Below are 230,686 nucleotides of genomic sequence, written 5' to 3'. Positions count from 1 at the left end.
GGTGCCATAATATTTAAGATTTTAGGTTTCTATAGTGAGAACAAAAATAATTCCAAGTTATTACAAATAGTCAGAATAAACTTCAGGATTTGCACAATAAGGCATTTTCTCATTTTTTGAAAAAGCGATGATATTTCCTGCCGCCAGTCTTGCCATTCCATTACGGGCTTCGATAGTGGCTGAGCCAATATGCGGCAGAATGCAGACCGTTGAAAGCTCCAGAATAGGATCATCCGCAGACATCGGCTCCGGATTGGTAACATCCAGTCCTGCACCCCATATTTTCTGTTCTACCAATGCCCGATACAGATCTTTCTGATTGTGAAATCCACCTCTGGCCGTATTGATGAAAATAGCATCAGGCTTCATCTGCTCAAAAAGACTGTAATTGAATAATTCCTGATGCTCAGGAGTAAAGTTCGCGTGAACACTCAACACATCGGAATTTCTGATCAGTTCTTCGAAAGAAACATAAGTTGCCCCTAAACCTCTTTCCGCTTCTTCATTATGACGGCGGTTGTGGTAAATAATATTCATACCAAAGGCTTTCTTTGATTTTTCTGCCATTTCATAGCCAATACGTCCTAGCCCAAAGATCCCCAGAGTTTTCCCATAAAGTTCCTGTCCCAAAGCATGCAAAGGATCAAATGCTTCCCAGCTTCCCTCTTTTACTTTCCGGAAATTATAACTTGCTCTTCTTGCCACCGACTGCATGAGCAGAAAAGCCACGTCTGAAGTTGCTTTGCTCAAAACATCAGGGGTATTCCCTACCGGGATCTTTCTTTTAGTGGCTTCTTTAATATCTACATGATCAAATCCGACCGAATATAAGGCAATGGCTTTTACATTCGGGCAGGCCTCAAAGAAATTTCTGTCATATTTAAATTCTGCCCCAATACTTAAGATGGCATCCGTATTTTTACAATATCTCAGCCATTCTTCATAAGAAAGGTTTTCTTTTTCCGGAACTATCATTTCCAGCCCTGCTTCTTTGAGCATTTTAATTCCTGTTTCGGGAATTCTTTTATTGATAAAGACTTTCATTGTTATAGATTAATGATTGTAAAGAAAAAACCTCACTCGCAAAAAGTAAGGTTCCTGAACTTTAATATTAAAAAATTATTTTCTTTTCGTCTGAGTGATATTTATGCAGTTTCTTCTGAACATTACTGAAGTTATGGGATAATTTAAATCTATTCATATCCATAATAGTAAGATTTTACGTGATGGGGTGATTGTATAAACTTCAATTTTCATTCCGAACCGGGTTCATAATTCATAAAAAAACATTAAAGTTTATGAACTACGAAAACCACAAAGTTTATTTTTAAAATATTTTTATCCAATCGGGTAAGCTCTCATAGTATTGCTAACGGAATAGGTTCTATTTTATTTTTGCCACGAATGCCTTTAGATTTGCAAAAGGATTTAGTAATAAATTAGATATTAATTAAATTCTGAAGAACCAGAGAAAATAAAGTGAACTAAACGAATTCATAGATACGAACTATTTCGTGTATCAGACTCTATTTTCTCTTTTGAATACTCGCCATTTAGAATTTTAAGCATTGCGGCTTATTAAAGGTTTTAGCATGATTCAAAATGGTTCATTCAGGATTACCCTAAATCCAAAGTTATGAAAACTTATTTTATCGGAATAGATATTTCCAAGGATACATGAATTATATTGTTATGAGTAGAGACTATAAAGTAGATATTTTATTCGTGGATTCGTGCAAAAAAAATAAGTGTAACACTTGCTGAAGATCTTAGATCTTCTTGTGCCTTAAAATACCCATAATGTATATAATCCTTTTGCGCCTTTGCGATTTCCAACAAATCTACATCATTTGCAAAATTTAATAAAGATCAAAAAGCTTAACAGCATAGAAATAAAAAAGCGCACCCAAAATGGAAGCGCAATATGAAATAGAAAAGGGAATTCTGGCGTACCGTTATTTTGTGCTGGTGAATTCTTGGGATTGAATTTTATTTTCAGCGGATGACATTGATTTTAATGAAAATAAAATTATTGGTTCGCAGGTTTTACAGATGACCAGAGTTGAGTGCGGAAAGTATGGAAGGTTGGAAATCGCAAAGGCGCAAGTTCTTTTACATACACAGAGTTGTAAGACGCAAGGATTTTATCTTCGATAAAATTGTATACCGCTGAATATTTCCACGGATGCGGTATGCTGTAAACTTGTCTATAGAATCTTCGCTGTGGTAAAAGAGAAGATCCCTTTGTAAACCTAACAAGATATAATTTGCAGATGCCTTAGGATACACGCATTTTTATTCGTGCATTCGTGGCAATAAATCAGTCTTCTTCCTATTGATTGGTACTTCCCAGCATCGGAACAAATTTATACGCCCCGAATTCTTCTTTTTCAAATTCTGTAGGACCTACTTTTGTAAATCTGTATAAAACCTGCTCATCTGTAGGACCCAACGGAATCACCATGATCCCCCCTACTTTCAGCTGCTTTAATAATTCTGTCGGTAAGGTTGATGCCCCACAGGTAACAATAATTTTATCAAAAGGAGCAAAAGTGGGAAGCCCTGCAAAACCATCTCCAAAGCTCTGAAATTTGGGGAAAAGATGGAGTTCTCTGAGTTTATTTTTTGAGAAATCAAACAGATCTTTCTGTCTTTCTACGGTGTATACATGAGCTTTCATTGCCATCAGTACTGCCGTCTGATAACCACATCCGGTACCGATTTCCAACACTTTTTCCCCCGCTTTTACCCGCAGAAGCTCTGACTGTTCTGCCACTGTAGAGGGATGCGAAATGGTCTGATGGGCCAGAATCGGGAAAGCCCGGTCTTCATAGGCAAAATCTTCAAAAATACTTTCAATGAAAAGGTGTCTCGGAACTTCATTCATTGCCGAAAGTACATTTTCATCTGAAATCCCGATCCTGTATCGGAGATATTCAACCAAATTCTTTCTTTTTCCTTTATGTACAAACGAATCACGCATCATTATTTAGAGAGTAGTTATTAGGGGTTACTGCTATTAGTTTTACAAAAGTAACGAAACAAACTTTACTGATCAACTCAAAGTCTGTTCGTTTTTTCCCTTTATATCAACAAAAAAATAAAACCGTCAAAAAATGAATGCTTTATCTTATTTTTCAATTCCATTTTATCTCTAAAGGTCCATAAAAATTGCTAACGGAATTATCACCACATCTTTTTCTGACAAAAAAATTATACGTTGTCATTTTACTTAATCCTGAATAAACATGGCCTGAGGCTGTGAAATCTCCACTTACCGGTGGAACAGAGCTTGTCGTTAAGACCGCTTCATAAGTAGAAACGCCATCATTTTCCCAAGATACTTTAGCTTCAAAAGTAAAAGCAAGTGCTGAAGAAGTAGTTTTTGAATAACTGGCATACGCCGGGATTGAACAAATCGTCGTATTGGTGGGCAAAACACTTAAAGGCCCAGCCCAGTAGCTCCGTCCATTATCTGTTCCGCAGTTTTTTCTTACATAAAGGTCATATTTCTTATTTTTATACAAAGGAACACTATAGGAAGTACTGCTGGTTAAAGCCTTGGTTCCAGTTCCTAAAGAAAACCCCTGGACTCCATACTGTACTTCATAATGTCCTGAGTTCTGACTGTTATCATCGTTCCAGGAAAATAAGTTATTTCCTTGTTCAAATTTCAGATTTGCCGGCGTTTCACATTTAGACGGATCTATCTTTACCTCATCTTCTGCACTATCTCCTAAACATCCTACAGTAAGTAATCCGCAGATGGATAAAATCGAAACTATTCTTTTCATGGTTGTTTTTTAGATCGTGAATTTACTGTAATTTCTTCAATGCACGGATGTCTTTTAATTTTAACTCTACTTATTTATTTTAAGTATATCCAAGTGAAAAGTCATGTATTTTTATAAATGTACATTCACTATATTTACAAAAATTTAATACAGCTATGTTAAAAGCAGGTTTGGTAGGTGCCGGACACTTGGGAAAAATACACTTAAAACTCCTTAATCAGTCAGATCGATATGAGTTTGTAGGTTTCCATGATAAGGATGTTGAAAACGGAAAGAAATTAGAAGCCGAATTCGGATATAAATATTTTGAAAATTTTGATGAATTGCTGGAGCAGATCGATATGCTGGACATTGTCACCCCGACAATTTATCATTATGATTATGCTTTAAAAGCAATTGAAAAAGGCCTTCACTTCTTTATTGAAAAACCGGTTACCCAGACTCTTGAGCAGGCAGAAGAGATCCTTCGTTTGTGCCAGGAAAAAGGAATCAAAGCACAGGTAGGACACGTTGAGAGATACAATCCGGCTTTTATTGCCACTAAGGAGTACATCAGCAATCCGATGTTCATTGAAATCCACAGACTTGCTGAATTTAACCCCCGCGGAACAGATGTTTCTGTGGTACTGGACCTTATGATCCACGATCTGGATATTTTATTGAGCATTGCCAGATCCAAAGTAAAGAATATCCATGCAAGCGGTGTTTGTGTAGTAAGCAAAACGCCTGATATTGCCAATGCAAGAATAGAGTTTGAAAACGGATGTGTTGCCAATCTTACCACTTCCAGAATCTCTATGAAAGCCATGAGAAAAAGCAGATTCTTCCAGAAAGATGCCTATATTTCCGTTGATTTCCTTGAGAAAAAAGCAGAAGTCATCAGAATGAAAGATGCGCCGGAACATCCTACTCCATTTGATATGATCATTGAAAATGCTGAAGGAGAAAAGAATCAGATCCTGTTTGAATATCCGAATATTCAGCCTAACAATGCTATTCTTGATGAGCTGAACTCTTTCGCAGATGCCATTACAGGTGATAAGAATGTGGAAGTTTCTCTTGAGGACGGAACTGAAGCTCTGAAAGTAGCCTTAGAAATTATGAAACTTATCAGTTAACATGAAAATACGGTCTGCTTTATTGTTTTTAGCAGCCATCACAGTGCTATCTTGTAACCAGAAGAAAAATGGTTACGAGATAGATTGTGATTATCAGAAAAAACAGGCTCAGAATGACTTCAATTATAAGAATTATACCTGGACTCTCTTTTCAGGGCTAGGCTATGATTATCTGGGCGAAGCAGAATTTAAAATACTTCTGAATCAAAATCACATCAAGACCAAAGACATCTCTTTATCCTGCGAAAGGTACCCAAATGACAAGTATGATAACTGCTGGGAAACTGAGATGAACAGACTCATTAAAAAAAAGTTTGGAAACCGTTTCATAGACTCTTTACGCTCTGTTGCAAAACAGAACTTTATAAAAAATCACCCGGAAGAAGTTTTTTCTTACGAACAATGTGACCAGACTTCCCGGTATCCTCATTCTACCATAGATAATCAGTTTGATAAAATTCGGTCCGACTATTTTTCAAAATACCCGGTTCCCAAACAATACCTAAAAAAAAACGAAGAATATTATTCTTATACTTCAGCCCGTTTTATTCTTTCTAAAACCGGAGAAATTAAAGATTTATCAATAGAAAGCCAGTTTCAAAACAAAAAAAACAATATATTTGGACAACAATTCAATAAACAGTTGAAAGATTTTGTTTTACATACGCAATGGATTCCTGCCAGAATAAGCGGTCTGAATGTAGACTCTTATTATGATGTTACGGTTCATTATGACTAAACCTTAAGTACTTTTCTCTATTATTTAAAATCAAACCACTATGAAAAAAGCCATTCTATTCTCTACTTTATTATTGTCTCAATTTGGGACATCGCAATTATTAAAAACCTCCGGTCAGAAAATCGTTAATGATAAAGGTGAAAACATTCAATTGCGAGGTCTTGGTCTCGGTGGCTGGATGCTTCAGGAAGGATATATGCTGAAAACAGCCGATTTTGCTGGTCCGCAATACAAGATTAAAGAAAAAATAGCTGAGCTGATTGGAGAAAACGGAATGCAGGCGTTTTACAAAGCTTATCTGAAGAATGGAATTACCAAACAGGATATTGATTTTCTGGCAAAAGCCGGATTCAACTCTATAAGGCTTCCTATGCATTATAATCTGTACACCCTTCCCATAGAAAAAGAAACCGTAAAGGGTAAGGATACCTGGCTGGAAGAAGGTTTTAAAATGACGGATGATCTGCTTCAATGGTGTAAGGACAATAAGATTTATCTGATCCTTGACCTTCATGCTGCTCCTGGAGGACAGGGAAATGATGCCAACATCTCAGATAATGATAAATCTAAGCCATCCCTGTGGGAAAATGAGGAGAACAAAAGAAAAACCATAGCACTTTGGAAAAAACTCGCAGACCGCTATAAAAATCAGGCGTGGATTGGCGGATATGACATCATCAATGAGCCCAACATCAATTTTACCGGAAAAAATCCTAACGGTACAGACGAAATGTCGAATGCTCCGCTATGGAAATTACAAAAAGATATTACTGCTGCGATCCGGGAAGTCGACCAGAAGCATATCATCTTTATTGAAGGAAATGGCTGGGGGAACAATTACAACGGTTTACCATCAGTTTGGGACAAAAATATGGCGTTCAGCTTTCATAAATACTGGAATTACAATGATGACGCAACCATACAGTTTGCATTGGATCTAAGGGAAAAGTACAATATCCCGATCTGGTTGGGAGAAACCGGGGAAAATTCCAATGTGTGGTTTACAGAGCTTATTCAACTGCTGAATAAACACAACATCGGCTATGCTTTCTGGCCCATGAAAAAGATTGATAATATTGCAGGAATTACCAATGTAAAAACCACTCCTGAGTACGAAAAATTATTGAATTTCTGGAAGAATGGCGGCGAAAAACCTTCAAAAGAATATGCTGAAAAGGCACTGATGCAAATTGCCGACAATTATAAATTAAGCAATGTAGAAATTAAGAAAGATGTTATCGATGCCATGTTCAGACAGACAACCGACGATTCTGCAAAGCCTTTCAAAAATCATCAGATTCCCGGGAGAGTATTTGCTTCGGAATATGATCTGGGAAGAATAGGCTCGGCTTATCTGGATAAGGATTTTATCAATCTCTGGGTAAGTGATCCTGCTAAAAGATCGGAATGGAATTTTGGCCAGCAAATGAGAAATGACGGGGTTGACATTTATCCATACAGCGACAAGATTACCAACCAATATTATGTAGGGAAAACAGAAACCGGCGAATGGCTTCAGTATACGATCTATTCCAAAACAGATAAAAGTTACTCGTTTGATATAAGATATGCCGCTGCAAATGATTCAAAAATAAAAATTGAAACAGCTTCCGGAAAAACTTTAGCAGAAGTCTCTTTACCGTCCACTGGAGGAAATGAAAACTGGAAAACGGTTCCGGTAAAAAACATCAACCTCCAGAAAGGAGAAAACAGGATCAGAATCATCTTTGAAAATGATGGGGTGAACCTGAATTATTTTGAAGTAAAGTAACCAGAAATATCTTAAATTGCAGATCCCTTTTAGCTCCTAAAAGGGATTTCTTGTTAACCTAGTTATTATGAAAAAAATTGCCTTTCTACTTCTAATGGTTTCAGCATGGTCTGCTGGCCAAAATACAACTTTAGATAACAAGATCAATGCTGTTATTAAAGATAAAAAAGCGACGGTAGGGGTTTCCGTTCTGGGATTCGAAAATAATTTCACCTACGATAAAAACGGAGATAAAAGACTTCCTATGTTAAGTGTTTTCAAATTCCATCTGGCTTGTACCGTGTTGAATCTGGCTGATAAAGGAAAGCTTTCTACTGACCAAAAAATCCTGATTAAAAAAGAAGATTTGCTCGAAAATACATGGTCTCCATTACGCGAAAAATACCCTAACGGAAATATTGAACTTTCTTTGGGCGAAATTATTGACTATACCGTTTCCAAAAGTGATAACAACACCTGTGACCTCCTTTTAAAACTTATAGGCGGCCCTCAAGCAGTACAGCATTTTATGAACTCCAAAGGAGTCAAAGACCTGCAGATCAAATACAATGAGAATGATATGCATAAAGACTGGAAAACTCAATATGGAAATTATAGCACTTCCCATTCTGCTGTGGATTTATTGAAAAAATTCTATGATGGCAAAATAATTTCTAAAAAATCAACGGACTTCTTAATGCAAATCATGTTGGGAACAACTACTGGAACTAATAAAATTGTTGCCCAATTACCGAAAGGCACTCCGGTTGCCCATAAAACAGGTTCCTCAGGAAAATATGACAAAAATCTCACTGTAGCAGAAAATGACATGGGAATCATTACATTACCCAATGGAAATCATTATGCTATTGCTGTCTTTGTAAATAATTCAACAGAGTCTGATGAGGTCAATACCAAGATGGTTGCTGATATTTCTAAGATCGTTTGGGATAATTTTAATAAATAAAATAATAAGCTTAATTTTAGCGCAGAGAATTGAGTTCATCATTTATGAAAAAAGGAATCGCAGCCGTGGCTGTATTTTGTTTTGCATTTTTCTTTTCACAGAAGAATCAAAAGTATCTGGAGATCAGCTATGGCAGTGTATGCTGTGGTCCGCCATCTGAAAAACCCGTCATCAGTTACCTGAAAGAGTTTAAGAAAAAGAACCAGATCAAAACCCTGGAAATCCTCCAGCAAAGAGGCTTAGGCAGAGAAGGTGAGTTTTCTTTATATGTGGGGATTGATTATCTTACGCCCAATCAGAAAAACCGTCTTACACGGGGGATTATGGCCACGGTTTCCAATCAGAATAATAATAGAAAACAGGACAGTAACGGAATGGTCAGTTTTGATTCGGCAATGATCGTGTCTCAATCGGATCTTATGAATGCAAAAAATTTAACTATCTATAAAAAATAAAAGAAAAAAATGATTAAAAACATTGTTGTTATCGGAGCGGGAACCATGGGGAATGGTATTGCACATACTTTTGCACAAAGCGGTTTTAAAGTAAATCTTGTAGATGTATCTCAGGAAGCTTTAGACAGAGGCCTGAAAACCATTACGACCAATCTTGACAGAATCATTGCAAAGGGAAATCTTACTGAAGAGCAAAAAGCTGAAACATTAGGAAATATTACAACTTTTACAGCGCTTAATGATGCTGTAGGATCGGCTGATCTTATTGTAGAAGCTGCTACTGAAAATCTGGACCTTAAATTAAAGATTTTCGGACAGATGGATGAACTGGCTCCTGCAGGTTGTATCCTTGCAACCAATACCTCTTCTATTTCTATCACAAAGATCGCCGCTGCTACTAAAAGAGCAGACAAAGTGATCGGAATGCACTTTATGAACCCTGTGCCTATCATGAAACTTGTGGAGATCATCAAAGGTTATTCTACTTCTAAAGAAACTTTCAGTGCGATCTATGAAATGAGCAAAACTTTAGGTAAAGTTCCGGTAGAGGTTAACGATTACCCTGGTTTTGTTGCCAACAGAATTCTAATGCCAATGATCAACGAATCTATCGAAACACTTTATAACGGTGTGGCTGGTGTAGAAGAGATTGATACGGTAATGAAATTAGGAATGGCACATCCAATGGGACCTCTTCAGCTTGCAGACTTTATCGGTCTGGATGTATGCCTTGCCATCCTTAATGTAATGTACGATGGTTTCAAAAATCCTAAGTACGCTCCCAACCCACTTCTTGTAAACATGGTGACAGCCGGGAAACTGGGTGTAAAATCAGGAGAAGGCTTCTACGATTATTCTGAGAGCAAAAAAGCTGAAAAAGTTTCAAAAATGTTTTTGAAGTAATCTTAAATCAATAATTTTATTTATCTTTGAGAAAGTTAAAACATTAAAAAAATGAAATTACCAAAGTTTTTATTAGCAGATAATTCGGAATTTCCAGAAGATCTATTCGTAGTTCATACAGAATATCCAAGATTTATCCTAAACGTTGAAGAAGAAGAAGTTGAGTGGTTAGATGATCTTGAAGGTGATGATGAAGAAACGATGGCAGACGAAGCTACGAAAGTGGTAGAAGCAGCATTCAAATGGTGCGATGAAGAGTTGGCTAAGTACGACGAAGAAGAGGAAGATTAATAATAGTCTAAACATAAAAAAGGAACTCAGATTGAGTTCCTTTTGTTTTTTATCTTATTCTGCTTTATTGAATTTCAATAATAGAAGATTGTCTTTATAAAGTTCTAGGGTATTTCCTGAGATCACATATTTATTCGCTTTCCCCATCATATCCATAAAGTTCTGCTCTACTCCGATGTTGTTACACATCATTTTGGTAGATCCCATCTGCCCTGCAGAGAAGCCTCCGGTAGAAGGATCTATTGTAGCGGTTCCAAAATAATTATTGCATCCTGCATTTCCTGTGATTTTCTCTCCTTCAATATTTAATGTTGGAATTTTCCCTTTCACGTTGTCAGCCAACGTCCATTTTGTATTGACAAGAGCCGGCTGAGCCTTCCCTACTTTAGAAGCAGACGGGCTGCTCATCGTTCCACATGATACCAATACTGCTGCTGTACATATACTTAAAAAAAGATTTTTCATTTTTTTCTTTTTGAATTAATCCAAATTTACGGAAATTATATTATTTAAACGGGAAGCGATGGATTTTATTATTCTTTAACACGTGGTTTTTTAAACACAAATGACACAAATGTTTTCACAAATAGCACGGGTTGTCTTAACGAGTGAAGCTTAGCAATCACAGCCTGAAATTGTAATCTGATAGGTTGGGAAAATATTTTCTTTTGCTGAGAATCTTTGATTCTCTTGCGTCCCTAAAACAGTTAGATGATCTTTCTTTGCGCCTTCGCGTTTTCCAACCGAAAAACTATCTCTTACAAAATAACTGTTAAAAACAAAAAAACGAACCTTTTCAGGTCCGTTTCTATCTATTTCTGTAATCTTTTTATTATTAAGATCTCAACTCAGCGTTGAATTCCTTCTGGAAAGATTTGATAAGAGAGTCCATTACTTCAGTAATTTCTTTTTCTTCCAGTGTTTTTTCTTCGTTCAACAATTCAAAACTCATTGCGTAAGACTTTTTACCTTCAGGAAGATTTTTCCCTTCATATACGTCAAATAAATTGATGTTTTTGATGAATGGTGATTTATTCTTCTTCGCAATCTGATAAAGCTCCTGATAATTTACACTCTTGTCGATCAATAATGCAAGGTCTCTTCTGATCTTGTTGAATTTTGGAATATCCTTGAATTTCAATTCATTTTTAGAACGTAATTCCTGAGCGTATTCCAGTTCTATTTCTGCATAGAAACAATCCTGATCAATATCAAAATCTTTCAGTAAAGCCGGAGCTACTTTTCCGATTCTTACTAAAATTTTACCATCTGCTTCATAAGCCAGGGCATCAGAGAATCTTGCATCAGACAAAGCAACTTCCTTATAATCAACAGCAAGTCTTTCCAATAAAACTTTTACATAAGCTTTAAGGTTATAGAAACTTACCGCAGATTTAGGCTGAAGCCAGTTCTCAGCAACATCTCTTCCTGAAACAATGATCGCCAGTTGTTTTCTTTCTTCGTACTTATCTTTTTTGTGGTAGATTTTTCCGAGTTCAAAAAACTTAATATCCTGATTCTTTCTGTTGATGTTGTAAACTGTATTCTGAAGAAGTCCTTCCAATAAAGACTTTCTCATAAACGCAAGGTCACCGCTTAAAGGGTTCAATAGTTTTACGGCATCGGTTTCATCTTTTACAGAAGTCAATGAATTGTTCATTACCTCATTGAAGCCAAGGCTTTGTAAAGCTCTTGCCCAGCTGTTTTCCAATTCATCCTGATCGTTTGCACTTAGCTTTACAGGGGTAAATGAAATTTTTTGCGGAGCATCAATCTTGTTGTAACCGTAGATTCTTAAGATCTCTTCGATCACATCGATTTCTCTTGTTACATCTGCTCTGTAAGCAGGAACAGAGATTTCAAAACCATTAGGAATTTCATTTAAAACCTGAATTTCCAATGCTTTTAATATTTCTTTTACTTTCTCTCTGTGAATTTTTGTTCCTAAAATCTGTTCGATTTTTGAGAATCTAAGGATCACATAGCTGTCTTCTATTTTCTTAGGATATTCTTCAAGCAATTCACCTACCAGTTTTCCTTCGGCAATTTCCTGAATCATTTTGATAGCGTGTGTGATAGCCGTTCTTGTAAGGTTAGGATCCACTCCTCTTTCAAATCTGAAAGATGCATCTGTGTTAAGATTATGGAATTTAGCTCCTTTTCTCACTGCAATCGGGTTGAAGTAAGCACTTTCAAGGAATACAGTTTTTGTAGCCTCAGATACTCCTGAATTCTCACCACCGAAAACTCCGGCAATGCACATCGGGTGATCTTTACCATCTTTGATCATGATTTCAGAACCGTTCAATGTTCTTTCTACCCCATCCAACGTTGTGAATTTCGTTCCCGGTTTTACCACTCCTACTTTCACGGTTTTATCTGCAATTTTATCTGCATCAAACGCATGAAGCGGCTGGCCGTATCCATGAAGAATATAGTTAGTAATATCAACTACGTTATTGATCGGGCTCAGTCCGATTGCTTTTAGTCTGTCTTTTAACCAAGACGGAGATTCAGCTACTTTTACATCTTCAATAACAGCTCCGATATATCTTGGACACAATTCAGTATCCTCGATTTTCAGTTTAAAATCATGAGAACCTTCATTATTTAAAGCTTCTGAAGCCACTTTATTAAACTGAGATTTCAATTGATTGGTAGAAAGATAAGCATGCAGATCTCTGGCAACACCATAGTGAGACATTGCATCTGTTCTGTTTGGCGTCAATCCGATTTCAAAAACCTCATCATTGGTTAATTCAAAATAATCAGCAAAGTTCTTCCCTACTTCATATTTGTTTTCATCCAATACCATGATTCCGCCATGATCTTCGCTAAGGCCAAGCTCATCTTCTGCACAGATCATTCCTTGTGAAACTTCTCCTCTGATCTTAGCTTCTTTAATTTCAAAAAAGTTTCCGGTTTTGTCATAGATTTTTGTACCGACCACTGCTACAGGTACCGTTTGGCCTGCATCTACGTTAGGAGCTCCACAAACAATATTCAACACTTTTCCGTTTCCTACGTCTACGGTAGTCTTCTTCAGTTTGTCAGCATTCGGATGTTTTTCGCAGGTTAATACTTTACCTACCACAATGCCTTCCAGACTGCCTCTTACACTCTCAAATTTATCTATCCCTTCAACCTCAAGACCTATATCTGTAAGGAATTCACCGATTCTTTCAGTTTTCGATTCCGTTTTTACAAAGTCCTTCAGCCAGTTGTTTGATATTTTCATTTGTTTATCTATCTACTTTTTTAATTGGTCAGATGAAACCAGCGGCCCCGTCTGTTCTTTTTTGAAACTTTAATTTGAAATATCACGCCAATATTGACATGATTTTTCGAGGTACAAATGTCGTGTTTTTTTGAGAAATAGAGAAATTTCAAACCGATTTTAAGAGAATTAATTTTCAGGAATTGCTTTCCCTGTACGGTGGATAAAACTCTTAGAAGCAGTTCTCAAGTTTAGATACGATCTGCGAAAGGTTTCACAACTTTCTTTACACTGTCAGAAAACAGCACCAGCCCAGCCGCCATCATGATAATATCTTTCAATACGAGACGCCCGGCTCCCGACAGATAAGGAAAGCCATATTGAGGAGTTGGATAATCGCCTCCAAGATTGGGAACATATACTTCAGGAGTCGTTATCAGAAATGACAAGGTCATCAGAGACATCAAAAAGGTGAGTATTCCACCGATAGCTCCTATTTTAGGAAACCAGACCCCCAGCAATACAAAACTGCCAATAATAATGATCATGGTTCCCAAGCCATATGAGAACCAATAAGTCCCATTTTCTTTATGCCAATCAATGTTTTTCTTAACGACCTTTCCTTCCGGATTTTTATAAAGTGTATATTCTAAAACCTGTTTCTGATCTTCATTCAGCACCTTATTACCTGCATTTTTATAGAAAAAACTCATCAAAGGGCTGTTGGCCACAAAGGGAACAATTCCGTCGGCTTCATACTGAAACGCTTTAAGTCCGCCAATCCAGGCCATAACAATAAAGATGGAAATTCTAAGAAAATTGAAGAAATAAGTATCCAGTCTTAATAATCTGTTGTATAATCTGCTGTTCTGCATAGGTTTACTTTTTTCTACAAAAGTATCAACCTCCCCTACGCTTTACCATAGATATTTGAGGACATTACATGGACATTTTAGCCACCACAGAAACGCCTACTTTCTCTCTGTATTGTTTTGGAGAACAGCCTACTGATTTTTTAAAGTACCTGCTGAAATAGAATTCGTCATCAAATCCCAATTCTGAAGCAACTTCCTTTACAGACCGATAGGTTAAATGAAGCAACTTTTTGGCTTCCAGAATAATTCTTTCATTGATAAGTTGTGAGGGCGTTTTGGCAAATTCTTTTTTTACCGCTTTGCTTAAAGTATTGTTGGCAATATTGAGTTTATCACTATAAAAAGTAAGTTCTTTTTCTTTTTTAAAGTAAATTTCCAACAGCTTTTGGAATTCCACGGCATTTTTATTGGGTAGTTTTTCGTTGGCTACTGAATGATTTTCAATACTGCTCTTTTGTTTACTGCAGATAGCCAGGATCAGCTGTATATAGGTTTTGATAATGGATTCGGAAAACTGATGATTTTCAACCCCTTCCTTTTTAATATGATGAAAGAGTTCCTGAATATATTTATAATGCTCCTCAGAAAGCTCTATTGCCGGGTTCAGATAGATATTATTGAAAAGAAGCCCGTTGCAGGCCACTTCTTCTTTATGATATTCTATACAGTAAAAATCACCATGAAAAAAGAGAACCTCAATACTTTCATCTGTTTCCGAGATCATTTTCAGCTTTTGATACGGCGAAAGAAATAAAACAGTATATCCATCGTAAGAATAATTAATACCATCCACAGCAAAAACACCAACGCCTTTCCACAGAACAACACTGTAATTTTCAGTGGTAAATTCTGAAGAAAAATCTGAAATGTGAAAGGACTGTATTTTTATTTCCATGATCTGCTTCATTTAAACACGAATCTCTAATGATTCACAAATAACACAACTTATTTTAGTAGTCTTTTGAATAGGTTTTCTTCTCTGCCAGGTATTCGCTTTTAGTTCCGTTACCAGTTCTGAAAAGGGTTTTTATAGTATTTTTTTGCTTTGGGCTTGCAGGATCAGGAAGAAAACATTGGAAGTGTAAATGAGGACCATTAGTCCAACCTGTATTTCCACTAAGACCTATCAGATCGCCTTTTTTTACTTCATCCCCTACTTTTACTTTCACTCCATTCTGTTTTAAATGAAAATATTGTGCAATACTACCATCAGTATGTAAAATAGAAATGTAATTCGCCAGATTAGCACAGTTTATGGTGGGGCATCCTTTATCATTATTCTGAATAGCCTCAATGACTTTACCTTCTCTCGCTGCTGTAATCTCGGTACCTTCCGGCATCACAAAATCCAAAGAATTTTCATTCTGATGAGAAAACGTCCCATTATATCCCTGATAGACATTGAATGACTTTCCCTTTTGAAAAGGAAGATCATATTGATAGTTTGTATCGTACGTCCTTATAGTTGCATCACCTGCCAATGTATAATATTCCGGCATTTTCTTGATTCGCCATCCTTTTTTGGTATCATTCACCACAAAATGGGCAATTTTATTTTTCGTAGATTTTGGAGGCAGAACATTGATCATTTTCAATTTTTCCGGCATTCGAAGGTTTTCTACTTCAGGTTGTTTAGAAAAAGTAATAGAAATTGGATAAATTTCAATATTATCAGCATAGTAGGTTATTCCGTCTTTATTTTGCTCATAGTACATTTTTGCACTTTGTTGGGAGAATGCCCATAGAGAATGTACAAGCAGCCCAAGAACTGTTATTTTTTTCATCGTTATTATTTTTCTTGATTCCTTTTCAGGTTTTCAACTCATTATTAGTTTCTTCAGAAGATCAGAAGGTTACTATATTACAAAAAAAAGCTGGAATTTTTCCAGCTTTCATTTTATTTATCATATTAATCTTACAATCCGATTACCGGCATTGACAACATTAAGATGTTTTCGTTTTCTTCAAGACCGTCAAGAGGTTCAATGATCCCCGGTCTGTTTGGTTGAGACATTTTCATTGTAATATCGTCTGATCCCAGGATCGTCAACATTTCTGTTAAGAATTTTGAGCTGAATCCGATATTAATATCTTCTCCGTTGTAGTCACAAGGGATCTGCATGTCTGCTTTGTTTGCATATTCGGTATCTTCTGCATGAAGGTGAAGAATATTTCCTGAAAGCTTAAATCTTACTTGGTTAGTAGATTTGTTTGACATGATAGACGCTCTTTTGATGGCTCCTAATAAAAGGTTTCTGTTGATCGTCAATACATTTGGATTTTCTTTAGGAATTACCGCTGTATAGTTTGGATATTTTCCGTCGATCAGTCTACAGATCCAGATATGTTTACCAAAAGTAAATTTAGCCATATTCTCATTGAAGTCGATGGTAACGTCTTCATTGGAACTTGCCAGGATATTTTTGAAAATGTTCAAAGGTTTCTTAGGCATGATAAACTCCATTGGCTCGGCATTCATAAGGTCTGTTCTTTTGTAGACCACCAATCTGTGAGAGTCTGTAGAAACGAAGTTCGTTTCATTTTCTCCAAACTGGAACAATACCCCTGTCATTACAGGACGAAGAGAGTCGTTACTTGTAGCGAATAATGTATTGGTTAAAGCTTCAGACAAAACTCCAGCCGGCATTGTTACACTCTGAGAAGCGTCAAATTCAGGCAACTCAGGGTAGTCATCAGCATTGTCTAATGCTACTGCGAAATTATCTTTTTCATCTAAAATCTCAAGCTGGCTTCCAGTACCTTCTGCATTGTCTTTTACAACAAATGTCAAAGGCTGTTCACCATATGTCTTGATAAAATCCTGAAAAATTTTAGCAGGAACAGCAAATTTACCTGAATCATCAGACTTTACTTCCAAAGAAGTCACAAGAGTTGTCTCGCCGTCAGATGCTGTAATGGTAACATTATTTCCGTCTAATTCAAAAAGATAGTTTTCTAAAATCGGTCTCGATTGAGAGCTTGATATTACGCCACTTACAGTTTGCAAAGCCTTCTGCAGTTCACCACTTGAAATAATAAATTTCATAGATTTATAAAATAAGTTTCTACAAATATAATAAATACATACAACAAAGAAAAAAATAATCCAGAGGAGTTTTTAACAAACATCATCAATCTGTTTTCAGACCGGATATTAAGGTCTGGAATTCTAAGACTTTACATCTCTTTTCAGAAATACTGTCTGTAGATCACTCCATTCTTCTTTTTAATCTTATATTCCAAATATAGCAGATAAAAAATTATAATCAAAATACAAAACCTATCTTTGTTCTTAAAAATAAGAATTCATGCAAAAACCTCCTCTCCATAAAAGTTTTTTAAATGCTTTCCGGGGGGTGGCTGCCATGATAAAAACGGAAAGAAATTTTCAGATCGAACTTCTGGCTTTCTTTATCAACTTATTTTTAATTTTTTATTTACACCTCAGCAGCATTGATGCTGTTCTTATTTTGCTGGCTTCATTTGCTGTGCTGAGCGCTGAAATTTTTAATACGGCCATTGAAAAGATTTGTGACATTATTCAACCGGATTTTGATCCAAGGATCGGCTTCATAAAAGATATTGCCGCAGGGGCTGTTATTTTACTGGCTATTGCTGCCATCATTGTTGGAGTTATCATTTATCCAAAGTATATTTTCATCTGATTATTACCACTATACCTTCTTTATTTTTTCATAATTTTTTTATAAAACTTGCAAAGCAGTTCAATTAATTTGATAATTTTCATTAAGTTCGCCAAAAATTAATTTATGAAAAAGTTTTTAGTAGGAATTCTGGCTGTCGGAGCTCTTTCATCATGCAGTACGGGAGATGATAGCTTACCTGATTATAATAATATTCCCGATTATAGCAATTCTGTTATAGTAGGAGTATGGAAAATACAAACCCAATATCAGATTTCAGGAAAAGACAAAACCACAGTGATCAGTGAAACCCTTCCTGATGACTGTAAAAAGAAAAGTACTTACGAATTCAGGAATGATGGTAAGTATGTAATGATTGATTATAATACTGTTGGTCCCAATTGTGAGAAAACGGAAATGACAACCTCTTTTCAATATGACCCAGTAACGATGAAACTTATAATCAATAGTCAGGAAAACTCAGTATTGGAGGCATCTTCCAGTAAACTATCTTACCTGTCTCCGACCAATCAGGACTATAATGGTGATGGAGTGAATGATTATATTAAATATGTTTATTATAAATAAATACTGCTATAGTATTCAAAAGCCTGCTCTCATGATTTGACAGCAGGCTTTTTTTATGTTCAATAAGTCTAAGGCTTTAATTATAATATTATTCTACTGCAATAAAAATATCAACTTCGGCCTCTGACGGATTCTGTGCTTTTTCTCCATAGGTCTCAAAATCTGCAGTAAATATTCTGCCAAGATCCATATTCCAGATCTTTATCCATTCATTAATGACTAAATTATCTGCAAGGTTCCCTTTTACGGTAAACTTTATGTAGTTTCCTCCTTCAAAGGATTTACCTACCATCCCTTCAGGAATATGATCTAGGTTTTCTACTTTACAGCCAAGTAGGGTGGTGTAGGGTTTTGTATGGTCTTTTTCGTAGTCAGTATATATGGAATATATTGTTGTATCGATCTTATTAGGAATAGCATTCACAATACCTTCATTCATCAGTTTTCCCCATAATACAGGAATATCTTGTGCTGCCTGATTATTTTCATTGGCTGTTCTTACAGCGATTCCGATCACCTTAAAAGGCTCTATTTTCATGTTATGCATTGTTTGATTTTTTATTGTACAACAAAGATAAGTGCCGGCAATGACAAGTGTATGTCAGGAGGAATAAGCTTTTTCAATCCTTTTTGCATCCAACCTTTCATCAAATAAAATAACTCATTAAAGATCAAATAAATAAAACATTATTTTCACCAAACCTTCCAAAGGCTAACTCAATATTATTCCATTTATAAAATGCAACCTGAATAAAAACCAACCATTAAATATTACATTATTTTGTTTTAAACAATAAATATTTTACCAAAAATATACCATTTATATTAAAATTTTATTTTTCACAAGTAGATGATATATAAAAAATCAATATATTTGCTGAAATCCAATAATAATTTATACATATGAAAAGCAAACTATTGTATGCGATCATGTTAGCCATGTTCATTTCGTGTAATACCGAAAGTACAGCACTGAACATGAGTGAACAAAAAAAGAGTGAAGAGATTTTAAATTTTGAAAAATCCATAAAAAGTCTTTCCCTTCCTGAAAACCGTGCTACTCCTGAAGAAATCAGAAATCAGAAATCTTTGGAGCTTAGCGATCGCCGTAAGGATATTTTGGTACCTTCAGCAATACAACTGATAAAATCCACCGGGGTAACGGATAAAGAATTTACTCAGGCAACACAGGGAGACCGTGATAAAATACTCACATGGGCAGTAAAGATCTATAATGAGAAGATCAACAAAATCAATCTAATCAACCACGTCACTCAAAACAATTAATCATGAAAAAAATATTCACTGCCATTTTTGGCTTATGTATAGCCGCTACCTCTTTTGCTCAAAACAATTATGGTAATCTGCATATATTTAATGATAATACTTACCACAAGCTGGATCTGAACTATACTATTTTTACAGAAAACCCATCAACATGTAACTATGGAATGCAGGCCATGGATTTGGTATCGCTTCCACCCGGTGTCATTACAACATACACTACCTTCGCAGCCAGTACGTCTACAGCCAATCCACCACACCCATACCCTATCGATATGTGGTCCGGAGGTCCTGGCAACCAGATTCCACCAGCCATTTCCAATACGCATGGATGGGGCTATATTAAGTTCCAACTGAAAGAAGCTCCGAATGTACCGGGAACTATGATTCCTACGCTAGGAGGTTCAGTAGGATTTTATCCTGGTTGTGGCGGTGTACCAACCAGTTTAAGTGGTACCAGCACACAAAATGGTATCGGTTATGCTTTTGGTGCTGAAGCCTTTACTTTAGCAGGCGATCTGTGGGTACACGTCTGGTAATCTTACAATAACTTTGTCATATAGATCATAGATTTTTAAAAAGCCTGTCAGGTTATTCACCGACAGGCTTTGCTTTATTTGCAGATGGAAAAGTTCCACACTATTTTCCTACATAAATAAATCCTTTTTTTCCGGATGTAAAAACGGTTTCTATCCTTTTGTAATCATCTACTTCATAATCGTCTGCCTGAATAATTTCGGTTTCTGTCACTTCAAAAAGCACTCCTTCTACTTTATCCTCTTCATTTCCTGAGAACTTCAGAACCGGATGGTATTTTTGTCCGCTTGTACGAAGTACTTCCGGATCGGTAATTTCAAGCATATCGATTTTATATCCGGATAAGGCGTCTTTTTCACCCTGTAAAATACGTCCGAATGTTTCGAGTTGAACCTGTTCTTTCTGTAAGGTTCCATAAGAGAATAGATAAGGCATTATAAATATTTTTCAATGATTGGCATTGCGATTTCGGCCATTATTCCATAGCCCTTTTCATTGGGGTGAACTCCGTCTGCAGATAGAAGTACTTCTTTATCTTCCAGTATTGCGTTATAAAAATCGATATATCTTAAGGAATGATCTGCGGCAATGTCTTTAAGTATTTGATTGTAGATGATCACTTCTTCGTTAGATCTCAGCTTTCCTGAACTGACAACTACTCCATCTATATGTTTCGAAACAGGAAGAACGCTTACCAGGTAAATATCTTCAGAAAACTGTCTGGCATGCTGAACAGCCCTTATGATATTATTTTTAAATTTTTCACGCCCTACTACCTGTACTCCCTCTTTGATCGCAAGGTCATTGGCTCCGTAGCTTAGGAAAACCAAATTTCCATCCACTGAATTTCTTGCACTTAATTCTGTAGGCATTCGTTTCAATAAACCTTCTGTTGTTTCGCCACCGATTCCTAAATTGAATAAAATCAGTTCATCACCATTTCCCTCATGGAACTTTTGCAGTGCATATCTTTTCAGAATATCTACCCAGCCCCCAAATACACCGTCATACTCTCCATACGTTATACTGTCTCCAAAAAACAGCCCATACACAATTTTCTTCATTCGATTAATTCTTTTGTTCTTTGATTTTAATCGTTTTTACTCTCCGGATTAAAATATTTTTCAAAGTAAGATAAAAATCTGCGAAAACAGTGTGATCTGCGAGAAATTTTTAATCTTGGGGTTAAGTTTTTTTATTTTTTGAAGCAAAGTTTTTATGATAATTCTGTACATTTTAGAGAGCTAAGAGGAATCAACAAATTGATTGGATGAAGCTGGCGGAAAAATATTGAAAACAGAGAAACGTAACTATTTTAAAATTTCCGCTCATTATTCATTATTCATTATTCATTATTCATTATTCATTGCTTGTTACTTGTTGCTTGTTGCTTGTTGCTTGTTGCTTATCAACCCAATATCAGAGTAATATCCGTGTGTGATTCAATAATCTCCACGAGGATTTCAAACAATGTTTGCCCTTTTCCTTCGTTCAGTTCATTCAGTTTCTTTTGAATCAATTCTATATTGAAAGGTTTTCCCTGTCTGATCTTATTTTCGTAAAATTCACGGGTTGCATTCAAGCCAAGGTCTTCCTGTGATTTCGGTGAATTTTTCCACGTAATGTCTGTTTCAACTCCGTAAAGAATATCATCAAAACCATCTAAGGTTCCCACTTTCCAATCTTCATCTTTCATGAAAAGTCGGGAAACTTCATCATAAAAGCCTATCAGATCTGAGAAATGATTAGCATTGATGACCGCCATTTTTCTGTTTTGAATTTCTTTATGCATTTTTTTATTATGGACTATTATTTCCTCAGATAAACATTTCCATATTTGGATTTAAGATTATATTGAGGTCCTTTTCCCGGCATCGTGGTGACTAAGGTATGAAAAGCCGTAGAATCTTTTCCTGTAAATTGGGTATCAAGGTTAGAATAAATCTGTCCATAAGAGGTTTCTGCAGTAATTTTCCCAATGTTCTTCTGTACAATTGTAGCATCCACACTCCCATAGGTTGAAGTAGCCGTAATTTCTCCCCCGAAATTTTTCACTTCTATGATTCCGTATTTGGATTCTATTTGGGTTTGAAGTGATTTCGGAACTTTGATTTCCAATCCAATATGAATTTCCACTCCTGTAGTTACGGTGTTGAATGTAACATTGTTTACCTTGCAAAACTCCTGGTACTCTTCTCTGGTTTTAAAACTTAGTTTTTTACCTTCATGTTTCACTGTAATTTTATGTGGAAGGTTTTCTACATCCGGAACTGTACCTTCTACAACCAGAGAGTTGCCATCTTTGGAATCTTTGATCAGAAATGCATTGTTACTTTCATTATCATTGATATTAACGGTTCCCGAAATCTGAATTTCGTCTTTGTCCCAGGTACTGATTCTGATTAGTTCAGGGTAATCAAATTTTAAGAGTACTTTCTGATTTTTATTTACAGAAAAGTTCTTATTAACCGGTGTCTGTGCTGCAGTGAGATTAAAAATAAATCCGAATGCAAAAATTAGTACTATTCTCATTTTGCTCTCAAATAAATTTTACTGTGATCTGAACGTACATCAATGTTGATTCCCCCTCCGTTCACTTTTCCAATGAGCTCATCACCATTACCCATCTTATCCTCTTTCTTGTCAATATCAATTTTAAATTCCGGTGAAGCATAAATTTCACCATAGGACGTTGTAGCCTTCAGATTAGCTTTTATGGATTTAGGAAGGCTTACATCTACAAGACCGTACACTGAAATGATAGACAAAGGGCCTTTTACATTTTGACTGAATACGGCCTCCACATTACCATAGATCGACTTTACAGCCACCGGACCGGTAATGTTTTCCAACTGTACATTATTATAAGTCGCTGCAATTTCGATTTCATTCTGCATATTTCTGAACACTACTTTATCTCCATATTGCGATTGATGCATGAATGAAACAATCACATTTTCCGGAACCAGGATTTTTACTTCGGGTGCAGAGAGTTTTTTCATTGGATTAACTTCCAGTACGCCACCTTTCTCAACGATATTAATTCCGAGCCCGGTGTTATCAACCATTCCTATTCCGTTGATTGCCTGAAGTCCTTCTGCACGTTTGTCTTCCGCAGGTACTTTGCCTTCCAGAGAAAAGATAATTTCATTTCCTTTGTAGCCTTCTACTGTAACTTTTCCGAGGTTAATCTGCAGCTTTCCTTTGTTCTTACTGACTTTATATGTTTTGGAACTTTGTGTTGCCGAAGGATTTTTGTCTGTATTTTCCTGTGCCTTAACGAAGAATGTTGTCAAGGCAAGCATGATTAAAAGTATCTTTTTCATGATGTTTAATGGGTTAATGTCATTGGTTTGTATATATCGGAGGTTCAATATTTCATTAATACAGCATAAGCTTCATCTTTTACGAAAACTGCTGTTCCAGGGTCCTGCGTAAGTTCTTCAAGTCTGGTATTAACTTCTCTATTGAGGCCGTCTGGATTTTTCGCTCTTAAAAAAGTAATCAGTTCTTTTTGTACAACCGGATCGTCCTGATGAAGAAAAATCTGTTGAATATTTCTATTGATAGCTGGATTTTCAACGTTGGCAAATAAAGCATCAACAGCTGCTAATCTCACATTTGTATTTTCGTCTGACAGGGCTTTTTCAGATACAATATTGATCAGCTGTGCATCAGAAGTCAAATGATCCTTTATCAAGGTAATTCCTTCTAATCGGGAACTTGCGGAATACTGATTGTTGATCAGGGCCATAGCATCTGTTTTCGCCAAACTGTTTTCATTTTCTGAATGATTATTCTGAATTAGATTTTGAGGATCACTTAGCTTTTGATGAAGATCTGAACTGGTATTTACAAAAGTTTTGCCTGTATTTTCATGTTCTCCAGTTACTGTTTTTTCAGTTTCCCATCTATTTTTCTGATTTGGAATTGCCTCATTTTTTTTATCTCCTGTTGTCATTTTTACATTAGCAACAACAGCTTTTTCAATTTCCTTTTGGTTCCATAAAGTGTAAGTTCCAAGACCAGCAATAATGGTTATAGAAGCTGCTGCCATCCACTTTTTCCATGGAAACAACGGTACTGTTTTCTCTGTTGAAACAGCTGGTTCATTCAATCTGAACATTATTTTTTCAAACGCATCTTCAGGTGGTTCGAGTGTGTCGAATTCCTCACGATGATCTTTAATGTATTTTTTAAGCGAATCGTTCATCCTGGATCTTTTGAGTTAGTTTTTCAAAAATTTTCTTTTTTGCACGGTGATAATAGCTTCTTACCGTGCCGGGTGGTATATCCAGAACTTTTGCTATTTCTTCCTGCGGCATTTCCTCAAACAGAAAAAGGTTAACAATTGTTCTTGTCTGCAGTGGAAGTTCATCAATAGCATTTTGAAGTTCTTGTACACGGGATTCCTTCTTCAGTGTTTCTTCCCATTCGTCATCTTGTATATCCAGCATTTTGTCATCTTCAATTTCTGTAAAGTAAATTTTTCTTTTCCGAAGAAAATTGAGTGAATGATTGATCGCAATCCGCTTTATCCACCCGCCGAAACTTTCCGAATTTTTCAGGGATTTTATTTCTGAAAATGCTTTTAGAAAAACTTCCTGAAGAATATCTTCGGCTTCCTGTCTTTCGTTCACAAGGCGAAAAATTGAATTGAAAACCGATTTAGAATAACGCTGATAGAGCAGAGAATACCCTACATTGTCCCCGGAACGGCATCGTTCCAACAGTTCTTTGTCACTGATATTTTCTGTTGTTGTTTTCAAAAAGTTATTCGTTTTTATTTATTGGTTCTATATAATAGACACCAATCGGTCTTCAATGTTGCAGTTGTTTATCTTTTTTATGACTTTTTATCGGTCCTTTTTTAGAAAGATTAAAATTATTAAAAAGAAAATTGCTTTTCTATGAGCTATTGTTCACACCATTGGGTTTCAATAGGAATTTTAAAAGTACTTATTTTTTCCTGTTCGGCTTTATTGTACGCTTCTTTCGCTTCTCTGGAATCTACATCTTTACCGTTGTATACATAGGTAAATGTATTGTTAGAGGAATTAAGATTGGCAAAAATCATTGAGGGTTCTTTCTGGTATTTATTCCAAAAGGTTTCCCATTGTTTTGGGGTAAAGTTTACCTTTGAAGTATAGGCGTTTCGTTCTTCAATACTGTTTTTTTCTTTGGTGATTCCTTTAATTTCAAAAATAAAATTTTCTTCAGAATCTGATATTTTCAGAATAAGCCCGGGTAACCCAAAAAATTTATAAGGTCCATCATTAACCGGCACCTCATTGGTAAACCATGCAATCCACTTTCGCCCTCCAAAATCTGTTTCTGCTTTCTGGACAGTATAATTGAAAAGGGTGCTTTTTTCCTGGTGAATTTTCCAGTTTGGTTTGCAGGTATAGGTTGTGAAATAGACTTTATCAAAGAAATTTTCTTCGGAAACCGTGGTTTGAGATTTAAAATTTTTGGAGATTAATGCCTGCAGTTTCCATGTTTCTTTCGGGCTTGGGAAGCTTCTGGATCCTTGTTTTACAAGAACTGTCTTTAAAGAATCATACCTGAATTTTGCTAAGGATTCAAAATAGGAAGCTTCATTATTTTTTATGAGCGCCGTTAATTCTGAGTTATATTCTTTACTTCCCTTTTCGGTCCTCCATTTGAAATCATAGATTATTTTGTATGATTGTGAAAAGATATTAACAGAGCCCATGAATGCAAATAAAATGATCAATAGTTTTAGTTTCATAATTGTTTTTTTTACTAACTATTGTAATGACGCAGAAATTGAAAAAATGTTGCAACTTCAGATCATAAAAGTATCAATCATCTGCATAAAAAAATGACTGCCATTGTTGACAGTCATTTTCTTTTATTGTTATTTGAAGTATTCGACTCCGTTTTTGAATATGTTGTGATAATTTGCGGTGGGTATGTTTTTCATCAGACCATCAGCAAAACGTTCCGGGTGTCCCATTCTTCCGTAGATCTTTCCACATGGGCTGGTAACACCTTCAATTCCGAATAGTGAGTTGTTTGGGTTGAACGGCATTCCGTGAGCAATGTTTCCATCGAAATCGATGTACTGTGTCGCGATCTGTCCGTTTTCATACAACTTCTTGATTTCTTCTTCTGAAGCCATGAAACGTCCTTCACCGTGTGAAATTGGAATAGTGAAAGTCTGACCTTTCATTCCTTTTAACCAAGGACTTTCATCATTTACCACTTTTACCGTCACCATCTGAGAGATGTGTCTTCTGATGGCATTGTGAGCCAATGTAGGAGAGTTTTCATCTAAATCCTTGATTCTTCCGTAAGGTAGCAACCCAGATTTTACCAAAGCCTGGAAACCGTTACAGATCCCGATGATCATACCGTCTCTGTCTAACAGTTCGTGAACTGCATTTTTCATCTTTTCGTTCTTTAAAACGTTAACAATGAATTTTGCAGAACCATCCGGCTCATCACCTGCAGAGAAACCTCCTGAGAAGGCAAGAATCTGAGACGTTCTGATCTCTTCCACCCATGCATCGATGCTTTCATCCAACAATTGGTGGTTGATGTTGATTAAAGGCAGACTGCTGACAACAGCGCCTTCTTTCTGGAATGCATTCAGGGTATCATACTCACAGTTGGTTCCCGGGAACACCGGAGCAAATACTTTAGGTTGTGCAATTCCGTGTTTTTTGATGATGATATTTCTTGGGTGGATTGAGTTTGATGTCTCCTCTATTTCAACCGTGATCTTTTCTTTTTCTGCTGTTGGGAAAAGGTTTTCGAATGTACCGGTGTAAGCGGATTCGAGATTCGTGATTTGGGTTTCAAGATTGTTGATTTTCAAAATTCCTGAATCTTTTACTTCTCCGATTAGCTGAAGAGATCCATTGCTTAATTCTTCTTTAGCTTCGATGATTAAGCTACCGATATTTTTAGCTAATAAAGTATTTTCATCCGCGTTGATTTCTGCTCCCAATCTGTTTCCGAAGCTCATTTTCGCCAATGCTACTGCTACTCCACCATCTTTTACGGTTTTCACAGAAACAATTTTCCCTGACTTGATGTTGTTGAAGATGAATTCATAAACGTCTTTTAAAGCATCATAGTTTGGAAGACCGCTCTCCTGAGCGATGTGATTAAAGAAATACACTTTGTTTCCTGCTGCTTTAAATTCCGGAGAAATGATATTTTCTTTATCTCCGTTAGCACATGCAAAAGAAATCAATGTTGGCGGAACATTCAGGTCCTGGTACGTTCCGCTCATGGAATCTTTACCACCGATTGCTGCCAATCCAAGGTTGATCTGCGCATCATAAGCTCCTAAAAGGGATGCTAAAGGTTTACCCCATTTTTCAGGAGCCTGACCCAGTTTTTCAAAATATTCCTGGAAGCTTAATCTGATATTTTTATAATCACCTCCCATCGCAACAATCTTCGCCACACTTTCTACAACGGCATAAGATGCTCCCAATAATGAGTTTTGCTTTGAGATTTCAGCATCGAATCCCCAGCTTGCCAAAGAAACTGTTTTAATATCTTTTGCGCCTAAAATCGGTAGTGTCTGTACACTTCCTTCCATCAGGGTTTGCTGGTATTTTCCACCTAAAGGCATGGCTACGGTTGTTCCTCCTACGGAAGAGTCAAACATTTCCAATAACCCTTTCTGGGAAGCTACGTTTTTATCTTTTAAAGCATTCAATAAGTTTTCTTCGTTGAACGCTTTAGTTTCTACTTTTACTTCTTCAAGGTGGTTGATTTTCACCTCCTGAGATTTTGAACATCCGTTGGTATCAAGGAATGCTCTTGAAAGGTCAACGATTTTGTCTCCTTTCCAGAACATCTGCATTCTTCCTGAATCTGTCACTTTTGCCACTTCCACAGCTACAATGTTTTCAGCTTCACAGAATTTGATGAACCTTTCTTTGTCTTTAGGATCTACCACAACTGCCATTCTTTCCTGAGATTCAGAGATAGCGAGTTCTGTACCGTTCAGACCTTCATATTTTAATGGTAATACATCAAGGTTTACTTCCAGAGAGTCTGCAATTTCACCAATGGCTACAGAAACTCCTCCTGCACCGAAATCGTTTGATTTCTTGATTAATCTTGTCAGTTCAGGGTTTCTGAACAATCTCTGGATCTTACGCTCTTCTACTGCATTTCCTTTCTGAACTTCAGAACTCATGGTGTGAATAGAAGTTTCGTCCTGTTCTTTTGAACTTCCACTTGCGCCTCCAACTCCATCACGCCCCGTTGCTCCTCCTAAGATGATGATAGAATCACCATTCGCAGGTTTTTCACGTCTTACCCAATCTACAGGAACGGCTCCGGTAACGAAACCAACTTCCATTCTTTTTGCCTTGTAGCCTTCGTCGTAGATTTCAGAAACCATCGTAGTTGCAAGACCAATCTGGTTACCATAAGATGAATATCCGTTGGCAGCCTGTTTTGTAATGGTTTTTTGAGGTAATTTCCCTGGTAATGTTTTATCTACCGGTTCTAAAACGTCTGCTGCACCTGTCAACCTCATCGCCTGGAATACGAAAGATCTTCCGGATAAAGGGTCTCTGATCGCACCTCCCAAACAAGTGGAAGCTCCTCCGAAAGGTTCAATTTCCGTTGGGTGGTTGTGCGTTTCGTTTTTGAATAATAAATACCAAGGTTCTTTTTTACCATCGTATTCTGCTTCGATCTGGATGGTACAGGCATTGATCTCGTCAGAAATCACAAGGTTGTCAAGATTTCCTGTTTTATGGAAATATTTACCACAAACTGTTGCTAAATCCATTAAGGAAATAGGCTTCAGTTCACGGCCTAAGAATTTTCTTTTTTCGATATAATCATTGAAAATGGTTTCCAATGTATGTTTGAATTTTCCTTCAAACTGAATGTCTGACAATTCTGTTTCGAAAGTCGTGTGACGACAGTGATCGCTCCAGTAGGTGTCTAATACTTTCAGCTCAGTTTCTGTAGGATTTCTTTCTTCGGTTTTGAAGTACTCCTGAATAAATTTCAGGTCATCTAATCCTAATGCAAAACCGTGATTGTTATAGAAATTTTCCAGTTCAGCATCATTGAAGTTGATGAAGTTATCATGGATTAAAACTTTTGAAGGGATTTCGTCAGCAGGAATATCCAGGATAGAAAGGTCTTTTTCCTGAGATTCTACTTTATTGATCAAAAGGTCTTTGATTTTCACCAAATCAGCTTCTGTTACTCCTTCAAATTCGATCAGTTTTCCACTTCTTACTTTTGACTTTTCATTCTCTGTCAATAAAGCAATACACTGTTGTGCAGAATCTGCTCTTTGATCGTACTGACCAGGCAGGAATTCCATACCGAAATGAATGCTTTTTGCAGGGTTTTCTGAATGTAAAATATCAGTCACAGGATCTACAAAAGTATTGTTTACTACTTTCTCAAATTCCCCGTCATTCAAATTGAAAATATCATACACATTGTAGACTTTCACACTTTGAATTGCCGGAACAACTGCTTTTACTTCATCAAAAATTTTTGGACTTTCAACATCGAAAATTCCTCTTTTTTCTACGAAAATTCTTTTGTTATTAGACATTAGATGTCAGATTTTATTTAATATTAGATTTATTTTCAAATTTATTTCTTGCTATCTCTATTGAGCGATTCAATTTTTCAAGCAAAATTCTTTCTGAAGGTAAGATAAGTAAATATTCTGCAATTTTTATATTATCTCCTTCGAGATTCATCAGTTCTATATGTTCGGAGTTTTTTCCGGAGCAAAGAATTAAACCAATCGGTGGGTTTTCACCCTCTACTTTTTCATATTTGTTAAGATATGAAAGATAAAGCTCCATTTGCCCTTTATGGCTAGCCTCAAATTCGCCTAATTTCAGTTCGATAACAACCAGAGATTTTAGTTTTCTATGATAGAAAAGCAAATCCATGTAATAATCTCTGTTATCAATCGTGATTCTCTTTTGTCTTGAAAGAAATGCAAAATCGCTTCCTAATTCAGAAATAAATTTTTGAAGTTCCACAATAATAGACTCTTCTAAATCTTTTTCAGAAAAAGTATCTTTCAATTCTAAAAAATCAAGGAAATAAGGATCTTTAAAAACCAGGTCAGGATTTAAAATACTATTTTCGGACCAATTTTTAAGTTCTTTGTTAATGATTTGTTCGGGCTTTTTACTTATTGCAGTCCGTTCAAAAAGCAAAGAATTTATTTTTTCTTTCAAAGTTCTGACGCTCCAATTTTCAATTTTACAAACTTCGAGGTAAAAATTCCTCTTCGTATCCTGAGAAATAGGAATCAGAAGTAAAAAATGAGTCCATGATAATTGTCGCATCGCTGATGCGACAATTTCGAAATTATCAAAAACTGAAGCAAACTGCATCATTTTTCGAATATTTTTTTCAGAGAAAGAATTTCCAAATTCTACGGTAAGCTGATGAGAAATTTGTAAAATTACTTCTTTACCATACTCTGCTCTTTTATTCCCCAGAACATCTTCATTTATTCTCTGTCCGATTTTCCAGTACAAAACCACCATTGCCGAGTTTACCTGAACAGCGACCTGACTTTTCGTCTTATCAACCAGTTCTTTTAAATCGGTAATTAATTGTTGATGATCCTGATTCTGTAACATTATTAAAAATTAGATGTCAGATTTTTATATTTTATTTTTCTTTTTACTTTTTTTGAGTTCAGAGTACCTATGTCAGATTACCCTCACCTGTTCCATTTATATTGGTCTCGTCCCGGAGTACAAATTTACTCTTTTTACTTTCTTTTTCCTATAATATCAATGCCAGATTATTATCTTTGGTTCCGTCATTATTGGATGCATTTTTAGAAGCTCCAATCCATTCTTCTTTATTCAATACAAATTTAAACGAATAGGGCTTTCCTTTTTCAAATCGAGAGATAGGAACCTCCAATTCATAAAGGTTTTTATCCTTTTTTATCATCTGATATTCATTATTTTCAGAGTCCCAATTGTTGAAACTACCTGCTACGGAGACAGTATTGATAAGATTTCCGTCCAGGTTTTTCGGATGTGTGTAAGAGAAAACGATTTTATCTCCTTTTACGGAATACCCATACACCTGCTTTTTATCTGAAGTTGAAATAAGATCTGCTACTAAACTGTCCGTCCCATTATAAAGTGCGGTAAATGTTTCGGGGCCATTGATGTTCACGATGATACAGATTCCGATATTCAGTTCTGGAAATACGGTAAACAAACTGTTTATCCCATAGGATCCGCCGTGTTTAAAACCTCTTTTACCATGCTCAGTAATCCAGTATTTATCCCAAAAATACCCATACCAGCCATCTTTGCTGTTGTTAATGTTTCTTTGAGACTCCTGAACGATTTTATTTTTCGGATCCAGCTCTTCTTTTAAAAACTTCACCATATCTCCCATCGTAGATTCGGTTTTAGCACCACCGGATCCCCATAAAAGGCTTTTTGGAACCGGCATCAAACGATAATTTTCATGATACCCATTGGCCTGAGCTTCATTTTTACCAAGTTCGAGTTTGGTATGGTTCATTCCAGCTTTTGAGAAGATATTTTCTTTCAAAAGGGTTTCATAGCTTTTTCCATAAATATTTTCCAGCATGAGACCTGCCAATTCAAGGCTTAAATTACTGTACTTATATTCTGTACCCGGCTTCATATTTAATTTTACGGTAGCCAAATCTTTTTTAAAGTCTTCTTTGGTATACCCATCGTTGAGCTTCTCGTAAAGAAAAGGAGTCTCATCCGTCATGTTTTTTCTCAGTTCATCATCAGTGGGAAGATTTCTTGGAAGTGCTGTCTGGTAAGAAATCAAGTCTCTGACTTTGATTGGAACACCGTTGTACTCTAAGTTTGGATAAGATCCTTTTAAATATTTACGTACATCATCATCCAGTTTTATTTTCCCTTCCAGAACTGCCTGCGCCAACAACTGACCTGTAAAAAGCTTGGTAACGGAAGCGATCGCAAAGTATGTATTATCATCTGCTTTGTTACCTTTTCCTTTGTCTATTTCTCCAAAGTGCTTGGTATAAATTTTACCATCTTTGATTATTCCGACAGAAACTGAATAGGCTTTTGACTCTTTTGCCACTTTCTGAGCAGCTGCATCTATAATTGAGTACACATTTTTATCACTTTGCGCATGATTCTTTGCAAATGCCAAAGCAAAAATAAATATGAATATATTTTTTCTCATTAGGTTTAATTATGGTTATTTTTGAATTTATTCGGGTTATTAGAATGTTTTTTCTGATATTCTTCTGCTTGTTTGATTTCTTCTTTCAGCCATTTTTCGAAAGGAATCAATTGATCTTCATAATTGATATTAAAGACAGTTTTCCCATCTTTTGACACAAAAAACTTCAGATCATCAAATGCTGCTAAGTTGGTTTTCCTATTATCATAGGCATTGATCTGATAATAAGGAAAATCTCCTTGTGGCCTTTCTACAATTTCAAAAAGAAGCTTTTTTTCATCTTCAGACATTTCATTATAAACGTTGACATAATGAACTGCCGAAATTATTTTATTGTATTTTTCAAAGAATCTAAGGATATTCTTTTCTTTTTCATTGTATTGGAATGAATATGGGTAATATTTCCCATCAATATCAATGTCTTTCTCTGTATACTTTGTAAACGGTTGCACAGTTTCTCCTTTGGTATTCATTACTCCCCAGGTTCCACCTACGATCGCAGGATGTTCATCATCTGTTTTCTCCCAATCGCACCCATCACAGAATATGGCATATCCATAGTTAAAAGATGATGCAAAGTCATGGCCAGGCTGAATTATGATCTTCCCATAACGGTCTACAAATCCTACTTTTCCATTTTTTACAAATCTTCTTACGCCTTCAGAGAAATAATCTGCTCCATTATCAAATAAGTAAGGCTGGTACAAAAAATTACCTTTTCTGTCATAAACATATCCAGAGGTATTTTTCTCAGATTTTTCATTTTTTTTTCCGCCAACAAAGAGAATGGTTTCATTTCCTATTCCTTCCTGTACTAATTCACCCTCTTTAATTCCGGTATAATCTCTAAATTCTGCCGGTATAATGATTTTTCCGGCCTGGTTTTTAACTCCAATTAAAGAATCTTTGGATGTAAAATACCTCAACACTTCTTTCTTTTGAGAAAAAGAAATGATTGGAATGAATAGAATGATTAAAAGAAGTTTGTTCATGATCATCTAGTGTGAAAATATTTTTGCCATTTTCTGAGATTAAGCCTTTTAATTTATATAACAATTCTACGAGTAATTATATTACAAACTATTCATCTTTGCTAAGATCAGTCTTCTTGCGTGAATTTACAATAATATAAAGCTTTTTAGAAGTATCGTAGGCTATTGAATTTTCCAATTTCCATTTTTGATACCCTACATAGTCAAACTGATGATTTTCAGGAGGAGTTAACAAATAATAATATTGCTCCATTAAATACTCATCTACAAAACCATCTTTTCTCAGTTTCGTTCAAAAAAAATGCAGCCCAAAAGGCTGCATATTGTTTTATACTTTAAGATCAGCTTCTAATCCTATCAGATCTTTATTCTGGTCTATAATCGGCTGCACTTCGTTCTTGACGAATTCTTCAGTCTGAATCGGTGCAAACCCGATAAAGTTCTTCGGATCTAAAACTTCTTTTAATTTTGATTTGTCTAATTTTAAAGAATCATCGTTTAAGATTCTTTCGATCAGGTCATTTTCTTTTCCTTCTTCTTTCACTTTTTTGGAAGCTTCCATAGAATGAACTCTGATCACTTCGTGAATTTCCTGGCGATCTCCACCTGCTTTCACTTCTTCCATGATGATGTATTCTGTAGCCATGAAAGGAAGTTCTTCTTCGATATGCTTATTGATTCTGTTCGGATATACTACGATTCCGTTCATGATATTATTCCAGATCAATAGAATGGCATCAACAGCTAAGAAAGCCTGAGGAATCGTTAATCTCTTGTTTGCAGAATCATCCAATGTTCTTTCAAACCATTGTGTAGAAGCTACCATTGCGGAACTCGTCGTCAGAGACATTACATATTTTGCCAATGCCCCGATTCTTTCACTTCTCATTGGGTTACGCTTGTACGCCATCGCCGATGAACCGATCTGGTTTTTCTCGAACGGCTCTTCAATTTCCTTAAGGTTTTGAAGTAAACGTAAATCGTTGGTGAATTTATGAGCAGATTGAGCGATATTCCCTAATAAAGCGACAACTTTAGCATCAATTTTTCTATCGTAAGTCTGTCCGGAAACTCCGAATACTTTTTCGAAACCGAATCTTTTTGAAAGTTCTTTATCTAAGTGTTTTACTTTTGAATAATCTCCATTGAACAGTTCAAGGAAACTTGCAGCAGTTCCTGTAGTTCCTTTTACTCCTCTGAAACGAAGGGTTTCAAGGAAGAAGTCTAATTCTTCGATGTCAAGAACCAAACTCTGTAACCAAAGGGTAGCTCTCTTCCCTACAGTCGTTAACTGAGCGGGTTGGAAGTGTGTAAATCCTAATGTCGGAAGGTCTTTGTACTGAATCGCAAAGTCTGCTAAGTTTTTCATTACGTTGACCAACTTTTTCTTCAGGATTAAAAGTCCGTCACGGATCTGAATTAAGTCTGTATTGTCTCCTACAAAAGCTGAAGTAGCTCCCAAGTGAATAATTCCTTTTGCTGAAGGCGCCACATCTCCATAGGTGTGAACGTGAGCCATTACATCATGACGGAATTTCTTTTCGTATTCTGCTGCTTTATCGAAGTCGATATTTTCAGCATTCGCTTTCAGTTCAGCGATCTGCTCGTCTGTAATTTCAAGACCTAAGTCTTTTTCAATTTCAGCTAAAGCGATCCAAAGCTTTCTCCAGGTACGGAATTTGTTATTGTGTGAGAAATTAAATAACATTTCTTCACTGGAATAGCGCTCTTCCAATGGATTTTTGTAGGAATTCATTCGTTCTTTTACTTTTTAGATGTACAAAAATACGGTTTTTCGGTGAGAGATGAAAATGCTGTTTTTATGATTTTCTACCTAATATTGTTTCGCTTCGGCCCAGGGATTGTGTGATATTATTTTGGATCTCACAGATTATATGGAGAAGTGAAAATATGTGCAATCTGACTGAGTTGCGAGTGATTTTTTTGCCACGAATACTTTTGTTGGAAACGCAAAGGCGCTAATGGTTATTCTTTTTACGCATTTAAGGCGCTAGGATTTTATCTTCGATAAAATTGAATACCGCTTTTTATTTTGTAAGTAGGATTTTTTAGTTCCTGCGGATTATGAAGAAGAGTAAAAATCTGCATAATTGGTCTGATCTATGGGGTATTTTTTTGCCACGAATGCACGATTTTTTTCGTCGGACAACGCAAAGGCGCTAGTATTTTTTGTTGGAAAATGTAATTTTTTTTTATGATTTTAAGGTGCCAGGATTTTTTTAAAAAAATTCATTCTGGAGTTTACATCATGACTAAAAAAGAGGCTACCTTGTTTTGGAGGCAGCCTTTTTACATTATTTTTCATCCATCAGACTAATCGATAAGTCCGCATGATGCTCCTACAGGGATACATTTTTTAACGAATGAACACCAAAAATACCCAGGAAGACACATTGGGATACCTCCCTGAACGGTTTTCAATTCTTTTTTGGAAAGTTTTTTTAAGTTTTTCATACTAAGATTTTGTTGATTTTTCCTACTCTCTATGCTTTTCGGATTCTGCTTTAATTTGGTCATAACAAGATACACTTTTTCAGCAAAACATTTGTCAATTTTCTTTTTTTACATGATTTAATAAACACTCTCTCATTTATCCTCAATAAAAAAGCCACTCTTCCGAGTGACTTTATTCTTTTGTGCAAGCTTGATTTTACTGATAAATTACAACATCATCTTTTTTGATCTGGTAGCCTGTTTTCTTGTAGGGAACTAAGACATAAGTCTCTTTAATATGGCTGCCGCTTTTCCAGATTTTATCTTTTCCTTCTTTTTCAAGGATAATACTTTTTGCAGCTCCATCCGGAATAAAGATTTCGGCCCGTTTCATGTCTTTACTAAAAATAACTGCTGTCATTGAAGTATAACTTTTATCTGAGTTCACTTCCTTTAGCTTTATTTTCTGTTCAAAAACTCTTACACAATTATTCCTGAGTTGTGAATAGGTATACCCTGCAGAGTTGATACAGCCATGAACATCTCTGTCCCCTCCCAGTACCGGAGCTTTTTTTTGTGCAAAAGCTAAGGAAGCAAGGAACATCGTACAAAATAAAATTGGTTTTTTCATATTAAATTATTAATGTTTTCAATTTGGCAAAAGTATTTCACACAATAAAGATATTAATTTCATTGTTAGTGGCAAAAACCATTATTTCTGAATTGTTTACATTTTGGGTGCTTTCCTAATGAAAATTGTTCTATATCTCAATGATTACCTTGGATATTGATAACATGCAAGCATCGTCTATAGTCATCATATGGGTATAGACCAAAAAAAGCCACTCTTTTGAGTAGCTTCTGTCTTTTTATATCCCGGAGTTTATTGATAGATAACGACATTGTCCTTTTTGAGCTGATAACCGCTTTTCTTGAAAGGAACCAATGCATAACCGTCTTTTTTCCATGCTTTTGCTTTTCCTGCTCTGTTAAGAATAACGCTTCCTCCTTCTGCATCTTTCACAAAAACCTCAGCTTTTTTCATGTCTTTACTGAAAATAACAGCTGCGATATAATCGCCTTTTGAAGCGACCTCTTTTAATTTGATTTTTTCTTCAAAAGTTCTTACACAGTCTTTTCTGATCTGCGAATAGGTATATCCTGCTGAACCGATACATCCGTGAGCATCTTTATCGCCACCTAATACCGGTGTTTTTTGTGCGAATACCAAAGCACCAAGGAACATTGCGCTACATAAAATTGTTTTTTTCATTGTTTGTTATATTGAAGTTAAAGCAGTGTTATTAAAAATCATGCCAAAAAGCTCAAAAAATGCTTTTGCCACGGGTTTTTATCCATCATTCATCTTCATCATGATTTTACAGGTGACCATCTTATTATTCAAGAATTTATAAAATATGAAATAATATTCTTTGATAATATAAAATACATTAAAAAAATAAAGCAATTTTTTGCCATATGATACAATATTTCTACATTTAGAGACAAAATAAAAAACCATAAAAACTAATACTTAATGAAATTAAAAATCTACTCTGCCTTTTTCCTTCTGGCATCCTGTCTATTTTTTTCACAAAATGTGAGTTTCGCGGATGTTAATTTTAAAAATGCTTTACTTCCTTATCATGATGCCAACGGGGATGGGGAAATCTCTAATTCAGAGGCTCAAAATGCCACAATCATTTTACTTGATAACAATTACGGAATCACCAATCTCAGCGGAATAGAAGCTTTCACCAATCTGAGCATGCTGATAATAAGAAACAATCCTGTTTCTTCACCTGTGAATCTGAGTCAAAGTACAAATCTTACAACAGTTATTCTTTATGGTGCTCCTATACCATCAATCAATCTCACGGGTTTAACGCAATTAAAAAGAATCACTGCAACAGTATCTCATGGCACAACGGTAGACCTGTCCAATAAACCTCTTCTTGAAGAAGTTACCCTCGTTGGTCAGATGGGTATAGGAGGTGTTACTTCTCTGAATGTAACACAAAGTCCTTTATTAAGAACTTTATGGCTGAATGACAGCAGCCCCAGTACTATTGACCTGACGCAAAATCCTTTATTGGAAACTTTGGTTGTTCAAAATCTGGCTTCATCCGCCAACAGCTTAACTTCGCTAAATCTTACTCAAAACCCAGTCCTCAAATTCTTAGCTGTTGTTGGAAATGAAGCTCTTCCCTCTATAGATGTAAGTATGAACCCGGTTTTAAACTCTCTGAATATCGGGAAAACAGCAATAACTTCTTTGAACCTCAACAATAATACGTTGTTACAGTTTCTGGCCATAGATCATTGTAATTTTTCCGGTGGTATAGATTTATCTCCCCTTACTGCTTTGGAGGAATTTAATGCGACCCAATCTTCATTAACTCAATTAGACTTTACCAATAATGCTAATCTGCACACTCTGAGCATTGCCAATAATTACATCACCAATTTATATCTAGCTCCTTTGGTAAAACTGAAGAATTTTCATTGTGGTAATAATTATTTCACCTCTATAGACTTAAGTAATAATCATAATCTTACTTATGCAAGTTTTATCTATAATCAGCATGTGCAATACATCAACATGAAAAACGGGAATAATCATAATATGACATGGCTTTCAGATTCAGATTATCAGTTTATGCCCAATTTAAAAGGATTTTGTGTGGATGACGCCAACTCAACCTATGGTGTCAAAGTAAAACAGACGGTTTATAATACGGTAACAGTTACTTCCAACTGCTCTCTGCTTTCTACTCAGGAAAATCAGCTAAAAAACAATCGTTTTTCGTTGTTTCCTAATCCTGCAGATGATGCTTTATTTATAGATACGAAGGAAAACCTGTTGGAATATTCTGTTTTTTCAGTGTCAGGACAAAAAATAAAATCAGGAATTTTCAGGAAAGGAGAAAAGTCTATCGATCTAAAGAATATGATCAAAGGAACATACCTCGTTCAGATTAAAACAGACCTTCAGACGTTTACGGAGAAAATCATCAAAAGATAAAACTCTTTTATGCCAACTTATAACAAAGCCTTGTCAGATAATCGTGACAAGGCTTTTGTTTATAAAATATATTAAAAATTGATCCGGAATTACTTTGTCCAGTTAATCTTTAAATGTCTTACATGCTGAGAACTCGTACCAATCATAATATCAAAATCTCCTGCTTCCCAATCGTATTTCAGATCCCCGTTGTAGAATTTCAGATTTTCAGGGGTAATATCAAAGGTTACTTTTCTAGATTCTCCTTTTTTCAGGAATATTTTCTGGAAACCTTTCAGCTCTTTTACCGGTCTTGTAATGCTTCCCACCATATCTCTGATGTAAAGCTGAACTACCTCTGCTCCGTCATAGTTTCCGCTGTTCGTTACCGTAACAGATGCCTGAACGGTCTGATTCCCTTTCGGATTGGTATTGGAAACTGCAATATCAGAGTAACTGAACTTCGTATAGCTTAATCCGTACCCGAAAGAATACAATGGGGTATTACATTCATCCATATAATTGGAACGGAATCTTTCGTAGGTACATTTATCTACTTTATCCTGGCTCAGCGGGCGGCCTGTATTTTTTGAGTTATAATAAATAGGAACCTGGCCCAGACTTCTCGGGAAGGTCATCGGCAGTTTTCCTGACGGGTTTACTTTTCCAAATAAAACATCTGCAATGGCATTTCCTGCTTCAGATCCTGCAAACCACGCATTAAGAATGGCATCCGGAGCGTCTTTTACATTCGTTAAAGCTAACGGACGTCCGGTAAAAAGAACCATTGCAATTGGCTTTCCTGTCTTTTTCAATTCGTTTAATAAGTCTACCTGAGACTGAGGAATGGTAATTTCTGTTCTTGAAGAGGATTCCCCACTCATCTCAGCGGATTCTCCAATGGCAAGAACAATTACGTCTGCTTTATTGGCTACATCAACAGCTTCTCTTAATAATTCTTCTTTTGATCGGCTGTCTCTGTCTGTTTTCTTTCCATGTGCTGCGTAGATGTCTTCCAGTTTGGCATCGTCATCAATGTTGGCCCCTTTAGCGGAAAGGAATTTCACGTCTTTACCGTAATTTGCCTGTAATCCCTGCATTAAATTAACTGAGATAGCATGTTTGGTAGCAACACTCCAGGTTCCGGCCATATTCAGAGAATTGTTAACCAACGGACCTATTACCGCCACTGTTCCTGTTGTTTTCAAAGGTAAAACCTGGTTTTGATTTTTCAATAAAACCATAGATTGAGCCGCAACATTTCTTGCGATGTTACGATTCTCCATGTTGTACACTTCTTTTGCCGCTAATTTTGCATCTCCGTGTTTGTATGGGTTATCAAATAATCCAAGATCATATTTGGCTTCAAGAATTCTCCTCGCCGCCGCATCAATTTCATCCTGGGTTACTTTTCCTTCAGAAAGGGATTTTTTAAGTGTTGTTAAAAATCCTTCCCCTACCATATCCATATCTACTCCGGCTTTCAAAGCCAATGCCGAAACCTGCTGAAGATCACCCATGCCGTGCTCAACCATTTCATTGATCCCGGTATAATCAGTCACTACAAAACCTTTGAATTTCCATTGGTTTCTCAAGACTTCAGTCTGCAGCCATCTGCTTCCTGTTGCCGGAACTCCATCCACTTCATTGAAAGAAGCCATTACTGAAGCTACTCCAGCGTCTACAGCTGCTTTATAAGGTGGAAAATATTCGTTGAACATTCTCACATGGCTCATGTCCACTGTATTGTAATCACGTCCTGCTTCTCCGGCTCCATATAGTGCAAAGTGTTTCACACAAGCCAAGATATTGGTCCCGTTTGCCAAATCTTTACCCTGATAACCATAGACCATATTTTTAGAAATCTCGCTTCCCAGATACGGATCTTCTCCTGAACCTTCGGAAACTCTTCCCCATCTTGGTTCACGGGAAATATCCACCATTGGCGAGAAAGTCCAGTTGATTCCATCAGACGCTGCTTCTCTTGCCGCTACTCTTGCAGACTGTTGCACAAGATTCATATCCCATGATGCAGCAAGTCCTAAAGGAATCGGGAAGGTAGTTTCATATCCGTGAATAACATCCATTCCGAAGATCAAGGGGATCTTAAGACGGCTTTTTTCAATCGCCACTTTCTGAACGGCTTTTATTTTATCTGCTCCTTTTATATTGAACAGTCCTCCTACCAATCCCTGCTCCACTTTTTTTCCAATATCGGAACTCTGGGCCTGACCTGTTGTAAAGTCTCCTGAAGTAGGCAGGTTCAGCTGCCCTATCTTCTCATCCAAAGTCATTTTAGATAAAAGATTGTCTACAAAGGCTTTCTTTTTCGCCTGATATTGAGCAGTCTGGTAAGACTGGACAGGCTTATCCACCATTTCCTGAGCGGAAAATACCGGCGAAAGGGCCAGGGTTGCAAGTACAATTAACTTTTTCATAAATCGATCTTCTTAAATTATTGTTTTTATATTTTTTTGCTTTATTACAAGTTGGTCTTATTCAATTTCGTAATGCCTGATAAGCAGTTTTTACTGATAAATGATTTCCTGGCTGATGGCTTCAACAGTATTTGTGACTTTATTCTCGGTATACCATTCTATAGTATTTCCGTATTCATCATATTTTTCAGTGGAAAAACTGGTGGGTGAGAAAAATTCTGCATGGGTCTTTTTGCCATTTCCCATATAATGTACAGCAATAAGCTCAATCATTACTTCATTTTTTCTTTCTTTTTAGACAACATCCACTCATACAGCTGCGGATTTGAATAGGTAGAATCCCAGGAATTATGATTATCATTCGGGAAAATCACCAATTCTGCTGTAGGGTTCACCGGGTGAAGTTTTTGGTAAAATTTAAAAGCATTTTCCGGCAGTACAATATCATCCATCCCACCATGGAATATTTTCATATTCAAATCTTTAAATTTATCAATATTGGCGGTCATTACCTGATCTGTAGGAGCGCAGACTGAAACTACTGCTGCAAACATTTCGGGATGTTCCATGGCCAGCTTCAGAGTACCCCATCCTCCCATAGAAAGTCCGGTCAGATAGATTCTTGAAGCATCAATTTTATATTTTTTCTGAATTTCTTTTATCAAATTATATACGGTAACGGTATCCCACCAGGTATCTGCAGGACATTGCGGTGCAAGAATGGCAACCGGCTCCTTGATCAGATTTTTATAGGTGAATGGGCTGTGGGCTTTTACCAGTTCAAGGTTATTTCCTCTTTCTCCTGAGCCATGAAGAAAAACAATCAGCGGAACATTTTCTTTTATATTCTGAGGATAATCCAGAATATAGGACATTTTCTCTTGTCGCTTAATTTCTTTATTCAGTTCCGCTTTGATTTCCTGAGCATGAAGCTGTAAGGAAAATGGAAGTAATAAAAGGGGAATATGTTTTAATTTCATATTGTTATTCAGGTTTTGGCTAAAGCCTTTGGATTTTTTTTATTTATTTAAAACGGGCTTTAGCCCGTTTCTATTGAATATATAGCTTTTGTCTATTTTTTCAAAACTTATTTTATCCCATATTTTGCAGACTGAAAACTCAATTTCTTCAGTCCCTGCTGAATTTCCGGGGCATTCATGAACAGTTTCCACAGAAATCCTGTCCTGTAGTTTTCGATCATTGGTGCTATTGTTCCCTGATCAATGGCCAGGTATCTTGGGGTAAACCAGTTGTTATAATTGATGGACGTTGCATCATAAGGTCCTGCCTGCCCTATGAATTGAGGTTTCTGGGTATAGATAAACCTCAGAAAGTTCATCGATTCTTTTGGAGTATATGGAAAACTGCTCAGTGCTGCTGTAGGAGTGATCACTCCATTGTCATTGCCTGGCATGTGAGCTGTGTATCCTGTAGTTCCATCTTCATTTCTTGTATATCCGGCCGTTAATCCCCAATAGTTCTGACCGTAGCCTTTCCATTGTTTGGGATTTTCTACACAGTATTTATAATCAATTAGTGTATGGTTTTTATTGAGGTCAAAATAATTTTTCACCAGTTTATCGGACAACCCTGTAGGATCAAGCCCGATATAGGAATATTGCGACCAAAACAATGGCCCTCCATATTCTTCGGCATAATTGTGTTTTACATACAGTGGTAATCCGTATTTTGTTTTGTCTGTAAGGTAGGTCCCGTTTCTGGTCCAACCTTTATAATAAGTTTCTGCATCAATGGAATGTGTAGGTGAAGATGCGGCTAAGATATAAGTGATCAGGCATTCATTATACCCTTCCAGAGGAAAATTCATTTCCCATTGATATTCTGGCGACCAGTGCCAGTAAAGGACTTTTTCACCTCCTTTTGTATACCAGTTCCACTGGATTCCTTTCCATAACTGATCACATTTTTCTGCTAAGGCCTTTTCTTCTGCATTACCATTTTTAAAGTATTCACGGACCATGAGAATTCCTGAGGTAAGGAATGCCGTTTCTACAAGATCTCCGCCATTGTCTTTCTTCCCAAAAGGAACTGTTTTTCCGGTTTCTCCGTTGATCCAGTGTGACCATGCTCCTTTGTAGCGGTCAGCTTTTTCAAGAAAATCCATCATATGAGAAAGCCTTTTTACGGCTTCCTGTCTTGGGATAAACCCTCTTTCTACTCCCACCAGAATGGTTGCCAGTCCAAAACCTGACCCTCCTGTGGTGATTACATGTTTATCTTTATCAGGATAAATATTATCTTCATGATACCGTTCTCTTCCCAGCATTGACTTGGGTTCAGCAAATTCCCAGAAGTATTTCAGGGCATCTTTCTGTACTCTATCCAAAAGCTGTTCATTGGTAATATTGCTTTGTACGGCTTTATTTTCTGTAATTTCCTGTTTTGATATCTGGGTATTCTTACATGAATATGCAAAGAACAAAGGGGTAACAGCCATTGATAATACGATCCTTTTCATGATTTCTTTTTTTACCTGATTTTACTAAAAGAAGAGGAGAACTTTCATTCTCCTCTAGTTTATGTTCTATTTTAATATCCAGGATTCTGTGTAAACAATCCTAAACTTGCATTCATGGCATCCAACGGAATCGGGAATAATTCATTTTTCCCGGCTTTGAATCCATAAGGAGCAAGTACCGTAGCCGCCTGTCCTGTTCTTACCAGATCTACGAAACGATCTCCTTCCATCGCAAGCTCTACTCTACGCTCATGCCAGATTGCTGACCTAAGCGCAAGCTGTGTTGTTGCAGTAGTTCCTCCCAACTGAGCTCTTGTTCTTACCCTGTTAAGGTTAGCAGTCGCTGCAGCTGTATTGCCTAATTCGTTAGCTGCTTCTGCATTGATCAGAAGAATCTCAGCAAATCTTAAAATTCTGATATTTTGTCTTGAACCATAAGCACATGCACTATTGTTCAGCGCTTTTGGAACATATACTTTTTGGTTGAATGTCGTCACAGAATTTGGATCTCCCATTGCGATAAGATCTCCTTCCGGAGTAGTTTCTCCGTTTCTTAGAATAGTAAGTTCTTTTCTGATGTCTCCCGGCTCAAATGCATTTTCCAATGCCTGAGAAGGTGTAAAGAATCCCCAGCCGAACTGATTTCTTACCCCTTGTACTTCTGCATACTGGCTACCTCCAAATTGAGTGGAACATTCACAGTTTACTTCAAATACAGATTCTTTTCCAAATTCTCCGGCAATTCTGAATAAATGATTGAAATCTGAATCCAAATCATATCCCATAGACATTACCTGGTTAGAAGTCTCATATGCTTTCTGCCAGTCTTTTTTATACAGGTATACTTTTGAAAGCAATCCTAAAGCTGCTCCTTTGGTAACTCTTCCAAGGTCAGCAGCTGCATAAGTCTGAGGAAGAATTTCAGCTGCACTCGTAAGATCCGAAATAATGAATTTATACACTTCTTCCGCAGAATTTCTAGGTGCTGTATAAGTAGAAGGAATTCCGTCAAAGATAGGAACCCCACCATAGATTCTCAGTAAGTTAAAGTAAAAATAAGCCCTAAGCATTTTTGCTTCAGCAATTAATCTTATTTTTAAAGGGCCATCCATATCAATTTTCGGAACATTGGTGATCACCTGATTACATCTGTTCACCGCCTGCCATTGTCCGATCCAGTATCCTCTAACTCCGTCATCACTCACGGTGTAAGTAAATTGATCATAAGCATTAATAAAGGAAGCATCTCCAGGGTTAGAACCCTTCACAACATCATCTGCCGGCACTCCAAATACAAACTGATAAGGGAATGCAGAATTTTCCCAGCTTCTTAAAAATACATAAATAGCATTGGTTGCCTGCATCGCATCGTCCTGGGTTTTGAAAAAGGAACCTGCTTCTGTTACCCCTTCCTGTTTTATATCCAGATAATCGTCTTTACAACTTATTACAAGTGAAAATAAAGCGATGGATAAAAATATTTTTTTCATGTTCTTCTAATTAAAATGTTAAGTTCATACCGATTGTATAAATGGCTGAAATTGGATAAATATTATTATCAACCCCCATCTGCACTCTGTCTGTATTCACGATTTCCGGAGAGAATCCGTTATATTTAAAGCTAGTCCAAGGGTTCTGAGCACTTAGGTACAGTCTGAATTTGGTAAGCAATAAAGATTTTGCAAAGTCTTTAGGCAAGTTATACCCTACCGTAATATTTCTGATTCTGAAATAGCTTCCATCTTCTACAAAGAAACTACTTGGAAGAATAATAGACTGATTGTTGGTCGTCATTGGATATGCATTAGACGTTCCTGCACCATGCCATCTGTTATTGTAGAAATCAAGATCCCAGTTTTCATTTCCGTAGCGTTGCTCACGGTTATAGTTATAGATCTTATTTCCAAATACTCCCTGGAAGTCTACAGCAATATCAAAATCATAAACACTCATATTAACTCCGAAACCATAAGTACCTTTTGGAATCGGGCTTCCTAAGAACGTTTTATCTCTGGTATCAATAATACCGTTTCCATCCATATCAGCAAACTTAAGCCATCCTGCTTTTGCTCCTGGCTGGCCCGATGCAGCGGCTTCTGCGTCAGTTTGGAACACCCCTGATACCTCATATCCATAATATGCTCCTACAGGCTGTCCGTTTTGTAACCTTACAATAGAGTTTCCAAATAAGCTTGCTCCTGTTTCAAGGTATGAACCCTGATATACGGATGTAATTTTGTTCTGAAGAGTAGTAAGGTTACCATATACTCCTAATCTTATTTTATCCGAAATTTTCGTATCATAATTTACAGAAACTTCAAAACCTCTGTTATTGAATGAATAGGCATTAGTAATATAATCTTTCCAGTTGCTTGCCCCTGAAACCGTTCCTTGTGTAACACCATATACTACATCCTTAGTATCTTTATCAAAATAGGTTGCGTCAATTTTCAATTTATTATTGAATAATCCCATTTCTAAACCTATATCTCTACCCGTTGTAGTTTCCCAGCCAATGTTTGGATCAACCACCATATCGATGGTTTGTGCTGGAGCTCCTGAATTTCCATAATACGCCCCTTCTTTGAGAATTGTAGTTCTTAAAGTATAAGCTCTTGTCACATCAGGGTTACCCAGTTTTCCCCAGCTTGCTCTCAATTTCAAAAGACTGAATACATTCTGATTGCTCATAAAGTTCTCTTTGGAAACTACCCATCCGGCGCTTACTGCAGGAAATACTCGGTGTCTGTCTCCTGATGAATATTTTGAAGTACCATCTCTACGAACAGATCCGTTTATCAGATATTTCCCTTTATAATCATAGTTCACTCTGGCAAACATAGATTCAATCCTATCCTGATAAGGAACTACATCATATCCTTTTACATCTCTATCAACCATAATGATGTTAGTCCCATTGAAAATATTCATAGAAGCATTGGTTCCGTCATAATTTACGTTAAGTGCTTCTAAATAAGTCTGAGAATAAGAATTTCTTGTTCTGGAGAAACCTGCAAGAATCTCAAGATTGTGATCTCCTAATGTTTTTTTCCAGCTTAATGTATTGTCCCAAATATAGTTTCTGTTTCTTGAATCTCTTGTAATCAACTTATTAGGCTTCTGATCAGAAACAGGAACATAGTTAAATGTAGGGGTATATTCGTACAGATTCGTATTATAGTTGTCTGTGGTATAGCTTACTCTTAAAGTAAAGTCTTTCAGGAATTTATATTCAGCCCATACATTGTTCAATAATCTTTCCTGTCTGTTCTGAGAACGGTATAGATCTAATATAGCACGTGGGTTAGGAATAGAATACCCATTAAAGAACTGATAGTTTCCTGTACCAGGATTCATCACAGAGAAAATAGGAGGTGCGTTATAGGCATTCAGTAAAGGATTCTTTGCCTGATCGGTACGCATTTTAGAGAATGTAAAATTGTTTCCAATGGTAAGGTTATCAGTAATCTTATAACTAAGGTTTAACTTCGTATTAAGTCTGTTAAATCCTGACCCTGAATTAATCCCTTGCCCAGCTGCAATATTACCTTCATCCTGTAGATTTCCTATGCTTGCATAATAATTAAGCTTTCCTAAACTTCCGGAAGCTGAGAAATCATTAGAGTTAATGATACTTGTTCTGAAAATTTCTTTAAACCAATCTGTATCTGCAGGAAAATTAGCTCTGGATAATGCTCCATTAAGGTTTCCGTTATCATTCATCAGCTTTTCATTGTAAAGTTCAATGTACTGATCAGAATTTGTCATTTTGGGAACATTGGTCACTTTCTTAACTCCTAAATAAGAATTAAAATTGAATATTGGCTTCCCTCTTCCTGTTTTAGTTTTAATAATTACAGCTCCGTTAGCGGCTCTTGCTCCGAAGATTGCTAAACTGGAAGGATCTTTCAATACACTCATAGATTCAATATCCTGAGGACCAAGGAAAGAAATATCATCCGTGATCATTCCATCAACAATGAATACTGTTTTACCGGTAAGGGAACCAACTCCCCTGATGTCTACTCTAGGAGAACTTCCCGGAGTTCCGGAGTTCAAAACCTGTACACCGGATAGTTTACCCTGTATAGAACTAATCGGGTTGGCATTCGGTTTATCAGCAAGGTCTTTTGCTGAAACCATCCCGATACTACCGGTCACGTTCTCTTTCTTCTGAGATCCATATCCGATCAGAACCACCTCCTCGATCTTCTGCTCTTTGGCAGTAGTATCTTTTGGAGTTGTCTGAGCATTGACATTCATACCGAAGTACAGAACAGCAATGAGACATGAATATTTTAAATTACACTGTTTCATATAGTTTCAATTTATTCAAATAATCAATTTTTAAGGATGTCTTGAGTGGAGTTATTTTAAAATCTCAAAAAAAGACATTAGCCAAAAATAGGAAAAAAATTGAATGATGTTAAAATATCTTAAAAATTTAAAAACAATTGTTATTTACTGAATACAAAATGAGAAATAATCACTTTTTACAAAATTATGTTTAAAATAATCATGAATAATTCATCATATCTCTAATCACCAAAAGGGATTTTTGTCATAAAAAATTCCCAAATTCACTCTCTGAATTTAATATTTTGTTAATATAGAGAATAGTATTTACCTTTGGTGCAGTTTTTGACAAAAGCAATAGAGAAAGTAATAAAAAGTATCAATGAAAAAATACATCATTGCAACAGCTCTGATCATCGGAACCGGTGCAGCTATCACAACCACCGTACAATCCTGTACAACCCTTGCCACAAGCGATATGGGACTTTCCATTATCAAAAGAATGCTCCTCAACGGTATTGATAAAGGAGCAGGAATTTACGGAAATAAAGAAGCCTTCCTGCAAAATAATATGGTGGATAAAGCGCTTCCAAAAGAGCTTAGAGACATCAATTCTATGCTTGAAAAAGTATCTCCATCTCTGGTAGCCAAAGAAAGAGATTATATTGCACAGGCAGCTGTCTATACTGTCAATATCTCAAAACCGATATTACAGGGCGCTGTAAACAGCCTGAATGCACAAGATGTAACAAGAATTATACAGGGAACTACAGCTACTCAAATTCTGAAAGAAAAAACATCACAGCAGCTTATTGCAGCCATTGCCCCCAAAGTGGATGAGAAACTGAATGAATACGGAATTGTAAAAACAATCAATACCGCATTAGCCGGAAATAATTTTCTTGGCAGCCTTTTAGGAGGAAATAAAAACACAGTCAATTCTGGTGGATTGAGCCAGCTAGCCTCTGAGCAGCTGGTAAACGGACTGTTCAACATTATCGAAGATTATGAGCACCAGAACTCCAAATCCCTGCTCGGGCCATTTGGAAAATAGGAAAAATTTCGTTATATTTATATTATATTAACAATTGCAGATGGATATATTACAAGGAAATCAACACGCAAGTCCTGAGGATTTTTACAAGTCATTAAAGGAAAAACTGGAGGATCATCATGATTTTCCGGAGGATTATTTATTTAAATTTATTATTCCTACAGACCAAACAAAACTTACTGAAATTTACAGAGTTTTTGATGGTATAAAATTTACATTGGGAAACCGCGAAAGCAAAAATGGAAAATACACAGCCTGTAACATCAGTGCATTTGTACTGGATGCGAACCAGGTGGTAAATATCTATAAAGAGGTAGCCAAAATAGAAGGCGTTATTCTCCTGTAAAAACAAAACCGTTTCATAATCATGAAGCGGTTTTTTGTTGATTGATTTAAAACGTAATTCTTGAGCATTTTTACTCTCTTACCACAAGAAAAACTTTATTGATAAGAAAAAACCGCCTCTGCAGAGACGGTTTTTTTTCATTTTCATACTTTTGCTGTACTATTTCTTAACAAACTTAATGTTTTCTGAAACTTTAGTATTATTAAGGGTAATCACATACACTCCTTTTACAAGATCAGCTACACGAATCTGATAATCATTCGTTTTTCCTTTTTTAACAAGCTGCCCAACAGCATTGTGAATTTCAAATTGAGTCTCTCCGGAAAGTCCTGTAATATTAAGAACATCATTAACAGGATTAGGATATACCCCGAAATTATTTTTCTTATTCACTTCCGCAGTTGACAGAGACTCTTTTGTCGAAAATACTTTAGTTTCATAAGAGAATTCACCATCTAAGTGGAATATGGTTTGCCCTGAGCTTGTAAGCAAATCTACATATCCAGGTACTCCTCCAGGACTCACCTCTACTAAACCATCTCCATAGTCATCAGATATGGTAAACGCATAGCAATCTTCAGGCAAAGTCCATACCTCAGAAATAAGAACCGGATCAGGGTCAGTATCTTCACTGTTCTGGTATGCTCCGGATTTCACGATCTGTCCTGCGCTGTTTTTGAGGTTCCATCTTGTTTCCTGTCCAAAACGGTCTCTCAACAGTTTAAAGGTAACAGTAGTGGTTCCAAAATAGGTAGGTGTTACTGGCTTTACATAGTTACCAGACGCCGTATTATTAGTCGCTCTCTGATCAGCTCCTCCATTTACAGATGCAATAGAGAAAGAAACAGGTGAGGATGCTACAGATCCGTCAACAGGAATATTAATAACATTAGATTTATCCTGTGCGAGGTTACCGGTCCAGTTATAAGTTTGGGTTGCTCCCCCATTGATTGTATACGAAATCGCCGCCGACGTCAGATTACCCGTCCCTCTATTGGTAATTATCAGACGTAATACGCCTGCCCCGCAATTAAGAACTCCCAGTGAACATCCGCCATCATATTTTATTTCTGCATCATTGCCAAACAAAGGAATAGACTGATCTGTAGTAGAAGCTTTCAATTCCAGTCTTCTCGGAGAATTGTCCATTACGGTTCTAATCCTTGTTTTCTGATCGTTGGTATAGATATTCATACAGGTATCATTCGTATAATCCATATAATTTTGAACCATTTCAAAAACTGAAGGATCAGTACAACTTGGCTTAGCAGGATTACAGATATAGTTTGCGCCATGTGCAGTAGGCGTATCCGCACAATAATCTGTTGCACAGGTGCTATCTCCCCAGATATGCCTCAATCCCAGGAAGTGTCCTACTTCATGGGTCATTGTTCTTCCTTTGTCATAGCCCGGCATCATAATAAACGACCCATCATTGTAATCCATACTTCCAAAAGTGAAATACCCCGCCACTACTCCATCCGTAGCAGCAAGGCCGCCATTTGGCGAAATTCCCTGCAACGTTGAATTAGAAGGAAACTGAGCATAACCCAATAAACCGCTATCTGCAAAATCAACACTCCACATATTCATATATTTGGTAGGATCCCAGATCGTCTTGGGCTTTACAACGCTGTCAATATAATTTTCATATCCTGAGTTTTCATCACCCCGCCCCCAGTAATCTCTACAAAGATTTACCCTATCAATTCCATTCGTAGGGTTTCCGTTAGGGTCTACTTTGGCGAGTACAAACTGTATTTCGGTATCGGCCCCCACAGGATTGTTATTAAATCCCGGAGTATTAATCTTTTTTCTGAAATCATTAGTCATCACAGTAATCTGAGACATTACCTGCGCATCACTGATATTAGGAGCTACCCCTACATTCTGCCCACTATGTATAACGTGCACAACAACCGGAATGGTAATTACAGTTCCGTTCTGAGATTTATTAGCCTGAGCCTTTTCGATCAGTGGAGCAATCCACTTCTCAAATTCTTCTGTTGATAATCTCTCCGGATATTTCTTCTTTAAGTTCGCTTCATTTTCAACGGTTCCACATCTTTCTATTCCGTTGGGTCCCAATATTCTTTCCTTCCATATCTGTTTTGAAGGTTTTGCACCATTTCTGTTCTGTGCATTTGAAAAGCCTCCTATCAAGAACAATGCAGCCAGAGAGGATTTTAAAATAATAGATTTTTTCATTAGCATATTTTTTATAATTTAGCAAATATAAAAAATTACTCATATTTAAAAACGAATAATTCAATAAAATTAAAAATAAAATAAAAATAATTCAATGAAAAAGCTAATTCAATCAATAAATATTATTTTATTAATATCATTAATTAATTGCGCAAATCAAAATAAAAATGAAAATAATGGAAAAATTTCAACCCATACATTCAAACAACAGAAAATTGAAAAGGTACAATTAAGAGAAGAGACAAGAGGAATCAACCGGAATTCTGTTTTCACACCTACCTTTAAAACAGCTATTTCCAATGGCGATTCTACAAGATCTGCAATGAATCCTTCCGAATGGGATAAAATTGCCAGACAGGCAGAAATACTCGATTTATCCAAAATATCAGAACTTCAATCTCCTACTACAGGCAGATATTCTGACAGAGCTCTATCTGCAACCCTTATTATCACTTCCGGAGGAACGGTCTACACGTCTGCAACGTTTGATGCCGGCCATCCACCCAAAGAACTGGAAGCATTATACAACACCATCCGACAGCCGAGAGAAAACCGGAAGAAAACACCTTAAAGATTTGATGTCTATAAATAAAAATCGTCCGTTTTACTGAGCAAAACGGACGATTTTATATCTGTATTAATGATTATTTCTCAATAAAGAATTTTACATTTTCAATAGGTCTTCCCAACATAGCTACTGAGCCTTTCACTAAAATAGGCCTTTGTATCAGGGAAGGATTTTCGGCCAGAATTCTGATCCATTCTTCCTCTGAGTAGTTTTTATCTGCATAATTGTCAATATACAGCTTATCCATTTTACGGATGATATGGAAAACGCTCTGATTAAGTTTCTTCAAAACGGTTTTGATCTCCAGAACACTTAGCGGATCCTCCATGATATTAATAATTTCAAAAGGCACCCCATTTTCATCTAGATACTCCAGTACTGCGTTTGATTTTGAACAACTTCCGTTATGTAAGACCTTAACCATCATGATGTAAATATTCAAAAATTAAATTCTATTACACAAATTTAGAAATAAATACGCGGACAATGGTGTTAAATTCTGATAAAAACTGTTAAAACAACACTGTTAGTCATCTATTTTAATGAACTCAAGAGTTCCGGTCTTATCACTGGTAATGACTCTTTTTTTAGCATCAAAATGATCTATTTTAAAGGTCTGGGAAAGAGAACTCATATCGATCGTAAGTTTTTTATTATCACCGGACAGGTTCCATTTCCCTTCATTAGATTTCTCTCCATACAACCGCAGAAATCTGCCCCCGTCTAAAAATACCTGATAAATATCTTCAGGGGTTTTCACCACACCATCTTTTGTTTCTTTGACCAGCTTCCATTTACCGATCAATTCTTTTGAGGTTTGTGAGTAAGCAGTTATTCCAATAAAGCTGAATGTCATAAATAATAAAAACTTCACTTGTTTCATGTTGTATGTTTTGTTAGGATTCAAAGTTATACATTTTAAGTCATCAAAAACACACCAAACCATATAATTTAATAAGTTTTTATTAAGAAATAAGTTTTTCAAATAAGAATAACTGAAAATCTATGTGAAATTCCAATTAAAATAAACCGTGCAATTGTGTTTCAATCTTTTCCAGAATAAACCCGAAATCTTCCGGCTTTTCAACGAAATCAAGGTCGTCAACTTCAATGATCAGTAGTTTTCCTTCGGTATAATTGGAGATCCATTTTTCATACTTCTGATTCAGTTTTGAAAGGTATTCAATACTGATGGATGCTTCGTATTCACGTCCTCTTTTGTAAATTTTCTTTACCAGATTAGGAACATCTGACTTTAGGTAAATCAAAAGGTCCGGAGCGGAAACAAAAGACTTCATCAGATCAAAAAGAGATGAATAGTTATTAAAATCCCTGTCCGAAAGAAGATTCATGTCATTTAAGTTTTCTGCGAAAATGTGTGCATCTTCATAAATGGTACGGTCCTGAATAATGTTTTTACCACTTTCTCTGATCTCTTTTACCTGACGGAATCTGCTTCCCAGGAAATATACCTGCAGTGCAAAACTCCATTTGCTCATATCTGAATAAAAATCTTCGAGATAAGGATTATGATCTACATCCTCAAATTGTGCGTCCCAACCGTAATGCTTGGAAAGCATTGTAGTCAATGTTGTTTTTCCTGCTCCAATGTTTCCTGTAACTGCAATGTGCATATTCTTTTTCCTTGTATTTACTGATTAATTGATAAGCTGTTCTACCCCTGCAGTCTGAACATCTGAAACGTCCCCGATCAGTTTTTCTAAAGCATTCCCCGGAGATTTTCCTATTGTATCATTTCCATTGGGCTTATCTTCAGATTTTTCTGTAGAGGGTACTACAGGTTCAGGTTGAATTTCCAGCTGTTTCTGCTGCCTGGCTTTTTTTACTTTTTCAAGGCTGTAAAGATAGAGTTTGTTCCCCTTGATTTCAAAATAAGAAAGGATGTTTTTATCCACAATTTGCGCATCCGGATCATCAAAAACAATCACCAATCCTTTTTCAGGAACATATTGTGAGATTGAATTATTGGCAATAATCAGGATATTGTCATTCTCCCTTCTGAATCTTTTCCCGTTATCTAAAGGAGCTTCAAAGAGTTTTTCGAATTTCAGGCTGTAGATTCTGACATGTTTTCTTGTCAGCACATAGACTTTACTTTCATACACCAGCAGGTCTGTCAAATCGTCAAAGCTGATGTCAAACGGAAATGAATTGATGGTGGTATCATTTCTGAAGTTATACTGTATGAGACGTTTTGTGCTGTCATCCAACAGCCATAGCTGCTGCAGATCTTCTGCATAAGCCATCCTGATAAAACCGAATTTCTGTTTAAAATCTATCCGCTGAATTTCGTTCATATTCTGATCTACGAACTTCATTTCCTGTGCATTTTCTGAAAACAAAGGAACATTCAGGGGATTTTGTACGGTTTGTACCTTATAGGGAACGGTAAGCATCATTTTCCCAATCTGTTTCCCTAAGGAATCATATTTGGTCAGACTAAAGTCTTTATTTTTATAGATATACAGATTCCCGTAATCGTCGGCAAGCATATCTTTGGCTTCCTTCAGTTTCAAAGTATCCAAAGGGAGAACATTCTGCCCGAAAGCGGTACAGAAAAGGAAAAGAAATAGTATGTTTAAAAACTTCACTCTGCTTTTTTAATGTGGTCAATATACTGAAAAATAATTTCATCCAAAAGGCTGCCAAAGTTAATGGAATTATCTTTAATATTGATCAGTACAGAAACAACCAGACGTTCTTTAGGATATATCCGGAGATCTCCCATACCTCCCCAATAAGCACCACCATGACCATAGAAAAAATTTTTATAATAATCTTTTCCTATAATAAATCCGAGACCATATGTTTTTTCATCGTTTCTGGGTTCCAAAAGCTGCTTAAATGTTTCTTTGGATAAAAGCCTGTCCGCATACAAATAGGAATTGCCCAACCTGACAAGATCTTCTGTAGTAGAGAGATACCCGCCGGGGCCATAATTAAACCCATTGTCTACACAGGGTACTATTTTTAGCTGATTCTGATACCGGTGATAAAACACAGAGGTTTCTGCATCAAAATTTCCATCGTCAGGAACGGTATGATTCAATCCAATCCGATCCAGAACAAGTTCTTTTTTGCTTTGGATCAACGATTTACCCGTCAGCTTTTCTATCAAGACTCCTAAAAGCATATATCCATAATTGCTGTAGCTGAAATTGGTGCCTGGTTTAGAAATAAATTCAGTTTGTTGAAAAGACTGGTAAAAATTATTCCGGTGAAGCGTAACATCTCCGCACCACGATTTTTTTTCATAATCTCTTACAAGGCCTGCCTTATGGCTCAACACCTGCTCTATCGTTATATCAAAATCTTTTGTGGAAAGGCTGTCGAGATATTTGTAAATACTTTCGTTAAGTTTTACTTTATTTTGTTCCTGAAGGCTTGCCAGTGCCACTGCTGTCATTGTTTTTGAAATACTTCCTGTTCTGAACTTGGTTGCAGAGGGAGAAACTGCTTTTTGATTCTGCACATCAGCGTATCCAAATCCTTTTGAATACACAAGCTGATTTTTATAGGAAATGGAAACAGACAATCCGGGAATTTCATGTTTGCGCCTGAATCTTTCAATTAGTTTTTCATTCTTTGTATCAAGTACTGAGAAATCGATGTTACTTTGCGCTGACAGGACACAAGACAGAAATAAAGCAAAACTCAACAAGGCTTTAACACTTATTCTGCCATCGGAAACGGCATTTCTTAGAAATAATATCATTCTTCAAAAATACTATTTTTTCACATTCACAATAGAAAATAGCGCACCCAGGGGAACGCTATTTTCTATTTATAAAAAGTATTTGCTGTTATTTGATCTGAACTTCGTAGATCTTTGGCCAGTTTTTACCTGTAACCAGCATATTTTCTCCTTTGAAGGCAATTCCGTTCAATACATCATCGCTTCCTTTGGTATTCTGCTTGGCAATCTCTGTGAAGTCAAATGTACCTACTACTTCTCCATTGGCAGGATTGATTTTTAAAATGATAGGTTTCTGCCATACGTTGGCATAGATAAATCCGTTGTGGTATTCAAGTTCGTTCAGCTGGTCATAGGCCTGTGTACTTCCTGCAACAGCAATGTACTTGATCACTTTTGAAGGATTGGCAACATCCAGGAAATACAGTAGCTTACTTCCGTCAGATGCAATCAGGTTTTTTCCGTCATACGTCAATCCCCATCCTTCACCTAATACGTTAGGATAAGCAAATTCTGAAAGCAGCTTCAGTGAGCTTTTGTCATACACATATCCTTTTTTACTTTGCCATGTCAGCTGGTATACTTTGTCACCCACAATCGTACTTCCTTCAGAGAAATCTTCTGCTGCCTGTTTGGTAGAAGCTAACGGAGTGGTTGTTCCCAATGTATATTTCAGGATCTGAGAAGAACCGTTCTGCCCATCACTCTCATAGATCGTATTTCCTTCTACCTGGAATCCCTGTACAAAGTTTTTAGGATCATGAGGATATTCTGCGATAATCTGATACGCCATATTTTTTTCAGGATTTTTTGCAAATACATTGATTGTCGCATCCTGATTAAGCACTTCCCCTCCTTTTGTTTTGATATTGAAAGTAACGGCATTGTCACCCAGTGTAAAAAACTTAGGATCAACCGTTAAATCTGTAGTTTCTTTATCTCCGAAGCTAATGCTCACGCTTTCTGCATTTTCTGTTACCTCTTTCGGAAGTTCTAGTTTATCCCCGAAATGATACCCTTTCGCTTCCATTGAAGTGTTATAGGTATTTAAAGTATCGAGAATCTCTTTACTTTTGTTACAAGATGCTAATAATAAAATTGCTGCGAAACCCGCTATTATATTTCTTTTCATTGATTTTCTAAATATTTCCCCAAAAATAGCAAATTTTATTCCGTATTGCCAATAGTATCTATTTGTTCACCAAATTGTAGTATATAACCATTGTTATCATAGATGGCAAATTCCCGCATTCCCCATTCAAAAGTTTCGATCTCATAACAGATTTTAGCCTTTGTTTTAAGGTCTTCCCAAAGCTCATCCACTTTATTTACATTAAAATAAAAGGAGCCACTAAAGCCGATTGCCGCTGGTTTTTCATGCTCATTAGGTTGGGAAAGCATCAGGTATACCTCATCTTTACGAAGTGAAGCCCATTGCCAGTCGTCATTTCTTCCCATTAGGGTAAAACCGAGAGTGTGGATATAAAATCCTATTGTTTCATCGATGTTCTCTGTCCAGAGGACGGGCCGAATTCCTGTAAACTGTATCATAATTTCTGTAATTCAAAAGTATTTCTGTGGATTTTCATATTAAGGGAAATCCAGGTTTCTGTGTCAATCTTAGCTTCTTTTCTGATAGCAGGATCAATGGTGAAGCCTACTTTTTTATAACATTCAATAGCGCCGGTATTCCAGTCGTACACATTCAGCTCTGCTGTTTCTTTATCAAAATGGTTAAAACCGTACTTCAACAGTTCTTTCATCACTTTCTTTCCATATCCTTTTCCTCTGTTATTTTCGTTCCAGATCAGAATTCTTCCCAGCAGGAAGGTTTCTTCTTTTAAAAAGATCTGTGCATGACCAATTATATTCTGATCCGCCTGATCCATAATTTTGAATAGTATTCTGTCCGGATCGGAAAGATCTCCTTCCAGCTGACCAACAGTGAGAGGAAAATGATACATGGGACCTGCAAACTGGAGAAGCATTTTCTCATCTTTTATTTTGGAAATCAATACTTCCGCATCATCTATTGTAAAAGGCTGTAATTCGATCATGATCTATTTTTCTAAATATTCTTTTAAACTTTGGCCGATGATTGCATTCCAGCCTCCTGTAAAGCTTTTTCTTGAGAAACCTTCTCCCAGATCCTTAAAATTGTCGATTCCTTCATGGGTCAGTTTTACTAGTGTTCCATTGTCTTCCGGGATTAATTGCCAGGTTACAATCGTTTTTTTATCTGAAAAATCAGGGTAAGCCCAGCTATGTTTTAATTTTTCATTCGGGATCATTTCCAGGATTTCACATTGATGATGGTATTTGTTTTCTCCTCCCGGTTCATAGAAATTGAATTGTTTTCCAACTTCCTGTACAAAATCCTGAATATCGAAATACCAGGATTTCATTTCGTTCTTATCCGTCAATGCCTTCCATATTTTATCAGGCAATGCATTTATTTTGCACTGAACAATGATTGGTGTATCCATATATTGTTTAAGTTTTAATACAGCATCAAATTATTAAACCACAAAAGTCACAAAAGTTTTTAAACATTCCAGTTATTTTGGCTTAAATTCTTTTGTGACTTTCTTTCGACTTTATTGTCAGTTTATCTGTTATCCATGTGAGAATCCAGTGATCTTGGCTTCATCAAAATCCAGCTGCATTTCAATGGTTCTCATGACATGATCATCAAATATTTTCTCTCTTTTCATTCTGTGCAACTCATTTCTCTGTGCCTGAATGATCTGGCGAAGAACATCTTTATTCTGATTAATAGCCGTCACATAATCTCCCGTGGAAGCCATACATTGGGCTTTATCAGCCATCAGCATCATTTCATTCTCCAGTTTATGCTTTTGATGGCGTACCAAACTGTTGCTTACCGTCAATTCAGAGAAATCGTTATCCAGCTTGTGCAATGCTGTTTCCTTCAACTTGCGCATCAGGATAACTTCCTGTTTTTCCTCAGGTAATTCACTTCCTGAATCCTGTATGTTTAATAACTTCAAGATTGGAGAAAGCAACAATCCTTGCCCAACCAAGGTGATCAATATAATAACGAAAGTTACGAATAAAATAATATTCCGATGTGGAAATGCATCTCCATTAGGCAGAAAAGCAGGAATAGACAATGCCGCTGCCAGCGAAACCACTCCTCTCATTGCCGCAAAACTGATGATGAACGGTTCTCTCCAGTCCGGTTTAGGAACTTTCAACCTCAGTTCTTTGGAACAAAGTCTTGGGAAATACATTAATGCATAACTGTACAAGATTCTTGTCCCAATGATTGCCCCACCAATGACCACACTATAGAATATTCCTTCAGAAATGGTATATTCTTTCATTCCTTCTACAACGATAGGAAGTTCCAGACCAATCAGGATAAAAATAATGGTATTCATCAGGAAGATCAGTACACTCCATACATTTCCGGACTGAATTCTTGAGGTATGGCTTAGGTAACAATGTGAGTTGTATGACATCAGCAATCCGCCTGCAACCACTGAAAGCACTCCTGAAAAATGAAAATGCTCTGCTCCTACATACATGATGTAAGGAACAATAAGAGTGATGACCGTATCAATATTGGAGTTGGTAGGAATAAGTCTCAGCAATGCTCCAAACAGGAAACCGACCGCTACTCCTACTGCAATTCCCCCAATAGCCATGGTAAAGAAATCCTGAACGGCATCTCTCCAGATAAACTGCCCGGAGATCACCGCTGCCAGAGCAAATTTAAAGACAATTAAACTGGATGCATCGTTGATAAGGCTTTCTCCTTCCAAGATACTGGTAATCTTTTTAGGGATTTTCATATGCTTCAGTACTGAAGTGGCTGCCACAGCGTCAGGTGGTGAATTGACTCCTCCCAAAAGGAATCCCATCGCGACAGTCAATCCTGGAATAATGGAAGATGAAAGGTAAGCAACTACTATTGACGTAAGGAATACCAGCCCGAAAGCCATAGAAAAGATCTGTTTTCTCCATTTATGAAAATCCTGCCATGAAGTGAACCATGCGGCTTCAAACAAAATAGGCGGCAGAAAAATCAGGAAGACCAGATCAGGCTCTATTTCTATCCGTGGCATTCCCGGAATGAAACTGATCAGCAACCCTGCAATCACAAGAAAGATGGGATAAGCCACCTTCAGCTTCTGCCCGATCATGACCAATATCATTACCGACAGTAATACAACAATGGATATTATAACATAGCTGTGAATCATTTTGATTAAGTTTTTTTAAGTATTATTTTTTTGAATTAAACAAGATTTGTTTTTATCTCATGTGAATCTGCGGATTGAAACCCAATAGACAAAGTCTTTTAATTCCTGTTTTTTTTAAAATTTAAAGGACAATATTATTCTTTGGAGTAATAGCCGGTGGAAGGTCAGCTTCATCCAGCATATCTCTCATATCAATTTCTATGGTACGGCTGATCTGGGTGATAGGAACGTCATTCGGGCTTCCTTCAAAAGGGTTTACGGAAGCTTCTCCTACACTGTCTAAGGTATGAAAGCACCAGGTCACCAGTAATGAGAAGGGAATGTTAAACCATAATGTCCAACCTTCAAGCGCTGTTCCGTCTCCCAATTTATCAAGCTCTTTGATAAGCCCAAACGGTACGAAAAGAATAAACAGTAATAAAAGATAAGTGGTAATGGAAGAAAAGTTTCTCGGGTAAGGAAAGTTCTTAATTCTTTCGGCTTTCCCCTGATCATCTGTAAATTTTACCAGCTGCTGATTGATTTGCGTCCATTGAAAATCATTAATTTCTCCTTTCTCGTAGATTTCAGCGAGTTCTTTGCTTTGGCTGGCCATCAGTTGGGTCGCTCTGTTTTTTTTGCTTAGAATATACTGAAGTTCATTTTCTGAGAGGTATTTCTTCAATTCTTCATCCAGTTGAGTCAATCTTTCCGGAATATCATATTTTTTAGAGTATTCATCAAATTGGGCAGTCCCCATATTTTCCCAGGCTCTCGGTTCACGAAGCTGAAATCTAAGCGCTGTAAGCCAGGCATAGTGCCTAAGAAACATTTCTTTTACTTTTTGAGGATTTTTTGAGGTTAGGGCATCTCGCAAAATATATCCAAAACTACGACTATCGTTAATAATCGCTCCATAAATCTGTCTTGCTTCCCAAAGCCTGCTATAACTGGCATTATTCTTAAATCCTACAATGAAAGCAACAGCTGTTCCCAGAATCGCAATGGGCTGCCATGGGATCGACAGAAATTTCCATCCTAAAAAATACAGCACGGTAGGAATGGCTGAAAATATTGTTAAAACATAAATACTGCGGCGTGTCCAATTCGCAAATTCGCGTGCGCCAAATCTCTTTCCTGAATGCATATTGTGTTTATTTAATTTTTTTGAATTCTTTGTTTACAAAATAACAATTTTCATTTTCAGCATCACATTCAGCAAAAACTGTTATGATTAATTCCGGGTGAATGGAATATTGTTGTAAAAGCCAATCTGGATTTGCCCCCGGTTCTTATTTTCCTGAAGCTGATTCATATATCCTGCTTCGATTCTCATATTTTTATTGATCACATACCCTAACGCTCCATAGACCCGGTTTCTGTCGAAAACAGGACTGTTGAAGTGCAGAAATATTTCGTTGTAAACTGATGCATAAAGGGTTTTGGGCAGCATTTCTTTCTGAGTGATCGGAATATTCAATCCCAGCATATAACGGAACCTCATTCTGAAATCATCTTCCAGGAAACGTTCTTCTAAACGGTAACGGTGCTGAAGGTTGAAACGGCCGAACTTCTGTTTTGTAATAAACTGCTGGAAGATCCTGTGTTCCACGTTTTCTCTTTTTTCTCCATTTACATAAGGCTGACTCAAAATAAAACCATAGCCCAGCAAGACGTTATTATTGTTTTCAGTAAGGTCATATCCTATCCCGGTACGGATCAGAAGCTGCTCCAGATCCCCGATTGCATCAAAATTTCTGTACTGGATCTCATTATGCCAGTTCAGCTTCTTACTGATCTTATTATTTCCAAAGTACATATACCATGCACCCAGATCATTTTTTTGTGCAAACGTCAATATGGACGCTAAACCTAATACTGTAACAGCCAGCTTCGTAAAAACCTTTCTCATGTTTATCAATTACTATTATCTATCGTTTTTAACAAAATTAATAATTTAAATCAATAATAGCAAACAAATATTGAGGGTCAGTTGAAAAGAGGTTTTGAGAAAGATAGTCAGTAAGCACCCAATCTCCTATAGCTTTTATCCGGGAACCCGCTCTACCAGTATTTCTTTTCCTTCTTTATCGAAGTACATACAGGTCATGGCATTGAGGTCCATCTTCCATCCTTCCACTCCATTTTCAGCACAGTCGATACAAAAGGTCATATAATCTGTGCCTCCCTGCTGATGAAGTTTTAATCTGGTTTTAAAATGTTCAGGATTGACTGTATCAGAAATGATAAGCCTATTATATTTGCTTCCGGTATGCACCGACTGGTGATTGCTGTCGAAATATTCTGTATTTCCGTCAGAAACATAAGTGGTATAATAGGAAACGTCCAGACTTTTTATAGCCTGAATATATTGAGGGAAATCTGCTCCGCTCTTTACTTTTTGATGTTCTGCTGTAATTGCTTCGATTGTAAATTCCATCTTTTATATTTTCTTTTGTTTGTCTTTTACTGTAAATATAAAGACTAATTTAATCAGAAAATATGAATAAAATTTAATCGAATCTGTCTTTTAGATAGTGGGTGTCTACAATTTTGCTTTCGATGGCATACACCACCAGGCCGGCTGTGTTTTTGGCACCGGTTTTCAGAAGAAGGCTGTTGCGGTGCCCTTCTACGGTTCTGGAACTTATAAAAAGTTGGTCTGCAATTTCCGGGGTACTGTATTGCTGACAGATGAGTTCTAATACTTCTTTTTCTCTTTTGGAAATATGATTGGCATCAAAAATACTGGATACTTTCTTTTTGGGCTCTGTCAGATTCTGATGTAAGGCTTCCATCACTTCCGTATTATAAAAGAATCCTTTCTGGTGGACTTCCCGGATGGCATTGAGCAGGTCTGCGGGGCTTGAATTTTTTTTGAGAAATGAACATGCCCCGGACTGAATCATATTCACCACAAAGGCTTTTGTATTGTAGCTGGTAACGGCTATAATTTTAATCTGAGGGTATCTGACGTGAACCTGTTTTGTGGCTTCTACTCCGTTTATTTCGGGCATATTGAGATCCATCAGGATAATATGTGGCAGCTCTTCAAGAGTGGGGAGTGCGTCCAACAGTTCTTTTCCGTTACTGAAATCACGCACCAGCACAATATCTTTTTCTCTTTGCATCAGCAATGAAATTCCCTGACGAAATAGCGCTTCATCGTCTACGATCATCAGGCGAATGGTATCTTTTTCCATTTTATAATCAATTAAAAGGTGAATTCTACAGTAATTCCTTTGCTGTTTTCACTTTCTATCTTTAATGTACCGTTGATAAGTTCTACCCTGCTTCTTATATTTCGTAGTCCCAATCCTCCTTTCATCATGTCCTCATTGAGACTGAATCCTTTCCCATTATCTTTATAAATACATGTATTTTTTCCATCCTTTCCTTTAAATACAATGTCAATCTGTGTACTCTCCCCGTGTTTAATGGAGTTATTGATCAATTCCTGGAGTATCCTAAAGATATGCAAATTTTTTTCATCTTCAGCTTTTGCAAAGTACAGATTGTTGGCATAGGAAACCTGTACGGTTTTAGACATATTAATTTCTGAGCACAATGCATCTATCGCGGCGTGTAATCCAAATTTTTCAAGAACCGGAGGAAGCAAGTCGTGAGAGATCTGCCGGGCACTTTCTGCTGTGGTATTTACGAGATTGATGATTTTGTTTTTCAGATCGTTGTATTCTACTCTTGTCAGATTGTCGAAGTCCAGCAAATGGATATTTAAAGAGACCACGCTCAGTTTTGAACTGATGTCATCATGCAGATCCTGGGCTATTCTTAGTCTTTCTTTCTCCTGAGAACTGATAATTGCATGGGTGAGATCTTTCTCGTATCTGATTTCCAGTTCTTTCTTTTGAAGGAGGTTTTTCGTTATTTTTTTATTGGAAAAATAGTAAAATATAACCAACGTTACCGCCAGTAAAGTAAAAGCTAAAAAAGTATAGACTATCGTGGAAATAATTGTATTCTCATTCATCTTGTAAGATCATAACAGTAATTACACATTTTTTCTGCGGGAAGAAAAATACTCTCCCAAAATAAAAAGTTGATACACAATAAACATCACCACATTGAACACCCATATTTCTTTATGAAGCTTTCTATTCATCACGGTATACAGGTTTCCTGATAAAAATATGACCGTACTGCTTATAAGGTAAAGCAAAAGCCCCAGACTTATATAGTTATATTTCTTCTCAGTATCCAGTATATTGTACAAATGAAACAATGCCAGGATAATAATGGAATAGGATGTCACAAAGATCTCAAACAGGTTGAATACATAATACTTTTCCGGATCTATAATGTATTGTACAATAAGCACCAGGGGAATGGTCACCAAAAGGAAGCGTGCTATATTTTTCTGATAGTTTTCTGTGAGTATTTCATGAAAAAAAAGTCCCAGCAATACAAACTGAATAATCAGATAATAATGAGAAAAAAACAGATTATTGATCCGCTGGTAGTTTAATACATAAAATACGATTTCACATAATAAGATCCAGGCCAGGTAACTTATAAAAAATGTATAGGCTCTTCCTGCGCGGAAAAAGCCTATACAGTATACTGCCAGATTGATCAGCAGAATGCCTTTTCCAATTAATGACAATATTTCAATCCAATGATCCAATGATCTTCAGTTTTATTTAATTAAGCCTCTTCCCACCATCTGGTCATAGAACATACACTTGGGCATGGTGTTGTCATATCATAGATATAATATCCTTTATCATAATCTACCATATCTTCATTAAGTATGTTTACTCCCACGATCAGAAATTTAAACTCTTTATTATCATTGATCGCATTGTAACCGCGAAGGTTGATTACGTTGGGATCATCGGTGAATATATCAGCTATATCCTGGGGTGGAATCAGATGTGCTTTGATTTCAGTTCCCGTAATGTCTGTTCTTTCCTGCCAATTGCTTATCCATCTTTTGGCATCTGTCAATGATACTGCATGCTTTGGTAATTCCATAGTTGACTTGTTTTTTAAATGTTATATAATATTAGGTTTGAATCTGATAAGAGTATTTCTCCAAGTTATGAAAAAACCGATTATTTCGCTAAACAAATTTATTTTATTTTCATTTGCTTTCATATCCCATTCTTTTCTTCAAAAATAAAGCAATATGAATAGCTGGGAATGCGTATTTCTACGTGTTTTACAATTCGGAATTTTATACGCTGTTTTCATCTGTTATTTCACCGTTACTTTGGGATATAATTTAAGGTGACCCTCACAGAGAGATGAACAGACACTCCTGACCTCCTGATACATTCTATCGTATCTAAAAACACTAACTATAAAAATCAATATCATGAAAAAAATTATCTTTTTTATAATTCTTGCTTTTCTAAGCAATATTGTATGTTTGAGTGCACAGACCAGCACAGTTACTTTTGAAAATGCATCTGGCGGCACCACTTCCTTTACCGATAATGGATATGTTTTCAATATTGTTTCACAGGCCGGAACTTTTAGAATTCAGTCTAATTATCCGAATACCGGATGGAACGGAACAGCCAATGACAACGTCTACATCGACAATACCGGAACAACCAATATCAATTCTCCTTCTTTCAGTGTTAAGAGTACTGCTTCATTCAAGGTATCCAAATTCTGGGTGTTTTTAAGCAATACTGCTTTAAACCAATCTACCTCATCCGGAACTCTGATTATTACCGGAAAACTGAACGGAATCACCCAATTTACCACCACCAAAACATCAGGATTTAATACAACATTCAATGCTACGACGGGAACAACAGGAGTGTATAACGGATTTACCCTCATCGACCTTGCCACTCTTAATAATCAAAACAACAGCAATACGGTGATTGATGAGATCCAGCTGCAATCAACCGGTGGTTATGTTTATATGTGTCTTGACGCGTTTACATGGTCAAAATTTCAGACATTGGGAACTTCAGAAAGCCTGACTCAAGAAAAAGCAGCCATATATCCCAACCCTACTTCCGGAATCTTACATCTCAATTTGGAAAAAAGCAGTAAAGTCACTTTCTATGATCCATCCGGAAAACCTGTAAAATCAGCAGAAGCTGTAAAAGGTGAAAACAGGATGGATATTACGGATTTACCAGAGGGAATGTACCTTATGAAAACGGATGTACAAAGCTATAAAATCATTAAAAAGAACTAATCTCAACCCATAAAAGTATCCTATAGCAGGTATTGAAAAAACCGACAGAGATCTGTCGGTTTTTTGTATTTTTACCTCAAAATAAATCTTAAGGATGCTGTTGCATTTTCGCAGGGTCATCATAATTGACCATCCAGTTGATCCCGAATTGATCGGTAAACATTCCGAAATAAGCTCCCCAGAAAGTATCTGCCAACGCCATCGTTACCTGTCCGCCTGCAGAAAGACCGTCAAATAATTTACCGGCTTCTTCTTTGGATTCAGCATTGATAGAAATAGAGTAATTGTTACCTTGCTTAAAGTTCGAAGCCCATTCACCTCCTGTATCGCTTCCCATCAGTACCGTTTCTTTAGAGATCGGAAGGGAAACGTGCATGATTTTGTCTTTATCTTCTTCAGGCATTTCCTGTCCTTCCACCGGAGGCATTTCTCCAAAAGTTCCGATATAAGGATATTCACCTCCGAAAACTGATTTGTAGAAATCGAATGCTTCTCTGCAGTTTCCATTAAATGTTAAGTAGACGTTTACTGTTGCCATGATTGTTTTTTATTAGTTAAGTTTTTTTAAAGATATACTACCTCAGTCATTATATTACCTGTGCTGATCGATCAGGATCATATTTCCATCCGGATCTTTCAGATAGATATGCTCAGGTCCGGAGGTTGTTTCATCCGCTTCTCTGTCAAGCTCCACTCCACTTTCCTTCAGGCGCTTCTGAATGACCCGTACATCATCAAAAGACTCCAGATTTTGGGCATTTTCATCCCATCCCGGATTGAAGGTCAGCATATTTCCATCGAACATGGCCTGGAAAAGCCCTATCAGGGTAGATCCGTTTTTCATGATCAGATAATTTTGCTCCAAAGCTCCTGCCATCGTTGTAAAACCCAGTTTTTCATAAAATTCTCTGGATTTCTGAAGGTCTTTTACACTTAAACTGAGTGAAAATGCTCCTAATTTCATAAAGTTATTATTGAATTGTTTTAAAATTGAGACTCAAACAGAGCGGTCGGTTTTCACGAATATCTCTTACTGATTTTTCAGCTTGGTTTTAAATTCCAGAGTTCCGTCATAGCTTTTCCAATCCCCGGTCAGTTCGATATATTGTCCTTCAACGGTTTCCGTTTTCCTGTTCCATTTGAAGTTGTAGGTAAATTTTCCTTTCAAAACTCCGGAATGTTTCCCTTTATTCTCCTCAGCCAATTCATATTCTCCGAATATTGTTCCCTGTCTCTTGGCATCTTTATACTTTGAAATGGTTATCTTTCCTTCGAATTTTGAATAATTGGTATCTACCAGAGAATATCCGGATACAAAATATTCCTGATCATTCTTTTTATTCTGCTCTGAAATATTGATCATCAGTTTAAGCTCCTGACCTTTATTCCCGATTGTACCTATATAAGGTTTACTATTGTTCAGCCAGGTATTTGAAATATCCGGCATCTGACCCCATGCAAAATGAGCTGCAAAGAGAAAAAGTAATAAAAATTTTTTCATATTGTGATTTTTAAACGCCAAACTGAGCCAGGTGGTGATTCAAATGTTTGGCAAACATATTATTCCATTCCTGAGCATTCAATTTCCCGAAAGAGAAAGACTCTTTACCATCAAAAGCATCTGCACCCAACTGCTGCGTCTTTTGGATGAACCCGATGAGTCTTGTTTTTTCTTCATGGAAGTTTTTCCTGCCGGTAATTAAAAACTGTGGTGCTGTAGGAGAATCTCTTGGATAAGCTTTTTCACCCACTACTTTAGACTTTACAAAAGTCTTCAAAATAAATTTTGCAATAGATCCCGGTTTTTTGTGTTTTTCGGGCTCATAGACCATTTCATAGGTGATACAGCAATGTGCCAACATCTGATCTACCGTCATTTTACCCCACAATCCGTGAGTATCTTCTACAAGTCTGTTTATCCTATCAATATAGTTTTGAGCGTCTTTTACGTCAAATACATTTTCCATATACGATCTGTTTTTACTACAGACAAATATATCAGTTTTTTTGATTGATTTTGCGGAGATTTTAAAAGATCGCTCATTATATGTTTATAATGGTTTATTAAAGATCATCTTTAGAACGAAACATAAAATAGGTGAAACGAAATTGAAAATTATTTCTCTTATTAATACTTTTGTCTTGAAACAAAAGTATCCAAAAATTCAAGACTGGAATCATCCGCTAAAAATTGAGATTGACTCCTAAAATTTCCAAACTCGCATGGAATCAAACAAGTCTTCTTCGGGTCAAAGTCCTGCCATGCTCAGACAATGGAAATTTTTTAACGGATTCAATCTCAATTTTTTTAACGCTCCTGTTTCCTAAGTCAGATAATCACCATCTATTAAGTTATCTATCTTAATCGGAAGAATAAGCTCAACCTTTATTAAAAAAACACAATTATAAAAATTTAATGACTTCCAACTTTTACGTTTGCTCCTCCTTTCCCTTTTATTCGTCTTTTACATTAGTCCCCAAGTTTTGTATGTGGTTCCATCTTTATCGGATATATTGTAATGATAATCATGCAATTTCCAGAATTTCTTTTATTCGGATATAAAAAAGTAAGTATCTTATCATGTACTTTTTGCTCCTCAAACAAAAATGAATCACTCATTATAAGATACTTACAGAAAATTATTTAATGATAGGAAAGACAAGAACTCTTAGCTCCTCTTCTATCATTCTTAATATTTAAATCATATTATCATCGTCTTACTTAGACAGAATCATTTTTTTGGTGTCTACAAGAGTATCATCCACAATCAATGAATACAAATAAGTCCCGGCGACTAACGAGCCTGCCTCTATATTCACAGCTCCATTATCAGCAGCAGACAATGGAATCTGTTTTATATTTCGGCCATTCATATCGGTAATCGTAATCTTTGCAGAATAAAATTTCTGTGGAAGTTTGTAGCGGATGGTGGTACTCTGAGTAAAAGGATTAGGAACGTTTTGCTCCAGTGATACAGATGATGCCGTTTGTGAAAGACTAACCGATTTTGTTTCTCCATCGGTATTTTTTCCACCAAGTGCCTTTTCTACCATTGCTTTTAATTCACTGATTTCTTTGCGTAAAGACTTATTTTCTTCACTCAGCTCCTGTACCGCTTTTACCAAAGGAACAACAAAATCTCCATATCTCAAGCTGTACAGATCCGTTTCATTTTTAGGAACATCTACCCCGCTGAAATTATAATTGATTGATTTTGCCGCTTTCTCTACATCCTGAGCTATAAAGCCTGTATATTGTATTTTTTGCTGCTCAGAACGTGTATTTTTACTCTGGGAATCGTTATTGAGGGGTGCATTCGTAATTTTATCTGCCGTTGAATAATCATAATTGTAGGTAACCGGCTGCAACTGATTAATGAATGATAAACCCGGTACATTTTGCTGAATATTCTTTTTTATTCGTCCATCTGACAAAACACTCCAATTCACCGTTCCTCCAATACTTGTAACGCTGGTGTTCCCAAACCGCATCTGATTGCTTGCTGTAGCGATCGCGCCGGTTCCTATTGCCGCAGTATTATTCAGTCCATCTTTGGATACATTAGCATTCATTCCTATCGCAACATTATTGCTTCCGGTTTTATTGGTAATTAATGATTTAAGGCCTAAAGCTGTATTATTTCCTCCTGTCGTTGCATCTCTCATCGCTTCATACCCTACTATCGTGTTATTGGAATAGTGTCCATAGCCATAAGTAGTATCCCCTCCTGAAATATTGGGGTCTCCACTGGCGTTATGAGTGGACCATAAGGCTCGCGTACCGACAGCTACGTTCCAGCTTCCATCAAGGCTTCCTGCCAAAGCTTCATTTCCTACCGAAGTATTCTCTGCTCCGCTGATATTGGACCATCCGGCATCTGATCCGATCGCTGTATTTTTGGATCCTGTTGTATTTGAATAGAGCGCACCGGGGCCAAAAGCTGCATTTTCCTGACCTGTAGTATTCAGTTCCATCGACTGGCTCCCCACCGCAGCGTTATACCATCCTGTAGTGTTACTATGCATTGCTTTAGAGCCTACCGCTGTATTTAAGCTTGCTCCGGCCGTTACAATAAGGGCTTCATAGCCTAATGCTGTATTATGCACCCCAGCGGTATTCTTATTTAAAGCACTGAAACCTACTCCTGTATTGCTAAATCCTGAAGTATTGGAGTAAAGAGCGTTGGTTCCTACAGCGGTATTAAAATATCCATCCATATTACTAACCATTGTCCAGGCTCCTATCGCTACATTGTTATGCCCTGTTTTATTATTGATCAGAGAATTCAGGCCCATAGCCGTATTCTGGACACCGCTTGTATTTCTGGCTAAAACAGAGGAACCAAACGCGGTATTTCCGTCTCCCCATGAATAGTCTAATGCCCACTGCCCAAAAGCTGTACTGTTGCTGGATGGATTAACAAATCCACTGTTATTGTTGTTCACTTTAAAGCGTAAGGCATTGTTGTCTGTAGTTCCTAAAAAACTTCCGGATGCTCCTGTGTTTCCGGTTAAAGACCAATTTTGTGCATGCATGGAGGTAACCCCCAATAGCCATGCTACTGAAATAAAGATTTTTTTCATAATTGTTATTTTTTTAGATTTTATCAGTTATTACTCATGTCTTCTGTTTCATAGCTGACATTAGCAAAAACTTAACTCACTAAATATAGAATTTAATTTGAAACAATGATAATCTTTATTAATTTTTTCGTCCGCTTTTTGATTGAAAGTGAGGAAAGTACGATGGTTAAAACGATTCTTAATCGAGAAAGAAACACCCTGTAATTTCTACGGGAAAAATGAATTTTTTACACACTTTTTTGGGATTTTAAAACCAGATTTCCATGCAGATGTTAAGGTATGCAAGAAAAATGAGCATTTAGCCTATTTTAAATAAAAAATTTAAAGTAAGGCAGAATACTTTTTAAGACGGAGAAAGTCTAACAATTTGGATACAATCAAAGCATTTTTCTTAAGCCAGAGCCTATAAAATCTTATTTTCAGGAAAAATTCAATACAATAAGTACTGCTTTTTACTCGCTATCATTCTGAGAAATTTCTGTGTTCTCAGTTTCTATAGGAGCTGCTTTTTTGAAAATAAACCAAAGCTTGATCTTTAGGGCAATCCAACCCAGAATGGCATAGACCACAACGAGAATGCTCAGGTGCTCAAGATAAGGGAAAGTGAGTTCTACAGAACCTTTCTGGATCAATAAAATTTTAAACGCCTGTAAGAAAGGGGTTAATGGGATAATATTGGCAATAAACTGTACGAAAGCAGGCATTGCACTTAAAGGCCATGTAAAACCGCTGATGATGAATGCCGGTGAAGCAATAACCATAAGGATCTGTGTGGCTTTCAAAGCATTTGGGATCAATATACTGATAAAAACCCCGAGGAATGAAGCTGATCCTACAAACACTGAAGTCAGGAGAATAAAATTGAATATTCCTTCCGGCATCGGAACTCTGAAGATCATATGCATAAAGTAATATATCCCTACTATCAGAATGGAAAATGCCCAGATCGGGATCACCTTGATCAGCATGGTTGGGAATGCCCATTTTTTCATTTTCAGATATTCTTTAACGAAAGAACCTCTTTCAAATTCTGCCGCAAAACTTACCGCCATTGCCAACAGGATCACCTGCTGTAAAACTACCGCAAGCATTGCCGGCCACATAAAGATCAGGTAGTTTCCGGTGGTATTGAAAAGGGTAATATAATTGGCTTTGAAAGGCTCGTATTGGGTAGCCGCCTTTGCCGCAGGCATTCCTGCTTTCTGTAATGCTTTGATGGAAGCTCCTGCAGAGAATGTTCCTATGGTAAGCTGAAGTGCTTTGGAGGCAAAATTAGCTGTTAAAACGTTTCCGGTATTGATGTAAACATTCAGCTCCGGGTATTTCTTCTGAAGCATATCCCCTTCAAATCTGGAAGGAATAATCACGACTGCCGCCGCTTCATGCCTGATCACTTCGTCTTTAATACTCAGTGGTTCCTGTAAATATCTGATGATTTTGATGCTCTTATTGTCATCCAACATCTCTGTCAACTGGTTAGACAAAGGGGTATTGTCTCTGTCGATAACCAGTACGGGTGTATTTTCAACTTTTCCGCTTTTGTAGACAAATCCCAGCAAAGTTGCATAAAAGACCGGTGCCAAAAAGAACACAGTCCTTAAGGTAGAATTGCCTATAAAAAGTTTAAACTCACGTTTTAAAAGACGGAAAAATTCTTTCATCTGTATATTTTTATATTATTAATGGCCAGGCGGAACGTTCATCTATTCATTTTCATAGGTCCGCTCTGCTCCATTTCATATTATTTCAGGATCACATTGGCATTAACCAGAACATTTTTGGCCTTCTCCATATCTTTAGGTTTCACTTTGATCTCATAGATCGCATCCTGAAGCTGGTAATCAGGATAAGCAGTGGTAATATCCGCATACTTGGTCAGCTGCTTGATGTAGACAATATTTCCTGTCAGGTTTTCTTTATTGTATACCACCTGCATATTCACTTCCTGCCCTTTTTTGTATTTTGAAATGGCACTTTCAGGAATGGTAAATCTGAAATAAGTACTTTCCGGAATATACCCGTTGAACAATGCAAACCCGGCAGTTGCCAATTCACCTGTATTCAGGCTTATGGTTTCTATTTCCATATTGTTGGTTGCAATGATATATCTTTCGGAATAAGCAACATTGGCTTCCTGTAATGCTCCTTTGGCCTGAGATGCCTGCCCTGCTGCCATCTCCACTTTTTCGAAGCGTGTACCTCTTTTTACATCATCCAGCTCTGCAACAACAGCATCATACTGTGCTTTTGCTCCCTGAAGTTTTGCATAGATTTCATCATGAGCCTGTGGAGACATTAAACTGTCTCGGAACATATTATTGGCTCTGCGATACGATTTCTGAGCAAATTCGTACTGTTCTTTCAGTCCTTTGTATTTAGCCTGCAGCTGTCTCATCTGATCTGCAGTCGCCCCGTTCTTAGCCATCTGCTCCTGAGCCGTCGCCGCACTTACAGCTCCCTGAGCCTGTGCTATTTTTGCGGAAACCTCCGGAACATCAAGCTGTGCCAGTGTATCTCCTTTTTTTACGGTCTGACCTTCGGAAACGTATATTTTTAAAATTCTTCCTGTTACTTTAGGGGCAAAAGAGATGACATCCTTTTTGGTTTTTCCTTCAGGATCTTTGATTTTTTCATCTTTTTTGTCACAGCTCCCCATCAAAAACAGAGCAGCAAAGAGTATAGATATATTTTTATGCATCATTTTAATTTTTAAGGGATTAAATAAAGTTTGGCAATATCCAGTTCCTGGGTAGATCTCATCAGTTCTATTCCCGCTCTTCTCTGGTTGAAAACGGCATTCTGATATTCAAGCTCAGCGGCTTCAAGGTCATTTTCGGCATCGATAAGCTGTGAAGATTTGCTCATTCCGTATCTGAATTCCTTTTCTGCCTGTACCAGTGCACTTTTTGCCAATTCTTTTTCTTTAGCCTTCAGGGTAATCTGTGCCGAAGCAATGTTATAATTGGTCTGATTATTGGCCAGATTCAGGGTCAGTTTTTTAAATGCATCGTCTTTCTGATTCTGCAATACTTCTTTCCCTACTTTGGCTGTTTCTTCTGCATGTTTCCCTTCTTTACCGTCAAAAATCTCCCATTTGAATCCTACGCCTGCTGTAATCAATGGAAATACATTGATATTATTGGGGCTCCAGTCCAGTTTTTTACCTTCATATCCCAGAACAGGAACTGCCGGAATCACATTCTCGGAACTTTTGATACGGTTTCCGTAAAGCCCGATGTAATAAGCGGAAGCCATCAGCTGTACTTTAGGAATCATCCAGGTTTTCTCCGCTTTTATTTTGTAATCTGCTGCAGTGATCCCATGCTCAAGGGCACGGATTTCCGCTCTCTGCTCTATTCCTTTTTCGGGAGAAAGCAATTCTACAGGTGACAGTACAGGATCAATCATTCTCAGACGTTCTCTGTCTATTCCCGTTAAAATATAAAGCTGGGTAAGAAGCAGTTCTTTTTTTCCTTCGTATTCTATTACTTTGGCATTTAAAGTGGCCTGGGCAAGCTCGATCTTTTTGTGATCATAAGGAGTGATCAGTCCATAGCCTAAGGCTTTGTCTGCGGTCTTTTTATTAATATCCAGTCTTTTGGTACTTTCATCCAGTACTTTTCTGGACTGGTGAATGAGTGCCAATTGATCGTAAGCCCGGGAAAGAGTTGCCACTACTTCATCTTTAGTCTTCTCCAGCAGAATATCTTCAGACTTTTTCTTTTCTTCTACGGCCTTCTTCAGGTATTTCACCTTACCTCCGGAATACAGGAGCATCTTGGCATCCGCCTTTGCGATCCCCGAAAATCCGGATACATTGAAGTTATTGTTGAAAGCGCCTTCAGGAATATTGATAAAAGGAGCGAGATTAATTTCCGGTGACGTAAGTCTTGCGGTTCCGTTGAGATACCCGGCTTTTCCACTCAGTTCCAAAGTAGGAAGGAAAATATCTTTCAGTTTATGCTCGTCAAGATCGGTAAGTTTATTTTGGGTAATCTGCATTTTGAGGTTCGAATCCCGAACCATAGCACTGTCTAAAAGTTCCTTAAAATCAGGAGCAGACTGTGCCCATCCCAAAGCAGGGAAAGCCAAAAAACTAAACGTAAAAATCAATAAATTGTTTTTCATGGTTTATGTTTATAACAAATATAATGCAAAAAAAGTTTAAATCATTAATCATAATCCCACAAAACAGTGAATTTAAAACAAGTTTAAAATCTGTTTAAATATAAAGCTCTTTAAAATAAAGTTTTGTACAATCCGTTTAAATGTTAATTAAAAACTAAAAAACTTTGAAAAAAATCATAACTCTACTTTTGTTGTTCCCTTTTTATGTTCTTTTTTCCCAGCAAACAGACGGATGCAAGTGTGTTCAGTTTGAAAAATTAAAGGACAGTCTTTCTCATTCACAGATATTTTTCCGGCCGGTGAAGAAAGAAGAGGCACTTACTCCCCCTTTTAAATATATCTCGGTAAAATATATTAAAGAAAATGCTCAATCAGAAAATATCATTGATCCCATAAAGCAGCGAACGAAAGATCTGCCGTACGATAGTTTTGATGCCAGATATACCATCATGCAGGAAGAATTTGCTAAGAAAGTAAATGATATTCCCGTTCCATTAATCATTAAGACCGGGCAACTTAACGGAACAACCGTTATATTGTACACCACTGATTCTTTTTTATCGAATGACTATTATCTAAGGATTTCAAAAGACAATGGCAAAACGTGGAAAAACTATTTTACAGGATTAGCTGTCAATCAACATTATTTTTTAAAAAGCAATTCCAGGTATCCGTTGTGGAAGGATGATAATCACCTACAGATTGAAGCAGACATTAAACGAATGACACAACATAGCGTTTATGGAGTTTCCCCTGAATATGCCACCGTAAAAGACAATGCATTGCTGACTTTGGATCTTACGGAGATCTTAAAAGATTCTGATGGAGACGGCATCAATGATATTGAAGAAACCAGAAAGCTTTTTACCAATCCCTATTCAAAAGATACAGACGGCGACGGTATCGGTGATGCTGAAGACAACAACCCAAAATACAAAACGCCTGAAAATGATTTCACCAAGCTTCTGCAGGGCATTATGTATGGCAATTATGATATTACAGTACATCAGAATCCCTTCCATGAAGAGTTTTTCATTCCGTTAGCTACATTTAAAGTTGATTTGAAGAAACAAAGAGAAGACCTTCCTGAACGTAAAAAAGATTTCATGACTTCATTGAATTATAAAGTCATCGTTACAGATGATGAGAACCTGAAAGGAATAGAGCCCATTGATGAAAAAATCATTTTTCTGACCTCAAAAGAATATGCAGAATACCGTAAGTTCAATTATATGAACAACTTCAAAGCTTATTACAGCAAAGTTTTTCGTTGTGATAAGGAGAAAGACACCTATATTTTTATGATTGATACTCCAACAACAGGGCTTACTTATCTTATCAAAAAAACTCCGGAAGGATGGAATGTGAATATTATCGGGCATTGGATGGCATAGGCAGCGTTTTATTTATGATCCAAATAATTTTTTTCTAAGTTTAATATTAAAACCAAACCTTTCTTAATGATTCAAAAGTAAATACTCTCATTGTAATGGATAAGTTTGGATTCCTGCAGAATGATAAAGGGGGGGGTGAATACGCAATGAAAACTAAGAGTACAATAGAGCATAAAGGAGTATAAATTAAATAAGAAAGTCATTCATATTCAATAGGAACGGACTTTAGTCCGTTTTACAAAAAATAAAAATTCCAATTGGCTTTAGCCAAAACATAAAATCGACAGCCATATATAGGGTATTCATGTAAACCCCTCCTCAAAACAAATCTTCCTTTAAATGATCATCGCAATAAAAAAGACTCCCCACATCACTGTGAGGAGCCTTCGTTATATAATTATAATAAGCTGATTTTACTTTTGAACTGCTTTTTTCATGGCAGCATCCGGACGTAAAACTCTGTAACGTACTTCAATGTCTTTTGGTACATAAAATACTAACGGAAGTTTACTGTTGTATCTTACGATTTCCGGTTTAAGGGTAACAAACTTTTTAGTTGGTTTTTGTCCCGGGCAAGCCATTAATGTTCCTACAGTCTCTCCTTTTGATTCTACTTCATAATAGTTGTATCCCCATCCCTGAAGATCCTGACTTTTCATTTCTCCCATTAAAGAGTAATTGTTACAGTCTAACATTTTTTCAACTCCCACAAAAACTTCCACTTTTAAATCGTTTTCGTTTTTGGCTACTGGAAGCTGCACATATACTTGCTTATATCCTTCTTTAGCTTTTGGGAACATTTCAATCTGTAGTTTTTCAAACTTTTCAGCTTTCTTTTGAGCGAAAGCATTTACCCCGGCCATCAATACCAATCCTGTAATTAAAGTTTTTGAAAATTTCATTTTATTTGGTTTTAAATTTTACTCACTACCCTATAGCCAAAAATCATTCCAAAATCTGAACACCCGTTCCTTTTGTGTGTGCATTCATCTGTGGAGCATAATAATTCTGCATCGTTGTGATCCCGTTGGAGAACTTCCCTGAGGCGTTAGCAACCACATCATACTCAAACACATACTTCCCTTTCTGCATATACTGGATATAGAAATTGGTAGAGGCATCTTTTGTTGACTGATAATAGCCCAGATTATTTTTCCATTGATACCCGGATAAAACATCCGTTGGCTCGAATCCTGCAGCACGCATATCTTTAATATGGATAAATTCCATCGCTCTGTCTGTGTTCAGAATCATTCTTACGGTCACTTTATCGCCAACTTTCAATGGGGTTTCCGGTGAAATTTTCTGAAGCTCTTCTCCGTTTACGGTTTTTACTTTTTTGTAAAGTTCTTTGGTCACGGAAATATAGTTTTCAGAAGATTTTATTTTATCCAGGTCTTCATAATACTGCCAGAATAAACCACCCTGAACAATTCCCGGACCAGGTTTTGTTACCGTCACTGTTGCCAGATTTTTGTCTATCGTCTCTGATTTTACGGCTGATTTCACATATCCTGTTGCCTGTGTCTGAGGAGCCAGTTCTTTTCCGCCCCATACAATGGTTGCTTTGTCGCTTTCAGTACCCGTCCATGATTTTCCTGAATTCAGTATCGTAAAGATCACTTCTGAGGTTCCTCTTGAGCTTCCCCATGAGTTTACTTCTTTTTGTGTAACCAACCATATTTTCATCTCTTCTATAAAATTCTGGTCAGCAGGTTTCAACTTGTTGAATGCTTCTAATGCTCCTGCATGGTTCACTACTTTTGAGCCGAACCAGCCCCAGTCATTTAAGTTCTGCTTCCAGTAAACGCCTTGTGTTTTGGTGTCTGTGGAAGTTTCTTTAAGATAAGTCAATAGTTTATCCGAAACGGCTTTCAATCCATAGTCATTCATCAGCAACGCAGCACGGTGAAGTCCGAAGAAAGTGAAGTCTGTGATTTTGGCTGTTTTTGCTTTTTGCTTTACCAGCGCTTTCAATGCGGCCCCTTTTCCTTTTAAAGGATATTGTTTTTCCCAATAATTTCGGGTATCCAGATAATCAAGGGTCCAGTTGTTCCAGACGTTTCCTTTTTTCAGATCCGTATATTTATTGATTTCGGTATCCACATACTGAATCAGTTTTGTAACCAATTCCTGCTGATCTGCACTTTGGTAATCTTTCACATTTTCTTTTAACCAGGCATTGATCTTTCCTAGATTTTTAAGAATATATAAAGATGTTCCGTAAGAGCTCGGATAGCCTGCATACCATGAGAAACCTCCGTCCGGATTCTGCAGTTTTTTGAAATCACTCCAATCCTGATTGATTGAATTCCTCATCGTATTGGCATCAAACAATAGTGCCAGTTTCTGCATCTGCTCGCCTTCATTTTTGCTTTCCAATACCCACGGAGTCTCTTCTAATAACAGCTGTTTCAGCTCCTGATTTTTCTCAAGATTAGAATTTAATAATCCTTTATTCTGATATTCTTCGAAAACGTTTTTCATTTTCGGATTGGCTTTAAATACTTCTGAGGCCAGTACATCTGCAAACCATTTGTTGAAAATGACATCGGCAGAATTGTTCTGATCGTTTTTCAGACTTGGAAGGGCAAACATGATTTCCCAGATCGGGTTCGTGGTCAATTCCAAAGTATTTGAAACATTAGCCGCTGTTGAAGAAGTATTATTTTTAAGATTATCTAAAACAAATGTCTTCGTTTCTCCTTCTTTTACAAAAACAGGAACGGCATCTGTTACCAGCATTCTGTTTGGCAATACAGCAATAGCCTGCTGCTCACCATCAGAATAAGCTCCAGCCTTGGCTACGACCTTTACAATAATGCATGAAACATTGTTCGGAACTTTCAGTTTCCATGTAAGTTCTCCGTTTCCGTTTTCATTTAAATTAAAGTTTTGTACGCCTGATGCTACTCCAAAAACTGAAGATATATTTTCATTGGTGAAGGCATCTAAGATCTGTAACTCGGCGGTACCGCTTAATTTTTTATCGGTAAGGTTTGACAGCTTCGATTGTAAGTTGAGTTCGTCTCCTTCTCTTAAAAATCTTGGATAATTCGGAGTTACAGAGAATTCTTTCTGGGTCACTACCTCTTTTTCCAGTGTTGCGGCTCTTGCATCTTTGGTATGTGCCAGGAACATCAGTTTCCATTTTGTCAATGCTTCCGGAGAAGTGAATTCAAAGTTGACATTTCCTTCGGCATCAGTTTTCAGATCCGGATAGAAGAATGCAGTCTCATTAAGGTTCATACGGACAGCTACTTTTTCAAGATTCTCCTGCTCTGCCGGTAATGGCGGAAGTTCAGATTTCGGAGCTTTTACTGGTGCAGGAACAACATTCTGAATGATTTCCATTTTATCCGCAGACCTCTTCATCATTACACTGGCCTTTGCTCCTGTAGATGGTGGTGGCGGTGAATATGCTGCATTTTTAGTTCCTTCCATTGCCCCTGCTGCATCTCCTTGCAGAGCAATAAAATTGTCATATCCATCAAACCAGTTAAAATCAGGAACCTCCACACTGCTGCCATTGAAATAGCTCAATCTTTTCTGATATACTCTTTCTTCCAGATAATTTCTGATGTCGTATGTGGTAATTCTTCTATATGGTGCATACAATCGGTTCCATTTGTAAGTGTTCACAGTAAACTGATCCAGAGACATATCATACATATTGGCCAGCACTTCGGCATTGATTTTCTCTTTATCATTCCCAGTTACTTTTACCGTCCATTTCTCTTTTGAACCTGGTTCCAGTTTATCTCTGAAAGTAACGGTTTCGATTTTTAATGGACTCTCGGTATCTTTGATTTTTAAAACAGCAGTCTGTGTATTGACGTCATTAAAAGCCACGACCTGAAACTGAAGATTCAGATCAGATACACTTTTATCTTTAGGAATCTCAACCATATATTCCAGCATTCCTTTTTTCAGAGGATAGCTTTCTGCAATAGTTTTACCGGATCCGTCCTGTACAAAAACATTTACCAAAGCATCAGGAATTGCAGAAAATACATAGACTTTTGCTTTTTCTCCTCTTGTCTGCTCTCCCTTAGGTGCTATAATCGTCAGGAATGTTTTCTGAGCCGGTTTCAAAGCTCCTTTGTCCCAAACACTGAAATATTGAGAAGACTGTATGGTGTCTTTGCCTTCGATATTGAACAGCTCCAGTTGGTAGTCTCCGGGCTCTAACTTCCCAAGATCCAGAGATTCTTCTGAAGGCTGCTGCTGTCTTTCAGCAACTGTCTTTTCTGTTTTCCAGTTTTTGATTTCATCATTCTTATCAAAAAGATCGTGCGGGAACTTGCCGATAAATTCTTCTTTTGAATATTTCGGAAGATTCTGAATCTCAGATTTGAAATTGCTTCTGAAGATCCTGTCCGGTGCGGAAAGTTTTGACAGTTTTACCTGATAGGGTTTCTTAAGATTCTGCTCGTTATAGTTTTTGGTTTCTACTTTAAGCTTTACATTTTCATCGTTGAATACATCTTTGATGTCGTCCGCCTTGATGTAATGGGAAACCGAAGATACTTTCAGCTGGGTATCTGCCGTCTGTGTTTCACCATTAATGTCTGTAACGGAAGCATTGATCTCATAATTATCAATTTGTATTCCTTCCAGTTTTTCATCTTTTTTAAGGTCCAGGCGAATGGTAAATTCTCCTTTTTCATTGGTTTTGGTTTCACCAAGAATCGAGTTTTCATTTCCTCCGTCATTCGGGTATCCGCGGAAATACATCCATCTGATATTCCGTTTTTTGATTTCATAATTTACAGTGGTATTGCTTAGCGCTACCCCGGAAAACATATGGGCTTTTCCTTTAAGTTCTATGGTTTGTCCATATTTGTATTCTTCTTTTACGGGATCAAAAGTGATTTCAAACTTGGGCCTTTTATACTCTTCTACTCTGATATTTTTAGATCCACGCGGTTCACCTACGGTTCTTATATAGAAAGTACCGTTCAGCTTTCCTTTGGGAAGAACAAAACTTCCGTGATAGGAACCAAATTCGTTGGTGGTAAAGTCCTGCGAAGAAACTTCCTGGTTATTGGCATCCAGCAAAGTGATCGTTTGTTTCTGCCCGGAAATCACAGATTCTACTTCTTTTTCAATTCTGGTATTGATCACTTTAAAGTAAACGGTCTGCCCCGGGCGGTAGATGGCTCTGTCTGTAAAGATCTGTGCCGTAGTACGGGTCTGCTTATTCGGATTGTAATTTTCATTATAAGTTCCGTTACCATAGACCTGCATGATCTGGAAATCATTTGTCTTAGGCTGTTGAATCAGATAGGTTCTGTAATATTCTTTGCTTGCAGTGGCCGGAAATTTAAAAACGCCTTTTTCGTCTGTCTTTCCTTCTAATTTGTTTAAAGTTCTGTTGGATACAAATTCATAAAAAGTAAGATTTTCGTTGGTCTGTGGTTTCCCGTTTTCACTGTTAACCAGTTTCAGTTCATCTGTAAGTACGTTTCTATCTGTTTTCGACTGATAAATAATTTTATTTCCTGAAACCAGAAAATAGAGATTCTGCGGCTCCTCATCTGATTTCATCTTTTCTCCCGCTACGAGATATTCAGCAAGATAAACTCCGGATGGAAGTGGTTGGATCTCCAGAGAAGTTTTATGAGGCTGATAATCTTTCGGGGCAGCAAGCTGGAAGGTTTCTTTTCTTACCAGACTTTTTTTCACTTTTGCAAATGAATTGTTGTAGGGACTCTGAACATACTGCATCAGTGACATAAAGTCGCCTTTTACTTCATAGATGTTTAAAGAGAACTCTGTTACATTTTTATATTCTGCCACAAAATGAATGGGCTTGTTATTCTGCGTCTGAGATTCATATTTAATGCTCAGTACAGGATTGACAATCTGCTCTTCTCTGTTTTTAATATTTCCCAGATAAGGAGATTTCGGATATTGGCTTTTCGCCTGGGCTGCTACTTCAAGAGCTTCTTTCGTTTTCTTTTGATCAACAAGCTCATCCATAATATCCCCCATGATAAATACTTTGTAGTCTCCTTCTTCACCGGATTTTACAAGGTTCTGAAGCGGCTCAAGTTTATTTTTACAACGATTCAGATCACAATTCTTCACCAGCTTTGCATTCATGAAGTACAGCTTCGGATTTCCCGTATTCTGAGCGATCAGACCGTCATAAATAGTATTGATCTGAATCGTATTTTCCGTAAGTTCATTCTTTGTAAAAAGAGTGCCTGATGATAAGAATTCTATTTTTTTCAGCGAATACCAATCTGATAACGTAGGGAAAAAGGCAATATCCTTGCTTTCTGAAAACAATCCGCTGTATTTTTTCAGAGCAACTTTTTTCATTTCCTGATCCTGAAGATCAAGTTCCTGATAGGTTTTCTTCAGGTAGTTTTTAAAATCAAGCTTGCTCCAGGTTTCAATCTGAGTAACATCCTGAGAATTGATATTGGTTCTCCCATTGATCCGCCACTGATTCTGCTCATAATAATCCATTAAAAAACCACTTAGCAGAACCTGATATACCAATTTATCCTGTCCTTTTAATTTTCCTTCTGTTTCCTGAAGTTTTTTGAAAAACTTTGAAGCAGCATTATTCTGATCATCATCCACCGTCTGGTTGACAATATTGAATTCCGATTTCAGGGAACGGATCAGCTGAAGGGTATTATTTTCTTTCATAGCTTGCTTTTGTATTTCTGAAATAATGGGAAGATTAGATTTATAAGCTCCTCTGCTGCTGTTTTCCATAATCTTTTTCCATTGTCCGTCGTAATACTGCTGTGCATGCATTTTAGAATACAAGCTAAAACACAGCAACATGATCAATAGTCTGACATTTCTCATTTGGTAACTGTTTATTTTTTAATTTCTAATTTATCTCCTTTGGTTCGGGCATTCATCTGAGGCGCATAGTAATTCTGCAGGGTGGCAAAACCACTGGAGAAACTCCCTGAAGCATTACATACCAGATCATATTCAAATACATATTTTCCTTTCGGCATGTAGTAAATATAGAAGTTGGTAGAGGCATCTTTGGTTGCCTGATAATAGCCCAGATTATTTTTATACTGATACCCGGAAAGTACATCTACAGGCTCAAGCCCTGCAGCTCGCATATCTTTCAGGTGAACATACTGCATCGGACGGTCTGTATTCAGAATCATCCTTACGGTAATCCGATCTCCTACAGCAAGCGGACTGCTCTCTGTAATTTTGACCAGCTCTTCGCCGTTTGTCGTTTTTATCTTTTTATAATATTCTCTTGTCATAGAAAGATAGGTTTCTGTAGATTTTACACTTTCAAGGTTTTCATAATACTGCCAGAACAATCCACCTTGTGCAATTCCCGGGCCGGGTTTTGTTACGGTAACTTCAGCCAGCTTTTTATCAACCTTATCAGAGTATATTGTCTGCTTCAGGAAGCCTGTTGTTTTCGTCTGTGGCGACACTTCCTTGCCACCCCAAATTACTGTTGCTTTATCCGCGTCAGGGGTAGTCCATGATTTTCCGGAATTCATCAGGGTATAAATAATTTCAGCGGTTGTTCTGGAATTCCCCCACGAATTGGTTTCTTTCTGGGTAGCCAGCCATACTTTTGATTCTTCAATAAAATCAACATCCTTCGGGGTAACTTTGCTGATTGCTTCTATGGCTCCGGCGTGGTTCACGGCTTTAGATTCATACCAGCCCCAGTCATTGAGGTTTTGCTTCCAGTAAGCGCCCTGTGTTTCTGAAGACACTGAAGTTTCTTTAAGGTATTTAATCAGTTTTTCAGAGGTATTTTTCAGTCCGTAGCTGTCATAGATAAGCGCTGCTCTGTGAAGTCCGAAGAAGGTAAAATCTGTAATTTTAAATTTATCGGCACGGGTGATAATGCTTTTTTTAAGACTTGCACCGGTTCCCTGCAGCGGATATTCTTTTTCCCAATACCGTCTTGCATCCAGATAATCCAGTGCAAAGTTGCTCCATGGGGTGTCTTCATTTTCTTTCCAGTGGGTCTCCAGCTCCCTGTCGATATAATGAATCAAGCGGGATACCATGCTGTCTTGTCCCGACTGATATTCAGATATTCCTCCTTTCAGCCATTCGTTTATTTTCCCAAGATTTTTGAGGATGTATAATGAAGAAACATATGAACTTCTGAATCCCGGCAGCCATGGGAAGCCTCCGTCACTGTTCTGAAATTCCAAAAGCAGCTTCCAATCTCTGTTGATGGATGCTTTCATTATATTGACTTCGAAAAGTCTTGAAATTCTGTTCATGGTTTCGGTTTCCGATTTGGCATTCAGTACCCAAGGGGTTTCTTCCAGCAAGACCTGCTTCAATTCCTGGTTTTTCTCAAGATTGCTTTTCAGAAGGTCTGCACTTTTGTATTCATCGAAAACAGCTTTCATCCTCGGATTGGCTTTAAAGATTTCGGTTCCCACAATGTCTGCAAACCAGGTATTGAATATCTCATCAGAAGAAATATTCAAATTGCGGCTCAGATCCGGAAGGGCAAAAAGGATTTCCCAAACCGCATTGGTTTTCAGTTCCAGGGTATTGCTGATATTTTCTGCTGTTGCAGAGGTGTTATTTTTGAGATTATCAAGGGTAAATGTTTTGGTCTGGCCTTCTTTCACAAAGATCGGAACCGCATCCGTAAGCAGCATTCTATTGGAAAGTACAGCAACAGGAATCTGTTCTCCGTCAGAATACGATCCTGCTTTTGCCACTACTTTGATGATGATGGACGAAACTTTGTTGAACGGTGTTTTTATCTTCCAGTTCACCACGGAATTTCCGGTGTCTTTTACCTCAAAATTCTGTACTGATGAACTAATTCCGAACAGCTGAGAAATATCTTCATTGGTCTCAGCATTGAGGATCTGCAGAGAAGCTGCTCCGGACATCGTCTTATCGGTAAGGTTGGATATTTTTGTCTGAAAATTCAGTTCATCGCCTTCTCTCAGGAATCTTGGATAGTTAGGATTTACGGAAAGTTTTTTCTGGGTAATAATATCTTTCTCCAGAACTGCTGTTCTCACATCTGTAGTATGAGCCAGAAACATCAGTTTCCATTTGGTAAGAGCTTCTGGTGTTGTAAACTCAAAACTTATGCTTCCATTGGCATTGGTTTTCAGATTCGGATAGAAAAATGCGGTTTCGTTAAGGTTCTGACGGGCTTTCACATCATTCAGGTCTTCTTTCTGTTTTGCTTCCGTTGCCTGCTTTTTATCTGCGGCTCCCATTTTATCATCATTGTCAAATCGACTCCTTACTCTTTCCTCTCTTACACTACTTACTTCCATTGCAGTCATACTTTTTGGCTTTGGACATCCATTGTAAGAATCAATTCCAGGAACGGTAGGACAGGCATCAACCATATCATCAATCCCATCACCGTCCGTATCTACAGTCAGCCCATATTTCTGCATCAATTTGTAAAATATATTTTGATCAAACCAATTGAACTTCGGAATATAAATCCCTTTGGTTTCTTCATAATTCACCCGCTGATACCATTCCAGTGTCTGCGTAAGGTTTCTGACGTTGTAATCTTCTATGAGATTTACAGGTATATAAGATTTTACAAAGCTATAGGTATTGGGAGCGAACTTATCCAAAGATTTGTCATACATATTGGCAAGTACCTCAGCGACTACTTTTTCATTGTTTCTTCCTGAGATCTTAATGCTCCATTTTTCTTTAGATCCGGGCTCAACTTTATCTCTGAAAGTCGTCAGCTCAATTTTCAATGGATCTTTTTCATTTTTAATATTGATTCGGGCATATTGATTCTGTACATCATTATAGGAAGCCAATACAAACTGTACATTGTATTTTGTAGTATTTTTTTCCGATGATACGGGAAAGCTATACGCTAAAACGCCATTGGTAAACTTCCTTCTTTCCATCGTCTTTTTCCCCTGCCCATTCTGTAAATAAACATTCACAAAGGCATCAGGAATTGCAGAATAAGCATACACAACAGCCTGGGAACCTCTTACAACCTCATCTTTCGGGCCTACCACTTTTAGAAACGGATACTGATCTTTACCCAGTCTTTTTTTACTCCAGACATCAAAGTTCTGTTCCACTTTTATGGTATCTTTTCCTTCGACATTATATACCAAAAGTTTGTAATCTCCCGGTTCCAGATGACCCAGATTCAGTTCTTTGCCATCTTTTGTTTCGTCTATAAGAGTTCTCAGGGTCTCCCAATTTTTACGATTTTCAGACTGGTCGTAGCGGTCATGTGGGAATTTTTTCAGGAATTCACTTCTGGACATTGACGGTAGATTCTGAACATTCTGTTCAAAATTGCTTCTCAACACCCGATTTGGCTGCTTCAGCTGTATCAGTTTTACTTTGTAGCTTTTGTTTACAGAAACATCATTGTAATTGAAAGCGGTGACTTTTATTTTCAGGTTATCTTCCGCAGAAACCTGCTTTATTTCATCGGTTTTTAAATAATGGGTTACTGAAGCCACCTTCACATCCGTTTCTGCCGACTGGGTCTCGCCATTAATGTCCGTTACCGAAGTTTTTACTTTATAGTTGTGAACCTGTATTCCTTCTGTATTTTCATCTTTTTTAAGGTCGATCTTAATCACGAATTCTCCTTTTTCATTGGTTTCTGCCTTTCCAAGGATTGAGTTTTCATTATCGGAGTGATCATAAGGATACCACCAGAAATACCTTTGACGGATATTCTCTCTTTTAATCTCGTAGTTAACATTGGTATTGCTCAACGGAATTCCTGAGAACGTAACAGCCTTCCCTTTCAGCTCGATGGTCTCTCCATATTTATATTCTTTTTTGATGGTATCAAAAGTGATCTCAAATTTAGGACGCTTATATTCTTCTACAGAGAAGGACCTGCTTCCATAGATGCTATTTCCTTTATATTCTCCCGACACTTCAATCCTGAACTGACCATTCAGCTTGTCTTTTGGTAAAACAAAGCTCCCGCTGTAAGACCCGAATGCATTGGTCGTGAATTTCTGAGAACTGATCACCTGGCTATTGACATCATACAAAGTGACTGTCTGCTCATTGTTAATAATCAGCGTTTCTCTTTTTTTCTCTTTATCCGCATAGGTAGAGATGCCTTTAAAATAAATAGTTTGCCCAGGCCTGAAGATCTGGCGGTCCAGGAAAAACTGAGTAATAGGGTAATAATCCTCATAAGATCTGGTAAGATAGGGACTCTGTACTATATTATAGTTATTTCCTGCCGGATCATAGAACAGATGACGATACGTCTGATATTCTACTTTTTCTGACGTAAATCTTGCCAGATTATCCGTAGCAATCATCAGTTTGGTTTCGTCTATACCAGAATAATCTGCAAAATCATATTTAAAAAGCCTGGTATTGGGCTTTAATTTTCCGGTCTCGCGGTCAACCAGAATATAATCTTTCTTTTCATCATAAATAACTCTGGAAGAGGTTACAATAAACATGAATTTTGAAACCTTATCTCCATTAATATATTCTCCCAAATATATTCCTTTCGGAAGCGCTTCTATTTCTAACGCTGTGCTATATCCCAGATAATCTTTTTTGTTGGGAAGTGTAAAGGTATCTGTTCTCACCAGAGTCTTATTTATTTTGTCATAGTCTTCATTGGTGAGGTAATGCCGGCCATAGCCCAAAGACCCCAGATATTTCAGCTGCTTGATAATATCATTGAGCTGGTATATTTTAAGAACAAAATGGTCTGCGTTTTTATGGCTTGCTACTATCTGAATAGGCTTTCCAGGCTCGTTGTGAGTTTCAAAGAAAAGAGAAACAGAGGATGTTTTTATCTGTTTTTCCTGCTGAATGATATTGCTCAGAAATTTTGACTCAGGGTATTCTTTTTTCATTTTATCGATCAAGTCTACAGCCTGGTTGAATTTGGATGTATTGATCAGCCCCTGTACCGCATCCTTTACAATAAAAATCTTATAATCTCCTTTTACAGAAGAGTTTACCAAAGCAATCTGTTTCTCAAGAAGCTTCCCATCTTTTTTTGTATTGTTTTCATAGATCAGCTTCTGGTGCTGGAAATATAATCTGGAATTACCGGTATTAGCATCAATCAGATTTTGGTACAAAGCCAGAATAACCACCTGGTTTTCCTTTAATTCATCCTTGGTGAATATATCACTGTTATTCAGGAAGTCTATATTCTTTTTAACGTTCCAATCGTAGAGTGTTGGGAAAAACTGAAAGTCACGCTCATTTTCAAAAGCATCTTTATATTTATCCATACTGATTTTCCTGAGCTTATCATCCGCGGCTGTCATTTCTGCAAATCTCTTCAGGTAAAAATTCTTAAAATCGAGCTTTGTCCAGGACTCTATTTCTGAAAGATCACCTTTAGCCATATTCGTCCTTTTCTGGATTTCCCATTTTTTAAGGTCATAATAATTCTCAAAAAATTCAATCTCCAGTACTTTGAAGAAAAGCAGATCATCATTTTTCAGCCGTTTCTCCATATTGCTGATCTTGGAGAAAAAAACGGAAGCATAGTCGTTTTTCGGATCATCCTGAGTGGCTTTATAGATGGCAAATTCTGCCTTCAGAGATTTGATAATCTCCGTAGTATTGTTGTCTGCTACCGCTTTATTCTGAATCTCAAGAACAACGGGCAGGTTAGATTTAAAGGTTCCATTCTGATAACTTTCTGCTATTTTCTTCCACTGTTCTTCATAAAACTGCTGTGCATGGGAAAATATGCATGAAAAAGCAAAAAAGAGAAGAACAGATTTGGAGATAATTTTCATAGGTATTAATTTTGATAAATGAATGTTTTAAAAATACTGAAAAAATACATCATAGACAGCCAGCTATATGTCTCTCTGATGGGAACCCTTTTTGCAGTATTTTTTATGAAGGAGCAAAACACATTCCGTTTCCCTACTATTCTGTTGATTTTCATCACCTATTTCAGTGGTTATCTGTACACTAAATATCAATACACCAAACATTTCTTAAAAATACTGGTTGTAAATGCTGTTGCCGGAATCGGATGTGCTTTTCTGATCATTCACAATCACAATGAAATAAGGCTTTTGAAATGGTTCATCATTGTAGTACTGGGATTGCTTTACAACAGTTTTTTTCTTGAGGTTTACATCCGAAAGATCCCTTTACTGAAAGTCTTTTATGTAGGACTGGTCTGGGCATTGGTCAACTGCTGGCTTACTCTTCCTGAATTCAGTATTCCTATTTTTTTGATCAGCTTTTTCTTTATCACGGCACTCGTTCTTCCGTTCGACATCCGGGATATGAATAGTGATACGGTAAAAACCTTTCCTATGATGATTGGTGTTCAGAACACAAAATACATTGCCTATGCTCTGGTTTTCATCAGTACGGTCATCGGGATTTTCTATCTTCAGCCATCATACGGCCTGGCTTTTTTTATGAGCAGTATCATCAGCTATATTTTTATTTATTTCTCTGAAAACAAAAGAGATGACGCCTATTTTTCATTCGGGGTCGAAACTTGTTCTGCACTTCCTTTTTTATTTTTACTAATAATGGAGTATTTTTGACGAATGATTATCAAAAAGCTTTCCGTATACAATTTCAAAAACCACTCTGAAAAAAAGTTTGAATTTTCCCCGCAAATCAACTGTTTTGTAGGGAATAACGGTGTGGGAAAGACCAATATTCTGGATGCCCTGCATTATTTATCCGTAGGGAAAAGCTTTTTGGGAAATACGGACCTCAACAATATTAAGAGTGAAGAGGATTTTTTCACCATCGATGCTGAGATCCTGAATGATGACAGCGATGACATCATCAGAATTACCCAACCCAGAGAAGCTAAAAAAGTCATCAAAAAGAACGATAAAAGCTATGACAGGCTTGCCGATCACATTGGCTATCTGCCCAGTGTGATGATCTCGCCTTATGACTCCAATCTTATTTCAGATTCCGGGGAAAGCAGACGTAAGTTTCTGGACGCGATGATCTCCCAGACCGATTCTGAATATCTTTTTGATCTTATTCAGTATCAGAAAACGATTCAGCAACGAAATGCCTTATTAAAATATTTTGCCAAAAACAGAACCTGGGATAAGGATTCACTGGAGATCTATGACGATCCCATCATCCGATTCGGGACTAAGATCTTTACTAAAAGAAAAGACTTTGTACGACAGCTGAACCCTATCGTTCAGAATTTCTATCAGATTATTTCGGGTGGAAAAGAAGCCGTATCTGTGCTCTATGAATCTCACCTGCTTGAAAACTCTTTTGAACACCTTTTAAAGGAAAGCCTTGAAAGAGACCGTATGCTGACTTATACTTCAAAAGGAATTCATAAAGATGATCTTCTTTTTGAGATGGATCATGTTCTGATCAAGAAAATAGGTTCTCAGGGACAGCAGAAATCGTTTCTTATTTCCTTAAAACTGGCACAAATGAGTCTGGTAAAGGAACTGACAAAAAAGACGCCTATCCTGCTGCTTGATGATATTTTTGATAAGCTTGATGACACCAGGGTTTCTCAACTGATCGAATTGGTCAACAAAGAAAGCTTCGGGCAAATCTTTATTACGGATACCCACAGGGAAAGAACGGAAAGTGTGGTAAAAAAAATCAATGAAGAAAGTATAATCTTTGAGATATGATACAAAAAGTTTTACTTATCCTATTTTCATTCTGTTTTCTTTTTTCTTTCAGTCAGAAGAAAAAGAGAAAGCCTGTAGATCTTCTATCAGAATATAATTCTTATAAGGATGGTGATCTTAGAAAAGATTTCAAGCCTATCCCACTCGATAAGAGAATGGCCAGATTTCCTTTCAATAAAGCGACTCAGGTAAAAATCATTTCTTATAATCTGAATTTAAAGAAAAGCAGTGCCAGTACTTATATACCATTACCACCACCGCCAAAAACCAAGGAAGATTCTGCCCGGATTACAAGATATTACGACAGTATTAAAATAAATAAGAGATTTGAATTAAGGGAAGCTATTGATCATTCCGCTTTTGAAGGCATTCAGGAATCGAGGACGTTAACTTCATCTGAAGTTGCTGAATTGACGGATGTCATTTACAATACCTGCGGAAAATATTATATAGGCGTTGTCTCCACAAGCGGCTGTTTTTTCCCAAGAAATGCGATCCTGTTTTATGATAAAAACGACAAGGTTTTTGCCTTTTTTGAAATATGCTTTGAGTGTTCAGGTATAGAGTCTTTACCCAGAAAAATGCTGGAGCCTATTGAAGCCTGTGAATACCTTTACCCTGAACTGGAAAAGTTCTTTAAAAGTAAAGGATTAACTACTGAATTTATAGAGAGAAAATAGTATGAAGAAGAAAAAACGTGAATATCAATCGTCTGAACTGGTGAAGTCTTTTGCCAGGATTTATGGCTTTGAGGGTAAACTTGTGGCATTTGAGATCAAGGATTTTCTTGAAGATTACCTTGATGAAAGCCTGTTTAAGGAGATTCGCAGTGTGAATCTTGAAAACGGATGCATCATTATCAAAATTGATTCGCCATTATTGAAGCACGATTTCAAAATGCGTAAAGGTTTCTATCTGAAGAAGTTCCAGGATAAATTTGGTACGGAACAGTTTCATGATCTTCAGATTTTGTAAATCTCCTCCTATTCATCGATGTTACAGAAAATTTATTTTTAAAATAATTAAACATATTTCGAAATAAAGTGATATATTTAAGTACCTAAAAAATAATATTTACCATGAAAAAAGTACTTAAGTCGAAGAAATTATCAAGAGAATCATTAAAAAAAGTTCAAGGAGCGGGACAAATGGTGTGTTGTGCAGTAAGCTGCATAGATATGACAGGATGTGGGTTTTGGGAGCAATTGCCAGCAGAATGTCCGGAACTTCCTTATTGTGTATAATCAATCACTTATTTTATAGAAAAAAGCTACCAAAAAATGGTAGCTTTCTTATTTTATTAATGTTCTTCTGATTTATTAGATTTTGTACTGCTCATCAAATCATCTGCTTTTTTATCCAATCCTGAACGTAAAGGAAAGAAAAACTTCAATGGATGCTTCATAAAATATCTGAAAATCTCTTTGTAAATCTCGCTTACCTGCCCAAAGTTCATCTTTCTTGATCTAAATGCCAGGAACATGGATAAACTGAAACTTACCAGGAAGTTGAAGAATCCGATTAAGAATACTGTTACAAAAGAGATCCAGAATGTATAGGAATCTACTGAGAAGTCTTTCCCATACAATCCTAAAGCAAAGTTACCTGCAGCAAAAGTAATGTGTCTGATGTCCAGGTCAAGGCCAAAGAATAATCCTACGGGAGCTGTAGCCCCAAGGAAAACCCCAAACCAGAAATTGGAAACGATTCCCGGCCAGTTTTTAGCATAATATTTTGATAGTCCTTTGGCAAATTTCTTCCCGAAAAAGCTTCTGATCGAAAGGTTTTTGGCAATTCTTTCCGGGATCTGGTAGAAAACGGAATTGTTTCCGATATTTCCGGAAATAATCCCTGAAATAAAGAGATAGAATCCAGCTATAGAGGCATGCAGAATCGCTTTGGATTTGAATGGATCAAGGTCTTTCAGCAATTTGTCTGATCTTTCAACCGCAAGGTTTTGAGAAAAGAATACGTCTAAACCATAGATAATAGCCAAAGCTACCGGAAATGCAAGTAATACATTCCCTACAAAAGCAATAAACTGACTTCTGAAGAGTTTTGATACAAGATGGGCAAATTCTGTATTATCTCTCTGCCCGTTTCCTTCTTCAGAAAGTACTTTGGTCATCGTTGCCGCCGTCATGGCCGGCTGCTTGGTAGCAAGCGTGAACCCCATCAGGTAGATCATTACAAATCCCATCGCATAATTCATTGAATATAAAAACGCGTGGGAGAAGTCGCTCCCGGGAATATACCCATACAGCATTTTCAGAACGCAGAGCGCACCTACGATAATTCCGCCCCCACTCGCTTTGTAGAACATGGTCATATATTCTTTGCGGGTAGAGGTGATGTAATGGGTACCTGCTTCGGCAGTATGGTTGGTAATAAGATGCGAAATCAGCCTCGTACTGTCGTTGATCAGGTCGGCAATATTGTTCTTATGCGATTTATAATTCAGGATATTAAAGACCAACTGCTTAGATTTGATCAGGACATCTTCTTCAGAGTCAATCACCAACAACTGTACAATTTCATAGATCCTTTCTGTCTGCTGGCGGATCTTCAGCAATGATTGGTTGATCTTTCCTGAGATACCGTATTTGGCAGAGTTTTTAAAAGCAATATTAACGAATTCCTGGCACTGTTCTGCATAGATCTTAATCTGCTTGTATCTGCTGTCCTTAGAATGCAGTTGCAGTCCGGGATCTTTCACAAGGTCATCCGCCAATGCTTCCAACTCATTCTGCAGGGCAAGAAAAGGATTGGAAAGGTTCCTGTACTGAGGAGCCATTCTTACCACTTCCACTTCCATTGCCATTCCCGTTACCCTCCAGGAGAGGATGTTCATCGAGAAGATCAGTTCTTTTTTTACATTAGGCTTGATGATAAAATCTGAAGCATCCAGCAGGTTCAGAAATTCATTGACTTCATTTTCCGGAAGATTGTGCAGGTATTTAAGATCTTTTTTTGGTCTTAAACTCACATTATCGATCATATACCACACCGTTTTTTCGTTTTCTACGGGAGGTAAAACCTTGTTCAGGATTCTTTTTTTAAGTTCCGGAAAGAAGGCGTTTTCTGAAAGAATGTTGGCTTCCGTCAAAGAAAGATTGAAGGGCCTTCCTTTGAAGATATTATGAATATAATGCTTAAAGTTTTCAGCAAAATTGGGATTGCTTCTCAGAAAATTGAGCACATCTGTAAAGTCTGCCATCTTTACGCTCTCCAAAAACTCGGCAAACGGTTCCAAAGAAAGGGTTTCGTTCTTAAAAGAAAAGTATTTTTTAAGAACTGACTCAAAATTTGTGCTGGAATTAAAGAATTTCATTAGTACAAAGATACTATTTCAAACTCACATTCCTCATCTGTCTCATGATCCAATTGTGTTTCTTTCTCAGATAAGGGGAAGGATTTTTAGGATCATACTTCTTCGGATTGGGCAATACAGCGGCAATCCAGGCTGCATCTGAAGCACTTAGATCTTTAGATGATTTCCCGAAATAATATTGGGCTGCTGCTTCTACACCAAATACTCCCTGCCCCATTTCAATGGAATTCAGGTATCTTTCAAGGATAATGTCTTTGCTCCATACTTTTTCTATAATGAAGGTATAAACCGCTTCCAGGCCTTTTCTCACCCAGCTTCTGCCCTGCCAAAGAAAGACATTCTTTGCCGTCTGCTGGGAAATGGTACTTCCGCCTCTTATTTTTTTACCTTTTTCGTTATACTTCATTGCTTTTTCAATAGCAGTATAGTCGAAACCGTCATGATCAAAGAATTTCTGGTCTTCAGAAGCGATCACTGCTTTTTTCACATTGCTTCCCATTTCATCATAGGAAATATAATCTCTGTGCAGTTTTCCATATTCAAAAAGACCTCCTATCTGGGTAAGGGTAATGGGTGGATTGAAAAATCTCCCCCAAATGATGAAAACCACGTTCAATACAAGAACGATGAAAATAAACTGTTTAATTCTTTTCCACATATCGTAATAAAAAGGAAAGGCAAAAATAAGCAAAAATACTGCGAGTTACTGCAATTCTTTCATATAAGTAAGCTGGTAATCCGGTAAAAGTTCAGGATGAAAGATTTTAATATAATCTTTAAGGATCAGATCAGCTCTCACTACCCCACTTTCGAAGAAATCGTTGGCTTTCATCTTTTCTTTTCCTGCGATCGTGTATATTTTCCCCTTGTTGAATACCTCCAGTTTTCCATAGAAAGGATTCATTCCCAGCATTTCTTTTTTAGAGGTATGACTTCCTGCATTTACCCAATACTGAACGCCACCAGCCTTTGCATAGACTTCTTCAAAGCTCATCGTTAAAGCCTTTTCATCTTTATTATCTTTCATGATATAGTTTGCGTTGGCATCTGCAATATAATGCGCCACGGAAGTGTTTCCTCCTGGAAGATACCACACATCCCCATACATTTCATTGGCCAGAACCACAGGTTTTTCTTTTGCTGTCAATGCCAGTTTTTTCAGATCATTATAGTTTTTCTCTACTTCCTGGTATTGAGCTACGGCTTCTTTTTCTTTTCCTAAGAATTCCCCGAATAGTTTGATATAAGCGGTCTTCTGTAATGGCTGCTGCTCCATGTACTCATCCAGAAATATCACCTGAATTCCATTGTTCTTCAATAACTGATATGCATTATCAAAACTTGCAATATAATTGGTGAAAATCGCATCCGGTTTCATGGAAATAATTTTCTCCACATCATACTTCTGATCGCTTCCTACATTCTGAATTTTTCCTTCTTTAATCAGATTTTGGATTTTTTCTGAATAAATATACTCAGGACTTGACACTCCAATGATTAAATTTTCTGCTCCAAGCTCTGAAATATACCCCGCCATACTTGCATTAAGTAGGATGATTTTCTTGAAAGGAGTTTGATTTTGCTTGAAATTGTAGGTGAAATTTCCCGATTTCAGCTCCAAACTTCCATCTTGTTCCTTGTATTGGGTGCGATTTGAGATATTTGTCCAATCTGAGGACGAAATTTTTGTTTCTCTTTTACAGGCAATTAGCGAAAATACCGTAAATAAAAGTAAAATTTTCTTTTTCATGTTTCAAAGAACGGAAAAAAGTGGTATATTTGCAACCGTTAAACAATAACAAAATAAACGGCCTCGTGGCGCAACTGAATAGCGCATCTGATTACGGCTCAGAAGGTTACAGGTTTGAATCCTGTCGAGGTCACTTATGTAAGAATTCTATTTTAAGAATTTTTACAAAATACAGGAATAATAAGCATTACGGTTATATTGGAATGATCCATTTTATATAATTTATGCTTATTATTCCTTTTTTTGTCACCAACTGTGACACTAATTTTTTTTTCAGTGACAAAATCAACCGGTTAAAATTTAAACTTTTAACTATGATTGGAACAGCACAAAATTATTCGTCGATTTTTCATAGCACTACTACAATAATAAAAGCTATGAAATATTCTTTTTACTTAAAAACAGACTACAAAAACAAAGAAGGAAAATATCCATTGTATATCAATTTGTACATTCACGGACAAAGAAAACGAATACCAGCAGATATTTTTTTAACCAAATCGGATTGGGATCCAAAAAAACAAGTTATTAAAAATCCAGAACTTGATATTTATAATCTTATAATAAAAGATGTAAAAGCTCAGATTAATAAGATTGAAATCCAATTTCGACTTAATAATCAAGTTTTAACGGTTGATAAATGCGCACAGCTATTAAAATATCCTGATGTTGCAATTGATTTCATTCCATTTATGGAATATGAAATGAATTTAAAAGAAATTACTTTCGACACAAAAGACAATCATAAGGTTGTACTGGAAAAACTGAAAGAGTATAAATCTAGTATCATATTTGGAGAAATTAATGATGTCTTTATTAAAAAATACAGAAAATATTTATCCTCAAAAAAAGGAAATGCAGAAGTAACCATTGATAGTAACATAAAAATTATAAAGCACTATATTAAAATTGCTAAAAAAAGAGGCTTCGTTATAAATATAGATCTTGACGATATAAAGATAAAGCAGCATAAATCACATAGAACAAACCTTACAATTGCGGAAGTAGATCGCATGAAAGAATTTTATTTTTCCTCTTTCATTCCGGAACACCAACGTAGAGTATTAGGATATTTTCTATTTAATTGCATGACTGGACTTCGTATAGAAGACCTCCGAAAACTTAACAGACATGAGCTTACTGATGGTTATTTTAATTTCTGGAATCAAAAATCAAAAAAACAACAAATTTTAATGACAAATGTTACTTGTCGTAAAATTCTTGATCATGATCAAAGCCTGTTTGTTAATAAAATTACTGCTAAAACAATAAATGAAACTATAAAAGTGATCTGCTCTTTTTTAGGAATAAGAAAAAAAGTTTCAGCTCACGTAGCCCGACATACATTTGCTACAAATTATCTTCGTAAAGGCGGTAAGGTAGAAGATTTACAGATTTTATTAGGACACTCTAAAATATCAACAACAATGATCTATGTTCATATTGTGGAGGATGAGATTGTTGACACTTTGACTTTATTAGATTAAAACATAAAAGCCCCTAAAAAAAAAGGGGGCTTTCTTAATACGTTTCCGTTTCTATTTCTACAGAGTATTTCTTTTTGGAGATTGAATTTTTCACCCAACTCTTGATCCAATGCTTTTTATTGTACGCAAATATTTCAGATCTTATATTGAATTTTCTCAATTTACTTTTATAAATAGTAAAAGTCCATCTAAAAATAAAGTTAGTAAGTCGATTCATAAACCACTCTTTATTTTCTTCTGCTAATTGAACACCGTGTAACCCAGGAGGGTTTTTTGCGTGATTATCTGCATTTTCATTTAGTCCATCATAATATACAAGCATCAGGCTATTTTCTTGGAACGTTTTTGCTGTTGTAACTCCATTTGTCTTCTCTAAAGGCAGACAAAAACCATTAATTGGAATTTCAGTGGTTTGGTCTCCATCTGTATTTTTATTCAGTGTATAACCATTTTCATCATAATAAATATTATCCAAAGAAAGACCTTCAACCGTTGGAAACTTAAGATTAAATGACTGCTTTTCAGTAAAATTTATTAAAGGCTGCTCAATTTCATAGGGTCTAAAATCTTCCGGATCTCTAGTCTTATCAATTTTGATAGTGTTCATAAATACCCTATTTCCTTCAAAAATTAATTCGTAGTTTCTCCAATTCTTTATTGTTGTAACTATTTCACCAAAAGTCATATCAGGACAGGCTTTTTTTAGGTCAATACGATCAGTATTAAAAATGAATGGTATTGCAGTTCCATCGGCTGTATTTTGTCTTATTGGATTCAATTGTATTTCTGCTACTCCAATATTAACTCCTTCGTTATTACTTTTATCATTGATTGCTTTACCAAAATATAATAATTTCAAATCTACTCCGGCCTCTGCTTCATCTATACTAACATCTATTACTATATCAAATGAAAGTTTGTCAGATGTGGTACCACTCCCAATAACGGAGATAGAAGCTCCATTTCTAAAAACTTCTAAAGTACAATTCCCACTATTTTCCGTGAAGGCATACCCTATTAATCTGTATTTACCAGGAGCATCGATTTTAATATTTTTTTCCCAATGTCCAAAGATATTACCTGAAAAATCCTCGTGATCAAAAAATTCAAGCTGGAATACATTTACTTTTTGATATTCCTGATTCCCGGTACTATAATATTTTTCCCCGGAATAAACACAGCGATTTTGTAAAAACCTATCTTCTAAAATATCCCCCATTAAAATGAAGCCAGCATCTTCAAAGCCTACTATCAACATGTGAATTAAATAAATCAGTGGATGGATAATATTTCTATTATAAACATCCATTGAATTTTCTACTGTATTTTCTGGAAATATTGAGCCTTGTGGTGTAGAGATCCTATTGTTTAAAAAACCGCCAAAATATTTCCATTCAGGACTGTCTTTGTTATATTCAACAGGAATAAGTTTAGGAAAATTGTAATTTACTTCCGGATATTTTTTGGTTACAATACTATTTGCATGACTGTAGATATCATCAACTTTTATAACTGCAAAAGGCAGCTCATTGAGTTTCTTTTCAAAATTTGGTAAAGTTTCAAAACCGCTATCCACCTGTATTTTTATAGTTTTTTTTCGGATATCGGAAATTTCTAGTTTGCCTTTAAATATTTTTCCTTCAAACACATGGTAACAATCTTGATTCTTTCTAAGATTCATCGCAATAAAAGAAGAATAGTTTCCTACTTTACTTTTAAAATCACGTGTAAGCTGAATATCAACCGGGAGTGTATATTTGGTCCAAAAAGTATCTTTAAAGCGGGGATTTTCCTCCGTAAAATTAGTTTTAACGTAAGTAAGATCTATAATAAATTCGTCAGTAATAATACAGTCTTTCATATTTTTTTTACAAAAATGAAAGACTGTATCGGTCTACTAAAGGACACTATTTATTACTCACAAATATTTTGAAATCAAGATCCATTTGTAAAATATTAGACTTATTGTCATCAAGCTCATTCGTTGTTCCTACAGGATATGCTTTAATGATCTTATCTTTGAATTTTATATAACAGACCTCGGATTTTAATAGATCTGTCAACATTTTAGTTTCTTCTTTCAAAATAACTCCTGAATTAATAGTTAATATCGTTGAACTATTACTATATGCTTTCTCCTCTTTATAATCTTTTGTTTCAGCAAAAATGTTCTCAATATCATCTTTACTTCTGTACTCTAATGGAGCTGAAAACCATTCAAAAACGAGATTATCATTTTCCCATAAAATATGAATCAATTCTCTTTTTTCGGGTAAAGGAATAAACTGCATTGTTCCTGCAGTAATTATTTTTTTCTCATATCCCGAATTAAACCGATCTCTTTTGAAAGTATATAGATCAATACAGGTATTTGCTGGTTCCGGATTCAAAACATCCAGATATATTGTTTTAAGCTCTTCTATTTCAGATTTGTTTGACAATCTATCAACTGGTAATTTTAATTCAGATTTTGAATAAGTTCTACGAATAGGATAATTGGTGAGAAAAGGGAAACAAACCGGCTTTTTGCCAGGAGCAAAAAGAAGATTATCCAGAACTATACTTGACAATTCTTCATCCTTTCCATTCATTTCAGAAAAGGTGATTTTAACTGCTGCAAGATTCATCAAATATTGAATATCACTTGTTTCTTTAAAGTCTCTACATCTGATAAAAAAATCATTAATTTCTTCACCAGGATAAAACTCAGTCATACCTTTAAAGAAAGGGATTGATCCTTCTTGTTTTTCGGCAAATTCTTGTCCATATCCTTTAAAATACATTTCCAGCTTCATCTTTACATAAACACCAGTTGGATTAATTTTGTAAACTTTTACTTTATTAGGATCCTCGGCAAAATAGTAAGGTTTATTTTTAAAATCATGTTCAATTGATTGTATAATTGATAATGAAATGTTTATTTCTTTAGTCTTAGAACCGGCTTTCAAAATTACCTTACCCGCATAATTACCAATGGCTAAATTGGAAGAATTATCAGTTTTTAACGTCAATACATTATTGGTTATAGATGCTTCAGAAATAAATGTCGGCTTTAAATCTATGGAAATATTTAGATTATTAGGATTACTGATATTTGCGGTCAGAGTTTTTACAATACCTGGTGTTTTTTGTAGTGTTACTGTAAAACTTTTAGGGTTTACATCAAATTCCGTTGAATCATTAATAATTTCTAAATTCACTGTTACGGTTTTTATGTAACCATTTTGGGTGATAGTCACCGTTCCTGAATAGCTTCCGAGCGCCTTATTCTGTATATCTGAATTATTGACAAATTTTAACAATCTTTCGCCCGGTTGTGATACCTGGTTAATTTGAATAAATGATTCAGATGTTGTAAAATTTACAGACTCATTAGAATACACTATAATTTTTTCATCACCTGATAAAGTGTTATTTGCTTTGTTAAAAGTGAGAGTAAATAGATTTTTATCCGTAGAAATTCCAGTTCCCGCTTTTACGGTGAGTGTTATTGTTGTTGAAAAATTCTCCAGATAAACTTCACTGTTCTGGTCGTTGATTCCATACGCATCAAAAAATACGTCAATAGTATGCGTTCCTACTGGAAGATTATCCAAATTTATAAACTCATAAAAGAAACGTACTACAGTATTTCCATTCAAAATAAATTCTTGTGCGCTTCCAAAAGCATTGGAAGTTATATTTAACCAATCTACACCGTTAGATGAAATTTTTCTGATTTTAAATTTGTATTTGTTAGCAGGATATGAGTAAACAAATTCCAGTTCCGGAAAAGTAATATCCTGATATAATGAAGATGCAATTGTTCCCTGGGTCAATAATTTATTTAATTGCCCTGGTGTTGCATTCCAATCTCTGATTGGGATCACCTGGTCAACACATACATAAGTAGGAGAAGGATCATTATTATTTTTGGGAGTCCACCAACAAAATGGAACTGTTTTAAATCTTATTGCCATAAAAAAGGAATTTTATTTTTGTGATATTCTAATTTTTCGTTATAATTTTTGTAGAAAAAGTTCCATAGTTCAATACATTTATCATCCAGGTAGATAATGAAACGTTCCGGCCTTGTTTCTACCATCCTACTAAAGCCAAATAACGGATTACGATTTTGATGATGATGTAATATTTTCCTGAAAGAAATATTATCTATAGCAAAATCAACGTCTTTAGGTGTATAGTCTTCCGGAAGTGTACCACTAAACATTTTTGCAACAGAACCGACCACATGAGGCTTTTTTCCGGTTATATTATAAACCTCTTTGCTCAAAAGATCACAATAAATGTTCACCTGGTTTTCTTCAAAAATCTTAAGTTCCTGAAAATTATCTTCTCTCATTTCTTTTCTTGTATTTTTTAAAGGATTCAACTGTTCGATCAATTCGCTTTCCATTTTCAACAGATTCAACCATAAAGGCTTCGATTCCGTTGACTTTAAGATATTCCAGGAGTTCCTGCACGTTGGTCATTACTGCAGCTAATTTGGTACTATTAAAATCGTTTGGACTACCGGTAATATTTGCACTTTGATCTGAGTTTTGCGAAACAGGACCTCCTTCAGCAAAACTCTTAATTTTGTTTTTACGTGCATATTCAAGCTCATTTATTTTTCTTGAATAAACAGGGTGTTCTGTCATCCATCTTGGAGCCGTCCACTCATCTTCGTGTAACCATGCTAATTGTGCCCTTCGTTCGCCTGTTTCGTCAGGTCTTCCGAATCCCTTCCCGGTAAATCCTTCAAATCCATCTTTTCCGAAACCTCCCTCGGCAAATGTTGGAACTTCTGGAAGTGGCGTGTTCATAACCGTACCCAATTGAATTGCTCCTAAAGTTCCAATTAACACAGCTGCAATTGTTCCTCCAATCGGCCCCAACTGCGAATATGCCTGCATGATCCCTAAAGAAGTATTGGTAATAATTTCAGCGATCTTAATTGCCCTTTCTGTTTTTGCTTGCTTATAAGCGATTTCCGCTTTTTTCTTCGCTGTTTCCTGCTCTAAGAGCTGAATCCCCTTTTCATACTGTTCTTTATTGATATATCCTTGATTAAGCTGAACTAAGAGATCTTTCTTTTTTTTCTCATTATCTTTTTCAAACTTTTGCATTTCTCTTTCTGCAAGAGTCTGCTGTAACTGAGAGAATGATTGAAAGGCAGTTGATAAAGCTTGTACAACCATTTTTACCCCTTTAATCTTTCCGGCGGTAGTATCTAAGTTTTTCCAAGATTCCTCCCAATCTTTCGCAGAAAATCCAAGAATATCAATCTTTTCTTTTTCAGAATCGCTCTCCTCCGTTACCTTTTTATCATCTCCCTCTTTACCAGATTGAGCATTTCCAACTAACTGACTTTTTTTATTATTTAGTTCGTCAAGGTCTTTTTTTAGCTTCTCCAAAGCTTCACCTGACAAGGCCGGATCTTGTAATAATTTATTTAGAACATTTATCTGCTCTTCGATCAGTTTTACCTGGCTTTTAATATAGGCTCTATCAGCATTTTCCCGTAAAGCTTTTTTTGCGTCTTCCAGAGTCCTGATACCCTTTAATTCAGTTTGGGTAAGCTTCAAATGAGTCATTTGAGAAAGAGCTTGTCGGGCTTCTGCCATATTAGATATGCTATTAATCATATCTTCAGCAGATTTTCTTTCTAAATCATTTTCACGAATTAATTTCTCTACTTTTTTTTCGTAGTCTTTAGTAGCCCATTTCTCACGAATTGTATCAAGCTTTTTTTGATGTGCTTCTTCTGAGGTAATAACTATCTGGTCATGAGTTTGAAGAATTTCCCTTTCTCTTTTAAGCGATTTTTCATAATCTGCCTTTGCCTCCGGAGATTTTGTTTCTTTAATTTTATTTTCAATACTTGAAATCAACCTTAGTTTCTCATCCTGATATTCTCGTTGCTTTGTAAGCTCTTCCGATCTTTTAGCATTTTCTATACTAATTTCATTTGCCAGGTTGTTTTCTAAAATTTCGGCTCTTTTTGTAAAATAGTCACTTTGTGTTTGCTGCAGCTGATTATTGGAATCAATCACCATTTTGGCGGATTCCTCCTTATCTTTTTTATTTTGATCTTCAAGTTTTTTTCCGGCCGCAATTCTATCAGCCTCCTCTTTTTTTCTTCTTTTTTCGGCTTCTTTTTGAGCTGCAGCCTGTGCATCTAAATCAACATCATAGGAAGATGTTTTTTTAGTTTTAGAATCATCCAAAATATCTCCATATCTTCTTTGTATAGTATAATTTAGATTTCCAATATTTTTTTCTACCTCTAATTTCTTTTTTTCATAGGCAGCAATTTGGATATCTATAGCTTTATTACGTTCAGATATCGCATTTTTTTCGTGATTATCTAATTTCGGAACATCTTTATCAACAACCCATTTTTTACCAGGAATAACACCGGTTGTTTTGTACATATTTTCTTCTTTTTCAGCAACCAAAGTATCTATGGAAGATTCAAGTTTAATAAGATCCATTTGTTTTTCCGCTGTAAGAGACTCCAAAGCCCTTTTTTTAGCGAGATTGGTCACCTTATCTATCAATTTACCATAGGCATCACCTAGACGTAAAGTTGCATGATATTCTTTATCAACAGTGTTTCTAAATTCCGGGGCTATTTTAACCAGCTGTTCATATGCTGCTTTTCTTTGTGCTAATGATGAATTCTGATCATTAAGAATTTTAATGAGTGGGTTAATTTTTTGACGTAATTCTTCAGTATCTTGCTGAACCTGCTTATTCATTGCCTTTTGAGCCTCATTGTTAAGCTTTTGTTCACGAGAAAGCTCCCGGATCTCTTTACGAGCTTCATTCACTCTATTTCTATAGATTAAAAAGGCAGCTGTAGCAGCTGTAAGCACTGATAGTACCAATCCAATTGGATTAAGCCGGGCAACAGCGTTAAAGGCTATCATTTCGGCTTTAGCTAACTTTAGTTGTCCGGTAAAAAGAAAATAAGCAGCATTTTTTAAATGAGTTAATGCGATATCAGCTTTATCAAGCACCATTTTAGCCTTTTGAACGGCCGTATATAATAGAGTTTGCCTCCAACCTTCTTTAGTTAATAAAACGGTTAAGGATAGTCCCAGTCTGTAACTTGCCATTACGGCAATTACTGCCAGGAATATTTCCTTCATTTGTCTTAATCGTGATTCATGCTCTGTGTCTTCTTGTTTAAGGTTAAAAAGAACCGTTAAGACATCGGCTAAACCAGATTTCATTCCTGAATAAATAGTTGTTAATATGGTAGCGGTACCAGTTAACTGCACCCATATTCCATTTAATTTTTCGTTTGCATCAAGTTCTGTTCTTTTTGCAACTACAGCTGCACTTGTAGATGAAGTAAGACTATCTAAATTAGTATTGATATCTTTTAATTGAGATAGATATTCATAGCCAGCATCTTCTCCAGGACCACCAAATAAATCTGCAATGGCTGTACCTGTTAGGCGGCTATCGGCTCCTATTTCTGACATTCTTTGTGAAATCATTTTCAGAACATCAAAATAGGTCAAAGCACCTGAAGATATTTTTTTATAAATACCAGGTACATCCAGCCCTAAAGCTATCATTGCATCTTTAGCAGATTTTGTACCCTCACGCACTCGCAACATACCCTCTTTTATCGCATCAATACCTTTATCATCGTACACCCCCATTTTTTCAGATTGAGCCATTATTGCTATCATCTGTTCGGCGGAAACTTTAGCATCCTTCATCATGGTTGGATATTCTTTCATCTGGGTGAGCATCTCGCCCGATGCGTCAGCTCCAGCAATAAAACCTTGCTTAATAAGCTCTAGCGATTTATTTGAATCCTTGGTTTGTGCATTTAATGCTTTAACAGCTACTTGTATTTCTTCAACATCTTTTTTGTAAGTATCTGCAATAGATTGTACGGTTACGGCCGCCTTATCAAGATTTGCGCCCGTCAACCCACTATCTAAAGTGGATAATGTACTCTTAATCTCAGCTAACTGCTGTACACGTTCTGCGAGTTGAGTTCCAAGTTCCTGAGCTTTTCCAATTATATCCGAAAAAAAGTCAGCAGCAATATTTCCTCCCATGATATCGCTGAATCTGGACGTTTCTTCGTTTGTTCCCTGAATCTCCTGACGAACTTCCTGGAATCTTTGTCGAACTTGTCTCAATTGTTCCGAAACACGGATGTATTCTTCTGTACCAGGAGTAAGGTTTCTTAGTTGGCGTTCATATTGATTAACAACCCTCTTTAATCCATTAAATGTATTCTCAACTTGCTGTCCATTGATAATAAGGACCCCTGTTTGAGTAATAGTATTTCTTCTACTTGCCATTAAATGATAATTTTAATGCAAGATTGTTCTGAAATTGATCACTGTAAAGGACATAAAAAAGCCTGCAAAACGCAGGCTCTAATCATTTCTTGTTAAAATATTTCTAGTTTCAAGGAAAAATCCATCTGTTCGGACCTTCATTACATTTTCTAAAACAAAAGGGATAACCCCGGATTGTTCTATTGCTTGATTGATAAAAGGAACTGCTTTCAAATTAAAATAATGTGCAGTGAAATTATAAGAAATAGAATGTGGCTTTTTTCTTCTTCTCATTCCACCTTTCCTTTGCCCTTCTACCCCAAAATTCTGTATAAAACCGTGTTTACCCATTTTTATAGACAAACTATTGAAATATGATTTGGTAACCCCTTCTTTAGTATAATTTCTTACAGCCGTAACAACTTCAACATCTTTAATGGCAATTCCTTGCCGGCTGTTTACATGTTGCTTAAAAGTTTCAGCTCTGCTTCTTAGTTTTGATCCTAATAATTGTCTGGCTCTATCGGCTATTTGTCGCTCATTTCGGAATTCCATTTCTTACTTTTCAAAAATTAACCATCTAAAAACTTTTCCAACTTCCTTCATATCATATTCAGGTTCTCTCCCTTCATCTTTGTTACCTTCATAAATGCAAACTCTATCGTAAAGAGTCTCTAAAACTGGATTATATTGCAACTCTTGTAAAATTTCAAATACATCATGTTCAGTAATTGGTTCGGATGGAAGCAGCTGCGTGAACAAAGAATGAATGTAAGTTGTCGAAACTTTTTTCATTTGCCATTCTTCTCCTGTATTTGAATAGTATCTTTGGAATAGATCCATAATTATTTCTTTGTAATCCAACATATTAATTAAAATTTAAATACAAGCATTTTCAATGTCTTTCCAGAAATCCTTTTTAAAGATGAGTGATTTGTTATTTTGAAGCTCAATATAACATACGGAACCGTAAGAATTGGCATTTAATTCTACAGGTTCTATTGTTACACTATCTTTAATAAAGGAATTATAAAGAAAATGGTTTGCTTGGTTTGAATCATGTTTTATTCTTGATAGGACTTGAAGAACCATTACTTCTGTATCATCAATTGCTTTGTATTGTAATTCAAAATCGTCCTCAGGAATATTATTTTTAATTATTGCAAAAGTTAATTTTCGTACACTTATTGTATTCTGTTCAGGACCTTTAAGCCCAATTGAATAATCAAAAATTGTCAGATATGGCTCAGTAAGTTCGTCATTTGCCTCTTTGTTAAGCAATTCTCTATTAAAATAACCGGCAAAACTATTTAAGAATGTTGAATTTTTAACCAGTTTTTCAAAATAGTCTTTAAGATTCAGATATGAATTATTTTGATTTTCCATATTCTTTTTTAAGTTTTTCTTGGATAGTAATAATTTTTGTTAAGACGTTCATGAATTCAAATATTTTGGTTTTATTACTTTCATGAAGATTTCCTAATGGCTGCTGTTCATGCATTGCTACATTGATCACAACCTCGGAAAATGGCTTATGCTTTATCGTTTTCGGTAGTTTTTTCTTTTTTGAATCAGATTCATCTACTTTTGGAAAGACAACTGGGAAAGAATCACCAATGAAATGATTACAGCTCATGTAAATAAACCCAATTACTTGCCTTTCTTTTTTCGTTAATTTTTTAATTTTTTCTGAGACAATAGAGATATTTTCTTCCTCGAAAGTATTCCCTATTCTGTATATAGATGCAACTAAAGCTTTTAAAAAATTGTCATTTTTTGTAGTGATCCAGGCGTTAAAAAATTGATCCATAATTCTAAACTGTTTGATGGATAAATCAGTCATTTTATCAGCTGGCTTTTTTAATCCAGGAACATCAGGAAATGAATATAAATTAGGCGGTTCCATTAGAAACTGTACATGTTCATAAAAACTAGAGATAGGAGCTTTTCTCATAATTCTCCTGTACTCCATTCGCTTGAAAAAACCTTTATTTACCTGGATAATTATTGTAACAAATTTTTTAACAGTTTGTTTCAAATTCTCATCAGTCATTTGTAAATACAAATTTACAATTTCCTCTAACTGCCATTTATTTAAATCCTTCCAGGAACTTGCTCGAGTAATTTTCATTTTTGAAATTTTCAGCAAATTAAGTTTGGATAAGTGTTGAATAAAGGACTAAAAAAGCAGCCATTTTAATGACTGCTTAGATTTTTTAAATAAGTTTATATACCATAATATCTTTATAAGTTTTTCCTTTACTTACTGAAGCTTGCATCTCTATTTTAATAGCTCCCTGAAATGGGTTTTTAGAATAACCGTGTCCATTTAACCATTTTGCAAGTTCAATAATTTGACTTTTTTCACTGGAAAAATAGAAATAACTATTGTTTTCTAAAGTTTTAAGAACATCAAGATAATCAGATAATTTCCAGTAAGCTGTGTTTTTATAAGTTGACGTATCAGTTGATAAATATGGAGGATCAATTATAAACACAACATTTTTTTTATCCTTGTATTTTTCAAATAATTCTTTGTAATCACCCCTAACAACTGAAACTCCCTTGAGATATCCTTCTGCATTATAATTTTTTTTCTTAACTTTATTATAGAAAGTTTCTTTTTCTAGTTCAACAAATGTTTTTGCATAATTCATTGAAAATAATAAAGAGCTGGAAATAGTGATATAGTCCACATATCCTTTTTCTTCTGAAATTCTATTCAAAATAATTTTCTTATACTCTTTTGTAAGCTTTAAATCAGGCTCCAGATTCTTTACAATTTCTTTAATGTCATTTAATAAAAGATTAGTAGAATCAATATTTTCCAATCTTTTACAATAATCATCATAATCATTGTAAATTACAGTAGCATCCGGATACATTTCTTTGATAGTGTGGCTTAATAATCCCGAACCACCAAATAGGTCTACATAAATTGCATTAGGTGATGTTGTAGACAAAGCTTCTTTGAACACCTTTAAAAAATTTCTTTTTTGCCCCTGAAACGGTAATGGAGCAGTTACATAATTGTAAGTCATAATATAATTTTTAACATTGTTTTACTATATTTGCAAAATCTCACCCAAGTACGAAAACCCGAAGAACAGAAGACTTATGTCCTCCGTCCCTTCGGGTATATTAAAAATTGGGTGAGATCTTTTTTTAAGCGGAGGGCTTTATTTAAGCCCCATAATTCTAAAAGATTTTACAAAAATCAATTACTTGTCATAGCATTATTTTTGCAGCAATATGTTTAAATCAATGTAAAATGAAAAGGACATTAAAATTATTCTATGAACCTTCACAACAACAATATTATGTTTACTATGAAAGTCCTGGTAAAATACTTTTATTTAAAGTAGATCAAGTAAATCCAATAATGCTTTCAAGAGTATTTGAAAACGCAATGTTTATAAACAGCAATGAAAGATCAAAGGTTATAGAAGAAATGGAAATATTTATTAAGGAAGAGATAGAGAAGCTAAATGATAATTTTTAAAATACCTCAGTTTCCTTATATTTGCTTTAAACAATAACACAATGAAGTTCCGCAACGACATTTCTTTCCTTAGAGCATTTTCAGTAATATCTGTGCTTTTATATCATTTTGGATATTCCTTTTTTAAAGGAGGATTCATAGGTGTTGATATTTTTTTTGTAATATCGGGATACCTTATGACTAGAATTATATTATCGGGTTTTGAACATGATAATTTCAACCTGATAAATTTTTACAAAAAGCGAGTTGAGAGAATTTTTCCAGCAATGTTATTAATGATTTCAACAGTGTGTGTAGCTGTTTATTTCTTAGTTCCCACACAATTTATTTATACAATTAAAAATGCATATAGTAGTACATTATTTTTTTCTAACATTTACTACTACATCAACACCGGATACTTCGATCAGTTTTCTAAATTCAATTTTTTTCTTCATACATGGTCCCTGTCAGTAGAGTGGCAGTTCTATATGATATATCCGTTACTTTTGATGTGTTTTAAGAACGTTTTTAAGTCTGAAAAAGCTATTTTTATTTACTGTTATATTGGGATTATGAGCATTTCATTTTTTTTAATGTTATTCCATAACAAAGACAGTTCTTTTTCTTTTTTCATAACCTATACAAGAGCCTGGGAAATGATGTTTGGAGGACTAGCTTTTCTAGTAAAGTTTGATTTGTCTAAAATCAGTAATATGATTAAATCAAGTATAGTTTATATTTCACTATGGATTTTATTGTTTTTAGTGTATTATATCGACCACAACAGTTTTACATGGCCCTCATATTTCACTTTATTCCCTGTGGCTCTAACTACACTGATTTTATCATTAAATATTGAATCAAATCTTTTCAATAATAAGCTCGTAAAATTTTTTGGAGATATTTCTTACTCTTTGTACTTGTGGCATTGGCCGTTCTATGTTTTTTTAATATTTTTTGATGCAAATGAAAGAATTAAGTACAATGTTTTATTTATGATCTTATCTGTGATAACAGCGACTATCTCATATTATATTATTGAAAAGAGGAATTATAATAATAAATTAAAATTTGTTTTATCCTTTACGTTAGTATTATTTTCAAGCTGCTTTGCGCTTGCTAAATTACCTTTAACTTATTTTTTTGATAATAAGTTAGCAAGTTTACTATACTACAATTCTAAGTACAAGAACACCGATAATGTTAAAAAACAATTCAGCATTGGCAAACATCACATGAGTGATGAAATGACGTATGAAAGCTTTGAAATTGATTTCCCTAAAAAAGGAATGAAAAATGTAATTCTTTTGGGAGATTCACACGCAGGAGCATTTTCCAAAACACTGAATAATATTGCAAAAGAGCAAAACTTTAATCTTTTACAATTTACAGGTGATGCAACTTTCCCAATTATCAATTCAAAATCAAATTTTAAAAATCCACCGAGACTATTCAATTACTTTTACAATGAGTATTTTCCAAAAAACCACAATAATATTGACTTGGTAATTATTTCAAGTTTTTTTAGTGCTTACAATTTAGATTTTCAATCATTCAAAGAAATTTTAGAGATTGAAAATTATTTTAAAAAATACAATATTCCAACTCTATATATTGGGCAAAGTCAAAGATACTCTACAGATTTTGCAACAGTTTTAATAATGAAAGAGAAGTACGGAATTCAGTATAAATATGATAATGTATACTTTAAAACAGATACCGAAAATAATGAATCTTTAAAACGATTTTTGGGAGAAAAATACATTGATATCTATAACTTAAGGATCAATACAACTAATGAAAAATCTATTCCTTACATCTATGACTCCAATCATTTTACTGTTTACGGAACTGAACAATATAGAGAATTAATAAACAGTAAGATTCAACTTTAATTGAACTCCCCACCTAGCAGTGGGGAATTTTCATTTAAAAACGGTCTTGTAATACTTTAGTTTGTTTTTTCTTTCTTCAAGTCCTTTTGGGCTTCCTTCTTCTTTTGCATTACCAAGGTTAATAATTTTAGAAACTGAAATAATATCATCCTGATCAGCAAAGGAATTTATTCCTCTGGTATTCCAGTACCAAATCGCTGCAATGAAAGAATCAGATTCATTTAAAAGTAGATCCGGATTTTCTACATAATTAGCCCTAATACCTCTACTTTTACACCAATCTGTTAACTGCTGGTAATTTGATCTTCCAGTAATTTGGAATATTCCCCGGCCTCTATAATTCCATCCATCGCCAAATTGAGTATTTCCAAGATTTTTACGGCCCCAATCGCCACCATAAACTATATTCGCAATGGCTTCCTGATTAGCTTTATGATTTGAGCTTCTACCATAATCATAAGCTTGAGTATGAGATATCCTTTTGCCAAAAGTTTCAATTAATCCGGAAACTGAATAATTCAGACTTTCAGTTTTAGGCCTTAAGCCACTTTCATGATCGGCCTGAGCAAAAAAATGAGCTAATCTTCTGGGAGTATTAATTCCGTTTGTACTCAGAAGGGTTTTGTATTTGTTATTTAATTCTAATGCTGTCATTTATTTTTTTTTAAGTATAATCTTATTAACTGACTTATTATTCCGCCTACAAATAAGGATATAGAAACTATCCAAATCATTGAACCAAATGAAATTCCAGACCTTTCAACATCAAGTTTTTTTGATGATTTTTTATTTTTATAATAAGTCTTTGTTTGATATTTAGTTTCCGTTATGTATGTCGTGTGTACTTTATATACATTATGTATAACCGTTTCTTCTTTTCTCTGAGAAAATTCAAGATCTGCAGATCCGGAAAAAGTCAGATCACCATATTTTAATTCGTAGTTCTGGCCCGTTGATTTTATCTTCAAACCGTTGCTTAACAGAAAATTTCTGATATCTGTTACGGATGATATTTCTGATGTGACTGATTTAGCCTCCTGTGTACTGGTTTGACTTCCAAAACTTGTTTTTTCTTCAGCTTTATAAAGACTTTTTGCTCTAGAACCACATCCAAGGAGTAAAAAACTAATCAGAACTACTATTGCTGCTTTCATCGTTTGCTTTTTGGGAATTTAAATACTCGTGAACTTCACGTGCTATTTGCTCAATATCAGTCCTGTTTTTTGCAATGGTAGTAATGAGAGCACCGGCTTCATGAAAGCGCTGCTTATCTTCAGCTTTTTCATATATCGATTTCAATTCAATTAGGCTTAGCCCAATAGCTCCTAAAAGCGTTATGAAGGGAAAGAATATCAGATTGTACCCATGAAAAGAATTTAGATACCAAATGCTTGTCATATGCATTGAGTCGATAACCATCAGCGCAAACATAACATTGTAATATCTTCCCAGCTTTTCAACCGTTCTTTTAAATCCATAGCTCGATCTCGCTACACCGTTTTTTTTCGCTTTCCGTACTCCAGACCAAAGATCTGCCATGACGATTAAAAACACCTCGATATTGAGGCCAAATAAAATCCAAATGATTATAAATATTTTTTCCATTTTGTATTATTGTATAACTCCATTTACTAAAATTGTCCCATATTCATAAGTGTACCCTCCGGCAGATGCTAGTTTAAAGACTAAAGGATTTTCTGTGCCTGTAGGAGAAATATTTGTTGCTATCATATTTTCGATAGAACAGGATAAATTGATCTTTCCTTTATTAACTGTGAATCCTGGATTCTTGGTTGGGACTACGGTTGTAACGTTGTCAATTGTCACGGTGCCAACATTCCCTTTACCCGGCTTATCAATGTTATTAGGTAGCTGCCAGTAATTATCAATCAAAATCGAATAATTATAAGTTACTCCACTTATGTTCTTGATCGAAATATTATTAATTCTACTTTGTCCGGATAAAATCCTGATACCAAACAGGGAATCAATAAATACAATATCTTCTATAACGATATTGGAAATCGGCCCATTTGCAGCAGTTGGAAAAAAACCTAAAGCTTCAGAGCCAAAGGCATTCAGTAAATCGTCTGCATTCATTCCAATTCCGTCGTCATAGCTTCTTATCCTTCCTCGCTTAATGGTGCAGTCCCGACACCATCCGTCCCAGTGCACACCATCCATGTTAATAGCTGGGTTAGGCCCTACGTCCACAACAAAATCAGAAAGGTGACCATTAATCACATTGATTGCATGTTGAGCGTATGTCTTTGGTGTGTACATTTTATGATTTTTTAAAACTAAATTGTTTACACCATACCATGAAAACAAATTATTAAACCCATATTGTGGAGTCCCTTTCTGGGTTTGATTGTATGAGTTTCCATTCCACACTCCACCATCTATCTCAATATCATGATCAACAATATTTTCATTAACTGAAAAAACATGATTCCTATTCGTAAACATTGGACGGTTTACACCATTTCGCATTACAGCACCTTTACCAGGCAACACTTTTATTTTTGTGGAACTTTCGATATATAAAGTATTACTTAAGCTTACCGCCAAGTCCCACAATATTTTTTTATTGCCTCCAGTCAAAAGTCCTTGGATCTGTACTGCAGCATCGTCGCCTATTACCACACCATTAAGCTCTATACTACTTTCTTGAAAAAAACCAGAAATAACACTGCTCAACCTTACATAATCAGTGAATAAGTTCTGTGCCTTTTTCTTAATTGAAATTATAGCCGAACTCATAACTCTTCTATTTTTATGGATTGGAAGTTGTCATTAGCATTTTTGAAAATTATACTGAATAGAGAACCGGTATTACCATGCGTATATGTTACAAGTTGATTACCTTCGTAGTAAACAGTTACGCTATTGCCGTTTACGATGAATTCCCACTTATAAAATCTTGTATTCGGGTATTCTATAGTACTTGAAGAATATATTATTTCTCCTGCAGGAACTGATGGGCTTACATGTTGTATCCTACTGTTATTCATGAATTGAATATTGATATAATCACTCCATGTGTTGTATGCGGTTGTGCCAATATTAATTTCTAACTCTTGAGCCAGGGAAACATAAAGCGTGGCTTTATAATTCGTAATAGCACCAACATCTATCGCAATAGCTGATGAACCAGATGATGCATTGGCGATCTGCTGTAGTTGAGTACCATATGAATTTATTCTAAAGCCGGATGTATTCCCAATAAAAGCGGCTCCAAAATTAGGAGCTATTGCAGAAAGTAGAGTGTTGGGCGTTTTTCCGTTGAAATTATAATACGAGATCAGTCCGTCAACTGGCAAAGGCTCCAAAGGAAATGTTTCAATGAAATATCTTACTTTTTCATATTCTTTCCAGAAAACAATTGTATTAGTTTTGGTAGGATCATAGTCAGCTGTTCCAAATTGTGCAACAAAATTAGAGGGAAATTTAACGCTGCCTCCCGTTAATTTTGCGAAAACTGGAACTCCAAACTTACTACCGCTGGCTTCTGAAAATGTGACTTCACCTGTTAACTCAATATACTTTGCGTAGCTGGGTTTAGATAGATCTAAAACGTAATTAAATTTTTTTTCAACAAAATCACTTCCATTGCCTGATATTTTAATTTTTGTACTAGTCCAAATCGATCCAGAATTAAGGATTAGGAATGTAAGATATCCATCCAAAACCTCTATATTATTAATGTTAATATAAATACCAGGCTCTTCACATAAGTAAAACCCCTCTTTTGTAGGCTTTGGTGTTGATTTATTTATACTACCCCGATAACCTGCCATTATTGCAGCCCTATCTTCAGTACTCAGAACAACAGGAACTTCATCACTAAAAACTAGAGATTGTAGGGCGATTTGTGCAGAATTTGCATCATTATAGATGATACCATTGATTTCAACTTCAGTAACATCAACTTCCAATAGTGAGAATAATTCATTCTGCGCAGAAGTTACTTTAAGCCTATTTCCATTGATTATTTCAACATTATAGTTCTTGAGTGCAAATTGTCCATTAAATTGAAAAACCAATGAACCTGGCTCTCCTGGTACAGAGGAAAAAATTTGAGGCATTGTTAAGAATCTTTATATTTAAAGCGAAAATAGATTCATTTTAAAGCGGTTAAAAGGACATTATAGATACAATCCGGATTTCTTCTCTATAATTTCCCTTCCTACTTTTTGGGAGCTTTCTTGGTAACAAGGAAAGTCTTGCTTGTTTGCCTTTAAATATTCCAAAACTTTAGAAATGGAGTCGGTAGCAATCTTTAAAAATGATTTTTCTAATCTGATTTTTTCCTGATCTGAAACTAAAACCGACTTTTGCCACGGAAGTTCCTCATATTGAAAAACAACACCGGATGTAATGAAAGTAAATTGAGATAGGTTTAATGCATTTCCGAGCGAATAAAACACTAAACTTTCCTTTAACAAAGGAAATAGAACAGGCTTGTTTTCAAGCTCTTCCAAAGTACAATTTTTAATTTTACTTGAAATAGAAAATTCCCAAACACGCTGCATTAATGGAATCATTAAAATATAAATATCCATTGATTTGTTTATTGAATAAATTTTATTGAATTCTTGCGGATTGGGAATCGGGGAAAATGAAATACTTTTATAAAATTCGCACTTAGATTTCAAATCTGGATCTTTTCCGATTTCTGTCAAAGCATCTGACAAACATTCATCAGCAATTTTCACCAACGTTAAAGCCATGTCACGGATATCCCACCAATCAGCCGGCTTAGTTTGGTCACCTTCATTGGTAACAATACCCCAACTTTTAATTTTGGATTTTATAAATGGGATTGCAATTATCACAGAATAGCACGCAGCTGCCTTATAAACAAGAGTTGAGATAGACTTGTCACTTTCTTTAGATGAATTTTTAAGTTCATCTAAAAAATCACTGGATATGTAAGGGAAAATTTTTTTCCTGAAAGCAGTCTCCTGGTGTGGGTTGATTACATCAAGCCCAAAATTTTTAGGAAGTCCTACATAGTCTTTAAAATCTTGCTGTGTTAGTGTATGTTGCATTTTTAATACTCTTTTTTGAAAAAAAATAATTTGTCACTTAAAGTGGTACTGAGGTTTGTCCGGTCGGATTTTTATCAAGTGTCGTTAACTGAATATTCGGAAATTTACCTATTAAATTAGGATCCCACCCATTCCAATCTCTAATCGTTAGGAATATTTCAAGAGTAACAGCGTGTTTCGCCGGCAATCTTGAGCATAGGATCGTGTAAGCCTCACGTTTATCTGATCCGGAACCGGAAAGATTTTTTCCTCCTGGAATACCAGCCCCTAATAAACAAGGATCAACCCCCATAGGAAATAATATTTCCGAATTTCCTGCAGAAGCATCCAAAAGAAAATCACCATTAGACTGATCTTGTTTAATCGTTTCGATCTGCACCCCTTTAATTAGTTCACCGCTATTCTTATCACGGAAAAATGGAGATATAATTGAGGTTCCCGCTCCTTTGTTTCCTGCTATTTTGGCATCAATTTTATCAACAAGCTCTTTCCTTTTAATTTCTTTTTCTTCATCGGTGAAATCAACCCAAGCATCCTGGTAAATATGTGCAAAATAATCATCTGCTAAATGTATCAGATACTTAAAATTAAGCTGATTTTCAAACATGAATTTTTTAAATTCGGGAATAGCCAGCACTACATCCAACCAACCGTTTTTAAACGAGGAATGCCAGCCAACTGATGGATAAACATTTTCAATACTCAAAACATCCATTGAAGGAATTGTAAAGTTGTGAATTTTTCTTCTCTTACATTCTTCTTTGATTTCATCAACTGAAAACATCTGATCAAAAGCCGGGATAATAATATCATTTTCTTTTTTTCGGGATTCCCAATTATTATTTATAATTATGTTATCAATAAGACCTGTTTTTTCATTCGGGATCTGGAACCTACTCTTTGCAACTGGCTGTCTTTTTACAGATATAATTTTAGAATAATCAGGACTCAGTAGAAATTCTGGTGTAGTCCATCGGTAAGATTCAAAATCTTTAATAATACCCAGATTAAAAAGATTGTATTTGGTACGCCTAAAGAAATCATGAATTTCAGGATATTTTGTAAGTCTTACTTTTTTGAAGTCAGTACCTGAATCCGTTTCAATTTCTTCAAATAAAGAAAATCCGGTTCCATAATGAGCAGAAGTCAACACCTCCAATCCTCCTATAGCTGTTCCAGACTTTTTAAGTTTTTTTTCAAACTCTATAGGGTATAAATTGTTATCACCCCAGGCGCAAACATCAGAGTCTCCGTTAGATTTTACTTGCTTTGGTTGTGAATGCTGTGGCATACCTTTAACAGCATTGAAGATCACGGCTGCTTTATTGTCACCAACGGACCATATACCTTCTGAAATTTTGTAATTCATAATTATAATACGACTAAGATTCCATTAACCCGGATAATGAAGAAAATATTAATAGTTACTATATTTCCGGCTACCTTTATATTTCGTGTATGATTTTTAAAGTGATTAGGATTTTTAAAAGGTGTAGGATCGGCCAATCTTTTGACTCCTTTATTTTTAGGAGCTTGTAAAAGTTCAGCATCCTTATGAACAACATACCGGCCGCCTGTCTTATTATACCTATTTCCAGTCCTGACCTCAATATCAAAAGGAATCGGATTTTTATTTTTATCCAACTGCTTCATCAATTTTAAAGCATCATTTAAAAACATTGTTTTTTCCACGATTCAAATGTCAGAATTGAAACTCCACAGCAAAAGGACACTACAAAAATCGAAGAAATAGAAGGTCAAATCCCATATTAAAAAGACCAACGCACTGAAATACAGATAAATACAATCGCTAAAATGCTAAAAAGTCCCATTTTTTGAATGAGAGCCCCACAGCCGCCTTATTTAAAACTACAATTGCCGTTTTTGAGCATACCGAAATATGAGCAGGCCCCGATAGGGGTGCCCGGAGATGAAAAAAAAACAGCCCCAATGGGCTGTTATTATAAATTGGTGATGATGTATGATTGTCGATAAGAAGGGTCGATAACTGAGGCGAATCCCCAAAACAACCTGTAGTCAAATGTATCTGAGAAGTGAGTGGCATGCTCCTGCGGTAAAGTCTTAGAACGCTCACTACTTTTATCCTTTTCAAATCCATCTTTGTGGGTGACTTCTGCATTCTCCATTGAGATAATCAGATTAGGACAACGGTCTTGATTTATTCTCACATATGGCAGTGTAAAGTCTGTTTCAGAAAGAATAGTTTCAATAAGTCTATACTTTAAGATATGGCTAGGGTTATTGGTATTGGGAGTTCTATTAATCACCTTCCATCCTGCAGCTCTTAATTGATTCTCTACATCTTCAGCAAGTGTTGTCTTGCTGTTAGCCTCTTCTTTATATCCTGAACGATCATGATATAAATTAACGACATTACAAGTAGCTTTGTGTGGTTCGTAATAATCAATAAACTTTTTAACCAGGTCGCTTAACTTTTCTTTATCTGAAGACTTTGCAAAGAATTCTTTAATGAAATTAATCGTATTGGTTGACTTAAGATGCTGCGATACTGTACCACAGTTTATTTTGCCCCCGAAATCAAGATTAAAATCCAGAGGCTGACCTCTAACAAGATCCTGATCATACTTACATGATGGTGTGTAGTCCTCTGTAACACCACCGAGTAAAGAAATATCATCTTTATACTGATAATAATGTTTTAATCCTAATTGGGGATAAAAGCCATCAACCACGCCCCTAGGCCTAATGTTCATTATCTCAGCATCAAATATAATCTGAGACAGGGCTTCCCTTCGCATGTCCTGAATCCATCCTTTCCTTAGATTGTAAGCATTAACATAAGAATTTGCTTTAATGAATCTATACTTATGCGGGTTCTTCTGGCTTAGTTTATCTCTCTTAGTGAACCATTCTCCTTTACGAGTCATGGCAACGGAGGAAACAAACATCACTGAGTTAAGTGATTTTGAATATTTAAACTCTGCTTTAACCGTCCTGTTGGTGGTTAGAACGTTATTAAATAAGCGCGTGTAGTCCAGCAGTGCAGCTTCATCACCTACAACCCATGAAGCATTTAGCCCTCTTCCTGAGTTTGGATTATCTAAAGAAACGAAAACGGCAATCGCTCCATTCCTGAAGTGAATCACATTATTCCAGCTATCGGGTGATTGGAATGGCATTTCAAAACCAAGCTTTTTGCCACAGGAACCGACAACATAATCAATATCCTCATACAGACCATACATCTTAAGTCCTTCTTTTGTAGAGGCTAATGTTCTGGTTTTAATTTGAATAAAAGTTTCCCCTACTATTACCCCGGTAGAACGAGGCATTTCCTTTACATTGGTTTTGATTTTCTTTCCAAGAACGGTTGATTTACCTGCTCCCCTGGCTGCTTCAACATCTATTTCCGGAACACCGTCTTTTATCGCTTCAACAACGGCCGCCTGCATCAGATTGTGAGGAACGTCAACAACCGGCATTCGATAACTCGCAAAACTACTCATCATCTTCCGGATTTTCTACTTCTTGAAATTCAACATCTTCAGCACCTAAAAACATTAAATCAACTACTCCACGCTCTGCTGCTTTTCTAAACATTTTCTTAACTGCTGGAGGTAAGATTTGTCTATAAATGGAAGCTTCAAGTTTTTTAGGATCAACTTCGTTTCCTTTATCTTCAGGAATATATTTGCAGTAGTTTTCATAGGCCTTGTTTGCCGTCTTAAGATCACCGTTTTTTCGTGCTGTAATATAAAGGTCATAAAAAACAGACCTTGCAACCGCAATTTCTGCAGCAGTATCAACCTTATCCAAATCACCAAACAATTGCATTGAAACCTGATACATTCGATACGCTGTAGTTCTTGTTAGACCTTCACCACCTCTTTCTTTTGGCCTCATAAGAATACCAATGATATTATTCTGATTGTATTTATTATTTACACGTAACGACCAGATCTTCTCAAAAAGTTTTTTCTTTTCGATATCAGCCGGTTCCAGTTTAAAACTTTCGTCTATGTAATTGTTTTTAAGACGCTGGAGAAGGTTGTTTTTAGTAAAGCTTGCAAGTTCCATAAAACGAAAATAGCCCCAGAAAAAGGCTATTTAAAGGACAAAAAAAAAAGATTACTGCATATTTCTAAAAATCTTATATATTTAACAAAAAATTACAACTATGGATATAGCAATGAGATTTGAGGACACTGTAAAAAGTATCTGGGGAAATCCGGAATTTCCAATTTATTTTGCGGGGTATTATGATTCACATAATGAAAAGACTTTCAAAGCAATTTTGTTAACACTTTGCATTTACGTATTAAACTATCATACTAGCAAGTATGATCAGGAAGAATTGCAGGTTTTGCGAGATTACGAGGCTTTAGCCGGAAGCGGTGATTCATCCCCTACAGACGATATAAACTTTTTAAAATTTATGTACAAAAAAAACGTTAAAGTCCCCGTGGAATGGGAATAAAAAAAAGCATTCATAATTGAGTGCTTTTTTTATCATTTATTAATCATTTTATCAAGTTCTGTAACCTGATTAATATACTCCTGCAGCTGCTCTCTTTTCCTATTTACCAGGTGTAATTTCAGATTGTATTCTTTACTTCCTTTCTCTGGAAGATCAGCCTCCATCTGCTTTAATGTTTTTGCACGTTTTGTAATATTCGATCTGAGATTATTTCTTTTTTTTAAAAGATCGAGCGGGTTTAGATCTGAAAAACTTTTATCTGTTTTTGTTGGAAGAATACGTTTGTGATCCTGATAATAATTTAAAGCTTTCTGACATTCTTCCATAGCCTCAATGTTTTCAAGAATTTTCCATTGAATTTTCAAAGCTGTAGTTTCATCCATTTTTTCCACTGAATTAAGCTGCTGTTTAAGGGAACAAGCAGAAAGCCAATGATCAGATCTGCGTTTAAAAACAGAATGTAATTCCTGGGGATAATTGGAAATAAGATCAGAAAACTTACTTTTCCTTTCCTGTAATTCAATTTGCTTTGGAGGCCTTGGTTCTTCGATAACAGATTTAATGTCGTTGGTTTCTTCTGGAGCAATTTGAATATCTAAATGTCTTATTAGGTATTTTAATTTTGAATGGTTTACAAGACTAAATGATGAAAGCTTTTTCACCATAGTCTGATCACCTCCAAGGCTGGAATATTTATTCAGTAATTCTTTATGTGCTTTTCTATCCATACTAAAAGAACTCCCTAAAAAAGAGAGTTCTATTTTCTAATTATTTCTAACCTGATCTTTTTCTTTCGGCGGTTCCGGCTCCTTTTTTCCTGCCATTTTTTCAGCTAAAGCCATTTCCAATACTGATACATCATGCATTAAGTTTTGTGATTTTCTTACTTTAATGATATTCTGCAGCCTTTCAGGGGAAAGTTTTTTAAGCTGGTCTTTTGCCTCTTTTTTAAGCATCAAATAAGTTGCTCCGGATTCGATGAGATCCAGAGCATTCTCCGGAACTTCATCAAGTACCACTGTAGAACCATCACCTTTTCTGATAATCGAACCTTTTGGCACTGCTAAAATTATAACTTCTTTCATACTATGGTGTTACAGGTGCATCAGGTAGTAATGTAATATCACCGTCATAAGCATAAACAGTAGTATTTGCCGAAAGTTTTCCTGTAATTCCACTGTCAGACTCACCAGTATCTCCGGAAGTATTTTCAGAAGAAACGAAATAAGCTCCGTTCTCTTTATTTCCGATAATCCACAACTGTCCGGTGGAATCTGGAATTGCATAAATCATTGGAGTATTTACGTGAACGATTTGGAATCCTACAGTTTTTTTCTTGAAACCTCTCACAAAAATATCAAGATCAACTTTTATTTTCATGTTCCCTTTTGTTCCAACAAATAAGTTTGTAAGCTTATTTTTATCAACAAGAACATCAATTTTTTTCCATCCTTTACCTGTTAATGGAACTAAACCAGCAGAAGGAATTGTTGCAGCCTCTTCATATGATTTTGGAACTTTAGGAGGCTTTGTAAATGTTCCCATATGATCTTTGGGAATATAATACAATGTAGTTGCTAAACCCGCTACTTCCTCACCATCTCCACAGCTGGTAAGGTTTTGCATCAGGATTTTTTCTATACATTCGTCTAAAATTGGATCTGCCATAATTATAATTTTTCAATGTAAACTGAGTTTGAAGAGACCAGATCTAAAATGATATCTTCATCTTCGATCATTTGGCTCTGAGTCATTACGGAACCATCAAAGCGTAAAGCTTTTGGCGCACTGTCTTTGAATTTAAATTTCTCATCCTGAAATTCAAATTCTAATCCCTTAACAGCCTCCTCCGGCTTTACTGGATTAAAGTTTTTCTCTCTTTCTTCGATATCAGCTTCTCGTTGTGAAACAGCGTTTTCTCTTTCTTCAACTTTAGTTTCTCTTCCTAATACCGTCGTCTCTCTAAGAGAAACGGCTGCTTCCCTTTCTTCAACTTTAGTTTCTCTCCCTGATACAGCCAATTCCCTAACTTCTAAATCTTCCTGTAATTCGGTTAAATTAGATTCATTATCAGAATTACTATCATTTACTTCACCAATTGACCCTTTAAGAAGGGTTTTATCAGATCCAGTCTCTGTTTTAAGCTGCTCCCCGCTTGGAGGAGTAGCTTTATTTTGTTTTTCTGCCATTGTAATTTGTTAAGCGATTTTACTTTCTGAAGGATAAAACAATGCATTTTGCTCAGCGTTGTTCAATCCAATTTTCTTAGCTGCATCAGGTGTATGAACATACAGATACTGATTTACACCAAAGTCGAAATTAAGAGAGAAGTCCGAAAGCATTTTGATCGTTCTGTCAAATACCTGAACACCTGTAATAACAGCAGGATTTTCCACCACGTCAACCAACTCTAAAAGATTACCTTCAATTGTCGCAAAAATAGTTCCTTTGTCAAGCCCTGGAACTCCAACAATTTCCCTTTTTCCGATTCTTGTTTTGGTAATATCAGTATCTTTAAATGATGGAGCATTTTTATATGTGTCATCATATGCTTCCTGATATTCTTCCACATCTTCTAAAGAGGTGAAAATTTGCTTTACTTTTGGTTTTGCCATTCTCGGTAAATTCTTTTCAAAAGCATTGACTTCTGTAAGAATGTTATTAGCTGTAACGACACTACCAGGAATCATATAAGAAGGATTTTGAGTATCTGCAACAATTTTACCAATCGTTGTCTGAATACCATCCATTGAGAAGCCAAATTGCGGATTATCTGCTCCAACTTTGGTTGCATCATAAGTACCAGTAATACTAAGGATATCAAGATCATCAATAATCTTTTTCAAAAGCATTTCCATAACTTCTTTTGTTATAGTTTTATCTTTTGGATCCGTCCCTTCATCATATTTATTGGCGTAAATTGTACCCAAAATTCCAGCTGGATCAAGTAGGAAATCTACTTTTTGTCTGTAAGTTCTAAGGTCTTTTTTCTTAAATTTAACATCACCAAATGGTGTGAATTTCTTAGAATAAAATGCCTGAACCACATGCCCCATTAATTCAACGACTGAAGGATATTCACCGTTTACTTTGGTAACTCTGGTAGCATACCTGCTCAAAAAAATATTATCAGACAAAAGAGCCGCCTGAAAAGCTTTTGGATTTGCGTTAATATACGCAACGAGTTCCGATCTGATTTCTTCTATATCAAACATAGGGCTGTTATTTTAAAGTTGGATATTTACTTTTATCTGCAAGCACTTGATTATGCCTGTAGTTTTGCGATGAATCAGGTTTCGGATTATCTTCATTTTCAGAACCATCATTATTAGGGAATGAATGCCTATTTCTGGAAGCTCCATACTCTTTACATTTCTTACCCAGAAGCTCAACTCCCTGAACACCGGTTGCATTCTCTTGCAGATCAGAAGTAAGGCTGTTTAATTCTAAAGCCTGTGTAACTGCACTTTGCAAACCTTCCTTTTCTCCTTTTAGAGTATTGAAGCTTGTCTGTAGTTCATCAAACTTTGTCTGAAGTTCGGGATCACCACCAGAAGCAGAAAGCTGATCTTCCAATTTCTGTAGCTGTTCTTCATCCAATCTTGCATGTGCATTAGCACCGAATAAACCAGATGAAATAGTAATTGTTTGTAAGCCTAATGCGGCTGCTAATTTTGGATATTTCATTTTAAAATAATTGTAAAGCTTGTTCTTTAGTTAACAGTTCATCACACAAACCAATTTTTAAGGCCTCTTGCGGGCGGTAAAGCTCACCTTTGTATACTTTTCCATCATCTTTTAGATTATCACCGTAAAAACCTCTCATATCACCAATAAATTCAGCGTTGAATGATTGTGCCATTTCCTCAAAAGGTTTTTCGTTTTGATTATCTACCCATTCACGCCAGGCATTATTTTTTAGTGAGCTGGTAGGTGCATATATATCTTTCATTGAAGCACCCAATTTGATAAGTATACCACTCATATCAGCAACCGGTATATAAGTTCCTAAAGAACCCGCCCAACTTGCATGAGGACTTAACACACGATGTTTACAAGCTCCAAATAGATAAAGAGCTGCTGAACATACTAAACCATTGGAATATCCAATAGTCGGTGTTTTCATTATTGAAATGTAGTTAGCTAGTTCTCTGGTTCCGTCACCCATACCACCACCGGAATCAATATTGAGCAGAATACCGGAAACACGCTCATCATTCTCTAATTCTTTCATTACTTGCAGAATTGTCTGTGTTCCGGTATACCACCAATCAGAATATTTTATAATAGGTCCAATAATATCAACAACCACCGGATATTGGTTAATACCACTGTCAGAAAATCCTGACATCTGGTTGTTGATATTTTTAATATATGTTTCGTTGATTTTTTCCCTGGTTTGGAAAGACTGGTTTTTAAAACCAAGAACCAATTGTGACATCACAGACATTAAAAATGACTGATCAATCATAATTGGTTCGTTGAAAAAATTGTTTGTTCCGTGCATACCTGTTAGTATTCACGTACAAAACTATATGACAGGGGGAATGAAGAAAAGGACTTTGAACTTAGGTACAATTTTATATACACTTGGAGGTAAAACAGTATCACCGGAAATATTTATAGAAAAACTATCACTTCCGGAACCGTCATCTTTCATATTGTCAGTAACAGTAACACTTAATGGAAAACGATCATTTCCGAGCATCATCATTTCAGTGTTTGATACCAAAACAACTGCAAAAGCTTCAAAAATGTTGAAATCATCATAGAGTCTATCTCTGTTTGTAACTGAAAGATCAACCACAGGAAATGAAATATCCGGGCTATATATAGTATTTCTATTGTTTAATTTTGTCGGTATACTTCGATTTGCTGAACCAGGTAAAACTCTAAACTTATGATTTGCATCATTAGGACTTGGAAATTTATCATTATACTGATCAATGTAAGATATTTTATCTTTGTCATAAATCAATATTCCTGTAAGTTCCCGGAAAAAATCTTCAGGCGTGTTGTGGTAATTTTGCATTTTTAATACATTTTATTGAAAAAAAATAATTTGTCACTTACAAGAATAACCTTGCTGCAATATCTGCTTTTTTCCGGTTAAAATCTCTTCTGATAGATTCATATGGCATTTCTTCATCAGTAATATCATAAGCATCCAAAATGTTTGATATAGTAGTTTGATATTCTATAGAATACTCTTTCTTATTAATTAGTGCATTGGTATACATATCATGCCTGAAAATTTCATCTACAATTTTATTGATCTGCAGCTCATGTTTAGGGCGAATATTAAATCCGTTCTTATCTGCCATTGACATACTTATGCTGATACTAAAAGTTTCGCTTTTGTTGATTGCCTTCTTCTTATTGACCGGCTCATAATATTTATTATCCTTATTCTCAAGCATATTAAGAAAAAGAATCCCGAACCAGTCGTTATTTGAAAGGTGATAATCTGAACCCAATCGAGCTGTAAGATACTTTTTAATTGAAGGGGAAACCGGTAAATTAATAGTTATGTTCATTTAGTTGATTTTAGTTAATACACGATCATAAATCCAGGCATATTGGGACTGATGAAATTTGCAATACCATACACCAGATTTTTCTTTTACATAATTTGGAATATCATCCCATTTTTCAGGGATGAATTCACGTTTTATTTGTAGCAGATCTTTATCACTGTACAAAGATCCAAAATAGGCTGTACCGATCAAAAGACCTGATTTATACAATCCAAATACATACTCTTTTGTCTCTTCTCCAAAAATCTGTAATACTTCCATATCAGTAAAAAATTCGCAGATATTGAAAGGTGAAAAATCTATTCTCTTTTGCGCTTGAGCCTGCCAATGATCAGCAGAAATATTTTTTTCTATTTCTGGATCCGGTACTGTTGTATGTTTTGGAAATGGTGTCATGATTTTTCTTTATTTTTAAAATAATATAATGCTAATGTTAAAGGCTCCCAACCAAACTCTTCTCCAAGCTTTATCCAAAAACTTCTATCATATTTTATCCATCCATCTTTTAGAATTTCTTTGTCATCGTTTTCCCTAACATTATCCCAATAGGCAGATAATTCTTCTATCCTTTCAATATGTTTTTCCTGGATACCGAACGTTATTTTTATTTCTTTCTCTGGCATAAATATTAGTATTCTACTATATTAAATTTTCTCTTAATATATCTACGAATCCACCTCCTTGATTTACCTAAATTCTCGTAATACAACACTGTTTTTCTAACTTCAGCAAGTAATGCCTGTGATGGTAGTATTTTATTTTCTGAAACAGATTTTATCTCCTCTTCAGTGACTAATTTTCCAATACTATGAACTGGACTCATTCTAATTTTACTTATTAGTGATTCAGGATTTTGAAAATCACATACATCCCAATTTCCTGTAGCTAAAATTTTTAAATCGTTACACTGCATATATTTAGTTTTTAATTCCTTTATTATTTTAATTACCTCCGACTGAAATCATACTTTCCGTACCAACCATAACATCATCAATTTGAAACCAAGGCTCTGATTCTTCCTCATTATGATAATTATTGGCGGACGCTCTAAAATCAGGGAAATTATTTCTTACGAACTCTTCAATATTCTCTTTTAACTGATCTACAGTCATATCTTCTGGCACATATGCCTCATACGTTGTAATAACTATTATTTTTTTCATTGAAAATCTATTTTTAATTGCGTTTCAGAATAGTTGGTTATTAAAATTTCCGTTCTGGTATTCTTTATATTCCTGCGTTCCTTCAGATAAATGATATTTAGATTTCTATCGCTAGCTGCATCAATTACAAATTCACTGCTGAACTCTGACATAGCGGCCTTAATTCCACAATTCTTAAGTAAATCAAGGCAGTCTAAAGTATCAGACTCTGTCCAGGTAGGTACTTTATACCAATGTTCTGTTTCATGGTAAACCGGATCCAGATAAATAAAACAGTTTTCTTTATCATTAAGCCCCTTTGTAAAAGATATGGTAGGTAATACATCCCTGAAATCCTTATTAAGTATTTTGCAGTTTTGAAGCTTCAAGAAAGTCTGATCTATATTTTTGATTATCGTTTTTTTTGCATTATCCAAACCTACTCTCAAAGTATCACCTTTTCCCAGATAACTAAAGTTTGATAGAAGTAAAAATCTAACTGCTTTTTGCACTGGATCCGTTTCTAAATTTCGTTTGTAGTACTTCAAAAGAGATTCAGAAATAGGAACCTTTAATATTTCTTCCTTTAGCTTTTCAGGTGATTGCTTTACGACTAAATATAAATTGGTAACATCATCATCTAAATCATTAAGAATAGAATATTTTGGTTCTGGCAGATAAAAGAAACTACCTCCTGCACCAAAAAAAAGCTCAATTCTCATTTTATGTTGTGGAAAATGGCTATACAAAAGCTGGCTCAATCTCCTTTTATTACCGTTTCTTGTTAAAATCATGGGCTGTTTCTTGTTTATAGACTTTATCAGTTAACCGATAACATGTACCGGTAGAAAATCCGGTCATATCTTTATCAATTGTTAAATAACCTTCTTTTACTAAAAGTTTTGCACGTTGGTTTATTTTTGATGTTGAGAGATTTGATTTTAAACTAAAGTTTCTTGTGTTAAGCCACCAAGAAAGACAATAATCTGAATTTCCCTTTTCCATTACCTCTTTAATTGCAAAATAGATTTCTTCTGCTTCTTTCTTAATTTCATCTTTTGTCATGATATTTTAATTTTTAATTGTTACTGAAAATGTAAATTCATCTGGATAGATTCCCCAGCTCTCAAGCTCATTAATCGTTTCTTTTATTTTTCTGGAAACGAGGTCAAAAGATTCTTTCCGGACACTTGCCGTTTGCCGCTCCTGATCATCTTTCCATAAGACTGAAACCTTACATTGATTGATTTTCATGGTTTCTATAAACTCTGTTTTTTCGATTTTAAATTCTTTCATTATTGCTTTTTTTAAGTTGAGCAGCCTATATTTTGACTGCGTTTTTCCCTACAAACCCTACAAGGCGGGTAAAACCTTTTATCAATCAATACTTTACAGTGATTTTCTTTCCCCTACATCATTTGAATTTTATTTGAAATGTGTAGGGTTTTGTAGGGTTATGATTTTTAAATCCTACATAATACTACACAATCCACATGCTTTACTACATAGTTATTTGATTGTATTTTTTTAATTTTCAACACTTTATATAAATTGTAGGGTTTGTAGGGTTCTAGTTTTTAGATTTTTATTTTTTTCTCTTATATATAGATTTTAAAAAAATGCTTTTTTAGTCGTTTTCAGCAGCAAATTTTACCGTTTCATCTTCCGGGATCGGTTCCTGGAATAATGATCCATGATTCTTCTGCAGCTCAAATAATGAAAGGATATCATCTTTTACGTAGATCATTTTATTCAAGTCAAAAACAAATGCACTGGTAGGTCCTACCTTCGCATTATTGCTGATTCTGCATTTATCCTTATAAGAATAAAAAGAGCTGTCATTCTTAAGCATTTCCAACATTTCAGATTTTGCCGGGATTGTTTCCTTGTATGTTCTTAACCATCTACTTAAAACGGTATTGTAAACCTGCGTGAACTTGATAAAAATTAAATTTCCTTCAACCTTATAATCTTTGTGCAGCATAATAACCTCAGAGGAATTCCCACGCATTGAAGCCATGAAACATTCCCAGAATCTGGATATCGGAGAAGCCCCTGCCATCTTGTTCTTCATATTCTTAACAATCTTTATAAAATGGCTTTCAAGCTCAAGCTTTGTAAAAGGAAAATTGATCGTTTCGCAGTATAAAGTATAAGTGGTGTATAGAACTGATAAATTTTGAATCATTCTACTCATGGTATCTTTCAGATCAGGAAGACTGGAAAGATGCCTTTTATTAGCGTTATACTCCTTTAAAAAGTTCTTTTCAAATCTTTCTCTATCTAAAATAAACTGATTGCTATACTTTGAAAAACCTTCAATCACGTTTTCTTTAAGATCATTAAAAATGTCTGTTTCTTCTTCCGTATGCTTACTCACTGATATTTCCTCAAAAATCTGCCTTGACATCGTTGGAGTGTCTTCTGAATATTCGTTACCGGTGATCACTACTGCAGAAGTCATTGGAATTTCATCTGTAGAAAATTTACTTTCTGTAGTTCCAATTTCACGCCCTCTTCTATCAAAATATTGCTTAATCAATTCGTCAAGGTTTAATCCTCTTTTATACTCAGAAAAATGGACTATACCGTTATTAAATTGGGATATTTTCCGAATTTGAGAAGTAAGAGTTGATGACTTGGCAGCCAGGTTGATTACAGACTGAGGCTCACCCACAAATGACTGAATGATTTCGGCAATATTATCCTTTCCGGAACCTCCTTCTCCATACATAAAATAAATAGGAAATGATTTTGTATGATGCTCTACGATATCCTGAAACAAGGCTGAAATACCAAAAAGGATGGCTGTCATTCCTCTTTGCTTATGAACCTTTACAATTTTAGCCATCAAACTATAAAAGTCTAATTTACTTTCTATTGAAAGGAATTTTTTCTGAGGCACATATTTTCCGGGGATATCCTTATAAACTTTATTTGCTGATGGGAAATAGTAAGAAACTTTATTGTAGACATAGACACCATTCTCCTGCATCGGAATTACTTTGCCTTCTTTCGGTAAGATAATCTCATTATTCCATACCCAGAACTTTGCTGAAGGAATCCATCCCAATTGTTCTATCATAAGGCCGTCACCCATTTTATCATATAGGAATGATAAAATATTTTCGTGCTGTTGGTTGCTGGCTTTATACTGGAAATTCCCCCCTTTATCTGTAACAATATTTTTAAATCCGATTACGGAATTAAAGAGGTTACTTTCAGCGTGAGCGATCACATCTTTTCCGAAAACGTTAGTCATTCTGAAAAGCTTTTTAGAGGTTTCACCACTCATGTGCTGGATAATTTCAAAGCTGAAATTAGAAACATGCTTAAAATTATAAGGTGCTTCATCACCTATAATATGCCATATTCTATTTTTTGCCATGAATAAACCATACTTCTGGATATCTTCTATAAAATCCTCAGTTTTGCAACCTGCATCTAATAAATCTTTGGGTAATTCATATTCCCACTCAAGGTTCCTATATACCTTTGATTTCGGCTTGCTTTCTTCTTCAATTTCCTTAAGAATATCATTAATCTCTTTTGTAGAGATATCATCTTTAAAGCGGTCTACAACGATTTTGATGTACTGATTTTTGACTAAGCTATCAGAAACATAATTTATCACTTTCCCTGTAAATTCTACGAATGCTTTTTTATTCGCAGGGGACATTATCAATTTTTTAGGCTTTAAATCTTTTCCAGTCTCTTCCTTATGCTTCTTAATTTCTTCATCTCGCTCCTGGATTGCCGGTGCCATTAATTCCTGGTACTTATTTTTCAATAGGTACATTACAGAATCTTCCTGAAGAGCAGATAAATAAGACAATGAATCATCCCCCATTTTTTTGCCTATTGTGTCAGGATCGTCACCTTCCTGCTCAGGAACAATTATTTCTGCAAGCATTCCGTTTTTAAGCAGCAATTCCATATCACGGATCGCAGCCTTTTGGCCGGCTCCGTTTTTATCATTGTCTCTGAAAATAACAACTTTGTCAGTTACTTTCTTTAGCAAATTGATTTGATCAATAGTTAAGGATGTACCGTTGGTTCCAACTGTATTATCAAATCCAACCTGATGCATTCTCATTACATCAGTAGGCCCTTCAACTAATAATGCATAACCGAAAAACTTTATTTTATCTTTAGCCAGGTTATAACCATAAAGCGTATTACTTTTATTGAAAATAATACTATCAGTAGAGTTAAGATACTTCTGTTTTACTTCCTCAGACTTTTCCGGATTTATCCGGGCGGTAAATCCAACGCAGTAAGTTTTATGGTTTACAATTGGAAACATCACACGATCTCTGAAGAAATCATAATGTTGGGTTTCGTTAACCTTATCTTTCTTTACAAGACCAAGCTCCAAAGCATCTGATAAAAGTCCCTGGCTCTTAATAATCTTTGTAAGATGGCTATCACTGAAAGAATAGCCAATATCAAAGAGATCTAAAATTTCCGGGGTAAAACCACGAACTTCGATCATGTATTTTTTTGCCCAGTGATCCTCCGGAAGCCTCTTAAAATTATTTATGTAAGATTCATTCGCCTTGGTGACAATATCCTGCAGAATTTCCTTTTTCTCCCTTTTTTCTTTTTCTTCGCTGGTTTCCTGATCATATCTGATATTGATATTGAGTTCTTTCGCTGCCTTAATAACAGCAGATAGATAATCAATTCCTTCAGTTTCCATAAGGAATTTAATCAGATCCTTTCCTCCTTTACCGGAAGAATAGCATTTCCAAATCCCTTTACTATCAGAAACCATAAAGGATGGTGTCTTTTCATCAATATTGAAAGGTGAAATCCCCTTCAATACCGATCCTGACGGTTTTAGCTGGATGAATCCATTGAGAGCTTGAGATAAGGGAGTATCTTTAATCTCATCAATGGTTTGTTGTGATATTTTTGACATTGAAAATTAGTTTAGTTTTTGTTTTATCTATTAATTCCCAGTTTCCGGGGAATTCGATATTAATTGCCTCTGTATCTGCTGTGGTGAACTGTACTGATTTTTCCAAAATCTTGACTTCACCCTGCTTCATTAATTTATTTATGGTAAAAAAATCTTTCTGCTTAAAATGATAGAGCATAGGCCCCGGATAAATCAGTTTGTTTTTTTCATATATGAGCTGCAGTTCTATTAAGTTTCTCCTGTACCTGGTAGAACATGGATTCAATTGTTGCTGTATAAGTAAATTCAGACGTTTCTGGCTGATATAATTTTGATCCTTGAAAATATGCTTGCAAAATGCATTTAACTGCTTGTAATGCCTTGAATTGACTGTTTTCATAATCCTGATTTTGCTCTTTTTATTAATAAATCGCACCCATATTTGAATATGCGATCTTTCAAAGAATTTCCTTTTTTGGACTTGCTCTTTTCAAAAAACTCAATTTGATCAGGATTAACTTTTTCAAATTTTTTTGTAAAGTAGAATTTGTAGAAAAATGGTAACTGTAAATAATCACTGATAAATAACCATAATAATGTTTTAAGAACCATAACAATAAAATAGGGAATCCCAAAAAAGTATAATAGTGTTGCTTTTATAATGTTGTACCTTATTTCTGTATCAAAATACTGCACCGTAATAAGAGTATTTACACTGAAATAGAAGATTAAAATAATTGTGATCATATCATTAGATTTTTACTATTACATTTAGGACACTTTATTTCTGACTCCAATCTTAAATCGAAAACTTTTCCACAATCCCTACATATTTGCCAAATTTGTTTATTGTGATCTTTAACCAAATCCATTATTGTAGGAACTTTGGTATTATTTTTTTTTATTCTAAGTTTTTCAACTTCAATAAAGTTTCTGAGATCTGGATTGTTAATCATATACTTTTTATTAAAAAACCCGACCGGCACCAGCCAGCCGGGTAAACTAATTTCAAACGCTCAAAAATATTAAGCTGTGCCAAGTAGCAGAATCGAACTGCTCTATGTTTGGAAAAACCAACTACCTTAAACCACTCAGGCAACTTGACGAAAAACCCGGTCCGAAGACCGAGTAAAAAACTAATAACCATGAATACTCAAATCGCTTGCGTGGTCTCAGGGAGACTCGAACTCCCGACTTTCTCGTTATGAGCGAGATGCTCTAACCACTGAACTATGAGACCGGAAAAAGCACTTTTTTGAACTTCTATGCTGATTAGGACTTTGCTCTTAAAAATTAGACGATCATTGAAGAATGAGTTTATTTTAAGTCCCTTTCGTGAAGTGCTTTTAAATTTTTAAGATACTGCACTACTTCTTAGCTGGTTACGGCCCCTTCGTATCTTACAGTAATAAGCATTACGGTTTTACAACCGGTTTTATTTTTGTTAAAAAGCTATCTTCTTCATACCCTTCATCCTTGAAAAATTCTAAGGCAGCCTTCTTTGTAAGGGTTGAATTTGGTATAGGTTTTTTTAGACTTTTCTTTACAATATCATATACCGCTCTATCACTTACTTCTAAAGCAGCAGCTAATCGGATTCTAAATTTCCCATTATCGTTAAGTTGCTGAATCATTTCGTTTTTAATATAGAAAGCCATATTTATTAATATTTTTTTGTGTGTAAAAATTCGTACATTTGTTTGAATCTTTACACAAAAGTAACAAAAGTTAAACAACTTAATGTAACTTTTTAAACTTTTTTTAAAATTATTTTCAACATGCAAAACAATACAACTGATAATCAAGCCATTAGACAAGAACTATTATCTTTTATTTTAGATAGAGTTAAGACGTTGAAACTATCAGGCTACCAGTTGTCTAAACTAACAGACCTTTCTCATGTTGGTATTGATAAAATATTAGATGGGAGATCTAAGGCTCCAAGTGTCAGAAATTTGGAAAAATTAAAAGATGCAATTACTACATTTGAAAATCAACAACACTCTCCAGTTACGCTATTGTCATTAAATGAAAAATTAGATTTTATAATATCAGCTGTTCAAAAATTAAATGATAAGATAGACGTATTCACTTTAGACAATGAAATCATCCTTCAAATACTGAAAAATTCATCCAGCCCTGAAGAATTAAGAAATCTGGAGAAAAAAATTAGCAAAAAATCATAAAAAAAAAACTCTTTCAATCGAAAGAGTTTTTTTTTATGATTTATGTTAGTTCATTGATAAAACGAAGTTAACCGTTTCTTTTACGTTAATTTCGAGTATAGGTTTTTGGAATGTTTTATATGGAAAATCTATTTTACTAAACCCTTTTTTAATATCGTCTACCTTACTTTTAATTAATAGTAGAGTTTCAAGATATTCTTCTCTAGTTATTACATCATTTTCAAATTGCTGCTTTGCAATCGAAAATAACTCATTACAAATTTTAAGCTGTTCTTTGGTCATCTTCTGGTTCCGTAAGTTTTTTAATTTCAAAATCCAATCTGTCTTCAGTTATAACTGTTTTAAAATAGTTAGCAAAATATATTCTCCATAATACGAATAAAATTACACTGATACCAAGTGTTACTATTCTAAAAACCCAGTCAGATTTTATATTTATGTTTAAATCTAAGAATAGAAATCCACATAACATAGTAATATTAACGTAGATCGGAAAAATATATGCAACATACCAAGGATTTTTTTCTTTGACTATGTACAAAATAAGCAGATTACTTATAGGCATGGAATAGGACCATATTGCCGCTGAAAGATTTGGAAATCTATTCATTTTTATAGATTGAGTATCTATAAAAAAATCTAGGAAAACATCAGTATAAGGTAGTAATGATGCAAAAATTAAAAATACAGTAGAAGATATTATCTTAATACTTCTACTGTATTTAGTAAAAAACATCTTAATGTCTTTTCTAAGTTTTACAATGCTTTGGACAAAAGGACTATCTTCTAGGAGGAGTGATATCTTTCGGATCAACGTCTTCCATTTCGTCCTGTAAGCTTGTTGCAGCTGGTGAGATATTCCGGACACGAATTGAATCGGTAGAATCAGTTTTGCTAAGAGCTTTTTCATTGGTTTTTAAAAATGTTACTTTGTTTTTAGAGTTTTCTTGTTTTTCAACTTTTTCCTCATCCCTTTCACAAGCTACAACTGTTAAAAGTATAACAGCTAATAATATTTTTTTCATTTATAAAAATTAAGTTGATCAAATATAAAAAGCTTTGAAAAATTGATAAAGGACAACAAAAGTTGTTGAACAAATGTAAAACTATTTGAACTATTACACAAGTTTTTGTTCAATTGGATGTGAATTATTAATTTTGACTATAAGTAATGAAATTGGGAGTTTAAATACTGTCCTAATTTTGTCACTAATAAAAATACTGCAATTTGAAAAATCCGATTAACACAGTGTTTTTTTGATCTTTTAAAAAAAAGTTTGAATCCTGTCGAGGTCACAAGACGGGGGTTTAAATTTTTCGAATTTAAATCCCCTTTTTTTTGCTTAGATAACTCCTTCCTAATCAGGAAGATACTATCAACAAAAGAGTTGATTTTGCTAGTTTGAAAATCGCTTCCATCAAAAATTATCTTTTCAGGGTATATCAAACTTACAATTGCGCGCTTGTCTATAGGGCTAGCATTTATATACCTCTCTGAAATATTTCCAACAATTTTTAGTGCTTTGCTAATTTTATCTTCTACCCCTTCTTTTTGTTCTGACTTTACCAGTAGGCTAAGTTTATATTCAAGGTCATCCAGTTCTCCTTTATATCTATTTTTAATATCCCTAAAATCCTCTTCATCAATTTTGTCGGACAGGTACATATCCCGCGCCTTACTAATTCTATCATTTAATTCACTAATTCTGCTCTTAAGAGTACTACGTTCACCATCAAAATTCTCAGAAGTAGACTTTGTATTTTTTACGATTATCTTCTTTAATATTTCTAGTATTCCTGTCGGAAAATCATATTTGGAAAGCTCTTCTTTAAAAAGTTTGTTAACTTTATCAGAATGGTGTCTAAATCCACAGGCTGTGGTACAATGATAATAGTAATAATGTTTTGTATGCCCCTTTGAACTACTCGCCGTCAGATTCTTTCCGCAATTTGGACAAAGCAGAAGACCACGCAGAGGATATCTTTCTTCATTGATTATCCTTCCTCCTGGCAATCTGAGATCCTTTGTACCTTTCTTTTTCAGGACATGCTGAACCTTTAAAAACAACTCCTCCGAAATTAATGCCTCATGTTTACCCGGCACAATGTCCTCCTCTTCATTTTTATAAGCACGCACATATATTTTACCACAATAAGTAACATTCCTCAGTGCAACCATAAAAGCATTACTAGAAATATTTTTACCCTCTCTCTTATTCATTTCCACTCTCACCTTTGCGGTTGGGAGATGGCCTTTTGCCACTTGTTCAAAAGCCCAGATTATATTCGAAGCTTCTGGTTGTTTAACGGCAACATACTTTCTTCCATCCTCAGTACACTTGTTTACATAACCGTAAGGGGCTATTCCCATCAACCGCCCCTCCTTAATTGCACGTCGCATTCCATTGGTCACGTTTAGAGCTCTCCTATCATTCTCAACTTCAGGTGTTGACAAGTAAATAGCCAAGAGCACTTTATTTTCGGGTATACTTAGATCCAATGGCTGTTCAATCGCCTGAGGTAATATATTATTTTTTTTAAGGTGTCCAATCATTTGGTAGGCTTCGGAGGTATTCCTGCTGAATCTGTCCCATTTAGTAAACAAAATTAAGCGCTCCTCGCGATATCCGCGGCTCCTTTTGAAGCTTTGTAGATAATTTTTCCACTCGGGCCGATCAAAACTTTTCGCAGAATGGTCTTCGAAAATTACTCTGTCGATCGTAATAGCTAGCCTATCACAATGAAGACGCAAACGCTCTTCCTGGTCCCTCTGCGAGTACCCCTTATCTGCCTGTTCGTCTGTCGATACTCGGATATATAAATCTGCGATCATAATTCAGTTATTTAATTTGGTAATGAAATTAGAATTGCCAACATGAGAATAGCAACCGTCTGATCCTTAAAAATTTACTAGAAAATCTAATTACACAAAATTACAAAAAACTTTTAATCGGGAGAGAATATTTCCTTGATGGTGATCCTTGCCAATAGATGCAAAAACTCCATGATTTTTATTGCTTCCGCTTCATCAACATCAATACCTGCCTCTTTTAGCATTATCATTGACTGTTCAATGGGCAACTCATCTAATTTCATAAGGTGGTCAAGTCCAATATCTTTCAAATTTGAACCATTCCCACTATAGCTGCTTCCATTTCTTCTTTTTTTTGTAGCCATTCTGCATAATTATTTTCGGAATCGAAAAATTACCAACATTGCATGGCCAACATCTAAATCAGTGTAAAACTTACCTTAAATAACCTAAACTTTCCTAATAATCTCTGTATAATGCAAAAGCATCGTTTGTATTAATTATCGCCAAGAATTGCTAAATTTATATAGGCGAATAGTAATGTTATATAAAATGGGGAATGTGTTCGAGAACAGTAAGTTTGAAATCGAGGTCAATGGCTTAAAAGTTGTTGTAATTGAACACACTTTAAGGGATCAGCAAATTTTTCGTCTCGTTTTTGACGATAATAGAGCTCCCTTGGTTATAACCTCAGCCAGAACGTGGGCAGGTGAAGTCTGGACAAGTATTACACAAGGAAGACAGAAAGAGGCGGAGCTATTCGGTAAAGAAATTAGTGAACATTTAAAAACTTAATCATATGTGTTATTACAATGGACAACGGGTATCTAGAGATGAATTCATTCGCTTGATGGATCTGGAAAAAGCAGTAATGAATTATGATTTTTTAGATCAAGAAATACACGAAGGCTTTAATTACGGAAATATTGCTGTTTTACGCCCAACGGAAGATAAATGCAATTTCGATATCGTCCAAATGGAATGGGGATTTATCCCTTCTTATACAAAAAACAGAGAAGATGTTAAGAAAATGCGTTTTGGCTATAAAGATGGGAACGGAAAATGGCACCAGGCTTACACAACATTAAATGCAAAAGGTGAAGAGCTGCTTATGAAGGATGAAAATACAGGTCGTGAAAAAATGTTTAGGAAAGCGGCGCTGGAAAGAAGATGTTTAATACTGTCTAGTGAATTTTATGAGTGGAGACATCTTTACCGTCTAAACAAGAGAACTAATCAACCGCTCAAAACAGCAGATAAATATCCTTATCACATCGGTCTCAAAAACAAGGATTATTTTTTTATTGCTGCAATCTGGCAAAATTGGACTGATAAGGACACAGGAGAAACGGTGGATACCGTGGCTCTTGTAACGACAGAAGCAAATCCTCTAATGAGACAAATTCACAACTCTAAAAATCGTATGCCTACTATGTTGCCAGATGAACTTGCATGGGAATGGATGATGCAAGATCTTAGTGAAGAACGAATCACGGAACTTGCAACCTATCAGATCAACACTTCTGAAATGGAAGCATATACAATTGAAAAAGATTTCAGAACGACTGGAACGCCGACAAAAGCATTTGTATATGCGGATGTTCCTGAACTTACATATGAGGTAAATTGAATAATGTTCAATTTTCTATCTTAAAACTTCTAAAAAATAGTGGAGAGAGAGGAATATTTTAAAGTTCCTCTCCTCCTACCCATATTCAATGACCGAACTAAATCTCTGATCATTTTTATAAGGATGAGTTTTAAAGAATTCCTCCCGCCTTTCATTGGTTTTAAAACGAACTTCACGTTCTCCCCATACCGTATAAACAAATTTTGATCTAGTTTCAGCAAGAAACTGGTCAAACAAGTCTTTTCTGAAATAAACAAAGCTATCGTTATTGTTAAAATCTTCAGCATTATTTAAGTGGATAGCCGCTAATTTTCCATCCTGGTCAAATAGGTCAAATGTCTGTGCCTCACTTATAAGTCCCAGATGATTCACAATTTCCTTTGCTAAAACTGAGATATGACCTGCATCATTAACCGGACTGTGATAACTTTCCCAATTGTAATCCATTACTGGTATTAATACTTCAAATTCTTTATTTACATTAACTTCGACTTCAATTTCCTCTGGTAAATTTGATTCGGTGAAGTCATCAGACCAAATTAAGTTTTGATAATAACCAGGTTCATCCTTCTTGATCTTCACTTTCCTAATTTCAAGATCAAATCGTAAATCACCATAATTACTGTAGGTAGCTTCATCAATATTATACAATTCGCCAGCGAAGCAATAATAATTTTCACTTTTATCCGGAATTTGAATTTGAGAAAAATTTTGACCTTTTAATAATTTAATGACTTCATCATATTGCGAGTCTTCGATAACCATTCCTCGAACTACGAGATAGCTATTTCGCTCTGTGGAAATCTCCTCCTGTACAATAAAGCCATCCAAGCAAACCCAAGGACCTGGGTTTCCATTAATCTCATCGATCTCCAAATAACCATCAAATATAGGCGTTCCTCCGTTTTCATACCATTCGTTTAAAGGTGTTGACCTGTCTCCCAATAAATCATTTTTAAAAAAAGGTTCGTTTGCTGTCTTCTTAGGAAAGCTGGGATCGATATTTGCATCAGAAAGTCGAAACCTGTCCCAATCCTTATCTAACAAACCAAGGTCTGCCCGTAATCCAGCATTTTCAAAATAAGCGATCCATGAATATTTTTTTCCATACCGCTCGACTTTGGCTTGTCTACTTCTGTTACTATTGTAATAATTATCGTTTCCTAAAGCAGTTTCGACTGCACCGAACATATCTGTATTCCAGCCCAAATCATATATCCTCCAATATATTTGTTTTCTTACCTTAATTTTTTCTTCAGGATTGGAATATGCATGACCTCCATTGACTATCCGTCCTAATGTATAATTGCTAAAATCCATTTGCATTGGTCGATCATAGCCATAATCGTTTTCTCCATAATCGAATTCTTGTAATGCTCTTATTCCTCCAAAAGTGTATGGTGGTCGAATATTCAGCTGCTGTTCTGTATTTAATAAAGTAGGATGATGAATTAAGCCAATTTCTATAACTCGTCTTGCGTAGTCTCTGGCTAGAATATGCGTAGTTCCAAATCTTGCATCTTTGGCAAAGATTAGGTCGTATAAGGATTTACAAAATACAGGTAGCACGTTATTTCGGAAGTGTTCTCCCGCTATAGAGTTATATTGAGCCATCACAATACCATAAGATGCTGCCAGTGTGCGCTCCCAGATATATGGGTCATTGTATCCCAACGATTCCTCCACTAAAGCGATGAATTCCTCTGGAAACTTCCTGCCATAAAAATATAGTGCTCTTGTGACCTGATCACGTAAGGCTCGATCGGTACTTGTTAAAAACCAGACTATTGCTTTCGAAACTAATTTTTGCTTTCTTAGTATTATGTCCGATTCATGGCTGATGTTACGGCATTGATTTTCAAATTCGGAAATAAACTGCTCCAATTGATAGCTGTTCTTCCTTACGTATTCCGTCCAGGTAATATCACGCTCATTCATCTTTAATCTGGCTAGAATTGTGCTCAGGAAAATCGCATTGAGCGGGTGGTTTACATCGCCCATCGTTTTAAAAGAGAGATCAAAAAGGATTTCTTTATTTTCATTATTTATCATGAAAACTTTAGCAACTAAATCAATATCACTTGTTTTTACCAGCCGACCAGGCAATACAAAAAGTGATTGGAAAGATTTATCAAAGACAAAATCCGAAAAATCAGCCAGGTCTGCCACTCTGGTTTTCAGGAATCGTGGCAGATAATTATAAATCTTAGAATCCGCAAGCTTAACTAGCCAGTCACTTCGTAATAATTGATGAAATGTGCTATTTTTTAGCTGTGGCAGCAGCAAACATAGTGCAGCTATGACATCTTCGAAAAGGGGATGTTGACCTTCTGGAAGAAACACCTGTCCAATAAATTTTTTGCTTTTAAAAAATGAAAGATCTGCATTATTGGTAATTAAATTTTCAGCAATCATATAGCCTGCAAGGACATCGTATGTAAAGCTTATATATTCAGTTTCACTTCTAATATCCCGATTTATCACAAGACCTTCATCAAGAAGTATATCAGCCTTTGATTTATCTTTCTCATAATTATCATTTTCGTCAATTAAGGCATAAAAATCCCCTACCGGCAGCTCCCGCAGATTATTTACCCAAAGATAATTAGACAATTTTTTTAGGGATTCAGAAATAAAATTCTCATTGCTTCTAAGGATCGGCTTATTTCTGGTTACTTTCCTGTTGATCTGCGTCAAATACTCATTAAAAATATCGTAAGATGACTCCTCTTCAATGTTTACCGCAATTTCACCAGAATGCTTCCAGTTAGGATTCTTTATTTCGCAAAATATTTTAAGAAAGATTGGGTCGCCAAATTTATCAATCGAAGCAAAAAATAAATCCGACTTCAGTTTATATTTCTTGAAATATTTTTGAACCGCTTCATGAATAGTTTCGGAATCGCGGAATCCATCTATATTATGAAATTCAGGTTTATAAGTGTCGTCCCATATCCTATCAGCATATGAACCTCGACAGGTGGTAATTATAGCGACATTCTTTGTCTGTTTAATCTTTGCAATAAATCCTTGTAGATGGTTCCTCCAGATAGGTGAAAAAAGCCTATTGGAAACCGTTTCATTCAGACCATCTATAACAATAGGAATCCTTACTTTATGGATTGACCCATAAACTTCCAAAGCATTTAAAAGGTCATCAAATGAATATTCTTGCGGTATATCTAGAATTTTACGCACTGTATCGCTGATACTGGTCTCATCAGTAAATTTATCACCTGTCAAAAATATTACTGGTTTCGACTCTTTAATTCTGTTAAATGCAATATCAGTGGATATATGTGTTTTACCTTTGGCTGCATCACCTATAAAATGCAGCTGCCTCTGGTTTCCATGAAAATAATTTCTAAAAAAACGTCCGAAGTCTTGTGAAAAATTTGACATTAAGGATGTGATATTCTGCGACTCCCTAGATGCCCTTGATGTTTCATCAAAATCAAATTCATCAAGTTTAGTATGGAAAGCGATCCACTTCGATCGTAAATCCTCGGTACTGAATAGCGCTAGTTTTTCAGGTTCACACTTTTTAAAGCATTCATCAACAAAGTCAATTTTACCAACAGTCTGTTTTACAAGATCTTCAAATTCATGACAAGCTGAAAAAAAATCTCTTCTCAGAGCTTCCTCCGCGGGGCTGATCATGGTAGTGTTATGAAAGTTGTGTAGTTCCTTGCCTACCTGATTGGCTACCTGCAGGAGATCACTTTTAAGCTTTCCCGTCAGGTTAGTATAGTTTGGATCAAGTACTACACAATCTATTATGGATTTTGTGAACTGATCAATAGCATGCAATTCAGGATCGTATTTATCCTTTACCTTCTCAAAATTTTCAAAAAACTTTGTTGTAAACCAACCCTGATTTAGTTCAAGTTCCCCAAAAAAGAAACTACGTACACCTTCGTTTTTAGGTTCTTTTAAGAATGCAATAATTTTTGATTCTCCCCAAAATTCCAGAGAGATTGCACGACCAACAGGAATTTTTTTCGGTAGTTCATCATCGAACCAATTCTTCTCGCCTTTACTGAATTTTCCCGCTTTCGAAGTACTTTCCGTTGTAAGATCAGTTTTAAGGCAAACAAAATATTTCGTTAAATTTCCATGATTCCTAATTGCTGTCTCAAAGGAATTTGAAATAGCTAAGTCTCTATTAGCAATACTTAATCTTCCTGTATCACCAAAAAATTTACATTGCCAGCCCCATCTTTCGCCAGAATGATGATCGAGATAAAATTCTACCCCACCGTCTCCTCCGCTCCCGTCAATCGCCGTAAATGTTCCTAAATGTCCATATTCTTTGATTGCCAGCTGGTAACATAGGTGCTCGAAACACTGCGTGGCCTTCCCATTATAGGGCTTAAGTCTGTTGAAGTCAACTTTATCAATTGTAATCATAAATTTAATAATATGGGTTTGCCAGCAACACAAGAAAAGTACTTTTGTTTTTTCTGTAACCTCCTTAATTAAGAACTATTTATCAACTCACAATGAAATTAAGCATCTTATTTGGCAAATTTATGCCATAATCAAATAGTATACTTTGACTCTTAAATAGGTTAAAATTGCATGATGCAGAAATTTACATTTATTTTGTTAATATTCCAATAATCAATTTGTGTTGAGATCACAAATTTTATGATAATACGCGTCATGCACACAATCTTGTGGCTCTAAAATCGACTTAGGGATTTGGCTAGCGATAGTTACTTCACAGCAATTCACCGTAAAAATTATTATCAACTCTGTATGTATGATTTAATTTATCCTTTTCACACCGGCCTATCATCGTTCCATCTTCTTGCGTATATAAAAATACTTTACTGCTACAACCTCTTTTTATGCAGTTTATAGACCTCTTATTAATCGTAAAGTTCCATGTTGAGTTTCGTTTGATTGTCAAATGTCTTCCTTCATTCAATAAAAGCTCATTTTGCGTCTGAAGCTTACCAGTAACCATTAGGTACAAAATTTTATGGGCATATTTATATTTTCGTAGGCTATTGATATTTAAAAGCATATATAAGCACATCAGTGCGGCAACTACAATAAAACACAGGGTTTTGGCCCAGTCAGCTTTAACATAGAAAAATGATGTGCAAAATACAGCAACAAAAAAGATTGTTGCTAAGTAAACGTGCATTGAATCTTTAATGGATTCCCACAGAGTGAAAGTTAGCTGTCTATCCCTACATTCTTCAAAATAAACAGTTTTATCATCATAAAAAGACATTGGCTTTCCTAGTATTGCTAAAACTTCTCTTTGCGGATATTCAATCAATGCTTTAGCCATATCCCGATGACTCAGGGTTTCAATTTTAATATCTTGATTTCCCAAATTAAGCTTATCAATGACATCACATTCTTTTGGGCCTATTTTACGATTGGTAACAAAAATGAACTTCTTGACTTCGAGGTTTTTGTCAATACAGTTCTTATAGTCATTCTTTATCTTGGTTGCTATATTGTCAGACCAGGTTGACATGGCAAAATATTCTCTGGTTTCAAGGACATAGCCATCTTTACCACCATCTCCAAGTGGTCCCATGGAAGCTACTTCCTGAAATGCACCACCATATTTTTTCCGTAGGTAATTCGCTCCACATTTTTGAAACTCTAATCCATCCTTACCTTTTAGAATATTTTCTATATACTCTATATCCAACATATTTTTTTCCTTTGAAAATATAAATAATAACTCAGCTAAGAAAACAGTATTTGATACTTCATCTTTCTTTGAGACCATACCATCCAATTTCGCCACTTTTATGTCTTTTTTTGACCTAATGTGGTCGTGCCCTGTAAATAAAAACACCCAAGGTTTGACGGTAATGGGATATCTTGCCATAAGATTAACCTATTTGGTAGCATCAATTATACTATTTCGGTTACTAAAATATTGGAATCTTTAAATGAAAAATATGCCTTTTCTTGTAAAAGCGCGATTAAAAGTTGCTTTTGCTTGGTTTTGATGTTATTTCCAGTTGAGGTATAGCACCCTTTTTTTACTTGTCCTTTTGGATCTTTAAAAATTGTAATAACATTTGAGACAATACATTGTGATCACTTTTTATAGAGTAGCAAATAACTACATAAGGTTCATTTTCCAAGCTATTTTGAAAATTGGATCTGACCCAAGAATCAGAATTATTTAAACAATTTATTAAATAAAAAATTCCTCAATTTTTTCATGATTGATACCTCTTGCCTTCCCAAATTATAATTTGAGCTGTTTAGGTTCCGAAGCTTCAAATAATTTCCAAAACTAAAATAACTGTTTTCCAGAAGTTGAACAGCAGAATTCAAATAATAATCAGTTTGGAACGCTTCAATAGCATCTTCCTCCCCATAGAGTATAGCTGACCATTTATAGATTTTTTCAAGGAGTTCCTTTTTTAGCAGATTCTCCACGGGATCGCCCAGGTCTTGATCTTCTAATACTCTGACACAAGAATCCATAATTTCCACCGTCAGCGTCAAATCAAATTCTTTTTGTAGTTCAAACTCCTTAAAAGAAAATGCAAAATATCCGTAGTTTATATACTGTTTTTCTATTGGATGCATCTTTAAATATTTATACAGTAAACCAGCTTCAATATTACTGATACTGACTTCAATACTAATATTGTAAATTACTTCCATGATAAATCTTTGACTACAATTTACTTCTTTTTTATTTATAAAATATGAAGGTTTTGGGTCGAACTTGGTGGATAATCCAATGGCCATCCATGTTCGAAACTTCCTACCAACAAGTCTAATTTAAAATGCAGAATTTATCTGCATATTAAAAACACCCGTAGATTGGGAGTCAGCGGGTGTTTTACCATATTATTAACCTATTTTATGAAAAGTTTGCTCGATCGAGCAAATAATTATTAATATCTAATTTAAACACTTTTCATTAAAATATCAAATTGACGAATTATTACTGCAACAATAGGAGTCTTCACCTCTATTTGCAGCATTATTCCGGCTGTATGATCACATAATGTACAAGTTTAAATTCATTTTTTATGTCTGTGAGGATACGGCGTATCGCCTCAGTGATCTCCTCTTTATCCAGGTCATCTTCAAAATCTCTGACCAACATCAGGACAACTTTTTCGGGCAACTGATAAGTCTATAATATGTTTTTTGTCTTTACCACTGTAAAGTTTTTTTCTGCGAGTTCCGCATTTTTTTTCTCGTTTCGGGTGCGATACCTTAGCCCATCAACAAGCTTCTGCTTTCTCTAGCCAACATAAAGGCAACAAAAACAAGCAGCAATCCTACGATTACCGATGCTAATCCATCCAGCTCAAGAATTTTTAGTGAATGGTTCAGCCACATCATTATAGTTACAATAATTAAATCCTTAATATCATAGATTATTCCCTAACTTTCCATATAAATAATTTTAAATAACGATGATAAGGGTCTATATAGATTGGAATGTAATGAGCCAGATGAAAAATGGGCAACACAGTGAATTTTTTTCAATTATTTCAGATAACGAGAAATTTTTAAAGCCTTATTCATCTTCGCATCTTGGCGACATTTCTGCGAGTAGCCAAGATCAATCAAATATGGAGAATATTGATTCTGATCTGGATTTTATCTCCAACCTTACCCAAAATTATTGTTTATTCCATATAGAGGGCAGAACCGTATTTCGAAATAATCCTCCTCGGGATTTATACATACAGGATAGCAATCTAAGTCAACTACTAGATGTGCTTCGTATCGAGCCACTTTCAGACAATCTTGATGAGGAAAGTAGAAATCTACAGGAACTATTGAATGAGCAAATTACGTTATTTAAAAACACTCCTATCGATGGGGTTTTTCAAAAATCCTTCGAAAACCCTGAAACAGCTCATCTTATGCGCAGTTTCCTCCCCGAACTTGAGGACAATTATACACAGATTGAACTTTTGACGGCAATCTTTGGAATGATAGAAAGAATGAACAAAAATACAGCTTATAAAGATTTACGTGAAAATCTTCAAGGTGGGGCAGATATAAAAAGAGACCAAATATTTCACAGCACTTCCCCCTATGAACTCATTGATAAAGCTTATAAAAAAAAAGGAATTTTAGCTGAACAAAAAAGCCCGGCCCATGAGTTTGCCTCCCCCTGGTTTACAGAAATAAGTAATGAATATATAGCACTGGACATGCACGGGTATCAGGAAGATAAAATTTCTATAAACAGAGGCAGGAAACAAACTTTCAGAAATACCATGGAAGATGCTTTTCATACAGCTTTTGCCTCTTCGTGTGATTTTTATATTACTCAGGATCAAAGAAACTGTAAAAAGGCAAATGCCGTCTATGAAAAACTTGATATTAACACTATCGCTATGTCGGCCGATGACTTTCTGATCCTTTACAAAAAATGTCTTCAGTTCAAAACAGTAGATTTCCTTAATCAATTGTTGCATTTATTAAAAAATTTAGCACCGTCCAACACTTCCGACCTTAAGAGTAGCCGTTATGACAGCGCTTTCTTTTTCTTTGACTACTTTAATGTTATACGTATAATTACCGATAAAAGTGCTAAAAGTCCATTCCTTCTCCTGACTAGACATCTACCCACTAACTCCCTACCTATTTTCGGCAAGGAAGCACATGTTCTTGTCAGTAAATTACAGCTGCTTTTGGGTAACGACGCAGGTAATTTGGGAAAATTCTCTGATCCAGAATTGGAGGAGATTGGAAAAGACTGTTGGCCCGGCAGACGTTGGGAATACGCTGATGTTAACATAAAACTACGCGCTATGGAAGGACATCTGCAATTATATTTGTACCCACCAAATAATAAAAATAGGATTCAAAAGCTATTGAACGCAGTAAAATCCTTTTTTAAATTTGGAAAATAAATGTCTTGACAAATAGCCCTAATTATCAATAATTTATAAAAAAAATTGAATTAGAAATTCCTTGGATTAGCTAAAACTAATCAGAAAGAAACCTCAACTGAAAATACCTAAGTAAAATGAATACATCAATTGTCGGAAAGTACGATTTTTTAGAGGGAAATAAATTATATCAAATAAGAGCGAGAGTAGCTTTACCCTACCTAGTTAAACAAGCTGGTGCCCGTCAGACAATTTATTATTCCGACCTTGCTAAAATCCTTGGAATGCCAAATCCAAGAAATCTTAATTATGTATTGGGTGTGATTGGAAGTGCAATGAAAGAACTGAGCTTAAGTACTGACATCAGAATACCAGCCATCCAATGTATCGCAATCAGCAAAAGAACAAACCTTCCAGGCGACGGAATTTCTTGGTTTATCGATATTTCTGATTACAGCACCCGTAGCCCAAGCCAGCAGAAAGAGTTTTTGGATGCTATGCTCGCAGAAATATACTTATTTCCATACTGGCGGGAAGTTTTGAATGTTCTTGGTTTGGATCCAATACACATAGACCTTCAAGAAGATTTAGATAAAGCAACCAAAATACGATCAGGAGGTGAAAGCGAAAGCCACAGAAAATTTAAGGAGTTTGTTTCAAAAAACCCTTTAGTACTAGGTCTTAAGGATTCCCTTTCAGATGGAATACTCGAACATGTGCTACCGTCAGCTGATGTTATTGACATTCTATTTATTGATCAATCCCTGAAAATCGGGGTTGAAGTGAAATCTCATATTTCTACTCCAGAAGATATATTACGTGGCATTTTCCAGTGTGTAAAATACAAGCATTTAATTGAAGCAAAACAAATTGTAGATAATGAACTTCCGAACAGTCGCATTATTCTGGCATTGGAAGGAAGACTTCCCGAGAAATTCATCATAGCAAAAAACCTCTTAGGCATTGAGGTTATAGATAATATACAAATGTCCAAGGTAAAATTAAAGTAAGCAAAAAAGAACTTAAGTTCATTTACAATATTTTTAATTCAAAATAATCCATAGACTATTTTTGTACTACGGACTTTCTTCTTTAGGAACTTGCGTCTGACTAAACTTCCATAGATCTGTATTCTCCATATTGCCTTGCAGACGAGCCTGTTCATTAATTGTTGGCAAATAAATCCTCCCATTTGGAAGGTTTTTCACCTCTTTCAAATGTGGCCAGGTCATTGCAGCAAAATTGCCAATTCTATCTTCGTCTTTGGCATCAAGGGCCTGCAGACCTCTTTCTTGCAATAAATACATATTATGTTCGATTTCTTTACGATTTTTAGGTGTTTTTATACTCATTATCTTTTATTTCTATTAAAGTTCAGTAATCTGCAATATCTCTGAAACCTCCTTGATTTGCCCTACACTTACTCGTCCCGCTAGTGCTTTATTAACTGCGGTATGAAGCTTATATTGGTGATGCCCCATTTCAATTTCCTCTTCAAGAAAACTTCTTCTAATATATCGCTCTACTCGTTGATGCTCAGCTTCGCCCAAATCACAGGTTAATCTTTCTCTTTGCACTTTTAAATTATTGATATAGGCGGCATTGAGTAAGTTTAAATTGTTCAGATCATATAATGTATCAAGCACTGGCAAAAGTTCTACGTCTTCTATATAAACGTCTCTACCATCAAAATTGTCAGTAGGGAAAAAATTTCCAAATCTTTGCCGCAGTTCGTGTAATGCTTCATCTTCTTCCCCGCAATTTTCAAGTATTTCTCGCCAATATATTTGAAGCATGGTATGATCTAGTCCCAAAATATCAGTCTGTACATCCTGATCATTCTTTAAGCAGTTCCATATTTCCTGTGAAAGTGTTGTGCTCATTTCTTTTAATAGATAACCTGAGTATTCATTGGATAAATCAGAATCATTTGCTAGAGAATCTTTTATTAGCGAAGAAACTATCAATGAGCCTTTCTTTGTGCTCAGCCACACAAGTGTATCACCAACTTTTTTCCTTACTGTGGAAAAAGGGTGGTTTAACAACCAGACTAAAAATTGCACTAACTGTTCATCAATATTACCCTGTGAACTAATTGGTGAAGATAACCACTCATATTTTGCTTTAAAATCACCCTCAGATCGGATAATGTATTCTATATGTTCCTTAACATAAATAATTATTGTTTCCTTTATATCGGCATCGAGCTTGTCACTCAATAGCCCTAAAAGAAAACTGACTACATACCAGTCATCACTTAAGTGATTTATAATAAAAGGTTTTAATAATGTGACCGCATCCTCAGCTGAGGCGTGGATGCGAAAAAGATCAAATAAAACGCCTAAATCCTTTGTAAGATTTCCGCCTTCCCAAATATCGCTTCCATCATTAGCAAGAACCTTTAAGCAGTCAACCAGTATTTGAAAACCTTCACTCATATTTTCCAATGCAAATTCATCCGAAGCTTTTGATATGGCTTCTGGTAACTGCGAATAATTACTCATTTTTCCAGCACCTGGTAATGGTCCTCCCAGCTTCGCCATTGCTTCGTCATCTTCCTTTGTAAAACCTTTGGCTTCTCTGGCTTCCGGTAAAATCTCAGGTAGGTCACCTTTATCTATTCCAGAGCTTAATAGCTTAATTTCAAGTTTATCTAAATCAGTCTTGAATGACCGATAAAGTGATCTTATGTAAAGATTTTTGAATTTGCTGAAACGATTGTCAGATACAAGCCAAGCAATTCTATCTATAATTTCCTGCGCATAGCTTTCCGAAATATGAGATGCATCTTGGTAAACCTGATATTGAACTTTTGTAAAATTGTCAATATATCTATCTGTATCTTCATTAAAAATAAAAATTTCACTGAGGGCAAAAACGATTAATGGATCTCCTTTAACTGATAAAAGGAATTGACTCATTGCATCAGCTTCGATTATTGATCGTGCACCAAGGATATATCCGTCCCCCTTTGTGGGGGCATCTAAAGTGCTTGTATCTGCATTATCCAAGATTGTCTTTGCTGATGGCAATATCTGGAATTTAAAATACTCAATTGCTCGCGATAAATGTCCTGCATTTGCTAAAGTTCCACTAAACCTGCTCATTGCAGATTGTACATAACGTTGAAAGGTCATCTCTCCTGCCGCATATTCGAGATATGCGGCAAAATCTGCATAATGTTGATCTGCTTTATCATGATCCATTTTACGAAGCACTGAATTGATAAGTCCAAACTGCCCTTCCTTATACCAAGTTGGCCCCATTGAAGTATTAAGCATCAGCTGGTAAACAAACCGTGCCCTGGATTTTGCGCCAATCTTTGCATAAAACCCAATAATTTCAATCAGCTCAGGGATCTTTTCCCACCTGTTTTGAACCGCATCATACACATGGTCTTCTAAAACTCTTACAACTTTGAAAGCGTGCTGTTTCTGCTTGGTATTTTTTGCTAGTTCCGCAGAAATTTCATATAATGTCCTACGGTATCCTTCCGTATACATGCCCAACTGTGTATTCTTCGGATTAATGACCCGTTCAATAAACCAGCTAACCGAATCTTCTCCTAATTCAAGAAATACCAATAATAATCGGTGATACAGTAAAGCTACCGTATCCTCAATTAGCTGATAGCAACGGTTGAATTGTACCCTTTCTTTCAGACTAAAGTCAAATTCCTCAAATATTTCTTGCGCTTTCTTCTGCAAGGCTGGAAGAGCGTCAAAGTTCTCTTCAGAATATATTCTATAAAGCTTACCTTGTAAAAAACCACAACGCTCGTACAAAGACTTAATATATCCCTCCCATGTAGTTGGTCCATGCTTTACTAATATCGGATAAACTCCGCTCTTATCTACATATCCCCGATAAATCTGTTCCTGATAAAATATATTGATCGAATCAAGATCTGGATCTACCCCATTAGGCACTCGCAAATTAAACGTAACGGGCTTCGTAAGTTTCTTTGCGATCATCTCTTCCAAAAGATGTGGCTTTTTAGTTTCTTTAATGAGAGCGAATAATAAATTATCAATATCATCCTCATTGTAACCATGATCAGTAACCAATGTTTCGATATCGGATATAAGTCTTTTAAATGCATCACTGTCTTCTGTTGCTCTAGCAGATTTCTGCTTAAAGTCTTCGTAAAATAATGCTGCTCGTGCTAAAACATTAGCAGTATCTGCCGTATAAACACTATCAGAGAATTTACTCATATCTTCTATGCCAGGAAAAGACAAAAGTCTATAAACAACATAACCTATTTGATAAGGTTCTAAATCTGTCCTCATTGATCTTGCAATGTCACGAACTTCATCTGATTCATCTTCATCGTCTGAGATTTCTCTTAAAATTTCAGTCCCTTTCATATACTTCAACAATGCTGTAGGAAAATTTTTACGAGATAAACATATTGTATTAAACTTCAGTTGAAGATAAAACAAACTAATATCTAATCCACCCGTTTCTACACTTTTTTCAAGCAATACTCGAAACCGTAAATTGACAGCGTCCACAAGTTGTAAAGCTTCTTTTTCCGCACCAATATCAAATAGCTTTTGTAGAAAATAAAGCGAGTCTTCAATCGAAATCAAAAGAATATCTTCCCTAATAATATATTTCAACGCAGCATCAGCATCGCCCATTTCAATTATGGCATCTGCAAGCTCAAATGCGTGTTTTGCCAGTATAGTATTGTATCTAAAACGTAATCTTTGGAGAAGCAGTTTGATCCGCACTAGTTCTTCGATGACACTCTTATCGATACAGAGTTCTTCTACACGCTCAACATCCGAAATCACACGATCGGGCTCCATATGTATCAATGCACAATCATCCACCCACTTTTGGTTACATCTAGCTATCGAAGGAAATGGATTTTCAGATAGTAATAGATGATGTAGTAAGTTTTTAAGTGCATATTGAGATCCCTCAGAACGGACGTTATGAACTGAAATATAACCGTGTGCTTTTTTTATGTCACCGCCACCCTTACTAGAAATAAAATTTACAAAAGACTGGTGGTAGATTGCTATCTTTCTTCCAAACTTGAAAAAATGCCTGATAATGGGAAATCGGACCTGAAAATTATGTTGTACCTGCTCGGGTAGCATCAATTTGAATTCCTGTTCTTCAACCGTCTCGCGCAACTGAGATGCAATAAGCGAGATCCAATAATTGTCGGAGTCCACACTTAACGATCGCGACCAGATTGCTTCATAATAATTTTTAATATCCCCCGAAATTGTTGGCAATCCCTCAATCCATGCATCACGGCCTACGATTTCGATAATCTTTGCTGTTTCAACAATATAATGTAAATAAAGCGGATGCCCTTCAGATTTTCTAGCTAGCTGTGCCTGTTGAGTTATGGATAGGCCAAGAGCTAACCTTTCATTTGCCTGCCTTAAAATAGCTTCGGTAACTGTCTGATCGAGCGGTGTGACGACAATTTTGTTTTCATCATCTAATTGGCTTCTAATAAACACCGGCAGAATTTCCTGAGAACTACAAGATAACAAAATAGAAATATTGCTTGGTAAGCGTTCTGGCAGCATACTTAAAAAGCCCTTCAAGCCATCCTGGTCAATCGAAATAACCTCATCGAGACCGTCAATCACAATTACTGCTGCTTCACCTTTTGATACTAACTGTGCATTCACGTTATCGAGCAGAGATAAAAGGCGTTCTAATCTGTTGTTCCATTTCATATCGGATCTGGGCATGGGCTCCCCAGTAATATATTTACTAAATAGATCTTCAAGCCATTGTAGAAAATATTCTTTGGACGCTCTAACGAAGATTGGGACATCGTCTCCGGGAGTTCTTAACAGATAACGCCCCAAAATCTTTTTAGCTCGAGACCTTGGCTCAATAAGCGAAGAAATGATACTCTTTCCAGAACCTGGGGATCCGTGTAGCAAATGATATTTCCCGTTTACTTCCAGTGAATCCATCAGCTTGGAAACTACCGCAGCATTTTCCACCACTCCTTCAAGTTCCGTATCAAATTCTTGCGACCAGGACTGTTCAATTTGGCTATGAAACTGTATATTGTTATCGCTTAGAAAAGTACTAATCTTGCTGACACTGACGGCCCCTAAACCCCTATGAGTACTCCATGTTATCAGACCATTAACTTTACCATCGATTAACAAGGGTGCACCAGAAAGGCCACTATAATCTGTGCTTGGATCAATTTCCACAGATACCAAATTGAGATCATATGGTAGGTTTCGGGCATGAGCTTGCACCGTTCCCTGAAACAACTGGCCTGTTGCCAATCTGTTAAAGGGATATCCAAATGTAGACCATTCTTCATTATACCTTATATGGTCAAGTACAATTGGGAGAAAGGTTTCATTTTCTCTTTCGCAGGCAATTTGAAGGACAGCAACATCAAGATACTCGTCCTGTGCTACTATAGCCGTTGTGTGGACCGTACCGTCTGGTAAAGTTATTTGTATTTCGGTTTCTTCAATGTCGAAATCCATGATCGTATGATTGGCGGTCATTATCAGTACGGGAGAAATAAAAAAACCTGTACCATGGTCTTCTCCACATTTTATGCGGCAAACAGCGTCTATAAGTTGTTCTGGGTGGTTAATCATCACAGCGTAATATTACGATTTTCGGGTTTATCTGCTAATATTGGTAGAAACGTGTACTTGTTCTTTAATGTTTCGTTATCCATAAGTTTATATCCTTCATTTTCATAATTAAAATATATTTCTCTTGTTTCTACAGTAGGTCTCCCGATTATCCATGCCAGTGTCTGTTTATCGGGATGGGGGCTTGAAAGTCCGTTAGTGGAAATTAAATAGCGACTCGAATCTGTTAATTCGAATAAATTTGGACTGTTATTTGCAAATGATCCATGATGCGAAAGCTTTATCAGGTCAAATCTCAGTGGTCCTGTTAAATCTTTACATCTTTTTTCCATCTCCTCATCTATAATGCGAGGTAGCGCATCTCCCAAAAAGAGCATCTTTTTACCATAGGCGTTCAGGATGAAAGCTATTGAGCTCCCATTTTTCGGTGATGTATCCAACATGACAGCTTTCTTTTTCAATGCCTCAATATCGATCTCGCCGGAAGAAGCAGGCTGCGAAGAATTTTCATTAGGCTCTTCTTTATTAAGTTTAAGCATAAATTCAAATGCATCATCAAATATTTCCTCTTTAGTGATTTGTTCACGAAAACCGAGCTTTATAAGTTCTTTTCTCCAATGTCTTTCCAACTTTTCTAGAGCTTTGACAGTTGGAGAGAGCAGCTCAAATTTGATTTGTTCATTTACCGTAATTTCACTAAAATAATCAATTGAACAAGCTGCCTCTCTAAAATCAGTATTCCAATTGTAGTTGTTCTTCAAAATCAATCCCGCGAGTGAACTCCCTTGCCGTCCACTTACCTGCTTTTCTACTTTATGTTCAATTTCCTTTATTGTGGATGTCAGTAAAGCCATAGCATCTTCCTGAATTTTTCCTTCTAGCTTATCTACCTGTAAGTGCCGATAACTATTATGCCATATTTGATCAATTCTGATTACCCTAGGTGATTTTGCATCACCGTTGTCGGAAAGGAAAGTTAAAGCCCCCTGGATGTGGTCCTCATCAATATGAGTAATGATGAATCTTAAAATTTTTTTATCTTCTGCATGCAATTTTTCCAGAACGGGTTTAAGATGGTCTTTATAGGTATTTACATATCCACAATCGATCAGTATAACTCCGTCTGGAGTATGAACTAAAAAACAATCACCATTATTGGCGGGAAAAGTCTCTACTTTAATCATGTATTTATTTTTATTATGAACTGTTTTCATCATTTCCTTGATGAAGAGGGAATATCTTTTTAAAAACAGCAAATTAATAGGAATTTAGAATGATTGGTTTAGCGTTTTGCCAAATTCTTATCTAAAAATATTCCACAAGCATTCGCAAATAACAGCAAAATTACTGCTCCTGAAAATCTAATAAGAAGTTTCATTAAATGGCTATTTGTCTATGGCTGCTTAATTTTTTGCGGTTTTCAGCGTATCCGGTATAGAAATAGTAGCTTTTAAGACGACAGCAAAAATTTTAAACCGTCCTCTGATGACTGCCTTTTACTGATTTCTAGACGTATTAAAGTTATAAAAACTTTTAATTACCTTGTCACTTCTTTCGTGTTTTTTAAAAATTTAAGATACAAAACATGTTCAGTTTCTAAACGGAATTTACTATTTCCTACAACAGATCTTTCTACATTTTTCTTTTCACATAGAAAATTTGTATCCTTTTTTTAAAGATGGCTGTTTGATCTGTCTTATATATTCCCATATCAGTAATAGTGCTAGATTTATATAGATTATCATCTTCCAATATTTCTTTTCGGGACATCCTAGAGACCAATTATGGAGCTTATAAGGCCATTCTCAATACCGGTATCAGACACTATTATCAGTTTATCAAATTGCACCACAGCTACCCTGACTCTTTTCTGATAGAATAAGATAACTGGGAAGGTTTCAAAAATGGCGTGCCCTATCGCTCTAGTTACAGGAGCCTATTCAGCGATCGGTCGTGCTATACACTATATCTTTTGTCCTACAAAAGGATGCCGCTTCTATCACTCACGCAAAAAGATATCTTCAAATTTTCATTTTTCTTAATGCTCTATGCTTTCTCCCTTCAACAGCAAAAGCACATTTACCACCAAGCACTAACCCTTGCTGTAAAAGAGCTTTCTGCATTCCAATGATAGAAGATTGGAAAATAGAAGCCATTGCTCTTATCCAATTCCATTCTCCAATCCCCTATCTAATCTGTAATTCTCTCACATCTATGGATTTCTGCTCGTTAAGATGTTTTCTCATATCTGTATGTTTTTCAGAATTAAAGATCTTTTTAATCAGTTTTTATCAAAAGAACAGTCGAAAAAGGGAAGTAAAAATACGTCGGCCAGCCACCGACACCACCCTGCAAGAGAAATAACGAATGAACGGTCTACGCCCCAGAGGGTCCCCCCCATTAAATCATCATTTCTCTTGGCTCTGCACCATTTGACCGGCGTATACATTGACTTTCTTTTTTTTCCTGTTTTTTCTTTTGAAAAAAATGATTCGGGGCCGAGCCTCAGCCGGACAGGAAAAGGGGGAAGCGTAACAGGATTGTATAACTTAAAAACAGACGATTATGAACATCATCGGAAGGCTGACAAAAAATGCAGAAGTCAGCAAAACACCAAACGGAAAAGAAGTTGTCAACTTCTCCATCGCAGTGAATGACAGCTACAAAAACAAAGCAGGACAGCGCATTGAACAGACCGAATTTGTGGACTGCTCATATTGGCTTACTCCTAAAGCCGTGACATTCCTTGTCAAAGGGCTATTGGTTGAACTATCGGGCAGAATCAGCGCAAGGGCATGGCTTTCAAGTGACGGAAAAGCAAAAGCAGGGCTAAATTTCCATACCTCAGCTATCAAGCCTTTAGGAAAACCCGCCAAGCAGGAAAACGGACAAAGCACACAAGGCGGTGCAGGAAAACAGAATGTAAACACCGTAATAGTCGCAGGCTCGGATGAAGATGATTTACCATTCTAATCGTCCGTTTCAATCTCACAGATTCATCAAAAAACAAAACACCTTAAAATCAGAAATCATGGCACATAATCTAAATTATAACAACAGAACAGGCAGATATTCATTTTTCTCGGTAAAGGAAAAGGCTTGGCACGGACTAGGACAGATTGTTCAGGACTACCCGACAAGTGCCGAAGCAATCCGCCACGCAGGTCTGGACTACGAAGTAGAAAAAAGCCCACTATTTACAAAAGGTTCGGGCATCGTTCAGATTGCAGACGGTATCGTCATTCAGGACACGGAAATCGAGGTTCCCAATTATTTCGCCAACATCCGCACGGACAACAATACCGTACTCGGTGTGGTGGGCAAAGACTACCATATCGTACAGAATAAAGATGCCTTTACATTTTTTGATTCTATCGTAGGCGGTGAAAGTGGCATCCTCTACGAAACCGCAGGGGCTTTGGGAAATGGAGAACGCATTTTTATAACCGCCAAACTCCCTAACTACATCCGAATCGGCAATTCCAATGATGTGATTGAAAAATATATCTTCCTGACGACCTCCCATGACGGGAGCGGAAGCATCACGGCAGCCTTCACCCCTATCCGAATCGTCTGTCAAAACACCCTGAACGCTTCACTCCGCAACATGAGCAATGTAGTACGCATCAAACATACCGCAGGAGCAAAACAGCGCCTGAACGATGCTCACAAAGTGATGGGATTGGCAAACACCCTGACCATGCAGATGGACGGCATTTTCAACAGTTGGGCAAAGGTCAAAGTTAAGGACAGCGAAATCCGCAAACTGATTCAGCTCGCCCTATGTCCGAACAAGGAAACATTTGACCTGCTGAAAAAAGGGGCGGATGATGAATTGTCAACGATGTTTAAAAACACGGTGGATGATGCATTCGCATACGCCATGATTAACGATACCCAATTGATGGAGACCACAAAAGGGACATTGTTTGGCGCTTATAATGCCGTGACAGGGTACTTTCAAAACGTCCGAAACTACAAAAACCCTGAAGCAAAACTACAGAGCATCGTTCTGGGCGGTACTGCACAGCTCAAAACGCAAAAGGCATTTGAACTATGCACCTCATTTGAGAAAATTGGTGCAGATGTGTTTGAACTGAATTAATAAAACTTTTAAAGGTGGCAGTCCTGTAAAAGTCTGCCACCTAAAATTAATCCTAAAAGATGTACAAATGAAAACACTAAATCAAATGGACAACCTTGATAGAGCCTATTTGCTTGCCAACCTTTTTCCCGATGAACTTAAAAATCTGACGGATTTCATCAAAAAAGAAGCAGATTTCTGCCAAGATAACAAGGAGCAGATTTTAAAGGATTGGACAGCAGAGCATATTACTGCCGAACTATGGTACAATTTAATAGCCTTTTTTGAGCGTAGATACAAAAAGAATGGTACAAGACTGTACAGAAATAAAAAAACATTCAGGGACCAACTTTTTGACGGTTACGATGCGCTGTTCAGTATCAATGCCCTTATCAAATTTACAGCAGAGCCACAGTGTTCTAAAAAGCTAAAATATGCGATTTACTTGCTGTTTGGAGACAATTTACTCGTAACGTTAGACCTAAAATCCGAGCCATGAAACCAACAGCAAAAATAACGGAGTTTATGTTTCTAAAGGTCTACAGTGAGATAGGACGCAACAATTTTGAAATTGCTATCGTCAACCTCTCCAATGACTGGCTCAATAGAACGAAAGAAACAATGGAACTTGTGGAAATGCTTGGAATCAACCCTATTATGGGCTATATCGCAAAAAAAGAACATACTGTTCGGTTTCTCGTTCATGAGTCTACGCATATGCCTTTTTATGAACAGTGGTTCGGTGAAAATGAACTCACTTTTGTTGAAGCAGATGCGCAGGAAATAGAATGGTTATGCAATGAAAATGGATATGTAAAAAGCGATGTATTACTCGTCCATTCTAATGGAATGGCTCGCTATCAGGCATTCGAAGACATCCGTCTTAGGACATCTGAGTTCGACCTGAAATTGATTCAGGAAATATTAACCCATCAAAATTAATGATTATGACACGTTCTAATCTTCATATCACATTAAGCAACGGCGAAGAAATTATATGTGTTGCCGACAGCACGAGTGCCCCCGAACAGGGTTATATCGTAGAGGAAATTCTTACACCCTTACTCGCATTAAGCAATAGTAAAAGAGAACTTTCTTTAATCAAAAAGCACTGCACAATGGACGAGAGACGGGCAAATGCGTCTTACCGCTATTACATCAACCTCAAAACCAAAACAGTTAACCTGTTCGAGGAAAATTATAACTACCGTACAGACCGATTTAAAAAAGGCAAGGATTTAACAGAACGCTACACAAGCTACTTAGAAACCTTAAATAATGGAAACCATGAAAAAGGAAATTGAAACAGCGTTTCAGGCGCTCGCCATTATCGCTGAAATGGTAACGAAATTCGGACAGCTCTACGTCCTCAATATATCATCCGAAGATTGGGAGCAACTACAGTATGTCAGGGACGGGCTTGAAAAGGTCATTCACGATAATGGCTACCGAATGAACTACGATAAAAATATTAAGCAGAACATTATTAAAAGATAACTATGGATACTTTGGCAAAATACAAGTTCGCAGATTGGTTATTCAACAGGTTTGTCGAAAAATATAAAAATCAAAATGTCGTGGAAGCGTTCATTTTCTTGGACATCCTTTCACGCTATCAGCTATTTGCACAGGAAATACGCAAACTTTCTGACCAACGAAGACATATCAAAGAACTGCACAGAACCATCACTAAGGCACTGAAAGAAGGAACAGTGCACAGACTTCACCTTGCAGGCGAAGAAGGAACAGCAGAATTTAATAGGGTAATGGCAGAATATGAAGCACAATTAAGGGAAATCGGTCTATCCGAATCATACATCACTGACCGCGTAAGCGACAAAAAAATGAATTATTATGGAAGCAACTAATTTTTTCAGACAGATTGCTAAAATGGAAATGAACAGCAAATTAATGCTAACCATTACCAAAGCAACAGAAAATATAATTATCGTTTCGATATTGATCGAAAATGACAGTTGTGGGGACAAGGCTAAAAACCTGATTCCTCCCTTTAACCTAAAAGGTACGCCCGAAGAACTTGACGAGGGATTTTTTACCCACATCAAAAAACCTGTAGAGACTGCATCTGGTTTGCTGTCCAATATGGAACATTTTATGAAACAGGTAGAACTTGCTCAGGCGAATTCTGCGATGGAAAAACAAAACTCCAATAAGGAACAAAAGGAAAAAGACAACAGAAACAAGAAATATAACGAAGCCATGCTAAAAGCGGATGCCTTTGAAAAGGAAGGAAAATACAAAGATGCTTGGACGGCACTCCCTAAAGTCGGGGATTATCCTGAACATTCCGAAGTTATCAAAAAGAAACAGGAAATCTACGAAAGACAGTTTGCCCCTAGCCTATTTTCAGATACAGTAAAAGAAACAGTCGAAATCACTCACGAGAATAACCCTTAAAATCAATAGTATGTTAGTAGCAACAGCACTTCCAAGAGTATTCGTACTCAAAGAGAAAGAACAGGAAATCAGGCTTGACGACCCTGAGCCAAAATGGAGCGTACAGGCAGTCCTTAATTTTTATTCAAATAACTATCCTGTACTCACCACTGCGAAAATTTCACGTCCCACGATTGCGGATGATACGATTTTCTATCGTTTTGAGACGGTCATCGGAACTAAAGGTTAACTAAAAAATCAAACACATGAATTATGCAAACACAATATCCCGAAACGGTAAAGTTACCAAGAAAAGAAAACCAAGCGCAACTGCACCGACAGTTGGAGCAGTTCGAACGGTGGATGAGAAAACCAAAGGATGCAGGGGAAATACAAAAGGACAAACAGAAGTCCGTACCACCTGCGATGTTGCCAATGCCTTTTTAGGAATGCGCTTTCCTCCACGATTGCAGGAAACCGAAACTATACAGGACTGTGATAGATTAAAAATGGACAGGGATTTTAAAAAATCCCTGTCTCTAATCGCTAAAAAATTTAATCTTTCTTTACAGGATTGTGAAAATATCCCTTTTCCGTATAACATTGCTGAATCAATGGCAGACCTTAAAAAACAGCTTAAAATTACGGAGACGGATTGGAAAGAAGTCCGATTGATACATCATAATAACAGCACCTACTTCGCAAAGGAAGACAGATACGATACAGGAATGACTTTATACTATATCCCTGTGATTCCACTTTATGGTATCCTGCACAATTCAGAAACTGAACAGGCTAGTAAGCTTTTACTTTCTGTATGTGCCTACATCTATCAGGTTCTCGGTGTACCCTACTACAGAACTGATGATTGCTATCTGTACTCTATGTATGAAATACATGAAAATTGGATGTACGATGACGGTGCGGAGGAAGAGTTTATAGCCGACTTCAATGATGCTAAACACATCGGTGATTTTATCAAAAAAATAATCAGTGACCCGATAAACCTGCACAGTTACACAAACCGTTTAAAAACATTTGTCGCAAAAACCGATTTTGATAAAAAATGCCTGACTGTAGCAAAGTCTTTTTATAAGATTTTTAGCGCCTATCCTAATGTTCGAATCAATAGAAAATTCTATCCCTTGCGTTTCAGGGAAAGAATAGAAATTGATGAGCCTGCAATTTCATTGGATAACTATGTTTCATTTTGCGCTTCGATTCACGGTAGTTTATTTGAATCGCTCTGCCAGTCCGTTAACGATGATTTACAGGAATACTGCGAAATAGACGAGCCTACACGCTTTATCCCCTACGACAACAGGAGAATAAAAGAAAACAATTTTGATTTTGAAAGCAAGGTTTTTAATGCCATTGATAACCTTATTCAAATTTGGCAGGAACATCAACTCTAAAATTTAGAAATCATGGAAGATATTACAAACAGCTTTGGAACCTATTTTTACCCCTCAAGCGCATTGGTCTTTTATCAAAGCAACGGTGGCTTAAATGATACTTATGTCGAACACTTTGATATGGACAGTGATGGAGCGCCCGTTAATCCCCACCCCCTCACAATAGGTGAAGCAAAAAGGTTGGCGACAGCCCTAAATATTGATGAAGACAGTCTCACTCAGCTAAAATCAGATGGCATTTTACCCAATAACCTATTGTCATTTGACGCAAAATCCGCAACCATAATCTGGTATAGCAAATCTCAAAAAAGAGAACTTCTATTTTCTGAGGGGCTTGGAATAAAATCAGGAATGGCACAAACCCCGCCTTTGGTCTGGATGGCAGACCGAGAATCACTCCATGTCTATGCATTAGCCATCAATAGAAAACCAACAGCAAACACCGCCCTGCATTATGCGCCTTTTTTCAATGTATATGAAAGTGGTGAGGTCTGTATGGGAACAGTGGACATAAAAGCAACCGAAACAGGTTCCATAAAAGAGCTGATGACCTTATGGGAAAACTATTTTTTTAATAGCTATTTCTCCCACCTGATGGCTGACCATAATCCTGTTGACGGAAACTGCGTACTGCTGTGGGAAAGCTTAATCGGAACTGATACCATGTTCCCAACTGATAGACTTATCAAAAGCAATCAAAAACTTAAAGATATATTACGATGAGAACGCCAAAAACAAATGTCCACTTTTTGGACAATTATCTGCTAAGCCCAACAAACCCCATCCGTGTCAACGTAATCGGTGCAGGTGGAACAGGTTCAAAATTTATGACTGCGCTGATGGAAATCAACCACAGTTTATTGGAACTTAACCACCCAGGATTGGAGGTACATCTTTGGGATAACGATATGATAACCTCGGCAAACGTAGGTCGCCAAAGATTTGCAGAATCAGAAAAGGGACTTTATAAATCTCAGGCAATTATCAATAGGCTGAACCGTTGGTCGGGTACAAACTGGAAAGCCAAAACAGAAAAATTCCAAAGGGATGAAAAAGGAGAAATACCGCTCCATGCAGGTGCATCAATTTATGTATCCTGTGTCGATACCGTGGGTTCAAGATTTACGATTGCAGAAATATTACAGGAACTAAACAGCAAATACGCAAACCACAGGGATAAAGGAAGGTATTGGTTAGACCTTGGGAACACCAAATACACAGGTCAGGCAATACTGTCAACCATTGGAAAAATAGAGCAGCCCACATCAAAGAAATTCAAAACCTTTGATTCGCTTCCCTCCATTATTGTTGAATACGGTGATGCAATGCTCAGTTCTGAAAAAGAGGATAACACACCAAGCTGCTCGCTGGCTGAAGCTCTTTTAAAACAGGACCTTTTTATCAACAGCACCATTGCACAAATGGGAGCTTCCCTCCTTTGGAATATGTTTAAAACGGGAATGACAGAAAATAGAGGCTTCTTTTTAAATCTAAAGAATTTCAGAACTCAACCTATTTGCGTTGGCAGTTGAAAAACTGCCGGCGCCAAAATTCGGCTCCTCCTATGGTCGGAACCGAATTTTGGCAGAAAAGCGGTGCAACCAGTTTTAAAAATAGCACCCGCGGAGCCATTCCATTTTAAAAACCGCTTGCGGCTCGTTCATTATTTTGGTTTGTTTTCTTCTAACAACTAAATTCTGTTTATCAATTTATATTTTTTTCTAATTCTTTTATCAAAAGCCATTCCCACAAATTTGCCATGATTTTTAAAAAAAATCTATTTATAAAAGGGACTATTTTTAAAGTTTATAAACAATAAAAGCACCGACGGGTACTTTTTAAATTTCATTTAATGCTATGATTTTATATTTATCCAGCCTTCAAAAAATAAATTCTTAGGTATATTTTAGGCATTAATTTTATTTTAAAGTTTTCAGAAAAAAGCTGTATCGGTTGAATACTAATCTTTTATAGAGATAATCAAAGAAGTCAGGTAACGATTTGGTAACGGTGCTTATTGCTTTGCTTTTCAATGTGTTTCCGCTAGCTCACAACAAATATAAATAATTTTAAGTGTTATTTCACAATATCTAAATTCTAATTGCTTTAACAACGTCAGCTTGTTTACGAACTGACGTTGCATAATTAATAGAAAGCACTGTTCTTATTTTTTTACTTTTATTTCAATTTAATCTTTTTCTCAGCAGGGTCGTATTCGTAGTTTACTATATTTTCATTTAAAATCAATTGAATTGTTTCTTCGATTACTTCAAAAGGAACTACAAACCATTCTCTCGGATTTAGTCTTTGTCCTTTTTCATTAAACAAGTCAATGTCTAAACAAGCTTTTGCAAAAAATCTATGCAAAAGACCTTCTAGTTTGTCAGCATTTCTATTATAAACTTTGTAAGTCGCAATTTTCTGTACGTCCGCAAATAAATAGGTCGCTTCATTTTTTGCATTTTTTATTCTCTCATCTACTGAATTTCTGGCAAAACCAACTTTATATAAGTCTTTAATGTTTGCTATTTGAGTGTTGCTTGATTTTGATTTCAGTACATAAATCCAACCTGATTGTACATCTTCTTCCTTTACAAGTCCTGTATTGACAAATAAGTCTTGTTCGATTTTCTCATAAGTATTGGTAATCAATTTTCCGTTTTTTTGGATTTGCTTACCTAAGGAACGAAAAAGCATATTGCTGTAAGTTCCATTTTCAAAAATTGTTCTCGTACGCCCTTCTGTGCGAACTCTGTTTCCTGAACCTAATTCTTTTTCTTCTGTTTTCAAATTCGCAGATTCTAAGTACAAAAGAATGCCATCCATTAAATAAAAATCGCCTACGTGAAGATTTTTTTCAATGTTTTTAAACGGCTTTATCTTTCTTTTTCCTTCTTTGATTTCCTTATGTACTTTGAAAAACATTGCTTCATACTTCTCAAACTCTTTTTCTTTAATTGGCTTCCTTTGTGCAACAAAATCTGCATCAGCTCTCTCTTCTGGTTTTGGTGTGTGTTTGAATTTGAAAATGTCCAAATCCTTATCTGAATCTAATAAGCCAAGTTCATCATCTTCATTCAGAATATCATCAATTGTTGTTTTTTCCAATTCAACGTATCCCAATAAGTTATGCTTGTCAAATGGTTTTAGAATCTTCTTTTGAGATTCATTTTCTCTAAAGTTTTTCAATTTTGCCATCAAACCATATTCAGACATACTTGACTTATTTGGTTCTCTTTTGTTCTTATCAAAGAATCTGTTTATTTCTTCAAAGGAATCAATAAGTCTTTCTTCATCTGTTTTCACAGAAGAAGTTTTGGCTTTAGAATCTAACAAGCCAAAATCGTCATCATCAAAAATATCGTCTATAGTTAATTTCTTTTTAGCCATTTGCCAATGCTTTTTTACGTTTTAGTTCTCTCAAAAAAACTAGTGCTTCTGCCATTCTTTTCTCCTTATGGTCAAACGCTTGAATGTTTGGTTGTTCTCCATTATTATTCTTAACCCATTCTTTTATTTTTGGCCATAACAAAATCGCTTCTTCTTCGGTCATTTCAAATTTAGTAGACTGAATATGCTCGTCAATCAATTTTAAAACTTGGGTAGTTACCGATTTTGATAAAATTTCAAAAGCTTTTTGAAAAGGATTTACTTGGTCTATCAAGTCTATATGAATATCATCAATGTTTACAAAACTACCTGCCATTCTTATAAACTTCTTATCGCCTTGTTCTTCAATAGTACTATTTTTTATAACAGAATCAACAACTACGTGTTGTCTAACTGCTTCAATATCATCATCACTTAAGTCAGGATAAATTTCTCGAATGATTTTAGGGATTAGAACTGTATTAATAACCTCCGGTTCAACATTCCCCGGCATTGCTTTAAGCATCTGAGGATTTTGTAATAACTTTGCTTTTAAGTCATTCAGATCTGTTTCAATGATGTCTTTGGCTCTTTGTGAAGTGGGTAATTTAAAACCCCTAATTTTGATAGTTTTCTCATCATCTTCGTCTTCATCATCCTCATCTTTTTTTAGTTTGAACTTGAAGTTTGGGGCTAAAACTTGTTCCATAAGCAGAGATGCGGTAATGGCTTTTAACATATTGTTTACAGACAATTTCACATCATCATCTTGAGCATCAGGCTGAGCAATGAGGTTGGTAAATTGTGCGTGAGATTTGTTATTACTGTCTCTCGTAGCTCTACCTATAATCTGAATAATTTCTGTCAGTGAACCTCTATAACCTATTGTTAGAGCGTGTTGGCAATAAGGCCAATCAAAGCCTTCTTTTGCCATTCCTAAAGCAATAATAATATCAATGTCATCTACCGATTTCACTTCACGTAAATATCCACTTATTTTATCCCTCGATTTTGGATTGTCTTGAACTAAGTCTGCAACTTTTAAAATCTTGCCTGTTTTGTGACTTTTTATGTATATCACTCCCGTGATTTCGTCTTGATATTCTATTGTTCCCAAAACATCAATAATATGGTCAACTTCATCGTGTTTAAGCTTTGAAGATTCGGCAGAGTTTACACTCGGAATATGAATAATGGTTTTTTGATTCTCATCTAATATTTCTGCTAAGGCAGAAATTCCTGTTTCAGGATTTTTTTTGAAATATCTACCTGTATAAAAATGATAGCCAATCCCTAATGACTTTAAAAACTCATAACCGTTTAATTGTTGGTAATAAGTATAAGTTACTTTCGTAAATTTCGCTTCATCTTCTGGCATTAAAACTGGTACACTATCACCTCTAAAGTATGAACCTGTCATAGCAACAATATGAGCACTGGAATTTGCCATAATGCTTTTTAACACTTGCCCTAAGATATTGTCACCTTCTGCTGATACGTGATGAAATTCATCAATAGCAACCAAAGTATCATCCAACTTTTTCACGTCCAAACCATCAAATGCAAAACGCAAAGTGGCGTGTGTACACACTAAAATTTGTTCGTCAGATTCTAAAAAGTTTAAGAATGCCGTTACTTTGTTTTTCTCTTCGCCTGGCGTACATAGGTTGTATCTTGGATTGGGATTCCAATCGGCAAAAAAACCGTATTTTTTTAGTTCTGTTGTGCCAAAAGATGCTCCAATGGATTTTTCAGGAACAGCAACAATTACTTTTTTAATGCCTTGATGTTGCAATTTATCCAAGGCAATAAACATTAAAGCCCTCGATTTACCAGATGCTGGCGGTGCTTTAAGTAATAAGTATTGAGCAGTTCTCCCTTCGTATGCTTTTTCCTGCATTTCCCGCATACCTAAACGATTGGTACTTTTGCTTTTTCCTGTTTGGTCGTATGTTACGTGTACTATATTTGGCATTGGTTATTTCTTTTTCTTGTCTACTAATTTTCTCATTTCCTTATCAAAATCGGAAATATAATTTTGGTCTTGAATCACACGGAATTTATCATACTCACTTTCGGCTTTTAGCTTTGCTTCCAACATTGATATTTTGCCGTTGTCTTTCAAAATAGGATAATCTGCCAATTCCAAAAATTGGACTAAAAAGTTATCCCAATCCTTCATATTCATTACCTATCTGTTCCTTGCTCGGTTTTCTGCTAAGTCTAAGTAAGAAGTAACTATTCTTTCTAACGCTTTTAAATGTTCTACGTTCAAATAATTACATCACTTTTTAAAATCTTTCCGTCTGGGGCTTGTTTCCAAGTTTTTAAGCCCATATAAATCTTGGTAGCATCTGCTTCTGTATAATAATCTCGGCAGCCGTTTTCCCAGTTATTGCCCAATGTAGTTTGTTTTGAACCGAAGCAAAAAAGTGTTGGGTTATTTCCGATTTGTTGTCATAGTCAGCAGAAAGAGCGTAGATGTCTGTAATTTTTTGATATAAACGCCTTTCACTTAATCGAATCTCACGGATTCGCTCCAACATTTCTTCGAAATAATCTTCTCCAAAATGTTTGATTTGTTTCAATCGCTCATCATCCATAGCAAAACCTTTGATGATGTATTCGTGCAAAATTTCAGTCGCCCATTTTCTAAATTCAATGGCTCTTTGGGAGTTTACCCTGTAACCAACCGCTGTTATGGCTCTTAAATTATAGTATTTGGTTTTATAGGTTTTGCCGTCTTCGGCAGTGTGTCGGAAATCCCGACATACTGAAGCTTCATCCAATTCGGCATCTCCAAATATTTTTTTGAGGTGTTCGGTTATGGTTGAACGTCCTTTCTCAAAGAGTTCAGCTATTGTTTTTTGAGTTGACCAAAGCGTTTTGTTTTGATAAAAAACATCTATATTTACTTTACCATTTTCAGTTTTAAAAATAACAAAGTTGTTTATAGGCTGTAAATCGTTATTTTGATTTTCTTTGCTCATTTCACTGTCTTTTTTTCGTTTTCTTCTGCTTCGCAAAAAGCGTGTCTTTCTGCAACATTTCTTCGTACTGTTTAAACAAGTATTCCAAACGCTCGGTGTCGTTTTTGAAAGGTTGCAAACGGTAACATTGTTCTATAGCAGTATCTAATTCTTGATGTGCTTGTAGCAAACCTTTGGGCATTGTGGTTGGATTATACAGTTGTGACATTGTTTTGCTGGGATGTTTGGCTCGCTCATCTAATATGGCAAATACATAAAGGTTTAAATTTTCCTTTTGCTTGTTTGTAATGTCTGGAAACGGAAAGGTGTTGAAGCATATTGAAGAGGAGAATATATAGTCTGTTTTGAATCTTCCTCCAACTGCTTTTACCCAAACTAGCATCATTGTTGATGAAATTATACCAAACATATAAGGATCAAAATCATACACAGCTTGAGCTGTATTTGAAACTATATGATTTTCATCAAGAATTCCACACGGAATATAATTTCTTCTTACTGAAGTAATTGTTGGGACAATGATTACTTCTTTTTTAAAATAACGTACTTCACCAAATTTATGTGGAGATGAAGCTAACTTGTTGGTCGCTGACTTTGTACTATTTAATCGCATTATGGTAACAGCATCAAATCTTCTTTTAATTTCATCACAAGAAAAAATATTTTCTAAGTCATTATCATTTACCCATAAACAGTATTTACTATCCCCATCAATAAACTCTTTTGTTCCAACAAATGGTTTGATAATTTCCTTTGAGCTTGAACACTTTTCAATCAAATCATCTTTCTCTTTTTGAGACAACAAGAGATTCCCGCCATCTGTTGGCTGACTACCTTTCATCATGATTGGAAGTGATGAAATTGGTTTACTTCTTTTTGTTACAATAATATTTTTGGTGTCAGTCAAATAAGGATTTATATTTTTTACACTTTGCTTTAGATTTTGATTGTAAAGGAATTTCTCTGTACCGTCAATATTTCTTACTCCAATTATTACTACTGCGACTCCTGCATTTCCTTTGGCGTTGTTGGTCCATTTAAAAGATTGGTGTGCAAAGTCAATTTCTTGTCCTTTACTTAAAACTAATGGCCACAATAAGGCTACTTGTTCCCCTTGCGTTATGGAATTGGTCGTTACAAAAGCATATTTAGCTTTTGTATTCTGGATGTAATTGGTTCCCTTATAAAACCAACACGCTATGTAATCAAGTTTTTTATAGTTATTTACTCGTGAAAAGACAATTTTCATATCCTCCTTTTGAGTTTCGTCTTGTCGGCTATAACCCAAATAAGGTGGATTCCCAATCACATACACTTCGTCTGTTGAAGAAATTGGGCATACTTCATTCCAATCTCTTCTCGTAGCATTACCTTGTTTTATTTGCCCTGCTTCTTTTAATGGTAATATAGGTTTCGATTTTCCGTAATCAAACAATCGTTCTTCAAACACTTTGTTCATTTGGTGTTCTGCCAACCAAAGTGAGAGTATTGCCATTTCGTGGGCAAAGTCATCTATTTCAATGCCATAAAATTGTGAAAGCTGTATTTCAGTCCACTTTATAGTAGGACTTTGTCCTTCTAAATCTGTAATTTTCTCTAAAATATTGATTTCTAAAAGGCGTATTTCTTTGTAGGTAATAATCAAGAAATTTCCACTACCACAAGCAGGGTCAAAGAATTTGATTTTGGAAATTCTTTTGATGAGTGTTCTTAAATGGTTTACTGTGGTCGCATTTTCATACGCTTCGTAGAGTTCATCAAGAAAGAGAGGTTTAATTAGTTTTAAGATATTTTCTACAGAAGTGTAATGCATTCCTAAATCGCTTCGATATTCAGGAATTACTACTGCTTGTATCATTGACCCAAAAATATCAGGGTTAATATCTTTCCATTGTAATTCACCTAACTCAAGAAGCGTTTTTCTTGCTTTTGTGGTAAACAGGGGTGAGTTTATTTTTTGATTAAACAATCCTCCATTTACATAAGGGAATTTGGCTAAAAAATCTGGATAATCTTTTCCGCTTTCGCTATCTAAACGGGCAAACAAATCATCTAAAAACGTATGAGTGTCTCTTCCGTTTTCGGCAGTATGCTGAGCTAGTGTATTGGTAAAAATGCTGTCTTGATCAAATATCTCGGTATCTTCTGCAAAAAAACAAAACAACAAACGGGACAAGAAGATATTGAGGTTGTGAATACTTTCTTTTGAATTGTAGATACTCGGATTTTCATCAATCAACAAATCATACAAAGAAGCCATTTTGTAAGATGCGTTTCTGTCTGCTTCATTATTGTTGGAAGCGTTATAAACTTCGCTACCTGCTAATGGCAAAAAGAAATCAAAGTAATTGGGTAGCTCTTTTAATTGAATATCTAAGTTTTTACCTAATTTCAAGTCTTTAGCAACTATTTGTTTATTGTCGGTAAGAATTGCAAATCTAGGTTGATGTTTTAGGATTCTTTCTTCTTTTGCAACCTCTTCAATACTACTCAGCAGTTTGTTAGATGCTTCAATTTTAAAGAATATTTTCTTTTTGTATAGTATTTCTCCATCAACTTTGGATAAATTGTAGTCTCCTTTTTTTAGTCGTGTTACAGATGTTTTAGAAATGCCGTATGCAACCAGCAACTCAAAGACAAATTCTTCTTTTGAGAAGTTGTCAATCAGATTCTCAACGTTATGCTTTATTTCAGTTGATTTCATTAGTTATTTTGTTCAGGTTTGTTAGAAACTAGCAATTCTTTCACGTCTATGTCTAAAATATCCGCTATCTCCATTAAGGTTTCCAATCTCGGTTGTTGCCTGTTCTGAGCATAAGCGTTTACCATATTGTAGCTTTTTCCGAGTTTTTCAGCCAACCAAGTTTGCTTAATTCCCTTTTGTTCCAACACTTCCTTAATTCTGTTCATTGTAATTCGGTTTTGTACCTTTTAAAAGGTCTCATTGAATTGCTTTGCTTATTTCAAACGTTAATTTGTCTGTCGCTAAATTAGTAAAATTATTTAATGGTATCTCGAAAAACTGTGTATATAATGTGGTTATTTTGTTTAGCTATAGGAGGAAAGGGCTAAACCTATCATTGGCTTTTATGATGACGCAAAATGAACAAGAAAACAGAACAAGTCGATTATCTTTTTTGACGAGGATATTGCTTCTTTTTCTTCATACGGTTAGCAAACTGTTCTTCCTCGTAGTCCACGCCCTGTGTGTCTGACAATAAGTTGAACAATCCCAAATCGATACTTTGCGAATGTTCCTGTGGGATAAACTCAAAAAGGTCTTTTGTTGGCAAATCATCTATTGTATACGTTTTGGAAACAGGGCTATTCTGTATTTTCAGTTCAGGTTTGTTTCCGTTGTTCCACCAATCGTTAAATACATTTGCCGATAGGTTTCTATCCAAAGCTGAACCGTTCCAAACGCTACGGCTTCGGGGCATTCTTTTTAAGGTAGAAAAGCACCTTAAATGTTGATTTTTTTGTCGTTTCCATACTCACAATTCTTAATGATAAAATTAAACTTATGTGAGCTACGGAACAACATGAAAAATTGCGCAAAAATCTGAAATACAACATTTTGAATCGATTGTTTGCGATGTTTAAAAGTAACGTTTTAGTAACCTTACTTTTGCCAATCGTTGCTTTTTCCTGCTTTTTACCACATTACCAAAAAATCATAAAACGGCTGTAAAGCCTTTATTTACAACCGTTTTTCCTGTTTTCAATCTTTGATGTATATTTACTGAAAATTTATTTTAAAATCGATTTTCTGTTAATGTCAAAAATATCAATTTCATTTTCTTCTAACAATGTCTCTAAAGCATCGGAACCTTTTTGCTTAAATAATTCAAACTCAAGTTCTGATATCGGGATAGCAAGAAGGAAATGGACTTCTTCATTTTGTACCATAAAATCTTCAAGTTTATCCTCCCACAAATACGGTGTAGTAAAATAAACATGTTTCATTTCAGAAGTAGGGTAATACATTTCAACAAGTTTTTCAAAAACCACCCCTTCAGAAACCTTCCATTGATCTTTAATGCAAAAAAAAGCACTTGTGCTCAAAATATTCCCAACTTTATCTTGCGCCGAATATCCTGAAATCATTAATTCGTACTTTTTATCCCCTAAAGAATAGTCAGACAATCCTATTGTAGCATAAAAAAAAACATTTTTATCTAAAGGATCGGGACATTCCATAATGAAAATGGCATTCTCACCAGTATCATCTCCATATTTAATGACTTTTGGTTCTGTACCTATTAATGGGGAAAGCTTTTTATATAATTCCTTTTGTCTTTCTGTTGGTTTCATCTATAAAAGCATTTTAAAAAATAACTATCAAATATTAGGGTTTCAGCTGGCAAAATGTAATAAAAAAGCTACCTAAGAGGCAGCTTCCATTATATCACTAATACCTATTTAAGAGTATTTGTCTTTTTATTCGATCTTGCCTAAAGCTTGTGCAACGATGGATAAATGCTCTCTTAATTTAACTTTTTGTAAATTTTCTACTTTTTCCGGTCCCCCGAGCCCTAGAATAGGCACGTAACCATAACATTCATCTGATTCAACTTTTCCAAGTCTTTCTTTCGCTGGTTCGTAATTATCTAATAATAATTCTTGAGAGAAATATTCCCAATCAGTCATTATCGAATTGAACAAAACATTAACTTTTCTTCCAATCACCTTTGAAACGCCATGACGGATGTCAATATAAATCACACTTCCACCCTCATACGAATATAATCCCCCAAAAGCATCCCTAGCAAAACAAATTGATGGTTCGTGGACAGGAACATAAATTTCCTTTAAAATAGGATCAAATTGCACCGGATCAACTACCCAAAAAAAACTATCCATATAACTTCCTGCACCGTTCGAAATAAAACTGAAAAGCTCATCCGGTAAAAAGCTTTTTACTTGTTCAAGGTGATCATTTGGCAACTCGACTTTATGCTCAATATTTCCGTATTCTTCAATAAATTTTTCAAACATGAAATCTTTTTTACTATAACAAATATGATCATTTAAGCCTACTACGGTAAAGTTCGACGTTTAAATATGACTTTAGCACTTTTATCCGCATACAAATTATCCACATCATGCATCGTTTCTGTCTTGTAAACTTACAATGCCAAAATAAAGCCGACAATTTAGCGGCTTGTATGTTTTAATTATGTGGAATCGTGAATTTCTTACTCAATTTTACCCACAGTCTGTGCTATCAGAGAAATGTGTACTTTTAAATTAACTTTATCCAAATTTTCAGATTTTTCAGCACCTCCTAATCCCAGTAATGGAACGTAGCCAAACGATTCCTCAAAATTTAAATCACCTAGTCTTTTTTTGGCCGCTACAAAATTCTTCCCTGAAAGATCCGAATCAATATAAGATGAATCTGTTAAATCTTCAAATAAATATTTTAATCCTGATTCTAATACTTTAGATATCCCGTGCCGATAATCTAGTAAAACAGTATGACTATTCTCCCAAATAATCAAGTCTGACAAACCAGTTGCAAACATAACAATCGGATTTTGATAGACCGGGCTATAAGAATCATCTAGAATATTAGCAAATTCATCAGGATTTACAACTTTTAAATAGCCGTCCATAAAAGATCCAAAACCATACTCTTTCCAGAAAGTAATTAGCACTTCTGGTAAATGATTCTGATACTTTTCAATGGTTTCATTCGTAGGTTTTTCCTGTATTGTGTAATCAGGATACTGTTTAAAAAATTCTTCAAACATATTTAATATTTTGCTTTTACAAATATAACTATTTCCAATGAGTTACGGGTATAAATGAACATTCAAATAAGTACTTTTCCTCTCTGCCTCAGACATTTTTTCTGCCGCATCTCTGACACTTTTATCCAATTCGTCTATCCGTGTTTTCCATTGACTTCCAAGACTGGAATTAACTCTCTTATCACCTAGACCAGTAACTTTATCACCAAAGCCACCAGCAATCTGATCAGGGTCATGCAGTGCTGCCTTATCCTGCATAAATTCATCAGCTTTCTTCTTCGCTTCCTCTCTGGTGAAGCCTTGATCTCTAAATTCTCTCACCTTATTGCTATGTGCTTCCTCTCTAAATCTTTTCTGAGCTGCACTACCTTCTGCTGATCTTCCATTTTTTAAATATTCATCCCTATTCTTCAAAAAATCGTCTACACTTAGTTTATTTAAACCTTCTTGTTGTCCTTTTAATTGTCGGATGAACTCATCTAAATCATGCTCTAGATTTTTTAAAAATGGATTTGTTAACTTAAATTTGGGTAGCATACTTCTTGTCACTACAGCTGCTATATCATCCGCTTCTTTCTTTGCTAATTGCTCTAAGGTTTCTGCTATACCCCTTTTTGCACCAGCTTCCAATGCTTCTTTACCCGCTTTTTCAGCTCCAGCCTCGGCAACTTCCTTTACAGTTTTTTCAACAACGACTTCTGCACCTTCTTTTAATGCTGTCTTACCTGCGGTAGCTGCCACCGAGCCACCAGCAGTGTACACAGCTGCAACAGCATCTGGTATAAATTCTCCAACTGTAGTACCGATCTTCCGAGGATTTTTAGCGATCCATTCGCCCGTATCCTGAGCTCCCTTGACAATATCATTTCCAAGCTTGTCCCAATTCTCTTCCTTGGAAGCCCAATCCCATGTTGAATTTGCTGCTTTTTCTAGATTCCCCGGTGTCGTACTCCATTTGTATGCCTCATTAAGTCCTTTAGTAGTCGCCTCATACCCCTCTTTCACCATTCCTCCTAAAGCTTCGGCAGTACCTACCGGGTCTTGCCCAACCTGATAGATTACTTCCCCAAGCCCGACTACTCCATTCACCGCCCCTTCAACTAATCCCGTTCCAAGATCATCAAACCAATCCTTAGCCCCTGCAATAGGTTTCATCCAGTCAGGAATCATCTTATCCCTTTCAGCTCGATTTTCTTTTGTTTTTTGTTCAAGCCAGTCAAATCCTTCTTTGATGTAATCGCTGGGCATCTTCCCTTCTCCTATACCATAAGCAACGGCGGAAGCCCTATCAAAAAATATACTGATCTTACCTCCAAAAATACAATTGCAGGTAGAATCTTCTAGAAGCATCCTGTTTCCATTAATTTTTACACCATCCTTCGGATTATCCCATTGCAAGGTAGTAGGTAAACAGGTTACACCCGTAGCCCATTTTGCAGGACAGGTACAAAGTCCCATTGGTTTAAGGTGAAAGAAAGGCAACTTATCTGCTTCGGTTGCCATTGGCACCGCATAAATAGTCGTATTTTTGTTAAAGCTAACCCGTAATGTCGATGGGCTCGTTCCTTTATCGCAGGCGAGAAAAGCACCCTCTGGCACATACTTTTTTGCCATGATCCACTTATTTATAATTAACGTTCTTAACGCAGGTGCAGATTTCTACCAATTTGGTTTTTCTAAAAATCCGCTCCAATTCACTTAGGTTTTCTTTCGACTCCAAGACCGTGAAATCAGGAATCTTTAATATTTCCGATACCAGACAACCTGATAAACGTTTAATCTTTACGTTGTCGGCATAGATATCGAGACAGTTTAGTTCTGCTAGTTTATCGGCATCCTTACTGCTCAGTAGTATAAAGTATCGGTCATTTTGAAAGACAAGATCCTCTATCTTAAAAATCATATTGCTTTTAAAATATTTCTTTCTTCACGGTACAGCGTACCGGGAATTTCAGCTATACTCATGCACATACTCTGTTCAGACCAAGGCCATTCATCCAAACGGTATCTCTCGATGTAACCTAACTGTAGCTGTGTAGGAACACGTGGCCTATTTTTCAGAATCCTGATCATGGCAGTAACTTTCTCCTGTTCAAACTTTTCATCGTCAATTGTCCCTTGAACTTCAATTTGGATTTTACCATCTTCTAATTCTGTAAGTGTCTCCACGGTATTAATAGGAATCATTTTTGCCGCCAAAAAATTGGGAAGTTCACGATATCCAATTGTCTCCTCGTCTTTTTTTAACTGATTTCCATGAATACCGGGGAATAGAAGAAGATACGGCTGTGCAAAACGCAAAGCATCCGATAAGTTGTCTGCGTTTTCCAAAAGTTCATTAATACCTGTGATAAAAATATCTTTGTGCGCATCTTTCTTATGTACTTTTACAAGCTCAGGTTTAATTTTTTCCCATTTCCGGCGTATATCTTCCATATTTAAGATAGTATCTAATTGCCCTTTTTCATTTAGTGTAAAAATCAGTTCATTCCTAATCTCATGAATATCCCCCACCCAACTGTACAAGCCAGTGGCATTACTCTGCTTATAGTGGATGGTATTAATTTTAAATGTGGGAACTCCTTTACTCACGGACAATAACTTTACATCGAGACCAATTTCCAAATGATTTTCATTGCGTAAACCCTGAAATTGATAACGCTCTTCCCTGAGGAAAGCATACTTTCTTGTTTTCCCCACATCCTGAATATCGAACTCCATAATTATCCCTTATTAATTTCTACATCTGCCCCTGTAATATTGGTCGGCCCACTTGAATTGATCTTGGAAGATTTGCTATCAACAGCTAAGTCAGCATCGGTCTTGATATCCATGTTGCCATTACTATGAATAGTAAATGTTCCTGCTGTCGCATCGAAACTGATGTTTCCATTGGTAACTGTTCCAGTAATCCCCTTTTTGTCGATGACAATTTTATTTCCGCCAACCTGAAAGGTTATACTTGTCTTGCCGTCAAGCGTAATATTACCTGCTGCGTCCATATTTAAGAGAGATTGTGGCGGTGCATTTTTTTTACCGCCGACATTAATGGAACTATTGCTACCAGCATTAACGCTATGGGCTGTTTTTGCATTTGTTGTGGCATTTCCCGCTCCGTCGAAATGCATGTTTGCTCCGCCCTGATCCTGTAGGTTCATAGAACCTGCACCATTATGAAATTTTAATTCTGCTCCACTTCTACCACTGAAACTCATTACATTATTCCCTTCACCACCACCTGCGCCAACTTTTCCATGAAACATGCCTCCCATAACAAATGGCCGATCGGGATGCAGATGGACAAAATTTACAATAACCTGATCCCCCACTTCTGGCACAGACATAAAGCCACGGTTTTTGCTGACCTTATCGCTACTACCCGCATCGGGAGACATTACACGGATAAATTCAGTTGAATCTTTTCCACGTTGCCAGTCCAGTTGCACCTGCACGCGCCCTTGATTGAGTGGATCTGTATTTGACATTACTTTCCCAAATTGTGGTTCCGCAGTGGGAACAACAAATTCCGGTCTTGGAATGAATCCTGTATCGGATGCAATTGCCTGAAATGAACCATAGTAGTAACCACGAGCATCAACTTCGTGCGTCACTTCAATAAGCATCAGTTTTGTAAAGTATGAAGTTTCGCTACTATCAGCTTTTCTCATCTCGATATCCGCTATACAGCCAGGATGAAGAAACGGAACCGTCGTATTTCCTGAGGTGACAAAAACTTCCGACGCTTTGCTCCCGGCAGTACCTTTCTGCGATGCGTCAATATCCATAAAGGTTGCAGCTTTTATAGGGGCAACACGTAAAGATGGTGTTTGAAAAGTCCGTTCAGAAATCTCATATGCTCTTTTGGCAATATCTGATTTATGGTCAATTTTGCTTTTTCCACCAGCGAACTTTTCATCTTTACTGCTGTTATAACCATAAAATGTTGGATTTACGTGCTGGGCTTTCATTTTGATTTTCACATCAGTCAGATTGCTGCCATAAGTAAGTACAACAGGTTTTTCCTGCGGTGGTAACTGTCCAAAATGAAGGACTTCACCATCATAGAAAAATTGTTCACCATAAGCTTCTGCCATTCTAGCCAGATAGTTATAATGTGTCTCCTCGTACTGACAACTATAGGGTACATTTCCGTAGCGGGAATCAACCCTGAAATCAAATTTGTCGGCGCCTAAGCCTTCTTTGATGACTTCACTTGCTATACTATTTAGACTGATAGGTTTTGATCCGCCGAAACTTTGGATATGTGGCGCCGCATCCAATAATATTGTGGGGCTATAGCCTGTCATGACAAGATTGCCCAGACTTCCTTTTTCCTGACTAAAACCTACTTCTGTAATAACTCCTACAAAATTTCTTTCAGGGCTATTATCTACATCTTTGTATTTAAAGACAATTGTTATTCTTTTTCCTAGAAAATTTTGCGCCTCTTCCAGATTGTGATTTTCCACTGCTCCTAAGGTATCGTGAGCAAGTGTAAGCTCAAACTCATGGTGCTTCACAGCGCTTTGGGTAAGTTTAAAGTGCTTAAAATATTTGATTTCTTTTCCATCGACAAAAATATCGAGCTTCACTACCCTATTGATACCTGCAATTGCATTTTCAGGAATCCCTGCTGCATTAAATATTTTGGAAGTAGGCTGTTTTGCCCAAACTTTTTCCTTGAGAGTGGTGGGGACATTTGGTAATAATGGCTGATTCAGAAACTGCCGCCCCGTGTCGGTTATATTTTTTGCTTGTTTAAGATACTCTTTTTGTGGACCCGGAATTTTAGTAACGTCATCTAAATTGACGTCACTTAACGAATCCAAAACGTTTTTCTTGGATGAATCTATTCCTTTACTGGAGAGATTATCTTCTTGTTGAAACATGATAACATAATTTTTTTCGGTTGTGTTATTTAAAAAGGTTTATCACCGAGCGGTGAATTCAATTACCAAAGCTACAAATTAATAAGCATGTAGTACTTTCACAAGGCTATCATAATAGAGATCTGATAATGGTACGAAAAGAAATTCCGTGGGTCGAAATTACTCTTTAAGTATTAAGATACGCGAACTATTGTTGGGTTGTATTCATTCTTTTTCATAAGCATTTTAATGATTTTGGTTTTGCAATATAATACCTTACAACTTCACGGCAAAATGATTTTGACATTATTTTAAAAATTGTCGTAATTCTACTAATCAGAGTTTTACATGTAAATTTTATGAAATAATGAACTTCAATCCGAGAAAAAGAATGCAAAAAAAATATTTAAATTACCCCACCATACTTATTTCACTATTTCTTCAGTTGTAAACCGCAGACGGATTTATTGGGAAACTGCTTCAATGGCAAGATTCTGATCCAGATCTAAATCATATTTACGTCTTTTTATGAAATCTGCTGGTCCTATTCCATTGATTTCTTTGAAAAGTTTCGAAAAATGATTTCTTGAGCCCATGCCACATTCTTCCGCAAGTGTTTCGATCTTATATTTTCGGTATTCCGGGTCATTATAGAGTTTATCAGTTATATATTTGATCCTTAAATCTATGAGGTATTTAGTGAAATTCATGCCTTTGTATTCGTTCACGATCTGTGACAGATAGAAATGATTAGTATCAAATTTATCCGCCAATTTATGCTGTGTAATCCCATTCTCCCTAAACCCTCCCTTATCCTCAAAGTCCTGTAATTTATGCAGTATTTCTTCTATAACTTTTGGGTCAATTTCAAGTTTATTGCCATCTTGCTTTTCTTCTATTTTAATTGCCATATTAGCGCTATCTCTAGCTTTGATCTTTTGCTCCAGAATGTCATATTTCTTTCGGATTCTTTTTTCTCTTCGTTTATAAAACAGCATGGTAGCAGCTAAAGTGACTGCGACTGTTCCTAATCCCCATTGGGCCACTCTGTCTCTTATGGATTTATCTTCAAGTCGCTTCTTATCTTCTTTCAGTAAACGTGTATCATACTCCTTGCTTATCTTTTTGGACAGATAATTGAAATCTCTGAATAAGACGCTATCTACTTTTAAAAGCTGATTGGTATAATATAATTGCTTCTCTATGCCATTATTTGCTTTGTAATGATCAATCAAAAGTTCATAGGTATCCCGAACTTCGGGAACAATGAAACCATGCTTCTGAAAAATGGAATCGACTTTTTCAAAGTTTCTTAAAGCATGGGGTTCATCCCCCAATTCAAGATAGGATTTCCCCAAATATGAATAGTTTACAGCTAACCATGAAAAATCATTAATTTTCGAAAGTGCTACTGATGAAGCGATAAGTGAGGCGATAGCAGTTGAAAATTCCTTCTTCCGAAACTCGGAAATTCCTTTCTCTTTTATAAAATATCCCGATTCCTGCCTATGTTCGCGGGTAGAACCGATTTCTGTAAGTCCAATGCTAACAATAGAATCGGCTAGTGAAAATTTTCCCATATTTCGATAACAAATAGCCATCTGATGAAGACTATTATAGTTACCTCTCCTAGAATCGTATAGAATATTAGGATCTTGCTGTTTCTTTAGCTCTGACGCAAAATGGTTCCGTGTCTTTATAAAAATGGGCAATGCCTCATCGTAGTGGCCTATATAGCTTTTGACAACTCCGATCAGATAATTTAGCCGGTTCTGATAATAGGGATCTGTATCTTTTGGAGCATACTGAACTGCTATAAGAAACTCATTTAATGCCAATTGGTATTTTTTAAAATGGAAATAGTAAACAACTCCCTTTTCGAGGTATGCAGAACTTACTAACGCCTGTTTGTGGGATAATTTGGCGGCAATGATTGTACTGTCTGCAAATTTAAGTTTTTCAGTACGATCAGCAGAGAATTCGACACCGTCTGCATATCCCTGATACAATTTATCATAATCCTTATCCTTTTTTGCTTCAGCAATGTACTTACGTATGAATGGAAGTGCCCTGAAATCATTCTCTGAGAACACTTCATAATTTTTCCTTATATAATAATACTTACTGTACTCCTCTTGCTGGGCACAGAGAAATTCACAGTGCAACAAACATAAAACAATTATGATATGAAAAGAGGAGAATTTCATAGGTCAAGTTTATATAAAATTAGTAAAAATCGCCAAACCATTATTTATCAAAAACAAAAAACTGCAACATACCATAAAAACATTTTAAAACCCTGATTATCAAATTTATAACAATGCTCAATTTGAACAATTTGCGCATTCAAATTGTTCAACGGGCGCACTAAACAGTTTTTCCGTCTTCCAATGCCCTCTACCTTCGCTCTTGAATTCGAAATAACCGGCCGGGATAATTCTTAAAATTTTTAACAAAATGAAAACTATTATCTCAACAATATTAATCATCGCAGGAGCGGTCATTTTACACTCCTGTCGAGAATCCGAAATAGAGGAACCGTTAGAACTGGGAAAACTGAATATTGTCAACTCAAAAACGGAAATGTCAAAAAATAGCGATACAATTCAAGCAGGAGTCGTTTCCAACGACGACACTGATGAAACGATCAAAGACCCACCGATCAGACATGGTGGCCAATGGAAAACCTCGAAATAATACTCGATTTAAACTGTGTGTGAAATAACTTTTCAACGTAAATCACAAAATACTCAAACCATGCGAACGAAAAACTTGATAGCCGAAACAATTATATTCTTACTCCTACTCATGTGGGCATATACATTTGTCAGTAAGGTCCTTGATTTTGACACTTTCAGAAGGCAGATCAATGGTGCATATCTATTATCGTCTTTTGCATTACCGCTGCCTTACTTTTTACAACTACTGCATTTGTCACTTGTGATACTGCTGCTGAAGAAGTCGTGGAGGAAAATAGGACTTATAACCTCGCTATCTGTCCTGCTGTTATATACAGGATATCTCATCTACATCTTAAAGTTTGCGCCAAGCATACCATGTTCATGTATTTCGCTTTATAGGGGGTTGAACTGGAATGATCAACTGTGGATTAATCTTGCGGTGCTGACGCTAAATATCATTGGTCTGATCATGTTTTCGTATAAAAGCCCACCACACAGTAGTCATGTTCAGACCACGTACTAAATTTAAAACTAATAACCAAAACAGGGGAAGCCGAAAACCTGAAACCCAGAGTAGGCAAAAAACTAAAGTTTAGCTTTTTGATTTATAAAAGCACCAAACATCATGAAATCACTTAGAATTACCTTAGGAGTTGCAGCAATTGCACTAGGTACGTTTACAGCATTTTCATTTGCTCCGGCAAACACAGTGAACGAAGACGAAACAGGAATTTTTTACGTAAATCCAGATGGATCTATGGGTGATGCCTATAATCCGCAACTACATCCATGCGATCCAGGTCCACAAACTTGCGCACGAGAATATGATTTGGAAACTGAGTTACCTACTGGACAAAATGTAATACAAGGAGTTAAGAGACAATAATGATAATTCCTTTGTATAAAAAAGGAAGCTTGCTTCGCACGCTTCCTTTTAAATTTCTACTTTAAGCACTTCTTTATGTACTCCTTGAAACCATCTGGGTCTTTTCCTGGATGAGGAGGAATCCCAACTATCCTACCTTGTTTATCCAAAACGATTAATGTGGGATATGCACCAACTTTTGCGAATTTTATAATAGGATGATCATATCTCCTACCCTCTGTGTAAAGCTGTAATGCACTTTTTATGGAAAAAATGCCTATTCCACGTTTCCAAACGGGTATTTTTTGATCCACACTAATTGAGACAAACTGAATTTTTTCATGCTTTAAAGAAGGTTCAATCTTTTTAAGTTCAGAAACCATCGTTTTACAGGCTCCGCAACCAGTAAACCAAAAGTCCAAAATAACGACTTTTCCTTTTAACTCTTTTAAACTATGATACACACCATTTGTATCTGGCAAGTTAAAATTATAAAAAGGCTTTCCATGTTGTAGCACATCTTCTAGTGTCTTATATTCATTGAGAACATTCTGAAAATGCGGATTATTTTTATTTACATTTGCTACATAAAATTTATAAATGTCTTTAGATTTCTGTCCGTACCAGTTCTCACGAAAGGTGCTAATCGCATTATCGGAAAGGAGATAGTCATTTACGTAGGATATATTTCCAAATTCTTTTTTAACCAAGGAGGCATATTCCAAAGGGTAGTTGTACCTAAATAAATCATATCTTGGACCCAATTGGTGCATATTAGATAAAGAAATATATGCAGGAAGCACGTGAAGCCCACCAAAATAATCTAGTGTTAAGCTATCAAGAAGTGGTGTGATTCTTTTCTTTTGTTTGATAAACTGATTAAATAATGTCGCAACAGAATCGTTATATTGTTGTATTGACTGCGACATTATTGCATCCAAAGTTTGATTAACCAGTTGAGCTTTTGCTAACCTAAAATCTCTGGTATTCTTTTTAGGATGTCTATTAAAAATTGAATCAATAATATCAAGTGATCTATCCACTTCCAGATATCTTTCTGTAATATTTTGTTTATGGTAAGGTTTTTTAGAAAATTTACTTGAAAACATTATTTTTGTAACTTCTTTTGTCATGAGTAATTTTTCCGCACCCTTACCGGTTATTTCCATATTATTTAATCCCGATTTATTATCCCGAAGGGTCAAGTTTAGACTGTCCCCAGGATTGACAATAATATTGAAAGTTCCTGGGACAAATAAAAGACCTCCGACCATATTTGAATAAATGCATACTGTTGTAGTTTCTTTCAGTGGAAAATCAAAATGGAAATTGCCGTCTTTTCTTTCCAAGACATACTCCTGTGCACTATATAAGGCAAATTTGCCATCAAAGATTGGAAACGATAATCGAATAACAGAATCTTTAAAATTTTCAAACTTTATATTTAGAACGGTTCTTTTTTGAGCAATGGAAAACTGTACCATAAGTAAATACAGCATAGTACTAAATAATATTTTTTTCATGATATGTATTAAGTTATGTTGACATATTAGTTCTTTTCTATGCCGTTATAATCGATAATATATTGGGGAATTGGAAATAGGTAACGTTTGTCATTGGGTGGGAGCGTATATACTTTATTACCAACAATTCTTGTCAATGTTTTCGCATAACGAGGATCTTTATTTAAACGTTTAAGATCTTGAAATCGAAGTCCTCTTTTCAATAATTCTTTTCTTCTTTCTTTCAATATTAAATCAAGCGCATCTAAATCTGAACTGGCCGACAACGGCAAGAATTTGCCTTTTATATATCTTTTAATAAGCAAAGTATTGAGCATTTCCATCGCTTTCACTTTATCTCCTAATCTGGCTGCACATTCTGCTCCAATGAGAAAAACTTCATCAGTCGCAGTACCCGATAGATTATTACCAATGGGAGCACCACGCCAAACGTTCTTCCCGTTTTGCTTTCTAAAATATAATAGTTTTCTAAGATCATTATTATCATAAAGATCATACAATTCGTCTGGTATTGAGGAATAGCTATTTCCTGAAGTACCATACCCTGTTGTCATTTCAATCATAATATGCACTTCTTTACTCTTTGACAGAATGGGGTAAGATTCTGAAGGATCAAATGTATTGTAATCATCAAGATAAGAATTTAGGTTTAGTGAATTCTGAGATGCATCAAATGCTTTTTTGTAATCATTCATATATAGATATGTCCTTGCAAGTAATGCATATGCTCCTGAATTTGTTATGTGAGTCGATGAAATCGCGTTTTGAGGTAATAATGTTGCAGCCAAACTTAGATCTTCCGCGATCCGCTGATAAGTTTGCTTTAAACTGCTCCTAAAAATTGGTTCATTGATATCATCATTTATTTTTAAAGGAATGCCAAGATCCGTATCAGCAGTATTGGCGTCATAATATTTACAAAAAGTCATTGCTAGGTTTAAAAATGCTTTTGATCTGTAATACAATGCAGAGCCTTTAATTCGGTCATATAACTCAATATTGCTTGATGTTCGCTTAATCTTTTCAAGTGCTTTTAATGTTACATTACAAGCTTGGATCTGGACATAAGGTAGCTCCCACTCTTCCTGGGTAGTACCATAACCTAATTTAGGAAACACATCTACTGTCCATGTTAGCAATTTACGTTCAAAATCTATCCACAACGAATTGTATTGTTCAAGAGTTACATCAAAATCGTCACAAGATACTTCCATTGCACCTCGGCCGTCGTAAAGAAATTGACTCGAATTCATAAGTAGACTCAAATCATTAAGTGTCGTAGGTATAATAAGTTTTATGTCTTGCTTTTCCTCAAGCCACTCTTTCGAACAAGAAAGCAGAAGAAATAGCAGAGTTAATGGCAACAATAGTTTTATTTTCTTTTTCATAGCAGTCTGATTAAAGGTTACAGTTAAGCCCCAAAGCAAAAGTCCTTACGGGTTTCGTTGTTGGAAAATCAGGGTCTAAATTTTCTTTGTTAGCTTTCCAAATCATGGCGACATTATTTACATAGCCAAAAAGACGTACGTTTTTAAGATGAAGCTTTTGTAATACTTTGGAATCAAGGTTGTAACTTAAGTTTATATCTTGAAGCCTAATATGATCACCTTTACATACCAATATTTCTGAATTAAGATAATATTGATCAGCGACGTTCACTCCCGGATAGACCATTGCTGGAACGGTCGTCGTCAGCTCATCTCCTGGTTTTTGCCACCTTCTATAATAATCGCCATGTGCATAATAATTGCTATAGAGAGAAGAGTACATTATAGAATTTCGTTTAAAATAGTACCCAAAACGATAAGTAATATTAAACGATAGGTTAAAGTTTTTGTAACTAACAGTATTCCGCAAAGCCCCAAAATATGGTGCTAATGCATTACCATGATATACAAGTCTATTCTCAGGATCCTCCGCCAGTTGTTGAGTTATCTGGGCATACTGTGTAGAAGGTTCGCCATCTAAGAAACCTCTAGCTTGACCTGTTTGCGGATCTAATCCTGCCCACGGATAAGAATAAATACCAAACAGCGATCTGCCAACAATGGGATTGTATAACGTTGCGTTTCTAATTATACTATTATCAGCGACAAAATTGGTAAGGCTAGTTGGTCGTTTATAAGCTGTTATTATGTCCTTAGCATAAGAAAAAATTGCCGTTGTTTTCCAACCAAAAGATTCTGTTTGAATATTTATAGAATTCAGTTCGATATCAATACCTTTACCTGTCATATTTGCTACATTCCCACGAAAAGATGCATATCCGGTAGTAGGATCTATATCTCCATTCCCTATAAGGTCTTTTCCTTTACGGTTAAAATATTCAATACTTCCAGAGAACCTATTGTCTTTTGAAGCGAAATCAACGCCGATATTAAACATCCGGTTACGCTCCCAACGAAGTTCATTATTTGGCGGCGTTACAAGATCCGCGTTTGGTAAATTATTGTATAAATTCCTTGAGAGACGGGCAGTTGTATATGCTGTTGTAGTTCTGTCAATGTTTCCACTATATCCGAAAGTCGATCGAAGGCTTAATTGCGAAAGCCATTCCAGATGATAAAAATCCTCTTTGTTAATATTCCATTTGACACCCGTAGACCATAAAGGGACAGACTTTTGATTGGTCTTCACTCCAAAAAGATTGGATTGGTCTATGCGGGCACTAGCAGAAACAACATAGCGGAGATCATAATTATAGGCTCCATTTAAATAGTATGAGCGGATTCGATCAACTGTACCAGAATAGTTATCAAAATTTGATATAGTAGCAGTGCCATTTCTTCCATATTGTGTAAAACGGGTTATATAATCGACTAAGATGCTCGAACCTACATTCGGGTCAAAACCATATTGCCTTGAACTGATTCCGTTAGAATTTGTTTCTCGAACTTCAAATCCAGCAATAGCATTAACCTGATGTTTGTTCCATTTTTGATCATAATTTAATTGAAACCTACCATTCAATGCATTAAGTTCTGTATTTGTATTATCAAGCCGTCCACCCAGTGGAATGTTACGGGTCAAAACCCCATTGTTAATGGTAGTAAATCTATTAATTTGATCACGCATCAAGTAACTGTCCTGATCATAATAGTTTTTTCGTCGACCCAACTGATTTTCGTATTGAAATCGTACTTCAGCAGAGAGAGCTGGAATAAAAGTGTACTTTATGGCTGTATTTAAGCGAAGTTCGGACTGTTTATATTTGTTGTTCTGATAATCCAATTCTTCCAATGGTACAAAATCCCAATTGAGCAGTCCAGCAGTAAGTGCTTTCTCTTTTAAAACATTACTTGCATCTTTAATTACCCGTACAGCATCCCCTTTGTCATCAACCAATCGTGCATACGGATACATTAATTCAGTACCCATATTGTTAAGCATTGAAATTACATTGGATGTAGATTGATTATTCTGGTTGTAAGCAAGACCCACAGAAATTTCCAGTTTTTCTATTGGACGGAAGACCTGATTACTGTTCAAGCTTATCCTGCTGAAGTCGCTGCCTTTTTCAGTATTTTGGTTTTTATCGAATCCTGCGGAAAAATAATAAGTGTATTTATTTGTTCCTCCATTAAAGTTTAGCGCATACTGCTGCTTGATGCTATTTCGATAGAGATACTTGCTCATGTCATCCCGTAGATGATTGTTTCGGAGTGCATCAATCTGGTTGGTGGCTTGCTGTTCCGTCAATATTCCGTTTTTCTGGTCATTCAAAATGCTGACCACAGGTGAATAAGGTCTATTAGCAGCAGTATTGCTGATAATCGTATTGTAGAAACCTTTTTCAAAAAGCATCTTTTCAATGTCAATGAAATCTGTTGGCTTTATTTGGGGGATGTAATTTAAATCAGGCTTCTGCCCGATCGTGACATTGCTCGTAAATCCTATGTTCATGGGCTGGTCTGCTCGTCCCTTTTTAGTCTTAATGACGATCACACCATTACCAGCACGAACTCCCCAGATTGAAGCGGCAGCTGCATCTTTTAAAATATCAATGTCGTCTATGTCGTTCGGATTGATATTGTTGATATCACCTTCATAAGGGAAATTGTCAACAACAATTAGGGGTTGATCGTTACCAAAGATCGTAGCCTGTCCCCTGATGGTTAGCTTTGGGCTACCTGACCTCTCATCAAATAGAATGGACGGCGCTATACCTTTCAGCCTGCTAATAACATCGGTTGAAACCTGCCTGTTAAAGGTGGCATTATCGACCTTGGAAAAAGACCCTGTTGCTCTTTCCTTTGGAATAGATTGATATCCACTGGCAACAACGGATACCTCATCAATAACATTGCTATTGGTTGTCAATGTTATCCGGTCAATGTATTTTGCTGATACCGACATTGGTGCATAGCCTAAAAAGCTGATCTTTAGCTCAGATTCAGCATACTCCGAAGGCAATTCAAAATTTCCGTTGTTATCGGAGTTTGCCACAAAGTTGCTGCCCTTAACCTGAATAGTCGCGCCAGCTAATGGATTGCCCTTTTCATCGACGATCTTTCCTTTTATGGTTTCCTTTTTTTTTGAATTGGAAGTATTCGATGTTTTCCGCTCCTGCAATATGATGATGCCATCCGCAATTTCAAATGCGATCGGTTGGTTTGCAAAGAGTGTTCGTAATGTCTCTTCTAATGAAGCATTTTTCAGGTTTACAGTAATAGGCCCAACTTTTTTCAGTAGATCCTCATTGTAGACAAAATCATATTTGGTCGCTTTCCGAATTTCTGAAATTGCTTTTGACATGGGCGCTTTTTGCAAGGAAAGGCTAATCTGTTGAGCCTGTAAAGCTGTACCGCTGGCAAGCAGTATAAAGAGCGTTGCACTCTTTATACCATTGCGCAGAAGTTTTCTCCTGTGGGAAAACAGATCCACCCACGGCGGAATGTTTTTCTTGTTGGAAAAATCATGTTTTTTCATAGATTTGTGTAGGGTTAAAAAGTAATTTTCGTTGCTGGAAATTTAAGATGTAGACCCGATCGCCGGAGTGCGCTAACACTCCGGCATATTTTCAGGCCAACATATGAAACTATAAATTCTTATTTTTTAATCTGAATCCTCATTCCTTTCGATAGATTAATTTGTAAATCTGTAATTTTTTCAAGTGCATATAAAACACTGGAGAGTTTCTTTTCTCTTGAAATTGTTCCGTTAACCTTGATATTTGGAATATTGTTGTAATCAACGTCAACATCATACCATCGTTCAATTTGTCTCAGGACTTCCTGCAAAGTCGCCCCTTTAAACTGGAACTCATTTGAAGTCCATGCTGTAAAAGGTTCGGTATCTACGGAATTTATGGCAAAACCGTCATTGACTAGCTTAGCTTGCTGGCCGGGAACAAGTATAACAGTTGCCTTGTCACGGCTACTTAACAATTCAACTCTTCCGCTGATTAACGTAGTTCTGACAGAAGGTTCATTGGAATAACTGTTGATGTTAAACTTAGTTCCAAGTACCTTCACCTGCTGGCCATTAGAAGCAACGATAAAAGGCTTTGCCTGGTCGTGCGCCACATCGAAAAAGCCTTCCCCCTGCAATTCAACATACCTGTCTTTATCAGTGAACTTTGTAGGATACCGTAAAGAAGACTCCGCATTTAGCCAAACTTTAGTACCATCGGGAAGTGTTATCTTATACTGTCCCTTACGTGGCGTTGTTAGTGTTGCAAACTGTACCTTATTTGGTGATATGCTCGTGCCATCCATATAGGAAGTGCCCTGCTCATCTACTTTTATAGCTTTTTTATCCCCTGCGAGCGAAAGAACTCTACCATCTTCAAAAGTTAGCGTTGCTTTATCACTTCCCGGAAGAATATCTCCCGATAAGGTAGTTGTTGCGACTTCTGTCGATAAAATCTTGTCTGACTGATAAAATTTATAAAGCCATATGGAAATTGAAATCGTGAAAAGGACTGCTGCTGCTGTCATAAGCCTGAACCAGATGCTCTTTGGCTGTGGCTTGTCAAGTATTTTATTGAATCTTGCAAGTTCATCTTTGGTTGTAGTACCTGATTCTTTCAGTTCGATTAGATCAACAGCCAATCGGTGTTGATCCAACAGCTGTTGGAAAATAACTCTATTGGATTCACTTTCTTCGATCCAGTCCTCCAGGAACTCCCTGTCCCAATACGGGAGCTTTTGTCCAGTAATATACTTATGGAGTAGTTCCGTGATCTCAAATCCATCGAACAATTCTTCCTCTTTCATGTTTCGTATTTATTATAGAAACGGGAAACATAGAGGGCTTGTCCAAAAGAAAATGAAAATATTTTAAATAAAATAACACTGGAATTTTTCAGCTACTTTTGCCGGTAATAAAAATGCTTACAATATCATCGGATAGTTATCCTAGATAGTCCATATATTCATCAAATGTAAAAATGGATAAATTCGCATTGTTCTCCCTACCTACTTTCAGCATGGCCTTATCAGAGGTTACAAAATACAATTTATCATTTTCGATCTTATGCTCTCCGACATTTAACATCAATTGGGTGTCCCACCAAAAATTAGCTCTATTATTTTCAAACATATTGATCTGGCTGTTTATTATATTTTCGTAAACTGACTTGTACAATGCAATATACTCTGGAAAATTATTCACAAATTTAGTGCACAAAAATGTCCACTGAACCTCATCTGGCCTAACTAGTGTAGGATGTTCTAAAGCATAATAATTAAATACTGGCTCTATATACTCTCGTGCTAAAAATTGAGAGAACTCAGCGGATCGGATCTCATTTAAAAGTTTCCTCCGCTTCTCTTTATTATTAGGAAAAACAGCCCAATCTTCCATCTCAGGATCATATTCCTTTAGCTTTGTCAAAAATGATGTCGCGTATAAGTGCTCTGCATTTTTTACGAAACTCTTGGTTTTATTAAGGTTATCTTCCAAACGCTCAAAGATTTCATTGGTGGGAGACGTAGCCAAATCACGTACAATTTCAATAAATGCATTGCCTGTTTGCACTTTCTTTTCACTTGATAATCCAAACATATATTTGGCCACAAGCATTTCTGGTCTAGCTAACATTCTAGAAAACCCATTATCAAAACAATGAAGATACATTGCTTTAATCGCGTTTAAAGACTTTTGAAATAAACTGCTCCCACTTCGGCCCGCGACATGTGCCAAGAGTTCCTGTATGACAATTGGACTAATGGATGCTTCCAGGTTATTTTTCTTTTCCTTTGCTCGGATCTCAAGCATGTAATCATCTAAATCATCAAAACTTAAATCTTTAATTAGGTACCTATATGCATTGGTATCAAATACTACTCTTTCCATTTATTATTGTTTGAAATCATACTTCTCCACGAGAAGAAATTAGGAATTAAAACGCTAAAAATACAGATATTTAACCAAAGAAATAAACTTATTTAGGTAGGAATAAAGGATGGTATACAAGTTAAATGCATAAAAGCAAAAGTGCAATCCCCTTATTGGAAAGGGTCTTTTTCAATATGGAAATAGCCCGTGCCTTCTGGCTGTTTACAGTGCTGACACTAATATGAAATTCTTCGGCGATCTCTTTAGGTGTCATTCCATCCATTAAACTTTGCATAATATTCCGACATTGTTCGGGAAGAAGCTCAATAGATTGACTCAATTCAAGAAGTACCTCTGTATGGATCATTTTGCTCAATATGTTCTCCTCATCGAGTTCCTCTAGCCCCTGCGAATATTTGTTCATCCGATTTAACCGTACCTTCTCTTTCTCAATAACATCAAAGCACTTGTTTTTTGTGGAGATATACAAAAATGCTCTAACACTGTCATAACTTTTAAAGGTTTCCCGTAATTCAAATGTTTTGAGCATAACGTCAAGAACAATCTCCTGTGCATTAGCCTGATCAAAATTGACAAGTAGTCTATGGGCAAAAAAGATCAATGCGGGATGGTAGATCCGGAAAAGTGTATCCATTGCTCTCCTATCACCGCTTTGGAACTTTATTAGCAGTGCCTTTTCTTCGATCTCTTTTCTGGATGTCATAATAAGGCTATTGTTAGAAGAGTAAAGTTAGAAAATATTTATTTCAAAAAAGAAATCTTAAGGTCTGCAAAAAGTAGATTTGTTTATTAAGCGGCATTAATGGTAGTAATAAATCCTGAATAACAGCAATGTTCAGCTCATTATATATCAAAACAGCTTGTTTTCCAGCACTAAAAAAAGCCGAATTATTTGCTTAAATCTAATTTTGATTGCCTCGATACTCAAGAATAGTTAAATTTGTTATTAAGGCAAATACTTCCGTATAATTGGATTGTGATTTCCCTGTAATAAAGCCATCCTATCACCCTAAGATTTTTAAAAGTATATGAATATAATAAAAGTACAGGACTTCAACAGAAAACTTACTGATGAACGACTTCACAATCATAACAGATACCAAAATGAACTGACAACCCTTTATCGGGAGATTATTTCCGGTATGGCTACGGACTACTTTGAGTATCGGAACCATATACCAGCTTTCTTACATAGTTTAGAACAAAATAGTGATCATTCTCTTCCGTATTCCATTGATCTTTTCCTTGAGCTTTATAACAAACTTCTGGGCTCAAAGAACTTTAATTTATTTGACCTCTCTATTATGGATCATAAACCGGATGATCATACAATCAAAATGATGGAGCCGATTTTAGAAGCTTCCTATAAAAAGAAAAAAGAACAGAGGTTATCAGAAAATAATTTTGATATTTCAACAATTTCCGATCAGAATAAAAAAAAGATGGCTACTTTGGTTATCCGGAAATTTCAGAATGATGCCAAGCAATTAAATTGGGATGAAGGTCTGGTTATCTCAAATATATCTCTGGCAGGATTCTTACGTCAAATACTGCTAGCACTCAACAATCCAGAATTATTTTATCATAGCGTTGGGCTTATTGTTGATAGGTTAAGCTCCTCCGAATATTATCAACCCGGACGTGATTTTGCAGAAGAGGTCATACTGTCATCCTATAAAGACGGTATCCCTGAAGCGGGTTATTTTAATAGTTTCCGCATATATTCCAACATTGGTAGCATCCATGCTTCTTTAATTTATATTAATCTTGCTTTAACCTGCTTACTAGAAAAGAAACCGCCGTATTCAGTTAGGTTAACAAGGGAAATTATCTGCCAAAGCTTTAAATTTTTTAGAAATGTTAAATTTTATGAATTTGCCATTGAATTGTATACTGAAATCCCTGCAGAAATCAATTTTCCGGCCTATGAAAGGAGATCTCTCGATCACGGATATTTCACCGTTTTACTAATGATGCATGATCAATCTCTTCCATCGAAATTACTCGATTATCTGCGTACAGAAAGAGAAAACATCTTGGCTGGAGGAATTAACGACGCTACGCCTTGGCTTCTAACCCTATACAATATCAAAAGAACTTACCCATCTGCGGACTTTAGTGCCAGTGGATTTGGTTTTTTTCTTTCCACATTTGAAATGATTGTTCCACCGGAGAACGTTAAAAAATACAAGGATATCATTCATGCGGATTCAGAGGATCTAAAAAAGCATTTAAAGGAATCTCTTGTTAAATTGAATGAAACAAGAAATACAGCAGACTTTGTTTACGATAACAAAACTGCCATCATGATTTCAGAACGACTTATTGACTATAGCACAAAAAAGGAGAATGCTGCAGCTTTCCTTTTGTCCATGGTACTAAAGTCTGATTACAGTATCCTGTTTCAAGAAAAAAAATCAGCCGAACTTGTCCCATTAATTCTACCGGAGATAAATGTTGATGAATTAGAAACACTCTATGATAATACGGAGGAATTTAAAAAGGAACTATCACTCAGTACCGGGATCGCAATGTGCTGGCTTGCCTCTGCGGAGGAGCAATTATCCGAGTTGCAGTTATTTAATGATGTATTTTCATTTCATCTTCTTAAGGACTGGAATCATAGTATATATAAACAATTACTTGATAGTGACTATTTTGTTGATCTTGAATTTAATGATACCGTAAAAGAGAGTCGAAGTATACGACAGGTCTATCCCGAAGAGTATGAAAATGAAGAAATTAGAATGATCAAACAGCTTAGTATTGGAAAGTTGTCAATTCATAATATGGCTCAGGGACTGTATATTGTAAATGATATGGAGCTGGCAAGATTTCCTCATAACTTATTTCTAAATGGCGTAGGCGACTTTATCGCTAAACATATTCCTGTTACTAATGTCCTTTCGACCGAATGGCTTTTAGAAAAAAAGGGAACTAAACCATTACATTTTGATTACAGGAAATCTATCTGGATACCTATTGAAAGTGGAGATATTCCGCTGAGCTACTTATATGGAAATATTGAAAATACGCTGCAAGAATTTTCTTTTGTTGTTCATCAGGAAATACAATTACAAACTCCTCTATCTGCGGAGATCAATATAGTATGCTCGCACGGTGCAAAAAACATTTCCGACACCCAAATGATCTCTCAGGGAGGTAACTTCACATATGACTTAAACACCATCATTGGAAAAGGGAAAATTTTGATCTTCTTTGTTTGCCATTCAGCCTCTATGAAAACAGAGTTTTTCAGGAACAACGTAACGTCTTTGATTAAGAGATTTATTGCTCAGGGCTATGATGCTGTCATCGCGCCATGCTGGGCACTAGATGTTACAGTTCCAAAATATTGGTTACCAGAATTTTTAAAGTCATTTGAAGAAGGTCAAACTGTATCAGAGGCGATGTTCAATGCAAACAAGAAAGTATATGAGCGATATCCTACACCAGCAGCTTGGGCATGTTTACACCTATATGGAAATCCGAATCTAAAAAGAGATATCAATTAACAAAATAATACAAAATCTGAATTAATTTACTCTTTTAACTTGCTATCAAAACCTATTCTTGGTAATCCAATTTCATGTTCCTGAGGATAAGGTGCCCGAAAAGTCATACTCACATCTTCTTTCATACGTTGCTGTGCTTCGTATTTCTTATCCTCATCGTGCGAATATCGTGGATCAGGAATAAATGGCATCTTTGCCATTTTAGTTATTGTAATCGTAGGAAAATGAAAGTCTACTTCTACTATTCCCAAAAGCAGATAGCACCCACCCCCTTGAAATGGATACTTTTCAAGAGAATCTGGAAAATGAGCCGTATCAAAGTAATTTCCATTGACATCGACCCAGGTTCCAAAATACATAGTCCCCCTCTTTGTAGGTACATGCTTACGCGAAATCAGATATGCAAGCATCTTCACCTGCTTTTTATGGTATTGTACAAGGTCATTGGCCATCACAGTTCCTCTGTACTTTGTCTGCAACAGATCAAAGGGTGTGCAAGACACCGGAAAAGATAGAATCTCAATCTCATCAAATGCATCTTCAAAGATGTTCCTTTTCAACTCTGGAAATTTAAATTCCTTCACAGGTTCTTCAAACAACGTTTCAAATCTACGTTCGGGTTTAAAGTCTCCAAGCAATACCCTTGCTTTTAAAAGCAATTCATTCTTCGGTACAGCAGTAAACCGAAATGCCCCAATAAAAATCAAAATCTGCAATGTTTCTATACCAATAGGTATTCGTTTGATAAAATCTTCAATGGATTTGTATTGTCCATTTCTTCTCCTTTCTTCGGGAATCAATTGTCCGAGTCTTGATTCAACTTTTTCAAGATGCATAAATCCCAAATAGATCTCATCGCCATAAATCGTAGCTTGGTGCTCACTCCTGTTTACACATGGATTCATAATCTTTCCACCAGACATCCTTGCTTCATGAACATACACCTCCGTCCGGTAAAAACCACCCATATTATTGATAACTGACACCATAAACTCCAACGGATAGTATGCTTTCAGATATAAACTCTGATAACTTTCTACAGCGTAAGATGCAGAATGTGCCTTGCAAAATGAGTAGCCTGCAAATGATTCAATCTGTCGGTAAATCTCTGCACTCAGTTCTTGCGGGTGTCCCTGTTGTCTGCAAGATGCAAAAAAATCGTCTTTTACTTTTTGAAGTGCCGAAAGTGACCTACCTTTTCCGCTCATTGCCCTTCTGAGAATATCACCATCCGCTGCGGATACTCCCCCATAATGCAGCGCAATCTTAATAACATCTTCCTGGTATACCATGATGCCATAGGTATCACCGAGTTGCTCTTCAAAAACTTTATGGAAATATTCAAACTTATCTGGATTGTTGTGCCGAAAGATATATTCCCGCATCATGCCGCTCTGCGCCACTCCTGGACGTATAATCGACGATGCTGCCACCAGCACTTTATAGTTGTCACATTTTAACCTTCGCAGCAGCCCGCGCATCGCAGGACTTTCGATATAAAAACAACCTATTGTCCTTCCCTGGCTTAAAAACTCATTGCATTTTTCTTCATCCTTGGAAATGTTAGTGTCTTTGATGTTTACCTTAATTCCTCTTTTCTCTTCCAGAAGCCTAACTGTATCATTGATTGTACCCAGCCCCCGCTGGGATAGGATATCGAATTTCTCAAATCCAATTTCTTCTGCCACATGCATATCCCATTGCACGATCGGAAATCCCTTGGGCGGCATTTCCAGTGCGGTAAAATTTGTCAGGGGTTCTTCAGAAATAATAATCCCACAAGAATGCATGGAACGCTGATTTGGAAACTTTTCTAAGAGCTTTCCATACTTCTGAACTTGCTGTACTATCTCATCTCGAAATACTCTTTCAGGATATTTCGACAATTCATCGAGTTCCTCTTTCGGTAAACCAAACACCTTCCCTACCTCCCAGATAATAGATCGGTACTTAAACTCAACATTCGTCCCACAGAACGCAACGTAATCTTTGCCGTAACGGTCAAAGATATACTCCAATATAGTATCCCGATCCTGCCAGCTCCAATCGATATCAAAGTCCGGTGGGCTTTTTCGGTTCTCATTTAAAAACCGCTCAAAATATAGATCGAGTTCCAAGGGGCAGATATCGGTAATACCCAGACAGTAAGCGACAATACTATTCGCACCACTGCCCCTACCAACATGCATAAGACCCACACTATTACTATACCTGATAATATCCCATGTGATCAGGAAATATCCACTGAAATTAAGTTCATCAATAACTTTCAATTCCTTTTCGATCCGCTGTTTTGCCTCTCCGTGACTTTTCCCATAACGTCTTTCCAGTCCAGCAAAAGCTAACCGTGTTAAAAGCCGCAGGTCATCTTTCTTAGATCCTGTATAAAATTTTCTATTGCGTGGTGTTTCGAATGTAAAGTCAAAACCGCACTCCGAAAGAATTACAGTTGTATTCTGGATAATTTGCGGATAATTCCGGTAGTCATTTAAAATTACTTGTGGTGATTTTAAATACGCTGTTTTCGAGCAAATTTCGCTTTCTGGTAATTTAGAAAGCAACATATTATTATCAATAGACCTCAAAATCCGGTGCAGATTGAATTCCTTCTTCGTGCTGAAAGTCACAGGGTGTAATATGACCATTTTGGAAATCAACCTTTGATATTCTTTGCGGATCAACATATTTAGCTCTCCCTCCTGAATTCCAATATATTCATTATCATTAAGCTGTTCAGGTCTGTGAGCATTCAGTGGATAAATGATAAAACAGTTTTCAAAATCTGGTCGCTCAGGTAGATCGATACCATCGCAATTATAAGATGTTAGAGCCCGATTTACCTCTCCTATTCCGGTAAACTCTTTTGCAATGACAATATAGAGCAATTCATTCCCCTTACGTATCTCAACACCAACGATCGGCTTTATTCCTTTCTCTTCACATTTTTTCTTAAATTCATAAATGCCCGTAATCGTATTGATGTCACTAAGAACAAGCTCTTTAATACCCATTGCGGATGCCTGGCATACAAGATCGTCAATGGATAACGTTCCATAACGTAGGCTGTGATAGGAATGACAGTTCAAATACATAGTTGAGCAATTAGCGTGAAAAATTAAAACCCACGGCTCTGCCGACCGCATCTTTTCCGAAACGATTCTTAATATTATCCATTGCCTGATACAAGCTGATGAGCTCAGCATTATCCTCAAATAAATTCATCTGATAACTACCATGGACAAGATCAGTAAATCTTAAACCCACTAAACGGAGACGCATCCTTCGCACATATACTTTATCAAAAAGTTCAAGCGCAACTCTTGCCAAAGTGTGATCAGATGATGTATAGCTTACACGGCTCTGTTTGGTTTCGGTATCAAAATTTGAATACCTGATCTTAATTACTACGGTTGCTGCCAACCATTTTTCTTGGCGAAGCTGATGGGCCAACTGTTCGGCCATTCCCGAAATAATACTTCTAACTTCATACACATCCATCGTATCGCTATTAAAGGTTCTTTCTTTTGAGATTGATTTTCTCTCTGAATATGGTACGACAGGAGTTTCATCAATTCCATTGGCTTTCTTCCATAGATCAACACCATTCTTTCCGATCATCTGTTGGAGCACCTCAACCGGCATTTCTGATAACGTGCCTATAGTCCTTATTCCAACTCTTGAAAACAGCTGAAAAGTTGCATTCCCTACCATAGGCATCTTTTTGATCGACAAAGGGTTTAAAAATGAATGAACGCCTACTGAAGGTATCTCCCGATGACCGTGAGGTTTGGATTCCCCCGTACCAATTTTGCTCACTGTTTTATTTATTGACAAGGCATAACTGATCGGAAGTCCTGTTTCTTTTTCAATTCTGGCACCTAACTCATTCGTCCATTTATATGCCCCAAAAAATTTATCCATACCGGTAAGGTCAAGATAAAACTCATCGATGGAAGCTTTCTCCATTACCGGTGCGCTTTCTTCAATAACTTCTGTAACAGTATGGGACATCTTACTGTACAATTCCATATCGCCCTTCACTACTTTAGCCTGTGGGCAAAGACGTAGCGCCATTTTCATTGGCATGGCGGATCTAACGCCGAAAGTTCTTGCTTCATAACTACAGGAAGAAACCACACCGCGGTCTCCTCCACCAATAATCAATGGGATACCATTAAGCTGTGAGTTTACAAGCCGCTCGCAGGAAACAAAGAAGGTATCTAAATCCATATGTACGATAGACCGATTCATGTTTACTAAATTATTTAGCAAAATTGAGAAGATTTATCACAATTTATATTACTTTTGTTGTGATAAATTGTCACAAAATGTCAACACTCTCTATTCTAGCGGATAACATAAGGTATTTGCGACTTAAACAGGCACCTAATCTCTCACAAGAAAAAATTGCTGAGAAATTGATGATTTCCAGAGACTCATACGCAAAATATGAGACTGCGAAATACACTCCTCCTCTGGATGTATTGTTAGCTATTTCCCGCTATTATCATATCAGTACAGATCTATTATTGACTGTTGACCTAAGAAAATATAAACTGGAAGAAATGCTCAATCTGCCGGATAACAGAATACTGCTTCCTATTAAGACGGACTCATTAGGGGAAAACAAGATAGAAATAGTTCCTTACAAAGCTAAAATGGGCTATCTTAAAGGATATGCAGATCCTGAATACATCGAGGGGTTACAGACAATGTCTCTTCCATTTCTAAGAAATGGTAAGTATAGGGCTTTTCCCGCAGAAGGCGATTCTATGCCCCCTTACAAAGATGGCACGTATGTTATTGGAGAATACGTAGAGCGTATTAGTGATATAAAATTAGGTAAAGTTTATCTCCTTATCACACGCACCGATTTTATATTTAAGCGGATAGAAAGCATAAATAAAAAGTCCATCACTGTGAAATCAAATGAAAGCTTCTATGAAAACTATGAAATTCCTTTTTCTGACTTATGGGAAATCTGGCAACATGCTGGCAGCTATTCACCCCAGGAACTTGAGATTATCGACTTTGCAAGTGAAGATGTAAAATCAATGTTATTGAGATTAATGCAGGAAATAAAGGAATTAAAGGCAGCTATAAAGAATTGAGTGAATTTAGGAAAACAATCGGAAGCCTGTCACCTTAGGAGACTTCCGATTGTTTTTGAAGATAACTGTTGCTATTCACTTTCATATTTAACCCAGGCACAGCCTGAAATATAAACTGCAAATTCGGTATCCCCAATGTGGCAGATCGTGAACTCGTCTTCCCTATCCGTATTGAATTTTTTAGTAAATTCTACACCCCCAAAAATAAACTTTTTATTCTCTGGGAGCGATCCTAGCGTTATTTCTTTCGTCATTATCCCAAAAATAATAAACAAAACACAGAGATTTTACGGTTTACCGTAATTCTTTGAAATAATCAGATTTATATTTTGATCAGCTTTGATATAAAAGAAATATCCGAACTTTTAACAATGACCCTAACGCCAGAAGGATATTCAATCATGACTGGAGTTTCAGCATAGTTAGAATCTCCTTCCACTGTATTCCCATTCATTAATTCATTTCTCACAATCTCAAGTGTATGACTTTGCGGCGAAATTGGCTCATGAAAGGTTTCAGGGGCTTTCACTTGAACAGATAACATCGAATCGGATACACCATGTTGTTCCAGATATGGATTGATCGGTTTTACGGTCTCCTTGTGCTTTAAATATGCAAAATAGCTATATGGACGTGGTGTAAAATTCAAAAGCCAGGCCGCCATTTCTATAGCTAGTTCAGAAGTATTCTTATCCTTTTTCAGGAAGTAAATTAAAGGCTTAAATTTTGCCGGATTAATCATTTTAACTTCCAAAAGCGAAACCTCGTCCTTCATTGACTTATCCATGAAATTTTTGAGTGTACGCATATCATAATGGTTCGTAATTTCCATGTAGCTCATGATACACTCATTTCTAACCTTCGCTGGAGTTAAGTACAGCATATTATTTGAAATTATCCCCTGTTCTTTGAGTATCAAATAATGGTTTCTTACAGCATCTCTATATTCATTCGTCATAATTTGAATTATTTATATGTCCTAACTATGATTTAAAGTTCATAATTTTTGGCATAATTTAATAATTCTGGACCGCTATAATACTATAATATCTTTTGTTAAAGGGAAATTTATTTGAGTATACACTTAAAAACTAAACCGAACTAATGGGACAACCTCGTGTCTTCATATTTTTTTCGTTCAGTTTTCAAAGAAACCAACCATTCCAAATACATTCCTTCAGGCATATTTCGATAACCTATTTCATGAATATGCTTATATTCTTTATTCAACAAAGAAAGCAATTCTTTTGCTTTTGGTTCAGTAGCAACTAATTTTTGATATTGCTCCTTATGCGTTTCAGCTTTTAAAATCAATGCGGTCACTAAATAAGGATAAACCTGCAAAGCTCTTTCCGCACATTTCAGGGCGAAGCTTCCATCATTTTCGGGAAAAGATCTCTTGTAGCCATTGGCAAGATCCACCAGACATAGGGCAAGGCTTTCACGATCAGTTAAAGCCTTCATATAAACACCGTTCTGTATCGCATCCAAATGTATAAATCCCGATGCCATAAGCCATGCATCCTGTGGGAAAACACCACTCGTCAATTCCGTATTGTACCAACCTATTGACTTTATATTATGCTTAATATAGATGTGGTTTGGAGCCAGCGCCAAACTCGCATCAGCACCAATCTCTTCTGCAAGTATTTTATATAGGTATGGTAGAGAATTACAGTTACCTTTCTGCGTATTGACCAGTTTGGAAACAAAAAGGTTTGTTAGCTCTTTTTGACCAAAAACGTCATTAAAATCATAAGAAAAGGGTTTATAATGAAGCGTATCCTTATTTATAACAATCGGTGTTTCTTGACAGATAATTGAAAATATAGCAGCATATTTACTCACAGCTACTTTATCGTTTCCGTCATAGGTCAAGTCTCTACTTTCTATAATTTTTTTTGCAAAGTTGGCCATGAATTTTATTTTCCGGTTTACTTCGACTGTATCCAGCTTACCTTGATAATAAGCATCTTCAACACTTAGCAAAGCAGTTTTAAAACTATAAGCCTGTTTATCAGCCAACATATTATTTATCGTCTGAAAAGCATCATCGTAAAACTTATTTTGTTGTGCTTTGGCAAAATTGGTTATTGAAAGAACTAGGGTAATAATAAAGTATTTCATAATTTGGAACTCTTAATCATAAAGAGTATTAGATTTTATTGTTATCAAGATGATCAATGATTTCGATCACCAATACATCATCGGTTTTTTTATCATATTTCGCAAGGAACAAATCTATTAGTCGGCTTAATTCCTTCAACGAGCACAGACGTTCATAACTAATATTATCCGCTTTTAGCAATTCGCCCATACCTCTTTTTGACTTAAAAAACTGATATTCTGTATCTGTACTAACAGAATGTTCTGCAAAAATTATAATCTTGTCAAAATCCAGGTCTATATACTGATCGCCTAACAAGGTAGCTAGTGAATTGCGTCTGACTGCTTTAATAATATCTTCTAATTTCATCTCTATTCGCATTTCATAATTAATTTCATTCAACAAGGTTCAATACTTTCCAGCCATCTTTGCCAGAATACCATACCCACAGTCTATTTATAGTAACTGTACCGTCACTGTAAATAACCTTCTCCTCTATTAATTGCTGATCTTCTCTTTGATATTCCATGGTGAAAACCCTGTCTAAACCTTCAAATTTTGGAAACCCATTTAACTCCAACTCTTCAAAAAATGATACTTTCAAGGCTGATGTTATCATTTCATGGGTCTTCTCAGTAATTTCTACAGAATGTCCTATCATAATATTCTCAGCTTCCTTCCTGAAATCTTTACAGGAAATAATTCCATCAAGATCTTTGTGACCATAAAACTCCTCAATACTTAAAATTGCACCTTCAGGCGTAGAACGATCTGGTCTGAAAAAATCATTACCCTCGTCAATTCGAAATCCACATTCTATTTCAAAATTGAGTTTTTCCTCTTCTCCCAGCGAATTCCAATAATGTCTTATAGAGTAGCCTCCAAGCATTCTTTGCCCCTCAATAATCATCCAGTCTATAGCTGTATTTAAAGGGACTTTTTTTGGCTCATTATTTTCTGACAAAACTCCACAGTAATAGCTATCTTCAATCCTAATATTTTCTAACCAAACAAAAATGCCATTCTCATTCTGAAATTTGATCGCAGAATAACCAGAATAACCACTTTTAACTAGCTCGTTGAAATACCAGATTGTGTTTTTTGCTTTATATAATAAATAGAGATATTCTTGATTTACCTCTAACTGAAAACTTTTATTCATGTTTCACAGGTGAATGTCACCGTTGTTTTAGGGTTATATTATTATAGTCGAGCAGACATCTTTTAATTTATAACTTTACACATCGCATTTTGGGTTATACAATGCAGTTCAAACAGATCAATTTATCGAGGATTATTCATCATAAAATAGCTCTTATCCACTGTGCCGATTTCAAAAATCGTTTTGCTGTATCATCCCCCCATTGCGCCCCATAATCAAACTCAAAGTTTTTGCAATTGTCATTTTTCAAAACTGTATTGGCGGTTAGTAAAAGCTTTTTACTATCAATAGTTCCCGAAAGCTCCTGAAATTTCTTTTTCCAACCTGCGGATGGATTAGCACCACGCCCAGTATCAAAGAAATTAATAAGCTGAACTTTAATGTCAAAATCATCCCAATCGTCTTCAGCAATTTCTAAATTAAAAATGCCATTCAAGATTTTATAACAGCCCTGCTGATTTTCCACTTGAAATTTTTTCAAATAATCAATTAATGCGACATCCTTAGGCGAAACCAATTTTAAAATCTTTTTAAAACAGATAATATCATGGTGAAAGGTCTTTTGCTGAATAATGTGCAATATATTTTTCAAAGTTGAAAACTTAACTTCGTTAGTAGCCTGTTTAAAAATACCACGAACATGTTCTATTTTTAGAATGTCTTCTATGAAATTACTGTTGGGCGAAACGAAATAGTTATCTCTAAGATAAACAGTAATATGAAAAAAATCTTCTGGTGAATATACAATCATCTTGTCCTTTACAAATTTGCCTATCAAATTATCTCTGAGTAATGCACCTAATCTTACAACATACAATGACCTCAAAAAAGCATCATTGAATACATTGTTGTAATGCAACAACTTAGGAAGGATGTATTTGTAACATTTCCTTTCGATTTCTGATGAAATGAGTTGGTTGAATTTTGCTTCCAATTCTTTTTCTGTTTTTACCTGCTCCTCCATATCATGAATCGCTTGCTCATGTTTCAATAGCAATAAGTAAAACCAATTTTGAATTTTAATAAAATCACTTTCAGAAATATTTAGCTCTTTAGCTAAAATTTCAGATTTCGCAAATTCATCGTTTTTAAAAGTCAAATATGGATTATTTGTCATGATTTTTTGAATAAATTCTCACCAAATATTACTTTCTTATTCTCTATTTTATACGGATATAGTTGCTGATATCTGTCTTCTGGTGATAGGATAAACTCTGTTACTAATACATCTTTTCCTTGATACTTACCATCCATAGCTATAGCATAAACCCGAACATCTTCATCTTTAAGATCTTCATACGCTCCGGCCAATAAAACATCATACATTTCTTTTGAATCGGTTGATTCTGAGTAAGCGGAAATATAAGTCAGTTTGCCATTTGCTCTAACATAAGTAGCATATGGAGCAAATTCACCATTTTCAAGTAAAAATTTTTCTGCTTGCTCTTTAATAGCGTCAAGCAATATTTCAATATTAGTCATCATTAAATATAATAAATTTAACACTATGCACAACCAGGAACACCGTTACAAGGATCTTTAGGTTTTGGTACAGGCATAAGCTTTGGCGCTGGAGCAGGAGTAACTTTCATATTATCTATTTTTGGTTTTGGAGGTGCAACATATCTTTGTATTTTAATACCAGAATTTTCTAAAGGTTTAGTAATTTCTGCTGACTTATTTAAATGTAATATTGCCTCCTGACCGTTGCCTTTAGAAATTTGTTGTTGACCCCTGAGTTGTTTAGTGAAAGACTGTTTTACTACATGCTTAATTTCAATTGTTCCACCTTCATCTGTCATTGCATCTGGAATGGTACGCCCTGTTTTCCCTGTTTTTGGATCTGTAAATTCATAAGTTTGCGTATTTTTATCCTTCCCCATTTCAGCAAGCTCCTTTTTCTCAACATATCGACCAAAATTAAAACGTTCCTGTCGAGCTGAATTTTCTGCTGCTTTAGTTCCTACTTCTCCTGTTTTTGTAAGCGTTTCAATAACAGTTGGTTTAATTGAGGACTCCTCAAATAAAGGCATTAGCCGAAGCCACCAGCAACATCCATTCACCTCTTCTGGAGCTCTACCATCAGGATCAATAAACTTTAGTGGATTATTAAAAGACATGTTGTAGGGACTCCAACTACTAAATTCCTCACTTAGGGGATCGGGACTGATCCAGCGACCATGTGTGTCTCCGATCGGTTGAGCATCTGGATCATCAAGATTCACTTCTAAAAAATCGACAACTTCGCCCTTTTTTACATTAAATCGCACCGATCCAATAGTAACCACGCTATCCTGATCGTGAAATTCCAAGTATTTTCCCTTGCTTAACGTCGCAACCTTGGGATAATAGCCATATTTCTTAAAGGGATTTCCGGCTTCAATGTTCTTTCTTCTTCTTTCAGCTTCCTGAGGGCTCAGACTATCTCTCGTTTTTAGTACCTCAGTCATATAGGGGCGAGATCGCTCTTCCTTGGTCAGTTTAACGGGATTTCCCCATTCCTTTTGTTTTGTGTTCTTTTTCTTTTGATTTACCTGCGCTTGCGAAGAGCAGACAAGGAATAGGAAAACAAAAAATAAAATCTTTCTCATAATTTATTTGTCTTTTGATTTTTTTTATAAAAATTCCTTTGGAATCTTGTAGATCTTTGGGGATTCTTTTTTCGGTGTGATTGGTTTTGGCTTTTTATTGGATTCTTTTTGCTTTTGTGCATTTAGGATCTTAATCCTTTCAGCGATTTCATTACTTTTTTGCTGGTTTTCTGTACTCTTTAATGATCCAAGCCATTTTTCGTACTGATCAAGCGGCATCTGGGTAAAGCCTGATTGATCAATATAATCAAAGCCTATATTTATTTGGCGAAATTGATTTTCCAGTGGTGGATAATTACGGATATTTTGAAGCTGCTCTTTAATTTGAGGATCAATCCCAAACCTACTACAAGCCTGCATAAAGCGTACTTGATCCGTGTTACTCTTCCATAAGATTGCATTTATATTATTTGGATTGAGTATTAATGCTTTATCGAGAACTTTGGAGACAAATTCATCATAACCATATTTGTGGATATATCCGCTGGCAAGATCCACATAAGTCTGTGATAAGATCTCACGCTTAGTTAGATTCTGCATATATAGTTTGTTCTTTAGTGCTTCTGCTTTAATATATCCCGAATTAAGAACAAATGAATTTGCAGAAAACATCCCATTGGTAAGCTCAACACTTAACATTTCGCCATCAGCATCTTTAAACCGGATATAAGAGTGATTGGGTGACATAACCAAGTAAGCTTCCGCACCAATTTGTTCAGCTAAAATAAGGTATAACAAGGGCATCGAATGACATTGTCCTGTATTGGTTTTCATCAACTTGGAAACAAACATTTTGGAGTAATCCTTTGCGCCCATATAATCATCAAAATCATACTTCATTGCTTTGTGCACTACTTTTCCGTTAAGTTTACTGTCCTCCGCGAAGTATTTGAAAATGGATAAGTTTTTAGAAACATTGTCGGAATCTTCAATTCCACTATTTTTTATTTCTTTACGAATGATATTTGTGGCTTTTTGGATTTGACCCTGATAAGTTGACTGAAAATTTTTATCATTGTTATTGTATGCATTTTCCACTATAAAAACTGCATCAGCAATTGAATAACTTTCAGAATCAAGTTTTGAAAGATGTTCAAATGCATTGTAATATGCGCTAGTTCCTTTCTTGTCTGACAATGGAGATAGCTTAAAATTTCTTGAAAATGCTTCCGCACGAATCTCTGCGATCTGACGTTCAACTTCTTTATTTAGATGCGCTTGATCGGACTGGTAATTAACTTTCTTCTGTGGATTTACAAAATTTGGGTAATTATTCGTTCTAGAAGACAAATTGGATGTCTCATTCCGAATCACCGGAACACTATTTAAATTAGCTTGCTGAGGAGTCTCAGGAAGTTTTGGTAATCGTTGTCCATAACAATAACATCCAACTATAAAGTAGTAAAGTAAAATAATTTGTTTCATCGGTTTTATGTGTCCTTATAGGTTGATTTTGGCTTCGCAATATATTTATTTTATAAAAACTAAAACATAGGTATTTTCACGGAAAATTGAATTATTTACTTTGTTTAGTTATTCATTTCTAATTCTTTAAAAACAAAATTAAACTGCGATAACGTCAAAACCTGTCGTAATATAATCGATGTTATTACGAATTTGCACTTATGTATTTTTAGGGGTAAAATACAAAAGGCATGGAACTATGACGCTATGTTAGAGAGGTACTGCGAGAACCCGACAACCATATAGACGACCTAGCCCATGCCCATATAATGGTACACGGGCGTAAGTCTGTCAAATAATGGTTGTAAAGAAGATTCGCAGTTTTCTCTAACCAGTTGACAGCTTACGCTTTATTTTATTTTCGATAAATTTTAGGATGTAAATATATAAATATTTTTTAAACGAAATTTAATTTCACCATCAAAGGATGTAATTACACATATCTAGACAATTATTGAGCAATTCCAATTTTACATAAAATTATTCAAATAATTGTAAGATTCAATGCAAATCTATCACAAAAATTAACTTATTCAATAAAATATAATTAAATTTGTAACGCGAGACCTCCGAAACCTTTTATAATGACTTTCTTCTCTAACCATATAATTGATGTAGAGGATATGTATAAATCCATATATAATACATATCGAGAACGTGTGTTTCATTACATCAAAGGAAAAGTTAAGAATAGAAATGATATTCGTGATATCGCACAAAATGTGTTTTTCCACCTATGGGAATATAAGGAGTCGCTGGGTGGTGTGAATACTGAAAATATAATTTTTAAGACCTGTAATCAGGAAATTTCAAAATTTTTCAAAACACAGCGAAAACATGTATTTGAAAATGATCATGCTATTCCTGAAACACCCGACGATGCTGTCGATCAGCTGGATTCCAAACTCAAAAAAGAACAACAACTGCAAGCGGTGCAGGATAGCATTGAATTGCTTCCGGCTTCAAGTAAGAAAATGTTTACAATGAACAAACTTGATGGTGTCACTCAGCAAAAAATTGCCGCTCAGCTTAATTTGCCAAAAAAAACTGTGCAAAAACAAATTTCTAAAGCACTGATTTTTCTTAAAGATTTTCATAAAAACTCTTAAAATGAGTTAAAGTCAGCTAAAAAGAGTTAAATTAATACTCCCAGAGGGGATCTTTTTTCATTTCGTTCCTAAATGTAATAAAAGACCCTTTTCCTATGAACAATAATGAACCTTACGTAGAACCACTCACCCCCCAGGAGGCAGAAGAGGATTGGCTCGCTATTATCGCTCGGATAAGAGCGCACGAAGCCAAAAAGAAAAAAAGAAAAATCACCCGCTTTGTATCTGCAATTGCAGCATCAATCCTGCTGTTAATCGGTACTATTATAACTTACAGAATGTATGTGTTATCTGACATATACTTCGCTAAGGATAATGATTTGGCAATAACCTTAACGGATAATTCTCATATTACCCTTTCCAAAGGTGCAAAATTAACAGTATACAAAACCTTTCCTTCTGATACAAGGGATGTTTTTCTTGAGGGTAATGCAGTCTTTAAGGTCAGCAAATCAAAAGAGCATCCATTTATTGTACATGCTGGTTCCTATGAAGCTAAAGTTTTAGGAACTGTATTTAAAGTGGTGCAAACAGGGGCTACTTTTAAAGTAGATCTGTATGAGGGCAAAGTTCAGGTGAGCAACTCTTCAAAACCCAAAGAATCTTATATTATACAGCCCAAAGAAACATTTTCAAATATGGGCTCCAATCAAGTTGCTACTGTAGCACCAACAGCCCATGATGATTTCAAAAAGAAAAAGATAAGCGCTACGCTAGCTTTTACCGACTTCTATTTACAGGATGCCTTAAAGATCATAGAAAGGACTTATGGGATTAAAATCATATTTCCCGCAGACCGGGCCTCTTCAAAAATATCTATTTTGAGTAAGGATGCCACGGTAGATGAGCTAATGGAAAATATTTCAATACAATTAAACCTAAATATAAAAAAAGCCAATGTTAATACTTTTGAACTGGAGGAGTAAACTCCGGTCTTTGATTACTGCGGACATGATCCCAGACATTTGCCCTAAGTTAGGTTGGACTTAATAGAGAAGACCGACGGGCGCAACCGTCGGTCCTGTATCCAACTAATAAAACTGAACGGAATTATTAATTTTTAAATACATGCAAAAATATGAAAATTTTATGCAGTGCCGCTGTATTTCTATTATTCGGCTGGCACGGGCTACATGCCCAACAGAATCTCTCCCAAATGAGGGTAAGTTTTGAAATCGGTAAAACTCCTGCAACAAAAGCAGTTGAAAAATTTCTAACCAAAAATAACATACCGTATAACTACTCTAATGATGACCTAAAAAATTATACGGTTCAACCGCTAAAGTGTAAGAACGAACCTGTAATTGATTGTTTAAACAAGCTATTAAGAGATATACCAGTTGAAGCTTTAATAAATAATAATAGTGTAATTATTCGACCAAAAAAGAACAAGATAACATCTGATAATATTGAATTGTCTGAACCCTCTATCGCAAAAGCAGATACCTTACGCGAAGCATCTAAAACTCAAACCATTGAAGAAGTTATCCTAAATGCTGGTTACTATAAAGTGAGAGACAAGGAACGCACTGGTAGTATTTCTAAGGTAACAGCAAAAGAAATAGAAAACCAGCCTGTTACCAATGTGTTATCAACTGTTCAGGGGCGTATGACAGGGGTCAACATTATTCAGAATAGTGGTGTACCTGGCGCCGGATTTGAGATTCAGATCAGAGGACAAAACAGCTTAAGAACAGGAACTTTTACAGAACAAAACGGTAACGTCCCTCTCTATGTTGTGGATGGCGTTCCCTTTAGTGAAATAAGTCCCCAGAAATCTCAGATCTCATCGACAATCATACCCGGAGGGAATATCAACCCATTAAATACAATCAATCCTAATGATATCGAAAGCATCGAAGTACTAAAGGACGCCGATGCCACAGCAATCTATGGTTCAAGAGGAGCGAATGGTGTTATACTGATCACTACAAAAAAAGGTAAATCCGGCAAAGTAAGCCTGAATTTTTCTACCAATTATGGAATAAGCGAAGCTATATCCAATCTTACCCTGCTCAATAAAGATGAATATCTAAACATGCGCCGTACAGCCTATAAAAATGATGGTATTTCTGCCTACCCATCAAATGCCTATGATGTAAATGGTGTGTGGGATCAGCAGAATGGAATTAATTGGCAAAAAATTTTGATAGGTAAAAAGGCTACGACCAATAATACCCAGCTATCAGCAAATGGAGGCAGCAAAACCACAAGCTTTCTGGTGAGTTTAGGTCATAACGAACAGACAACGGTATATGGACAGGATTTTAAATACACTTCTAATAATTTTAGCTCAAATCTATCACATCGCTCAGAAGATAACCGATTTCAGATCAATGTTTCAAATTTGTTCACACAACAAAAAAATAATGTTATTTATAGTGATCTGACAACAAGAGCGTTTACACTATCTCCTATATCACCTCAGCTCTACACCCCTGATGGTAGTCTGAACTGGGCTAACAATACATTTACAAATCCGCTAGCAGCCTATAATGCATCCTACAACAATGACACAAAGCTGTTCCAAACAAATTTAAACTCAGAATACAAGCTTTTTAAAGACTTTAAAGTTAAGGTTAACGCAGGACTAAATTATACGACGGTCGATGAGTTGGCCCTACAGCCAAATACCATCTATAATCCTAACATTGGAAGTGGCCTTTCGAGTGCAAATTCACAGGCACGCCAGAAAAAACAGAACATTTTCTCCTTTATTATAGAACCACAGGTGAACTGGGCAAAAAACTGGGGCAAACATAATCTACAGATTCTTTTCGGAGGAACTTTTCAGAGTATGGTCAGAGATACCGAAGAAGAGCTGGGTTTTGGTTTTGAAAGCAATCAGTTCATAAGTAATATAGCCGCCGCAAAAACTATAATGATGTTGGAAAACTCCAACATTGAGTATAAGTACGCCGCAATCTATGGTAGGCTTAACTACCAATTTAAAAATAAATATATACTGAATTTAACAAGCAGACGCGACGGTAGCAGTCGTTTTGGCCCCAATAATAGATTTGCAAATTTTGGTGCCATAGGAGCAGCCTGGAATTTTTCGAAAGAAAACCTTTTAAAAAATCTGGAATGGTTGAGCACAGGTAAGCTACGTGCTAGTTACGGATCTGCTGGAAGTGACAATATCGGTGATTTTCAGTTTCTTAACAATTATATTGTTTCATCAACATTGATCTACAACAATATTACTGGCCTATCTCCTTCCCGTCTTTACAATCCGGATTACAGCTGGGAAATAACGAAAAAAATGGAGGCCGCAGTTGAACTGGGCTTTTTTAAAAATAGATTAAAACTCAGTACAGCCTTGTATCGCAACCGCTCTTCAAGTCAGTTGGTTGGATATCAGCTTTCCGCAGTGACAGGCTTTTCCAGTGTTATGGCAAATCTGAACGCGACTATAGAAAATAAAGGACTGGAAATAGAAATTACAGGTCGCCCGATCGCAAAGAAAGACCTGCAATGGGAATCAAGTTTTAACATAAGCTTCCCCAGTAACGAGCTGCTATCATTTCCCGGACTGGCAGGCTCATCCTATGCAAATCAATATGTTATTGGCCAGCCCACAAATATTGTAAAATTATATCAGTTCGAGGGAATCGACCCATCAACCGGTCAATATAGATTCAAGGATTTTAATGGTGATGGTAAAATTACGAGCCCGGAGGACCGACAGGTTGTAGCCGATATTGGCATCAAATATTTCGGTGGATGGAGCAACAATTTCCGATACAAAAACTGGGATTTATCCATTCTCTTTCAATTTGTTAAAAAGAAAGGTTGGAATTACAACTCCATCATGTCACTTCCGGGAACAATGAGCAATCAGCCTACACAAGTACTTGACGTTTGGTCACCACAGAACCCTACAGGTTACTACATGCCATACAGTACCTTAAACACGAATATACATAACCTATTCCGTACTAGTACTGCCGCAGTTTCTGATGCTTCCTTCATACGTTTAAAAAACATTCAGCTTGCGTACACGCTACCACTAACAGAGGGTACATTTAAAAATGTAAAAATTTATTTTCAGGGCCAGAACCTCTTGACCTGGACAAAATTTTTTGGCGTAGACCCTGAAGCATTGACATCTGGTTTTTTACCACCACTCCGAACATACTCTTTCGGAATTCAATTTAACCTTTAAAAAAAAGAAAATGAAAAAGATAAATTTTGTCATACTGATGATATTCATTTTAACAGCCGCATCATGCGATAGATTATTAGATGTAAATACACCTGACAACCAGATCGACCAAAGTAAAGTTTTCGAGGATATTCAGACAGCAAATGCTGCTCTTGCTGCACACTATGCCGACCTGATGAAAAGTTCCCCAATTGCGGGCGGTGATCTTGAGACTTATTTGAGCTCATATACAGATGAACTCCAAAATTATACGACAACCGCATCTGATAGCAGAGATCTGTTTTTAAATCTGCACACAGATACAAACAGTATCATGCTGAACGCGTGGGCAACCGCTTACAAGCACATCTACACTGCGAATGCTATTATAGAGGGAATTTCAGGTTCACAAGGGATTTCAGCCAGTGACAAAAACTGGTTCCGCGGGCAGGCTCTACTGACAAGAAGTATTATGTTCTTCTATTTAAACCAACTTTATGGAGATATTCCCTATCCTGAATCAACAGATTACAAAGTCAATAATGTCATTGAAAAAACATCATCAATCACCGTATTGACAAATTTGGAACGTGATCTTCTGGAAGTCTCTTCGCTGCTTCAAAATGAATATAAAGATCCCGAGAGGATTTACCCGAACAGATTTGTTGCGAAACTGCTACTGGCTAAAGTATATATGGCTGGACAGAACTGGGATAAAGCTGAAATTTTATTGAAAGAAATAATACAGAGCCCCTTGTATCAGATTGAATCTGACATTACAAAGGTTTTTACGAAATCTGGAAAAGAAGTACTATGGCAATTAAAACCTAACAACAATGCTTCTTTACAGCAGGCCACAGTATTTTATTTCACCAATTCATTACCAAATATTTACGCAATTTCGGAATCGTTGATCAATACATTTCAAGATAATGATCTCCGTAAACAGAACTGGATAGGACGTGTAGATTTTGGTGGTGTTTCCTACTACAGAGTGGAGAAATATAAAAACCGTAACAACACCAATACCAACGAATATTCGATTGTATTTAGGCTTGAAGAAGCCTATCTCTTACTGGCAGAAACACTTGCTCAGGAGAATAAGGTTGATGAGGCACTGCCCTACGTCAATGCAATAAAACTGCGCGCGCAACTTGCTCCTCTTACAATCCCAATCGCTAAGGAACTACTTCTGCAGGAGATCCTACTTGAAGATAAGAGAGAATTTTTTGTGGAAATGGGACATCGTTTTCTAGATTTAAAAAGAACAGGAAAATTGAACACGCTACAAGCGACAAAACAAAACTGGAAAGATTTCCATCAATTATGGCCAATACCTCAAAAAGAAATTCTTTTAAATGCTAACCTGAAACCTCAAAACCCCGGATATTAATGTTGACTATAATAAAAATATTACTGCTGTTTACAGGTTGTATTTGCGTTTCGGGACAAAGCTATCCGGACACTATAACAGCCTGGAAAACGAAGTTTGCCAAATTGGGAGGAGCACCAAAACTTTCTCCCGCAGGTAAATGGATATCTATCAATAAATTTTCAAGGAACGCCACAGACACTACCTACGTTGCTGAAAGTCTGTCTGGAAAAAACCTCCACAAAATAGCGGGCAGTGCCACCTTTTTAAATGACCAGCTCGTCATAGGAAAAAATAGGGATAACGTTGAAGTTATCAATCTTAAAAATGGAAGTAAATCTTTGCACGAAAATATCAGCAATGTTTATGCATTAACTGCTCTAAATCGATATGCTCTGCTAACAAGGGCAAAGACAATCGAAATATATGATCAGAGCGGTAAATTAGAACAGTTAAACAATATCGAGGGATTTGGTATCAATAAACAAAATAGATTATATGTGGTACGCAAAGTTGAAAACAGCCATGAAATCTGGGATCTCTCCTCGAAACATATCCGTTGTGCTTATAGTACACCTCATAATATAAGAAAAACCGATATTAGTATTTCTGGTGACAAACTATTTATTACCGAAGGGATTAAAGGTGAGCCAGATGACCAGCTTGTAATTATTGGAACAACTGGAACTGACATTAAAATTCCAATACCCAAACTGGCAGAAATAAGTTTTACAGAAATCCAGAAAGGTAAGGCATTCCTACTGGAGGCAAAGGTTAAATTTGACGAGATCCAGAAGGAGGATGTAGAAATTTGGTATGGTAATGATACGTATCTGGGACAGGATAAACTATATTTTAAAGCCAAATCACAAAAATTCTGGTTTTATAATCCGACTAAATCCATTATTAAAGAGTTAACATCGACCAAAGGATTCGAAGTTAAAGCGCTAAATAATGAAAGATTTTTCTTAACCTATATTCCCCGTAAAGACTTCAATTACCTGACATCTAATCTCAGTCCAGAAGACCTCAATGATGCGCAAATATATGATAGCTTTTCGGATACCTTCATCCCCATCGGCAATTTTAAGGCGGTCAGAAGGTTAAACCGCAGAAAGGTACATAAAACTATTTTTGAACAAATCATATCTTCGCCTGATGGTGCAAGATTTCTTGCGAGCACAGACGGAATTAAATGGACTTTATTTCATGTTTCAGGCAAAATAAAACGTGTAATAGAAAAGGAAGGATTAGAGCTTCCTGTCTTTTCGCAAGACGGTGAAAATATCTTTTTTGAAAGTTCGGATGACTTCTGGATTTATAACCTCAAGAAAGAACAGCTTAGTCCAATGAATATTGCACATGGTCAAATAACTAGGATTAAAAACAACGTTTATAAAAATGATAACCGCGCTCCATCTCTGTCTGTGCAAGAACCACTGTTAGTTGAAGGTTATAGTTTGCTGAACAATACAACCTCCTACTACCTTATCGAAAATAGAAAATCAAAAACAGTTATTCCGTCTACTGATAATCGGATCAACCACATCGTATTTGATCAAAAGTTTAGGAACTTCTATACTGTAGAGGAAAATTTCAATAAACCACCGTTTTTACGGCATTATAGTGGAGCAAAGACAGCAAAGATAATCATGGAATGTTATTCACATGATAAAAGTGCCAAAAGGATCAAACAGGAAATCATTTCTTTTGATGCCATCGGAAAAAAACTAAATGGCATTTTATACTATCCTACTAATTTTGATCCAAAACGGATATATCCAATGGTTGTTCACATCTACCAAAGACAAAGACAGGAGTCAAATGAATATCTTTCACCCAATAATGAGTTTCCTGTAGGATTCCAGATAAGGACTTTAATTGAAAGGGGTTACTTTGTCTTCCTACCAGATATTTTATACAATGACTCAGGTACCGGGTTATCGGCGCTAGAATGCGTAGAACGAGGTTTAGACCGCGTGCTGAAGAACCCCAATATTAACGCGACAAAAATTGGGCTCGGGGGCCATTCACATGGTGGATATGAGACAAATTTTATCGCCACCCATTCAAACCGATTTGCCACTTACGTTTCCGGAGCTGGTAACAGTGATATTATTCGCTCTTACTATTCCTATAATTACAACTTTATCAGTCCCTTTTATTGGCAGTTTGAAAATGAACAATATGAACTGGGTAAATCCGTTGCAGAAGACAAGTCTTTATATCTGAAAAACAGTCCGATTTTAAATGTAGAAAAAATGAATGCCCCAATACTTCTTTGGGCAGGCAAAAAAGATGAAAATATTCAATGGGACCAGGTAATGGAATTTTTCATAGGCTTAAAACGCTATAAAAAAGATGTTATAGCTTTATTTTATCCAAACCAAAGCCATGCTTTTATCAACGGTACATCAGCTGAACAAGATCTTAGTACACGGATAATACAATGGTGGGATTACCATCTGAAAAATGAAAAAAATATAGACTGGATCAATCAATTGAAAAAGGATGCCGATTAGGCATCCTTTCTTTTCGTTACGGCTGACTTCTGTGCATTTCAGTTGAACAGGTTGTTTCGTTCAATTTGAATTGGTACAACTGCACGGAACTTGATCCATCTAAAGTACATAGAAAAGAGCCTGCATTATCACAGTCTTGTTCTACTTGTACACATTGATTTCCTTCAATACGGAAAGTAGGAATAATTTTAGATGATTTGCTTACCTGATTGCCAGCAAAAGCTGCCCCTATACCTACTGCTACAGTAAGAACAGGAATAAGTAATTTTTTCATGCTATCATAATTTAATCGGTTATCGCCTAATCTATTACAGGGTTTTCGGCTAATTCCCTATCAATCCTATCCATCGACGGCTCCCAGAACTGTCGATTTCGAAATAATTCTATTTAAAAACCTCCCCCCTAATTTTATAACGTCGTAACTCATTGCCGACAATTACATACAGATAACTCCCACTTACTAACCAGGAAGACAGCGCTTCACCTTTTTTATGGTTAATATAAAAACTACCTATATATTGCTGTTGCGCGGTATTATAGACGTCAATTATAGACGAGGTTCGCCAAGACTCGGAGGTCTCATATTGCCCCTTCAAATTAGATTCATTAAATAAGAATTTACCAGCAATAACAGATCTTTTATTTACAGTAAATGGAGGTGCTCCCATTTTTTTGCTCCCGTCCGACAATTTTGTAATTGTTATTTTGGCATGTGTGGTTGTATCGATTGTCTGAAAACGATTATCAATTTTCATCGTACTATCCATCACAATAAACTGATTTCGATAAACGTATGTATATACCAATTTCGTCGCATCGCTGTTGGAAATTAGTGAGCCATCAACAGAAAATACACCATCAATCTGTCCTTGAAGTATATTTGATTTTAATTTTACCTTCGAATTCCTACTTAGATCCAGCAAAGCTAATGTATAACTCCGGTCTGATCCTCTCTGTGTTCTGATGGCAAACCTCGTGGAATCGAGAATGACCATTTGATTAAAAAATGCATCCTTATAACTTAATGTCCGTGCGATAGAATCACCAAGATGTCCTCTATATATTATAGGAACTGTACCGTCAAACACATAAAAATATGGTTTTCGGACTTGAAGCTTTACATTCCGGAAATTATAATCTTTTTTATCAATTATTGTATGCATTTGGGAAAACACGGTTAATGATGTGTCAATTGTCGTAACAATCAACGGTGCACTGATATTTCCAAGATATAAAATACCCTCTTCAATTCCTGCCAGATAGAAAGAGTTCACTTTTAAGTCTTTTGTTTTTTCAATGAGTACAGGGTGCGGCAAAAACCTTCTGGTGAAATTATTATCACTTTTAATAATATGTTCTGAACTTCGGAAAAGTGCAAAAACGAATAGACAGCTGATAACAATAATTAGTCCTCCAACTCCAAGTTCTTTAAGTCCAGACCTTCCCATTTTTTTCACCAAAACAATTAGCGCAATAAATGATAACACTAAAAAGAAAATATTAAAGATCAAATGTTCAGTCCATCCTAATTTTTCTAGAATACCTCCACATGAGCATGGAACGAAATCGCTATATTTTAAGATAAGATATATATACAGTGTGAATGCTGACATAAGGCCAATTGATGCATATAGTCCTACCTTATTGCTATTTGGAATCAATAATATGATTGCCACCAAAAACTCAATGACCAAAATTCCGTAAGAAATAACTCCAGCATAGGCACTCAATAGTGGAGATTGGGCTAATTGAACCTGAAATGCTTCAAAGTGAAATAATTTACTGGCAGCTGCATAAATGAACAGTAAGGCAAGTAAAATACTGACAATCTTTACTAAGTGTTTCCAAATAAAATTAATAACCCTCATAACCATTGGCATTGATTATTACAAATTTCGCCAATACAGGAAAATATAATACGGACAATATTGAGGATAATATTTCCATTTTGAGGAAAAACATGCCAAATATTTATTTACGAACCTTCAGTTTTGCCAATCGCGGAATATCACCAAGACGAATTCCATTCCTTACAAAAACCTTGTGCATGTTCTCGTAATCAGAGAAATTATTTTTGAATGCTATTTCCTTCAAGCTAAGCGAAGTAAACGCAATATCACTAATAGCTTCCAACATCTTAATTTTTAACCAAAACCGATAGAAGGAATCACCAAGACAGGACTTGGAATCGCGCTGAAAATGCTCATAAATATAACCTTTGGATTCAATATAATTTTGAAGAGTCTGTTTAAATCCTAGATTATACGACTTTAGTAGATCCTTTATATATAAAACATCGGATGGTACATCTTGTAGTACATGTTTTGGAACGGATAGGTCAACAAAATGCACATAACCATTCCTTATGTCTTCCAAATATGCTATTCCAACGACAAGGTGCATGCTGTCCCCTTCTGTATATCGGAGATGAACTGGAAACACATCTTTAAAAGCCTGGGCTTTCCAATTCAACTTAGCAATAACATCAAGCACGATGGGGTCGTAATCATTTAAATCTGTAAAATCAAAACTACACACATGTTCCTTCTTGAATGCTTCATTCGGAATAATATCAAGCTTTTTTAAAATTGCATAAAAGCTATCCACAATACTTTGCAAACGCATAGATAATTCCAGTTGGTCGGAGAACAAAACGGCCGGCTTCACAAAGTTTAAATTGCAAAATTTAGAGATATTTCGCCCCGCCAAATCATCCAATAATGAAATGGTGTAAAAATTCATTGTAACCTATAGTTAGTTTTCAAAGTAAGACCGATCTCAGAACTGGCATTGTAATAAGTTTTCGTATAGTGTAATTTACGGCCTATAGTTTTTTAAATATAATATTTTTAATCTAATAAAGAAATAACATACAATAAATTACCAATTAAATGCATTACAACACATTACCGATCCTTTAATTGTAACAAAAAAGGACGGCTTTAAAGCCGTCCAATCGAGCATGGGCTCATTCTGGTAGTGTAGGATTTTCGTTTTATAAAAGTAACAAACAATTCCAGATTTAGAAATTATCTAACTGGGCCAATAATAATGGGGCCTAGCTTCTTATTGTTAAACTGGAATGATAGCTGCTTTTCATTACCAAAACTATCACTGATCCATACGTCAAAATTCTGTGCTACAAATGACTCAGAGGTATAATAAAGTCTGAATTCCTTTTGCATTAACGGGTATAGATCATTTGGCAGATAAGGTTTATGATCAAAATACCTCAATGTTCCTTGTCCGTCGTTCTGAAAATAACGTATATGATACTTATTTTCAGCGTACTCACCACTGGAGATAATCGATATTCTCATTTCCACTGTTTCACCAAGTGCTATATCTTTTGGTACAGGCATTACCTTTACATCAAAAGGAAAATTCTCCTGGATATCCAAAGTATCTTTTGTACAGCCTGACAAGAAGATAATTCCAACAATCGCCATCAACCCCAGTACAAGCGTACCAAATGACATTTGACTAATATGCATTATATTTTTCATAACATTATTTTTTCAAAAGTTAATGCGTAATCCAATCCCTGAAGAGGGTCTGAATTGATCCAAATCTGTTCCCCAAAGCACTCTAATTCGTCCCTGTAAAAGCAAAACGATATTATCCGACAAATAAGTTTCAAGAGATAATCTACCTGCTGTACCGAAGATAAAACCACCATCATTCAATAACAGCGCGCCGTCTGAAAGGATTCTATCGCCACGATTCAAAACTTCATATCCGGCAACACCGGTCAATCCCGCATTAAATGTGATAAACTTTCTCGCATCCGAAAGCAACTGTGTACTATATCCAATCTCACCCAAATAATTTTCCAACGGGAGCGTCCACTGCTTATAATCTGTAGTACGACGCTGAAATTCTGCACTCCAAATCCAGTAGTTCCCGCGCCTGCCGAAGCTATTTAGGGTTAAATTGACGTAGTAATTAGAACTTACATCTTTACTTGCCAGCATTCCGACACTTACCTCTAGCGCTTTTTGTTTATAGACCATGCGTTGGGAATATCCATGAATACTTATAAGCATAAGTATCAAAACAATGATATACTTTTTCATAAGATATTTTTTTACTGACTAATTTTGATTTTCATATCCGACACAGATTTCGCATTCACCAGATCGGAATTTTCTATTTCTAACACCTGATTTCGACCTCCATTCTTCTCATACAATGCGATCTTTAGAACCTGATCGTCACTAATGGTAAATTGATCGAGAAGCACGACATTTGCTGCCGATGATTCATCTGAAACGATCTCCATCATCGGATATTCACGTAATGGTGCAAGCTGTTTTTCCTGCGATACTGTCCTTTTACCAACCTGTTTATCCACAATCTTGAAAGTGCAATAATCAATTAAGTAAGGAACGTTCGATTTATTCTTGACCTCCGTATGAAAGTAAAATTTACCATTGTGCACAAATATGCCCTTCAGGATAAATTGCACACCATACGATTTAGATCCTATGTGTCTGATGTACCGTTTGTCTTGCTGATAAATGGTCTTCATCACCGTTTCCGTTAATGATGGTGGGTTAAAACCAAGTTCCTCAAACTGGACATTTTTTTGCTCGACACGTTCCCCCTCTTGTTGCATTTTATGCAGGTCATAATTTAATGTTTGCGGATAACCATTGTATGTCACATTAAAATTATAGAATTGCCCATCCTTTGTAATTACACTAAAATTAGTTTCTTCACTAAAATCCTTTACCGCAGCTTTAACACGCAGCACGTTCTGAGCATCTTCCGCGATTCCAGCAGTAAGCAACTCTGAACCCAGATCTGCATATCTTATCGCAACAGGAAAGATTAAATGAGTAGTCTTGTTGTATGTTACCTCAAGCCTATAGGCTTCGACCCTTCCCTTTTCAAGATCGGATTGTTGTCCAAAAGTTTTTATAAATAGTCCCACCAAAAGGACTATTAAAACTGTATTCCTTATGATATTCATCTTTTTGATTTTTGTTAATTATTCTTTTTCGTAACCAGCAAGACTTGCTGACCGGCTTTAAGGGTCACCTTGACAGTCCTTATTTTTTTTGAAAAATATCCCGAAACTCCCTGCACAAGACCGCGTGTCAGGTCGCCAACAACCTGCTGTCCTGCTGAACGCGACATGGAAATATTCATACCGGAACTTTGGCTCATATTAGCAGCTATCTCACCAGCGGCATTGATTTCATCAGACCTTGGAACGGATAACCCTAATTGACCATTCACATCATAAGCAAGTATCTCAACAGGCAGGATATTGCCCTTGACCTCAACTGATGAAACTTTTAACTGTAACCTATTCCCCTGAAATTTTGTACCAGCCTCCATTTCTGTCCCTTTGGGAACGCTGTAGCCCGCAATCGTTGCATCTTCCAGTAATCTCAGCTTTACAGAGCCATCCGCCGTAACAGTTTTAGTTTCCATAATTATAGCACGTATACTATTCCTTGCAATCCCCATTTTTTCTCTTGCCCCTACCGTTAAAAAGGAATGATTCCTTTCACCGTCCAGACTTGCTAGGAAAGTGCTGTCATCTTGTTCGCGATACAAAGCGCTGACGATACTTTTTCGTAGTACCTTTAGACTTTCCGTTTTTTCGGTTTTGCTTGGACTTTTATGATAATTATAATTTGCTGAATCTTTAAAAGATGCTGCTGCTGTCATATCAGTTCCTTGGGTTCCACTGGGAAGATATTTTGATGCCATTTGATACGACTTTTCCATTAAAGTTAGCTGGTCATTCAAGGTAGGAGCAGCCGGAACATCCTTTGCAGAAAGCTTCTCTTGCAATTGATCAACTTTCCTGCGCAATTCCAATTTCTCCCTGTCATCATCTTGATAAAAGGAACTCAGTGTACTTTGTGCATTTCTGTAGCTCGTTAACGAATTATTTTGGTAACCTGGGTTTCCAATATTTCCTGATGTATTTCCAACACTTGCGGTAGACCCAGGAAATTCTCCGGCTGTAGTGCTATCGCCGTTGTTATTCCAATAATCAGCCAGTGATTGCAATGAACTTCTTTTTTCAGCTTCCTTTTCATCCAACATCTCTTTCTCGTATGCCTTTTGTTTATCCGCCTGCAAACCTTTGTCCGTAGCTTCGGGAACAACATTTTTTAATCCCTTTTCATCTATCGCGCTACCAGAACTTTTTGGCTTAAATATCAAATACAGGCACGCAATAAAAACAATTCCCATGAGTCCAAAAATCAACGGTTTTTTGAACTTGTCAACTTTTGATTTACTATCGGTTAAATTGGAACTATTACTGCCAGTTTCATCATCGACGATTATACTTATTCGTTTATTCTCTCTCTCTTCCATTTCTATATTTTTTATAGTTAATTAGGATAGAATCCTTCCTCGCAGATGAACCATCATTAATGGAGGGAGATTCTATATGACTTATTTCCATTTGTCGATCCTCTTTGTCCAGATCATAGCATACCTTGACAAGCACACCAATGCCCATTGTGAGGTAAAAAGCAAAAAGAATAAGGACATACCTGCATTGGGTCTTTAGCGGTAGTGCTTGCCACCTATTATCGAGTTTTTCTAACTCGCTTTCGATTGTATTTCTAAAATTTTTCATGTTATTTTTTTTAGCTATAATGAACCTTCGTTGTGCAGATTTTTCATTCGTCTACTACTTGTTTCTACCGCTCGATAACCTCTTCGTCCTTATTTGCTAATACACCGAATTTCAAAATCTGAAATCCCTGTGGGTTATTATCTGATTTCACACTGTTCAAGAGTGTACAGGAAGTAACCAAGCTTCGCCTGGTCAGATTACTGGATCTTATAATGAACTGCTTGGCATAGGTAGTCACAGCATAGGGGTAAGAATTAAAATTGCATACAACGCTATCAACCTCAATACGTTGCTGCACATTACCAGAGATAATCCGATTATAGTATCCCTTCTCTGCAAGATCATGGTAGTAGTCGTAGGCACTTTTGTCCGCCAGATCAAATGCGCGTTTCATATTACTTTCAATGGCAGCTTTGTCGGGAGCAAGCGTAAAAAACAGCTCGTGAAATCTACGCACATGTTCTCTGGCCATAACCGGCCTATTAATGGCAGCGTCCTGTGATAAAGCCAGCATTAGGGATTTACCTTGATCCAAAACATAAATCTTTTCCCGCTGCACATTTGCAAAAGAATAGGATTTCCAGACTGAAAATCCAGTCACTCCAAAGCAAAGCAATGCAAAAACAATAGCGTATAGCCGGATCTGTCTAAAGCTATTCTCTATATTTCTTAAAGTTTTAAACTCCATAACTATTTCGTTTTTTGCCCACCTTGATTATTACCCATAAGTTGACCTCCAACTTCGCCGATGGCAGCTCCAGCACCAGCAGCAGCGACATTTCCGCTACGCATAGCCATTTGACTAACATTTCTGGTAAAGTTCCCAGCGCCTCCAGCCTGGATAATCCAGCCCGTCACTGTAGGTATGGTGAAGTAACCAACAATTCCAATGATCATGAATATCACATATACGGTGTTACTGGTGTCGGGAATAAATGTTGGATCGTTGAGCATTTCAATATCCCGCTCTAATATCAAAGACTGGATTTTCGCAAGCATTGCACTGAACATATCCGCCACAGGAAGCCATAGGTAAACACTTATATACCGTGTCAGCCACTGGCTTAATGTACTCTGAAAACCATCCCATACGCTGATCGCAAATGCTATGGGGCCTAATATAGAAAGCACGATCAGAAAAAATGTTCGAATTGTATCGACGACCAAAGCAGCAGCCTGAAAGAGGATTTCCAGCAGTTCCCGAAGCCACTTTTTTGTTGCCTGCTCCATATTATAAGCCGTGCGATCCATATACATTCCTGCCATAGTAACCAGATCATTTGGCGCCCAGCCCAACTCTTCCAGTTTTTTGTCGAATTCCTCGTTATTGACCAGATAGGCTGTTTCTGGATTTCTCAGTGTTGCTTCCTTTTCCAATAGGTCCTTCTGCTCCTGTAGCTTATTTAGGTCAAGCACCTGATTGTCCAGCATACTATGTGTTCCTTGCACAACCGGACTTAAAACCGCATTAATGGTTCCCAGTACGATGGTTGGAAAGAACATGATGCACATTCCAATCGCAAACGGTCGAAGTAAAGGGAAAACATCGATAGGTTCCGCTCTGCTCAATGCCTGCCACACTTTTAGTGCGACATAGAACAATGCACCCAATCCGGCAACACCTTTGGCAACAGTTGCCATTGTAGCAGACATCGGAAGCATCTCATCGTAGAGCCCCCGAAGGAGCTCATGTAGATTATTAAATTCCATAATTTTTCTTTTGATTTACCAATACTTTTGCCCATCTGTTCCATATAATTCCATTACCCTTTTGGTATTGTTTTGCTTCTTTGCGCGAAGAATACTGACAGAAATGTTTTTACTCGTATAGTATCGAACAAGGCTGTGGTATTCTTTGACCTCCTTATATACGCGGTCGATAATTTCCATTCGTTCCTTATCATTTAATGAAAGACTGCTTGAAGTGACGATCTGCTTGAGATCCTTAAGCAGCTCAGTACTCTCATTTAATAGTGCAGAATAGCCGTTACCGATAGCCATAAGTTCATTCGGAGAAAAATTATTGTCATTCAACATTTTCCCAAAATTGTTTACATACATTGAACTGACATCTCCGACCAGCAATACCGTCTGCTGCACCTTCCTGGCATCTTTGACTAAATTGTTTACGGCCTTTAGCTTATCATAGTATTCCTTCCCCTGCTCGTAAACTTTCTTGACTTCGTTAAAATTTTTCACAACATTTGATACCGTGCTGGAGGTCTGTACAATTTCATTGGCAGAATTTAAAATTCCCGAAGCCAGATTTGTCGGGTCGGTTACAACCCACTGTGCTTGTACTTTTTGGGTAATGGCTACTGTTAACACCATTACTACGGTGATAATAAAATTTTTCATTTTCTAAATTTTTAGGATTGTTATTAAATAGTTAATTGTCTTCTCTCGACAGTCCCTTGATCCTTCGTAGGGATATTTTCTTGATCGCTCCCTCAACATCGCCACCCATTTCCTGCGCAAGATTCATCACTTCTAATTTTTCAGATTCTTCCGTTGTATACGCCAAATACTCGTGGTGGCTCACTTCTGTGGCATATACTGCGGAATGCGTTCCACCTAAACCGATCCAAACTTCTTTGTAGAGGCGTGTGGGGTCATTATCCTGGTTAATACTTAAAATCTGAGATTTTTCGCGTTCGGTCAGACCCAGCATTTTTTGAATGTCATCAAACTTATTAGCGTACTTTCGTTGGTCGAGCAAAATCTTGCAGTCTGAATTATTAATAATACTTTCACGTACAATCGGTGAATGAATAATGTCGTCCACTTCCTGGGTTACCACTACCGCTTCGCCAAAAAACTTCCTAACCGTTTTAAAGAGATACTTTAAATATTCCGCCATTCCTTCCTTAGCAATGGCCTTCCAGGCTTCTTCAATTAGTATCATTTTACGAACACCTTTTAACCTGCGCATCTTATTAATAAAGGTTTCCATTATGATTATTGTCACAACAGGAAATAGGATTTTATGATCTTTGATAGCATCAATTTCAAAGACAATAAATCTCTTATTAAGCAAATCAAGCTCTTTTTCTGAGTTCAGCAAATAGTCATATTCTCCACCTTTGTAATAAGGTTCCAGCACATTTAGAAAATTTGCAAGGTCGAAATCTTTTTCGCGGACTTCCTTTTCCTGAAGTACCCTTTTATAGTCTCCTTTCACATATTCATAAAAGCCATTAAAACTTGGTTGAACAGTTGATGATTTTATTTGCTCGATATAACCCGCAACCGCATTTGACAAAGCCACCTCTTCACTACGCCTCGGAGCTTCATCATCACGTTTCCAAAGGGTAAGGATAAGCGTCTTGATGCTCTCTCTTTTTTCGATGTCAAATACATTGTCTTCCGTGAAGAAAGGGTTGAACGAAATCGGATTATCTTCGGTGTAAGTAAAATAAACGCCATCACCGCCTTTCGTCTTTCCCTTGATAAGCTCGCATAAACCTTGATAAGAATTTCCAGTGTCCACTAAAAGCACATGCGTCCCCTGCTCATAATACTGCCTCACCATATGGTTGGTGAAGAATGATTTTCCACTTCCATTTTTTTGAAGGGTTGGCGGGCTACTCAATTAAGGGTAGCCCGCCAACCCCCAGATGGCCCCAGAATGAAACGGTTTCTATTGGTAATAATGCCTTTTTTCATAGGCAAGTCCGAAATATCCAAATGGATTGGCTTACCCGTCAGCCTATCTGCGAGTTTGATCCCAAATGGCGACAATGAATCCTTATAGTTCGTTTCCTCCGTAAAAAAGCAAAGAGCTGGTTCAATGAAGGTGTAAAAGGATTCTTCAGAAGGGAAGTCACCTGAGTTGCCGGGTATCCCCGCCCAAAATAATGTGGCAGCGTCAACTGTGTTATGACGTGGTTTACATTCCATCAATGCCAAGGCACTTCCTACATCGTTCTTTATTTGTCGTAATTCTTCTCGATCTTCAGACCAGGCAAATACATTGAAATGCGCCCGAATAGAAGGAGACCCATGAGAATGTGCCTCATTCAAATACCTTTCGATCCATTCCCTATTTATCTGATTGGCACGGCTATACCTTGCAAGTGAATGCATATTACGGGCAGATTTTTCAAACTTTCGTAAATTATCGGAACTATTGTCAATGAAGAGGTATTGATTATAAATGTGATTACAGCTCAACATTAGCCCAACGGGGGAGGCAAACGATAACATACAGTCACTTCTGTCGGTCGATAATCTGTCATACCGTTGCGATTCAGAAACGACACCAGGTAGATCATCGGTATCTGAAAGCGTATGCAAAACCATTCGGTTGCTTCCTATTCGTAGTTCCTCAGCACCTAGTGCCAGGTCTTCTAAGGGCACATCTTTTTCGCGTGACAGTGTGAAATACTGATCCAGTATTCCACTTCCATCCTTAGTTCCGATAATGTCAGACTCTTCGAGCTGATTCATTTTGATGTATCCGCTGTCATTAATGATACGCTGGAATTGCGAAACGTTCTCTACAAATCGTCGCATACCTTCCCTATCTCTGACCTCCTTTGAGATTAAGTTTCCCTTACAAAGACTACTAAAGTTGCTTTGCATGCGCATCCTATCTTTAGTAGTTTTAGTTATAAAAACATAGCAGTAGTGATTTAAAAAGGGGCGTTCATTAAAATGCATTTGAAAGGAACGCGATAAAAAACTATGTTCAGCATTTTCTAAGTCGGGTCTATATTCTTCTTTTAAGTACCAATCCTGCTTATGTACAATGGTAAAATCAGGAAGTGTTTTAACAGCCTTGCTCCAGGTAGAATGAATAGACTCATAAACATCAGCTCCTACGGTGAAGAGCTCAGGAAGAATAATTTGAAAACATAACGTGATATCCCCTTCCTTTGAGATGATGCAGTTATTTTCTACGGCCAGCAATGGAAATCTACTTTCCAAGGTGGTAGCCTTGCTAATATTTTTCATTGTAAAGATTTTTGTTTTTTTATTATCTACGGTTGCGCAGTTTTCTTGATTGGGCTCGAAGCCGCTGACTGGCAACCCATTTTTCATTTCGGACCAACTCGATTGACCTGCCAATCTTTACCGTGTCTACAAAGATTAAATCAGGATTCTGTTGACCGTTTTTATGATCCCGAAGATCCTTACACAGTGGTGGGCATCGAAGTTTTCTGTCAATGTAGAATCCTAGCTGGTCATTGTTAATATCCAAGTGAAGATCCTGGCGAGTCAACAAGTTGAAGGGGTTTTCCTTTTCGCGAAAGCAAATGTTCTGAAACTCATAGAGAAACTTTATTTCTGCTATTTCAACTTCGATTGCTTTGACACGTGGATGCATCTGTCCTACATATGCCCATAGTAACCTCGATCCCTCGCGGTCGTAAATTTCAAGTTGCTGCAAATGAATTTCCTTATACTGATCCTTGTTACCGCACGAAAGCTCTCCGACATTTCTGGTCTCTTCATCAAAATGAAAGTGAAGCTCACGACCACAGTGATTAATATTTCGTCCACTGATTATGTTGTTCCTATCCTCCGTATCAATCAACCGATAGTTCAATGCATCCACATAAAAGTCCGACCCTGGAACTAAACTGATCATCGGTAACAATCTTTCTTCATTCGCCATATCCATGTTATTTTCCATTAGGTGACTTACATACTAGATACTTGGTAATAATCTTTCTGCTGATGATATACTTTGGGTGCTTATTTTTTGCGCCAAGCTTCATCAGGCCATGCTCGCCATATTTTGCATTAAGCGCGAAAGTTTTCCAGATAATAAGTGAAGCAGTACTGAGACAGAAACTAAGACACAGGTACATGTGGATTCCAACCATATACATGATCATCACAAGGATGAGAGCAGTAAGCAGCCCACCGGCAAAAACAAAAAGGTATTGAGCTTTCAAACCTTTGAATTCAACCGTCCTCCCTATTCCTTTATTAATATGATACTTCATAGCAATTTTATAGAAAGAATGAACGCAATATTGTTGCAGCCACAATCAGGAAAATACATGCCCCAAACCAGCTCGCCGCCGTTTTACTCGTGTCAGGGTCTCCAGATGAAAATTTATTATACACTTTCACCCCTCCAATCAGTCCGACGACAGCACCGATCGCATAGATCAGCTTGGTTGCAGGATCAAAATAGCTGGTTACCATTTGGGTTGCTTCTGATATACCTGCTACACCATTTCCTTGGGCGAGGAGCACATTTTGGAAGGAAAAGCAAATGGCAAATACTAACAGAATTTTTAGTCTTCGATTTTTCATGTTTCATTACATTTTTAGTTCGTAATCCCCGCCTGTGCGGGCTTGGAAACAAAGGTGTCACGGGAATGAAATGAAATTGGGGAGTGTGGTATAGAGCGGACTAAATTGGCCTAAGGTTTCCTAATTGAACATATTCTTGATACAAAAAAAACCGCCAAAGTACTCAACTTTGGCGGCTCCTTACTATTAGCCATTTATATATCTATAGCTTTGGTCCTCTTTTATTTTTGAAAGAATTTTCCTGTGCTTTGACGGCTTTCTGAATAGGTTTCTTTAATCTGTTTTCAGTAATAAGATCATCTATCCCTGTTTGTTTCCAGGGAACGATCTTAGCGTCAAATTCAAGCTTCAATCCAACCCACTTTAGATCAGCTGTTTCAGGCCATCCGTTTCGCCTGTTCCAGCCGACAGGATCGAGTACCTTCACATCTGGAATTTCAACGAATAACAGATCCTTTGGATATTCAGTGATATTCTCATAGTCCAGCTTTCCAATTTCATGCGTGCGTGGATTGTAGGGAAATGCATAAGTGTTGGTTTCCACAACATAATAATCGTCAAGGTCGTCAAAACGGATACCCAGTGTTGAAAAATCATCTTTGGGCCTTAATAAATCTATTCGGGCATCTGCATAGAAAATACTATCGGCAATTGTAATAGTTGGAAGTTGGCCGGAAGAAATTCGCTTTTTAAGCAAGTCCTGATCAACCATAACCTCAAAATCACTTGACCCCTGAATTTCTTCCACTGACTTATTGTATTTTAATGCCATACCATTCGGATCCAAGGTTACCAGTGGAGGCAGATCGACCATAAAGGATTTACCGGTAGATTCATCGTAGTGCTCAAACGAATAGCCTTCTTTCCCTAGATCGTTCATTTGAAACATAGAATAAGTATTTCTGGGATTTGACGTTTCTCGCACAGAATTATTTTCAACATCAACAAGAAATTCGAAATTTTCCCATTTGTAAATAGGCAGGTTTGTTTCCATAACATTTTGATTTT

The 230,686-nt window shown here is 36.2% G+C and carries 216 protein-coding genes, 2 tRNA genes and 1 pseudogene (1 of these 219 running past the window's edge); 53 read left to right on the top strand and 166 right to left on the bottom strand.

Annotated elements, in window-relative coordinates; all coding sequences use genetic code 11:
- The 4 genes from AC106K_RS14645 to AC106K_RS14630 form a co-directional block, all read right to left on the bottom strand.
- Window positions 1-8, bottom strand: the start of a protein-coding gene (locus tag AC106K_RS14645) for a hypothetical protein (protein WP_482446263.1). It extends 286 nt beyond the left edge of the window; only the first 8 of its 294 coding nucleotides appear in the window; it begins with the start codon at window positions 6-8; its stop codon lies off the left edge, out of view.
- Between the two features lie 52 nt (window positions 9-60).
- Window positions 61-1,044 (bottom strand): 2-hydroxyacid dehydrogenase, encoded by a 984-nt coding sequence (locus tag AC106K_RS14640; RefSeq protein ID WP_482446262.1) that lies wholly within the window; start codon window positions 1,042-1,044, stop codon window positions 61-63.
- A gap of 1,288 nt (window positions 1,045-2,332) precedes the next feature.
- Window positions 2,333-2,983, bottom strand: a complete 651-nt coding sequence (locus tag AC106K_RS14635) for a protein-L-isoaspartate(D-aspartate) O-methyltransferase (protein ID WP_482446283.1) — start codon at window positions 2,981-2,983, stop codon at window positions 2,333-2,335.
- Between the two features lie 154 nt (window positions 2,984-3,137).
- On the bottom strand, window positions 3,138-3,794 hold the full coding sequence (locus AC106K_RS14630; RefSeq protein WP_482446261.1) for a hypothetical protein: 657 nt from the start codon (window positions 3,792-3,794) through the stop codon (window positions 3,138-3,140).
- A 155-nt stretch (window positions 3,795-3,949) separates the two neighbouring features.
- Between AC106K_RS14630 and AC106K_RS14625 the strand changes: the two genes are divergently transcribed.
- The 7 genes from AC106K_RS14625 (at window position 3,950) to AC106K_RS14595 (ending at window position 10,017) form a co-directional block, all read left to right on the top strand.
- Entirely contained in the window at window positions 3,950-4,912 is a 963-nt protein-coding gene (locus AC106K_RS14625) for a Gfo/Idh/MocA family protein (protein WP_185289953.1), read from the top strand.
- 1 nt (window position 4,913) lies between these two features.
- Window positions 4,914-5,651, top strand: coding sequence for a hypothetical protein (locus tag AC106K_RS14620; protein ID WP_482446260.1), 738 nt, complete (start codon window positions 4,914-4,916; stop codon window positions 5,649-5,651).
- A 40-nt stretch (window positions 5,652-5,691) separates the two neighbouring features.
- Window positions 5,692-7,422: a cellulase family glycosylhydrolase gene (locus AC106K_RS14615; RefSeq protein WP_482446259.1), complete on the top strand. Its 1,731-nt coding sequence runs from the start codon at window positions 5,692-5,694 to the stop codon at window positions 7,420-7,422.
- A 67-nt stretch (window positions 7,423-7,489) separates the two neighbouring features.
- The gene (gene bla-A, locus AC106K_RS14610; protein ID WP_482446258.1) at window positions 7,490-8,368 is read left to right on the top strand and encodes a CGA/CIA family class A beta-lactamase; all 879 of its coding nucleotides are present in this window, start codon (window positions 7,490-7,492) and stop codon (window positions 8,366-8,368) included.
- A gap of 44 nt (window positions 8,369-8,412) precedes the next feature.
- Window positions 8,413-8,823: a hypothetical protein gene (locus AC106K_RS14605; protein ID WP_482446257.1), complete on the top strand. Its 411-nt coding sequence runs from the start codon at window positions 8,413-8,415 to the stop codon at window positions 8,821-8,823.
- A gap of 12 nt (window positions 8,824-8,835) precedes the next feature.
- Entirely contained in the window at window positions 8,836-9,726 is an 891-nt protein-coding gene (locus AC106K_RS14600) for a 3-hydroxybutyryl-CoA dehydrogenase (RefSeq protein ID WP_482446282.1), read from the top strand.
- Window positions 9,727-9,777: 51 nt separating this feature from the next.
- The gene (locus AC106K_RS14595) at window positions 9,778-10,017 is read left to right on the top strand and encodes a hypothetical protein (RefSeq protein WP_002977986.1); all 240 of its coding nucleotides are present in this window, start codon (window positions 9,778-9,780) and stop codon (window positions 10,015-10,017) included.
- A gap of 54 nt (window positions 10,018-10,071) precedes the next feature.
- On the opposite strand, the gene AC106K_RS14590 is transcribed toward AC106K_RS14595, so the two are convergent.
- The 6 genes from AC106K_RS14590 to dnaN form a co-directional block, all read right to left on the bottom strand.
- Entirely contained in the window at window positions 10,072-10,482 is a 411-nt protein-coding gene (locus AC106K_RS14590) for an META domain-containing protein (protein ID WP_185289956.1), read from the bottom strand.
- A gap of 370 nt (window positions 10,483-10,852) precedes the next feature.
- On the bottom strand, window positions 10,853-13,255 hold the full coding sequence (pheT, locus tag AC106K_RS14585) for a phenylalanine--tRNA ligase subunit beta (RefSeq protein WP_482446256.1): 2,403 nt from the start codon (window positions 13,253-13,255) through the stop codon (window positions 10,853-10,855).
- Between the two features lie 230 nt (window positions 13,256-13,485).
- Complete coding sequence (locus AC106K_RS14580) at window positions 13,486-14,109, bottom strand: DUF417 family protein (protein ID WP_482446255.1); 624 nt, start codon at window positions 14,107-14,109, stop codon at window positions 13,486-13,488.
- 64 nt (window positions 14,110-14,173) lie between these two features.
- Window positions 14,174-15,004 (bottom strand): AraC family transcriptional regulator, encoded by an 831-nt coding sequence (locus AC106K_RS14575; protein ID WP_482446254.1) that lies wholly within the window; start codon window positions 15,002-15,004, stop codon window positions 14,174-14,176.
- Window positions 15,005-15,059: 55 nt separating this feature from the next.
- On the bottom strand, window positions 15,060-15,893 hold the full coding sequence (locus tag AC106K_RS14570; protein WP_482446253.1) for a M23 family metallopeptidase: 834 nt from the start codon (window positions 15,891-15,893) through the stop codon (window positions 15,060-15,062).
- A 131-nt stretch (window positions 15,894-16,024) separates the two neighbouring features.
- Window positions 16,025-17,155 carry a DNA polymerase III subunit beta gene (gene dnaN, locus AC106K_RS14565; protein ID WP_047096054.1) on the bottom strand — a complete coding sequence of 377 codons (1,131 nt, stop codon included), beginning with the start codon at window positions 17,153-17,155 and terminating at the stop codon, window positions 16,025-16,027.
- 262 nt (window positions 17,156-17,417) lie between these two features.
- Between dnaN and AC106K_RS14560 the strand changes: the two genes are divergently transcribed.
- Both AC106K_RS14560 and AC106K_RS14555 read left to right on the top strand, forming a co-directional pair.
- The gene (locus AC106K_RS14560; protein WP_482446252.1) at window positions 17,418-17,774 is read left to right on the top strand and encodes a diacylglycerol kinase family protein; all 357 of its coding nucleotides are present in this window, start codon (window positions 17,418-17,420) and stop codon (window positions 17,772-17,774) included.
- A 105-nt stretch (window positions 17,775-17,879) separates the two neighbouring features.
- A complete protein-coding gene (locus tag AC106K_RS14555; protein WP_482446251.1) occupies window positions 17,880-18,341 on the top strand; it encodes a lipocalin family protein in 462 nt (153 codons plus the stop codon).
- 88 nt (window positions 18,342-18,429) lie between these two features.
- Here AC106K_RS14555 and AC106K_RS14550 read toward each other — a convergent pair whose 3' ends face one another.
- Entirely contained in the window at window positions 18,430-18,888 is a 459-nt protein-coding gene (locus tag AC106K_RS14550) for a GyrI-like domain-containing protein (RefSeq protein ID WP_482446250.1), read from the bottom strand.
- Between the two features lie 356 nt (window positions 18,889-19,244).
- Here AC106K_RS14550 and AC106K_RS14545 point away from each other — a divergent pair, with 356 nt between their 5' ends.
- Together AC106K_RS14545 and AC106K_RS14540 are read left to right on the top strand one after the other, a co-directional pair.
- Window positions 19,245-19,628: a hypothetical protein gene (locus tag AC106K_RS14545; protein WP_185289771.1), complete on the top strand. Its 384-nt coding sequence runs from the start codon at window positions 19,245-19,247 to the stop codon at window positions 19,626-19,628.
- 2 nt (window positions 19,629-19,630) lie between these two features.
- Entirely contained in the window at window positions 19,631-20,164 is a 534-nt protein-coding gene (locus AC106K_RS14540; protein ID WP_482446249.1) for a hypothetical protein, read from the top strand.
- Between the two features lie 100 nt (window positions 20,165-20,264).
- Here AC106K_RS14540 and AC106K_RS14535 read toward each other — a convergent pair whose 3' ends face one another.
- From AC106K_RS14535 to AC106K_RS14460, 16 genes are all read right to left on the bottom strand, one after another.
- Window positions 20,265-20,597, bottom strand: a complete 333-nt coding sequence (locus tag AC106K_RS14535; RefSeq protein ID WP_482446248.1) for a gamma-glutamylcyclotransferase family protein — start codon at window positions 20,595-20,597, stop codon at window positions 20,265-20,267.
- Window positions 20,597-21,226, bottom strand: coding sequence for an SGNH/GDSL hydrolase family protein (locus AC106K_RS14530; RefSeq protein WP_482446247.1), 630 nt, complete (start codon window positions 21,224-21,226; stop codon window positions 20,597-20,599). Before AC106K_RS14530 ends, AC106K_RS14535 begins: the two co-directional genes overlap by 1 nt.
- A gap of 344 nt (window positions 21,227-21,570) precedes the next feature.
- Window positions 21,571-21,954, bottom strand: a complete 384-nt coding sequence (locus tag AC106K_RS14525) for a barstar family protein (protein ID WP_482446246.1) — start codon at window positions 21,952-21,954, stop codon at window positions 21,571-21,573.
- A 17-nt stretch (window positions 21,955-21,971) separates the two neighbouring features.
- Window positions 21,972-22,694: a hypothetical protein gene (locus AC106K_RS14520; RefSeq protein ID WP_482446245.1), complete on the bottom strand. Its 723-nt coding sequence runs from the start codon at window positions 22,692-22,694 to the stop codon at window positions 21,972-21,974.
- Window positions 22,691-23,488, bottom strand: a complete 798-nt coding sequence (locus AC106K_RS14515) for a DUF4097 family beta strand repeat-containing protein (protein ID WP_482446244.1) — start codon at window positions 23,486-23,488, stop codon at window positions 22,691-22,693. The genes AC106K_RS14520 and AC106K_RS14515 overlap by 4 nt, the downstream gene beginning before the upstream one ends.
- Window positions 23,489-23,532: 44 nt before the next feature.
- Window positions 23,533-24,375, bottom strand: a complete 843-nt coding sequence (locus AC106K_RS14510) for a HEAT repeat domain-containing protein (protein ID WP_482446243.1) — start codon at window positions 24,373-24,375, stop codon at window positions 23,533-23,535.
- Window positions 24,359-24,931, bottom strand: a complete 573-nt coding sequence (locus AC106K_RS14505) for an RNA polymerase sigma factor (protein WP_482446242.1) — start codon at window positions 24,929-24,931, stop codon at window positions 24,359-24,361. Before AC106K_RS14505 ends, AC106K_RS14510 begins: the two co-directional genes overlap by 17 nt.
- Before the next feature lie 146 nt (window positions 24,932-25,077).
- Complete coding sequence (locus AC106K_RS14500) at window positions 25,078-25,914, bottom strand: GLPGLI family protein (RefSeq protein ID WP_482446241.1); 837 nt, start codon at window positions 25,912-25,914, stop codon at window positions 25,078-25,080.
- Window positions 25,915-26,043: 129 nt separating this feature from the next.
- Window positions 26,044-29,739, bottom strand: a complete 3,696-nt coding sequence (locus tag AC106K_RS14495) for a phosphoribosylformylglycinamidine synthase (RefSeq protein ID WP_482446240.1) — start codon at window positions 29,737-29,739, stop codon at window positions 26,044-26,046.
- Between the two features lie 13 nt (window positions 29,740-29,752).
- Window positions 29,753-30,793, bottom strand: a complete 1,041-nt coding sequence (locus tag AC106K_RS14490; protein ID WP_482446239.1) for a PDDEXK nuclease domain-containing protein — start codon at window positions 30,791-30,793, stop codon at window positions 29,753-29,755.
- A 148-nt stretch (window positions 30,794-30,941) separates the two neighbouring features.
- Window positions 30,942-32,369: a serine hydrolase gene (locus AC106K_RS14485; protein ID WP_482446238.1), complete on the bottom strand. Its 1,428-nt coding sequence runs from the start codon at window positions 32,367-32,369 to the stop codon at window positions 30,942-30,944.
- 5 nt (window positions 32,370-32,374) lie between these two features.
- Entirely contained in the window at window positions 32,375-33,361 is a 987-nt protein-coding gene (locus AC106K_RS14480; protein WP_482446237.1) for a WG repeat-containing protein, read from the bottom strand.
- Between the two features lie 328 nt (window positions 33,362-33,689).
- On the bottom strand, window positions 33,690-35,117 hold the full coding sequence (gene purB, locus AC106K_RS14475) for an adenylosuccinate lyase (protein WP_047096071.1): 1,428 nt from the start codon (window positions 35,115-35,117) through the stop codon (window positions 33,690-33,692).
- Window positions 35,118-35,695: 578 nt separating this feature from the next.
- Window positions 35,696-35,836: a bacteriocin-like protein gene (locus AC106K_RS14470; RefSeq protein ID WP_482446236.1), complete on the bottom strand. Its 141-nt coding sequence runs from the start codon at window positions 35,834-35,836 to the stop codon at window positions 35,696-35,698.
- Window positions 35,837-36,032: 196 nt separating this feature from the next.
- The gene (locus AC106K_RS14465; RefSeq protein ID WP_482446235.1) at window positions 36,033-36,446 is read right to left on the bottom strand and encodes a hypothetical protein; all 414 of its coding nucleotides are present in this window, start codon (window positions 36,444-36,446) and stop codon (window positions 36,033-36,035) included.
- A gap of 252 nt (window positions 36,447-36,698) precedes the next feature.
- On the bottom strand, window positions 36,699-37,088 hold the full coding sequence (locus AC106K_RS14460; protein ID WP_482446234.1) for a hypothetical protein: 390 nt from the start codon (window positions 37,086-37,088) through the stop codon (window positions 36,699-36,701).
- Between the two features lie 264 nt (window positions 37,089-37,352).
- Here AC106K_RS14460 and AC106K_RS14455 point away from each other — a divergent pair, with 264 nt between their 5' ends.
- Window positions 37,353-38,840, top strand: coding sequence for a T9SS type A sorting domain-containing protein (locus AC106K_RS14455; protein WP_482446233.1), 1,488 nt, complete (start codon window positions 37,353-37,355; stop codon window positions 38,838-38,840).
- Window positions 38,841-38,929: 89 nt separating this feature from the next.
- Here AC106K_RS14455 and bglX read toward each other — a convergent pair whose 3' ends face one another.
- The 6 genes from bglX to AC106K_RS14425 all read right to left on the bottom strand — a co-directional run bounded on the left by bglX (window position 38,930) and on the right by AC106K_RS14425 (window position 48,053).
- Entirely contained in the window at window positions 38,930-41,257 is a 2,328-nt protein-coding gene (gene bglX / locus AC106K_RS14450) for a beta-glucosidase BglX (RefSeq protein WP_482446232.1), read from the bottom strand.
- A 90-nt stretch (window positions 41,258-41,347) separates the two neighbouring features.
- Window positions 41,348-41,530 (bottom strand): hypothetical protein, encoded by a 183-nt coding sequence (locus tag AC106K_RS14445; RefSeq protein WP_482446231.1) that lies wholly within the window; start codon window positions 41,528-41,530, stop codon window positions 41,348-41,350.
- A complete protein-coding gene (locus tag AC106K_RS14440) occupies window positions 41,530-42,237 on the bottom strand; it encodes a carboxylesterase family protein (RefSeq protein ID WP_482446230.1) in 708 nt (235 codons plus the stop codon). The genes AC106K_RS14445 and AC106K_RS14440 overlap by 1 nt, the downstream gene beginning before the upstream one ends.
- Window positions 42,238-42,344: 107 nt before the next feature.
- Window positions 42,345-43,736: a glucoamylase family protein gene (locus AC106K_RS14435; protein ID WP_482446229.1), complete on the bottom strand. Its 1,392-nt coding sequence runs from the start codon at window positions 43,734-43,736 to the stop codon at window positions 42,345-42,347.
- A 71-nt stretch (window positions 43,737-43,807) separates the two neighbouring features.
- Window positions 43,808-45,226, bottom strand: coding sequence for a RagB/SusD family nutrient uptake outer membrane protein (locus AC106K_RS14430; protein ID WP_482446228.1), 1,419 nt, complete (start codon window positions 45,224-45,226; stop codon window positions 43,808-43,810).
- A 10-nt stretch (window positions 45,227-45,236) separates the two neighbouring features.
- Window positions 45,237-48,053: a SusC/RagA family TonB-linked outer membrane protein gene (locus AC106K_RS14425; protein WP_482446227.1), complete on the bottom strand. Its 2,817-nt coding sequence runs from the start codon at window positions 48,051-48,053 to the stop codon at window positions 45,237-45,239.
- A 361-nt stretch (window positions 48,054-48,414) separates the two neighbouring features.
- Here AC106K_RS14425 and AC106K_RS14420 point away from each other — a divergent pair, with 361 nt between their 5' ends.
- A complete protein-coding gene (locus tag AC106K_RS14420; protein ID WP_482446226.1) occupies window positions 48,415-49,086 on the top strand; it encodes a DUF4197 family protein in 672 nt (223 codons plus the stop codon).
- A gap of 40 nt (window positions 49,087-49,126) precedes the next feature.
- Window positions 49,127-49,432 carry a DUF493 family protein gene (locus AC106K_RS14415; RefSeq protein ID WP_047096081.1) on the top strand — a complete coding sequence of 102 codons (306 nt, stop codon included), beginning with the start codon at window positions 49,127-49,129 and terminating at the stop codon, window positions 49,430-49,432.
- Between the two features lie 159 nt (window positions 49,433-49,591).
- Here AC106K_RS14415 and AC106K_RS14410 read toward each other — a convergent pair whose 3' ends face one another.
- Window positions 49,592-51,640 carry a M43 family zinc metalloprotease gene (locus AC106K_RS14410; RefSeq protein WP_482446225.1) on the bottom strand — a complete coding sequence of 683 codons (2,049 nt, stop codon included), beginning with the start codon at window positions 51,638-51,640 and terminating at the stop codon, window positions 49,592-49,594.
- Between the two features lie 94 nt (window positions 51,641-51,734).
- Here AC106K_RS14410 and AC106K_RS14405 point away from each other — a divergent pair, with 94 nt between their 5' ends.
- Entirely contained in the window at window positions 51,735-52,211 is a 477-nt protein-coding gene (locus tag AC106K_RS14405; protein WP_482446224.1) for a hypothetical protein, read from the top strand.
- A 73-nt stretch (window positions 52,212-52,284) separates the two neighbouring features.
- On the opposite strand, the gene AC106K_RS14400 is transcribed toward AC106K_RS14405, so the two are convergent.
- From AC106K_RS14400 to AC106K_RS14320, 17 genes are all read right to left on the bottom strand, one after another.
- A complete protein-coding gene (locus AC106K_RS14400) occupies window positions 52,285-52,635 on the bottom strand; it encodes an ArsC/Spx/MgsR family protein (RefSeq protein ID WP_482446223.1) in 351 nt (116 codons plus the stop codon).
- A gap of 99 nt (window positions 52,636-52,734) precedes the next feature.
- On the bottom strand, window positions 52,735-53,091 hold the full coding sequence (locus tag AC106K_RS14395; protein WP_482446222.1) for a hypothetical protein: 357 nt from the start codon (window positions 53,089-53,091) through the stop codon (window positions 52,735-52,737).
- 136 nt (window positions 53,092-53,227) lie between these two features.
- Window positions 53,228-53,842 (bottom strand): deoxynucleoside kinase, encoded by a 615-nt coding sequence (locus AC106K_RS14390; protein WP_482446221.1) that lies wholly within the window; start codon window positions 53,840-53,842, stop codon window positions 53,228-53,230.
- A gap of 24 nt (window positions 53,843-53,866) precedes the next feature.
- Entirely contained in the window at window positions 53,867-54,820 is a 954-nt protein-coding gene (locus tag AC106K_RS14385; protein ID WP_482446220.1) for a hypothetical protein, read from the bottom strand.
- Window positions 54,817-55,944 carry a serine hydrolase domain-containing protein gene (locus tag AC106K_RS14380; protein ID WP_482446219.1) on the bottom strand — a complete coding sequence of 376 codons (1,128 nt, stop codon included), beginning with the start codon at window positions 55,942-55,944 and terminating at the stop codon, window positions 54,817-54,819. Before AC106K_RS14380 ends, AC106K_RS14385 begins: the two co-directional genes overlap by 4 nt.
- Before the next feature lie 88 nt (window positions 55,945-56,032).
- Complete coding sequence (locus AC106K_RS14375) at window positions 56,033-57,055, bottom strand: glutaminyl-peptide cyclotransferase (RefSeq protein WP_482446218.1); 1,023 nt, start codon at window positions 57,053-57,055, stop codon at window positions 56,033-56,035.
- 35 nt (window positions 57,056-57,090) lie between these two features.
- Entirely contained in the window at window positions 57,091-57,474 is a 384-nt protein-coding gene (locus tag AC106K_RS14370; protein ID WP_482446217.1) for a VOC family protein, read from the bottom strand.
- A complete protein-coding gene (locus AC106K_RS14365) occupies window positions 57,471-57,980 on the bottom strand; it encodes a GNAT family N-acetyltransferase (protein ID WP_482446216.1) in 510 nt (169 codons plus the stop codon). Before AC106K_RS14365 ends, AC106K_RS14370 begins: the two co-directional genes overlap by 4 nt.
- 3 nt (window positions 57,981-57,983) lie before the next feature.
- Window positions 57,984-58,409 carry an SRPBCC family protein gene (locus AC106K_RS14360; RefSeq protein ID WP_482446215.1) on the bottom strand — a complete coding sequence of 142 codons (426 nt, stop codon included), beginning with the start codon at window positions 58,407-58,409 and terminating at the stop codon, window positions 57,984-57,986.
- 129 nt (window positions 58,410-58,538) lie between these two features.
- Window positions 58,539-60,152 carry a Na+/H+ antiporter gene (locus AC106K_RS14355; RefSeq protein ID WP_482446214.1) on the bottom strand — a complete coding sequence of 538 codons (1,614 nt, stop codon included), beginning with the start codon at window positions 60,150-60,152 and terminating at the stop codon, window positions 58,539-58,541.
- A 121-nt stretch (window positions 60,153-60,273) separates the two neighbouring features.
- Entirely contained in the window at window positions 60,274-61,278 is a 1,005-nt protein-coding gene (locus AC106K_RS14350) for a bestrophin family protein (RefSeq protein WP_482446213.1), read from the bottom strand.
- Window positions 61,279-61,365: 87 nt separating this feature from the next.
- Window positions 61,366-62,043, bottom strand: coding sequence for a DUF2490 domain-containing protein (locus AC106K_RS14345; RefSeq protein WP_047096092.1), 678 nt, complete (start codon window positions 62,041-62,043; stop codon window positions 61,366-61,368).
- Between the two features lie 135 nt (window positions 62,044-62,178).
- A complete protein-coding gene (locus AC106K_RS14340) occupies window positions 62,179-62,571 on the bottom strand; it encodes a DUF1398 domain-containing protein (RefSeq protein ID WP_482446212.1) in 393 nt (130 codons plus the stop codon).
- 73 nt (window positions 62,572-62,644) lie between these two features.
- Window positions 62,645-63,334 (bottom strand): response regulator transcription factor, encoded by a 690-nt coding sequence (locus AC106K_RS14335; RefSeq protein ID WP_482446211.1) that lies wholly within the window; start codon window positions 63,332-63,334, stop codon window positions 62,645-62,647.
- Between the two features lie 11 nt (window positions 63,335-63,345).
- Entirely contained in the window at window positions 63,346-64,122 is a 777-nt protein-coding gene (locus AC106K_RS14330; RefSeq protein ID WP_482446210.1) for a sensor histidine kinase, read from the bottom strand.
- Window positions 64,123-64,143: 21 nt separating this feature from the next.
- The gene (locus AC106K_RS14325; RefSeq protein WP_482446209.1) at window positions 64,144-64,776 is read right to left on the bottom strand and encodes a hypothetical protein; all 633 of its coding nucleotides are present in this window, start codon (window positions 64,774-64,776) and stop codon (window positions 64,144-64,146) included.
- 20 nt (window positions 64,777-64,796) lie between these two features.
- Window positions 64,797-65,126, bottom strand: a complete 330-nt coding sequence (locus AC106K_RS14320; RefSeq protein ID WP_482446208.1) for a hypothetical protein — start codon at window positions 65,124-65,126, stop codon at window positions 64,797-64,799.
- Window positions 65,127-65,469: 343 nt separating this feature from the next.
- Here AC106K_RS14320 and AC106K_RS14315 point away from each other — a divergent pair, with 343 nt between their 5' ends.
- Window positions 65,470-66,312: a T9SS type A sorting domain-containing protein gene (locus AC106K_RS14315; protein ID WP_482446207.1), complete on the top strand. Its 843-nt coding sequence runs from the start codon at window positions 65,470-65,472 to the stop codon at window positions 66,310-66,312.
- Window positions 66,313-66,400: 88 nt separating this feature from the next.
- Here the strand turns inward: AC106K_RS14315 and AC106K_RS14310 are convergent, their stop codons facing one another.
- From AC106K_RS14310 to AC106K_RS14275, 8 genes are all read right to left on the bottom strand, one after another.
- Window positions 66,401-66,850, bottom strand: coding sequence for a VOC family protein (locus AC106K_RS14310; RefSeq protein WP_482446206.1), 450 nt, complete (start codon window positions 66,848-66,850; stop codon window positions 66,401-66,403).
- Window positions 66,851-66,904: 54 nt separating this feature from the next.
- Window positions 66,905-67,276, bottom strand: a complete 372-nt coding sequence (locus AC106K_RS14305) for a VOC family protein (protein ID WP_482446205.1) — start codon at window positions 67,274-67,276, stop codon at window positions 66,905-66,907.
- A gap of 66 nt (window positions 67,277-67,342) precedes the next feature.
- Entirely contained in the window at window positions 67,343-67,813 is a 471-nt protein-coding gene (locus AC106K_RS14300; protein WP_482446204.1) for a hypothetical protein, read from the bottom strand.
- 10 nt (window positions 67,814-67,823) lie between these two features.
- Window positions 67,824-68,279: a DUF1569 domain-containing protein gene (locus AC106K_RS14295; RefSeq protein ID WP_047096101.1), complete on the bottom strand. Its 456-nt coding sequence runs from the start codon at window positions 68,277-68,279 to the stop codon at window positions 67,824-67,826.
- Between the two features lie 751 nt (window positions 68,280-69,030).
- Window positions 69,031-70,896: a tail fiber domain-containing protein gene (locus AC106K_RS14290; protein ID WP_482446203.1), complete on the bottom strand. Its 1,866-nt coding sequence runs from the start codon at window positions 70,894-70,896 to the stop codon at window positions 69,031-69,033.
- A gap of 452 nt (window positions 70,897-71,348) precedes the next feature.
- Complete coding sequence (locus tag AC106K_RS14285) at window positions 71,349-72,557, bottom strand: ABC transporter permease (protein WP_482446202.1); 1,209 nt, start codon at window positions 72,555-72,557, stop codon at window positions 71,349-71,351.
- Between the two features lie 80 nt (window positions 72,558-72,637).
- Window positions 72,638-73,594: an HlyD family secretion protein gene (locus AC106K_RS14280; RefSeq protein ID WP_482446201.1), complete on the bottom strand. Its 957-nt coding sequence runs from the start codon at window positions 73,592-73,594 to the stop codon at window positions 72,638-72,640.
- An 11-nt stretch (window positions 73,595-73,605) separates the two neighbouring features.
- Window positions 73,606-75,024, bottom strand: coding sequence for a TolC family protein (locus AC106K_RS14275; protein ID WP_482446200.1), 1,419 nt, complete (start codon window positions 75,022-75,024; stop codon window positions 73,606-73,608).
- Window positions 75,025-75,188: 164 nt separating this feature from the next.
- Here AC106K_RS14275 and AC106K_RS14270 point away from each other — a divergent pair, with 164 nt between their 5' ends.
- On the top strand, window positions 75,189-76,418 hold the full coding sequence (locus AC106K_RS14270; RefSeq protein WP_482446199.1) for a hypothetical protein: 1,230 nt from the start codon (window positions 75,189-75,191) through the stop codon (window positions 76,416-76,418).
- 413 nt (window positions 76,419-76,831) lie between these two features.
- On the opposite strand, the gene eco is transcribed toward AC106K_RS14270, so the two are convergent.
- Genes eco through AC106K_RS14255 form a run of 3 tightly spaced genes read right to left on the bottom strand, consistent with a single transcriptional unit; the run spans window position 76,832 to window position 89,161 of the window.
- Window positions 76,832-77,320 carry a serine protease inhibitor ecotin gene (eco, locus tag AC106K_RS14265; protein WP_482446198.1) on the bottom strand — a complete coding sequence of 163 codons (489 nt, stop codon included), beginning with the start codon at window positions 77,318-77,320 and terminating at the stop codon, window positions 76,832-76,834.
- 43 nt (window positions 77,321-77,363) lie between these two features.
- Complete coding sequence (locus AC106K_RS14260; protein ID WP_482446197.1) at window positions 77,364-83,249, bottom strand: alpha-2-macroglobulin family protein; 5,886 nt, start codon at window positions 83,247-83,249, stop codon at window positions 77,364-77,366.
- A gap of 11 nt (window positions 83,250-83,260) precedes the next feature.
- Window positions 83,261-89,161, bottom strand: a complete 5,901-nt coding sequence (locus AC106K_RS14255) for an alpha-2-macroglobulin family protein (protein ID WP_482446196.1) — start codon at window positions 89,159-89,161, stop codon at window positions 83,261-83,263.
- Between the two features lie 18 nt (window positions 89,162-89,179).
- Between AC106K_RS14255 and AC106K_RS14250 the strand changes: the two genes are divergently transcribed.
- The 5 genes from AC106K_RS14250 to AC106K_RS14230 all read left to right on the top strand — a co-directional run bounded on the left by AC106K_RS14250 (window position 89,180) and on the right by AC106K_RS14230 (window position 92,262).
- Window positions 89,180-89,935 (top strand): UbiA prenyltransferase family protein, encoded by a 756-nt coding sequence (locus AC106K_RS14250; RefSeq protein ID WP_482446195.1) that lies wholly within the window; start codon window positions 89,180-89,182, stop codon window positions 89,933-89,935.
- A 3-nt stretch (window positions 89,936-89,938) separates the two neighbouring features.
- A complete protein-coding gene (recF, locus tag AC106K_RS14245) occupies window positions 89,939-91,018 on the top strand; it encodes a DNA replication/repair protein RecF (protein ID WP_047096109.1) in 1,080 nt (359 codons plus the stop codon).
- Complete coding sequence (locus tag AC106K_RS14240) at window positions 91,015-91,698, top strand: hypothetical protein (RefSeq protein ID WP_482446194.1); 684 nt, start codon at window positions 91,015-91,017, stop codon at window positions 91,696-91,698. Before recF ends, AC106K_RS14240 begins: the two co-directional genes overlap by 4 nt.
- Window position 91,699: 1 nt before the next feature.
- Window positions 91,700-91,993 (top strand): hypothetical protein, encoded by a 294-nt coding sequence (locus AC106K_RS14235; RefSeq protein ID WP_482446193.1) that lies wholly within the window; start codon window positions 91,700-91,702, stop codon window positions 91,991-91,993.
- Window positions 91,994-92,097: 104 nt separating this feature from the next.
- On the top strand, window positions 92,098-92,262 hold the full coding sequence (locus AC106K_RS14230; RefSeq protein ID WP_185289724.1) for a hypothetical protein: 165 nt from the start codon (window positions 92,098-92,100) through the stop codon (window positions 92,260-92,262).
- Between the two features lie 56 nt (window positions 92,263-92,318).
- Here the strand turns inward: AC106K_RS14230 and AC106K_RS14225 are convergent, their stop codons facing one another.
- Genes AC106K_RS14225 through AC106K_RS14215 form a run of 3 tightly spaced genes read right to left on the bottom strand, consistent with a single transcriptional unit; the run spans window position 92,319 to window position 96,099 of the window.
- Window positions 92,319-94,349, bottom strand: coding sequence for a recombinase (locus AC106K_RS14225; RefSeq protein ID WP_482446192.1), 2,031 nt, complete (start codon window positions 94,347-94,349; stop codon window positions 92,319-92,321).
- 13 nt (window positions 94,350-94,362) lie between these two features.
- Complete coding sequence (gene mtgA / locus AC106K_RS14220) at window positions 94,363-95,007, bottom strand: monofunctional biosynthetic peptidoglycan transglycosylase (protein ID WP_482446191.1); 645 nt, start codon at window positions 95,005-95,007, stop codon at window positions 94,363-94,365.
- Window positions 95,008-95,052: 45 nt separating this feature from the next.
- On the bottom strand, window positions 95,053-96,099 hold the full coding sequence (locus AC106K_RS14215) for an ABC transporter substrate-binding protein (protein ID WP_482446190.1): 1,047 nt from the start codon (window positions 96,097-96,099) through the stop codon (window positions 95,053-95,055).
- A gap of 59 nt (window positions 96,100-96,158) precedes the next feature.
- Here AC106K_RS14215 and AC106K_RS14210 point away from each other — a divergent pair.
- Both AC106K_RS14210 and AC106K_RS14205 read left to right on the top strand, forming a co-directional pair.
- Window positions 96,159-96,232: transfer RNA gene (locus AC106K_RS14210), tRNA-Arg, on the top strand.
- Window positions 96,233-96,413: 181 nt separating this feature from the next.
- The gene (locus tag AC106K_RS14205) at window positions 96,414-97,586 is read left to right on the top strand and encodes a tyrosine-type recombinase/integrase (RefSeq protein WP_482446189.1); all 1,173 of its coding nucleotides are present in this window, start codon (window positions 96,414-96,416) and stop codon (window positions 97,584-97,586) included.
- 34 nt (window positions 97,587-97,620) lie between these two features.
- On the opposite strand, the gene AC106K_RS14200 is transcribed toward AC106K_RS14205, so the two are convergent.
- The 9 genes from AC106K_RS14200 to AC106K_RS14160 all read right to left on the bottom strand — a co-directional run bounded on the left by AC106K_RS14200 (window position 97,621) and on the right by AC106K_RS14160 (window position 108,921).
- Window positions 97,621-99,447 (bottom strand): hypothetical protein, encoded by a 1,827-nt coding sequence (locus tag AC106K_RS14200; protein ID WP_482446188.1) that lies wholly within the window; start codon window positions 99,445-99,447, stop codon window positions 97,621-97,623.
- 46 nt (window positions 99,448-99,493) lie between these two features.
- Window positions 99,494-101,545, bottom strand: coding sequence for a hypothetical protein (locus tag AC106K_RS14195; protein ID WP_482446187.1), 2,052 nt, complete (start codon window positions 101,543-101,545; stop codon window positions 99,494-99,496).
- Entirely contained in the window at window positions 101,536-101,928 is a 393-nt protein-coding gene (locus AC106K_RS14190; protein ID WP_482446185.1) for a hypothetical protein, read from the bottom strand. Before AC106K_RS14190 ends, AC106K_RS14195 begins: the two co-directional genes overlap by 10 nt.
- Window positions 101,915-105,901 (bottom strand): phage tail tape measure protein, encoded by a 3,987-nt coding sequence (locus AC106K_RS14185; protein ID WP_482446183.1) that lies wholly within the window; start codon window positions 105,899-105,901, stop codon window positions 101,915-101,917. The genes AC106K_RS14190 and AC106K_RS14185 overlap by 14 nt, the downstream gene beginning before the upstream one ends.
- 78 nt (window positions 105,902-105,979) lie before the next feature.
- Window positions 105,980-106,435, bottom strand: a complete 456-nt coding sequence (locus AC106K_RS14180) for a hypothetical protein (RefSeq protein ID WP_482446181.1) — start codon at window positions 106,433-106,435, stop codon at window positions 105,980-105,982.
- Between the two features lie 3 nt (window positions 106,436-106,438).
- Window positions 106,439-106,747 carry a hypothetical protein gene (locus AC106K_RS14175; RefSeq protein WP_482446179.1) on the bottom strand — a complete coding sequence of 103 codons (309 nt, stop codon included), beginning with the start codon at window positions 106,745-106,747 and terminating at the stop codon, window positions 106,439-106,441.
- Between the two features lie 12 nt (window positions 106,748-106,759).
- Window positions 106,760-107,266, bottom strand: a complete 507-nt coding sequence (locus AC106K_RS14170; RefSeq protein ID WP_482446177.1) for a hypothetical protein — start codon at window positions 107,264-107,266, stop codon at window positions 106,760-106,762.
- Window positions 107,250-108,011, bottom strand: a complete 762-nt coding sequence (locus tag AC106K_RS14165; protein ID WP_482446175.1) for a hypothetical protein — start codon at window positions 108,009-108,011, stop codon at window positions 107,250-107,252. The genes AC106K_RS14170 and AC106K_RS14165 overlap by 17 nt, the downstream gene beginning before the upstream one ends.
- Before the next feature lie 85 nt (window positions 108,012-108,096).
- Window positions 108,097-108,921 (bottom strand): DNA adenine methylase, encoded by an 825-nt coding sequence (locus AC106K_RS14160; RefSeq protein WP_482446173.1) that lies wholly within the window; start codon window positions 108,919-108,921, stop codon window positions 108,097-108,099.
- Between the two features lie 230 nt (window positions 108,922-109,151).
- Between AC106K_RS14160 and AC106K_RS14155 the strand changes: the two genes are divergently transcribed.
- A complete protein-coding gene (locus AC106K_RS14155; RefSeq protein WP_482446171.1) occupies window positions 109,152-109,382 on the top strand; it encodes a hypothetical protein in 231 nt (76 codons plus the stop codon).
- Between the two features lie 41 nt (window positions 109,383-109,423).
- A complete protein-coding gene (locus tag AC106K_RS14150) occupies window positions 109,424-111,259 on the top strand; it encodes an acyltransferase family protein (RefSeq protein WP_482446169.1) in 1,836 nt (611 codons plus the stop codon).
- Window positions 111,260-111,289: 30 nt separating this feature from the next.
- Here AC106K_RS14150 and AC106K_RS14145 read toward each other — a convergent pair whose 3' ends face one another.
- The 10 genes from AC106K_RS14145 to AC106K_RS14100 all read right to left on the bottom strand — a co-directional run bounded on the left by AC106K_RS14145 (window position 111,290) and on the right by AC106K_RS14100 (window position 120,372).
- Window positions 111,290-111,913, bottom strand: coding sequence for a glycoside hydrolase family 19 protein (locus AC106K_RS14145; protein WP_482446167.1), 624 nt, complete (start codon window positions 111,911-111,913; stop codon window positions 111,290-111,292).
- Complete coding sequence (locus tag AC106K_RS14140) at window positions 111,910-112,413, bottom strand: hypothetical protein (protein WP_482446165.1); 504 nt, start codon at window positions 112,411-112,413, stop codon at window positions 111,910-111,912. The genes AC106K_RS14145 and AC106K_RS14140 overlap by 4 nt, the downstream gene beginning before the upstream one ends.
- Window positions 112,385-112,864, bottom strand: coding sequence for a hypothetical protein (locus tag AC106K_RS14135; RefSeq protein ID WP_482446163.1), 480 nt, complete (start codon window positions 112,862-112,864; stop codon window positions 112,385-112,387). The genes AC106K_RS14140 and AC106K_RS14135 overlap by 29 nt, the downstream gene beginning before the upstream one ends.
- A 6-nt stretch (window positions 112,865-112,870) precedes the next feature.
- On the bottom strand, window positions 112,871-114,022 hold the full coding sequence (locus AC106K_RS14130) for a hypothetical protein (protein ID WP_482446161.1): 1,152 nt from the start codon (window positions 114,020-114,022) through the stop codon (window positions 112,871-112,873).
- Window positions 114,019-115,347, bottom strand: a complete 1,329-nt coding sequence (locus AC106K_RS14125; RefSeq protein ID WP_482446159.1) for a hypothetical protein — start codon at window positions 115,345-115,347, stop codon at window positions 114,019-114,021. The genes AC106K_RS14130 and AC106K_RS14125 overlap by 4 nt, the downstream gene beginning before the upstream one ends.
- 60 nt (window positions 115,348-115,407) lie before the next feature.
- Complete coding sequence (locus tag AC106K_RS14120) at window positions 115,408-116,313, bottom strand: DUF6712 family protein (RefSeq protein WP_482446157.1); 906 nt, start codon at window positions 116,311-116,313, stop codon at window positions 115,408-115,410.
- A 37-nt stretch (window positions 116,314-116,350) separates the two neighbouring features.
- Window positions 116,351-117,682 (bottom strand): hypothetical protein, encoded by a 1,332-nt coding sequence (locus AC106K_RS14115; protein ID WP_482446155.1) that lies wholly within the window; start codon window positions 117,680-117,682, stop codon window positions 116,351-116,353.
- 2 nt (window positions 117,683-117,684) lie between these two features.
- Window positions 117,685-117,993, bottom strand: a complete 309-nt coding sequence (locus AC106K_RS14110; protein WP_482446153.1) for a hypothetical protein — start codon at window positions 117,991-117,993, stop codon at window positions 117,685-117,687.
- A 281-nt stretch (window positions 117,994-118,274) separates the two neighbouring features.
- A complete protein-coding gene (locus AC106K_RS14105; protein ID WP_482446152.1) occupies window positions 118,275-119,804 on the bottom strand; it encodes a hypothetical protein in 1,530 nt (509 codons plus the stop codon).
- A complete protein-coding gene (locus AC106K_RS14100) occupies window positions 119,794-120,372 on the bottom strand; it encodes a hypothetical protein (RefSeq protein ID WP_482446150.1) in 579 nt (192 codons plus the stop codon). Before AC106K_RS14100 ends, AC106K_RS14105 begins: the two co-directional genes overlap by 11 nt.
- A gap of 100 nt (window positions 120,373-120,472) precedes the next feature.
- Here AC106K_RS14100 and AC106K_RS14095 point away from each other — a divergent pair, with 100 nt between their 5' ends.
- Window positions 120,473-120,772: a hypothetical protein gene (locus AC106K_RS14095; protein WP_482446148.1), complete on the top strand. Its 300-nt coding sequence runs from the start codon at window positions 120,473-120,475 to the stop codon at window positions 120,770-120,772.
- Window positions 120,773-120,804: 32 nt separating this feature from the next.
- On the opposite strand, the gene AC106K_RS14090 is transcribed toward AC106K_RS14095, so the two are convergent.
- From AC106K_RS14090 to AC106K_RS13995, 20 genes are all read right to left on the bottom strand, one after another.
- Window positions 120,805-121,500, bottom strand: a complete 696-nt coding sequence (locus AC106K_RS14090; protein ID WP_482446146.1) for a hypothetical protein — start codon at window positions 121,498-121,500, stop codon at window positions 120,805-120,807.
- Between the two features lie 36 nt (window positions 121,501-121,536).
- Window positions 121,537-121,857 (bottom strand): hypothetical protein, encoded by a 321-nt coding sequence (locus AC106K_RS14085; RefSeq protein ID WP_482446144.1) that lies wholly within the window; start codon window positions 121,855-121,857, stop codon window positions 121,537-121,539.
- 1 nt (window position 121,858) lies between these two features.
- On the bottom strand, window positions 121,859-122,440 hold the full coding sequence (locus AC106K_RS14080) for a hypothetical protein (RefSeq protein WP_482446142.1): 582 nt from the start codon (window positions 122,438-122,440) through the stop codon (window positions 121,859-121,861).
- A 2-nt stretch (window positions 122,441-122,442) separates the two neighbouring features.
- The gene (locus AC106K_RS14075; protein ID WP_482446140.1) at window positions 122,443-122,961 is read right to left on the bottom strand and encodes a hypothetical protein; all 519 of its coding nucleotides are present in this window, start codon (window positions 122,959-122,961) and stop codon (window positions 122,443-122,445) included.
- Window positions 122,962-122,970: 9 nt separating this feature from the next.
- Window positions 122,971-123,987, bottom strand: a complete 1,017-nt coding sequence (locus AC106K_RS14070) for a hypothetical protein (protein WP_482446138.1) — start codon at window positions 123,985-123,987, stop codon at window positions 122,971-122,973.
- 7 nt (window positions 123,988-123,994) lie between these two features.
- A complete protein-coding gene (locus AC106K_RS14065) occupies window positions 123,995-124,459 on the bottom strand; it encodes a hypothetical protein (RefSeq protein ID WP_482446137.1) in 465 nt (154 codons plus the stop codon).
- A 1-nt stretch (window position 124,460) separates the two neighbouring features.
- Window positions 124,461-125,279 carry an ATP-dependent Clp protease proteolytic subunit gene (locus AC106K_RS14060; protein ID WP_482446135.1) on the bottom strand — a complete coding sequence of 273 codons (819 nt, stop codon included), beginning with the start codon at window positions 125,277-125,279 and terminating at the stop codon, window positions 124,461-124,463.
- 24 nt (window positions 125,280-125,303) lie between these two features.
- The gene (locus tag AC106K_RS14055) at window positions 125,304-125,804 is read right to left on the bottom strand and encodes a hypothetical protein (RefSeq protein ID WP_482446134.1); all 501 of its coding nucleotides are present in this window, start codon (window positions 125,802-125,804) and stop codon (window positions 125,304-125,306) included.
- A gap of 37 nt (window positions 125,805-125,841) precedes the next feature.
- Window positions 125,842-126,309, bottom strand: coding sequence for a hypothetical protein (locus AC106K_RS14050; protein WP_482446132.1), 468 nt, complete (start codon window positions 126,307-126,309; stop codon window positions 125,842-125,844).
- On the bottom strand, window positions 126,310-126,705 hold the full coding sequence (locus AC106K_RS14045; RefSeq protein ID WP_482446130.1) for a hypothetical protein: 396 nt from the start codon (window positions 126,703-126,705) through the stop codon (window positions 126,310-126,312).
- A complete protein-coding gene (locus AC106K_RS14040; protein WP_482446128.1) occupies window positions 126,702-126,932 on the bottom strand; it encodes a hypothetical protein in 231 nt (76 codons plus the stop codon). Before AC106K_RS14040 ends, AC106K_RS14045 begins: the two co-directional genes overlap by 4 nt.
- Before the next feature lie 5 nt (window positions 126,933-126,937).
- Window positions 126,938-127,222: a hypothetical protein gene (locus tag AC106K_RS14035; protein WP_482446127.1), complete on the bottom strand. Its 285-nt coding sequence runs from the start codon at window positions 127,220-127,222 to the stop codon at window positions 126,938-126,940.
- Between the two features lie 28 nt (window positions 127,223-127,250).
- On the bottom strand, window positions 127,251-127,472 hold the full coding sequence (locus AC106K_RS14030) for a hypothetical protein (protein ID WP_482446125.1): 222 nt from the start codon (window positions 127,470-127,472) through the stop codon (window positions 127,251-127,253).
- Window positions 127,469-128,245: a DNA adenine methylase gene (locus AC106K_RS14025; protein ID WP_482446123.1), complete on the bottom strand. Its 777-nt coding sequence runs from the start codon at window positions 128,243-128,245 to the stop codon at window positions 127,469-127,471. Before AC106K_RS14025 ends, AC106K_RS14030 begins: the two co-directional genes overlap by 4 nt.
- Complete coding sequence (locus AC106K_RS14020; protein ID WP_482446121.1) at window positions 128,223-128,516, bottom strand: hypothetical protein; 294 nt, start codon at window positions 128,514-128,516, stop codon at window positions 128,223-128,225. Before AC106K_RS14020 ends, AC106K_RS14025 begins: the two co-directional genes overlap by 23 nt.
- 6 nt (window positions 128,517-128,522) lie before the next feature.
- Window positions 128,523-128,747, bottom strand: coding sequence for a hypothetical protein (locus AC106K_RS14015; protein ID WP_482446119.1), 225 nt, complete (start codon window positions 128,745-128,747; stop codon window positions 128,523-128,525).
- A gap of 331 nt (window positions 128,748-129,078) precedes the next feature.
- Window positions 129,079-132,375, bottom strand: a complete 3,297-nt coding sequence (dnaG, locus tag AC106K_RS14010) for a DNA primase (protein WP_482446117.1) — start codon at window positions 132,373-132,375, stop codon at window positions 129,079-129,081.
- 375 nt (window positions 132,376-132,750) lie between these two features.
- Window positions 132,751-133,101 (bottom strand): hypothetical protein, encoded by a 351-nt coding sequence (locus AC106K_RS14005; protein ID WP_482446115.1) that lies wholly within the window; start codon window positions 133,099-133,101, stop codon window positions 132,751-132,753.
- A 420-nt stretch (window positions 133,102-133,521) separates the two neighbouring features.
- Window positions 133,522-133,594: transfer RNA gene (locus tag AC106K_RS14000), tRNA-Ile, on the bottom strand.
- Between the two features lie 175 nt (window positions 133,595-133,769).
- Complete coding sequence (locus tag AC106K_RS13995) at window positions 133,770-134,012, bottom strand: hypothetical protein (RefSeq protein ID WP_482446113.1); 243 nt, start codon at window positions 134,010-134,012, stop codon at window positions 133,770-133,772.
- A 120-nt stretch (window positions 134,013-134,132) separates the two neighbouring features.
- Here AC106K_RS13995 and AC106K_RS13990 point away from each other — a divergent pair, with 120 nt between their 5' ends.
- Window positions 134,133-134,540 carry a hypothetical protein gene (locus AC106K_RS13990; RefSeq protein ID WP_482446111.1) on the top strand — a complete coding sequence of 136 codons (408 nt, stop codon included), beginning with the start codon at window positions 134,133-134,135 and terminating at the stop codon, window positions 134,538-134,540.
- A 45-nt stretch (window positions 134,541-134,585) separates the two neighbouring features.
- Here the strand turns inward: AC106K_RS13990 and AC106K_RS13985 are convergent, their stop codons facing one another.
- The 5 genes from AC106K_RS13985 to AC106K_RS13965 all read right to left on the bottom strand — a co-directional run bounded on the left by AC106K_RS13985 (window position 134,586) and on the right by AC106K_RS13965 (window position 137,717).
- Window positions 134,586-134,822, bottom strand: a complete 237-nt coding sequence (locus AC106K_RS13985; RefSeq protein WP_482446109.1) for a hypothetical protein — start codon at window positions 134,820-134,822, stop codon at window positions 134,586-134,588.
- The gene (locus AC106K_RS13980) at window positions 134,803-135,150 is read right to left on the bottom strand and encodes a hypothetical protein (RefSeq protein ID WP_482446108.1); all 348 of its coding nucleotides are present in this window, start codon (window positions 135,148-135,150) and stop codon (window positions 134,803-134,805) included. The genes AC106K_RS13985 and AC106K_RS13980 overlap by 20 nt, the downstream gene beginning before the upstream one ends.
- A 169-nt stretch (window positions 135,151-135,319) precedes the next feature.
- Complete coding sequence (locus tag AC106K_RS13975; protein ID WP_482446106.1) at window positions 135,320-135,565, bottom strand: hypothetical protein; 246 nt, start codon at window positions 135,563-135,565, stop codon at window positions 135,320-135,322.
- A 137-nt stretch (window positions 135,566-135,702) separates the two neighbouring features.
- Window positions 135,703-137,373, bottom strand: coding sequence for a recombinase family protein (locus AC106K_RS13970; RefSeq protein ID WP_482446104.1), 1,671 nt, complete (start codon window positions 137,371-137,373; stop codon window positions 135,703-135,705).
- A 113-nt stretch (window positions 137,374-137,486) separates the two neighbouring features.
- The gene (locus tag AC106K_RS13965) at window positions 137,487-137,717 is read right to left on the bottom strand and encodes a hypothetical protein (protein WP_123871755.1); all 231 of its coding nucleotides are present in this window, start codon (window positions 137,715-137,717) and stop codon (window positions 137,487-137,489) included.
- A 434-nt stretch (window positions 137,718-138,151) separates the two neighbouring features.
- On the opposite strand from AC106K_RS13965, the gene AC106K_RS13960 reads away from it, so the two are divergent.
- A complete protein-coding gene (locus AC106K_RS13960) occupies window positions 138,152-138,982 on the top strand; it encodes an SOS response-associated peptidase (RefSeq protein ID WP_123871757.1) in 831 nt (276 codons plus the stop codon).
- Between the two features lie 75 nt (window positions 138,983-139,057).
- Here AC106K_RS13960 and AC106K_RS13955 read toward each other — a convergent pair whose 3' ends face one another.
- The 5 genes from AC106K_RS13955 to AC106K_RS13935 form a co-directional block, all read right to left on the bottom strand.
- Window positions 139,058-143,392 carry an NACHT domain-containing protein gene (locus AC106K_RS13955; protein ID WP_123871758.1) on the bottom strand — a complete coding sequence of 1,445 codons (4,335 nt, stop codon included), beginning with the start codon at window positions 143,390-143,392 and terminating at the stop codon, window positions 139,058-139,060.
- A 313-nt stretch (window positions 143,393-143,705) separates the two neighbouring features.
- Window positions 143,706-144,842: a hypothetical protein gene (locus tag AC106K_RS13950; RefSeq protein WP_123871759.1), complete on the bottom strand. Its 1,137-nt coding sequence runs from the start codon at window positions 144,840-144,842 to the stop codon at window positions 143,706-143,708.
- Window positions 144,843-145,141: 299 nt separating this feature from the next.
- Entirely contained in the window at window positions 145,142-145,723 is a 582-nt protein-coding gene (locus AC106K_RS13945; RefSeq protein ID WP_123871760.1) for a hypothetical protein, read from the bottom strand.
- Window positions 145,724-145,961: 238 nt separating this feature from the next.
- On the bottom strand, window positions 145,962-146,087 hold the full coding sequence (locus tag AC106K_RS13940; protein WP_378114344.1) for a hypothetical protein: 126 nt from the start codon (window positions 146,085-146,087) through the stop codon (window positions 145,962-145,964).
- Between the two features lie 113 nt (window positions 146,088-146,200).
- Window positions 146,201-146,329, bottom strand: coding sequence for a hypothetical protein (locus AC106K_RS13935; protein ID WP_482446101.1), 129 nt, complete (start codon window positions 146,327-146,329; stop codon window positions 146,201-146,203).
- 104 nt (window positions 146,330-146,433) lie between these two features.
- Here AC106K_RS13935 and AC106K_RS13930 point away from each other — a divergent pair, with 104 nt between their 5' ends.
- Together AC106K_RS13930 and AC106K_RS13925 are read left to right on the top strand one after the other, a co-directional pair.
- A complete protein-coding gene (locus tag AC106K_RS13930; protein WP_482446099.1) occupies window positions 146,434-147,858 on the top strand; it encodes a hypothetical protein in 1,425 nt (474 codons plus the stop codon).
- 116 nt (window positions 147,859-147,974) lie between these two features.
- Window positions 147,975-148,847, top strand: a complete 873-nt coding sequence (locus AC106K_RS13925) for a hypothetical protein (protein WP_123871762.1) — start codon at window positions 147,975-147,977, stop codon at window positions 148,845-148,847.
- A gap of 66 nt (window positions 148,848-148,913) precedes the next feature.
- Here AC106K_RS13925 and AC106K_RS13920 read toward each other — a convergent pair whose 3' ends face one another.
- The 4 genes from AC106K_RS13920 to AC106K_RS13905 form a co-directional block, all read right to left on the bottom strand.
- Window positions 148,914-149,189 (bottom strand): hypothetical protein, encoded by a 276-nt coding sequence (locus tag AC106K_RS13920; protein WP_123871763.1) that lies wholly within the window; start codon window positions 149,187-149,189, stop codon window positions 148,914-148,916.
- A 15-nt stretch (window positions 149,190-149,204) separates the two neighbouring features.
- Entirely contained in the window at window positions 149,205-154,448 is a 5,244-nt protein-coding gene (locus tag AC106K_RS13915) for a S1 family peptidase (RefSeq protein ID WP_123871764.1), read from the bottom strand.
- Window positions 154,448-155,632 (bottom strand): AVAST type 1 anti-phage system MBL fold metallo-hydrolase Avs1a, encoded by a 1,185-nt coding sequence (gene avs1a / locus AC106K_RS13910; protein WP_164466468.1) that lies wholly within the window; start codon window positions 155,630-155,632, stop codon window positions 154,448-154,450. The genes AC106K_RS13915 and avs1a overlap by 1 nt, the downstream gene beginning before the upstream one ends.
- 1,097 nt (window positions 155,633-156,729) lie before the next feature.
- Window positions 156,730-156,897 (bottom strand): hypothetical protein, encoded by a 168-nt coding sequence (locus AC106K_RS13905; RefSeq protein WP_164466469.1) that lies wholly within the window; start codon window positions 156,895-156,897, stop codon window positions 156,730-156,732.
- A 116-nt stretch (window positions 156,898-157,013) separates the two neighbouring features.
- On the opposite strand from AC106K_RS13905, the gene AC106K_RS13900 reads away from it, so the two are divergent.
- From AC106K_RS13900 to AC106K_RS13845, 12 genes are all read left to right on the top strand, one after another.
- Entirely contained in the window at window positions 157,014-157,421 is a 408-nt protein-coding gene (locus AC106K_RS13900; RefSeq protein WP_123871766.1) for a single-stranded DNA-binding protein, read from the top strand.
- Between the two features lie 58 nt (window positions 157,422-157,479).
- Window positions 157,480-158,553, top strand: a complete 1,074-nt coding sequence (locus tag AC106K_RS13895) for a DUF932 domain-containing protein (RefSeq protein ID WP_123871767.1) — start codon at window positions 157,480-157,482, stop codon at window positions 158,551-158,553.
- A 67-nt stretch (window positions 158,554-158,620) separates the two neighbouring features.
- A complete protein-coding gene (locus AC106K_RS13890) occupies window positions 158,621-159,031 on the top strand; it encodes a hypothetical protein (RefSeq protein ID WP_123871768.1) in 411 nt (136 codons plus the stop codon).
- A complete protein-coding gene (locus tag AC106K_RS13885; protein WP_123871769.1) occupies window positions 159,028-159,474 on the top strand; it encodes a hypothetical protein in 447 nt (148 codons plus the stop codon). Before AC106K_RS13890 ends, AC106K_RS13885 begins: the two co-directional genes overlap by 4 nt.
- 5 nt (window positions 159,475-159,479) lie before the next feature.
- On the top strand, window positions 159,480-159,836 hold the full coding sequence (locus AC106K_RS13880; RefSeq protein WP_123871770.1) for a penicillin-binding protein: 357 nt from the start codon (window positions 159,480-159,482) through the stop codon (window positions 159,834-159,836).
- The gene (locus AC106K_RS13875; RefSeq protein ID WP_259111225.1) at window positions 159,820-160,029 is read left to right on the top strand and encodes a hypothetical protein; all 210 of its coding nucleotides are present in this window, start codon (window positions 159,820-159,822) and stop codon (window positions 160,027-160,029) included. The genes AC106K_RS13880 and AC106K_RS13875 overlap by 17 nt, the downstream gene beginning before the upstream one ends.
- Window positions 160,030-160,031: 2 nt before the next feature.
- Entirely contained in the window at window positions 160,032-160,400 is a 369-nt protein-coding gene (locus AC106K_RS13870; RefSeq protein ID WP_123871772.1) for a hypothetical protein, read from the top strand.
- Complete coding sequence (locus tag AC106K_RS13865) at window positions 160,387-160,950, top strand: PRTRC system protein E (RefSeq protein WP_123871773.1); 564 nt, start codon at window positions 160,387-160,389, stop codon at window positions 160,948-160,950. Before AC106K_RS13870 ends, AC106K_RS13865 begins: the two co-directional genes overlap by 14 nt.
- A 10-nt stretch (window positions 160,951-160,960) precedes the next feature.
- Window positions 160,961-161,179, top strand: a complete 219-nt coding sequence (locus AC106K_RS13860) for a PRTRC system protein C (protein ID WP_123871774.1) — start codon at window positions 160,961-160,963, stop codon at window positions 161,177-161,179.
- Between the two features lie 16 nt (window positions 161,180-161,195).
- On the top strand, window positions 161,196-162,344 hold the full coding sequence (locus AC106K_RS13855) for a hypothetical protein (RefSeq protein WP_123871775.1): 1,149 nt from the start codon (window positions 161,196-161,198) through the stop codon (window positions 162,342-162,344).
- Window positions 162,345-162,356: 12 nt separating this feature from the next.
- The gene (locus tag AC106K_RS13850; protein WP_123871776.1) at window positions 162,357-163,067 is read left to right on the top strand and encodes a PRTRC system protein B; all 711 of its coding nucleotides are present in this window, start codon (window positions 162,357-162,359) and stop codon (window positions 163,065-163,067) included.
- Window positions 163,064-163,876 carry a PRTRC system ThiF family protein gene (locus tag AC106K_RS13845; RefSeq protein WP_123871777.1) on the top strand — a complete coding sequence of 271 codons (813 nt, stop codon included), beginning with the start codon at window positions 163,064-163,066 and terminating at the stop codon, window positions 163,874-163,876. Before AC106K_RS13850 ends, AC106K_RS13845 begins: the two co-directional genes overlap by 4 nt.
- A 646-nt stretch (window positions 163,877-164,522) precedes the next feature.
- Here the strand turns inward: AC106K_RS13845 and AC106K_RS13840 are convergent.
- The 15 genes from AC106K_RS13840 to AC106K_RS13770 all read right to left on the bottom strand — a co-directional run bounded on the left by AC106K_RS13840 (window position 164,523) and on the right by AC106K_RS13770 (window position 181,420).
- Entirely contained in the window at window positions 164,523-165,734 is a 1,212-nt protein-coding gene (locus AC106K_RS13840) for a GIY-YIG nuclease family protein (RefSeq protein ID WP_123871778.1), read from the bottom strand.
- The gene (locus AC106K_RS13835; protein ID WP_123871779.1) at window positions 165,727-167,688 is read right to left on the bottom strand and encodes a DEAD/DEAH box helicase; all 1,962 of its coding nucleotides are present in this window, start codon (window positions 167,686-167,688) and stop codon (window positions 165,727-165,729) included. Before AC106K_RS13835 ends, AC106K_RS13840 begins: the two co-directional genes overlap by 8 nt.
- A gap of 3 nt (window positions 167,689-167,691) precedes the next feature.
- Window positions 167,692-167,901: a RhuM family protein gene (rhuM, locus tag AC106K_RS13830; RefSeq protein ID WP_310468412.1), complete on the bottom strand. Its 210-nt coding sequence runs from the start codon at window positions 167,899-167,901 to the stop codon at window positions 167,692-167,694.
- A gap of 139 nt (window positions 167,902-168,040) precedes the next feature.
- A complete protein-coding gene (rhuM, locus tag AC106K_RS13825) occupies window positions 168,041-168,703 on the bottom strand; it encodes a RhuM family protein (protein WP_310468414.1) in 663 nt (220 codons plus the stop codon).
- Between the two features lies 1 nt (window position 168,704).
- The gene (locus AC106K_RS13820) at window positions 168,705-171,407 is read right to left on the bottom strand and encodes a class I SAM-dependent DNA methyltransferase (protein WP_123871780.1); all 2,703 of its coding nucleotides are present in this window, start codon (window positions 171,405-171,407) and stop codon (window positions 168,705-168,707) included.
- Window positions 171,407-171,613 (bottom strand): helix-turn-helix domain-containing protein, encoded by a 207-nt coding sequence (locus AC106K_RS13815; protein WP_059333863.1) that lies wholly within the window; start codon window positions 171,611-171,613, stop codon window positions 171,407-171,409. The genes AC106K_RS13820 and AC106K_RS13815 overlap by 1 nt, the downstream gene beginning before the upstream one ends.
- Window positions 171,614-171,831: 218 nt before the next feature.
- Window positions 171,832-172,143, bottom strand: a complete 312-nt coding sequence (locus AC106K_RS13810; RefSeq protein WP_228459660.1) for a hypothetical protein — start codon at window positions 172,141-172,143, stop codon at window positions 171,832-171,834.
- A 310-nt stretch (window positions 172,144-172,453) separates the two neighbouring features.
- On the bottom strand, window positions 172,454-173,017 hold the full coding sequence (locus AC106K_RS13805; protein ID WP_123871781.1) for a suppressor of fused domain protein: 564 nt from the start codon (window positions 173,015-173,017) through the stop codon (window positions 172,454-172,456).
- 126 nt (window positions 173,018-173,143) lie between these two features.
- Entirely contained in the window at window positions 173,144-173,701 is a 558-nt protein-coding gene (locus AC106K_RS13800; protein ID WP_123871782.1) for a T6SS immunity protein Tdi1 domain-containing protein, read from the bottom strand.
- A 200-nt stretch (window positions 173,702-173,901) separates the two neighbouring features.
- Window positions 173,902-174,459: a T6SS immunity protein Tdi1 domain-containing protein gene (locus AC106K_RS13795; RefSeq protein ID WP_123871783.1), complete on the bottom strand. Its 558-nt coding sequence runs from the start codon at window positions 174,457-174,459 to the stop codon at window positions 173,902-173,904.
- 42 nt (window positions 174,460-174,501) lie between these two features.
- Window positions 174,502-176,073, bottom strand: a complete 1,572-nt coding sequence (locus AC106K_RS13790) for a polymorphic toxin type 15 domain-containing protein (protein ID WP_123871784.1) — start codon at window positions 176,071-176,073, stop codon at window positions 174,502-174,504.
- Between the two features lie 7 nt (window positions 176,074-176,080).
- Complete coding sequence (locus AC106K_RS13785; protein WP_123861430.1) at window positions 176,081-176,362, bottom strand: hypothetical protein; 282 nt, start codon at window positions 176,360-176,362, stop codon at window positions 176,081-176,083.
- The gene (locus AC106K_RS13780) at window positions 176,359-177,180 is read right to left on the bottom strand and encodes a hypothetical protein (RefSeq protein ID WP_123871785.1); all 822 of its coding nucleotides are present in this window, start codon (window positions 177,178-177,180) and stop codon (window positions 176,359-176,361) included. The genes AC106K_RS13785 and AC106K_RS13780 overlap by 4 nt, the downstream gene beginning before the upstream one ends.
- Window positions 177,181-177,182: 2 nt before the next feature.
- Window positions 177,183-179,348, bottom strand: a complete 2,166-nt coding sequence (locus AC106K_RS13775; RefSeq protein ID WP_123871786.1) for a type VI secretion system Vgr family protein — start codon at window positions 179,346-179,348, stop codon at window positions 177,183-177,185.
- Between the two features lie 443 nt (window positions 179,349-179,791).
- Window positions 179,792-181,420, bottom strand: coding sequence for a helix-turn-helix domain-containing protein (locus AC106K_RS13770; RefSeq protein WP_164466470.1), 1,629 nt, complete (start codon window positions 181,418-181,420; stop codon window positions 179,792-179,794).
- 364 nt (window positions 181,421-181,784) lie between these two features.
- Between AC106K_RS13770 and AC106K_RS13765 the strand changes: the two genes are divergently transcribed.
- From AC106K_RS13765 to AC106K_RS13755, 3 genes are all read left to right on the top strand, one after another.
- Complete coding sequence (locus AC106K_RS13765) at window positions 181,785-182,024, top strand: hypothetical protein (RefSeq protein WP_123871788.1); 240 nt, start codon at window positions 181,785-181,787, stop codon at window positions 182,022-182,024.
- A 60-nt stretch (window positions 182,025-182,084) separates the two neighbouring features.
- Window positions 182,085-182,531 (top strand): MauE/DoxX family redox-associated membrane protein, encoded by a 447-nt coding sequence (locus AC106K_RS13760; RefSeq protein ID WP_409013204.1) that lies wholly within the window; start codon window positions 182,085-182,087, stop codon window positions 182,529-182,531.
- Window positions 182,532-182,633: 102 nt separating this feature from the next.
- On the top strand, window positions 182,634-182,894 hold the full coding sequence (locus AC106K_RS13755; protein WP_123871789.1) for a hypothetical protein: 261 nt from the start codon (window positions 182,634-182,636) through the stop codon (window positions 182,892-182,894).
- Window positions 182,895-182,950: 56 nt separating this feature from the next.
- Here the strand turns inward: AC106K_RS13755 and AC106K_RS13750 are convergent, their stop codons facing one another.
- The 6 genes from AC106K_RS13750 to AC106K_RS13725 form a co-directional block, all read right to left on the bottom strand.
- Window positions 182,951-184,396, bottom strand: a complete 1,446-nt coding sequence (locus AC106K_RS13750) for a TlpA family protein disulfide reductase (protein ID WP_123871790.1) — start codon at window positions 184,394-184,396, stop codon at window positions 182,951-182,953.
- A 26-nt stretch (window positions 184,397-184,422) separates the two neighbouring features.
- Entirely contained in the window at window positions 184,423-185,784 is a 1,362-nt protein-coding gene (locus AC106K_RS13745; RefSeq protein ID WP_123871791.1) for a RagB/SusD family nutrient uptake outer membrane protein, read from the bottom strand.
- Window positions 185,785-185,794: 10 nt separating this feature from the next.
- Window positions 185,795-189,325: a SusC/RagA family TonB-linked outer membrane protein gene (locus AC106K_RS13740; RefSeq protein WP_123871792.1), complete on the bottom strand. Its 3,531-nt coding sequence runs from the start codon at window positions 189,323-189,325 to the stop codon at window positions 185,795-185,797.
- A 119-nt stretch (window positions 189,326-189,444) separates the two neighbouring features.
- Window positions 189,445-190,449, bottom strand: a complete 1,005-nt coding sequence (locus AC106K_RS13735) for a FecR family protein (RefSeq protein WP_482446087.1) — start codon at window positions 190,447-190,449, stop codon at window positions 189,445-189,447.
- Window positions 190,450-190,750: 301 nt separating this feature from the next.
- The gene (locus tag AC106K_RS13730; RefSeq protein WP_123871794.1) at window positions 190,751-191,695 is read right to left on the bottom strand and encodes a hypothetical protein; all 945 of its coding nucleotides are present in this window, start codon (window positions 191,693-191,695) and stop codon (window positions 190,751-190,753) included.
- Window positions 191,696-191,816: 121 nt separating this feature from the next.
- Window positions 191,817-192,401: a sigma-70 family RNA polymerase sigma factor gene (locus tag AC106K_RS13725; protein WP_123871795.1), complete on the bottom strand. Its 585-nt coding sequence runs from the start codon at window positions 192,399-192,401 to the stop codon at window positions 191,817-191,819.
- Window positions 192,402-192,726: 325 nt separating this feature from the next.
- Between AC106K_RS13725 and AC106K_RS13720 the strand changes: the two genes are divergently transcribed.
- Window positions 192,727-195,213 (top strand): hypothetical protein, encoded by a 2,487-nt coding sequence (locus tag AC106K_RS13720; RefSeq protein WP_482446085.1) that lies wholly within the window; start codon window positions 192,727-192,729, stop codon window positions 195,211-195,213.
- A 26-nt stretch (window positions 195,214-195,239) separates the two neighbouring features.
- Here AC106K_RS13720 and AC106K_RS13715 read toward each other — a convergent pair whose 3' ends face one another.
- Window positions 195,240-198,305 carry a DNA polymerase III subunit alpha gene (locus AC106K_RS13715; protein ID WP_123871797.1) on the bottom strand — a complete coding sequence of 1,022 codons (3,066 nt, stop codon included), beginning with the start codon at window positions 198,303-198,305 and terminating at the stop codon, window positions 195,240-195,242.
- A 10-nt stretch (window positions 198,306-198,315) separates the two neighbouring features.
- Entirely contained in the window at window positions 198,316-199,464 is a 1,149-nt protein-coding gene (gene dinB, locus AC106K_RS13710) for a DNA polymerase IV (RefSeq protein WP_123871798.1), read from the bottom strand.
- Window positions 199,465-199,541: 77 nt separating this feature from the next.
- Between dinB and AC106K_RS13705 the strand changes: the two genes are divergently transcribed.
- Window positions 199,542-200,324, top strand: coding sequence for an XRE family transcriptional regulator (locus AC106K_RS13705; protein ID WP_123871799.1), 783 nt, complete (start codon window positions 199,542-199,544; stop codon window positions 200,322-200,324).
- Between the two features lie 71 nt (window positions 200,325-200,395).
- On the opposite strand, the gene AC106K_RS13700 is transcribed toward AC106K_RS13705, so the two are convergent.
- The 9 genes from AC106K_RS13700 to AC106K_RS13660 form a co-directional block, all read right to left on the bottom strand.
- Window positions 200,396-200,578: a hypothetical protein gene (locus AC106K_RS13700; protein WP_076351056.1), complete on the bottom strand. Its 183-nt coding sequence runs from the start codon at window positions 200,576-200,578 to the stop codon at window positions 200,396-200,398.
- A 68-nt stretch (window positions 200,579-200,646) separates the two neighbouring features.
- On the bottom strand, window positions 200,647-201,282 hold the full coding sequence (locus AC106K_RS13695; protein WP_482446082.1) for a hypothetical protein: 636 nt from the start codon (window positions 201,280-201,282) through the stop codon (window positions 200,647-200,649).
- 143 nt (window positions 201,283-201,425) lie between these two features.
- Window positions 201,426-202,451, bottom strand: coding sequence for a hypothetical protein (locus AC106K_RS13690; RefSeq protein ID WP_123871801.1), 1,026 nt, complete (start codon window positions 202,449-202,451; stop codon window positions 201,426-201,428).
- 28 nt (window positions 202,452-202,479) lie between these two features.
- Window positions 202,480-202,800 carry a hypothetical protein gene (locus AC106K_RS13685; RefSeq protein WP_123871802.1) on the bottom strand — a complete coding sequence of 107 codons (321 nt, stop codon included), beginning with the start codon at window positions 202,798-202,800 and terminating at the stop codon, window positions 202,480-202,482.
- A gap of 25 nt (window positions 202,801-202,825) precedes the next feature.
- Window positions 202,826-203,593: a DUF2314 domain-containing protein gene (locus AC106K_RS13680; protein ID WP_123871803.1), complete on the bottom strand. Its 768-nt coding sequence runs from the start codon at window positions 203,591-203,593 to the stop codon at window positions 202,826-202,828.
- Window positions 203,594-203,732: 139 nt separating this feature from the next.
- Complete coding sequence (locus tag AC106K_RS13675; RefSeq protein ID WP_123871804.1) at window positions 203,733-204,710, bottom strand: hypothetical protein; 978 nt, start codon at window positions 204,708-204,710, stop codon at window positions 203,733-203,735.
- The gene (locus AC106K_RS13670) at window positions 204,707-205,078 is read right to left on the bottom strand and encodes a hypothetical protein (RefSeq protein ID WP_228453198.1); all 372 of its coding nucleotides are present in this window, start codon (window positions 205,076-205,078) and stop codon (window positions 204,707-204,709) included. Before AC106K_RS13670 ends, AC106K_RS13675 begins: the two co-directional genes overlap by 4 nt.
- A 20-nt stretch (window positions 205,079-205,098) precedes the next feature.
- Window positions 205,099-206,184, bottom strand: coding sequence for a putative toxin (locus AC106K_RS13665; RefSeq protein WP_129058462.1), 1,086 nt, complete (start codon window positions 206,182-206,184; stop codon window positions 205,099-205,101).
- Between the two features lie 24 nt (window positions 206,185-206,208).
- Window positions 206,209-207,609: a transglutaminase family protein gene (locus AC106K_RS13660; RefSeq protein WP_123871806.1), complete on the bottom strand. Its 1,401-nt coding sequence runs from the start codon at window positions 207,607-207,609 to the stop codon at window positions 206,209-206,211.
- 623 nt (window positions 207,610-208,232) lie between these two features.
- Here AC106K_RS13660 and AC106K_RS13655 point away from each other — a divergent pair.
- The 5 genes from AC106K_RS13655 (at window position 208,233) to AC106K_RS13635 (ending at window position 216,798) form a co-directional block, all read left to right on the top strand.
- Complete coding sequence (locus AC106K_RS13655; protein WP_123871807.1) at window positions 208,233-208,757, top strand: RNA polymerase sigma factor; 525 nt, start codon at window positions 208,233-208,235, stop codon at window positions 208,755-208,757.
- A 95-nt stretch (window positions 208,758-208,852) separates the two neighbouring features.
- Window positions 208,853-209,683, top strand: coding sequence for a FecR family protein (locus AC106K_RS13650; protein ID WP_482446078.1), 831 nt, complete (start codon window positions 208,853-208,855; stop codon window positions 209,681-209,683).
- Between the two features lie 152 nt (window positions 209,684-209,835).
- Window positions 209,836-212,925, top strand: coding sequence for a SusC/RagA family TonB-linked outer membrane protein (locus AC106K_RS13645; protein ID WP_228459661.1), 3,090 nt, complete (start codon window positions 209,836-209,838; stop codon window positions 212,923-212,925).
- Window positions 212,926-212,935: 10 nt separating this feature from the next.
- The gene (locus tag AC106K_RS13640; RefSeq protein WP_123871809.1) at window positions 212,936-214,297 is read left to right on the top strand and encodes a RagB/SusD family nutrient uptake outer membrane protein; all 1,362 of its coding nucleotides are present in this window, start codon (window positions 212,936-212,938) and stop codon (window positions 214,295-214,297) included.
- Window positions 214,297-216,798: an alpha/beta hydrolase family protein gene (locus tag AC106K_RS13635; RefSeq protein ID WP_123871810.1), complete on the top strand. Its 2,502-nt coding sequence runs from the start codon at window positions 214,297-214,299 to the stop codon at window positions 216,796-216,798. Before AC106K_RS13640 ends, AC106K_RS13635 begins: the two co-directional genes overlap by 1 nt.
- Window positions 216,799-216,814: 16 nt before the next feature.
- On the opposite strand, the gene AC106K_RS13630 is transcribed toward AC106K_RS13635, so the two are convergent.
- The 16 genes and pseudogenes from AC106K_RS13630 to AC106K_RS13555 form a co-directional block, all read right to left on the bottom strand.
- Window positions 216,815-217,072: a DUF6520 family protein gene (locus tag AC106K_RS13630; protein WP_076351028.1), complete on the bottom strand. Its 258-nt coding sequence runs from the start codon at window positions 217,070-217,072 to the stop codon at window positions 216,815-216,817.
- Window positions 217,073-217,181: 109 nt separating this feature from the next.
- The gene (locus AC106K_RS13625; RefSeq protein WP_482446076.1) at window positions 217,182-218,672 is read right to left on the bottom strand and encodes a MauE/DoxX family redox-associated membrane protein; all 1,491 of its coding nucleotides are present in this window, start codon (window positions 218,670-218,672) and stop codon (window positions 217,182-217,184) included.
- A gap of 97 nt (window positions 218,673-218,769) precedes the next feature.
- A complete protein-coding gene (locus AC106K_RS13620; RefSeq protein WP_123871812.1) occupies window positions 218,770-219,540 on the bottom strand; it encodes a helix-turn-helix domain-containing protein in 771 nt (256 codons plus the stop codon).
- A gap of 287 nt (window positions 219,541-219,827) precedes the next feature.
- Entirely contained in the window at window positions 219,828-220,304 is a 477-nt protein-coding gene (locus AC106K_RS13615; RefSeq protein ID WP_123871813.1) for a DUF3872 domain-containing protein, read from the bottom strand.
- A gap of 12 nt (window positions 220,305-220,316) precedes the next feature.
- Window positions 220,317-220,874, bottom strand: a complete 558-nt coding sequence (locus tag AC106K_RS13610; protein ID WP_123871814.1) for a conjugal transfer protein TraO — start codon at window positions 220,872-220,874, stop codon at window positions 220,317-220,319.
- An 11-nt stretch (window positions 220,875-220,885) separates the two neighbouring features.
- Window positions 220,886-221,773, bottom strand: a complete 888-nt coding sequence (gene traN / locus AC106K_RS13605) for a conjugative transposon protein TraN (protein ID WP_076351020.1) — start codon at window positions 221,771-221,773, stop codon at window positions 220,886-220,888.
- Between the two features lie 14 nt (window positions 221,774-221,787).
- Window positions 221,788-223,140 carry a conjugative transposon protein TraM gene (gene traM, locus AC106K_RS13600; protein WP_123871815.1) on the bottom strand — a complete coding sequence of 451 codons (1,353 nt, stop codon included), beginning with the start codon at window positions 223,138-223,140 and terminating at the stop codon, window positions 221,788-221,790.
- On the bottom strand, window positions 223,121-223,408 hold the full coding sequence (locus AC106K_RS13595) for a nitrogen regulatory IIA protein (RefSeq protein WP_482446073.1): 288 nt from the start codon (window positions 223,406-223,408) through the stop codon (window positions 223,121-223,123). Before AC106K_RS13595 ends, traM begins: the two co-directional genes overlap by 20 nt.
- Before the next feature lie 64 nt (window positions 223,409-223,472).
- Window positions 223,473-224,096 carry a conjugative transposon protein TraK gene (gene traK, locus AC106K_RS13590; RefSeq protein ID WP_123871817.1) on the bottom strand — a complete coding sequence of 208 codons (624 nt, stop codon included), beginning with the start codon at window positions 224,094-224,096 and terminating at the stop codon, window positions 223,473-223,475.
- A 2-nt stretch (window positions 224,097-224,098) separates the two neighbouring features.
- Window positions 224,099-225,118, bottom strand: coding sequence for a conjugative transposon protein TraJ (gene traJ / locus AC106K_RS13585; protein WP_076351014.1), 1,020 nt, complete (start codon window positions 225,116-225,118; stop codon window positions 224,099-224,101).
- A 15-nt stretch (window positions 225,119-225,133) separates the two neighbouring features.
- Window positions 225,134-225,739, bottom strand: a complete 606-nt coding sequence (locus tag AC106K_RS13580) for a DUF4141 domain-containing protein (protein ID WP_378114386.1) — start codon at window positions 225,737-225,739, stop codon at window positions 225,134-225,136.
- 58 nt (window positions 225,740-225,797) lie between these two features.
- A pseudogene (locus AC106K_RS13575) lies at window positions 225,798-228,364 on the bottom strand (TraG family conjugative transposon ATPase).
- A 22-nt stretch (window positions 228,365-228,386) separates the two neighbouring features.
- Complete coding sequence (locus tag AC106K_RS13570) at window positions 228,387-229,028, bottom strand: hypothetical protein (RefSeq protein ID WP_482446071.1); 642 nt, start codon at window positions 229,026-229,028, stop codon at window positions 228,387-228,389.
- Window positions 229,029-229,035: 7 nt separating this feature from the next.
- The gene (locus AC106K_RS13565; protein WP_076351008.1) at window positions 229,036-229,362 is read right to left on the bottom strand and encodes a DUF4133 domain-containing protein; all 327 of its coding nucleotides are present in this window, start codon (window positions 229,360-229,362) and stop codon (window positions 229,036-229,038) included.
- Window positions 229,363-229,369: 7 nt separating this feature from the next.
- Window positions 229,370-229,678 carry a DUF4134 domain-containing protein gene (locus tag AC106K_RS13560; RefSeq protein ID WP_076351006.1) on the bottom strand — a complete coding sequence of 103 codons (309 nt, stop codon included), beginning with the start codon at window positions 229,676-229,678 and terminating at the stop codon, window positions 229,370-229,372.
- Window positions 229,679-229,880: 202 nt separating this feature from the next.
- Window positions 229,881-230,672 carry a hypothetical protein gene (locus tag AC106K_RS13555; protein WP_482446069.1) on the bottom strand — a complete coding sequence of 264 codons (792 nt, stop codon included), beginning with the start codon at window positions 230,670-230,672 and terminating at the stop codon, window positions 229,881-229,883.
- Between the last annotated feature and the right edge of the window lie 14 nt (window positions 230,673-230,686).

Source organism: Chryseobacterium sp. FR048 (assembly GCF_056844665.1).
This window is presented reverse-complemented; position numbering and strand designations above follow the sequence as displayed.

Coding starts and splice junctions, on each gene's coding strand:
- AC106K_RS13855 (WP_123871775.1), top strand. CDS start 161,196: ATGAATTATGCAAACACAATATCCCGAAACGGTAAAGTTACCAAGAAA.
- AC106K_RS14375 (WP_482446218.1), bottom strand. CDS start 57,055: ATGAAAAGAAATATAATAGCGGGTTTCGCAGCAATTTTATTATTAGCA.
- AC106K_RS13625 (WP_482446076.1), bottom strand. CDS start 218,672: ATGGTTATGAGGGTTATTAATTTTATTTGGAAACACTTAGTAAAGATT.
- AC106K_RS13580 (WP_378114386.1), bottom strand. CDS start 225,739: ATGGTGTTAACAGTAGCCATTACCCAAAAAGTACAAGCACAGTGGGTT.
- AC106K_RS14510 (WP_482446243.1), bottom strand. CDS start 24,375: ATGAACGATTCGCTTAAAAAATACATTAAAGATCATCGTGAGGAATTC.
- AC106K_RS13885 (WP_123871769.1), top strand. CDS start 159,028: ATGAAACCAACAGCAAAAATAACGGAGTTTATGTTTCTAAAGGTCTAC.
- AC106K_RS13835 (WP_123871779.1), bottom strand. CDS start 167,688: ATGCCAAATATAGTACACGTAACATACGACCAAACAGGAAAAAGCAAA.
- AC106K_RS13995 (WP_482446113.1), bottom strand. CDS start 134,012: ATGGCTTTCTATATTAAAAACGAAATGATTCAGCAACTTAACGATAAT.
- AC106K_RS14125 (WP_482446159.1), bottom strand. CDS start 115,347: ATGCCTCAAATTTTTTCCTCTGTACCAGGAGAGCCAGGTTCATTGGTT.
- AC106K_RS14170 (WP_482446177.1), bottom strand. CDS start 107,266: ATGGAAAATCAAAATAATTCATATCTGAATCTTAAAGACTATTTTGAA.
- AC106K_RS13950 (WP_123871759.1), bottom strand. CDS start 144,842: ATGGCAAGATATCCCATTACCGTCAAACCTTGGGTGTTTTTATTTACA.
- AC106K_RS14535 (WP_482446248.1), bottom strand. CDS start 20,597: ATGCCTTATCTATTCTCTTATGGAACCTTACAGAAAGAACAGGTTCAA.
- AC106K_RS14430 (WP_482446228.1), bottom strand. CDS start 45,226: ATGAAAAAAATATTTTTATCCATCGCTTTATTTTCACTTGTAATAAGT.
- AC106K_RS14005 (WP_482446115.1), bottom strand. CDS start 133,101: ATGATCACAATTATTTTAATCTTCTATTTCAGTGTAAATACTCTTATT.
- AC106K_RS14045 (WP_482446130.1), bottom strand. CDS start 126,705: ATGACACCATTTCCAAAACATACAACAGTACCGGATCCAGAAATAGAA.
- AC106K_RS14085 (WP_482446144.1), bottom strand. CDS start 121,857: ATGAAAGAAGTTATAATTTTAGCAGTGCCAAAAGGTTCGATTATCAGA.
- bla-A (WP_482446258.1), top strand. CDS start 7,490: ATGAAAAAAATTGCCTTTCTACTTCTAATGGTTTCAGCATGGTCTGCT.
- AC106K_RS13900 (WP_123871766.1), top strand. CDS start 157,014: ATGAACATCATCGGAAGGCTGACAAAAAATGCAGAAGTCAGCAAAACA.
- AC106K_RS14035 (WP_482446127.1), bottom strand. CDS start 127,222: ATGCAGTGTAACGATTTAAAAATTTTAGCTACAGGAAATTGGGATGTA.
- AC106K_RS14595 (WP_002977986.1), top strand. CDS start 9,778: ATGAAATTACCAAAGTTTTTATTAGCAGATAATTCGGAATTTCCAGAA.
- AC106K_RS13960 (WP_123871757.1), top strand. CDS start 138,152: ATGTGTTATTACAATGGACAACGGGTATCTAGAGATGAATTCATTCGC.
- AC106K_RS13665 (WP_129058462.1), bottom strand. CDS start 206,184: ATGAGAAAGATTTTATTTTTTGTTTTCCTATTCCTTGTCTGCTCTTCG.
- AC106K_RS13560 (WP_076351006.1), bottom strand. CDS start 229,678: ATGAAAAATCGAAGACTAAAAATTCTGTTAGTATTTGCCATTTGCTTT.
- AC106K_RS13570 (WP_482446071.1), bottom strand. CDS start 229,028: ATGGCGAATGAAGAAAGATTGTTACCGATGATCAGTTTAGTTCCAGGG.
- AC106K_RS14185 (WP_482446183.1), bottom strand. CDS start 105,901: ATGGCAAGTAGAAGAAATACTATTACTCAAACAGGGGTCCTTATTATC.
- AC106K_RS14295 (WP_047096101.1), bottom strand. CDS start 68,279: ATGGAAAATGTATTTGACGTAAAAGACGCTCAAAACTATATTGATAGG.
- AC106K_RS14255 (WP_482446196.1), bottom strand. CDS start 89,161: ATGAAAATTATCTCCAAATCTGTTCTTCTCTTTTTTGCTTTTTCATGC.
- AC106K_RS14305 (WP_482446205.1), bottom strand. CDS start 67,276: ATGAAATTAGGAGCATTTTCACTCAGTTTAAGTGTAAAAGACCTTCAG.
- AC106K_RS14620 (WP_482446260.1), top strand. CDS start 4,914: ATGAAAATACGGTCTGCTTTATTGTTTTTAGCAGCCATCACAGTGCTA.
- AC106K_RS13775 (WP_123871786.1), bottom strand. CDS start 179,348: ATGTTTCAACAAGAAGATAATCTCTCCAGTAAAGGAATAGATTCATCC.
- AC106K_RS13970 (WP_482446104.1), bottom strand. CDS start 137,373: ATGATCGCAGATTTATATATCCGAGTATCGACAGACGAACAGGCAGAT.
- AC106K_RS14405 (WP_482446224.1), top strand. CDS start 51,735: ATGAAAAAGCTAATTCAATCAATAAATATTATTTTATTAATATCATTA.
- AC106K_RS14435 (WP_482446229.1), bottom strand. CDS start 43,736: ATGAAAAGGATCGTATTATCAATGGCTGTTACCCCTTTGTTCTTTGCA.
- AC106K_RS14120 (WP_482446157.1), bottom strand. CDS start 116,313: ATGCAACATACACTAACACAGCAAGATTTTAAAGACTATGTAGGACTT.
- dnaG (WP_482446117.1), bottom strand. CDS start 132,375: ATGTCAAAAATATCACAACAAACCATTGATGAGATTAAAGATACTCCC.
- traM (WP_123871815.1), bottom strand. CDS start 223,140: ATGGAAGAGAGAGAGAATAAACGAATAAGTATAATCGTCGATGATGAA.
- AC106K_RS13650 (WP_482446078.1), top strand. CDS start 208,853: ATGAACAATAATGAACCTTACGTAGAACCACTCACCCCCCAGGAGGCA.
- AC106K_RS14300 (WP_482446204.1), bottom strand. CDS start 67,813: ATGAAAAAATTTTTATTACTTTTTCTCTTTGCAGCTCATTTTGCATGG.
- AC106K_RS14420 (WP_482446226.1), top strand. CDS start 48,415: ATGAAAAAATACATCATTGCAACAGCTCTGATCATCGGAACCGGTGCA.
- AC106K_RS13955 (WP_123871758.1), bottom strand. CDS start 143,392: ATGATTACAATTGATAAAGTTGACTTCAACAGACTTAAGCCCTATAAT.
- AC106K_RS13870 (WP_123871772.1), top strand. CDS start 160,032: ATGGATACTTTGGCAAAATACAAGTTCGCAGATTGGTTATTCAACAGG.
- AC106K_RS13810 (WP_228459660.1), bottom strand. CDS start 172,143: ATGCCCCGAAGCCGTAGCGTTTGGAACGGTTCAGCTTTGGATAGAAAC.
- AC106K_RS14625 (WP_185289953.1), top strand. CDS start 3,950: ATGTTAAAAGCAGGTTTGGTAGGTGCCGGACACTTGGGAAAAATACAC.
- AC106K_RS14070 (WP_482446138.1), bottom strand. CDS start 123,987: ATGTTTGATATAGAAGAAATCAGATCGGAACTCGTTGCGTATATTAAC.
- AC106K_RS14530 (WP_482446247.1), bottom strand. CDS start 21,226: ATGAAGAAAATTGTGTATGGGCTGTTTTTTGGAGACAGTATAACGTAT.
- AC106K_RS14340 (WP_482446212.1), bottom strand. CDS start 62,571: ATGGAATTTACAATCGAAGCAATTACAGCAGAACATCAAAAAGTAAAG.
- AC106K_RS13815 (WP_059333863.1), bottom strand. CDS start 171,613: ATGAACAGAATTAAGGAAGTGTTGGAACAAAAGGGAATTAAGCAAACT.
- AC106K_RS14030 (WP_482446125.1), bottom strand. CDS start 127,472: ATGAAAAAAATAATAGTTATTACAACGTATGAGGCATATGTGCCAGAA.
- AC106K_RS14550 (WP_482446250.1), bottom strand. CDS start 18,888: ATGCATAACATGAAAATAGAGCCTTTTAAGGTGATCGGAATCGCTGTA.
- AC106K_RS14485 (WP_482446238.1), bottom strand. CDS start 32,369: ATGAGAAAAAATATATTCATATTTATTTTTGCTTTGGCATTTGCAAAG.
- AC106K_RS14605 (WP_482446257.1), top strand. CDS start 8,413: ATGAAAAAAGGAATCGCAGCCGTGGCTGTATTTTGTTTTGCATTTTTC.
- AC106K_RS14145 (WP_482446167.1), bottom strand. CDS start 111,913: ATGACAGCATTAGAATTAAATAACAAATACAAAACCCTTCTGAGTACA.
- AC106K_RS13750 (WP_123871790.1), bottom strand. CDS start 184,396: ATGAAAAAAATATTATTTAGTACTATGCTGTATTTACTTATGGTACAG.
- AC106K_RS13860 (WP_123871774.1), top strand. CDS start 160,961: ATGTTAGTAGCAACAGCACTTCCAAGAGTATTCGTACTCAAAGAGAAA.
- AC106K_RS13820 (WP_123871780.1), bottom strand. CDS start 171,407: ATGAAATCAACTGAAATAAAGCATAACGTTGAGAATCTGATTGACAAC.
- AC106K_RS14355 (WP_482446214.1), bottom strand. CDS start 60,152: ATGATTCACAGCTATGTTATAATATCCATTGTTGTATTACTGTCGGTA.
- AC106K_RS13755 (WP_123871789.1), top strand. CDS start 182,634: ATGAAATCACTTAGAATTACCTTAGGAGTTGCAGCAATTGCACTAGGT.
- AC106K_RS14320 (WP_482446208.1), bottom strand. CDS start 65,126: ATGGAATTACCAAAGCATGCAGTATCATTGACAGATGCCAAAAGATGG.
- AC106K_RS14105 (WP_482446152.1), bottom strand. CDS start 119,804: ATGATGAGTAGTTTTGCGAGTTATCGAATGCCGGTTGTTGACGTTCCT.
- AC106K_RS14230 (WP_185289724.1), top strand. CDS start 92,098: ATGAAAAAAGTACTTAAGTCGAAGAAATTATCAAGAGAATCATTAAAA.
- AC106K_RS14415 (WP_047096081.1), top strand. CDS start 49,127: ATGGATATATTACAAGGAAATCAACACGCAAGTCCTGAGGATTTTTAC.
- AC106K_RS14200 (WP_482446188.1), bottom strand. CDS start 99,447: ATGAAAGACTGTATTATTACTGACGAATTTATTATAGATCTTACTTAC.
- AC106K_RS13925 (WP_123871762.1), top strand. CDS start 147,975: ATGAATACATCAATTGTCGGAAAGTACGATTTTTTAGAGGGAAATAAA.
- AC106K_RS13780 (WP_123871785.1), bottom strand. CDS start 177,180: ATGGAGTTCGATATTCAGGATGTGGGGAAAACAAGAAAGTATGCTTTC.
- AC106K_RS13895 (WP_123871767.1), top strand. CDS start 157,480: ATGGCACATAATCTAAATTATAACAACAGAACAGGCAGATATTCATTT.
- AC106K_RS13555 (WP_482446069.1), bottom strand. CDS start 230,672: ATGGAAACAAACCTGCCTATTTACAAATGGGAAAATTTCGAATTTCTT.
- AC106K_RS14350 (WP_482446213.1), bottom strand. CDS start 61,278: ATGCATTCAGGAAAGAGATTTGGCGCACGCGAATTTGCGAATTGGACA.
- AC106K_RS13655 (WP_123871807.1), top strand. CDS start 208,233: ATGACTTTCTTCTCTAACCATATAATTGATGTAGAGGATATGTATAAA.
- AC106K_RS14570 (WP_482446253.1), bottom strand. CDS start 15,893: ATGAAAAAAATAACAGTTCTTGGGCTGCTTGTACATTCTCTATGGGCA.
- AC106K_RS13635 (WP_123871810.1), top strand. CDS start 214,297: ATGTTGACTATAATAAAAATATTACTGCTGTTTACAGGTTGTATTTGC.
- AC106K_RS13565 (WP_076351008.1), bottom strand. CDS start 229,362: ATGAAGTATCATATTAATAAAGGAATAGGGAGGACGGTTGAATTCAAA.
- AC106K_RS14130 (WP_482446161.1), bottom strand. CDS start 114,022: ATGAGTTCGGCTATAATTTCAATTAAGAAAAAGGCACAGAACTTATTC.
- AC106K_RS13940 (WP_378114344.1), bottom strand. CDS start 146,087: ATGTTGGTCAGAGATTTTGAAGATGACCTGGATAAAGAGGAGATCACT.
- AC106K_RS14495 (WP_482446240.1), bottom strand. CDS start 29,739: ATGTCTAATAACAAAAGAATTTTCGTAGAAAAAAGAGGAATTTTCGAT.
- rhuM (WP_310468412.1), bottom strand. CDS start 167,901: ATGAATATGAAGGATTGGGATAACTTTTTAGTCCAATTTTTGGAATTG.
- AC106K_RS14630 (WP_482446261.1), bottom strand. CDS start 3,794: ATGAAAAGAATAGTTTCGATTTTATCCATCTGCGGATTACTTACTGTA.
- AC106K_RS14460 (WP_482446234.1), bottom strand. CDS start 37,088: ATGAAAAAAACAATTTTATGTAGCGCAATGTTCCTTGGTGCTTTGGTA.
- AC106K_RS14080 (WP_482446142.1), bottom strand. CDS start 122,440: ATGGCAGATCCAATTTTAGACGAATGTATAGAAAAAATCCTGATGCAA.
- AC106K_RS14140 (WP_482446165.1), bottom strand. CDS start 112,413: ATGAAAGCAGCAATAGTAGTTCTGATTAGTTTTTTACTCCTTGGATGT.
- AC106K_RS14180 (WP_482446181.1), bottom strand. CDS start 106,435: ATGGAATTCCGAAATGAGCGACAAATAGCCGATAGAGCCAGACAATTA.
- AC106K_RS13800 (WP_123871782.1), bottom strand. CDS start 173,701: ATGTTTGAAAAATTTATTGAAGAATACGGAAATATTGAGCATAAAGTC.
- AC106K_RS13715 (WP_123871797.1), bottom strand. CDS start 198,305: ATGTATTTGAACTGTCATTCCTATCACAGCCTACGTTATGGAACGTTA.
- AC106K_RS13760 (WP_409013204.1), top strand. CDS start 182,085: ATGCGAACGAAAAACTTGATAGCCGAAACAATTATATTCTTACTCCTA.
- AC106K_RS13670 (WP_228453198.1), bottom strand. CDS start 205,078: ATGATGACTAATATTGAAATATTGCTTGACGCTATTAAAGAGCAAGCA.
- AC106K_RS14310 (WP_482446206.1), bottom strand. CDS start 66,850: ATGGCAACAGTAAACGTCTACTTAACATTTAATGGAAACTGCAGAGAA.
- pheT (WP_482446256.1), bottom strand. CDS start 13,255: ATGAAAATATCAAACAACTGGCTGAAGGACTTTGTAAAAACGGAATCG.
- AC106K_RS13620 (WP_123871812.1), bottom strand. CDS start 219,540: ATGAATTTTTACACCATTTCATTATTGGATGATTTGGCGGGGCGAAAT.
- AC106K_RS14395 (WP_482446222.1), bottom strand. CDS start 53,091: ATGAAACAAGTGAAGTTTTTATTATTTATGACATTCAGCTTTATTGGA.
- dnaN (WP_047096054.1), bottom strand. CDS start 17,155: ATGAAATTTATTATTTCAAGTGGTGAACTGCAGAAGGCTTTGCAAACT.
- AC106K_RS14060 (WP_482446135.1), bottom strand. CDS start 125,279: ATGCACGGAACAAACAATTTTTTCAACGAACCAATTATGATTGATCAG.
- AC106K_RS13615 (WP_123871813.1), bottom strand. CDS start 220,304: ATGAAAAATATAATGCATATTAGTCAAATGTCATTTGGTACGCTTGTA.
- AC106K_RS13875 (WP_259111225.1), top strand. CDS start 159,820: ATGAAAAAGGAAATTGAAACAGCGTTTCAGGCGCTCGCCATTATCGCT.
- AC106K_RS14090 (WP_482446146.1), bottom strand. CDS start 121,500: ATGGATAGAAAAGCACATAAAGAATTACTGAATAAATATTCCAGCCTT.
- AC106K_RS13725 (WP_123871795.1), bottom strand. CDS start 192,401: ATGACATCCAGAAAAGAGATCGAAGAAAAGGCACTGCTAATAAAGTTC.
- AC106K_RS13720 (WP_482446085.1), top strand. CDS start 192,727: ATGAATATAATAAAAGTACAGGACTTCAACAGAAAACTTACTGATGAA.
- AC106K_RS13660 (WP_123871806.1), bottom strand. CDS start 207,609: ATGAAACAAATTATTTTACTTTACTACTTTATAGTTGGATGTTATTGT.
- AC106K_RS14390 (WP_482446221.1), bottom strand. CDS start 53,842: ATGCACATTGCAGTTACAGGAAACATTGGAGCAGGAAAAACAACATTG.
- avs1a (WP_164466468.1), bottom strand. CDS start 155,632: ATGATTAAAGTAGAGACTTTTCCCGCCAATAATGGTGATTGTTTTTTA.
- AC106K_RS14490 (WP_482446239.1), bottom strand. CDS start 30,793: ATGTTACAGAATCAGGATCATCAACAATTAATTACCGATTTAAAAGAA.
- AC106K_RS14520 (WP_482446245.1), bottom strand. CDS start 22,694: ATGAGAATAGTACTAATTTTTGCATTCGGATTTATTTTTAATCTCACT.
- purB (WP_047096071.1), bottom strand. CDS start 35,117: ATGAATTCCTACAAAAATCCATTGGAAGAGCGCTATTCCAGTGAAGAA.
- AC106K_RS13915 (WP_123871764.1), bottom strand. CDS start 154,448: ATGATTAACCACCCAGAACAACTTATAGACGCTGTTTGCCGCATAAAA.
- AC106K_RS14590 (WP_185289956.1), bottom strand. CDS start 10,482: ATGAAAAATCTTTTTTTAAGTATATGTACAGCAGCAGTATTGGTATCA.
- AC106K_RS14440 (WP_482446230.1), bottom strand. CDS start 42,237: ATGAAATTAAAACATATTCCCCTTTTATTACTTCCATTTTCCTTACAG.
- AC106K_RS14040 (WP_482446128.1), bottom strand. CDS start 126,932: ATGCCAGAGAAAGAAATAAAAATAACGTTCGGTATCCAGGAAAAACAT.
- AC106K_RS14400 (WP_482446223.1), bottom strand. CDS start 52,635: ATGATGGTTAAGGTCTTACATAACGGAAGTTGTTCAAAATCAAACGCA.
- AC106K_RS14240 (WP_482446194.1), top strand. CDS start 91,015: ATGATACAAAAAGTTTTACTTATCCTATTTTCATTCTGTTTTCTTTTT.
- AC106K_RS14580 (WP_482446255.1), bottom strand. CDS start 14,109: ATGCAGAACAGCAGATTATACAACAGATTATTAAGACTGGATACTTAT.
- AC106K_RS14205 (WP_482446189.1), top strand. CDS start 96,414: ATGATTGGAACAGCACAAAATTATTCGTCGATTTTTCATAGCACTACT.
- AC106K_RS13805 (WP_123871781.1), bottom strand. CDS start 173,017: ATGAAACCAACAGAAAGACAAAAGGAATTATATAAAAAGCTTTCCCCA.
- AC106K_RS13880 (WP_123871770.1), top strand. CDS start 159,480: ATGACACGTTCTAATCTTCATATCACATTAAGCAACGGCGAAGAAATT.
- AC106K_RS14360 (WP_482446215.1), bottom strand. CDS start 58,409: ATGGATACACCAATCATTGTTCAGTGCAAAATAAATGCATTGCCTGAT.
- AC106K_RS14280 (WP_482446201.1), bottom strand. CDS start 73,594: ATGCATAAAAATATATCTATACTCTTTGCTGCTCTGTTTTTGATGGGG.
- AC106K_RS14615 (WP_482446259.1), top strand. CDS start 5,692: ATGAAAAAAGCCATTCTATTCTCTACTTTATTATTGTCTCAATTTGGG.
- AC106K_RS14250 (WP_482446195.1), top strand. CDS start 89,180: ATGAATGTTTTAAAAATACTGAAAAAATACATCATAGACAGCCAGCTA.
- AC106K_RS14335 (WP_482446211.1), bottom strand. CDS start 63,334: ATGGAAAAAGATACCATTCGCCTGATGATCGTAGACGATGAAGCGCTA.
- AC106K_RS14500 (WP_482446241.1), bottom strand. CDS start 25,914: ATGAAACTAAAACTATTGATCATTTTATTTGCATTCATGGGCTCTGTT.
- AC106K_RS14160 (WP_482446173.1), bottom strand. CDS start 108,921: ATGACTTACAATTATGTAACTGCTCCATTACCGTTTCAGGGGCAAAAA.
- AC106K_RS13730 (WP_123871794.1), bottom strand. CDS start 191,695: ATGGAAAGAGTAGTATTTGATACCAATGCATATAGGTACCTAATTAAA.
- AC106K_RS13890 (WP_123871768.1), top strand. CDS start 158,621: ATGAAAACACTAAATCAAATGGACAACCTTGATAGAGCCTATTTGCTT.
- AC106K_RS14465 (WP_482446235.1), bottom strand. CDS start 36,446: ATGAAAAAACCAATTTTATTTTGTACGATGTTCCTTGCTTCCTTAGCT.
- traK (WP_123871817.1), bottom strand. CDS start 224,096: ATGGAGTTTAAAACTTTAAGAAATATAGAGAATAGCTTTAGACAGATC.
- AC106K_RS13840 (WP_123871778.1), bottom strand. CDS start 165,734: ATGGCTAAAAAGAAATTAACTATAGACGATATTTTTGATGATGACGAT.
- AC106K_RS14190 (WP_482446185.1), bottom strand. CDS start 101,928: ATGAGAGAAGATAATTTTCAGGAACTTAAGATTTTTGAAGAAAACCAG.
- AC106K_RS13990 (WP_482446111.1), top strand. CDS start 134,133: ATGCAAAACAATACAACTGATAATCAAGCCATTAGACAAGAACTATTA.
- AC106K_RS14165 (WP_482446175.1), bottom strand. CDS start 108,011: ATGAAAATTACTCGAGCAAGTTCCTGGAAGGATTTAAATAAATGGCAG.
- AC106K_RS14135 (WP_482446163.1), bottom strand. CDS start 112,864: ATGGAAAAAATATTTATAATCATTTGGATTTTATTTGGCCTCAATATC.
- AC106K_RS14175 (WP_482446179.1), bottom strand. CDS start 106,747: ATGTTGGATTACAAAGAAATAATTATGGATCTATTCCAAAGATACTAT.
- AC106K_RS13685 (WP_123871802.1), bottom strand. CDS start 202,800: ATGAAATTAGAAGATATTATTAAAGCAGTCAGACGCAATTCACTAGCT.
- AC106K_RS14065 (WP_482446137.1), bottom strand. CDS start 124,459: ATGAAATATCCAAAATTAGCAGCCGCATTAGGCTTACAAACAATTACT.
- AC106K_RS13595 (WP_482446073.1), bottom strand. CDS start 223,408: ATGAAAAATTTTAGAAATACAATCGAAAGCGAGTTAGAAAAACTCGAT.
- AC106K_RS14225 (WP_482446192.1), bottom strand. CDS start 94,349: ATGAAATTCTTTAATTCCAGCACAAATTTTGAGTCAGTTCTTAAAAAA.
- AC106K_RS13690 (WP_123871801.1), bottom strand. CDS start 202,451: ATGAAATACTTTATTATTACCCTAGTTCTTTCAATAACCAATTTTGCC.
- AC106K_RS14575 (WP_482446254.1), bottom strand. CDS start 15,004: ATGGAAATAAAAATACAGTCCTTTCACATTTCAGATTTTTCTTCAGAA.
- AC106K_RS14455 (WP_482446233.1), top strand. CDS start 37,353: ATGAAATTAAAAATCTACTCTGCCTTTTTCCTTCTGGCATCCTGTCTA.
- mtgA (WP_482446191.1), bottom strand. CDS start 95,007: ATGTGGAAAAGAATTAAACAGTTTATTTTCATCGTTCTTGTATTGAAC.
- AC106K_RS13695 (WP_482446082.1), bottom strand. CDS start 201,282: ATGACGAATGAATATAGAGATGCTGTAAGAAACCATTATTTGATACTC.
- AC106K_RS13705 (WP_123871799.1), top strand. CDS start 199,542: ATGTCAACACTCTCTATTCTAGCGGATAACATAAGGTATTTGCGACTT.
- AC106K_RS14275 (WP_482446200.1), bottom strand. CDS start 75,024: ATGAAAAACAATTTATTGATTTTTACGTTTAGTTTTTTGGCTTTCCCT.
- AC106K_RS14345 (WP_047096092.1), bottom strand. CDS start 62,043: ATGAGAAAGGTTTTTACGAAGCTGGCTGTTACAGTATTAGGTTTAGCG.
- AC106K_RS13790 (WP_123871784.1), bottom strand. CDS start 176,073: ATGGCAAAAAAGTATGTGCCAGAGGGTGCTTTTCTCGCCTGCGATAAA.
- AC106K_RS14020 (WP_482446121.1), bottom strand. CDS start 128,516: ATGACAAAAGATGAAATTAAGAAAGAAGCAGAAGAAATCTATTTTGCA.
- AC106K_RS14285 (WP_482446202.1), bottom strand. CDS start 72,557: ATGAAAGAATTTTTCCGTCTTTTAAAACGTGAGTTTAAACTTTTTATA.
- AC106K_RS14425 (WP_482446227.1), bottom strand. CDS start 48,053: ATGAAACAGTGTAATTTAAAATATTCATGTCTCATTGCTGTTCTGTAC.
- AC106K_RS14555 (WP_482446251.1), top strand. CDS start 17,880: ATGAAAAAGTTTTTAGTAGGAATTCTGGCTGTCGGAGCTCTTTCATCA.
- AC106K_RS13740 (WP_123871792.1), bottom strand. CDS start 189,325: ATGAAAAAACATGATTTTTCCAACAAGAAAAACATTCCGCCGTGGGTG.
- AC106K_RS14195 (WP_482446187.1), bottom strand. CDS start 101,545: ATGGCAATAAGATTTAAAACAGTTCCATTTTGTTGGTGGACTCCCAAA.
- AC106K_RS13765 (WP_123871788.1), top strand. CDS start 181,785: ATGAAAACTATTATCTCAACAATATTAATCATCGCAGGAGCGGTCATT.
- AC106K_RS13845 (WP_123871777.1), top strand. CDS start 163,064: ATGAGAACGCCAAAAACAAATGTCCACTTTTTGGACAATTATCTGCTA.
- AC106K_RS14150 (WP_482446169.1), top strand. CDS start 109,424: ATGAAGTTCCGCAACGACATTTCTTTCCTTAGAGCATTTTCAGTAATA.
- AC106K_RS14410 (WP_482446225.1), bottom strand. CDS start 51,640: ATGAAAAAATCTATTATTTTAAAATCCTCTCTGGCTGCATTGTTCTTG.
- AC106K_RS14110 (WP_482446153.1), bottom strand. CDS start 117,993: ATGTTTTTAAATGATGCTTTAAAATTGATGAAGCAGTTGGATAAAAAT.
- AC106K_RS14290 (WP_482446203.1), bottom strand. CDS start 70,896: ATGAAAAAAATCTTTATTTCAGTAGCATGGCTATTGGGGGTTACCTCC.
- AC106K_RS13850 (WP_123871776.1), top strand. CDS start 162,357: ATGGAAGATATTACAAACAGCTTTGGAACCTATTTTTACCCCTCAAGC.
- AC106K_RS13905 (WP_164466469.1), bottom strand. CDS start 156,897: ATGTATACGCCGGTCAAATGGTGCAGAGCCAAGAGAAATGATGATTTA.
- AC106K_RS14480 (WP_482446237.1), bottom strand. CDS start 33,361: ATGAACAAACTTCTTTTAATCATTCTATTCATTCCAATCATTTCTTTT.
- AC106K_RS14050 (WP_482446132.1), bottom strand. CDS start 126,309: ATGAACATAACTATTAATTTACCGGTTTCCCCTTCAATTAAAAAGTAT.
- AC106K_RS14155 (WP_482446171.1), top strand. CDS start 109,152: ATGAAAAGGACATTAAAATTATTCTATGAACCTTCACAACAACAATAT.
- AC106K_RS14545 (WP_185289771.1), top strand. CDS start 19,245: ATGAAAAGCAAACTATTGTATGCGATCATGTTAGCCATGTTCATTTCG.
- AC106K_RS14055 (WP_482446134.1), bottom strand. CDS start 125,804: ATGCAAAATTACCACAACACGCCTGAAGATTTTTTCCGGGAACTTACA.
- AC106K_RS14635 (WP_482446283.1), bottom strand. CDS start 2,983: ATGCGTGATTCGTTTGTACATAAAGGAAAAAGAAAGAATTTGGTTGAA.
- AC106K_RS14640 (WP_482446262.1), bottom strand. CDS start 1,044: ATGAAAGTCTTTATCAATAAAAGAATTCCCGAAACAGGAATTAAAATG.
- AC106K_RS13975 (WP_482446106.1), bottom strand. CDS start 135,565: ATGAAAAAAATATTATTAGCTGTTATACTTTTAACAGTTGTAGCTTGT.
- AC106K_RS13985 (WP_482446109.1), bottom strand. CDS start 134,822: ATGACCAAAGAACAGCTTAAAATTTGTAATGAGTTATTTTCGATTGCA.
- AC106K_RS14075 (WP_482446140.1), bottom strand. CDS start 122,961: ATGGCAGAAAAACAAAATAAAGCTACTCCTCCAAGCGGGGAGCAGCTT.
- AC106K_RS14095 (WP_482446148.1), top strand. CDS start 120,473: ATGGATATAGCAATGAGATTTGAGGACACTGTAAAAAGTATCTGGGGA.
- AC106K_RS13680 (WP_123871803.1), bottom strand. CDS start 203,593: ATGAATAAAAGTTTTCAGTTAGAGGTAAATCAAGAATATCTCTATTTA.
- AC106K_RS14215 (WP_482446190.1), bottom strand. CDS start 96,099: ATGAAAAAGAAAATTTTACTTTTATTTACGGTATTTTCGCTAATTGCC.
- AC106K_RS13645 (WP_228459661.1), top strand. CDS start 209,836: ATGAAAATTTTATGCAGTGCCGCTGTATTTCTATTATTCGGCTGGCAC.
- AC106K_RS14515 (WP_482446244.1), bottom strand. CDS start 23,488: ATGAAAAAGATACTTTTAATCATGCTTGCCTTGACAACATTCTTCGTT.
- AC106K_RS13700 (WP_076351056.1), bottom strand. CDS start 200,578: ATGACGAAAGAAATAACGCTAGGATCGCTCCCAGAGAATAAAAAGTTT.
- AC106K_RS14330 (WP_482446210.1), bottom strand. CDS start 64,122: ATGAATGAGAATACAATTATTTCCACGATAGTCTATACTTTTTTAGCT.
- AC106K_RS13935 (WP_482446101.1), bottom strand. CDS start 146,329: ATGATGTGGCTGAACCATTCACTAAAAATTCTTGAGCTGGATGGATTA.
- AC106K_RS14115 (WP_482446155.1), bottom strand. CDS start 117,682: ATGAATTACAAAATTTCAGAAGGTATATGGTCCGTTGGTGACAATAAA.
- AC106K_RS13675 (WP_123871804.1), bottom strand. CDS start 204,710: ATGACAAATAATCCATATTTGACTTTTAAAAACGATGAATTTGCGAAA.
- traJ (WP_076351014.1), bottom strand. CDS start 225,118: ATGGAATTTAATAATCTACATGAGCTCCTTCGGGGGCTCTACGATGAG.
- AC106K_RS14025 (WP_482446123.1), bottom strand. CDS start 128,245: ATGATTTTAACAAGAAACGGTAATAAAAGGAGATTGAGCCAGCTTTTG.
- AC106K_RS13945 (WP_123871760.1), bottom strand. CDS start 145,723: ATGGCCATTGGATTATCCACCAAGTTCGACCCAAAACCTTCATATTTT.
- AC106K_RS13965 (WP_123871755.1), bottom strand. CDS start 137,717: ATGGCTACAAAAAAAAGAAGAAATGGAAGCAGCTATAGTGGGAATGGT.
- AC106K_RS14540 (WP_482446249.1), top strand. CDS start 19,631: ATGAAAAAAATATTCACTGCCATTTTTGGCTTATGTATAGCCGCTACC.
- dinB (WP_123871798.1), bottom strand. CDS start 199,464: ATGAATCGGTCTATCGTACATATGGATTTAGATACCTTCTTTGTTTCC.
- AC106K_RS14560 (WP_482446252.1), top strand. CDS start 17,418: ATGCAAAAACCTCCTCTCCATAAAAGTTTTTTAAATGCTTTCCGGGGG.
- AC106K_RS14015 (WP_482446119.1), bottom strand. CDS start 128,747: ATGAAAGAATTTAAAATCGAAAAAACAGAGTTTATAGAAACCATGAAA.
- AC106K_RS14100 (WP_482446150.1), bottom strand. CDS start 120,372: ATGGAACTTGCAAGCTTTACTAAAAACAACCTTCTCCAGCGTCTTAAA.
- AC106K_RS13920 (WP_123871763.1), bottom strand. CDS start 149,189: ATGAGTATAAAAACACCTAAAAATCGTAAAGAAATCGAACATAATATG.
- AC106K_RS13865 (WP_123871773.1), top strand. CDS start 160,387: ATGGAAGCAACTAATTTTTTCAGACAGATTGCTAAAATGGAAATGAAC.
- AC106K_RS13785 (WP_123861430.1), bottom strand. CDS start 176,362: ATGATTTTTAAGATAGAGGATCTTGTCTTTCAAAATGACCGATACTTT.
- AC106K_RS13980 (WP_482446108.1), bottom strand. CDS start 135,150: ATGAATAGATTTCCAAATCTTTCAGCGGCAATATGGTCCTATTCCATG.
- AC106K_RS13630 (WP_076351028.1), bottom strand. CDS start 217,072: ATGAAAAAATTACTTATTCCTGTTCTTACTGTAGCAGTAGGTATAGGG.
- bglX (WP_482446232.1), bottom strand. CDS start 41,257: ATGAAAAAGTTAATTGTACTTGCAACCCTGGCCCTTTCGCCGGTATTT.
- AC106K_RS13745 (WP_123871791.1), bottom strand. CDS start 185,784: ATGAAAAAGAAAATAAAACTATTGTTGCCATTAACTCTGCTATTTCTT.
- AC106K_RS14445 (WP_482446231.1), bottom strand. CDS start 41,530: ATGATTGAGCTTATTGCTGTACATTATATGGGAAATGGCAAAAAGACC.
- traN (WP_076351020.1), bottom strand. CDS start 221,773: ATGAATATCATAAGGAATACAGTTTTAATAGTCCTTTTGGTGGGACTA.
- AC106K_RS13795 (WP_123871783.1), bottom strand. CDS start 174,459: ATGTTTGAAGAATTTTTTAAACAGTATCCTGATTACACAATACAGGAA.
- AC106K_RS14380 (WP_482446219.1), bottom strand. CDS start 55,944: ATGATATTATTTCTAAGAAATGCCGTTTCCGATGGCAGAATAAGTGTT.
- AC106K_RS14470 (WP_482446236.1), bottom strand. CDS start 35,836: ATGAAAAACTTAAAAAAACTTTCCAAAAAAGAATTGAAAACCGTTCAG.
- AC106K_RS14370 (WP_482446217.1), bottom strand. CDS start 57,474: ATGATACAGTTTACAGGAATTCGGCCCGTCCTCTGGACAGAGAACATC.
- recF (WP_047096109.1), top strand. CDS start 89,939: ATGATTATCAAAAAGCTTTCCGTATACAATTTCAAAAACCACTCTGAA.
- AC106K_RS14315 (WP_482446207.1), top strand. CDS start 65,470: ATGAAAAAAATTATCTTTTTTATAATTCTTGCTTTTCTAAGCAATATT.
- AC106K_RS14365 (WP_482446216.1), bottom strand. CDS start 57,980: ATGATCGAATTACAGCCTTTTACAATAGATGATGCGGAAGTATTGATT.
- AC106K_RS14525 (WP_482446246.1), bottom strand. CDS start 21,954: ATGCATAAAGAAATTCAAAACAGAAAAATGGCGGTCATCAATGCTAAT.
- AC106K_RS14260 (WP_482446197.1), bottom strand. CDS start 83,249: ATGAGAAATGTCAGACTATTGATCATGTTGCTGTGTTTTAGCTTGTAT.
- AC106K_RS14235 (WP_482446193.1), top strand. CDS start 91,700: ATGAAGAAGAAAAAACGTGAATATCAATCGTCTGAACTGGTGAAGTCT.
- AC106K_RS13930 (WP_482446099.1), top strand. CDS start 146,434: ATGAGCCAGATGAAAAATGGGCAACACAGTGAATTTTTTTCAATTATT.
- AC106K_RS13610 (WP_123871814.1), bottom strand. CDS start 220,874: ATGAAAAAGTATATCATTGTTTTGATACTTATGCTTATAAGTATTCAT.
- eco (WP_482446198.1), bottom strand. CDS start 77,320: ATGAAATTTTCAAAAACTTTAATTACAGGATTGGTATTGATGGCCGGG.
- rhuM (WP_310468414.1), bottom strand. CDS start 168,703: ATGAGCAAAGAAAATCAAAATAACGATTTACAGCCTATAAACAACTTT.
- AC106K_RS13640 (WP_123871809.1), top strand. CDS start 212,936: ATGAAAAAGATAAATTTTGTCATACTGATGATATTCATTTTAACAGCC.